This is a genomic window from Methylovulum miyakonense HT12 (assembly GCF_000384075.1).
In the GTDB taxonomy this organism is placed as follows: Bacteria; Pseudomonadota; Gammaproteobacteria; order Methylococcales; family Methylomonadaceae; genus Methylovulum; species Methylovulum miyakonense.
In genome coordinates this window covers 3,345,473-3,576,158 of sequence record NZ_KB913025.1, presented here as the reverse complement: position 1 = coordinate 3,576,158, position 230,686 = coordinate 3,345,473, and the positions used below count along the sequence as shown (strand labels likewise).

The following is a 230,686-nucleotide window of genomic DNA, read 5'->3' as shown; positions in this document are numbered from 1 at the left end:
AGCGGGGTATTGTTGGCTGAGCTGATAAACGCGCAAGTCCACCCACGGACGAAACGGTTCCATCACATCGTCTGCCAAACATAAACCGTCGTATTGGTTGCTATGTTGCACACCTAAAGCCGGATGCAAGCCGCTGGCGACAATTGCCCGCGCCACCATCGCCCGCATGATGCCATAGCCGTAATTGAGCAAGCTGTTGATGCCTTCGGCATCGGTATCGCGGCGGAACCCATCGCCAAACAATAGCCGCCAGTATTTTTGCGCGGCTTGCGCTTCCAAATTTTCAGGGTCGCCCGCTTTTACGTTTTCGGCAAGCCGCTTTAAAGGCAGAGGGTTTTTGCCGACGTGTTTTAGCACTTGCGCTTGACCGCTGATTTTATGTTTGACAATTTGCTGCCAGACGCGCTTTTTGGCGGGCAAGCTCAGGCTGATTTGTTGCCGGATGATTTTGCTGTGCAAACTATTGCCATCACTGATGGGCAACAGCACCGAATACGGCAAATGCCGCGCGTCGCAAAATACGATGGCGGCGTTGTTTTGCTGGCAACTGATAACCACGGCTTGGGTGATGACTATCGCCGGATGCTGCAAAATCAGCACGCCCAAATCTTCAATCGGTATTTGCGCCACGGTTTTGCCGTTTTTGTCTATCACCAGTTGTTGATGAAGCTGGTGCAAATAGGCTTGCTCGCTAATGTCTATGACGCGCTTAATCATGCGATGACTTTCCCTAAAATATTGAGCTTATGTTTTTGCAAGCCCAATGCCATCAATGCAGGGATCGTTGAATCTTTATCCGGCAATGTCGTTGCTTGGTCTCTCGCTTTATCTTTGGCCTTGTCTTGCGTTTTTGAAGATGCGGCAGTGTGTAGCCTTAGCTGCATCCGTTTATTATGGCTATCTAGGTTTTGCACCCGATAAAATACCCTCTGTCCGCCATTCTCAATACTCACAATGTCATTGATGTGCAAGGCCATCACAAACTCAAATCCCTCACCGTGGTCGTTTTTGGCTATCGGCTGCTTAGGTTTGCCGATGCCTTTGGCACGGTGGCTGGCTTCCATCATGGTGACAAACTCGCCGCTGTATTTGCCGGATTGCTTGTCGCGTAAAATTTCCACATGGTGCAAATTGCCGTAAGCCAGCCATTTGAAGACCTTGCCTTGTTTGTCACGTGCGCCAAATTTGGATTTTTCCAGCTTCGCCAAGGTGGTTTTGGATTGCACAATCCGCACCCGCTTAATCGGCGTTTTGCCGTCTTTGTGCAACACAACATTGCCTTCGGCAAAGGCTTCTTTAGGTTTATTGCCAAAACGTTTTAAATGCTGTTCAACTTGTTCCTTAACGGCTGCATCGTAAATTTTGTCCACTTGGGTAAAATTGCCGTCCAAATTTTTGCGGTTGACGTTGCCAATACCCTCAATAAATCCTGCCCCCGTCACTTCGTGCAATTCACCGCTCAATTTAAGCTGCGGCGCGTGGGCAACAATCACCTGGCTTAAGGCTTGCTGCAAATCTTCACGCAAGCTAGGCCATAGCGGGTCAATGTGGATGTCTTTCATGTTGAGCTGCGATTGTTTACGTTCCAAATCTTTGGCGATGCCTACCAGCGCGGTGTAAAAACGCCGGTCAACACAAGCAATCACCACGGCATCAATGGCATGGTGGCGGTGGTCGCTGCGGTCTTTTGCGTCACCTTCGCCCAGCAAGTTGTTCAAGCCCCATTGATGCCGCACCCACGCGGTGGTGATGCCTTTGCTGACCGATACATCTGCACCCAGTTGTTTGACGTAATCCAAGGCAACACGGCTGATGTAACGGGTGTCGTTGAGCTGGCTGCTGATAAAGTCGCGTTTTTGCACGTCGGCGGCGGTCATGACAAAGCGGTTTTTTTTACTCTGCAATCGTCTGTCCCAGCGTTTGAGGGCTTGGGTGATCTGGTTCCATTTGCTTTCGTCTTTGCCGAAAGCGTCAATCGGTGTTTTTTGGCCTTTAAAGCGGTTTTCTTGGTTGTAACACACCACTTTGTTCATGTACGAATCATCCAGCGATTCGCTGTACGGCAAGATGTGGTCGATTTCTATCTCCGCGCCAAACAAGGTGGATAGGTTGATGGCTTTACCAGAATAGGCACAACGTTGGTCTTGGTCTTTCCAGAGCCGATATTTGATTTTGTCGGTTTTGCCGGGATAGTTGCGTAGCTGCAAATGTGGGTTTTGCTGGCGCATTTCCTGAAATTTGTTGGTCGCCTCGTCATTGGCTTTGGTGTTGGCCTTTTGCTGTTTGTCGTGTTCGGCGTAGCGTTTGGTGTTCATTTCCAAATCCCGCGCCATTTCAATGCGGATGGCATCGGGTTTGCCGTATTCGGCAATGATGGCGTTGATGAGACGTTTCAGTTCATGCAAGCCTTTGTTGACGATGGGATTGGCTGTTTCGGGTGGCGCGGGGAGCTTGGCCAGCGGGATGATCTCTTGCCGCTCGTAGCCATAACCGGCACTGACGCGGGCATCGGAAAAAATCTGCCCTTGTTGCAAAAACGGCAATAAGGCGTTGATGGCTTTAACGGATAAGTTGCTGTGGCCGGGTTCAAACTCCAGCAAGCACAGTTGCACGGCAATGTCAGGCGGTATGTGCCAATGTTTTTCCAAGCGATTTTTAAGCACGGATTTTTTCTGGATGGTCAGTAAATCTTCCACCAGCGCGTGTTGCTGGTCGTCGTTAAAACTGTCCCAAGCCGGAAATACGCGGCAAATTTCACAAGCGGTGATATTGCCTTTGAGCTTTTTGCTGCCGCGTTCTAAGTTGAATTCGATAGTTTTGTCAAAGCCCAGGGCTTTTCTAATCCCTGCAAAGCTGATGCTGGCTTGGTGTTCAAACAATTGCGCTAGCTTGGTTTTTTGCGCTTCGTTCAGGCTTAGCCATTGATCGGTATGGTTTTCAAAATATTGCAAGTTGTTGATGTCTTGCCAGTAGCGGAAACGTTGGCTTTCTAAACGGGCAATATTGGCGCGGGTACGTTTCGGTTCTAGCGAGCATTTGCCAATACGGTCAGCCCGGAGTTTTAGCGGACGCTGGTAAAATATGATGTGGTCGATTTGTTTTTTGGCATCATCGGTCAAAACGGTGTGATAGTTTTGTTGTTTTTCCCAAATTTTATCCAGCTCTTCGTGGTACATTTGACGGTCGGTGCGTAAATGCCCACCATCGTGGCTGCGGTTGCGTTGGCATTCGTGAAGGTCTCGCGTTGCCAGATATTCGCCCAACGTCCGGCAATTAGCAGCGGCGATAACATTTCTAAAATTCTTGATTTGCTCCTTAAACGCACTTTCTTCTTTCGCGCGTTCCGTACTATTATCTTCCTCGTCTTCCAATTCGGCTAACACGGCGAGTACGTCAGGGTCATCCGCCATATCGCCCAACAAGGTCTTACGGTTGCTCAAAAATCCGCGCCGCTGTACCAAATGTAGTAACACACGGCCTAATTCGTAGGTGGTGAGCGGTTCGTCAAGGGCTTTAGCGCGAAGCGGGTACGGGTTGCCGATGGCGTTTAGTTCGATTTCTGGGGTGAAACTGCTTTGCAAGTCATCGGGCAATAATTTCAGGCTGATTAAAAACTTTAGCATCCGCAGTTTGCGTTTGGCGCGTCGTTGCAAGACGCGGCGGGTCAAACGGGCGTTGCGCCTTTTGACGTTTTTCGGGGTTGGCGTTTTTTCTTCAACGGCTTTAATAAAAATCCGGCTGCCAATATTGATAATCCGGTTGGGTTTGCCGTCTTCTTCCGCCAATAACGCCCAACCGATGGAGTTGCTGCCTAGATCCAGACCTAAAACTTTCTTGCCCATGATTTCCCCTACTGTATAATCGGAGCCTCAGTGTAACCGACTAAGGCCTATTTGCTTTTCATACCAATGTTGTAATTTGCATGGTGCATTTTATACCAATGAGATTCTTCGTAGGCACCGCTTCTACGCGACCACAGCCCTCGCAAGGTAAAACCTAAGGGGGCTTTTTTATGCCTATAAGGAAAGTTTTGAGGTGATGTATTGCAGTTGGCTCATAGGATAAGCCTTGCTGGGTTGTGAGTGAAGGTAAGGATATAAATCCTAGTCGTCACTTTGATGAGTGGGTTTTTTCCAAAATTACGGCAATTATTGTGGAAATTTTGTATCTGCCAAATATTGGCGATTTGGTCATACTATAGAATAAAATCGGTTACATACTGGTTACTTATCAAACAAAAAATAAATTCGATAGTAACTGTAAATATATAACCGATTGTTTATATTGGTGGGGCGTGAGAGACTCGAACTCTCGACCCAAGGATTAAGAGTCCCTTGCTCTACCAACTGAGCTAACACCCCAAGATCTTGAAGGGGGCAAATTGTAATCGAAATCGTCTGGCTTGTATATGCGCGTTTCGATTTAGATGTGTTTAGGCGTTTCCAATTAAGGTTCAAATGGCTTCAGAAACAGGTTTAATGACCTTCCGATAACGCCAAAACCCTCAACAACACCGCTTCACGCCTTGCCATTGCCCATCTTGCCATTGTTTAAAAAACTCCGCCTTACTTAAGGGCGGGTTTTCCGCATCGGCATGGTGCCGGGCGTAATGGCGCAGATACCGTTCATAAGCGTCATCGCCAGACAATTGGCGCACGCCACGCCAAAACACTTTGAGGTGCTTCAACATTAGTCCCTCACCCATTCTTCAACTAAACGGCTAGGGATGTGCGGCGACTCGGTCAACGGCGGCACGGCTTTTCCGGTTAGGTAACGGCTGCACACCCGCAACATATCAAACACAATTAGCCATAGCAGGCTGACAAAAGCGATACTGATATAAGCATCCAAATGCAGGTTAAAAATCAGTTGCGGGGCGGTGGCGGCCTTTTCCGGCGGTAGGCTGCCGCTGGCCAATTTGTCGGCCATGTCGTTGGCGGCGGCGAAGAAGCCGATACGAATATCCTCGCTGGTAAGTTTTTGCCAAGTGGCGGTGCTGGTGATGATAATTAGCCAAGCCAGCGGCAAGCCCGTCACCCAAGCAAATTTCAGCTTGTCGGATTTCACCAGGATTGCCGTGGACACGCACAAGGCGATCGCCGCGAGCATTTGGTTGGCGATGCCGAACAGCGGCCAGAGGATGTTCACGCCGCCATTCGGGTCGATCACGCCGATGTACAGGAAATACCCCCAACCGGACACCACCAACGCGCTGGTGATGAGCGCGGATGGTGCCCATGACGTCTCGCCCATTTTTGGCCAGATATTGCCGAGCATATCCTGCAACATGAACCGCCCGACCCGTGTTCCGGCATCCAGCGTGGTGAGGATGAAAATCGCCTCGAACATAATCGCGAAGTGGTACCACACCGCCAACATGCCTTGCCCGAACGCGCTGCCGAAAATGCTTGCCATACCCACAGCCAAAGACGGTGCGCCACCGGTACGCGCAAACAAGGTCGTTTCGCCCATTTCCTTGGCCAGTATCTGCATTTGCTCGACTGAAACCGGAAAGCCCCAAGACGAGATTTTCGCCACCGCCTCTATGGCCTCCTTACCGACGACACCCGCCGGGCTGTTTATGGCGAAGAACACGCCAGGATCCAGCACGGTGGCGGCGATCATCGCCATCATCGCCACGAACGATTCCAGTAACATGCCGCCGTAGCCGATGGTGCGGATGTCACGTTCGTTTGATAACAGTTTGGGGGTGGTGCCGGATGCGACCAAGGAATGGAAACCGGAGATCGCCCCGCAGGCAATGGTGATGAACACGAACGGGAACAATTTGCCGCCGAAAATCGGCCCGGTGCCGTCAATGAATTGGGTGACCGCGGGCATTTTTACGGTCGGTTGCAGGACGATGATCGCCACCGCCAGCAAGGTGATCGTGCCCAGTTTCATGTAAGTGGACAAATAATCACGCGGCGCAAGGAGCATCCAGACGGGCAAAATCGCCGCCGCAAAACCATAAGCCATAATCCACCATGCCAAAGTCAAGCCTTCATGGTCGAACCAGGTGCGCATGACCGGATGATGGTCTATCCAACCGCCTGCCGCCACCGATAACAACAACAAGGCCACGCCGATTGCCGAGGCCTCCAGCACTTGCCCAGGACGGAAATGGCGCATGTAAAAACCGATGATGATGGCGATGGGGATTGTGGCCGACACGGTGAATGTCCCCCACGGGCTGTGTTTCATGGCATTGACGACCACCAAACCCAACACCGCGATCAGGATGATCATGATCGTAAACGTCGCAAGCAATGCCGCCGTACCGCCCAGTGCGCCAAGCTCGTCCCGCGCCATTTGCCCCAGGCTTTTGGCGTCACGGCGGGTGGACACGAACAAGGTCACCATATCCTGCACACAACCGCCCAAGACCGAGCCGAACAAAATCCATAGCGTCCCTGGCAGATAACCGAATTGCGCCGCCAAGGTCGGCCCCACTAAAGGCCCGGGGCCGGCTATCGCGGCAAAATGGTGCCCGAACACGATCCATTTATTGGTCGGCGTAAAATCATGGCCGTTGTCCAGCCGTTCTGCTGGCGTGGCGCGGGTTTCATCCACCGCCAACACTGTCGCGGCGATCCATGCGGCATAAAACCGGAACGCGATCGCATAGACACATAAGGCGGCGGTGACAAACCATAAGGCATTGATGCTTTCGCCCCGTTGGATGGCAATGCCACCGATTGCCGACGCACCGATGATGGCTATGGTTAGCCAGATAAGTGTTTGTTGGAGGTTTTTCATAGGAGTTGCCCGTAGGTTGGAATTCTGAAAGTTACCGGAGCGTAACTTGTTTGATCAATGTTCTGTGGAATTGCGAGGAGCCAAAGCAATCCGGCCCTTTGTGTGGCTTAAGGCATAGTTTACGATGAATGCCCGGCCTTTTGCACCCCCCCCTTTGAAAAGCAGCCGTTTAGCGGGCTCCAGCAGGGAAGGGGGCTGTTGGCCCCATTGGAATACTGCCGGAATGCCTTAAGGTGGGTGCCGCCGCCGCTTGGAAAGCGTGGTGAAAGCCAAATTGTCCAAATTTGCCGCCCCAAAAGGGGCTGTCTTCCTGTCCGCTACCCATTGGGCTGGGGCGGCCTGGCTACACAAGGCACACGAACAGTGCCGGGCGGGCCAGGAAAACTGTTGGTGGTGCCAGGAAAGTGATCCTGCTCAGTCACCCCCAAAGCCAGGATAATTGGCTGGCGACGGCTTCCTAAAAAACGGGAAGTGGGTCATCCTGAGGTTGTGCCCACCAACCCTGGAACTACGGCTTATTCGGGCTTATGGGGAAGAAAATTATATTGCCGCCCTTTCCTTACACGCTGTAACATGCCCGCTTCCCATCCATCCACGGCTGATTGTTTATGAAAGCAGGTAGCGAAACCATTAAAAGGCGTTATGACCGTATAGCCCCGTATTTTGATATTTTTGAATCAGTTATCGAAGGCTTATTGTTTAAGAGATTGCGCAAAAAGCTCTGGGAGCGGGTGGAGGGCTATCATGTCCTTGAGGTCGGTGTCGGCACGGGCAAAAATTTCGATTATTACCCGGGTTATGCCCGTATCACCGCAATCGATTTTAGCCCGGGCATGCTTAAACAGGCGGAAAGGCAGCGGGAGCGTAAAAAAGTTGTGGTGGATTTGGAACTGATGGACGTGCAGTCTTTGTATTTTGCCGATAACAGTTTTGATACCGTGGTCGCAACTTTTGTGTTCTGTTCCGTGCCCATGCCCTTAAAAGGTTTGAAAGAATTGCACCGTGTTTGCAAACCAGGAGGGCAGGTGTTGCTGTTGGAGCATGTGTTAAGTTCAAGGCCGTGGATGGCATGGTTGATGAAAAAGTTGAACCCCTTGGCGCTACGTTTGTTTGGGGCGAATATTGACCGTAATACCGTCAAAAGCGTCAAAGCCTGCCCGTTCGTGTCAGTACGGGTGGATGAGGGTAGCGGGGATATGGTTAAATTGATTGAAGCCAGGAAGTAGTTTTCAAAAGGGACAACATCCTTGGACGGGATATTGTCCCTAAGGCTGTTAATGCTTGTTTAGGTTTTCATACAGGCGTAAATATGCTTGCGCACTTTGCCGCCATGTAAAATCTTTACGCATGGCATTGACCTGCATCTTTCGCCACTGCTCAGGCATGTTATAGAGCAACATCACCCGTTTGATGGCTTCCAGCAAGGAGCCCGAATGGGCATCATTGAACACGATGCCGCTGGCCGTGCCATTGGCCAGGGTTTCCGTTGAGGTGTCGATGACGGTATCCGCCAAGCCCCCGGTTTTCCTGACGATGGGGATGGTGCCGTAGCGTTGGCTGTACATTTGGTTTAAACCGCAGGGTTCAAAACGGGACGGCATCAGGAAAATATCCGCCCCCGCTTCAATCAGGTGCGCGAGGCTTTCATCGTAACCCAGCCTGATGGCGATCTTATCGGGGTATAGCTCCGCCAAATGTTGCAGGCGGATTTCGACGCTTTTGTCGCCACTGCCCAGCAAGACGAACTGCATCGGCATATTGACCATTTCCGGTAAACAATCCAGCACCATGTCTATGCCTTTTTGTTCAACTAAGCGGCTAATCAGGCCAAACACCGCCACATTTTCATTAACGGGCAGTTGGACACGATGTTGCAATTCCGTTTTGTTGCGGACTTTGTCATGAACAGAATCGGCGTTATAGCGTTGGTGGATATAACCATCGGTCTCGGGGTTCCATTGGTCGGTGTCAATGCCATTGATGATGCCGATCAAGTTGTCTTTGCGGTGGCGTAACAAGCCTTCCAGGCCATAGCCAAAAGCCGAGGTTTGGATTTCCTGTGCGTAGGAGGGGCTGACGGTGGTGATGCAGTCGGCATACGCCAGGCCGCCTTTAATGAACGACAACATATTATGGAATTCCAGGCCTTCGGGGTTCCACAACTGTCCCGGGACATTCAGCGTGACCATGCGGCTGGCGGAAAACAGGCCTTGATAGGCAAGGTTATGTACCGTGAACACGGTCGCAGGACGGTCTTTTTCCAAAGACAAGAGGGCTGGCACCAAACCGCTTTGCCAGTCGTTACAATGGACTATGTCAGGTTTCCAGTGTTGGCCGATTTTGTCCATTGCGCAAATCACCGCAATCCGGCAAAAAAAGGAAAAACGTTCGGCATTGTTGGGCCAGGGGTTGCCTTCTTCGTCCGTATAAGGGTTGCCCGGATAATTAAAAAATTCATGGCAATCGACTAGCCAGACCGGAATGGAGCTGTCCGGAAGGCGGGTTTCCAAAATCTTAATGTCCATGTTGTCCACACGCATAGAAAACAAGGTGTGGACATCATTGTTGAGCTTAAGCCCCTGGTAATTGGGTATGATCAGGCGGACATCTTGTGACAATTCCGCCAAAGCTTTCGGCAGGCTGCCCGACACATCGGCAAGCCCCCCGGTTTTAATTAAAGGATGTGCCTCGCTGGTGACAAACAGTATTTTTTTCATTATAGCTTCCTGAGCGTGATCGGTTTTTAGAGTTTTAAAATCACGCCTCCTAAGGGGGGTAAGGTCAGGTTGATGGAGTGGGGGAGGTTCATCCACGGTTTGGGTTCTGACGTAACCACACCGTTACCGGCGTTGGTGCCTGCATAATAGGTCGAGTCGGAATTGAAAATTTCCGTGTAGACACCTTCCTTAGGCACGCCAATACGGTAGTCTTGGCGGGTGACCGGCGTGAAGTTCAGGACGATGCATAATTCTTCATCGCCACTTTTGCGCCGGAAACTGATGATGGACTGTTGGACATCATGGCAGTCTATCCATTCAAAGCCCAGATAATCAAAGTCATGCTGGTATAACGCCGGTTCGGATTTATACAGCTGGTTCAAATCTTTGACCAGGGTTTGTATGCCTTGGTGATACTCATATTCCAGCACATACCAATCCAGGACTTTGTTAAAGCTCCATTCGGTGCCTTGACCGAATTCACAGCCCATGAACAACAGTTTTTTGCCCGGATAGGTGTACATCAGCGTGTACAGCAAGCGCAGGTTGGCAAAGCGTTGCCATTCATCCCCCGGCATTTTGTTCAATAGCGAACCTTTGCCATGCACGACTTCATCATGGGAGAAAGGCAAGGTGAAGTTTTCGGTGAACGCATAGAGCAGACCAAAAGTCAGCTGGTCATGATGGTGCATGCGATGGATAGGATCCAGGCTCATATAAGCCAAGGTGTCGTGCATCCAGCCCATGTTCCACTTCATCGAAAAACCTAAGCCGCCCGTCCAGGTAGGGCGGGTGACTTGCGGCCAAGCGGTGGACTCTTCGGCCATGACGACGACGCCAGGGTGCTGTTCGTGCATGACCGCGTTCAGTTCCCTGATAAAGTCGATGGCTTCCAGGTTCTCGTTGCCGCCGTATTTGTTGGGCACCCAGTCATTGTGTTTCCGTGAATAATCCAGGTACAACATCGACGCGACCGCATCGACGCGTAGGCCGTCGAGATGGAATTCTTCAAGCCAGAACATGGCGCTGGCAAGCAGGAAGTTCCTGACTTCATTGCGGCCATAATTGTAGATCAGCGTGCCCCAATCACGATGCTCGCCTTTGCGCGGGTCTTCATGTTCATACAGGGCGCTACCGTCAAAACGGGCGAGGGCGAAGGCATCTTTCGGAAAGTGCGCGGGTACCCAATCGAGGATGACCCCGATGCCCTGTTGATGGCATTGGTCAATAAAATAGCGGAAATCGTCGGGGCTGCCATGGCGGCTGGTCGGTGCGAAATAGCCAGTGGTTTGGTAACCCCAAGAGGCATCTAGCGGATGTTCGGTTACAGGCAGCAGTTCGATGTGGGTAAAGCCCATTTTTGAAACGTAGGCTATGAGCTGTTCGGCCAATTCCCGGTAGTTTAAGAAATTGCCTTGGTCGTCACGTTGCCATGAGCCCAGATGCACTTCATAAATCGCTATGGGGGCGTGTAACCAATCATAATTGCTACGGTCTGTCAGCCATTGTTGGTCATGCCACGTGTAGTCGCCTTCGTTGGCGACGATGGAGGAGGTGCTAGGCCGGAACTCAAACTGTTGCCCGTAAGGGTCGGTTTTCAGCAAAAGCTGGTGGGTTTTCGCATTTAGGATTTCGAACTTATAAAGGCAACCGATGGTTAATCCAGGTATGAAAATCTCCCAGATACCGCTGCCCCCCAAGTTACGCATGGGATTGCAACGCCCGTCCCAACGGTTGAAATCGCCGACGACGCTGACGCGGCCCGCATTGGGCGCCCAAACGGCAAACAACACCCCGTCAATGCCGTCGATGGTGTGTAAGTGCGCACCTAGTTTTTGGTAAATATGCCAATGCTTGCCTTGGGCAAATAAATGTTGGTCAAATTCGGGCAATTGCGGCCCGAAGGTGTAGGGGTCGTGGTTTTCGTGGGCGTCACCGTCTTTGTCCAGCCAAGACAGGCGGTAATGCGCTGGCAATCCATTGTTTTTATCAATATATTCAAAAAAATCCGTGCCGGGTATCCGGTCAAGTTTAGCGCCGTTATCAGCAAAACTGACGGATTCCGCATGGGGTAAATAGACTTTAATTTTTGTCTGGTCATTAACGGTATGGCGTCCCAGCACGGAAAAAGGGTCATGGTGTTTGGCTGCTATAATTTTTATAGAATCGGCGTCAAGTGTATTGATTGCTTGTTTTTTCACTTTGCTTTGCCTCGATTTAGTAGAATAATGGTCAAGTAAATGTTACCAAAATAAAACAATAATTGTGAATCAATTCCACTTGGAGATGAAAATGTCGGCATCAAGTCCAAAAAAGCACGATCTTAACATCCAGCACTTAACCCGAAATACGATTGCCTTGATTCTTGCGGGTGGGCGTGGTTCTCGGTTGATGAATATGACCGATTGGCGGGCCAAACCCGCTGTGCCGTTTGGCGGTAAATTCCGTATCATTGATTTTCCTTTGTCCAATTGCGTCAATTCGGGGATCCGCAAAATTGGTGTCCTGACGCAATACAAGGCAGATTCACTGATTAGGCATATCCAGCAAGGTTGGGGGTTTTTACGTGGTGAGTTTGGGGAATATGTCGATTTAATGCCCGCCCAGCAACGCCATGACGAAGACTCTTGGTATAAAGGCACGGCGGATGCTATTTTTCAGAACATCGACATCCTGAGGACACGCAAACCAGAATATATTCTGGTATTGGCGGGTGACCACATTTACAAAATGGATTATGGTTCCATGTTGGCGGATCATGTCGAGAAAAATGCCGACTTGACTATCGGGTGCATTGAGGTGTCGTTGGAAGACGCCACTGCCTTTGGGGTGATGGACGTTGATGCGAACCGCCGGGTCAAGGCTTTCGTTGAAAAACCCGCCAACCCGCCCGTCATGCCAGGCCGCACCGACACCGCCCTGGCGAGTATGGGCATTTATATTTTTAATGCCAGTTTCCTGTTTGAACAATTGCTGAAAGATGCCGACACCAAAGGTTCGTCGCATGATTTTGGCAAGGACATTATCCCGTCCGTGATTGACAAATATGTTGTCAACGCCTACCCGTTCTTGGATTTGCAAAGCGGTGAGCAAAGCTATTGGCGTGATGTCGGTACGATTGATGCTTACTGGGCCGCCAATATGGAATTGATTGGCGTCAACCCCAATTTGAACTTATACGACAATACGTGGCCGATCTGGACACATCAGGCGCAAACCCCGCCCGCCAAATTTGTTTTCGACGATGATGACCGGCGCGGCCAGGCGGTGGACTCCATGGTTTCAGGAGGTTGTATTGTCTCCGGTGCCAAGGTCAGGCATTCGTTGCTATTCACCAATGTGCGCGTAAACTCTTATACCACCTTGCAAGATACGATCGTTTTGCCTGACGTGAACATCGCCCGCCATTGCCGTATTACCAAAGCCATTATTGAAAGGGGCTGCGAAGTCCCCGAAGGCACTATCATCGGCGAAGATAGGGCCGCCGATGAAAAACGCTTTCATGTCAGTGCCGGCGGGGTTGTGTTGGTGACGCCTGATATGCTGGGCCAACGTTTGCATTATGTCAGATAAATAGCCCGCGCATTGTAAGGGGCTGGCTAAGACAGGACGGGCTGGTTTTTTAACGGGTAAGCAACGGGAAACATTTGTGAAATTAGTATTATGCTGGCATATGCACCAGCCTGAATATCGAGATTTACAGACTGGTGAATTCAAGTTGCCGTGGACTTACCTACATGTTATTAAAGATTATGTGGACATGGTCGCCCATATTGAGGCGGTGCCTAGGGCGAAGGCCGTCATTAATTTCGCGCCCATCTTGCTGGAGCAGATTGAAGAATATGCCAAGCAGATCAATGTCTACTTACATGACCGTGTGGCCATGACAGACCCGTTGCTGGCGGCATTGGTCGACGTCAGCATCCCGGCCGACCCTGAAGAACGTTTGCGGCTGATTAGGGAGTGCTTGCGGGCTAACCGTGAACGGCAGGTCAACCGTTACCCCGCTTACAAGAAATTGGCGGAAATGGCTGATTGGCTTGAGCATCACTATGACGCCTTGATGTATGTCAATTCACAATACCTTAGTGATTTGCTGGTTTGGTACCATCTGGCCTGGATGGGGGAAACGGTAAAATTGACCGATAGCCGGATCAAACATTTGCTTGATAAAGGGTCGGGCTATACCTTGCATGACCGGATTGAGATAGTCGAAGTCATCGGCGATTTGTTGGCAAATGTGATCTGCCGCTATAAGGTGCTGGTAAAAAAAGGCCAGCTTGAATTGTCGGTCACCCCTTATGCACATCCGATCATGCCGCTCTTGCTGGATTTGCAGGTCACCCAAGAAGCCATGCCCAACTCGCCTATGCCCGAGTTATCAGCTTATCCCGGGGGTGAAGACAGGGTGGCTTACCATCTTGATAAAGGCATACAAGTCTTTAAACGCTTTTTTGGTTTTAAACCCAAAGGCTGCTGGCCTTCCGAAGGTGGCGTCAGTGCCAGGACTTTGAAAATATTGGGGGATTTTGGGTTTGAATGGACGGCGAGCGGCGGCAGTGTCCTCGGTAACAGCTTGCATCTTCCTGAAAACGAAAAACCACTGAGTGTCCATTACCCGTTCAAACTTAAAAAAACCAATATCACCTGTTTTTTCCGGGATGATGGTTTATCCGATCTGATCGGTTTTGAATATTCAAAATGGCATGCCGATGATGCGGTGGCGGATCTGATCCGCCATTTGGAAAATATCGCCGCCAATGAGCCGTGTGACACGGTGGTGTCGATTATCATGGATGGTGAAAATGCTTGGGAATATTTCCCGGAAAACGGTTACCATTTCTTGAGCGCTTTATATAAACGCTTGGCTTTGCATCCGGCAATTGAATTGACAACCTTTTCCGAATGCCTAAAAAGCAAGGTGGCCATTAAACCCTTATCGCGGATGGTGGCTGGCAGTTGGGTGTATGGCTCGTTTTCAACATGGATAGGTGATGCCGATAAAAACCGTGGTTGGGATATGCTGGGCGATGCCAAAATTGCGTTTGACCAAGCCGTGGCGGCCAAACGCCTATCCGCCAAGCAGCTTAAGGCCGCTGAGATACAACTGGCGGTTTGTGAAGGCTCCGATTGGTTCTGGTGGTTTGGCGATTATAACCCCGGTGAAGCGGTCAGCAATTTTGAAAAACAATTCCGCTTGAATCTGGCTAACCTACACCGCTTGCTAGGCGAGCAACCCCCCTCTTATTTGTCCCTGTCATTCACACAAGGTTCTGGAGCTCCGGCAATGGGCGGGGCGATGCGTCCAGGCGTTGAATTTTAATTTAAACACACTGTAACTCGAGACACGCTACCTTGAAACTTTCAGCGAATGATATTTTAAACAAACGCCGTGCTGGCGTACTATTGCACATCACGTCTTTACCCGGTGCTGGCCGTACCGGTGACTTGGGGCAGGATGCGTATTATTTTGTGGATTTCCTGCATAAAGCAGGCATCACTGTTTGGCAGACCTTACCTTTGGGCATGACCCATGCTGATGGCTCACCTTACCAATGTTTGTCCGCCCATGCCGGCAACCCCGAACTGATCAATATTGACTGGCTAGTCAATCAGGGATGGTTAAAGCTGTCCGAAAAATGCGAAGACTGCCAGGAGACTGACAAGTTTAATAAAAGCTGCCTGGTCACTAAAGCTTATAATGGTTTTATAGGGCGTGCTTCCCAATATGATAAAGACGGCTTTGCAAAATTTTGCCAGGAAAAAGCTTTTTGGTTGGATGATTTTGCTTTGTTTTTGGCTTTAAGGGTTGAATTTGACCGGAAATGTTGGAACCAGTGGCCTGATTGTTTCAAGGAGCGCGACAACAAAGCGATCAAAGAAACCCGTAGCCGTTTAAGCCATTCAATTGATTGTATAAAATTTGAACAATATGTTTTTTTCCGCCAATGGATGGCGTTAAAGGCATATGCTAACGAAAGGGGCGTGTTGATGTTTGGCGACATCCCTATTTTTGTCTCTTACGACAGTGCCGATGTTTGGGCTAACCGCGATGTTTTTAAACTCGATGACTCCGGTGAAATGTCAGTGGTCGCCGGTGTCCCGCCGGATTATTTTTCCGAAACCGGGCAACGTTGGGGGAATCCGCATTATAACTGGACGTTTTTGAAAAAAACGGGTTTCAACTGGTGGCTAGAGCGCATGCATACCCAGTTGGAGCAGTTTGACATACTGCGTATCGACCATTTTCGTGGCTTGGAAGCGGCTTGGGAAATCCCCGCCAGTGAACCTACTGCGAAACAGGGTGAATGGGTGAAAGCGCCGGGTAAAGCCTTATTGAATGCGATCAAAGCCGATTTGGGCTCCATTCCCTTAGTTGCGGAAGATTTGGGCATAATCACTGACGAAGTCATTGAGCTCAGGGATGAATTTGGTTTGCCAGGCATGAAAATTTTGCATTTTGCTTTCGGGGGCGGGGCGGACAATCCTTATTTGCCCAATAATTACATAAAAAATTGTGTTGTTTACACGGGCACACACGACAACGACACGACCATAGGATGGTCTGGACAGTTGGGTGTTGATGAGAAAAAGCACGTGTATGAATACTTGGGCAACCCTTTGGCCACCCTACATTGCGCATTGATCCAGGCGGCGTTGGCATCTGTGGCAAATCTTGCCATCATCCCCATGCAGGATATCTTGGAACTAGGTTCTGACCACCGTATGAATACCCCGGGCACTACCGAAGGCAATTGGCGGTGGCGCTTCCAATGGGAGCAGTTGACTCCAGAACGTGCCGACCGGTTGGCGCATTTGGTGGAATTGTTCAACCGGAATTGAATGCTAGCTTTCGATTAAACCAGTTTTTTCTGACATAAATTATAGGGTTACGGATCATATCGCGTCCACGAAAGGGCTTTCATGTGCTTTTCGTGGGCTTCCTGATTTCCTGCCTTAAGTTGCCGCGCATCGGCTTCACTTCCCCGTAGACGCCCCCCGCCTTCCATGACTGAGCAAGACAAACTTTTCAAATATATCACCCGAGTCGAGGATTTTGCCTTTGATGAGCGTGTCGCCCATGTCTTCGATGACATGGTTTCACGGAGCGTGCCTTTTTACAACGAAATCCAACGTATCCAAGCTGATTTGATTATGGACTTCCTGCCAGATGCCGGGGTTGTTTGTGATTTAGGTTGCTCAACGGGGACGACCATTGGGCACCTTATCGGCCATCCACGCTGCCCTGATAACGCCTTGTTCATCGGTTTTGACAATTCTGAACCCATGCTTGAAAAAGCTAAAGCGAAATTATCGGCGCACACCGCCACTGGGCAAGTATCCCTAAGGTTGGGGGATTTGGGTAATCTTAGGAATTTACCGGATTGCGATGTTGTGATCCTCAATTGGGCTTTGCAATTTGTCCGCCCGATTGACAGGGAGCTATTGTTAAAGGCTATTTTCCACGCACTTAAGCCGGGCGGCATTCTGTTGCTATCTGAAAAAATTCTCGTTAAGGACACCCTGTTGAACCGCTTGTATATCGACCATTATTTGGAATTCAAAAAATCACAAAGCGGCTATACCGACATTGAAAACCAGCGCAAACGTGAAGCGCTGGAAAACGTGTTGATCCCTTACCGATTGGATGAAAATATGGCGTTATTAGAACGAGCCGGGTTTACGCACTGGGACACTTTTTTCCAGTGGTTTAATTTTGTTTGTATGATTGCGGTTAAGGGGTAGTTTTGGAGACAGAAATTGTTTGCGCTTATGTTCGCCGCTGAAATGAGAAAATTGATGGCCGGTTTAGTTGTGTCCCCCTGGGCTTGATCTGTTTATGGCGGGGCTTGTTGGCAGTAAAAAAGGAAGGCCTAACTTTTCAGGATCAACCTGGGCTTATTTGGCAACGGGGGGCACTGCCAGAAAATCTGAGTTGCATAGCTTTTTAGGCTTATAGGGGCTTATTTTTTCGGATGCAATCAGTTCTTCAAGCAGTTTCAATTGCTTTTCAATGTCAAGATTCATGTCAATACCCCGAAAATCTGGGAACGCGTAATTCCACCATCCAATAGTCAATAGCTGTTCAATGATCCGTTCAGGAAATCTAAATTTGATCAGCTTAGCTGGCGAGCCGCCGACAACAGCATATGCTGGGACATCTTTTGTCACAAGTGAGCCAGCACCCACGACAGCACCAGTCCCAATTGTGATGCCTCGTCCGAGCGTGACATCTGCGCCTATCCACACATCGTTTTTGATGATGGGGGCGGGTTTGGTCGAAGCATGCCCGGCGGCCATAAAACCTTTTCCAAAATCCTCGACCGCTTGAAAGAGCATCTGGAAATTGGGATCGTAAGTAAAAGATGAAGTGGACAGACGTCCTAACGGATGATTTACGCCCATGACTTTAACCCCAGTCGCTATGGAACAGTATCTTCCGATTTTTATATCCATTGGCAGTGATGACCACGAATAAGAAAATGATCCCATTGACCAAACGTGATGGCCGGTCAGATAAGCGACATATGGCTCAATTTGCACATGTGGAGGCCAACGGAGCTCCTGGGCCGCTTTAAGTCTTGACGTGTTTGTCAGGTATTGGAAATAAATCCGGTTTTCTGCCAACCAGTTTAACTTGGGCTCATCTAGCAATATTGTGGTCATAAATTTATATGTTTGAAAATCAAATTATTAACTGGCTAACCATGTAATCTGTGGAATTGCATATTAACTAGAATCAATATCATGCAATGTGCCACCTACATCAATGACCCGTATCCCTGGGGATTTTTGCTCTGCCAATTCCAAGTGTCTGCAACCATATCATCCAGGTTTTTTTCCGCTTGCCAGCCTAATTCTTGTAGCGCCCGTTTAGGGTTGGCGAAACATTCCGCCAAGTCCCCGGCCCTGCGTCCGACTATTTGATAGTTTATGGCCTTACCTGTGACGCGTTCAAAAGCTTGGATCATTTCCAATACGCTATAGCCGCGGCCGGTGCCGAGGTTATAGGCTTTGCAGCCACCCGGGCCAAACGCGTCGCTGTCTAATGTCTCAATGGCTTTGATGTGGCCTTTGACCAGATCAACGACGTGGATGTAATCGCGGATGCCGGTACCGTCAGGGGTCGGGTAGTCGTTACCAAACACTGATAATTGCGCCAGTTTGCCGACGGCGACTTGGGAGATATAGGGCATCAGGTTATTGGGGATGCCATTGGGGTCTTCGCCGATTAAACCGCTGGCATGCGCGCCTATCGGATTGAAATAACGCAACAGGGCGATTTTCCACGGGGACGGATCTTGGTTGATGTGGTCGGCCGCGGATAAGTCCCGCAAAATATCCTCGATCATCGCTTTCGAACGGCCATAAGGGTTGATCGCGCCTAAGGGGAAGTCTTCGGCGTATTGCGGGGTATCAGATTCGCCGTACACCGTTGCCGAAGAGCTGAACACCAAGCGCTTGACCCCCGCCGCCTGCATGGCTTCGGTTAGCACAAGTGTCCCATAGACATTATTGTGATAATACAGGTGGGGTTTGGAGCAGGACTCGCCAACCGCTTTTAAGCCGGCAAAATGGATGACCGTATCAATTGGGTTTTGGTCAAAAATTTCGTCCAAGGCGGCTTTGTCACGAATGTCGGCCTGATAAAACTTCAAATTTTTGCCGGTTATTTGCTGGACGCGTGCCAATGACTCGGTTTTGCTGTTGGATAAATTATCGGCCACAACGATGTCATATCCGGCTTGCAACAGTTCGACACAAGCATGGCTGCCAATGTAACCCGCGCCACCAGTCACCAGGATTTTTTTCTTGGGCATCATTTGGGTTTCCGGATTTTAAGTTTGATCAAATGGACGCGGCGGTTGTCCGCGCGGATGACTTCAAAACGCAGGTCACCGACGACAAGGCTTTCCCCTTTTTTGGGCATGTGCTCAAGCTGGCTGACGATGAAACCGCCAACGGTGTCATACTCATCAGTGGCCAGATGTGTCGAAAAGTGTTCGTCAAACTCTTCTATCGGTGTCAAGGCCTTAATGATGTATTCATGCTCGTTGCGCTTAAAAATATAACCTTGGTCTTCATGGTCATCGTGCTCGTCTTCAATATCGCCGACGATTTGTTCCAGAATGTCTTCAATGGTCACTAATCCGGCGGCTTGGCCATATTCATCAACGACTATCGCCATGTGGTTGCCGTTAGTGCGCAACTCTTTGAGCAATATGTTCAAGCGTTTACTTTCCGGGACCACGCAGGCCGGGCGCATGATTTGCTGGACGGTGAGTTGTTTGTTCTGCAACACGTGGTTGAGGAGGTCTTTGGCCAGCAATACGCCAACCACTTTGCTACGGTCATCTTCAATGACCGGATAACGGGAATGGCAAAATTCGATGACGAGCGGAAAGATGGCCTCCAGTTCGGCTTCTTGGGGGACAACCACCATTTGTATGCGCGGTATCATGATGTCCCTGACGCGCATTTGTGACACTTGCAAAACCCCCTCGATCATCGCCAGGGCGTCAGTGTCCAATAAGTCATTTTCGCGGGCCTCCCTTAATATTTCCTTGAGGTCTTCCAGGTCTTGTGGCTCTCCGCTGAGTAAGTGGCCAAGCTTTTCAACCCAGCTTTTATGCGGAGAGTGTCTACTAGGAGGGTGGTCATCGCTCATGGTCTATTACCTGTAAATAAGGATTAGGAATATTCAATTTTTGCAAAATGGCTATTTCTTTGTTTTCCATCTCTTCGGCCTCATCATCGTTGATATGGTCATAACCCAACAAATGCAAAATGCCATGGATAACGATATGCGCCCAGTGGTCAAGCAACGGCTTGTTTTGTTGCTGCGCTTCCGTTGCCAATACCGGGGCGCAAATCACTAGGTCGCCGAGCAGATTGGACTGGAAACCTTCAATGTCAGGGGCTTCAAAAGGAAAGCTGAGGATATTGGTCGGGCCTTGTTTGTGGCGATAGTTTTCGTTAAGTCCGGCGCTTTCTTCTGTGCCCACGATACGGATCACCATTTCGGTGTCTTCCCCAAGGTTTGCAAGGGTTATATCGGCCCACTGTTGAAAACTGGCCGCATCCGGCTGGCCTTCGGATTCAACAATACGCTGGATTTCAAGTTGGTTCATTTGGCTTGGTTTTTTTATCGTAGGCTTCGTAAGCGGTGACTATGCGTTGCACCAAAGGATGGCGGATGACATCGCGGTTGTTGAAAAACGTGAAGCTGATGCCTTCGACATTTATCAGCACTTCCAGGACATGCCGCAAGCCGGACATTTTTTCGGATGGCAAATCGACTTGGGTGATGTCGCCCGTGACCACGGCGGTTGAACCAAAACCGATGCGGGTCAGGAACATTTTGATTTGTTCGACGGTGGTGTTTTGCGCTTCATCGAGGATGATGAAGGCGTCGTTCAGTGTCCGCCCGCGCATGAAGGCTAGCGGCGCAACTTCGATGATGCCCCTGTCGATCATTTTTTCGACGCGCTCATTGCCGAGCATATCGTATAGGGCGTCGTACAAAGGCCGCAAATAAGGGTCGATTTTTTGCGCCATGTCACCGGGCAAAAAACCCAATTTTTCGCCCGCCTCAACCGCCGGGCGCACCAGGATGATTTTGCGGACTTTTTCAGTTTGCAAGGCTTCAATCGCACAGGCCACCGCCAAAAAAGTCTTGCCCGTACCTGCCGGGCCAATGCCGAAGTTGACATCATGGCCGACGATTTTGCGCAGATATTCTTGCTGGTTCGCCCCGCGGCCTTTAATCATGCCGCATTTGGTCTTAATGCAGACATTGGCGGGAGGTTGTTCCGCTTGGGCTTCGCTGAGGATTTCGTCTATCGACGCATCCTGCATGGCGAGATGGATGGTTTCTGCGGTCAGCAATTCTTTCTCGGTGCTGTCGAAGAGCTTTTGCATAATGGCGCAAGCGGCTTTGACGGATGTGTCCACGCCCGTGACCTTGAATTGGTTGCCCCGGTTGGCGATTTCGACTTGCAGGCGGGCTTCAATCTGGCGCAAATGGGCATCAAGTTGGCCGCAAAAATTGGATAATCTGGCGTTGTCGTCAGGCAGTAACGCTATTTCTTGTGAAGTCATAGACATGATTAAGCGGCGATGGTCTTATCGGCTGAGAAATCCACCATCCGGCCACGTAAGGAATTGGGTAAGGATTCGGCGATCAGGACATCAACAAATTGTCCGGCTAAGCGGGGATGGCCGATAAAATTGACCACGCGGTTATTTTCCGTACGCCCCTGCATTTGTAGGGGATTCTTTTTGGACTGGCCTTCCACTAAAACCGTCTGTACGGTATTGACCATGCTATTGCCAATCGCCGCCGCCATCTCATTGATACGGTCCTGGAACTGTTCCAAGCGCTGCTTTTTAACCGCCATCGGCACATCGTCAGGCAAGTCGGCGGCAGGGGTTCCAGGCCGTGCGCTGTAAATGAAGCTGAACGACAAGTCAAACCCCACTTCTTCAATAAACGCCATCGTTTCATTGAACTCTTCATCGGTTTCGCCTGGAAAGCCAATGATAAAATCAGACGATAAGGAAATGTCCGGGCGTACGGCGCGCAATTTGCGGATTGTTTCGATGTAATCGGCGCGGGTGTGCCCGCGTTTCATTTTTTTCAGAATGGAATCGCTGCCGCTTTGCACAGGTAAATGCAAATGGTTGACCAATTGCGGGATTTCCGCAAAGGCTTCGATCAGGTTGTCGGTGAACTCGACCGGATGTGAAGTGGTGAAACGGATACGGGCTATGCCGTCTATCGCCGCGACATAATGCAGCAACAAGGCAAAATCGGCGCTGTCGCCATCGTCCATCATGCCACGATAGGCGTTGACGTTTTGCCCTAACAGATTGACTTCACGTACGCCTTGTTTGGCCAAAGAGGTGATTTCGGCGATGACATCATCAAGCGGCCGGCTGATTTCTTCGCCGCGCGTGTAGGGCACAACGCAAAATGTGCAGTATTTGCTGCACCCTTCCATCACCGAGACAAAGGCCTTCACGCCTTCGGCGCGGGGTTCGGGCAGGGCATCAAATTTTTCAATTTCGGGGAAGGAAATATCAACGACGGGTTGGTGTTTGTTGCGGACTTGATCGAGCAGCTGCGGCAAGCGGTGCAAGGTTTGCGGGCCGAACACCATGTCGACGAACGGCGCACGTTTTTGGATATCCGCGCCTTCCTGGCTGGCGACGCAGCCGCCAACCCCGATAATCACGTCGGGGCGTTTTTCTTTAATCATGCGGAATTTGCCGAGAGCGGAAAAGACTTTTTCTTGGGCCTTTTCGCGTATGGAGCAGGTGTTCAGCAACAGCACATCGGCCAGCTTAGGGTCATCAATCAATTCAAAACCGTGTGAAGCATGGAGCACATCCCGCATTTTGTCGGAATCGTACTCGTTCATTTGGCAACCGTTGGTTTGGATATACAGTTTTTGGGTCATATTGGTAAGGTAAACATCATAAAATCACCGGATAGGGCAGGCGCTTATAATCAGCCAGCTGGCCTTGCCAGGTTTTTTAAGCATAAAAACAAGGGTAATTCACTAAAGGGTCATTATAACCTGAACGTCACTTGAACAAGCAACATGTCTCATGGAATATAAAGGGCAGGGGGGTAAGGACGGGCCGGAAAATAATTTTCCGTTATTGTTTACTTTATGGTTGGCCTTCTTCAATATCCATAGCGGGTGGGGCAATCTTCTGCTCAACCCCACAAACCGCCTTGTTCAAGATACCTAAGTTCCTCTCTTCGAAAATTTGGATACCTATCACATAAAAAATAGGCATCCATAAGGGGTTGATCAATATGCCTCCCAATACACTTTTCCAGGTGCGTTTGAGGTTTCCCAGTAAATTATAAGAATCGATTAACGGCGGCATGGGATGCTCAGAAAATACCGTGGCGATTGGACGTAACACGGCCTGGTCACGCCGTTCAAGTTGCACCATGGCCTCTTGGAGCTTACGCTCCATATCATGGTAATTTTTGCGGGCAAAACCAGAAGAAACCGCAAAGGTCAGAGCGACCAGTGGCAGAAGTACGGTTGGCGGTGCTAACGGTGCAAACGTAGAGGACAGTATGACTAAACATAAGCCAAACATTAGGATGTCTTCGCCGCGTTCGACATCCTTATCAATCGCCTTGACAATTGCGGCGACGGGTTCGGTATCCTGGTCTTCCAAATAACGTTTAGGTTTTGACATGGGGCATACTCCTTATAAGGGCATATGGGTTTGGTATATCCATATGGCGAGGAAATGTCAAATATTGGCCGCGGTAAAAAACATTGAAGGCTGCGGTTTGGTTTAGAGTGATTTAGCCCGCACCATAAAACCCCTGTTGACGCCAAGCTTCGTAGCTGATGATGGCGACCGCGTTCGAAAGGTTTAAGCTTCTATTGTTCGGCATCATGGGGATTTTTAATCGCCAGTCAGGATCAATGTTATTGAGTAATTCAGCGGGCAGGCCTGAGGTCTCTGAACCAAACAACAAGACATCTCCAGCTTGGTAAGCCATTTTGTCGTAAGGTTGGCCACCCTTGGTGGTGCAAGCCAGGATTCGCCTGCCGCCCATGGCGTTTACAAACGCCAAGTAATTAGGATATTTGGACACTTTGGCAAGGTCATGGTAATCAAGGCTGGCGCGGCGGAGATTTTTCTCCTCCAAATCAAACCCCAAAGGCTCTATTAGGTGTAAGCTAAAACCGTTGTTGGCCACTAAGCGGATGATGTTGCCGGTATTGGGTGGGACTTGGGGTTCAAAGAGGGCGATATGGAACATGTTTGCGTCCTGAAACAAGCGGGCTTATAAAGGCAGTATCGGCCAAGTTCTTTTTAGGCACGGGATGTTTGTCTATGTGCCTGTTGATCGTGGCTAACCAGCCCGAAGTCTAAAAAATAATTTCAATGTGGCATAACTGGGCTGTCTGAACAACTTTGCCATTCTCAATAGGAGTTAACAATGTGGGTACTTATTTTTATAGCGGCATTGCTGTTTGTTTTAGGTAGTGCGCTTATGCTGTTACGCTCGGCAAATACGCCGAAAATACCTAAACAAACCAAATCCCAACCTTACAATGACGATGATAGCGGGTGGTAGGTTAAGGCGATAATTGCCAGTTCCGTAAGGCCTCGGCCCGTTGGCAATAACTGTCTGATTGCATCTCAACCAGTCTCGATACGGTGCGCCTGAATTCAAATGCGCCGTCACCTTCGGTGTAGAGCGCTTGTGCTTGGACTTCCGCACTACAAATCAGCTTGATGGTGTGTTCGTATAGCACGTCTATTAACGTTACAAAACGTTTTGCCTCGTTCCGTTTTTCCGAGCCCAAGCGGGGGATGGCGGCAACCATAACGATGTTAAAGCGCTTTGCGATAGCGAGGTAATCCGCAGAACCCAAGGCTTGCCCGCATAATTCATTAAACGACGATAACAATATGTCGTTATGGACTGCGGCCAGCCGGAGTTCACGTCCTAGCATCAGGATGCTGTCGGGTTGTGGCAGCGCCCCTTCGGTTAATTTACGGAAAGACCGCTTGACAAATTCATGGGCGGGTTTGGCAAAGCCTTGCGCCCCGATTTCCTCGGCGGGGGGGCAATAATACGTGGTTTGTTGCGTAGAAGACGGGTAATTAAGCCGGTAATCCTGATCGGCGGCCAGTTCGATGATATTGGCCGCATTTTGTAAGACTTCCACGAAAGATAAGAACTGTTCGCGCTGCAATCCGCCTTGGTATAAATCAGTGGGATGGCGGTTGGAGGTGATCACGACCACCAGTTCCAGTTCAAACAATTTGCTGAATAGCCGGCCTAAAATCATGGCGTCGGCTATATCGGAGACATGGAATTCATCAAAACACAATAAACGGGCTGAAGAGCGGATATGTTTTGCAAGGGCCGAAATGGCGTCGGTTTTATTTTGTAGCCGCCAAGAATGGATAAATGCGTGAACTTCCTGCATGAAGGTATTAAAATGCACCCGACGTTTTTGTTGAATCGGACAAGCCTGGTAAAACAAGGCCATCAACATGGACTTACCGCGCCCAACATCGCCATATAGATATAGGCTCGGGCAATGCATGTGATTGCCCGATTCCTTGACCGCTAACCAGTCCAAAATCTTTTGCATATACTCCAAAGTTTGGACTTGGGCTTGGTCATATTGGATATGTTTTTGCTCCACCTGAAGGCTATATTGTTCTGCCAATAGGGCTAGGGCAGGGGGGGGCGGTTCTTGCGTTGGCAAATCAAATTGTCGGAAGATTTTTTTTAGCATTTTTCCTAGGTTCTGTTGACGTTTTGATAAAAAATTAATGCTTTATTTTCATTATGTTAGGAAATTAACTTTGATTTTATCATGTCATTCCGGCATGGATTGCCGGAATCCAGTGGCCAAGGATGGCTTCCCGGCCATCTGGATGCCGCCATTCCTTGGCGGCATGACGATAACCTTTTGATTTTTTCTTAATGAAACGTCAACAGAACCTAGATGGATAACAAAAACACTGTCGCTTATTTTGTGGTTTATGAAAATAATTGATCTTAGGGTAGCATTAATTGCTACAGCAAACTATCGGCAGTTATTTAAGGCCGAAAATAACCATTATCCCCGTCAATTTAATGTCACCCTGCGCCGTGGGCGCTAGTCGTTAACATTCCGCTTTATTAGCCAATTGTGATATATTCACGCTTTTTTGCTCCTTTCATTCGGAGTTATTTATTTTATGATTAAACAGCGAACCTTAAAAAATACCATCCGTGCCACAGGTGTGGGCTTACATAGCGGTGAAAAGATTTATTTGACACTACGCCCGGCCGAACCCGACACAGGAATTAGATTTCGCCGCGTTGATTTGGCAGAACCCGTGACTATCCAGGCATCCCCGGATAACGTCGGTGAGACCGTATTATCAACCACCTTGGTTGCAGGCAACGTTAAAATCTCTACCGTAGAACATTTGCTATCCGCTTTTGCCGGATTGGGTATTGATAACGCCATCATAGATGTCAGTGCCGCCGAAGTGCCTATCATGGATGGTAGTGCCGGGCCCTTTGTGTTTTTATTGCAATCGGCCGGTGTCGAAGAACAGGATAGGCCTAAGCAGTATATCCGCATCAAACGCCATGTCCGGGTCGAAGAGGGCGATAAATGGGCGTCATTTGAACCGTTTGATGGCTTCAAAGTCACCTTCACGATTGATTTTGAACATCCGGCATTTGAAGAGGATGTGAAATCGGCGACCATGGATTTCTCTTCAACTACGTTTGTGAAAGAAGTCAGCCGGGCGAGAACCTTTGGGTTTATGAAAGACATTGATATGTTGCGGCAAAACAATCTGGCTTTGGGCGGCAGCCTGGAAAACGCCATCGTTGTTGATGACAATAAAATTCTCAATGAAGAAGGCTTGCGTTGCGCCGATGAATTTGTCAAGCATAAAATCCTTGATGCCATTGGCGATCTCTACTTGTTAGGGCACAGCCTAATTGGTGGGTTCACAGGCTATAAATCAGGCCATGGTTTGAATAACAAGCTATTGCGCAAATTGCTCGAGGAAAATGACGCTTGGGAAATGGTCACTTTTGATGACGAAGGGGACGCCCCGATTTCCTTTATGCGGTCTGCCCAATCGCAACGCCCAGAAGCTTAAAATCCCGCCAAACAGAGTTCGGGGCGTGTTTAGCGTCCCAGGACTTATATTCACTCCCCCTATAAAAGGTTTAGCCAGCATCTTTTGCCAACGTCTGTAAGTTAAGCAAAGACGGGTCACAGGGCAAAAAAAACCTCCTTATTGTTATCCCATCAAAATAGGCAACGATAAGAAGGTGAAGGGGGGTCGATGAAAAATACAGCTATGCCCTGCTAACAAAGCATTCGGTGCCAGACGGAACATGCTTGGTTAAACCGTAATTGTTACGATAAAGTTCCCTTGCCCCATTAATTTTTTCTGCCATGCAGTATGGACTGCAATTTGCTAAGCCTAAAATTGCAGGATATAAAAACCCATGTCCACGGATATTTGGTTATCCTTATTTAATTCCACTGTCATTTGTCCTTGCTTATCATGTCGGTTTTATAATCCAATCAAAACCGATTGGCCCATCCCTTACATTCAAAGGGTGGGCCGAAATTAAATATCTAATGTTTTAATACAAGCACAAAAGCTAATAGGTTATGAAAATCAATATCTTTGATACTTCCCAAGCTGAAGGAAGCAAATTGGAAAGATTATGGTCTTAAAATTGCTTTTATGTTTATTTTAATGGACACCATCAGCAAGTCTATTTGACCAAACCTAGGTCATAAACCCAATTATTGCAACAAATCGAGGCGTTACTATGAGAATTGGAATACCTAAAGAAATTAAAGACCAAGAGGGCAGGGTGGCGATGACACCTGCGGGCGTGCAATTTGTCCGTGAACAAGGGCAGAACGTCGTCGTCGAAACCGATGCCGGTGTGGCGGCTGGATTTACCAACCGGCAATATCAGGCCGCTGGGGCGCAACTGGTGACAACTGCTGAAGCTTGGGCGGTTGATTTGGTGGTTAAGGTCAAAGAACCGCTACCCACTGAATACCAATATCTTGGTAACCAAATGGTGTTTACGTTTTTCCATCTCGCAGGCGTAACCCCGACCTTGACCGAAGCCCTGTTGACTAAAGGCACCACAGCGATAGCCTATGAAACTTTGGAAGATGGAAATGGGCGCTTGCCAATACTCGCACCGATGAGCGCGATTGCGGGCAATATGGCAACGCTGATGGGCGCATATTATCTGGCTAGGTTCAATCACGGCAAGGGCTTGCAACTGGGTAAAGTTTTGGATAAGCGCCATGGCAAAGTGGTGGTGGTTGGTGATGGCGTGGTCGGACAGCATGCCGCGCAAGTGGCTTGTGGTATGGGTGCGGAAGTGTGGGTGGCGGGGATTGATCCGGATTTTATGGCAAACCTGAAAACCAACGTTTTGCCCGAGGCGAACTTTTTCTTATCAACCCCTGATAGTCTTGCCCGGCATATCGCCGATGCCGACTTGGCCGTCGGTGCGGTATTGTGCCGCGGCGCCCTGGCTCCAAAAATTATCACCGAAGCGATAGTCCAGTCTATGGGCGCAGGCTCAGTGGTCGTTGATGTCAGTATCGACCAAGGCGGCTGCATCGCCACATCCAAACCCACTAGCCATTCCAACCCGGTGTTTATCGAACATGGCGTTGTCCATTATTGCGTCACCAACATGCCCGGGGCTTACCCCAGGACTGCCACCGTTGCCCTGGAAGATGCCACTTTGCCCTATATCATTGGCATTGCCGCTAAAGGTAAAGAAGGCTTAATGTCTGACCCCTGCTTTGCCAAGGCAGTCAACGTCATGGATGGCAAAATCACCTGTAAAGCGGTTGCCGAGGCGTTAGGGATGATGGATGTGTGGGTGGATTTAAGAATTTAAATAAAGACGGAACGGGTTACATTCCCGTTCCGTAACATTTTTTGATTTGTATATGCCGGGCAAATGATACACCTGAGTTAATTAGGTATATCTTATGGCGAAATTGTATGCAAATGGCTGGTTTTTATCGGTCTACAATATAGCTTTTAGGGGTGGCCAGCGATATCCCGGTTTCCCCGTCATAAATATACGTCGTCGCGGTAACGTCTTTACCATCAAATTGGCCTTGAATTACCGACTTACTTTTTGTGGTCACAACCAATAATTCACCGGTGCCGTTATTGTTCATATCTGGCAAAATTCCTGTACCGTTAAGCTCTTGGCTAAATGTTTTAAACCAAGGGGTTTTATTTGCGGCGGAGAGGTTCACGGCGTAGACATAGCCAGCGTTGACCTCTTTTGATGAGGTGGCGCATAGAACATATTCTTTGACAGACAACACCAGCACATTGGGTGAGTTTAAACAAACGACACTAAAGTCCCATAGGATTTTGAGCGGTGACAAGGCGTAAACTTCTACTGAGTTGGCCCGCTCACGGCAGATAGGGAATCAATCTAAGTCGAAAGGCTTCTTCTTGGATATCACGCGGCATATGCCGGGCGTCAACGATAAGACCGTTCACTTGAATTAGCCACGCCACTGGATTGGCCGCCATCCTGCTTGGGAGCGTCCAATTTGGATCAGCCTGCCCGGACTTTAACAACTCCATAATCGCCGTTGATTTCGCCGAGCCTGTTTTCGGGCTGAGGCCAAAGTGCTGGCATAGCTCATCCGCCCGTATGTGCGGCGTTTGGCTCTTGTCAAACAGAAAGTTGACCCGACCCACCGAGTAAACAATGCCACAGGCCCAGGTATTGGTTTTTCCGGTGGCGATTGGCGACGGACGTTTGCGGCAAAGCTTCGCTACCATGCGCCGACAAAGGCCCCGATATTCTTCGTTCAAATGCTGTTGGCAGCATCGGTCGGTAAGCTCAACGATCTCATCGTATTTTCCCTGTAGCGCCGCCGGTACCTGCTCTGTTTCACTCATGCTATTTCTCTAATATTACCAATGGGTACGGGCTTTGCTTGCCTTCAACCCCTGTTTCTTTAGCCAATTATGCAGATTGGCCTCGGTCGTATGATAGCGCTTGGCGACAAATCTCTGCGTCGAGCCGTTCGCCAGCAGGCTCTCAATTTCCGGTCGAAATGTATCCAGCTTGCTTTTGCCAGGCCCTTTGGGCCGACCCAGCGTGAGGCCTTGTTCTTTTTTGAAGCGTAGCGCTTCCTTTGTCCGTTGCGAAATCAAATCGCGTTCTATCTCTGCCGCCATCGAAAACGCCAGCGCAATGATTTTGTTTTGGATGCTGTCGTCCAGTTGCCAGCTTCCCTTCACTGAATAGACTCGGATACCCTTGCGGGTAGCGAGCGCCAGAATTTCCATGCATTCCAGCATGCTGCGGCCCAGTCTCGAAAGTTCGGCCACAATTATGGCATCACCCTCCTGCAATTCTTCCAGCACCTGGGCGATTTGACGTTCCCGCCAAGGCTTTCGTCCTGAAGCAATTTCTTCGACAAAATTCACCTTGCCCAAATCATGGTGGTTGGCAAAACTCAGGATATCCGCCTTGTTCTTCTCAAGATCCTGATCGAGCGTCGACACCCGCAGATAAGCGACCGTTTTGCGATCTGAGGAAGTTTCTTTAGCCGCCATAATTACACCATTCGATGAATACCGGAAATTTCAGCTTATAACTGATGTTACGCACCCCCATCCCAAAAAGCGTATCATTTCAGGATGGATAAAGAAAAAACAGAACTCTACACAGACTACCTGATTTGCAACCAAGGCTTGGCGACGGCGACCAGCCTGTCGGCGATGCTTGACGGTGAAGTCAGCCATGACCAGATAACCCGCCACATGTCCGCCAGGCTGTATACCTCAAAAGACTTGTGGGTTGATGTCAAACGCACCGTGCGCCAGATCGAGAAGGATGACGCGTGCCTGATCTTCGACGACACCGTCCAGGAAAAGGCCAGCACCGACGAGAACGAGATCATGTGTTGGCACTATGACCACTGCAAAGGCCGCTCCGTCAAAGGCATCAACCTGCTGAACGCGCTGTACCACAGCGGGGACGTGTCGGTTCCGGTCGCCTTCGAAGTGGTGCGCAAACCGCATCAGTTCAGCGACGTAAAAACCCGCAAGGTCAAGCGGGCGGCGGAGTTCACCAAGAATGAACTGATGCGTTCGATGATCGCCACCTGCGTGGCGAACGCCATCAAGTTCCGCTATGTCCTGACCGACAGCTGGTTTGCCGCTAAGGAGAACTTCGAGTTCATCCTCAAGAAAGGCAAACACTTCATCAGCGCGCTCAAGGACAACCGCTTGGTGGCATTGACCGAAACCGACAAGAATGAAGGACGCTATGTACGGATCAGCCATCTGGAATTGGCGGATCAACAATCGGTGCGCGGCTGGATGAAGGGCTTCAACCATGAAGTGCTGTTCGTCCGGCGGGTCTTTACAAACAAAGACGGCAGCACCGGTTTGTTGAATCTGGTGTGCAGCGATTTGGCGTGCGACGGCGGACAAGCATCGGCTCTCTACCAAAAACGGTGGAAAGTCGAGGAGTCCCATAAGTCGCTGAAATCCAACGCGGGGCTGGCGAAGTCGCCCACCCGCACCGTCACCACGCAAAACAACCACATCTTCATGTCGATTTATGCCGTGTTCAAGCTAGAATGTTTGAAGATTAAACATAAAACCAACCATTTCGCCACTCGGGCTAAGCTGTTTATAAAAGCGAATCAAATGGCGTATGAAGAGTTACAGAAATTACGGGCTGCGTAACATCAGTAAATAATAAGCTTGTAAAGCCTTAGAGGTTGCGTCCCGGCCTAATGCCTGTCGTTGTAATTTATCTATACTGGCCCACATTCCTAAACCAAACAATTGGGCATAATCCGGGTTTAAAGTGATTTCATAGTTAAGGGTGATTTCATCACGGATTCCGCCATATATGAGCTGTCCAAAATAGCGTTTTTTGTGATCAGTTATTTCGATAACACCACCACAAAGGCGTCGTAAAACCGAATGTAATCTTGCATGATCTTTTCCGCCAGTCGTCAAACCTAACGCTTTTAAGAGGCCATAGGCGGAGAATTTTATTGGCTGTCCTAGGTTCTGTTGACGTTTCATTAAGAAAAAATCAAAAGGTTATCGTCATGCCGCCAAGGAATGGCGGCATCCAGATGGCCGGGAAGCCATCCTTGGCCACTGGATTCCGGCAATCCATGCCGGAATGACATGATAAAATCAAAGTTAATTTCCTAACATAATGAAAATAAAGCATTAATTTTTTATCAAAACGTCAACAGAACCTAAAGGATAAGGACGTGCCATATTTAAAAGTTCGAGGTAGACATCAAGATCGGATTGGTCAAATTGCTTGCCAGTAAAAAAAACAGTCAAACCCGCAACAGAGAAAATCTTTTCTTCTATGAATTTGCGGTTTTCTTTTTGTTTTGGATTCAAGGCTGGAAATAATGCAGACCGAAAAATGGCATTAGGGGCGGCGCGTTTTCCATCTTCCCAAAAGTCGAGTTGTACCGGAACAGGAGATGAGGGAGCGTTTATCGGATTCGGACTTTTTTGAGTGCTTATGTTTTTTCGACGTTCAGCGATCGCCGCTATTACCTGGGCAGGGTCTCTCGATAGTTTCATTTCGGGCAACAACTAAAGCTTATGCGTTAATTTTTCGAACGAAATAGTATGACAGGAGCCAAAACTTCCTGTCTTACCGAAAAGTGTCAAAAAAGTGGTATAGTTCGACCTGACTAACACGCATTGTCATTCGTCCAATAGCGGCTTACAGCCCCATCACCAATCCCATTATCTAAATATTGCAAGGATACAAAAGGTGGCTAACGACCACTGCTAGATGTGTTGCTGATTTCTATACAATAATGTATATTTATTATACATACAGAGGAATATTGCCATGCCCCAGACACAAACTAGAGAAACGGGTTCCGTTTCCATCAACATCCGCGCTAAGGCTAGGCAACGCGACCTGATTGACCAGGCCGCGGATCGCCTCGGTCGCAGCCGGTCTGATTTCATGCTGGAAGCGGCTTGTCGGGAAGCGGAAGATGTTTTGCTAGACCAAACCTTCTTTACCGTCGATGAAGTCACTTTTGCCCAATTTCAGGCACTGCTCGATAACCCTTTGCCGCCCTCTGATAAGCTACGCCGATTACTCAAGACGAAAGCACCCTGGGAGCAATGATCTCGCTCAAACTCACACCGCCAGCTCCAATCACAGATAAACTGGAGCTGTCGAACTTCGACAGCGGCGAATTTTCCCTGAACGAATGGCTCAAAAGACGTGCGTTCAAAAACCATGCAATTGGAGCTTCGCGCTGTTTTGTGTTGTGTGCCGACGCGAAGGTTATTGGCTACTACAGCCTATCGGCGGGGGCGATCAGTCATGAAGCAGCACCCAAAGCCATGCGCCGCAACATGCCAGACCCGTTGCCGGTTTTGCTCCTCGGTCGGCTTGCCGTCGATAAGCGATACCACAACCAGGGAATTGGGCAGGCTCTGCTGCGTGATGCGATGCTACGGGCGGTCAACGTCTCCGGCAATGCGGGTGTGTTCGCTCTACTGGTTCATGCGCTTTCTGACCAGGCCAAGCAGTTTTATCTGTCACGGGGCTTCGTGGAATCGCCTTTGCAGCCGATGACCCTTATCATGACACTTGAAACCGTCAGATCAATTTTGGCCGAGCCTGACTAACAACAAAATAAACCCTACTTTTGACGTCTCCCTGAAAGGGAAAAACCTATCTCTATCAGCTATGGTGAGATTTGTCTAACAAACGAACGTATTTTTGGTACTGAAGCTTATGGGGCAAAAAATCTAGATTTTAGAAGATTTAAAGCCATTTTCGTACAATGGAACTCATATACGTGCAAAACAGCTTCCAATATTTGCCACTAATTAGCGCCGCTTTTTCCAGTAAAATTCGACTACGGACTTTGAAAAACAATGGGATAAAAAGAATCTGCTGGTAAATTTTGACGCTTTTTCCTTGCAAAAACTGGCAAATTTTCCACGCTGTTTTACAGCTTCATTATCTAGAACAATAGCATGCACTTACTTAACCGCTTAATTCTTATCGACTCCTACAAACCTGGCGAACTGGTTGAGGTGAGGCTAGATGGGCACACCAATCTTAACGGCGTTAACGGGGCAGGAAAAACTACTTTACTGCGTTTAATCCCGCTATTTTTTGGCGAAAGGCCAGGGCGACTGGTACCCAAAAGCCGTGTCACTGACAGTTTCGCCAAGCATTATTTGCCCAATGAATCCTCCTACATCATTTTTGAATACCAACGTAACGAACAGACCTGCATGGCAGTGATTTACGCCGCGCCCAGCGATGACGGTCTGTGTTACCGCTTTGTCGATAAAGGCTTTGAAAGGGATGATTTTATCGAAACCCGCCGCGACGGCACTTTTTACCCGGTGTCTTGCCGCAGTTTACGGGCGCACTTGACCAAACGGCACATCAATCACAGTGACCAGCTTACCGCTTGTAGCGATTACCGCACCGTCATCCAAAACTTACCGCATAAAAAAGGCCAAGAAATGCGGCAAATGGTAGCGCGTTACAGTTTTTGCAACCACAGCACCGGACACCGCTTAAAAAACATCGAAAAAATCATTACGGGTATGTTGACGCGCTCCACAGACTTTGCTGATTTGCGCGACATGTTAGTGAATTGCATCGAAGAAAACCGAGATGCGATTGCTTTGAATGTACAGATGGAAACCTTGGACAGTTGGCACAAGGAGTATCGCGCTTTCCAAACCGCCGAAGCGGAGCGCGACAAAATTGACCACCTGAACCAATTGGAAACGGAGTTTGGGCAAATCGAATGGGGTCTTGGCGAACTTCAGCATCGTTTACGCTGTTTACTCAGCCAAAATGAACACTATTCGCAGCAAGAGCAAGATGCAGGTAATCTCTGCCATCAACAATTGGAACAGATCAAACAGAGTTGGGAAGGACGCGAGCAGCAATTGAAATCGGCCTTGGCGGAAGTTAAAGCAGCCTTGGAGCAAGTGCGGCGACAACAAACCCAATTGGTAAACGAAAAAAAGAAATGGGATGAACAGGATATTCAAAGTAAAAACCAGTTGTTTTTGCGTCTACCGCAGATCAAGGCACATTTGCAGCAAGAGCAGGAAAATTATCAGCGGTTGCTAACGGATGTGCAGGACATTGATGCCCAATACAAGCAATTTAAAGCCGAAAAAGCCCAGCACTTTGCCGAACAAATAAATGGCTACAGGCAATCCATAAGCTTAATAACTCTGAAAGCCGCCTATAGTAAAGCTATCGCCACCCAGCAAAATGAACAACAAAAAGAATCATTCAGACAAACCAATCAAATCCAACAAGATGACAAACAGAATGAACAATTAACATTAAGCGAAGCGCGAGGGGCTCTGAACAGCCAAATTACCCAAGCCCAACCTGAACCTCACTTGCTTGCCAACCAGGAATTCAAGCAGGAAAGCTTTCATAAAACTCAGCAACACAGACAAGACGCGGAAAAAGCGCTGAGGGAGGTTGAAGCCAGCATCAAGCAAAACCAATCTGTTATTGACGCGTTGCTGAACGAAAAAAGCAAACAGGCAAAAGCCAAACAGGACGCGCAGGACGGACTGGCGCTTTTACAGAAACAACTGGATGCCAACCCCGACACATTACTGGGCTTTTTGCGCGAGCATCAGCCGCAGTGGACGGAGACTATCGCCAAAGTCATCAATCCTGAACTGTTGTTAAGAGAAGATTTGGAGCCGATGTTACGGCCAATCCCGCACAGCTTTTATGGCGTGGACTTGAATCTGGATAACTTGCCTGCTGATTTTACGGCGGATGAAAATAAAATCCGCACCCTGATAACGGCGAACCAACATCAAATCAACGCCTTGGCGATTTCCGAAGCACAAAACGATGCCCAATTGGAAGATTTGAGAAAAACAGCCAACCAGCTTAACAACCAAAAGAAAGCGGCAGATTTAAAGCTCGGACAGCTGCAAACCCAGTTAAATAAACTCACTGAAGAATTAAGCTCGTTAAAACAGCAGATCGAGCGTAGCAAAAGGGAGCGCGCGGCCAAACTTGTTCAAGACAAAAAGACCTTGGAAGAGCAAATCAAACGCTGCAACTCCGAACTACAAACGCTTAAACAGCAGTTACAAGCCGATTTGACACGTTTAAGCCAAGAACTTGACGCTAAGAGCAATCAAATCGATGCGGAAACGGCGACGGCAAGCAACAAAATCGAACAACTTATCGAGCAACTCAAAGAACAAGAACGAACGGCACTGGAGCAATTGGAACAACAGCGTCTGCACAGTTTACAAGAGCGTAAAGTCGATACTGCCACGCTAACCGCATTGGAAACCAGCATTACCCGATTAAAATCCGAAGAAAAAGCGGCGGAAGCAGCTAGGCTTAGCGTTAATGACTATCAACATTGGCTGGAGAATGACTGGTCACGCTATGATGATTTAACCAACCAACGCCATGTTTGCGAAACCCAAATACAGCAGCAACAACGCCAATATGAAACGGAATATGCCCAAAGCCAACAACAGCGCAAAGCTTTAAATGAAGGGCTAGAACGGATAAAAAGCAAGCTGGACAAGCTTGCCAAAGAGATCAAAATGATTAACGAATTATTGGTAAATTTGTCGGCTTATTCCAAACGTGTACCTGAGCAAGTCAGTTTTGACAATGCCCACACCTTGGCGTTGTTGCATGGCGAATACCGTCATTTGATCGAACAGCACAAGGAGGCCCGTAAAGGCCTTGCCGCTTTGATCCGGCATTTTAAGCAAGTCTTGGCAAGGTTTCCCTTAACTCATCCAGGCCGCTATTACATCCGCGTCGAAGATGAATTGGGGTTTGATAGCGAAGACTTGGCTTGGTTGGAACGTATCCAAGCCTGGTATGCGAGTGAATCGGATACTGCCAGAAGTTGGCTGCTGAGCCAAGCCAGGCTATTTGGCAGTGCTATCCGCAATTACCAACAAGCCTTGGCACGGTTTGACCGCGGCATTGATTCCTTATCCAGACGCTTGGCGGCAAACATCGACAGCAATATCCGCTTTGAAAAAATTGAACGCATTGAAGGCCGATTGACTTCCAAAGTCACCTCCTTGGGCTATTGGGAGCAAATCGTTCGGTTTACCAAAGATTACGATGAGTGGAACCGCAGTAATGATGGTGCGTTACCATCCCAGGATTTTGCCGACATCGTCCAACAAGTCGCCGAGCAATTGCAAAGCAAAGGCCGCGTGGAAATGAAGCTGGTCAACTTGCTGGAATTGGAGATCATGGTCACCGAAAACGGGCGAACGAAAAAAGCCACCCACGCCGAGGAATTACGGCAAATCTCCAGCCACGGTTTGTCGTATCTGATTTTATGCGTGTTTTTTATCGCGTTGGTTAACATGATCCGCAAAGACCAGCCTTTAACTATCGTCTGGCCTATGGATGAACTGAAAGAATTGCACCAAATGAACATTGAAATGCTAGTGGACATTCTCACCAAAAACAACATCAGCCTGTTTTCAGCCTTCCCCGATCCTGATCCCGATGTATTGCGGCTGTTTAAAAATCGCTATCAAGTGTTCGGCTATCGACAATTGTTGGAAATGGCGGTGGATGCCGATTATTTATCGGCATTGGTGCCTTTGGCTGAGGAAGCCGAACATGTTTGAAAGCGTCGTGAAACGCCTGTTACAAGGTGAGTTTGTTTGCGATATCAGCGATGAATCAGGTTTCCGTTATTTACAAGACCCAGATAATGCCCAGCAAGTCGAATCGTTTTTACAACGTTTGGATTACCGTTTGTCACGCACTCAAAACCACTTGGCTTTTTATACGTCTTACCGGACTATCGACAGCCAAGCGCGTAGCGACATCCGCAAGGTTTTCCAGCAATTTCGGGTTGAATTACAACCCGTCGTGGAATGGCTGGATATGATGATGTCTTGCTTGAACCAAGACACAAGCTTGTCGCCCGGCGATACCTTTAGTTTTTCGGGTTTGTTACAAGCCATCGAACAAAACCAAGCCCAAGCTGACCGCTTGCAAGGTTTTGCCAGATTTAAAGATTTCACCAGCAGTGATGATTCGGTGAAAGGCCGTTTGGAAAAGTTGCTGAACACTTTGCAAAAATGGGGCTATTTGCATTTAGCCAACCGCGACACCTTAATTTATCAGGTCACGGGCAAGATGGATTATTTTTATCAGGCCTTGCAGTTTATCCAAGAACATGAACAAATCCCAATAGAGCAAGGCGAAAACGACACGATTCAGGAGAGTTTGTTTTGAGCCAGGCAGGGCAGGGGCTGGAACGCCTGTTTAAAGCCTTGGCGACACATGGCGAGCTGATTGCCGAAGCCTATTACAACGGTGTGGTTTACAAAGACAACCAAAACCAGCGTGTTCTTAATCAGTTGAAACAATTGAAAATATTGGTCAACCATAACGCTGATGGCTATCGCGTCGCCGGACGCTTAGGGCAATTTATCGACAGCGCCTTAAGTTCTGACCGCGTCCGCCGTTTGGACACCGATCTGGCCAGCTGGATTGATACGCTTGAACAACAAATCGGCTTATATCAGGATGCGTTGGCTGAAAATCGCGTGGATGATGGCGACAGTTATTTTGCCGAAATCGAACGGCTGGTATTTGATCTGTCCGATACCCTGGAAGAAAACACCCGCTATTTACTGATGTTGGTCAACAGCCGTTTCGCGAATGTCCGCACCTTGGCGGAAAAGCAAAAGCAAAACACGTTTTACATTTCCCGTTTGGAAAAACTGGTCAATGCCATCACCGCCTTGCAACCGGAATTTTTGTTGGAACTGGTGGAAGACCAACCGTTGCTGTATGCCTTACTCGACCAACAATTGATCCGCCTGCTACCGATTTACCAACAACGTATGCAGGACATTCTCAATAAGCTGAAGGTGTTTTTGTTTGAACTTCGGCAAATTGAAGCAAGGGCGCAACGGGTGCAAGGCTTTGCTTTTTTTTTGCAACAAAACCAGAATTACCAACCGCAGGACTGGAGTGAGAGCGAGCACATCCCCGAACACTGGAACCAAGTTAAGCCATTGGCATTGTTTGCCTATGCTGACCCGCTGGATAATACATTAACCCAAGACCTGATTGAGATTGCGCAAAAAATCCGCCGCGATACCGATGTCTTATTAGCAAAACCCAAACCACGCGCTGTCAACGCCGTGTCATTAAATCCGCCAAGCAAACACGTTCTGGAATTGCCACTATACCGTAAACACACGGCACGCTATTTCGAACGGGTACTACGCAACCCAAGCCAACCGATTTCCGCTATCGCTTTTTACAAAGCATTCGTGAGCGACATAGAGCCGTCGATCTGGTTAAGTTGTGTGCTGAATGAATGGTTGCGGCGCCAACAAAGCAATAAACGCCTGCAACTGGAATTGATTGAAACTGATGACGGGCTGCCGTTTTCGGGTAATAAAACAGTGCAGGATATTGTCCTGGCGTTTAAAGGTGACGAGCGTTGAACAAGCAAGTGCTGAAGGTTATCCAAAACGCCCTACAATCAGAAAAAGAGCTGTTTCCACTTAACCCAACTTGGCAATCCTTGCATCAGCAATTCAATATTGGCCGGACACAGGGCACAAAGCTGGAAATTAGCTCTCAGGATAAGGCTGAACTGTTGGTGTTGGTTAAAGAAGCAACGGGCATCGATCTTGAACAATCGCTGGTCACTGATTTTGCAGCCATGCCGCGAGAACAAGTTTTAGCTGTTGCACTGAATGAGAAATTGGCGGGGCTGGCGGTTAAAAAAAATCGATTGGCTGTTAAGGTATTGACTGGTTTTACTTTAAAAGTCAACGGCCATGCTTACTTGTTACCACCTTGCGGTCATTTTGATATAGCGTTGGCAGACTTCTCAAGCACCGCCCATAACTGTATTTTGATTGTTGAAAATTACCGCTGTTTTGACCGGCTAGCAAATCTGCACCTAGATTTGCCAACAGACTACGATGATCCCTTAGTGCTGTATCGTGGCGATAACAGCTACAGTCAACAAGCCGTCCGGCAGTTGTTGGCAAAATTGGACTTGCCTGTACTGGTGATGACTGACATCGATCCCCAGGGTTTGTTAATTGTCCAGTCCTTTGCCAAGGTAACGGGGTTTGTTGCACCCCGTTTAACCGATTTGGAAGCATTGCTAAATGATCGGTTAAAAGCCAATCCCGAATTATACACAAAGCAATCGGCAGACTGCCAAAGCACTTTGGATAATAGTCAGTATGATTTGATTAGGGAAGTATGGGTATTACTGAAAAAATATCAGGCGGGAATTGTTCAGGAATACTGGCTCCAAAGCGGTTGTAAATTGATAGTGCATAAATTATGACGGCATTGGTTTAGGAACACTTCAACTTGTATGAAAAAACGGCATCCCGAAAAGAATAGTCCGATTTATTGGTTACCGAACTGAGCAAGCCTATCGGCAATAGCGGATGTAAGTTAAAATCCACGCAATTCAATTTACCCACCCCAAATTTAGCTACAACAATACCAAGCCCTGCGAATCTCCACCGCCCAGCGTTCTATTTGCTGGACATCGGGCGCATTGGGCAACTGGCAGGCGGCAAAACCTGCATCAATCTCCACCAGTTCCTGTGCCGCTTTCGCCATCAAATCCTCATACTTATACTGCCCGGCCTTGATCGCCAACAATTCTTCGCGGTCAGGACGGCGCACAAGGGGTCGCCCAATCGTGGCGATTTCTTTCGCCATGCGCAACAACCGGAAAGTGTGCATCATGTTCTTGGCATCATAACCGCCGCCATGTGCCAGCGTGCCTTGATAGCGTACCTGATTGCGTGATTGTTCCCACTGCCGATAATCATGATACTCACGTAGGCGGCGGGCGAATTCGTCTTTGTTGAACACCAACCAAGCTTTAGGTTTCATGCCTTTAGGTATTGAAGACAGGCAGACATCTTGCGAAGGTGATGACGAATTCATCTGTGGGTCGGAGCGGAATAGGCCGTTAAAGCGGGCGTTGCCTTCTTGACCATCGTCGGCATAAAACAACGCGTAACCATCGCGTACATGTGGCAACGCGCTCAGGCCGCAACGTTCTGCTTGCATCCCTTGTGTGACAAGCCAGTGTTCCGCTGGAACCGTTTGGTCGCCTTCGACGATATGGCAACAATCAATCGGTCGTGGCAATATGTCAGCGACGGGATTGAAGATTTTTTTGTTCAAGCCTTTGGCACGTTTGACTTGGCTTAAGGCATAACCGGCAAAACTGTCCCGGCATAAACGTGACAAGACTCGTCTTGGTTCAATCCTGTCCAACAACGGATGCTGGTAAATGATCGTTTCCTTGGGCGCGAACAACAACTCGATACTGGATGGGTTGTTCTTTGCCAATAGTTTGAGGTATTTGCCCAGTTCATAATAAACATGGTCATTGTGCTCACTGCATACTTGTTCGATGTAAGTAAAGCCAAAATAGCGTTCCTGCGGCAAGATGAACACGCCGCGCAGATCCGTATCGGATTGTGGCGTGTCCAAACCATAAGCCCGGCTGCCGCTTAAGGCTTCCAGCAAAATCAGGTTTTGCCGTTTAAGATCGTCTATGTTCAGATTCACGGACGGACAATTAAAGGGCAGGGCGGGAAAGTATCTATCATTCTGATCCGCCAAGAAACGCTAGAAATAGGCCATCCAAAACTACCGGATCGCCAACCGCCGTGGGTAATTGTTTAGCCGATTCCTGTAATCGGGCCAATTCCTGTGCCAAAAAATCATCAAGCACGTTAATCCGCGCAATTGGAACCTGTTCGTCCGTCACTTGTTTGCGTTCCAGCAAGTTATCAATACTGGCTTTTATCGTCGGTTGCCCGTCTAGCAACGCCATTAAGGGTGTCAATTCCATGGGCGGAACTTCGCGGTATCGTTCAATCCATGCCGCTGCCAGCAAAGGTCGGAGCATGTAAAAATATTTCTTGATCTTAACGGTGGAATCCGTCAATTTCCGCTCCATCGTGCCACGGGCTAAAGACAAATAATGGTGGCAAGCACTGATGGGTGAATAAAAAGGGTCAAGTATCTCGCGTAAAGCCAGCAACGCCATCGTATCAAACCCTTGATAAATGATGGGGGATTGCAGCCATTCCCAAATGACCGGATTTGATTTGCGTGCCAAGCGCAAGGTTTTGCGCATATCCCAGCCGCCAAAATCCAGCAGCCCGACCGCACTGTCTTCTATGGGCAAGTCAATGACATCGCGCCCTTCGTCTAAAGCCAGATACCATTCTTGAGGATGGACATAGATGAACCGGACATCGTAATCACTATCCGGTGACGGAAATCCCCAGGCCCGGCTACCTGATTCACAAGCAAAGACGATCTTGACTTGATGTTCAATAGCCAGTGTGGAAAGACGGGTTTCGATCAGGGTTTGCGCTTCTGGGGATAGGGGCGTATGGAGTGGCATGACTGTAAAATAGCGGGGAAAACTTGCCATTTTTGGCAAGAAAAGGGTGTCAAAATTTACCAACAGATTTTATTATCTCATTGTTTTTAAAAAGCCCATAGATAGCGGTCAAGCGGCTCTTCGCCGCTGGCGAATGCCGATCGGTCACGATTGCCGTCCAAAGCGGTGAGGCGGAAAAGCGAGGTCACTTGGTATCGAACAATTCGCGGTGTTTCTCAAACGCCCGGCGCAGGGCGGCGTTCGGTTCAGGCGGGTTGGTGAGGCTCTCGGCAAAAAGCCGTTGGTCTTCCACCGAAAGACAGATAATCTCGGTGGCTTCGATAGTTTGCCTTGCGGCCTCGCTGGAGGCGGCGACAACAAAATCCGTCAACGTCCGCCCCTGTATTTCAGCGGCGCATTTCAGCATCGCATGGACATGGACGGGCAGGCGGGCTTCGAGGCGGGCAGTTGGTGGTTTGGCTTCTTTCATGTGTTTAATATACGGAACATTGCCGGATAAGATCAATGGATTTATACGCCTGCCTTATCTCCCCAAAACCGCCGTTATCAAAAGTTCAGTCTGCTTTCAGACAATTCAAATTGAGGTGGGCTTATTTTGGCAGGTTGGCAAACTTGATAAGGTCTAGCCCGTAAGTTGGTGTTTCTGTCGGTAGGCGGGTGAACCCATAATGGGAATAGAAAGCTTCGGCAGCGGCTGAAATGGTATGGACGATCAGGAGGCGGGCGGAAACTTCTTGGGCTGCACGGACTGACCGTTGCACGGCATCTTGAAGCAAGGACTTTCCCAGTCCTTTACCCTGCCATTTTTCATCAATGGCCAGACGGGCAAGAATGACCGCCGGAATCTGGCGGGGCATATTTCTACGCATAGAGCCAATAAACTCTTGGTTAAAAATTTGCCCCATACAAATGGCGTAGTAGCCAATGACTTTATGGGAACCTGATGGGCAAACAACATAGGTTTTGCTTGCCGATACCGCCATGTTGTCCAATGCCCGCTCACGCAACCAGATATGTAGTGTTTCTTCACCAGAACAAAAATCATCGGTATCATGCTTTAGGGTAAGCGGGACGGGCGGGGTAAATTGCTTGCCTTCACTCATTTGACCATAACGATTTAGTGGCTTTCAGCCGGTTCATTCCGTCTATTTGTTCTGGTGTTGCAGGTTTGTCCAACCAATCCAACACTTTTTGGAATGTCTGGTTATCTACATAAAGTGAAGTTTGGTCAAGAATGACGCTCTTTGCTTCTTTCAAAGCCGATGCCATCATGAATTGCGAACGGTTGGAGCCTAGCAATTCTGCGGCTTGGTCAATGAGCAACCTGTCATGGGCCTTTGCCCGTAAATGGATATTTACTTCTGCGGGTGCGTGTTCTGTTTTCATAAATGCTGTCCGGTTAAATCAATCTGAATTTTCAGCATTCAATCAATTGTGTTACCAATGTCAACACATAAACAACGCAAGATATTTGACAATACCTAGAAAAACCTACAAATCAATGACTTATTTGTGCCGTAAATCAAGGGCAAATACCAAACGCCACGAATTGGCAAAGATCGCTGTCTAGTGGTGACATGCTTGTAGTTGGGGGGCTTCAAATACCGAAGTTACCGCCACAAAATAGATCCCATGTTTTTGTGTGTTACTGAGGTTCTTTTGCTCGTTCCATTCGCCGCTGGGCTATATGCCATAAAACTTATGTCAAATTACTTAGCCACTCTCTCATATTTAGTGCAAACCTAGACCTTCAAATATCCTATATAATAATCCCATCTAATATTCCTATGAGATAGTCCTATGAAAACAGTGAATGTCAGCGGCTTAAAAAACAACCCTAGCCAAGCTTTACGCATGGCGCATGATGATTTAGTACTGGTAATGAACCGAAATGAGCCTGATGCGTTAATGATCGGCGTTAACTCCCTGAAGGTGATGGATCTGCCGGGTGTACGCAAGGCGTTGGCAACGGCATTGTTCAGGGATGGGGAATTGTCGTTGGCCCGCTCTGCCAAACTGGCCGACACACCCTTGGCCGATTTTATAGCCCATGTATCCCGGTTAGGTATTGCGGTGATTAACCAGACTGCCGTTGAAGTCCAACAAGATATGGATACCTTGGATCAATGGTTAACCCAAGGATAGCGCATGGCTGGTTTTGTTGTCATCGACTCCAGCCCGTTAATTGGTTTGGCTATGGTAGAGGGTTTGGTCTGGTTACCTAAACTCTTTAATACGGTTTATTTACCGGAAACTGTCAAGCGCGAAGTATTGCCAGGAACAGGTGCCCGTGGTGAAGAGGCCATCGCCAAAGCACTCGCAGAAGACTGGCTAAAAGTATGGCCTGAGCCAATAACGCCTTGCCTTGATATGGATTTGGATGCGGGTGAAACGGATTGTATCAATTTGGCGTTGAACTATGTGGAGCAGGTTTTGCTAGTGATGGATGAACGTGCGGGACGTGCGGTTGCCAAAGAAAATGGCCTACGTGTCATCGGTACCGCCGCCATTATCGGTCAAGCAAAAAAGCAGAATTTGATACCATCAGCCCGCGCCGTATTTCAGATTTTACATACGTCTGATTTCCGCATTGCGTCGGCTGTCATCAATCAGGTACTGTTGAGTGTGAATGAGTAGGATCACTCGCTCTTCAGACAATTATGGGCAACACTGAACAGCGAATCTCCGCATTAGAACAAAAAATCCAAGCCATTGATGCTGAACGTGAAGCATTGCTTATCGAGTTAACAGCCTTAAAAGAACACCTACGGCAACAGCAAGACAATTTGGTGAAAATCAGGGTGGATGCAACCGTTAATCACCGATCGTCGAGTCAAGAAAAAGTTAGCCTGTTTGGCGATTTATTCAAAGGGCGCACTGATATTTTTCCCAAACGTTGGGAAAACGGCAAAACCGGAAAGTCAGGCTATTCACCCGCCTGTGCCAATGAATGGAAACCCACTATTTGCGAAAAGCCCCGCATCAAGTGTGGCGACTGCAAATCCCGTTCATTCATTCCCGTTAACGACACCGTCATAGCCAATCATCTGGCAGGTAAAGTTAACCAGGGCAATCGGTCAGGCGATTTTGTCATTGGTGTTTACCCGTTAATGCAAGATGAACGCTGTTGGTTTTTGGCTGTTGATTTTGATAAGGCATCGTGGCAATTGGATGTCGGTGCTTTTGCCGGGGCTTGTCAAGAAAACGGCATCCCTTATGGCGTTGAAATATCACGTTCAGGTAAGGGTGCTCATGTTTGGTTGTTTTTCAGTTCCCCCATTTTAGCCCTGGAGGCCAGGAAACTAGGGGCTTACTTGCTTACGCAAGCGATGGATAAACACCCGGAATTGGGTTTTGAATCGTATGACCGATTGTTTCCCAACCAAGATACCATGCCGAAAGGCGGCTTCGGCAATTTGATTGCTTTACCTTTACAGAAAAAACCACGCGAACAGGGTAACAGCGTATTTGTCGATAACAACTTTATACCCTATCCCGATCAATGGGCTTACCTATCGACCATTAAACGCATATCGTTGGGTGAGTTAAACCCATTGATCGTAAAAGCTGAACAACAAAACCGTATTTTAGGCGTGATACTTCCTATTGCCGAGGAAGATGAACCTTGGAAAATAGCACCTTCAGGCAAAATTCAAGAAACCACTATTAATGGGCCCCTGCCTAAACAAGTCAGCATTATTCTGGGAAACCAGTTATTCATCGATAAAACCGAGTTGCCGCCATCACTGCAAAGCAAGCTTATCCGGTTGGCGGCGTTCCAGAATCCGGAATTTTACAAATCCCAAGCCATGAGGTTGTCAACTTTCGGTAAACCCAGAATCATTTCCTGTGCGGGTTATTTTCCACAGCATATTGCCTTACCTAGGGGCTGTATTGACGATGCCATGAACCTTCTTGGCGAATTAAAAATCCAGCCTGTTATTCAGGATGAGCGGTTTGCGGGTAAGCCCATTGCCGATTTGCAATTTCAGGGAACATTGACAGAAGAGCAAAACCAAGCCGCAAACAAGTTGCTTGCACACGATATTGGAACGCTGTCTGCGACCACCGCTTTTGGAAAAACGGTGGTCGCACTGCATATTTTGGCAACGCGTCAAGTGAACACGCTGATTATTGTCCACCGCCGACAACTTTTAGATCAGTGGCTGGAACGCATAGAAACGTTTTTGAACGTGCCTAAAAATCAGGTGGGAAAGATCGGTGGCGGCAAAAACAAACCGACAGGCATTATTGATGTCGCCATCATGCAAAGCCTGATAAAAAATCATGAAGTGAATGACTTGGTGGCCAATTACGGACAGGTTATTTTTGATGAATGCCATCATTTATCGGCGGTCAGCTTTGAATCCGTTGCCAAAGCGTGTAAGTCAAAATTCGTTTTAGGCTTGTCGGCAACGTTAACCCGCAAGGATGGACATCACCCCATCGTATTCATGCAATGCGGCCCTATCCGTTTTCAGGCCAGTGCTAAAGAACAAGCATCCGCACGGCCTTTTAACCATTACGTGACGCAGCGGCAAACGGCATTTATGATGCCAGAAATCCCAAGCACCGATAGCCGCACTTATATCCATGCAATTTATCAGGCATTGGTGCTTGACGGACGACGCAACCAGTTGATTCTTGATGACATTAAACAAGCGCTATCAGAAAGGCGTTCACCGATTGTGTTAACCGAACGGAAAGAGCATGTTGTGTTGTTGGCCGAGCAAATCAAAACGTTTGCGAAAAATGTCCTTGTCATGCAAGGTGGCATGGGGAGCCGACAACGCAAGCAATTGGCAGATACTTTGCAAAGTATCCCCGATGATGAGGAACGCATCATTATCGCTACCGGACGTTATCTGGGTGAAGGCTTTGATGATGACCGGCTCGACACCTTATTTTTGGTCATGCCAATTTCTTGGAAAGGCACCTTGGCACAGTATGCCGGAAGGCTGCACCGCTTGCACCACGCCAAAACCGAAGTCAGAATTTATGATTATGTCGATAGCCATGTGCCCATGCTAGCCAAAATGAGCGGAAAGCGGCAAATAGGCTATAAAAACTTAGGGTATAAATTGGTTGATTGTTAAGGTAAATAAATGGCCATTGTTACATCGATATCCTCCAAACAAGAAGCGGCAATAAGACGGGCAATCATCAGCGTTGTGCCGGATTATTTTGCCTGGACAGCTGAGGCACAGGAACGTTACCTTGCCAATATGCCCGATGATGACAATTTCCGCATTCGGCAAATAGTCGTAAACGTTTTGTTCGGCATGAAGAATTTGGCTTCGACAAAATCAACGTACTGATCCCGCATGAATACGTTGAGGGTAAAAACCACGGTAAGCGGGAAGGGCAGGGGGCACTTTTTGATATGCGGATTGATGCCGGAGGACTAGAGCCTCAACTGGGATTTGTTCGCCTCCACCACGAACATTGCCAAAGTCAAAAAAGAAATCCGCGAAGTCACCGAGTGGGCGTTCCGCCACCGTGATTTGTCCGGACTGTTGCCCTGGTGGAAACATACGTGGATGGAGCACTAACATGACCCTGAAAACAACGGTAAATCCAATGCCAGCAGAGCCGGCGCACCCAAACGATATAAAGCCGACCCCCGCGTGTTTGCATGCTATTCGAGCACGGCGACGGGCGAGCACACCGAATCAAAAGCCGCCGCCCCTGACCTGGCTGCTGCGCCAGCTGTCGAGGCTCCTGCTTCGGGGCGTCCTGTTCCTGGCCGTGGCGTTGATGCTGTCGCGGCTGCTCCGGCTAGTCCTGCTCGGCCATTAAAAAAGACCTGGCTGCAAAACATTGCGGCTTGGGATGTTGCCGGCATCACCGTCGATGAATTCGACCAGTTGCCGCCGTTTTGCTCGGTGTCCTCAAAAAAAACCATCCGTTGCACCGTATCGCTTCAGGAAAGCCACACGGTCATGTTCAGCTCCGTCACCAACCGCCTTTGCAACCTCAAGTCCTGTTACCTGTACTTTCCCATTGTCAAAAAAGAACAGCCCCATGCCATCCCCGCCGTTCCTGTCCGCCGCCCGTTGAGCGTCTAGGCTGAGGAACGGAGCTTGCGGAGTCCCGCAAGCCGTAACGCGAAACGGGCTGTTTAAGTTAATCGTTTCCTTACGCTTTACAATCAGCCAGCGTTTTTGCGGCCTGGCCAATCCGGTTCCGCCGGAACCGCCCACCAAAAATCCCCGATTTTCGCCTTTTTTCCTAAAAACGCCGTTTTATTGGTATATCATCAGTAAACAATACGGCAACGGCATTTTTTAAAAAGGCCGTCCGTGGCCTTGTTTTTCAAGCCAACCAATTCGCTTCCGCTTTCTCAATATCTTCCCGCCAGATGTCCGGGGTTTTAGGGGCTTTACTGAGCACCCATTCATAAAACCCGGCCATCACCACGTCGTATTCCCAATCCATTTGCCACATTTTTTCATATTCGTTTTTCATAACATACCCCGGTTGATTGGCGCATCACGTCGATGCACACATCAGCCAGCGGGGTTAAGTGGCGGGGTCAAGCAAAATTACGGAGGGTCTGAAAAAATAATTCAAAATGGCCTTTTCCTTAGCCATTATTTTTTTGGAAACCGTCATTTTGCTTGAGGCTGCCGCGACCCTGCTAAAATCCGTGTGTATTGATGATGATGCTTACATCATAACGGGGTGGGGTTTGGGGAGACCGTGAAGGTCTTCCCAATTAAATCATGGCGTAGCCATTCATCCAGTCGGGGTTAATAGTTCGCTGTGTGTCCAGGCCGTCAAGTGCGCCAACTCAAAAAAATTCAAAACATCCGTGGCCAGCCATTTTTTTGATTGGCGGCTTGCGCACACTTGAACGGCTACACAACAAAAATAAGCTTGCCATGCACTTAAGCAGTAGAAGACTGCTTAAGTCATGGGCACCGCTTTGCCGCTTTTTGGTTAGCCGGAAGGCGGGTAAAACCGGCTGTTTGCAGGGTCATGCACCCCCCGAAAATAACCCGTCTGAGACTTCGCATAATTACCCGTTTACGTTATGTAACAAGGCCGCCGTGGACAATGCGCAAGCCCACGGCGGCCTTTTTGCATAACGTGCATTATGCGAGGTCTATTCGCTATAGATTGTCCTGCAATCGGTTTTTTCCTCGTTGCAGGATACCGTTTTTTTCCATTTTGGTAGTCTTTCCCGTCCACTCCATCCCTTTGAAACCAATTTCATTGTGTTGCCTTTTACTTCCATGTTGAAGTGTTTTAACGCGCTCATGCCCATCAGGATTTCTTTCATAGAATGGTTTATTGTCCCTTCCACGTTGTTTAGCACGGCGTTGCCTAACTTTAGCTCGTTGATGCTGGTGGTGGATTCGATTATGTCACCGTTGGCAGTCCAAAATTTCTTGGTTCCCGTGGCTGGTAGGTTTGCCGCTTTCGCCATTTCGATGGGGATTGTCACATGTGTTGCTCCTGTGTCGATCAGGAAGGGCATTTTTATCCCGTTTATTAGTCCGTATCCTCGGTAATAACCTTCATTATCGGCTGTTAGTGTTAGGCCGCCTTCTGTTTCCACCATTCCGTTTTTTGTTACGGTGTATTGGATGTGTGTCTTGTTTTGTTTGTTTTGAACTTCTTTTTTTATTGTTTCGGGTAGCCAGTTGCCTGTGTCTTTGTAGGCCATTTCCAGATATTTGAGGATGAACCATCCGGCGAATAGTACTAAGGTACATATCAGCAGGTTTCTTAAGAAATTCATATTTTATCTAATTGATTTAATTATCTTTCTTCTTTTGCTTTTTCTACATCTTCGATAGTTATTTTATCTAAAAATAAGCTAAGTAAAGCGTCTGCAACATCTGTAGGTTTTATCACTTTGTTAGCTTTAATCGAAAATTCCCACGCCTTTTTTTCTATTTTTTCCCAGCGTGAACCTCTAACCCTTAGTGAGTGGTGACTTGCCATTTATTTTGCCTTTTGTCGTTTTGTGATTTGTTAATTATTCCATTTATTTCTTTTATATAAATCCCTTATTTACATGTCATTTGTGGTTAGTATATAAATAACTCACAAATCATTTGGGATTTGTATACAAATTTGAAAAATTACCTCATTGAAGGCAAGCCAATGACCCTAACACGCGCAAAACTCGATTTATCTTTAGTACCCGCCCCCCCAACGGCAAAACCTCCTGATCCTCTTTGAGATCGCCGTCAATAAAGCCGATGAACTGCTGAACCTTTTCCCTGATTTCTCCGCGCTTGCCCGAACCCTCCCCGTAGCGGGCGATAACTTGGGGGGTTCACCCTTATGACGGTTTGTTACTATCCCACTTGCCACAATACGGTCAAACGTTCCCCGATGGGTCGCGCACCCCGTTTTTGTTCAAATGCTTGTCGGCAGGCTTTTTACCGTTGGCAAAAAAACGGTTTTGAACGTGTGCGGGTTTCCAATCGTTGTGTTGCCCATCCTTCGTTTGTGTTACGAAATGCCGGCGTTAGTTTGTCGGTTCCGGCGGATTTGCTTCAAAACGTTGCTTTAACGTTACGAAAAGCCGGCGGGGTTTTATGACCAGCCACCGCTGCCCCTATTGCCTGAACCAGCCCATTTCCGTTGTTTTGGATTGCCCGCATTGCCGCGGTGTCGGCTTGCGGCCTGTGTCGGTGATCAAACGTCCCGGCCTGCCGCCGCCTACCAAGTTCATCGGCGATACATGCCCAATCTGCAACCTGTTGCAGTTGATTGAGGTGGTCAATAACCCGCACCAACCTTACACCATCGTCACCCGCACCCATTGTGGCTGTGGTGAACATGTCTCGGTCGAGACCAAGATTGACCCTGACACGATGAGGAGCCGTTCCACGGTTTCTTGCCTGTTTGATGAGATGACCCACGCAGAGTATTTGGCTGATGTCCGGCGGCAAGTGGCCGCGCGTTTTGGGGCGGGGGAGTGGTCCAAATGAACCCGCTTTTTTTTCCCAATGCGAACGGTTCGCAACAACCGAAAGGACAAAGGTTAGTAATACTGTCCTTTTGTACCATTTTTGGTATTTTTCGGGGTCGCCCATGATTGATTGGTTTCGCGGTTCCGTTTATTTCCTGCACAAACCGATTCCTGCCGGGCGGGTGATGTCCATTGAGGCTGATGGCGAAATCAGTTGGGAATGTGCCAAAAAACTGTTAGTCCGCAGTTCCCATGAAACCAGCCTGAAGATCAAGTCCGCCAACCTCAACCATCAGGGCGTGGCTACTGAATTGCACATTGACGGCAACCTTGCCAAGTTCCTGCAAGGCCATAACGTGTTTGGCTCGCGTGACCTGAACCAGTTGCTGCTGTTATCGTTTGACAAGTTGCTGGAGCTGTTTGCCGATCATCTACATGGCTGTTCCAGCCCCGCCTTGACCCGCGCCCAGATCAAGAAAGGGGCTTACAAGGTGAAGATGGTTGACATTAACCAGATGTATGACGTGGGCAATGACCAAAGCGTGGAAGCCTGGCTCCATGCCGCCGAAATGCGTGCCCATTCCCGCCATGGCCGTAGTACTTCGGACAAGGGCACGGTGTACCTCGGCAAGACTTCCCGCCGCTGGGCGTTCAAGTTCTACAACAAGTGGCGGGAAATGCTGGCGGGCGGCAAAACCCATACCTTGCCGGTTTATCTTCAGGATATTGGCTTGGAAGAATTTTCAAAGGGCAAGCTTCGCGCTGAGCTGCGTATTTTATCGAAAGAATTGCAACAACTGGGCATCACCCATGGTTACCATCTAACCCCTGCCAAAGTCGACGAGCTCTTTGGCTTCTACCTCGGAAAAACTGACATGACCCAACAAGCCACCCTCTTAGATGACGACCTTTTGAAGTTGCCCCGTCCTGTCCAGGCCACTTACCAGTTGTGGCGTCAAGGCGCGGATTTGCGCAACCTGCTTACCCATAACACCTTTTATCGTCACCGCCGTGTTCTCAAAGAACACGGCATTGACATCAATTCTATGCACCTCGCCCCCGAACACAACAACGTTGTGCCGCTGATGCGGGTCATTGAAGCCGTGCCCGTTGGCATTCCCCAATGGGCGTATGACCGCGGCCTGATCGCCGCCTGATTCTTGACCTTAACCTTACCTTCTTAAAGGCCACTTATGAAAACCTTAGTTTCTGCCATTTTCGTCAATTCCGGCATCGCTAAAGCCTCACAAAAGCCGTATTCCATGGCGCGCGCCGTTGTCCTGAACCCGTTCCAGCCCACTGACACCGCCAATTTCCAATGCCACGGCGTAGGCTTGAGCGCGGTTGAGTTGTCCGTCTCTGACGGTTTTATCACCGCTTTCCAAAACCAGTTCAATGCTGATTTTAAAGGCCAGCCCGTCCTGTATGACATTGACACCGTTTTGGATAGGGAAGGGCGCAACATTATTGTTGGCTTTGCTACGTCGCCGGTTCCTGTTTCGGCTCCTGTCGATGCCGCCCCGGCCGCCGATGCTGCCAAGCCTGTTTTTGGCAACAAATAGGTTAGCCCATGGCCTCCTGCGTCGCTGTCGCCCCGGATAACACCCTGTTCCTGGACGCCGTGTCCAGTCCTGACAGCTGCGCCTATTTGCTGATAACCAATGCCGATTATCAGGCCAATCTCAACATTAACGCTTTATTTGCACAGTATCTGGCATTTGACCCTGTGCTGTCCGGAACTCTACTGGGCGCTTTCATTGTTTCCTTTGTTGCAGGCCATGTCCTGGGCAAAGTGCTTGCGGGATTGCGCCGGGTTTAGTGTGTAACGCCCATTGGGCATTTTTATTTATCTTTATTGAGGTTATACCCATGAAAAAATCAACATTTGTTCCTGTATTACTTGGTTCTGCTTTGGTTGTCGTTTCTGCTTTAGTTCCTGAAATGGCGTTCGCTACTGATTCTGCGGCCGCAACTGCCATTGACACCGCCATTTCTGATGGTACCGCATTGCTTGCCAAAGTCGCCCCCGGCATTATCACTATCGCCGGATTGATGACGGGTGTCGCTCTGGTGATTTCGTTCATCCGCAAGTAAGCCATGTTTACCACCGTGTTATTTTCAGTCACGTTCGTGCTGATGTTCGCGGCGGGTTATGTCTCTTCCCGTTGACCTTTGAAGGCCGATAATGAAAAAGTATCTTTACACCTTACTTGTTCTTATTGGCCTTTTTTTATCCTTCGACCTTTGGGCAAATGGAACTAGTTGCCCTTCAGTTTCCCCTACGTACACTAATCCGCGTTGTTATTCTGGGGGCTCCGGTTTTTATTCCTCGCCCCTTGGTGTTATGTATCACCTTTTCCCAACGGACAATAACAATTGCTCTTCTTCTTTCTCCGGTACTACTGCTGCCGATATTGCTTGTACACATCAGACTCCCTCTACTGGTAATACTTATGATGTGATTGTCCATTGTGGTGCTACTGCTACTTGTCCTTCCACCTATTCATTAAGCGGTAATTCCTGCCTTGCCACTTCATCAACCACTTGTGCGGGAACTCCTACCTGTAACCCTCCTATTACCGTTTTGGATATTTCCGGCAATGTTTGCGTTTCTGCTCCCCCCTGTCAGGATACTCCTGACAATTCCATTTGTACGGCTTCCGGTACCACGTGTGCGGGTGCTTCTATTTTAGTCAAGGATGTTCCTACTTGTGGTGGCGCCCCCGGTACGCCTTCCACGGGTTCTGATGGTGCCGCGGGTTCTTCTGGTGGTTCTGGTACGGGTGGTGGTGGCGGTGCGGGTGGTGCGCCTGGTGCTGGGGGTACTGGTGGTGCCGGTGGTTCTTCTGGCGGCTCAGCGGGTGCCGGTGGTTCTGGCGGGGCGGGTGGTCAGGGGGGTCGTGGTGGTGATGGCGGAAAGGGTGGCGATGGTGGCATGGGGGGTGCCGGTGGGCAGGGTGGCCAGGGTGGTGTGACTGACATTACCCCGGTTGTCCAGGCTATTGACCGTTCTATCACTGCTGCTCAAGCCCATGCTGATGGTCTTGGTGCTAAAAGTGATGGCGTTGGGGCTAAAGTTGATAATTTAAGCGGTAAATTGGATGGCACAAACTCTTTACTAGGTGATATTGGCACAAAATTGGATGGCATATCCGGTAAATTGGGTAATGGTACCGGTTCCGGTGATGGTACGGGCAACCATGCGTGCCCCGATGGCCAAACCCTTTACAATGGCAATTGCACCAATGGCGGTTCTGCCAATGGCTTGACCAACCCAACCCCTGGCAATTTTGGCACGTCTGCCATGGATGCGTTGGATGTCGCACAATCTGATTATTCCTCAAAAATTGCTGAAATCAGGGCGGGTTTAACTAACCTGGTGCCTTCGGTGGATGTTTCAGGTGGCCAGCTCCCTAACTTTGATTTTGGCTCATTTGCCAACCCTTTGTGGGATTCTTCCGTCCCTTATACCTTCGACCTGACCCCTTATGCCGCCCAACTCTCTTGGATTGCCCAAGCGATCCTGTTTTTGGCGTTTCTCCTGGCCTTAGTCATTATTTTAGACAAGCGGTGATCTTATGGATTTCCTGAATAGCGTCATCTCGTTTTTTAACCAAACCCTTGATTTTCTCTATAACCAGCTTTATGGCTTTGTTACGGCCGCTTTCGCCCAATATGTCATTTATGCCACGGTCGCCATGATTAAGTTCAAATTGGCCATGATCAGTTTTGCCTGGGATGTCGCCCAGGAAATTATCAGCCAGTTGAATTTGTCCTCTTACGTTAATGCCGCTTTTGGTGCGTTGGACGACGATTTGCTCGGGTTCATCTGTTTTTTTCGGGTGCCTGAGTTTTGCAACACCATCATGAGCGCGTACATCACGCGTTATGTGATGACTTTTATCGGTGTCTGATGGCTACTGAAATACACCATGGGCCTCCTGGCTCGTTTAAAAGCTTCACCCTAGTCCAGCGTTTTGCTATTCCGGCGTTGCAAGCGGGCAGGGTGGTTGTGACGAATATCCGTGGTTTTAACGATATGGATTTGGTCAAGGACGCTTTCCCTGATATGGACTTCCCGTCCACCGCCACCATTTTATGGTTGGACACGACCGGGCAGGAAACCCGGACTATGCTGGCGTGTTTTTACAAATGGGTGCCGTTTGGCGCATTGATCATCATTGATGAAATACAGCAAATCTATCCCGATAGGCGGGATTTTAAACTGGAAAGCCTCGACAAATGGCAACCTAACCCCGCTGACGTTTTTGATGCGGGCATGATTGCTGAAGGCCGTCCTGAAGATGTCTTTATCGCTTACGACAAACAACGGCATTTCAATTGGGACATATTGGCCTCGACCACTAACATTGCGAAAGTTAAGCGCGAGATCCGGGAAGTGACTGACTTCGCTTACCGCCACCGTGACCTGTCCGGCTTTCTGCCGTGGTGGAAAGACACCTGGATAGAACACAAACACGACCCTGAAAACAATGGCAAATCCAAAGCACACCTTGCAGCCACGCCCGAACGCTACAAAGCCGACCAGCGAATCTATCGCTGCTATCAGAGCACGGCGACGGGCGAACATGTCAAAGCCAACCGTAAGTCTGTATTGGCAGACCCTAAAATTTTGGGTTTCCTTGTTCTTTTCCTCGTTTGCGGCCTTGTTTACGGGCTGGCGTCCTCTGTTCATGAGCCTGTTGGCTCAACTGTGGGCAAAGCTCCTGCTGCCAGCCCTCCGCCTGACAGGCCGCGCCCTGTTCCGTCTGACAGTCTTAATCCTGGTGGCGCTTCTCCTGTCAAAACTGCTGCGTTTGCTCCTGGTGGCGTAAAACGCGTCCTGGATGCCGACACCATCCGCACCTGGTCTTATATGGGCATCGCCCCCGAAGAGCTGCGCACCGTGCCCATGACCTGCCGTATCTATAAAAAGCACGTCAAGTGCACCATAAAACGTGATTCTATCAGCGATTTTCAGGCCGTGGCGGTGTCTACCAACCGGGTTTGTTTTAACCATTACTGCACCCTGTATTTCCCCGTCAACGCACCCAAACCTGACAAGGCCGAACCCAATATCTTGGCCGCTTCCATTTTGAAGTGAGGCCGCCGGCGCAACGCGCGCACGTGGAGCTTGCGGAACGCGCACAGCGTTAAGCGGCGGCCTTCATTCACATTTGGCAAGCGGTTTTTTACCATTTATTTATCGCTGATATCTAAACTAATCCGCGTAGCCGCCGCCCATGAAGTGCGCCAGCATCTTCATATAGCGATAGCGTGACTTTTAAAAACTAAAAGCGTAGCAACGCTAGCTTTTCACTCTGCCGGAAAGGATGGCCATTCATGCCAATTTCCATTGGTCAATCAAATTCCCAACATCGAACCTAGCCATCCTTGACCCTAATAGCCGCTTTTTGGCCAGCCGGAAGGCGGGTAATATTTATTGTTACAGTAACGGAAATTATTTATAATTTAATTAATGTTACAGTAACGGAAATTAAGATGAAAGATTCAAACGACAACCTGACAATAGAGCTTTTTCCTTCTGCTGGCCGCGGTCGCGGTCGGCCTAAGTCGCCAAATTCATTGAGTAACGCAGATAGGCAACGGCTTCACCGCGAGAAAAGGAAACAAACCCCCGCCGTCCCCCTGGGCGGCCTGACGCCGGACGAACAGCACCAGGTTGAAAAGTTTTTGAGGGATTACCGGCAACCCCGGCCAATGTCCTTGACGGGCTCATACCATTTGCTTAAGGCGGAAATGGAAGCCAAGGGATGTTCTGATGCCTCTATTGTTGATTTGGAAACCCTATGGCGTTATGCCGTGGCGGGTTTATGAATTTTAAAAAGCTTTCCGGATCTGTGACCCAAGCCCGTTTTTTCCTCTCCTAAAGACTTCGCATAATGCATATTATGTAAAATTATATGAAGCCCGATAATACCGTCCTATTGATAATTATGTCTGGACACAGGAAGGCTGGCTCTACGTAGCCGTTGTCGTCGATTTGCTTTCCCGGCAAGTCGTGGGCTGGGCAATTGACGGCCACATGCACACATCCTTGTGTGTCAGAGCCCGGCAAATACCCGCGGGGCAAGTGGCGTTTTGGCGACGGAAACCAACTTCAGGGTTGCTTCACTATTCGGATCTAGGCAGCCAATATGCCAGTTCCTACCCAATACGGGGAGTGCTTACAGGATAACAGCCCGGATCAAAACGGCCATTAGCAATCCATACCGGGATGGCAGGTATTTTGTATTTTGAAGGCCACCATGGCCTATAATGGCTTGCCCGCATCTTAACCCTAATAGAGCCAGCCCCCACCCTTATTTGAGGCACAAAACCCATGAAATCCTCCGCTTCCTTAACCTGCATAAGCAAAATGGCCCTTATCGCAATTTTCTGGTGCGGCATGGTTTCATCGTCCTACGCAGAAGGGCCGGGATGGCCTGCAAAAACCTACTATCGGTTCCAGGAAGTCGAAGGCAAAAAAGTGTTTTTTCGCGAGGCGGGGGACCCGTCCAAACCGACGATAGTCCTGCTCCATGGCTTCCCATCGTCCTCGCACACCTATAGGGAGCTAATCCCCCTACTATCAGGCAAGTTCCATCTTATCGCACCGGATTATCTGGGTTCCGGCTACAGCGACCATCCTGATCCCGGGCAGACAGCCTACACCTTCGACCTTCTTGCAAAATATGTATCTGGCTTATTGTCCGCACTGGACATTACGAAATACGTGCTGTACATGCAGGATTTCGGCGCCCCCGTCGGCTACAGGATGATGTTGGCTGCGCCAGAGTCGCTGCAGGCCTTGATCGTACAGAACGCAAACGCCTATCTAGCCGGCTTAACGGATGCCCGGCAAAACTTCTTTAGGACGGCCAATCAAGACCGTTCCCCTGAAAAAGTGGCCTCGCTCTTTGAATTTGTCGGGCGCGAAGCCGTGATCAACAAACAGTATTTGAGGGATGTGAAAGGCAAAGAAGCCATCATGAACCCCGATAGCTGGACACATGACTTGGTATTTTTGCAAAGCAACAAGGATAAGGCCATCCAAGTCCAGCTGTTTCAGGACTACAACAACAATATCCTCGCCTATCCGAAGTGGCAGGCTTTCCTACGCAAGAGGCGGCCCCCAACACTGATTGTTTGGGGCGAACATGATCCTGCCTTCATTGCGGCAGGGGCATTGGCCTACCTTAAAGACCTACCGGATGCCGAGTTACATTTAATGGATGCAGGCCATTTTGCGGTTGAGGAAAAAGCCGTAGAGATTGCCCGGCATATCCTGGAATTTCTGGACAGGGCGCTCACCCAAAACGCGGACAAAACCCGACAAAGCGCCCAACCAGGCACTCCCCCGCCAAGGCGCGCGGACGGTTTGATTGACGCATTAACCGCATCATAGGGTTAGGGGATATTGGGCCCAGACCCTTCTGCAAATCTTTACAGGGCTAGCATCTCCGCACCACAGATTCCGGCCACGGGGTTTTAAACCACCAGGCAAACCCAATGGCATTATGCTGGCTTTTAGGCTAATAAAGCACCGCACCGCTATTCTTTGCACTGACAAAATCCGTGTAATCCTGTTTTACCTGAGCCGCATAACCGAGTGCATAGTTCAACGTTTCGGTTTTCAAACCCGAAACATCCCCGTTTATCACATCCGTGATTTCCTTATCCATGCTGTAAGGGATCAAAGCCACATCATAATCTTTATCTGCCAACGCATGGTTCTTGGCCAAAATTTTGCCCATGTAATTGACCGCATCATTGAATTTGGTGTAGGTGGCCAGCAAGGTGTAGTCAAAATCTTCCTGATACGGTGAACGCTCAACCAGGAAAAACGGCAAGCCATTCATCGTGGTGTAGCCCGCCAAAACGTCGGTGTTGGTCAGCATCGCTTTCATGCTTTTGGTGACGCGTTCGCCATTGTGGCCATCATAAACCCAAGCAGGCATGTTGCCGGAAGCGGCGATGGCCACCGCACTGTCAGTTTCTTGCTTCATTTCCAGGATCACATCATCGCTGGTCGCCGTGGACGGGCCGTCGACCAGCACATAATAACGGTACCGGCCTAAGCTGCCAGTGCCGGAACCTAAACGCAAGGCCGCATCCTTCAGCGCATAATAGCTGTTGCTTTTACGCTTGGAAGCGGCGATCGAGCTGAGGTAGCCCGGCATAGCGGCGTTGATGGCCGAAAATGTGCTGCTGTCGACGGGTTGCAAGGAACCGCTGATGGTCAGGAAATAACGCGAGCCGCCACTAACGGCGGTGTATTTTGCCAACAGGCCGGAGCGGGTTTTGCCGTCGGCGGCTTGGATGGTGTCTTTGACGATGCCGTTAGTGTTGCCGGTGGTCAGGCGATAGGACAATTCGTTGTCGTTGCCTTTGAATGCGGCAATTTGGGTGGCGTAACTGCCCACAAAATTTTTGACCAAGGCCTGGCGATCCGTACTGCCAAGGCCATTTTCTTCCGCCGCCAACAAAATGGCGACCGCCATGCGCCGCAAATCCCAGGTGTAAGGCCCCCAGTAGCCTTCATCGAAATCATTGCTGTCGAAGACGGCATTGCTGTTGGCATCGCGGAATCCGCCCATGTTCTGCATGTGCATGTCGCCTTCAAGCCAAACACCGTTGGTGATGGCATTGCTATACCATGAAGCAGGCCAAGTGGCGGTGTTGTTGGCGTCTTCGTAAAAAATGTGCGCGGTGCCGCGATAAAACGCAAACGCATTGGCCGCCATTTTGGTCATTTTAACCGCCAACTCACCAGGCAGATTGGCGGCGAACGGGTGGTTTTGGTTGTAGATTTTCTGCACGACCCAAGCCTTACGGCTAGTCGCCGCTTCTGCTTGGGATGGAAGGAAGGCTGATGACATGGCTGATAGCGCAAGGCTTACAGCGATAGCGGCGCGAAATTTCATAAAACTCCTAAAGTTGTTACTGGGGGCGGATAGTAAAACTTGAGGATTGTAGGCCGTCTTTGTGTCTTTTTAATGAACCTGTATTTTTGGATAAATTGGACGCCCAACGCGTTCAGACAAACAATTCGCACTTTTTATTGTGGCGGATTGGCATTGGGCGGCGGGGCTCCGTGATTAAACAGGTTAGTGACAAAACGGAAAACTTTTTTAACGCCCGTCCAAATTTTGGGCAACCACCAGATCATCAACACGATAAAACCCGCCAAGGCAAACAAAAACAACACCGGATGGTTGATACATGCCCAAACACCGCCTATGACGGCGACATCCTCACCCACCGAGGCAAACCAGTTGCTAAACGGTTCGGGTGAAGTGTTGATCAGCACCCGCGTCCCGGCTTTGGTCGCGTGGCTCCCTGCCGCCAAGCTTCCGCCCAAAATGGCGGCGGCGATTTCAACCGCCGGGTTCAAATCGCCTATCGCCCCGGCAGCCAGCATAGCCCCCGCCGGGATGCGGATAAAGGTGTGGATGGCATCCCAACCCGTATCCACGCCGGGGGTTTTATCGGCGAAAAATTCGATAAAATACATCAGCCCCGCCGCACCTAAAACAACAGGGTTGGCGACAACTTGTAAATCAGGCGGCAACACGATATTGCCGGTATTGGCCAGCAGACCCAGGGTCAATAAGGTCGCGTACAGATTAATGCCGCTGGCCCACGCCAAACCCATGGTTAACGCCAAGGTCGTGGTTATTTGGTTGAGTGCGTCCATAAGGGGTTCCTGTATTTGCTAATGTAGTCCAGCTTAACATTTTTCAGGGGTGGCACAGCAGCGGTTTTTGCCTACCGGTTTTGGCTATGGCGCCGTAAAGCCCACAACACATGTTCCCTAACCAATTCGGACGGATGCGCCAACCTATTTTTTAAAGCCTCGACAATGCCAACAGAACCGGACGCATTGCCCAGAGCCACGGCAATATTGCGCAACCACCGCCCATAACCAATCCGCCGTATCGCCGAACCTTCGGTTTTGCTTAAAAACATTTCTTCATCCCAAGCGAACACCTCCAGCAATTGCCGGGTATCCAGCCGATGCCGGGGATGAAAGTCCTTTTCCCCAGTAAAACGCGCAAAACGGTTCCAAGGGCAAACCAACTGGCAATCATCACAGCCGTAAATGCGGTTGCCGATCAAGGGACGCAAGCCTTCAGGGATAGCGCCATGCAATTCAATGGTCAGATACGACACGCAACGGCGGGCATCGACTTGGTACGGTGCGACTATCGCCTGGGTCGGACAAACATCAAGGCACGCCACACACTCACCACAATGGTTGCTGGTCGGCACATCGGCTGGCAGCGGCAAATCGGTGTAAATCTCCCCCAGAAAAAACCACGACCCGGCCTTGCGGTTGATCAAGTTGGAATGCTTGCCTATCCACCCCAACCCCGCCTTCTCGGCAATCGCCTTTTCCAGCACGGGCGCACTGTCCACAAACACACGGTAGCCCAATTCACCGCATTGCGTTTGGATTTTATCGGCGAGTTTTTGCAGGCGGTTGCGCAGGACTTTGTGGTAATCACGGCCTAGCGCATAGCGGGAAATATAGGCGGCGGCGGGGTCAGCCAATGTTTCATGCATGGCGGGGGCTTCCGGCAGATAGTCCATACGCACGGAAATGATGCTCTTGGTGCCTTCTTGCAGCATCGCCGGACGGCTACGTTTTAGCCCATGCCGCTGCATATACGCCATATCACCCTGAAAATCCTTCGCCAACCAATCCTGCAAATGCTGTTCTGCGTCTGATAAATTAGTGTCGCTGATACCGACTTGCTGGAAGCCTAGCCCCCTACCCCATTGCTTGATGTCGTTGGCGAGGCCGGTTAAGGTGTTTTCTGTGAATTCCATAAAAGCATTGGCTTATAGAGTAGCGGATCAAAACGGTGTTTTCTTTGTGGGGTGGGCAACGCTGTTCTGCCCATCTTTCGCCTAAAAAGTGAAAAAAAACGCTGCCTACAGGATTTAATCAAACACCTTGGCTGGAACGGGTTTGTTACCCGTTCCATAACGTTTTAATTAAGTGTCGGCGCTTCAAAACCTTTGGGACGGGATGACAAATTCCGTCCCACATGAGGGGAACATTAGCCCGAAGCCCGGATGCCACAAGTTCCATCCAGGCTACTCGCTTCGCTTAAAAAAACGTCTTCAACACCAACGAGATAACACCCGCTAATAGCACACCTAGCATCCATCTATTTAACTTTAATTCACCATCAATACGTTCAAAACGCACATTCATTTCTGCTTTAATTTCATTTTTGGCTTCGGTTAAATCATGTTTTGTTACCAGTCCGTTTTGGGCTTCGGCAATTACGCGCACAACCGCCTCAGCTTGCGCTTGCGGGATTCCGGCAGTTTTTAATCGGTCTACCAGTTCAAGGGTATCAAATGTTATGGTGGCCATGGTATTTACCCCGTTGTTGTCATTTCAATATCCAGTCTACCACGCTTGACAACTCCCTTGCCACGCATGATTGAAGCGTTTCGGGCTTGAGGCCGGAACGGGTTTGTTACCCGTTCCATAACGTTTTAATTGATTGCCAGCACTTCAAAACCTTTGGGTTACGAAATTCCGTACCGTTTGGAGAAGCCGATGCCGGGCGGGTTATTCAACCCGCCCGTAACGTTTCGACCTGCTTAAAAATCTACAAAAAAGCAACCAACAACGGCGATCCAGCATTAGCCGATGACCAAACCCAATACTCAGGCTTCAGCACATAACCCTTACGCACAGGGTTTTCGTGCAAGTAATTCAGCTTTTGCAGATAAAACGCCGGATTCTCGATTTTCTTTGGGGCGTTGGTCTCCTGCCAAAACCGATACGTCCCTTCCTTATCAACAAACAGCTCCAAAACGCGGGGTTCATGGTTTTGCAGGTTCTCCCGCAATTGCTTGGACGTAAACCGCTTAAAATCACGCAAAAAACCAGCGACATCAGGTGAGGTAACAATCAAATGGATATGGTTCAGCATGAACACATAACCATTTAACTGCAAGCCTTTGTTTTCCTGACAATAGCGTAAGGAATCAGCGAGCAGTTGCCAGCGGTTGAAACGGTCAAAAAGATAATACCAACGTTCTATGGTCAGCGTCAGGTAATAAGTTCCGGCGTTTAAGGCTATTGGTACGCGGCGTGAGGGCATGGGCGACGTTTTTTGATTGGGAATGATGGGAAAGTATAGCTTGTTGTTTGGTGCGGGTGGAGTGTCACGGTGGGTATACGCATCAACTGGGAGCTGGAAGCAACAGGAGCTGGAACGAGTTTGTTACCCGTTCCATAATGTTTTGATTTATTGTCAGTATTTCAAAATGTTTAGGTGCTGGATGCGGAGCGGCTTATTCAACCCGCCCCTGACGTTTTGCCGTACTGCTGGGCATTGTTGAAACGTTTGGGACGGGGTTACAAAACCCCGTCCCGCTCAAGATTTCATGACATCCTTTAGCGCCATCATCGCCTGCTTCAACAATGCCGGCCCCGGCCTAAATCTCGTCGGCCCAGCGACCAATTACAGCGTGTTGACGGATTTCCAAACCAGTGTCTGCACTTTTGCCATGTTGTTGGGGTGTGTGCAGATTTTCTCGATTGTGATTTTGTTTGTGCCGGAATTTTGGCGTAAATGACAATCTTGGATAGGAAAAGTTACGATGAGGGCGCAATTCGGGGATGGCTTTTGGAAACCTTTGGTGCTGTCCCCAATTTTATCTGTCGGTATAATCTGGCCGCCCTTGGAGCCGCTAACATCAGCCAAGCCCCCTAGGCGTTATAACTTCAATTGAGCCTTTCTTTATTGTACGCTATGGAAAATCATCCGGATTTTTCATGATCCTCAAATGATGGTTTTTGAGTGAAATGCACCACGAATTTTTGATGGACATGGAGAAATTTGTTCCGTGCGCAAAACAGATAACTTAATGTTATAACTAACAATTTTTGAGAAAACATGGTAGAGACTGCCCCTCACCCAACAGATTTAGGCAATCAACTTGCTGCCCTTATGGATGGCTATAAAAAGTATTTTCCTAATCGTTTAGCTGAGGTTTTTCCTCGCATTATAAAACGCATCGTTGAACTTTGGGATTTGCCGGAAATGGAACGCCGATATTTTAAAGACCTTTTGCTTGTCGAACCAGGAAGACAGGGGTTTCCGAAGGACATTGCCTCTGAAATAAATAAACTGTCTCTTGTTTATGAGGCGATAAACCCAATTCCAAAGTTAAATGAAAAAGACGTTTGGGCGCATGTACGGGAAAAAGCAATAGCTGAATTAAATCTGTTAGGCATAGCGTTTACCAAAAGAAACTTCTTTAACTGTGTCATTGAAGGTAGGGTGCGGGAAATTGCCCTGTTTTTGCAAGCAGGTATGGATATAGAGATATTGGATGATCAGGGCTGGACTCCATTAATGAGGGCTAGCTTCAATTCAAGCGAGGAAGCGGCAACGCTGCTTATCGAAATGGGTGCTAACGTACTTGTGCATGATGTGAATGGCTACACACCTATGCATTGGAGTGCCCAAAATGGCTATTCAAGGATGCTACGGATATTGAAAAGTAAAGGTGCAGATCCGGATACGCACAGTTTCACCGGTATAACGCCGCTGATGCAGGCTGCGGTAAATGGCCATGCTGATGCTGTGCAGCAGCTTATCAATATGAACGCGTTGGTTGATGGCGCGACCACTACCCGTTTGACAGCCCTGCATAAGGCGGTTGCAAATCGCCATTACGAGGTAGTTAAAATACTGGTTGAAAACAGGGCTAACCGTAATTTCAGTACCGATAATGGGGTTACGCCCATCTCCATCGCGGCAGAGAAGGGCTTATACGATAAAAAATTCAGGGACATATTAAAATTGCTCGACAAGGATATGGCCGAACGCGTAGAAGAAGAGGCGGAAATGCTTGCTACTCAGAGGACAAAGGATAAAAAGAAATCCGGTGGCCTGGTTAAAAAATTATTAGCTTATGTGGGTTTAAAATAAACCATTTTGTCCGGTCGTGGGTTTGCTTGGTTGTGTCATAAATTTTGTGTAAATGGGGGGGGGTTACTAAAATCTCGAAATATTTTCACGCTTTCCTTGATTCCCCCATTACGCCAATTTATGGCTCAACCGACAATACCTCGCTGCACACGGCCCCATGCCCGAAGCGCACCGTCAACTTGTCGCCCACCTGCACTTGTGCGCTGGTGCGCACCACCTGCCCCGAAGCCGTCTCGGTCGCCAGCGCGTAACCCCGGTTTAAGGTCGCCAATTACTGGTTAAGCCGGGCTAATTTATGGCGCATGGCATTTTCCAAACGTTGTTGCAGAAACCCTTGCTTCTGCTGGAGCCGGCTGATTTTTGCCGCCGGATGGTGTTGCCATAACCGCGCGGTTTTTGCTTCCAGCCAATGGTGGTGATGGCGCAGTTTACCTTGAACCGCTTGGTTCAAGCGTTGTTCCAGCTCATCCAAGCGTTGCGCATTGCCGGCAAGTTTTTGCCCTGGGTGTTGCTGTTGCAAACGTTGCTTGAGCCAGTCCATACGCTGTTGTTGCCCGATTTTGCGCCGGACCAGCAATTGCAAACGTTGGTCAAAACCGGTAAAGCGCGTCAACCAAAGTTGCCCGTCCGGCGTGGCGTGTTCGGCGGCAGCGGGGTGGGCGCACGGACATTGGCGACAAAATCGGCGATCATGAAATCGGTTTCATGGCCGACGGCGGAGATGACTGGAATAGTGCTGGCAAAAATCGCCCTTGCGACAATTTCTTCGTTGAACGCCCACAAATCCTGTGCAGGACGGAGTTTGCAACTCCGTCCTTAACTTTTCAAAATAGCGTTGTATTACTCCCATCTGACTCAAAAATCGTATACTTTGAGTTAGCGAAACTGTAAAGGGAAGGAGGGGAAAATGATCCGCAGGATTCGCCTTCAACGCCTAGCGCCCCAAGACCGGGAGGCTTGGCAAAAACAGTATTATGGTCATCAAAAACATTGGCAACGCAGACGGCTTTTGGCACTTAAAGCGATTTGGGACGGCCAAAACTTGGCGGAGGTGTGCCGCCAGCAAAAAGTCCGGCGGCAAACGTTGACGCACTGGCTCGACGGCTATCTGCATGGCGGGTTTGATGCGTTGCTTGCACGGGAATCCGTACACAGGAAGCAGCTTCTGTCCGGGCAGCGGCAACGCATCCTGCGCTATATCGTGCTGCATAAGACGCCTGCCGATTATGGTATCGACAGCTACCAATGGACAGCCGGGCATGTCAGCGCGGTCGCCTGGCAAAAGTGGCACATCAAGGTAAGTTGCCCGCGCCTGTACCAATTGTTTGACCAATGGGGCTTGTCGCTACAAAAGGCTCACCGCGACTATGGCCCCACCAACGCCCAGGAACAGGCCCAATTCATAGCCGACTTAAAAAAAAACGGCGCAGCCCCGTGAAGACAGCGCCTTGATCGCGTTGGATGAATTTGCTTTGCAAAGCACGCCTTACACGCATTATGCGTGGGCCGAAAAAAACACCAAGCCCAAAATCTGGAGCGACGAACGCCATCGGCAAAAACTCAACGGCTTTTTGACCGTTGACGTGCAACGCGGCAGCACGCGGGTGGACTTTAAAAAACACAGCTCGACGGAAACGGTGATAGGGATTGTTGTGCTGACCGCCTTGGTTTACCTACAGCAAGGCTTCAAACACCTGACCTTTTTGCTCGACAATGCCAAAATCCACGGCAAAAAAATGGAAGCCAGTGTCCAGCAGTGGCTGGCCGACATCGCACAGCAAGTCGAGCTACCGGACTATACCCTCAGCTTTTGGCATACGCCCCGCTACTCGCCACGGCTCAACCCGGCCGAATACCTGATCCATGAAGTGCGGCGGAACGGATTGTATCAAGTGCCCTGTACGTTAACCCTGCAAGAAAAGGCCGCACGCATAAACAACCAACTGGCACTGGGTTCGCCCATGAACGACCAGCAAATGCACAACCTGCTGGGTTTCATTGCCCGTTCTAAAGTTAAACGGTTTTAGAATGAGATGGGAGTAATTTCAATCTTTTATCGAAGCAGAAACGTTTCGGACAGGTTTTCAAAACCCATCCGGCTTGGCGCAACAATTAATTTGCACAACAAAATTGTTGCACGATATGGCTATTCCGTTATTGCCTCTTCTCCAACCAATCCACCAACTTCCTCCCCCATAATCGGCTCAGTTGCAAAACACGTTTCAGCAAATTTTGCACATGATTTAACCGAAGCCAAAAATGAAATTAAAGCAGAAATGAATGTGCGTTTTGAACGTATTGACGGTGAGCTAAAGTTAAATAGATGGATGCTGGGTGTGCTATCAGCAGGCGTTATCTCGTTGATGTTGAATACGTTTTTTTAAGCGAAGATAAATTATCCATTAAGCGGCACGGATATTTTGGCGGTGACGATGATTATATGGGGTCGCCGTGCATTGTTGGCAAAAATCCCAAAAAATCCATATAGAGCCTAATTCACAAATGTAATCTGACTACTTTTCAGTCTGCGATTATTTGACTTAGCAAGATTTTTAATCAAACCAATTTTCTAAAACCAAGCCTTGGAAGTTTTCAAAATCTTGGCTATTACGGGTCACTAAAGCCAGACTCTGCGTAGCGGCAATCGCGGCGATTTCGCCATCGGCATAAGAGCAAGTTTTGCCTTCCCGTTTTAATCTGGCCCTTTCTTTGGCATACCAATCTGCCGCCGCTTGATCAAACGGCAAAATCACCAAACCGTTAGCCAGTAACATAGCCAGATAGGATTGTATTTGTGTTTTTCTTTTGGAGCTTGGCAGCAGTTCGCAGCCGTAGACCATTTCATGCCAGACTATCGCCGCTGTTGCGTATTTACCATCCTGTCCGGCGAAGTTCCGTAACACATTATTATCGGGGTTTACGCGGGCGGGTTCTGAGAGGATATTGCTATCGAGCAAGTAACTTATTCGTCCCATGTGAATTCCCGTTCTTGGCTAGCCGACCGTAGATTGCCCAGTTCCGATTCGGTTAACGCCCCATCTGTATCCCTTTGGCTACGCCATTCTTGGATCGCTTGATATAGGCTATTATTTTTTGAGGTGAGTTTTTGGTAATTTGCTTCAGATAGCATAACAGCAACAGGTTTGCCATGACGGGTCAGATGAATGGCTTCGTCTAATTCTAATTGATGGATTAATTGGGAGAGGTTGTTTTTAGCTTCGGCTATGGTGCTGGTTTTCATAAGTTTTCACTCGTATTATGGCTATATTTATAGCTATAATACGGTTTTCAGCATCCGTTATCAATGGTTCTTAAGTGGCGTTTTTAAACGGCAAATAAGTCGCCGCATCTTCCTATGCCGGACGGGTTTTGAAAACCCGTCCGGCTTGGCGCAACAAATAATTTGCACAACAAAATTGTTGCACGATATGGCTTTCCGTTATTGCCGCTTCTCCAACCAAACCACCAATCTTTCCCCCCATAAACGGCCCAATCGCATGCCCCGTTTCAACAGGGCCTGTAGATGTGGCAGACAAGCCAACCCAATACGCCGGCAACTAGCCCATAACCGCAATGCGCCGATCCGCAGCCTATCCCAACGCACCGGACGGTCGCGCACCACACCGCGTTTATGCAGCCAGTGCAATAAACCGCTGGCATAAAAATAGGCCGGGCACAGCCCCGCAACAAACCACGCAAACCGCCCCATCCCGCCTAAGGCTTCGCCGGTATGCAAAGGCCACATCCAGGTCATCAGTTTTTCGCCGGAGGAAAATAGGCTGGGGTCGCGGACGCTTTTGATTTGCCCGCTCCAGCGGTCTACCCAGACCATCGTGAACGGGTGTTTTTGGTTGGCTTCGCCGGATTGGCGCAGGTTGATGCGGTAGGTGCCGTTCTCACCGACTGGCGTGGTCACCCGCCTTAACGTGGCGCGGGGGAACGGGCCACGGGCCATGAACTCGGCTTCTTCCAAACGCACGGGGCGGTTATTCGGCCGCGCCGTGCTCAATACGGGTTTGCCGTTGTTGCCGTGCCCCATATCTTCCGCTCCCGTCAAGCTTTCCAAGATTTGCGGGTAACTCAACTGCATCCCCGTGAAGGCCAACACCAACAGCGCGCCGGCACCGAGCAAACCCAGCCAGCGGTGCAAATCCATCAGCAAACGCATCATGCCTTTATTATGCCGGAACGCGAACGCTTGCCGGAAGCCTCCCACAGGCCACCATAAAACTAATCCGGTGACGATGGACACCATCATCAGCCCGCCCAACACACCGACAGATTGCCAGCCGAATTGGTCTAGCTGAAGTTGGGTATGCACATCCAGCAACCACGTCATCGCCGTACTCCCCCAAAAACGGCTATCCACCACTTCGGCGGTGTAAGGGTTCACCGACACCATCAGCGGCGCGTAATAATCAAAATAGGTTTCCTGCGGTTTTTCAAACCAAGCCGTCAGCATTTCATTAGGCGATTGCGGCAGCTCCAACGTCCAACTGCCGTGGCGGTCCGGATGGGCGGCTTTGACGGCGGCGATGATTTTATCCAAGGATTGGTGTTGCCCTTGCGGGTTGTCAATCACCAGCTTTGGGTTTAGTAAGGTGTCCAGCTCGGCACGGTAAACGTTCAGGCTTCCCGTCAGCCCTATCAAGGCAAAGAAAAATCCGCCCAAAAGTGCGATATACAGGTGGACTTTAAGCCAAAGTGCGCGGGTGAAATAATTTGCTAATCTGGGCATAAGAAAGTAAATGATGAAATCGTGGAAGCTAGTCCTTTCAGGTTTCTTGTGCCCCAGAGAGGGTATAAAAACCTGAAAGGACTCTTCAATGGCATAATAACAGCAAACATGTTTGCTTACCCTGTGTGATACCTGATGGATACCTCCCCCTTATTTTACCCGAAAGATTTTATAGAAACCGCCGAAGGGCTGTTATTTGCCGTGGTGGCGCACGGCATTGAAAATGGCAAGGTGCTGTGTTTCTTGCGCTATGTCCTGGAAGCTTCAGGATGGAAAAAATACCCCACCCATGCCGCCAACACCTATTTGCAAGCGCACCACCCTGATTACCTGCATTTTTCCACACGCCTGGCCGCCGACTTGCACGCCGTCGCGGTACCGCAAATCAGCCGGCACCATCAGCCGCGCGGGCGCTTGGAAGCGATCATGCGGACGCTTCCGCAAGATGCCGTAGAACAGGATTTATATCAACTAGGGCGATTATTGCAACGGCACGGCTTGGATTTGGCCAGCTTGGGCGTAACGGGGTCGGTGCTCTTAGGCGTGCAAAACCCCGCCTCGGACATTGATCTGGTCTGTTATGACCGCGCCACATTCCAACACTGCCGGGCTTTAGTGCGCGACTTGATTGCACGGGGCAAGCTGGAGGATTTGACGGAAACCGACTGGCGACAATCTTACCAACGCCGTGAAGCGGATTTAAATTATGAAGAATATGTCTGGCATGAACGGCGCAAACATAACAAGGCCCTGATTAACGGACGAAAATTTGACCTCAGCTTGCTGAATGCCAGTGAGGCCGAAGCTGACGGTTGCCAAAAATACGGGGCGGTCACGGTGCAATGCAAAATCACTGATGACAGCTACAGCTTTGATTATCCGGCGCAGTTTGTGACCGACCATCCGACCATCCAAACGGTTATCAGCTTCACCGCCACTTATGTTGGCCAGGCGTTTACAGGCGAACAGGTTGAAGTGTCGGGCACCTTGGAGCAGACGGCCAATGGCTTGCAACGGATCGTCGTGGGCTCTAACCGTGAAGCGCGGGGGGAGTATATTAAAGTTAAACGTTAATCTGAAAGTGCCGAAGAGCAGCCTAAGCTGCTGGAACGGGTTTGCTACCCGTTCCATAACGTTTTGATTGATTGTCGGCATTTCAAAACGTTTGGGACGGGGTTGCGAAACCCCGTCCCGCCCAGGGTTATTAGCCAAGCTTAATGGACGGCTGTCCGGGCACGCCTAATGGCCAGGAATAACCGATAAAACCCGCAAACACTTGGGAAGCCAGCAAAAATCTGTAAAATACCCGCTTTTTATTGGCAAACTGTAATCATCATGCGCACAACCCAGTTCCCCCTCAACACCGTCAAAGAAACCCCTGCCGATGCCGAAATCATCAGCCACCAGCTGATGATACGCGCCGGGCTCATCCGCAAACTCGCCGCCGGGCTGTACACTTGGCTGCCGCTGGGCCTGCGGGTGCTGCGCAAGGTCGAAAAAATCACCCGCGATGAAATGGAAAAAGCCGGGGCTTTGGAAGTGCTGATGCCGACTTTGCAACCCGCGGAATTGTGGCAGGAAACCGGACGCTGGGAACAATACGGCCCGGAATTGGCGCGTTTGAAAGACCGCCATGACCGTGATTTTTGCCTAGGCCCCACGCATGAGGAAATCATCACCGATTTGGCGCGTAACGAATTGAAAAGTTACAAACAATTGCCGATCACCTATTACCAGATCCAAACCAAAATCCGCGACGAAATCCGCCCGCGTTTTGGCGTGATGCGCTCACGCGAATTCATCATGAAAGATGCTTATTCCTTCCATTTAGACCAGGCTTCCTTGCAAGAAACTTACGAAGTGATGTACCGCGCTTACACCAATATCTTCAACCAGTTTGGCCTGAAGTTCCGTGCGGTGATCGCCGATTCCGGCTCGATAGGCGGGGCGGTGTCGCATGAGTTCCACGTTTTGGCAGATTCTGGCGAAGATGGGATTGCGTTCTCAACGGTAAGCGACTATGCGGCGAATGTCGAAAAAGCCGAAGCCCTTGCGCCCACAGGCACACGCCCTGCCCCAACTGCCGATAAGGTTTTGGTCGATACGCCTGACCAGCACAGCATTGACGAAGTCTGTGCATTTTTGTCGATTCAGTCCACCCAATGCCTGAAGACCTTGATCGTCAAAGGCGAAGCAGAAAACACTTTGGTGGCCTTGCTGCTACGCGGCGACCACGACTTGAACACCATCAAGGCCGAAAAACTCGCGGGCGTTTTCTCGCCGCTGACCTTCGCCAGCGAAGAAGAAATCATCGTTGCTTGCGGTTGCAAGCCCGGCTCCATCGGCCCCATCGGCTTGGCCATGCCCATCATCGCCGACCGTAGCGTGCCGCTGATGGCCGATTTTATTTGCGGCGCGAACCAAGACGGCAAACATATCCAGGGTGTCAATTGGGAACGAGACCTGCCCGTGCCTGAAACCGCCGACTTGCGCACCGTCGTCGAAGGCGACCCCAGCCCCGACGGCAAAGGCCACCTCACCTTGGCTCGCGGCATCGAAGTCGGCCATATCTTCCAGCTCGGCAGCAAATACAGCGGCGCCATGAAAGCGGGCATCATCAACGAAGGCGGCAAGCACCAAATCATGCTGATGGGCTGTTACGGCATCGGCATTTCCCGTGTGGTCGCGGCGGCCATCGAGCAAAACCACGACGGGCGCGGCATCATCTGGCCGAAAAACCTCGCGCCGTTCCAAGTCGCCATCTTGCCGATGAACATGCACAAATCCGAACGTCTGCGGGCTTTGGTGGAAACCTTGTACCAGGATTTGCAAAACGCGGGCCTGGAAGTGTTGCTGGACGACCGCAAAGTCCGCGCCGGTTTCATGTTCTCGGACATGGAACTGATCGGCATCCCGCATTGCATCGTCGTGGGTGACAGAAGTTTGGATGACGGGATTGTTGAATACAAAAGCCGGACTTCAAAAGAGAATGAAGCCTTTGCTTTGGCGGATGTGCTTGGTTTTATTAAAGGGAAGTTGGCTTAAGCGGATAGGGCTGGCGGCTTCGCCTTCGGGCAATCCGCCAGCCTTTGAAGGTATTGGCGGTTTGCTATCGCGAAACTGCCTTATAGGTTATTTTTAATAAGGGTGGTGACTTATGATAATGTTTCCCGAAGTCTTTCAGGTCTTTATTGTCGGGCTGTTAATTTTCATCCCGGTGGGTTTGATCTATAGGAAAGCTGGCTTTCATCCGGCCTGGGCTGCGTTAGTGTTCTTGCCCGGTTTCGGCCTGCTTTTGGTTTTCATGCAATTGGCCCTGCTGCCTTGGCCTAATTTGCGTGAAGAAGATGAAACGGGGGATCGATGATGACGTTGTTTTTTGTATTGCTGCCAGTGTATGTGGCGTTTTGCCTATGGCTGGGTATCCGCATCGTGCGGAAAGCCGGTTTCGAGGCTTGGTGGGTGTTGGTGTTATTGGTCCCTATCGTCAACATCGCCATGATTTGGGTTTTTGCGTTTATCCGCTGGCCTACCCTACAAGCGGATATAAAGCAGGATTTATAAGTAATCCTCCAAAAGCCTTTTAAGCTTTTGTATTCACCACGAAGGGCACTAGGTCACTATTTTTCGTTATTTTCTTGGCGTATCCGTTACTTAAGTCATATCAAGGTTACGGCATCCCTGCTCCAAAGCGCTACGGGACGGGGCCGCTATCACGCCTACACTGTGGGTAAAACTGTTCCGGCCCTTGTCACAACGTTCTTTACGGCCCACATACTTCGGCGTTACTGGACACCGGAGTATGTGGCCAAACACCTGTGCTTAATTAGCCCCGACCCTTAGGAATTAGCCCCTTGCCAAGCGTTTTTCCAATTCAGTGGCGAGCAAGGGGTCTTCGTACCGTAAATGGGTGAGGAAGTGCCGTCTTAGCACTGAATCTTCCGGGATGTCCAATTCCCTTGCCAATTTGCTGGCATTGGAACGTTGGGAGGGCAGAAAAACATAGGCGGTGATGGCCAGTGCCAGCAAGCAAAACACAATAACTTCGATCATATCAATACCTCGGTTCTAGTAGAAAAACATCGCGTAAAACGCGTTGGCCCATGATGCGGACAATCATGGCTGGCTATAATTAAAGCAAATAAAATGCCATATATATTGCGACTAAAAACTACAATATAATTCGTTAAAAATCAATGAATTATATTTAAAACCATTGGCCTGCCAACGATTTCACACCTGTCTGGCCTGTAAGCTTTCCAACAACGCCACACGCGGCAACCACCATTTGTCGCAGCGCGTTGCCCTGTTAATTCAGGATTGCCGCTTATCAGCCCTATTTATTAGGAAACCCAATAGGATAAGCGTATTCTTGCGATTGGCTATGAACGGCATTAAGTCCATAGAGGAAGCCGGGGCATCCAAGCCGCGAAAGCCGCACTACGCTATGCTACGCACTATATGGGCCGACCTTGCTATGAAAAAATTTAAGCTATCTACAGAAAATACAATACCAGAAGCCATAAACGCGATTCTTTTGTCATTATTTGCCACCATCCGCAAAAATAAGAATGATGTTCTAAACCGTAGCGACACGGAATCTTTGCATGATTACCGTGTCGCCATACGTCGCACCCGTTGTTTATTAAGCCAATTCAAACAAGTTTTTCATAAACAGGCTATTGGGCATTTCCGTGCTGAATTTTTTTGGTTGTTTGGTGCGACCAGCAAAGTGCGTGATATGGATGTCCACTTAGAGCATTTGCAATATTACAAAACCCTATTGCCAGCCACTACTGAACATGATTTATTACTGTTAAATCAGCACTTACTGGCGGAACAAGCTATGGCTTATGATGAAATGGTGAAAGTGCTTGGTTCTGGGCGTTACCAAAAATTGTTAACGGATTGGTCAGTTTTCCTCTATACGCCAAAGACGATGAAAGCCCAATTTGCCAATCGCCCTATTGGGCATTTTGCTGACAAACGTATCCGGCTAAATTACTTGGCGATCTTAAAGCAGGGACAGTCAATCACCTTAGATACGCCCGATGAGATTTTTCATGATTTGCGCAAGCGGTGTAAGAAACTGCGTTATCTATTAGAGTTTTTTGGTGAGTTTTACCCTGACGAAAACACCGAAAAACTACTCAACAGCTTGAAAAGACTGCAAGACAATTTAGGCGCACACCAAGATTTGTGTGTGCAAATTCAATTTTTGCAACAATTGCCTCCGGCAAAACAAGTGGCATGGCAATTGTTGGTTGAGGTTCTGCAAAACCAAAAACAACAGCTACGCGCAGAATTTAAAACGCATTTTGACGGCTTCACGAAAATCCGGATGCCATCACTTAACAATTAAAGCCTGCCGGCCATAGCTTATTGTTCCCCTAGCAGGTAGATTCACATTAACTCCCCTTATGCCTTATTCAAACCCCACCGGAACCCACAAAACCCTAACCGTTTCCCAGCTTAACCGCGCCGTCGGACAATTGCTCAGCGAGCATTTCTGGTCTGTCTGGGTGGCAGGGGAAATTTCCAACTTAAGCGCACCTTCTTCCGGACATTTATATTTCTCCCTGAAAGACGCCCAGGCGCAGGTGCGTTGTGCGATGTTCAAAAACTCACAGCGCGGCCTGAAAATCAAACCGGAGAATGGCAAGCAAGTGCGGGTGAAGGCGCAGGTCAGTTTGTATGAGCCGCGTGGCGATTACCAGTTGATCGTCGAGAGCATCGAAGCGGCGGGCGAAGGCGAGTTGCAATTGGCGTTTGCCGCGCTAAAACGCAAGTTGGCGGACGAGGGCCTGTTCGACGCCCAACACAAAAAGCCCTTGCCTGCCCTGCCCGATTGCATAGGCGTGGTCACTTCGCCCAGCGGCGCGGCGGTCAGGGATATTTTGACGGTGTTGAAGCGGCGGTTTCCGGTGGCGGAAGTCATCATTTATCCGGTTGCCGTGCAGGGCGACAATGCCAAGCATGAAATCGCCAAGGCGATCGCCACCGCCAATGACCACGGGCATTGTGATGTGCTGATCGTCGGGCGCGGCGGCGGCTCGCTGGAAGATTTGTGGGCGTTTAATGAAGAAACCGTGGCGCGGGCGATTTTTGCCAGCGCCATTCCGGTGATCTCCGCCGTCGGCCACGAAACCGATTTCACCATTGCCGATTTTGTCGCCGACGCCCGTGCGCCGACCCCGTCCGCCGCCGCCGAGCGCGCCACGCCCGACGGGCCACTCTGGCTGGCACAATTGGTCGGGCTTGAGCGGCGTTTGCAACAACTGGTCCGGCGCAAGATCGGGCAACAGCAACAGCGCATGGACTGGCTTAAACAACGCCTGCAACAGCAGCATCCAGGGCAAAAACTCGCCAGCAACGCCCAACGCCTGGATGAATTGGAAATGCGCCTGAACCAAGCGGTCCAAAGGAAACTACACCATCACCAACATTGGCTGGAAGCCAAAACCGCGCGGCTATGGCAACACCATCCGGCGGCAAAAATCAGCCAGTTCCAACAACAGCAAGCCTATTTGCAACAACGCTTGGAAAATGCCATGCGCCATAAACTGGCCCGGCTTAACCAGCAGTTGGCGGCGCATAGCCAAACTTTACACGCGGTAAGCCCGTTGGCGACCTTAAACCGGGGTTATGCGCTAGCGACGGAGACGGCTTCAGGGCATGTCGTACGCTCCAGCACGCAAGTGCAGGTGGGCGACAAGTTGACGGTGCGCTTTGGGCAAGGTTCGGTTTACAGTGAGGTTTTGGCAGTTGACCCGGCGTAGGGACTTGTACTGCAACGCATCTACGGTGGCACCGGCAGCGCCATAACGGGGTTGCCGTCCACAGGAAGGCCGGGGGTCAATCGGCAGTTTGCACAACAAAAGCCATGCACCCGGCCTCCGCTTCGCAATAAAACTCCGCGCCAATCCAATTCGCCCCCACCGCCGCCAACTGGCCATCCAGATATATCAGTGGCATCAATTCCCTTTCCCATGGTGGGACACCCGCTTCCTGATACAGGTTTTTCAGGCTGTGCCGGCCTTGCCGATGGGGAAGACGGATTTTCTCGCCGCCTTGCCGTGCGCGTATGTCCACATGGGCTTGTTCCCAAACCGCTTTGGCTATGCCGCGTGATGAAGGGACGCAGGCCAACCGCCGTTGTCCGGTGATAGCAAAGGACTGTTGCCCTTTAGGCCAAACGCCAGCCAACAGGGCCGTGGCATCCGGGCGCAAGCAATACAGCTTGTCCTGATAACGGCGTAGCTGATAGCCGGATGTGGACACCCAAGGTGCGGCGTCCGCCCGGGCCGCCAGCACTTCGGATTGGAGCCGCTTGAGGACGTTTTGCGAGGGCATTTTTTCGCCTAAGCCTTGCAACCAATGGCGGACCAGCAGTTTTTGCTCAACCTCGGGCAGTGCCAACAGGTGGCTGACCGACAGGGTATGGTCGGCATTAATGGCGGTGTCGCTTAGCTGGCCGGCAAACCGGTGCAGCAGCGTTTGGGCCTCGGCGCAATGCCCGGCGGCGCGCGCCACGGTTTTGTCCAACGCGGGCCAACGCCGTTTCAGCAAGGGCACAATCTCGTTACGTAAAAAATTGCGGTCATAGTCGCTGTGCTGGTTACTGGGGTCTTCCACCCAACCCAACGAATGGCTTTGGGCATATTCCGTTATCGCTTGCTTGGGAATATCCAACAACGGCCTCAGCAACCATCCCGCACCAAACGCCATGCGCTCCGGCATACCCGACAAACCGCGTAAGCCGCTGCCACGGAACAGCTGCAACAAGACCGTTTCCAGTTGGTCTTCACGGTGCTGGGCGACCAGCAACACGTCATCTTGGCCCAGTAACGCCGCCAACGCCGCATAACGCGCATTTCGGGCCGCTTCTTCAGGGCTTTCGCCAGTTTGCGGACGGGCGTTGACGCACAAGGATTTGAAACTAACGCCTAAACCATGGGCAACCTTTTCACAGTGTACCGCCCACTGACCCGCTTCGGCTTGCAGGCCATGATGCACATAAACCGCTGTGACCCTTCCTTTCAGCATGGCGCTGGATGCGCACAAATGCAACAAGACATGTGAATCGACGCCACCGCTGTACCCGATAAATATCTGCGGGCTTGCCGGGGCTGCCGCCAGGGCGGCCTTAATCAATTCTGGTGTCAAGGTGTCCACTGCACCAAACCGCTATACGCCGTTGCCAGCACGATCAGGCCAAAGACGATGCGGTACCACGCGAAAGCGATGAAGTCGTGGTGGCTGATGTAGCGCAACAAAGCCTTGATGGCGATTAAGGCGCTAAGGAATGCCACGACCAAACCTACTGCAAAATAAGGTGCGTCGGCGGCAAAATCCAACGCTTCACGATGCTTGTATAGCTTATAAGCACTGGCAACCGTTAGGGTCGGGATGGCCAGAAAAAATGAGAATTCGGTTGCGGCCTTACGGGACAAGCCGAACAGCAGGCCGCCGATGATGGTAGCCCCTGAGCGCGAAGTCCCGGGAATCAATGCGAAGGCTTGGGCGAAACCCAACTTTAACGCATCTTGCCAAGACAAATCTTCAACCTCTTGCACACGGATTTTATGGTCACGTTTTTCCGCCCAAATAATCACAAAAGCCCCGACAATAAACGCCAATGCCACGGGAATGGGCTTAAACAAGACCACATCGATAAATTTGCCAAACAACAACCCCAAAACGGCCAGCGGCATGAAGGCGACCGCCAAGTTCAAGGCGAATTTTTGCGCTGATGGCTGGCTAGGCAGGCCCCTGATGACCGTAGCGATTTTGACGCGGTATTCCCAACAAACCGCCAAAATCGCCCCGACCTGGATGACAATTTCAAACACTTTGCCTTTGTCATCGTTAAAACTCAGTAAGTCGCCAACGAGAATTAAATGCCCGGTGCTCGACACTGGCAAAAATTCGGTCAAGCCCTCAACAATGCCCAAAATAAAGGCTTTAATCAGTAATATAAGATCCATGGTTTTGAAAATAAGAGATTGTATGGGGAGGTTTATGGGAACTGGACTCAACCAGCATCCCAAATTCCGGGAAAGAGGCCGGCATTTTCGCTTAAGCACGGCATTATGGCAAACTGCCAAGGCACTTCTGCGGCCGCTTCCCCGACATGGCCCCTCTATTGCAAAAACATAGCCATTTAAAACCGCTAGGTTTTTTAATGCCAGATATCCATAAACCCCGTATTGCCCGGCTAGCGCCCAATTATTTTTGTTTTGAAGGTAAAGGCGGCTATCGTATCATCGCATTGGACATTAACGCCGGAGCGCCTAAGGCCCGAAGGCCGCGCCGCCTTAGGGTGCGGGAGCCCGATTAAATAGTCGTCGCGATAGCGACTCACTATTTTTTATTTTCAATTTGCAGAAAATGTCTGCGTAACATCAATTCGATAACATAAAAATGACTGCATGGCATCGGTGATGCCTGTATTTTCCTGATGTCCAAAACCTTGCTTACCGTTAGGCCAACAAAACCCGCCCACACCAACTATAGGACTTGCGCTTATGACTGATAACCCTGAACTGGCTACGAAAGAGAAGATCCTACAATTTTTTCTTGATATTGGCATCCCGGTAAAGAAAACCGAATTGGCCCGGCAAACATTCTTGCCAGGCATCAGCATAGAACACGGCACCATCCTTATCGACGAATCCAAACTGCTCCACCCCGGCGACTTGTTGCATGAAGCCGGACATCTGGCAGTCATCCCGGCACAGAAAAGGCAGCAAACCCAAAATAACGTGGGCATGAAAGCCGCCGAGGAAATGATGGCAATCGCCTGGTCTTATGCCGCATTGGTGCATCTTGGCTTGGAGCCATCCTGCGTGTTCCACGATGGGGGCTATCGCGGCGAGTCAGAATCACTCATTGAAAACTTTACCAAAGGGCGGTATTTTGGAGTGCCTATGCTGCAATGGCTTGGGCTCACAGCCGACGGGAAGCGGGCGGAAGAAATGGGGATAAAGCCTTACCCTTCAATGATAAAGTGGGTCCTTGATGACGGCTAAATTGACGGTGCCGCTTGGGCAGCCATACACTTAGATTTGGACGCGCTATGAACCACATCGAAGGCTATTTTCAAGGCGTGCGCAACGCCAACATCTATTATCAGGCATGGTGCCCCGAAGCCGATGCCAAAGCCGTGCTGCTGCTTGTCCACGGGCTTGGAGAACATTGCGGGCGATATGGGCGCCTCGCCGCGCATTTTGCCAACCTGGGTTACGCCGTCTATGGCTTTGACCATATTGGCCATGGCAAATCCGAAGGCCGCCGCGAATATATTGAACGTTTTGACGACTACACCGACACGCTGACGGCTTTTTACCGGCTCGTCAACAACGCCCAAACCGGCAAGCCCATTTTTCTGCTCGGCCATAGCATGGGCGGGCTAGTGGCGACCCACTACCTGATCGGCCATCAGGACAAATTCCACGGCGCGGTCATTTCCTCGCCCAGCCTCAAAGTTAGCGCAAACATCCCTCCCGCCATCATCATGCTTGGCAAACTGCTCTCCATCATTGCGCCCAAACAAGGCTTGATGGCCTTAGACACCCGCACCCTTTCCCGTGACCCGGAAACCGTTTCGGCGTGCGCCAATGACCCGCTGGTTTTCCACGGCAAAACACCTGCCCGCTTGGCGGCGGAATTGTTGAAAGCCATGCACCGGGCCACTAGCGAATTGGATAAAATCACCCTGCCCTTTATTGTCCTGCAAGGCAGCGAAGACAAAATTGTCGACCCCGCCGGGGCGCACCTGCTTTACGGGCAAGCCCGCTCTAAAGACAAAACCTTTAAATTTTATAAAGGCTTATACCACGAAGTGTTCAACGAACCCGAACGCGGGCAAGTGCTCCACGACGTGGAAACTTGGCTTGCCTCCCTGCTATGAAACCACCATGTTTTCTTTTTGTTCTCTTTTTTCTTGCGTTATGAAAAAATTTTGTTAAGCTAACACCAAGTTTAAACCAACCAAGAGAGCTGCCCCCCCCCATGGACGTATTGACCCGCCGCCAACGGGAAATCTTTAATTTTCTCCGCGACAACCAAGACCACTTTACCCGCCCGCCCAGTTTGGACGAACTTTGTGCCGCATTGGACATGGCTTCGCGCGGCTCCTTGTACAAACACATCGTGGCGCTGATCAATGCGGGCCTAGTGGAACCGTTTAATGGCAATAAGCAAGGGGGGGTCCGGTTGACCGTCCAAGCCCGTATGGAAGGGGATGCTGTTGAACAAGGCTTGCCTTTTGTCGGTTCCATCGCCGCCGGCAAACCGATTGAAGCCCTGGAAACCGTCAGTTACATGACCGTGCCCGAAGCCCTAAAAAGCGACAAACCTTGCTATGTCTTGCAAGTGAAAGGCGATTCCATGATTGAAGCCGGAATCTTTGATGGTGATTGGGTGGTGATCGAGCAACGCAGCTTCGCCAATAACGGCGAGATTGTCGTCGCCCTCATCGAAAATTCCGAAGCCACTTTGAAATACATTGAGCAAAACGCAGGCCAAGTCTTGCTGCTGCCCGCCAATGCCACCATGACCGCCCTTTCCTACCGCCCTGAGCAAGTTGAAATCCAAGGCGTGCTGGTTGGGCAAATGCGCAGTTACCGACCCCATTAACCCTTGCCATTCAAAATGAGGAAAACGCCATGCAAAGAAAAATCCACATGCACGACCAAGTCTACAACAAAGTTGACGGCATCATGAACCATTACAAAAGAAAGCCTATGGAGGGTTTTATGCGTAAATTAAGACGGATCATCAAACAGTCAGCGATTATCTAAATTTTAGGCTATGTCACTGTTAGTTGTTGAAAAAATTTTATGTTCGGCGCAAAGCCTTATTTAATGCGGATTGCGGCTTTCGCTCAAAGCCGCGTCATTTAAGGCTTCCACAATTAACGGTGACATAGCCAAATTTTAAGCCATACGGGTGCTTGAAAACATAGGGCGCCCTATGGCCAAAGTTGCCGGGCTTCGGGTTGTTGTCCGCGAAGTTACTAACCCGCTGGCGGTTCCAGCAGATGCACCGCCAGCCAAACCGTATCGGCATCCTCCTGCGTCCATTCCACCCGATGCTTGGTATGTGCAGGTATCAGCACATAGTCCCCGGGATTCAGGGTAATGGACGAGCTGCCTTCATACGCAAGCACCGCACGCCCTTGCAGCAACACCACCCATTCCGCCCAATCCTGGTCATACCAATAAGCTTCCGCTGTCACATGGCCTCTGGACACAATCCGCTCAATATGCACCTGCCCGGTTTTGCATAAGGTTTCAAACCACTCTTCGGGCAAATGTTTGGGTATGTTTTTAAAAAGGTTAGCGGTTGCCATTGTTCCGTCGATTTGTCAAAGATGGGCACAGGTTTCTTGTTTCAGGGTAAAATTAATTTTGCCCCAAATTATTAGTGGTTCCAATACTTCCCTGGCCCATAATGTAAGGGCAATATACCAGCACCTGGACTTTTTAATGAGGCCTTGTCGTGACCAATAGTCTGAGCATCCGGTTTCTGGCTACTTTTTTGTTGTGGTTGTGCACGAACAGTGTTTACAGCGTAGATGCTATCTTATTGTCGTGCCAGTCCACACATGGGGCCTTGAGCTATTTGCAACCGCCAAGGCGGGTACTGATTGTGCCTTTGCTGAGCGGAGATTCCGGCACCATTGGGAGCAAGAGGTGGGCCGAGAAACCCGCCGACAAAATAGCGGCCTTTTATCGCAACCGCTTTAAGGCGGATGTCAGGCAAATGCGTGATATTTGGAGTTGGGAGGATTATTACCAACAGGCCGGACAAATATTACAACAGCCTCCCCCTTTTGACCGGCTAATTTTTATCGGCCATGGCGGTTTCGATGACCCGATACTCAATGACCAGGTGTTTTGGCAAGATTTCACGATAACTGGCACCCATGGCAAATTGCTGCAATTTTCCGAATCCCAACCTGGACTTAGGGAGGTTTTGTCGATTGAATTTAATATCAATAAAAATCAAATATTTACCGATTATATCTCCGCACATTGGCTGGAACTGGTGCAGATGGATCCCATCGACATCCGGCATCAGTTAAAGGGACTGGAAAAACAGCTACAGCCGTTAGACCAAGCTTGCTTCAAGCGTTATTGTTCTTCCGAGAAACTGGCAACTGCCCGTAAGGAGATACAGGAATCCCGCATCAATATCTGTGAAGTGGTTTGCCGCGAACCGCTGTTCAACCTAAAGTCATACGTTGAAATATCCCCGGAACGCTTATTGCTGTTCACCAACTCCCTAACTTCCCTGGTAACGGCGGACGGCTTGATTTTTTTCGGTGCCTGCAATCCCGGCAGCGAGGCTCCGAATGACATACCTCTGTACGGTGAGGCTAAGTTTTTAACCAACACAACGGTGGCTGGCGGCCCTTACCAGAGTTACGTCCATCTGGTCAGTTCAGCCACTGGACGGGTCACGGCCGGCCCAATCGGTGACAGCAGCGCAGAGGATATTGTCAATAGGGTCATCCGGTTTGAGAGCAATAACCCCCAACATTTTTTATGTGTCGTCGCCCCTACAGCACATTAACTAGGCAAAAGCCTACCACTAACCCGTATTGGGCCGCCGCTGTGCCGTAATCCATTTGATAAGCCTGTCCGTACAGGCCAAACACCCAAATGGGCAGTGTCGCGGCGGCGGGGCTACCGATAGTGTTGTTGATGAAAAAACATATTAAAAACAATTATGTATTAGTGTAGGCAGCACATTTCTACAGCCCCGGAGTAAGCAATGCCATTCATATACGCCCTGAAGACAAGACGCTTCGGCTTCCCTAAAGGGCTTAAGCAGGTGCCCCATCGCCTATATTTGCGGTTGCCATCCTTAGCCCTGGCCCCAACCCATACCGGAATGGTGGCGCCACAAAAGGTTGCCAACACCTGCGCCAATCAAAACCCCCACATCAAATGTGGTGTAAAATAATCCCCTGAACCCACAATCAAGGGCATTATCCCGGTCAGCTCCTTTCAAACCCAACAGACGCCACGACATACAAAAACCAAAATTAAAGTTTTTAATATAATACAAACACTTACATTCAGAATAAATTTTTAATCTAAATGCCCCTCAACAATAAGCGATACTCTGCATTAAATATTGGCGCGGCCATTATTTCTTTAGTGTGGCTCGCGCATATTTTTGCCGTCTTTAATCCACTGAATGGCTTTGCTTACGACCATTTAATGCGCAATTACATTAACGCCAGCGCTTCCGGGCAATTGATCGTTTTTGATGGTGACAAACAATACGCCGAACGCGGCGATGAGGTCTGGCTGCCTTTGCTAAAGGGCTTGCTGGCGCAAGATGCAAAACAAGTCGTGTTTAACTTCCTGCCTGAACGGGTATCCGCCAATTTCTATCAATTGGCGGCGGATTCCGGCAAAGTTGTTTTTGGCCGGCATGTCTTAAATAGCGACCCTTATTCCCCACCTACGTTACAGGATTTTCCCACCGCGGCGCTGGGTAAAAACCTGACGGTTGGCTTAGTGGAAGCCGCCCCCAACCAAAGCGGCATTTACCGCACCCAGCGCCGCACTATCGGCATTGATGGACGGAGTTTCGCAAGCCTGGAATACCGTGCAGCCCAGACTTTATTGGGCGGGCCGACGGCGCTGGCGGCGCCGGATTACTTAATTAATTTCATTGGCGGTAGCGCGCGGATACCTAAAGTCAAATTGGCCCAAGCGGCGGCAGGCGGCTTAGTTAAGGAGCTTATCGCAGGACACACCGTATTGGTAGGCATCTATGGTTTGGAACCTTTGAGCACTTACTTTACCCCCCTGTCAACCGCCAGCCATGAAACTTCCGACGTGCTTTACCATGCATTTGGCCTGGATACATTATTGGCCCAAAGGGCTATTGGGGTATTGCCGGATATTTGGATGTTACCGTTGATCTTGGTGATTACATTGGCGACGCTGATGTTTTGCCAGCAAATGGATTTCCAGCATGCCTTGGGTTTGTCCCTGGTGTCTTCGTTGGTTTACACCTTGGCCTGTTGGCTAGCGCTCCAAGGGATGTTTTTTTGGGTGCCGCCAGTCCCTTTATTGACGGCGCAATGGTTAGCTTTTGCCGTGGCCTGGCGTTACCGTATTGTCCAAGAAAACCAAGTGCTCGACGCCATGCTATTCAATTTGTCTGTCAATCTGCAGGAAAAGGCTTTCCCTGTCAGTTTTTATTATTCCCAAGACCCTTGGGGACAATTAATCATCATGATTAACCAGACCTTAAACTTAAACCGTATGATTTTTCTGGAGCGCGTTCCCGATGACCACCGTTTAAAAGAAATCAAGGCCTTCAATTGCAGCATTTCCGATGTGGGCGAGGCCCGCCGCGATTTCCAGCGGACACCCTATAGCACCGTCATCCAGGAACAAAAACCGTTGTTACTTGAACGTCCCTATTTAAGGCCTATAGGCATTGAAGAACAGCAATATTTGGCCCCCTTAATTTTTGCCGGGGATATTTTGGGCTTTTGGGCATTTACCGTAGCATCCAAGGCGGTGCGGCCTACGCAAAAATTCCTCGATTTGACCCATGCGTTTATGACGCAGATCAGTGAAATCTTATATTATCGGCAAGAATGGCAAAAACGTGAGGCACAAGAACAAAATAATATTTTGTCTTACTTAAGCTTTAGCCAAGGTTCAAAACCTTATCAGATGCTCAGCAAATCATTGGTGTTATTGGATAAACGGATAGCCGAATTGCAGCAGGTGTTCAATAGCCTGAACACTGGCGGTGTCTTGTACGATTTGTTTGGGCGGGTGCTATTGCTGAACAATAATATGGAAGAACTGGCGAAATCCGAGGACTTAAAACTTTACAATTTAACGGCCATGGATTTTATAGCGGCCGTGACTGGCTACGATGCGCCGGAAGCCCGGCTCATTATGCAAAAGGCCATTTTTGACCGGGAAATGCTTTCATTGCCTATCCCGCATTTTAAGGCCGGACGGGATTTTATTTTACATATCCAACCCTTAAAATTACAGGATATGAATCTCCAGACGGACGAATCCGTACCGGTGTTCGAAATCATAGGGATTTTATGCGAACTGGAGGACGTCACCGAATTAAAAGCCATTTACCGCTTAAAGGAGCAAATGTTCGAGCGTTTTAATTTTCAGATGCGCAACGATTTCGCCACCATGGTTTTCGCTTTGACGATTTTGGAGGATACGGCGACCTCCACTGAAGAAAAAGGGTTCGCACTTTCAAGCATTAAGGGCAAAATCGAAGAGACCTTGGCCACCCTGGAATCGGTCAATGCCCAAATGAACATTGATATCGAAAGCCTGGCGGAAAACTTAGGCTGTTATCCGATAAACGGGCAAGAACCCCTAAAAAAAGCCGTCAGCTCCCTAACCGAATACGCCGCATTAAGGGCCATCAAAATCCAGGTAAATTCACCCCGTCTACTTTCCCTAGTGTTGGCGTCACCTAACGAGCTGTACTCGACCTTCCACACCCTATTGACAATAATGCTGAATGATACTTTTGAAGGCTCGGATGTGTGGATAACCATCGAAGAAAAGAATGAATGGGTGCATTTCTTTTTCCGCAACAACGGCATCGGCATCGCCAGCAATAAGCTACAACAACTGGACGGACAAATCCCACAACTGCCGGCCGAAGAATTAGAAATGGATGAAGTGGCCCAGGCCGTCAAATTTTGGGGGGGGCACATTGAGTTTTCCAGCCAATTAGGCAAAGGCTCAACGGTGACGTTAATGTTAAAGAGATTTTTATAGTTATAAATGGATATGGAAAAACCTCAGATTAGAAGGATATTGCTCATTGAAAACGATGTTTTCTTTGTGGGCTTACTATCATTGGTATTGACAAAGTCAGGGTACGGGATCATTTCGGCAAATAATGGCAAAGATGCGGTCAAGGTGTTATCCGAACAGCCAGTGGATTTGATTATCCTTGATTTGATGATGCCTGAAATGGATGGCCTGGCCTTTTTGCATTGGCTACGTGAAGAAGCCAATGCCACCACGCCAGCCATTGTGTTAACAGGAATGGTCGCTGCCGACACCGAACAACACGTCCTAGAGGCGGGAGGCGACGCTTTGCTTTACAAGCCCATCCAGTTTCCTGAATTATTGTCAAAAATCAAGCAAATAGAACAATTAATGTAGGACTTAAACTGCTTGGATCTCTTCCCTTTAGCCCTTTTCCCGCAAGGCAGCTTATCCAGCTCGGTTATTCCCGTGGTTTGGGTGGGCATGTCCGTGGTGTGTTTTTTCAATTTGCGGCTGGGTTGGGTGTTGTCGGGCTTAGTGGTCCCCGGATATTTAGTGCCACTGATGCTGTTAAAACCTTGGTCGGCGGCGGTGGTGTTGCTTGAAGGCTTTTTAACTTACTTCCTAATCTGGCTGGTATCCGAATACTTATCACGCTGGGCCTATTGGTGCAATTTTTTTGGGCGTGACCGTTTCTTTGCGTTAGTCCTGTGCAGCATCGCCGTACGGATGTTTTTTGACGGCTGGTTATTACCCGAACTAGGGGATTGGGCAACCACCCATTGGCAAATCGCCTTTGATTACCGCAATAACTTACACAGCTTTGGCTTAGTCATTGTGTCCCTGATTGCCAACCAATTTTGGAAAACGGGCATTGTCAAAGGCCTGATCCCCTTAATAACCACCTTGACGCTGACCTTGCTGATCGTGCGTTATGGCTTGATGGAATTGACCAATTTCAATTTAAGCAATATCGGCTATTTGTACGAGGATATGGCGACGTCCATTTTGGCCACGCCCAAAGCGTACATCATTTTAGTGTCAACGGCGTTTTTAGCTTCACGGATGAACTTGTATTACGGCTGGGATTATAACGGCATCTTAATCCCTTCCTTGCTGGCCTTGCAGTGGTACCAACCCGTCAAAATCCTGGCGACGATACTTGAGTCCGGCATTATCCTGTGGCTAGCGACCTTGCTGTTAAAAACACCGTTGCTCAGCAAAATCACGATTGAAGGGGCCCGTAAGCTACTATTATTTTTTAATATCAGTTTTGTTTATAAAATCCTCTTGGGCTATGCCATCCTGGACTGGTTCCCTGCCCTAAAAGCCACCGATTATTTTGGCTTCGGATATTTGCTTTCCACCTTGATGGCGGTCAAAATCCATGACAAAGCGATTTTTGCCCGTTTGACCCGGGCCACCCTACAAACCTCGTTCACGGCCGTCATCGCCGCCAATCTGTTAGGTTTTACGCTAACCTTATTGCCTTTCCCAAAACTGTTTAAAACCACACCTGAGGGATCCGCGCTTCCTGCCGCTCTTGACAAAACCGTCCCTGGGAAAGCCCAAACTTTAGAAACCCTGTTACAACAGGAGCAAATAGACCAGTATCAGACTAAACTGACCGAGGCGTTCATTTCACCGTCAAGCTCAGACATCGACATTTTTACTAGCGCCTTAACCCACCTCCAAACTTACTTGAAACAGCCGGGCGCCTTACCCTTGCAAAAGGCGGGCGCCGATTTGGCAAAAATCCATTACCGCTTGGAACGTACCGATCATGGCCGTTATTTGTATCTGCATGAAGAACCGCCGCTACGGGGATGGGGGGCTTATGTCCTCGATACCCAAGCCCAATCCGGCTTAGGATTGGAGATCCCCGCCCCTTTGGATGAACTAGGCGTCTTTGATGCGGGGGTAGGCCTATTCCATGGCTTTGGGGCGCGTAGCCTGGCCATTTCCGGGAGCAGCCGGAAAAAAAACCACGGGCAAGTGGCCGCTGATGCGCTAAAAAACCCACAGGGTTTATTCCAAGTTTTCCATCGCCTCATTAACCCGCACAACAGCCTGCAAATACGCGCCTACAGTGACGGCATGCCCCTACCAACCGCCGACGGCAAACTCCCGTCGGCGGGTTCGGGCACTAGCCTTTGGATTAAAGAACGTTTACCGGAAAGCTTAGATTTAACCAAACTAAAACAGCTATTAACGGATTACCGGATATTTTGGGGCGCACCGCCGTTTCATAACCAACAACGCGAGCTATCCCAATACGGCTTCGCTGAATTGCTCTTAACGCAGCAAGATTTGAAAAAACTCTTAATCAGCCCGTTAATCCGCTCCCCAGGCGTGACCATAGAAAATATTGTCCAGGCCTTACACCTTGAAGGCTATTTACAGGAGTGGGTTTTAAACCGGAAAGAGGACATTGCGCCGAAAGGGAGCGAACGTTATCAACCCCCTAAGCAAGAAGAATTATTGTTTTTTGATGAACAAATACTCACGCCCTTACTGGCAACCATCCGCAATGCCCCACGTTTACCAGGCACTGCCCTGGATGATGAATTGCAAATCATTGCCCAATCGGCTGGCCTTGTTGGCTACCGGTTAATCAAGTACCGTGACGGCCTGAGCCAACAAGACTATTGGGTGCTGGCCGAACAAGACCGTCAGCCGATGCGGCATTGGGGCCTGTATGTGTTCAGGCTAGGGGCGGCCAATCCCTACGTGCTGCAAATCCCCAGGCCTATCTATGAAATCAATAGCTTTGAATATGGCGTGGCATTATTTGAACGTTTGCAGGCCCAAGCCTTATTGATAGGGGGTAGCCATCCTGAAGCCAATTTCGACGGCAGCGCGGATTTAATCAATGCAAATAACAAAAACAGCGTCTTTAATTTGGTCAGTCAAGTGCTGTTAAGGGAAGCCCATGATACCGGAATGATGCTGGTTAGCACCCGTGCCTTCTCGTATCGGACCGACAGGCCATTCCCTGACGCTGACGTGATATTTTCCTTGGCGGAAGGTTTGCTGGCCCACGGGCAAATGGACATATTGCCCCAAAACTTATTGTCCCTACTCGAACATGACGGCATGTCCGTGCAGCTGGCCGATGGTTCCGAGCAAACGGTGGGCTATGAGGTGGGAAACACCGCCCAGGCGTTTTATTTGGCGGCGACGGCGAACAAACATTACGCGGTTTTATGGCTATCGCCCAAAGCCAGGGCCGGTTATCGGCAACAAAGCGCCAACGTGTTGCAAGCCGCGCAATTCAGTAGCTTGCAGATTCCAAGTTTGGACGAGAATGTAGGCGCTTATCTCGAGAAACTCCGCGCATTCAGTTCAAATACAACAGTGGACGGCCAGTTCCGTGACTTGCTCACGCAGTACCTGAAGGAACAAGATGTCCTGCGTTTACAGCAAGTGCTGGGTGCCGCGGAAGCTAAGGGCTATCAAGTGGCCCGGCTCATTGACCGCAATAGCAAACAGGCGTTTATTATGGTCAAAGACAATGCCGGCATCCCGTGTTTATTGGTGAACTTGGCGGCAAGGGCATGGGACGCCACTTACGTCGATGACAATTCGCCCTTAACCGTCCAAGTTGCCGGGTACATCAACCAGCGCAAAACGTGGCTATTAAGGCGGCCTGACTGATGCGCCACTACGGACGTTATTTTTGGGCACTAGTTTTAATTTTGGCGGGCTCCTGGTTAGCCTTGCCTTTTTTCCGGACACAAACACAGAAGTGGCTCAATTCCCCACAGGTCGGTAACCTGAACATCCTGTCAACAACCGCTGATTTTAGTTTGGTGTATCCCATCAAACCCAAACAATGGCTAACATTCGCCCTCAACGAAGAGAGCCCGCAACTGCGCATCATCACCAACGCCCATATCCAACAAGCGGATGCCAACGCCTTGAACCCCAATTGGGATTATGCGGTGCGTTATGAATTGCTGGACAGAAACCAAACCCGCATTAAATCGGGCCTGTACCACCTGCATAGCCAGTTATCGGTGTATAAGGACGGGCAAGGCCAAGCAATATATGGCAATTATTATCCCAGCAAAGGCATAATACCTTTGGACGGACGTTTCATTTTGTTAAAACTGCAAGGGTTGCAAAAAGTGGCGTTTTTACGCATCAGTTTCGAAGCCATCAATCCGGCTATCCTCGAAACCGCTGTGCGCGTTTATGTGCCCGCCAACGTTTCCGAACATCAATTAGCCACATCATGGTTACGTATGAGCCAAGAACAAAAAACTAAATTGGCCGAAAGCAGCATCCATCCTGAGTTTTTATTATCGGAAGAAGAAAAGGCCAACCTATTGAAACACCAATGGCAAGCGCTGGGGCCGGTGGGCATTGAAGGGACAAACTATCAAACCCGGACGTTATACACGCAAAACGATAAAAACCTGGAACCCGTCAATCAAGACGCCCTATTGGTGGCATCAGGCTTACAAGCTGACGCGCAACATTACGGGGCCATACCGCTACCAGAACATGGCGGGCTGGTGACGCTTACCCTGAAAGCGCTGGACGGTACGGCGTTGAAATCCCCAGCCCCCCTTGGCCTGCAATGGTTTGGACGCGACCCAGGGCAACGCTGGCAACACAACGCCGTCTGGACAAATGGGACGGATCATTTGGATTACCAACTGGACGGTGGCTTGCTGGTGATCCGCCCTGCCTCGCCGGTCATTGTCAACGCCTATTTGACAACAGCGACGGAACCCAAACATGACATCACTGATGCGTTATTGTCAGTCAAGACCTATATGGCAAGCGTTGGCGTTGATTTCGGCATTTTGCATTACCAACAGCAACCGGCGGCACTCAGGGTTGATGTGAGGAGGTTGATGGCGGCCACAGCCAGCCCGCAACAAGGCCAGGTAAGCTATCAATTGTCAGATGCAAACCAACACATTATTGGCAGTGGCCGCTTAAGCGCAGAGGCGCAACCCTCCTTATTTGATAGGCCCGACACTATGGCGGAGGGCAACAATGTCAGTGAGCCCAGCAGTTATTTTTTTTATCTTCCTGCCCAAGCCACGCAATTGCGCCTACAGTCCGACACCCCCGGATGGTTGGTGAACGCTTATAACCAACCGTACGGCCACACCAAATGGCAACGTGTCCCCGAAGATGCCTACATCGCCAACACAGCCTATAACGACACCCGCGACCAGCAATTGGCTTGGTTTCCGCTCCGCGCCCTCAACGACGAAAACTTATCGCTACAGCAAGCGGTGCAGTGGATCAGCGGGCAATACCATCCCCCCGAAGATGACCCCGAAATGGCGGCAGGGCACTATTTATGGCAAGACTACCTACCGCAAGGCCAAGTTGCCGGGCGTTACGTGCTAACCGATTACACTGGCGATGAACCGCGGGCCGATGCCTTAGCGGGTGTCTATTGCGCGTTGGCCACCAATCAGGACATAACCGTCAAACTCGACGCCTTCAAAGGCTTGCGCAGCATATCCCCGGAACTGATTTTCTTGCGGAGCACCGCCACCCCGTTTTCCGCCGAATTTTTTGTCAACCAACAAAAGGTGGCCGCCATCAATGCGATGGGGCGGCAAGGCGTGCTGCATATCCCTGAAATGGCCTTGGGCTACCCACAGCTGCGCCTGCAAACCAATGGCGGCGGGCAGTGGCTAATGAATTACCAAGCGCACTGCCCAGGGCAACGCTATCTGAAACGGCGGGTATTTGCCCTGGATCCGGATGCCGCATTAGATTTTACCGTCCAGCACGCCGCAGAAGATGAACTGTACTCCGCCCGTTTGTATTCGCCCGGCAACATGGCCGGACGCTCACAAATTAAAGTGGATATCCAGGCCCTCAACACGCTTGCGCCTAAAGCGGTGTTATCGGCAAACTGGACTTACCAAAACCGTCTATACGACATACGCCCATTGCCTTCTAAGGGTATGCCCGTCCTGTATGCCCAAGGGCAAACCCTGGGCAATGGCGAGCGTTTCTCCATCCCCATCAACAGCGATTTGCCTGCGGGTACCTACCGTATACGCATGGCGTTAACCAAAGGCGCCCCGGGCTATATCGCCCTATCACAAACCAAAGCAGGCGAACACCAACAACGGCGTTTTTATCGGGAGACGGCACTTGAAGCACCATAAATGTTTTTTCTTCGTAGGGATGCTGATGTCCTGGACTATCCAGGCCAATGGCCTGGATGACCAAATCAAGCTCGCATCAGGGCCGGTTGCGGTGGTTCCGGCAGCGGCAATGGCCGAATTGCAGGCCTTTAGGGACAAACTCAAGCCTTTGTTTCATGGCGCTGGCTTAAGTGATTGGCAAAGCCTGCAAATGCAGCAAAACACACAGGGCGATTTCATCACCTTAGAAGAATCGCCAGCGGCAAAACAAGGGCGGGGATTTTTTGCGGTCAGGAAGCAAGCAAGCAAAAACTGGCTTTTGCAAGCCCCCCATGCCGATTCGGATTTGTACACGGGTAAAATCGCCAGCCGTTTGTTTCTGGAAGGGGATTTCAAAGCCGCGCAATGGAACACCGTCAAACGCGACCTCAGCGATATGGCCCACACGCCCAATACCTACTGGCAAATGTTTACCCAAACCTTTGCGGAGCAATATCCCGATGCCAAAATCATCCAGCTCCATGGTTTTGAGCCATCCCAGCGCAAAACCCAAGCGGGCGAGGCCATCGACATGATTTTAAGTGCCGGGCAAAAGATTGCGCCTTTATGGGTGCAACAGACGTCCGGATGTTTAAAAAAGGCCTTCCCCAAGCGCGTGGGTTTGTACCAGTCCGATGTCCAAGAATTGGGCGGGACCACCAATGTCCAGGGGCAATTGCTAAGAAACTTGGGGCATGATGGCTTCTTACATATTGAAATGAGCAAAAACCTGCGCGGGCAATTGCTGGAAGACGCTGGTTTAAGAAAACGCTTTATTGATTGCTTATGAACCCACAAGGCATTCATTGCGTATCGTGATAAATAGATGCCCGTAACTTCTTTAACTCATTTACCCATGCGCCGCCGGAACGGGCCGGTAAGCCGTTCCGTAACGTTTCGGATATTTATGCGGATGATAAAACATCAAGGACGGGGCAATAATCCCCGCCCCATTTCCAGCGCGTTAACCGGCACCATATTCCTTTACCTTGTGCTTATGGTTCCGGCCCATGCCCGCCTGGACGCGATGCAATTACGCCTATCGGAAGCGTATAGCCAAGACTTACGTTGGGACAATATCGAATCGGCACCTGAATGGCTCAATGGCGTCAAGCCTTATTACCATAAAGGCTGGCAAATGCACCGTGTGCTGTTGGGGCCTAAGCAACAAACCACCGTGTTACTGCCCGCTTATGAAACTTTCCGTTTATACCACCCTAACCAAACGCTAACGGGCACAGAGCTGGACGTGCTGGTTTCCAATGGCACAGGCTTGGCGGTCAAGCAAACCCCGCAACGTTCCACCGACGGGCATTCGTTAGTGGTGTCGCCCAACTCGGCGAACCCATTGCTAATCCATATCAGCCGGCCCTATTCCAGCACCGGCGACTTTGAAGTGGCGTTGTTTACCTCGCGTAAAGTGCCCATCGCTGACATCGCCCCTTACCGCAACGTGGTGTGGACATCAGCCCGATGGTGCTTGTTGGCCCAACAGCCGTCGGCTTTGCCTGAACTTTACAATCAACTGCCCGCCCGGCAGCCGCAAAGTTTTCATGTCAACGGCCCCGCCCGGCTGGCGCTCAAAAACCGTTTGCATTATGGGCGGCGTGCCAGCGAACTGGTCCAGGAGTACCGCATCCGTTATTGGCTGGATGCCGCCCCCCCACAAGACCTGAATTTTTCCACCAGCGCGGAAACCAGCCGCATCATCACCGTCAATGCGGCCATCGAAACCGTAGGGCGCGAAGAACAGGCCTACCTGGAAATTCCTGCCGGACGGCATAGGCTCGTGTTGGAAACGGACCGGGATTTGTATATGCAGGTATTGGCACAAACCGGACACGATTATTTGTTTAACAGCCTGAACAACCCGCGCCTGCCCGTTGAAGAAATCAGGAAGCAAGGCCTGTTGCCCGGCACCCAGTTGCTATTGCAAGCACAATCCGCCCAAGGCATTGCCCTAGACAATAGCCGCCAGGCAGGCGGCATGGCGGCCAGCAACTTATTGCGGGAGGCGGCCTTGCAACGCCAGGACTATCCCCCAGGTTTGGCGGAAGCCGAACAATTGCGCGGTTTTAGGACTTTCTACCGGGATTTGCTGCCCACTAAAAAAGCTTCCGCGTCCCCGCAGTTCATGGCTTATTTTTTGGCCGAAACCTTACCGGCGGCCAATCGCCCGCAAAGCGACGCCATTTTGGCCGACCAGCATTTGGCCGATGCCTTAAAGCGGTTAAGCAACGCCTATTTCACCCCGCTCACCGATATTGGCAGGGATGCGGCGAATGGATATACCCTGCCCGAACAGCAAACCGCCGGGCAACTGCGCCTGATTGTTGATGGGCGTGATTGTGTGCAACGCCTATTGCGCATTGAAATCAACCAGCAAACCGCCAAAGACATCTGGTTGCGCTGCGGGCAGGAACGCAGGCCTGAAACATTCACGCGGCCCTTGGCCGGAACCGCATTGATGCGTTTACAACAAGAGCCCGACAGCAGGAATGTTAGTTTGGACGGGCTGTTTTCCGCAGTCGCGCCGGCAGCGCCCGTCATTGCCGCATCAGTTTATGAGCTACCATTGCCCAAAGATGTGCACACGATAAAAATATGGCAGGCTTCCGAACGTAAAGCCACGGCTGTGAACGTTGCGCTACAGTACCGCGCCAGCAAACCGTTTTTATTGTCCGAACACAGTTACCTGGAACGCTTGCGGGATTTGGACGGTAAACCCATAACGACCCGGTTCACCCAAAATGCCACCCGGCCAGCCAAAACCCAGCCCAACCCCGAGTACCCTGCCCAGCCATTTTCGTCCGGCCAATACGCGGAAAATGAATGGTTACCCTTAAAACGCTTGCTACATGCCGAATATGCCTTATACAGGGCATCGGTGTCATCCATCCCTTATCCACAAAACCAAACGGCCTTGTTCGCCCCTAAATCCCTGCTGGAGGATGAAATGGCCCAAGCCAAAACCGCAGAAAAGCGGCAACAATGGCTAGAAGCCCTAGAACATTGGGGCAAGGCCGCCAATTTTTTACCAGGGCTGGAACGGCAACAAGCCCAACTGGCCCAAGCCAATGCGTTAACTAAATTAGGCGAACCTTATTTAGCGGAAAACTTACGCCGGTACCTATCGCTGTTTGCCGAAGCCCCGGTGGCGGAACAGGCCATCACCGAATTGGGCAAGCAGTACCAGGCACAAAACCATGACGCCGCCCTGCAAACCCTGGCTGCCGCGATGTTCATCCATCACCCCAGCGCCGGACACAGGCGTTTGCTAATCAATGCCCTATTAAAAAATGCTGAATACCGGTTTGTCTTGCTAGTGGGTTTAAGTTTCATCGAACAAGCGCCGCTAGAAAGCTTGCTTACCGCCGCCTACCAATTGGAATGGTGGGAAAGCTACCAATGGTTGCAGGAAAAATTGCCGCTTGGGCAACGGGCATTTTGGATAGGCTTAAAAGCCCAAAAACAGGGGGATTATGCTGCCGCGCTTAAGGCATGGTCGGCCAGCGGATTGAAACCCTGGCACGACCATCTACAACAAGGCATACGCTTACGCGACAGCCTGATGCAGGCCACGAAGCCAAACAGGCTGGCGTTATATGGGCAATGGGCGCAATGGCAACAGCAGCATCCTGGCTCTAAAACGTGGCAAAACGCCTTGTGGCACGTCAAGGATTATGCGGGCGGCGACAGTTATTACGCCGTTGACCGCGATGTTTACGCCCAAGCGGTCAGGGCGACCGCCGAACGCCCCGTGACCCTAGGGATTTTGGGGCCGGTGACGCTAAACTTACAAATCCGGCCATTACACCCCAACGCCCGGCCAGATTCCGCGCTGGACGGCTGGCTACAAATCACCGACAACACCCAACCTTACCGCTACCCCTACACGAACAACCTGCCCGCACAAGGGCTACAGGTGACCGGGGCGGATAACCTGCAACTAGGCAATCTTGTCAATCTGGTTTATCAGGTCGGGCAAGGCTGGCATGAATTGCAACTCAGCTCCGGACAAGCCCCGCTCTCCATTGGCATACAAGAACAACGCCCCGAAACGCCTTTGACGGTGTTACCGGCCCTGCAAACCGACACCTTTACGGAAATGGGTTTGGCCAGCCCCCATGCTACAGCGCAGCCTCTTGGCGAACCTGGCATTGAAAGGGGCGACGCATGGCAATGACAAGCTTCTGTAGCCGTTGGCAGCAATACCGGGCCGCCATCCTATTGGCAGCACTCGGCCTCCTGCCGGGCTGTTCGGTTTACGATGTCAAACCCTGGCTTGCCCCCGACGCCGCTTTATTGATACGGCAAAACGGGCGGGACAACCACCTGAGCGTGGTGGCGGGAAGCAGACCGATCACCGTGTTAAATGGCGTTCGCATCAACCCCAAGCAATTTCCGGTGACGCCATCCAATTCGCTGGCCGTGGAGACGCCAGTGAACCCCGCATCGGCAACGCCAGCATCGCCTGCCGCCAACCTGGAACAGGCACAAAAAAAACTCATCCGGTATTTAATGGTGGTTGAAAAACAACCGGAACACATTGAAAAAATAATCGCCGACGCAGAACAGCTGGCCAGGCAATTTCCCGATGACGAATTGATGCAATCCTTATTGCAGCGGCTTTCGCGCCACAGTGATTGGCAACCCGTAAATTCGATCATCAACCATGCGGGCATTGATTTTGCCAGCGTCAATGGCTGGCAACCCGAAAGCCCGTTTATCCGCACACGCCGCGCCTTATTGCCGCCAGTGGCGGACAATGAGCATGTCATTTTCGCCGACCAACGCTTGGTTTTGTTATGGACCAATCCCGCAACGGTTTCCCTGCACGTCGATGCCCGCTTGGACGACGTGCCTTTCCTGCCCGAATCCCCCACGACACTGCTGTATCAGGTCGATGACTTGCCCGTCCAAGCCATAAAATTGCTTGATAAGGCCGATTGGCAGCGTCTTACCCTCACGATTCCGGCTGGCGGACACGCCCTGCGCTTTTACCAACAAAAGCCGGTTGGCAACCAATACGTCAAACTGCGCTTTGATGACCCTTTGTCTAATTTAGCCGTGGCCCAGGAACGCCCGTATTTCATTAGCACGGCGGATGCGCCCTTGCAGTTTTACAGCCAAGGCCCTTCAGTCTTGCGCATTGATGCACTGGACGGTGGCAAGGTTTCTTACCGTTATCAAGAGGTGCCGGAAGGCTGGCATACCATCAGTTTGCCGCCTCCGATGGGTAAGCCGCGAAGCTTATTACGCGTCAGCCAACGGGTCGTGGACTTACAGCCGGAACCGCCCAGCAACCGGGTGATACCGCGGATGCCAAATCCAGTGCCTAAACCTGGACTGGCCCTAGATATGCACCCGCCAGCCGAAAAAGTGGCTTTAGGCGATGTGTTTAAGTTAGGCAAACAAGAAGACGGCACTTTGAGCCCGGGGGTAGATTTTGTGCGCCGCAACAACAAACAAGAAAGCGGGGCGATGCTCAATGAAGAGCAATTTGCCCAATACCGGCTAAATTACCGTTATTTCGATGAGCCGCGTGATGCTTATTGGAATACCCAAGGACTATTCAGGCTCCGCGAATACGGTGGGCCGACGTTGGGTTTAAACGGATCGCTTTATTACAACCCCGATTGGCTACCGTTTAATGTCCGCTCCACCGCCAAAGTATTCGCCCAAGCGCCCCATGATGACTGGGAAGCCCTAGGCCAGTGGGATTTGGCGATTGCCCAGGCCTATGACCTGCATCCAAAAACCCGCCTGATCCCCAGTTTAGCGTTTTTCGGGCGGGTGATAAGCTTACACAACAACCCCTTAGATAGCCGGTCGACTGACTTTAACTTAAGAGCCCAAGAAATCGACCAAGACGTGTACACGCCTTATAAGGCGCAACATAGCGCGGGCTTAACCCCGGCACTGGCATTAGAGCACCGGCCTTGGCTGGATACAATCTGGTCTTCTAAAAGCGCGGTGCAATCCTACGAAGACCTGGATTTTACCGACCCCGACCATTACCGGACTGAACTCCATTGGCAACAATTGCTCGGCAGCGTGGTGTTGGACGCCTCTTACCGTAGCGCTTTTTACCAAGCCAACCCTATCGACCGGCCCAATTCTTCAACCCGCAGTTATGCGGAACTGGAAGTGAATTGGCAACATTGGACTAGCCACCAAAACCGCTTCGAGGTCTCGGCGCAATATAGCTACGACGTGCAACGCTATGCCCATCTTGCCACCCTGTCGCTGACCTTGCATTTCGGCGAAGGCCGTGGCCTTAGGGATTTCGCGCCGAATGAACTGGATTTCCGGGACATCCGGCAGCGGCAGTTTACCAACGGGAAGAACAACTTCATGCACGATGCCTATCCGCCAACACAATAAAGCCCGCCAACCCCAAAGCACCTGAACAATGCACAAAATTAGCCCATCACAGACACTCATCCTTAGCCATAGGGAAATAAAAGTGCTGCTTTCGCACGGGCAGAATGCTTATTGGCAGCAACTGAACGCAGATCTGGTCAAACGCTTATGCGCGGATTACGACTACTGGCCTGATGTCCTGGTGGCCCAGACAGAACTTGGACGTAGCGACACGGGCCGGAAAGCGCAGCATCTGGTCAACTTTATCTGCTATGGCATCAACCAAACCACCTCCAGTTTGGCGACATTGAAGGAACAGTTTGGCGCGTACAATAAACGCTACTTGCAAGCCCAGAATGAAGAGGACAAAAGGCAACACATTTTAAAATATGCCAAAACCTTGGGCGCGTCCCGCCGCCGGCTCCTGCTTGACGCCAATGCCTTTAAACGCTGGTTTGGCCATGACGCCGTTTGTGACCGTTACCATCGGCGTTTCCTGGAAACCGAACGGTACCTCAGCTTTATCCTCCAGTGCCTGGGCCGCTTGGGCGCCTTAGTGCTAAAAGAAGACCATAAAAGTGTCGGATACCCGCGTTTATGGCAACGCTTGGCGTTGGAACCCGTACTTAAGCCCTTGCTGGAATACAACGGCGATAAGCGCGTCGCCAGCAGCGCCTTCAATGCCTTGACCGTCGCGTTGCGGGCTTTGCCAAAAGACTTGCAGCACCGTAGCGTGACCGAATCCAGCTTGCGCTTCATTTACCATTCGTGTTTTAAAGGCAGCCAGTCGATTTGGGTGCAGTGTGAAGCCTTAAGCTTATTGCAAAGCGCGTCGCCGGAATCCTTAAAAGTCGTGCTAAGCAAACGCCTGCAATACCCTAAAAACACCGAAGACCTGTTTGTCCGCCGTAAAGTGGTGCAAATTATTGCCGAGCAACTCAGCGTGGAACCGAAGCTCGCGGATTTATACGGAATGGTGTTACAAGACCCCTGCCCTTCGGTTAGGCAAAAGCTGGCGGAAATGCTCGCCCACACCGGGCGCTCCGTAGCCACCCGCTATTATCCCGCCTTGTTATTTGAAGACACCGCCGCCCCTGTCCGGGCTTCGGCCTTATTAAGCTTACTGGAATTATTGCAACGCCAGGATGGTTTTGATTTGGCATTGGCTTATTTGCAGCAAAGCTTATCGACGGAAAAAGACCGCTTCGTGCTGCGTGTAGGGCTTTATGTTTGCCGCATGGGCTTGGAAGGCCTGCTAGCATCAACCCGGACATTTGCTAAGGAAAGCTATGTCAATGCCTTGCTGCCCGCGGTCAACACACTGCATGGCAACGCGGCATCCTTGGCAATAAGGCGTTACGCCGCGCAGACCAAAGAACATTTGCTGGTGTTTTCTGATGACGAAAAACATCGCCATATCACCCGGTTAATGCAATTCGCCAACACCATAACGCCAGGCAAAACCCGCCGGATGCCCCGGAAGCTACACCACACAGACGATGCCGAGCTGGGCCGGCTTCTGTCGGTCATCGCCCAAAATGACTTTGGCTTTGATATAGAACAGTCCATGTTCGGGCGGTTTATGACCCGGGGCCATGTCTTCGGTTTTAGGGTTTGGCGGTTCTTGCATGAATTCCGGCATCCTTCCCCGGATAAACGCCAGGCTTTTAACCATACGGTCGGGCGTTTGTTCTGGGGCGAACTGCGCGTGCCATCGGCAATTTTAGCCGAACTTGCCGAAACGAAAGTGCCGGGGGAGCCGTTGTTGATGGATACGGAAGACGGCTGGCGGGGCTATTTGCCCCTGGTTGACGACGTCATTTCCGCCTTGGCTTTAGGCGCCCGGCCCAGTTATTTTTACCACAGCGAAGGCGTCACCCAACTACAGCCGCCACGTAACCCCTTCAAACGGAGCCTGGCGAGTTGGAAAATCACCTGGCATTTCGCCGATTACGCCCGCTTAAGGAACTGGCACGAAAACAGCCAACAACCGGCGCAAGGTTATTTAAGCGCGCTCGCCGGATTGGGCATTCAAGTGACGTTCACGGGTTATGGGCCAGAAAACCCGGCTGTCCCGTCCAGCGACCCTGCGGTGCGGCGGTTTTTTCCGGCATTTTTACCCGCCTTGCCCAGCGCCAGTACCCTGGCATCCCTGTGGTCGGATTTTACTGACTACTTCGTTTCCGTTTACGAAAATTCCTTGTTTGAATTGGCGGCGTTTATGTCCGCCTCGTTGGCTTATTTTATGGGCAGGAACATTTATCTCTACCGGCAAATCCGGGTTGCACGGAACCGTTTGCCCTTAGTCCTGGGCGGTTGGGGGACGCGTGGGAAATCGGGGACAGAACGGATCAAAGCGGCCTTGATCAACGCCTTGGGGCATAGCATCGTCTCCAAAACCACAGGCTGCGAAGCCATGTTCTTACATGCCCATCCGTTTGGGACGCTCCGGGAAATGTTTTTATTCCGCCCCTACGACAAGGCCACGATATGGGAGCAACATGCCCTGGTGCGCCTAGCCGATCAGCTAAAATGTGAGGTGTTTTTATGGGAATGCATGGGTCTGACGCCATCCTACGTTGACATATTGCAACGGCAATGGATGCGTGATGACATTTCCACCATCACCAACACGTATCCGGACCACGAAGACATTCAGGGGCCGGCGGGGATCAATATCCCCCAAGTGATGACCAATTTCATCCCCTATAAAGGCATGTTAATCACGACTGAAGAACAAATGCGCCCGATTTTGCGGGAAGCCGCCTTACAACGTAAGACACGGTTCAAATCGGTGGGTTGGTTGGAAGCCGGATTATTGGCGGATGATGTCCTGGCGCGTTTCCCTTACGACGAGCACCCGTTCAATATCGCGCTGGTGTTGGCATTGGGTGACGAACTCGGGATAGACCGTGATTTTGCCATCAAAGAAATGGCTGACAGGGTGGTTGCCGACATTGGCGTGTTAAAAACCTTCCCTGCCGCACCTTGGCGCAGCAGGCACCTGGAGTTTGTCAACGGCATGTCGGCCAACGAACGTTTTGGTTGCTTAAGCAATTGGCAACGTTGTGGTTTCGACCAATTGTCCGTAGAAAAGCACCCGGACACCTGGATCAGCATCGTCGTCAATAACCGTGCCGACCGGATTGCGCGTTCGCGGGTTTTCGCCAGCATTGTGGTCAAAGACATCAGTTATGACCGTTGCGTGCTGATCGGGAATAACCTGAGCGGTTTGATCAGTTACATCAAAGAAGCCTGGCAAGAATGGTTGGACACCATTACCTTGCAAACTGGCAATGAACGCCCCGAAGACATTTTGCTGCGTATGGCGCAACGCTTCCGCATCCCTTATACCCAAGCAATGCTAAGGCAACGGCTAAGCCTCATGGTCAAGGCGCAAAACCAGGACATTGATCTTGACGCCGCGCTTGACTTAATTGACCAGCCTGACGCATTGGCCGCTTATTTGTCGGCAGCAAAAATCCCCCATCAGCAAGCCATTGTGGATTTTGTCCGGCAAGGCTTGGGGTTATTGGAGGGCTACAACGGGCTTTTAACACAAATCGGGCAAACAGAGGGGAAGGCCAGCGAAAGCTTAGAAAAAAACTTCCACGGCACGCTCTGGCAATGGTTTGAACAAAAACTCGTCGTGGTTGAAGATTATTACGCAACAGGCAACCAAGTCATTGAAACCATTGGGAACGCAACCCCCCCAGGGTTTTATGGCAAAATCATGGGCATCCAAAACATCAAAGGCACTGGCCTGGACTTTGTTTACCGCTGGCAGGCCTGGGAGGCTTGCCATAAGGCCTGCCAACAACTCAAAAGCCTGGTTGCCGCCGAGTCGAACCAAGGCTTGCGGGCTTTGGCAAGCTTTCAAGAATACGGGCTATTGGCCGAAGAAACGATGCAAGAAACGCTCGAAAAGGCCATTAATTCAGCGATGGCCCAAAATGAGTTTTACCAAGCCGAATTAAGCCTTATCAAAGCCAATTTTGAAAGCTCATTAGCCCGCCAAAGCAACCAAAATGGCTTGGAAAGCACCGGAAATTCATGGCTGTATTACCTTAACAAAGCCTTGGAAGCCTTCTTGGACACTGGCGATGCCGTTAAACGCCGTAAACAAGCCAATCAAATCTATAGGGATTTGGTCACGGAACGGATAAGCCACCAACGCGCCGCACTAGAGCTACAAAGTTTAAATAAACGCCAAAAAGGCGGGTGGTTAGATATTGGTGGTGATATGAAACACTAGCGGGGAGCCACAACGGTATGGCTGCTGATTTTTGCCTGTCCCGTCCTGGCATCCTTAAAACGGGGACAAGCATTTTCAGGTGGTTAAAAACCAAACTGGAGTACAAACCTAAGTTTGTACTCCAGTCCTTTTGCCTAAGGGCTTAGGTTTAATTACAAACCCGGCCCTGGCTTAAAAATTTGTGGCCACTTGCGGGCTAATATCCGCATCGTAATCCACGCCTGCAAAACCGAAACCGAACAGTTTTAAGAAATCCTCGCTGTAACTTTTGTAATCGGTGGTTTGCATCAAGTTATCTTCCGTCACGTCCGCCCAGATGGCTTCCACTTGGGCCTGTATCGCGGGTTCCAATTCCTTTTCATCCACACGGTAACGGTTGGCCGCATCCATGCGCGGGTTATTGCTGTACAAACACTCGGTAAACAAACGTTGGATTTGTTCGATGCAATGTTCATCCGTGCCCGCCGCCTTCATCACCTTAATCAAGATGGACAAATACAGCGACATCAGCGGGATGGCCGAGCTGGCTTGGGTAACCAAGGCTTTTAACACCGCAACGTTGGCATGGCCTTTGACGTCCTGCAACTTGCTGGCTATCGCCGTTGCCGCACGGTCCAAATCCTCTTTGGCTTTGCCTATGGTCGCTTGCCCGTAAATGGGCCAGGTCAACTTGTCGCCCAAATACGTGTAGGCAACCGTCTTCACGCCATCCGCCAACAAACCGGCGGCCTTTAAGGCATCAATCCATAATTCCCAATCTTCGCCGCCCATCACTTTGACGGTGTTGGCTATTTCCGCTTCCGTCGCCGGTTCCAGGGTAATCTCGGAGATTTTCATGGTGTCGGTGTTCAGGTTTTTGGAAGTATAAGGGTTGCCGATAGGCTTGAGCACCGACGAATAAACTTGGCCGGTCACCGGATCGGTGCGGCGTGGCGAGGCCAGGCTGTAAACGATCAAGTCCACTTTGCCCATGCCGCTTTTCAACACGTCGATCACTTGGTCTTTCACGTCATTGGAAAACGCATCGCCGTTAATGGTGTGGGCGAACAAACCTTCAGCGGTGGCGGCGTCATGGAAGGCGGAAGTGTTGTAGTAGCCTGGCGAGGCGGTTTTGTCCGACGCAGGTTTTTCAAAGCAGACCCCTAAGGTTTTTGCACCGTAACCGAATGCGGCGGTAATCCGTGAAGCCAGGCCATAACCCGTTGAACAGCCGATAACCAAGACATTTTTAGGGCCGGCAACATCGCCTTTTGCAGCAAGGCCTGCTTGCGCTTTGGTATAGGCGATTTGTTCTTGGACATGGGCGGCGCAACCTTGTGGATGGGCATTGGTGCAAATAAAACCGCGGACTTTTGGCTTAATAATCATGGGGCAATCCTGTATAGGGTCTGGTCGGCCAACGTAGGGCCAACAATGGGGCGTGGATAAAAATAGCCATTATAACCTGCCTAAGGCACAACAATTCTATAAAGTGCGCTGAATTTAAATCCATAAGAGTTCCTGACCAACGGGATGCCCCCCTACAGTGAACTGCCAGGAATTGCATACCGAAGGCAGTCGGTACCCCGTTCCGTAGCGCTTTAACCATCAACAACACAATATTATAACGTATTGATTTTATTATTTTATTTTTAACTTAACGGCGTTGGGTTACAAACCCCGCCCCGCTTTAAGTCAATTCCGAACCAATCCCCCCACTAATTTTTAGAACTCAGGTTTTTGATGATTTCTTCCAAGGGCACTAGGTTCAGCTTGATCCTAAACAGGATTTCCTTGTTTTCAAGTAGCCCATAACATTCGTAAGTCCGCAGCATGATGCTGGTGTGGTTGAGGGTGTTTTCTGTTGATTCGGGCAATTGCTTGACCAAAATATGCAATTTATCGCCATTTTTTAATTGCTGTATCAGCAGACGGTCAACCGAAATGTCATGCGAGGTGTAAACCATCGGATTGGCTTTGAAATCGTGGTTCTCAAGCTGGGCTTTGACCAGCAAAGCCCCCGATGTCAAGCTGCAAGGAAACACTTCAGGATACTGGGCGACATGGGTCAATTCATCAAAATAATCGGACTGTTCGGCTAAGGAACCCGACAGGAAGTTTTTGACGTTGCCGTTATGCATCCATTTGCGTTTTAAAAAAAACTCGGTGCCCGGCACTATGGTTTTATCGGACACCTTATTGAGGTCGGGTAAAGTGCTTAAATCCGTATCAGCCAGAAACAAGGGGGTTTGGGTTTCTTTTTTATAGCCCAGCAAAATGGTTTTTCCTTGTGACTTGATGGAAACCCGGTTAGTCAAGGTCAATTCAGGAATGGTTTTGATCAGCGTTTTTTTTATCTCCAGGGACATCTCTTGGCGCGGCCGCAAGGCATTGACAAAGATCATCTGGTAATTGCTAAAGCGCAGTTTCTTGTCGGCGATGATTTGCTCTTCATGCTGCGCTTCGCGGTACAAGCGCATTTGGTATTCGATCAGCGTGTTCAGCTGGAAACCCAACACAATCGGGCCTTTGAACGGGTTGTGGGTGATTTCCAGCCATTTATGCTTGTCGTGGAACAGATTGAAATCGTCGGAAGCGTTGCGCGCCACTTCGATATGGATTTGTTCAAAGGTGAACAGGTTTTTTTTCATTTTCTAATCATCCAAATAAATCAATGATGGTGCAGTTTCCTAAATACTCAGCCACTGTTTTTTTGTCGGGTAACCCTAAAAGCGGGTAGGGGCGTTTTCCGTCGGGGGTTTAAAGCTTGCCCATTGCACCGGGAACCGTGCCGACCAACGGGTAGGGAAAACACTGGGCATAATAAAAGCCTGACCCCTTAGGGAACAGGCTTTTTACCACACCTCGTCACTGAAAATGAAAAATCATCTTGAAAACGTTCAAACCGACAGCACGACCTTGCCTACCGTATGCCCTGTTTCCAGCAAATCATGCGCTAGGCTGGCTTGGGATAAGGGCAAGACCTGGCTGACATGGACGCGCAGTTTCCCGGCATCAATGTATTCTGCGCATTGTTTGAGCACGGCAATATGCTGGTCACGGGCCGAATGCAAATCCCGCAACATCGGCGTGAGCATCAGCTCAAAACCCAGCAACAAATTCCGTATCCGCGCTTCGCTTAAATCGACATTTTTGGGCTCCAACAAAGTCACCAGGCGTCCGAAATGTGCCGTAAGCGGGATGCTGGCTTTAAAAACCTCCCCGCCTACGGTGTCAAACACCAAATCCGCACCTTGCCGGCCGGTCAGGCGATAGACGGCTTCGGCGACATCTGTTTGAGTGTAGATGATTGCTTCATCAGCCCCTAGCGATTTGACAAACGCGGCTTTTTCAGCCGAGCTAACCGTGGTGATGACCCGTGCGCCAGCGATTTTTGCCAATTGGATGGCGACATGCCCTACCCCGCCCGCGCCTGCCTGGACCAGCACGGTTTGCCCTGCTTGCAATCCGCCGCGCCCAAACAACGCCCCGTATGCGGTGATCAGCACCAACGGCGCGGCGGCGGCATCGGTAAATGATAAAGTGGTGGGCATCAGGCTGGCCCAGCGTTGGTCAAGTACGGTGAATTCGGCGTAATTGCCTTGTTCGCGGCCTAATCCGCCATGGCAAAACCAAACCTTATCACCGGTTTTAAATTGGCTGACAGCGGAACCGACCTCAACCACTTCCCCTGCCCCGTCACAACCTAAGACGGCAGGCAATGCGGCATTGGGATACAGCAAACCGTTACGCCGGATTTTGGTGTCTACCGGGTTGACGCCAGCGGCACGGAGGCGGACTTTTATTTCGGGGGCTTGGCTGATGTTGGGTTCGGCTATCGTTTGCCCGGTTAACACATCACTACCGCCGACGGCGGCCATCAATACGGCTTTCATTTGGATTTCCTTTATTTTGAAGGGTGACAAAGATCATGAAGGGCAATAAACGGCCAGTCCGGAGTTTTTTCGGTTCAAACCCGATTCAAACATTGGCCTAGCCCGCCTACGGAAACCGCCTTTTACGGCATAACATTTTGTTTTTCATATTCTTCTAAAGCCAGCAACAGGCTAGTCCGGTGCAACCGCGCAACCTCTTGCCAAGGCTGGTTGCTGAGCGCCGCTTCCAAAGCCCACAGCAGGTTAAGGCTAACAGGGCCACCCGCCCGTTTCACTTGGACATAAGCGGCGACCGAACCCAAACCGCGCAATTGTTGCAAGCTAGTGATGCCCGCTTGTTCAAGCATTTGCGTGGATTTCGACCCGATATTGGGCAAGGCGGCCAGTGAATTTATCATCTGTTAATTTTAACCTAAAATTTCGTAAGCCCGGATAGCCGCCATGACAACAGCCTCGAAACCAGGGACGGCCGTTCCGATTCCAACCGTGCCCCGGCCAAACCGCATGGGCATGGCTTCCAAGCTGATGCCCTATGAATTGTCTTCAATACGTGCGGCGAGCTGCAACACCTCTTCGGGCAGGAAGGGTTTTTCCAGGCAGGGCAAACCGGTTTCCGCTATTAAAGGCGCAATGTTGGCGGATAAGGTGTCACCCGTAATCAAGGCCATATGTCCGGCCAACCCAGGATGCCGTTCCCGCAATGTCCGCCATAAGGTGATGCCGTCCATGCCCGGCATCCGCATATCCGTAAACAGCAGGTCGCAAGGGTTGTTTTCCAACCAATGCAAGGCGGCGGCGCCACTGCTGGCGACATGCACGGCATAACCGGCCGAACGCAAAATATCCGCCAATACGGCGGCGACTTCCTGCTCGTCATCAACAATCAGCACCGTGCCTTCGTGCTGGCCGTCAGAATACCCGGTGCGGCGATCAGACAAGCCCCTGCCCTTTTGCCCCGTTAACGGCAGGCTCAATTTGAATGAGGCGCCGGACTTTGAATTTTCCAGCGTCAATTCACCGCCATGTTCGCGTAAAATCGCCCGGCTGACCGATAAGCCAATGCCTGTGCCCATGCCTTCCTTTTTAGTCGTGAAAAACGGTTCAAAAATACGCCCTTCGAGGCCTTCCGGCACCCCCGCGCCATTGTCGGTCACTTGTAAATATTGATGGCCCGCCACGCCGCCCGTTTTTAACCGCAGCTTCCTGGTGCCGGAAACCGTAGATAAGGCTTGCTGCGCATTGACCATCAGGTTGAGCAGCACTTGCCCGATTTTATCGGCGTCCATTTCCACAGGCGGCAGGCCGGTATCCAATTCCAGCGCCACTTCTATCCCGTCCGAACGGAGGTTGTAATTCAACAGGTCAACGGCACCCGTCGCCACATCATTGAGTGACGACCATTTGCGTTCCACGGGTTTCTGGCGCGCCATAGACAAAAAGGTTTTGACAATGCGCCCGCAACGGTCAGCGGCGATGCGGATCCGTTCGGCATCGGCCTTCACCTCGGGATCTTTGGCCTTATCTTCCAGCAACGCCGCCCGCCCCATTAAGATGGCGAGCGGGTTGTTCAGTTCATGGGCGACCCCCGCCAACAACGCGCCCATCGCGGAAAGCTTTTCGCTTTGCAACAAGGCCTCCCGTTGCTGGGCCACTTGCTCTTCGGCCCGCTTACGTTGGGTATGGTCGGCGACAAAAGCCGTGTAGGAAAGGTTCTGGTCAACAGGCGTGACAAAAATAGTCAGCTCTATCGGAAATTCATGCCCGTCCGCATGTAAGGCGTTAAGCTCCAAATGGGTGCCAATGACCCTGGCTTGCCCTGTCAGCAAAAACCGTAGCAAACCGGCCCGATGCGCCGCCCGATAATGTTCGGGAATGATCATGTCCGCCAAATCCCGCCCCACTATTTGCCCGGCGCTGAAGCCAAACACCTGCTCGGCGGCGCGGTTAAATTCGGTGACAACCCCTTGCTGGTTCATGGAAATGACCGCCATCATGGAATTGTCCACCACCGCCCGTTTGAAGGCTTCGTCCGCTTTCAGCTTTCCTAGGGCTTCACGGTGTTTGCCAAAACACTCGGCGATAATGTCCAACGTAGGCTTCCACATGGCCGGCAGCATCGGCTCAACCGGCTCTTGCTGATGGCAGGCCTGTTGTAAATAATCGACCAAACGCAAGGCGGGGGTGATGAATTTGCGCCGTAAAACCTGGAGATAAACCAGCAGTGTTGCCCATAATGCCAGCAAAATGAGGCCATAAGGCACGAGATGCCAGTTGACCGGCGACAATAGCCCGGCGTGGGGGATGGCGGCGTCCTGTCCTACCAACGGTGACGCCTGGCCGCGAAGCACAACGGCCTCAAGCACCGCCAAAATGACGACCCAAGCAAACAGCGGCAGCGTGATGTAAATGCACCAGCGGCGGTACCCCTTCCCCACCCGGCATCCGGCAGGATCGGGTTTGCCTTGGCTCATGGCAGCAACAGCATATAGCCTGAACCGCGCACGGTCTTTAAGACTTCGGGCTTATCAGGATCCGCTTCAATTTTCCGCCTCAGGCGCATCACCCGCAAGTCGATGGAACGGTCATACACGTCCCAATCCCGATGGCAGGCCAGTTCCATGATTTGGTCACGGTTCATGACTTTGTTGGGATGCTCGACAAAAACTTTCAACAAATCAAACTCCATTGACGTTATCGCGATTTCCGCGCCATCCCCACCGTACAAGCGGTGTTCGCGCAAGTCCAGCTCGCACCGCCCCAGGCTGACCCGATGTGGCTTGGCCAGGGCGGGTTGGCCAGTATCGGCCTTGGCGAAGACCCGCCGTAAGACGCTCTTTACCCGCGCCGACAGCTCGCGCAAATCGAAAGGTTTGGCCACATAATCGTCCGCCCCCAATTCCAGGCCGATGATCCTATCCACCACTTCCGCCGCCGTGGTCAACATCACAATGCCGGTTTGCGGATGGTTCTCGCGTATCCACCGCGCCAAAGACAAACCGTCCTCACCCGGCATCCGCACATCCAATATCGCTACATGGGGAGGGGCTGTCCTGAACACTTCACGGGCGGCCTTGGCACTTTCGGCAGCCGTCACTTCATATTGGGTACCAAAATACTCAAGCGCAATTTCCCTGAGGTCTTGTTCATCATCAACAAAAAGCAGTTTATGTAGCTCCGGCATGGCTGTGTTCTCAAAAACAGTGGCTAAACGGCCCAAGTATGACAGCAAGCCCCCCTCCCGTCAGCCATTGAAACGATTGAAACAATAAAGCCACAGTCAGTGCTTCCTTGTTTCCTTAAGCGAAATGGCAGTTGGCCGCTACGGGATATAAAGCAAGGCGGGACAGGAATTGCAACGGCGGCTGGGCCATTGGGCTGCCCACCGTCCTTAACTTTCAAGATGCCGCTGGACACTGAAAATGTTACGGGACTGTCCAGCAAGCCGTTCTAGCAAACACTAAATGCCCGCGCCCTTTCAACGTAAAAGATTGATCGGCGATCCGTCAGAACACGAAGTGAAACTACCCTACTTCACTAAAGAAATTCAAATAGCTTTTTATTGCTATCGTTTTTTGATAGCATAAAATCCATGAACGCCAAGCACACTAAAACCCTGCAAGCCATTTTTGCAAAACCGACCACAGCCACTCTCGAATGGATACGCATCGAAACGTTATTTATTGCGTTAGGTTGCCGTGTTATCGAAGGGCGTGGGTCGCGTATTCAATGGCAAAATTACAGCGTTCCATCGCCCGCATCCGGCTAAAGAGGCCAAGCCTTATCAAGTCGAGCAAGCGCGGGATTTCTTGACCGTTATTGGAGTTAAACCATGAACACATTAACCTATAAAGGCTACACCGCCCGTATTGACTTCGATGACCGCGACAATACTTTAGTTGGCAAGTTGTTGGGTATCCAAGACATCATCTGCTTTCACGCCGATAATGTTGCGGATTTACATGCGGCGTTCGAAGAGGCGGTGGATGATTATTTGGAAGCCTGTGAAAAAATCGGTAAATCGCCTGAAAAACCTGCAAGCGGCAAATTGCTGCTTAGGGTTCCGCCGGAACTACATGCAGCGGCTTTGGTTAAGGCACAGTCCGTTGGCAAAAGTCTTAACCAATGGGCTATTGAAGCGTTGAATCGTGAAATTAGTGCTTAGCTTCATTGCTAGGATTACGCTATCGCTTCATCCCAGCCTTAAACGTTTCAAAGTCTCGAATAACTTCAAAAACATTAAGATGCGCTTCACTCACGTTCAGCACATCCTACATGCTGATTCTACAATCCCAACTCGCTCAAGCCAGGATGTTCGTCAGGGCGGCGGCCTTGCGGCCAATGGAACAGCCGTTCCGATTCGGCAATCGCCAAATCATTAATGCTGGCATAGCGTTTTTGCATCAGGCCGTTGTCGGCAAACTCCCAATTTTCATTGCCGTAAGAGCGGAACCATTCGCCTTTGTCATTATGGCATTCGTAGGCAAACCGTACGGCGATATGGTTGTCGGTGAACGCCCACAATTCTTTGATCAGGCGGTATTCGTGCTCACCCGCCCATTTGCGGGTTAAAAATTCGATAATTTGTTCGCGGCCTTGGGGGAATTCGTTGCGGTTGCGCCATTGGCTGTCTACGGTATAGGCCAAAGCCACGCGTTCAGGGTTACGGTTGTTCCAACCGTCTTCCGCCATACGGACTTTCTGCGTGGCGGTGTCGCTGGTGAAAGGTGGGAACGGCGGGCGGGGTTCGTCGATAGTTGTCATGGTTTAATCCTCTAGTTAGTGATGGAGATTGTCCACGAAACACACGAAAAGCACGGAAGCGTTTTATAAAAGCACCCGGACGGGTTGTTGTTAGGACTAACCATCATCCCATTTCCGTGACTGTTTTTCGTGCTTTTCGTGTGTTTCGTGGACATCGCTTAAAATCAGCCTTGCCACATCCCCGGCATCCCCACATAACCCGGCAGGGCTTGGATGCGGCGCTGCCAGGCGATTATCGCCGGATAAACGGAAAGGTCAATCTTGCCTTCAGGCGCCAAAGCAATGTACGGGTATATGGCAATGTCGGCAATGGTCAGATGCCCCAACGCCAACCAATCGCTTTCAGCCAATTGCGATTCCAAAACATGCAGCAAATGGGTGGTGATTTGCCCGGATTCGGCCACATTGATCTCACGCCCGAATTGATAGTGGACGCGCAGCCGGCTAGGCCCCCAAGCCAATTCGTTGGCGGCGGTGGCGAGCCAGGCCATGACTTGCGCCATTGCCGCCGGCTCGTCCGGCAACCAATGCGCATCGCCGTATTGCCGCGCCAAATACACTAAAATGGCATTGCTGTCGCGCAGGCAGAGGTCGCCGTCAAGCAACACCGGCACTTGCCCGAACGGGTTCATGGCCAGGAATTCGGCGGACTTATGTTGTTTTTCACTGCCGTTGACGGCGATGCCCTCGTACTCCAAACCCAGTAATGACAGCATCAAGCGGATTTTGTGGGCGTTGCCGGATACGGCGAATTCGTAAAGTTTAAGCATGGCTATATCCTATCGTTAAGGGATCGGGTTTTTAATTGTTCAATTTCCGCCAGCAAGGGGGCAATCACCTGATCGACTTCCGCTTGGCTATAACGCGGCGTGATATGCTGCGGGCAATTCCAATCATAAGCCTCGACACGGATGACGATGCCGCGTTCCACCCGCGCACGGTAAGACGGCACTTCCAATTCCGCCAGCAACTCCGGCTCGTCGTGGGCATGGGCAATGCGCACGGTTCCCCAAACCTTCAGGCGCCGCCGGTTCGCATAATCCATCAAAAATAATGAAATACGGTTATTGGCATTGAGGTTGCCGACGCTGAGGTACTGGACGTTACCACGGAAATCGGCAAAACCCAGCGTACGGTTGTCCAAGACTTTGAGAAAGCCCACCGGCCCGCCACGATGCTGGACATAAGGCCAGCCCGTTTCCGATACCGTGGCTTGGTAAAAACTGTCGCGTTGGGCAATAAAGCCGGTCTCCTGTGGGGTCAAGACATTGCGTGCCTCGTCGGTCAATTCGAAACGGCGGTTTTTTTCGCGGCTGCCGTATAAGCTTTGCGCGGCTTTGACGCTGGGGGTGAAGGTGATGTCTGCAAAGGCCATTGCCATGACGATGCTCCTGGAAAAATCGGCGGTGCCACGCACCGCCGGTGGGTTTTAACAATTAAGCCGCCAGTTTCAGTTCGACCTTAGGGAAGTCGATGTCAACACGGCTGGCCTTACCGATCAGATTGGTGAAGATGTTCATCGCGACATGGGTGATAATCTCGACGATTTCCGCATCCTTATAACCTGCATCCCGCGCTTCGGTAATTTCAGCCGTGGTGACTTCGCCCATATTCTCCACCAAGGAACGGGCAAACTTGACCGCCACCGCCGCCTTGGCATCTTGGCTGGTGCCGCTGCGGTTGGCTTGGATTTCGGCGTTGTCCAATCCGGCTTTATGGCCGATGGCGGTATGGGCTGACACGCAGTATCCGCAGGTGTTTTGCTGCGCCACCGCCAGGGCGATGCGCTCGCGGGTTTGCGGGTCAAGGCTGCCCTCGCCCGCTATGCTATGCAAACCCAAAAACGCGCGTAAGGCGGACGGCGAATTGGCAAGGATTTTTAAAAAATTAGGCACGATGCCCAGTTTGGCCTGGATGGCATCAAACAAGGCTTGTTGTTCGGCGTTGGCGGTTTCTTTAGTGACGGTGTTGATACGGCTCATGGCCATTCTCCGGTAGTGGTTTAAGTGTGGGTGTCACCCAATGTGTCTTGGGTGGGCATACTGTATATAATTTCACTATCAAGAAGAATAGCCATAATTTACAATATATTATTACGATAATTGGAATGGTGTATGGACAGGCTAGATTTGATGGCCGTATTCGTGGCGGTCGCCGAAGAACAAAGCTTTGCGGGGGGCGCGCGCCGCCTGGATATGTCGCCGCCAGCAGTGACGCGGGCGATCGCCCGTTTGGAAGAACGCCTGAAAGTCCGGCTGCTTACCCGCACCACCCGTTATGTGCGCGTGACCGAAGCGGGGCAGCGGTATCTGGAAGATGCGCGGCGTATCATCAGCGCCGCGGATGAAGCCGATGAGGCAGTGGCGGGGATTAACGGCATCCCCAAAGGCCATTTGGCCATCACCGCCCCCGTGTTGTTCGGCCAGCTTTTTGTGATGCCAGGCATAGTCGAATACCTGGGACGGTATCCGGACATGGAAGTGTCGGCGGTGTTTCTTGACCGCGTCGTCAACCTGTTGGAAGAGGGTTTTGATGTCGGCATCCGCATTGGCGAATTGCCCGATTCCAGCATGAACGCCATCAAAGTCGGCCATGTCCGCCGGGTGGTCTGCGCCTCGCCCGAGTATCTCGCCAAACAGGGCATACCGCAGCAACCCGCCGACCTCAGCCAGCACCTGATTGTCGCCACCAATAGCGCTTCGGCCGCAATGGAATGGAAATTCGCGCAAGGGCAGACGGTTAAAATCAAGCCGCGCCTGACCACCAGCAATAACGCTTCGGCGATTGAAGCGGCATTAAAAAACCTCGGCGTGGCGCGGTTGTTGTCTTACCAAATCGCGCCGTATCTGGCCTCGGGGACGCTACAATCCGTGCTGGACAGGTTTGAGCCAGAGCGTTTGCCCATCCATGTCCTCCACCGCGAAGGGCGTTATGCTTCGGCCAAAGTCAGGGCCTTTGTGGATTTGACCGTGGCCAATCTGCGGTCACAGTCCTCATTAAACGGCTAAGCGCTGGCGGCAAGGCACAATACGCTTATGATTTTTTTCGAACTATAGTTCTAATTATATCGTTTTACCAGAAAGACAACTCATCGTTACCATGTCCATAAACCTGCTATGACTCAAGGAATATGAACATGACCCACCTGAAAAAAACGCTATTGTTGGCTACCGCCATCAGCACCGCACTAGCGACAATCCCTTTAACCGCCCATGCCACCAACGGCTATTTCGCGCACGGCTACGGCGTACGCAGCAAGGCGATGGCCGGGACGGGGACGGCGTTTTCGCAAGATGCCGTCGCCGCCGCCATAAACCCGGCGAGCCTGGCTTATGTCGGTGACCGTCTGGACTTGGAACTGGAACTGTTCAGCCCGCACCGGGAATACCGCGTGCAAGGCGCGCCCACTTTAGCCCCAGGCGCTTTCCCGCTTAACCCCGGCACCGTTGAGAGCGATAACGATTTCTTCCCCGTGCCTACGGTGGGTTGGAGCCATAAGCTGGACAGCCAGCAAACCGTAGGCGTCGCCTTGTACGGCAATGGCGGCATGGATACCGATTACCCCGGCTTCACCAACCCCTTATGCCCGCCGGGAAGCAGCGGCAAGGGCACTTTTTGTGCGGGACGTACTGGCATCGACATGATGCAGGCTTTCATCACCGCCACTTATGCCCGCTCTTTTAACGAGGGCCGTTTTGCCCTGGGCATTTCGCCGGTTTTCGCGATGCAAACCTTCGAAGCCCACGGTTTGGGGTCTTTTGCGGGCTTTTCCAGCAATCCGTCCCGTTTGACCAATAACGATACGGATTTCTCGTTCGGCGCGGGTTTTAGGGTCGGCGGCCAGGCGGAATTGCTGCCTGGCGTGCGTTTGGGCGCGTCTTACAAAAGCCGTATCTACATGTCGGAATTTGACAATTACGCCGGATTGTTTGCAGACCAAGGCGGTTTTGATATTCCCGACAGCTTTAATGTCGGCCTGTCCTGGAACGTCAGCCCTCGCTTCATCACCGCCTTTGATGTCGAACACATCCGCTACAGCGACATCAAATCGGTCGGCAGGCCTTTGCTCCCCTTGTTCCAAGGCGCCGCTTTAGGGACGGCCACGGGGCCCGGTTTTGGTTGGAACGACATGACCATCTACAAATTTGGCGCACAATGGCAACAAAACGGGAACTGGACGTGGCGCGGCGGTTTCAGCTATGGGCAACAGCCGATTGAAAATACCGAGGTGCTGTTCAACATCCTGGCACCGGGCGTGCAGGAATGGCATCTGACGGGAGGCTTCAGCCACGCCCTCAGCAAACAGGATGAACTGAGCTTTGCGGTCATGTATTCGCCGGAAAAAACGGTTTCCGGCCCCAACCCTTTGAGCCCAGGACAAACCATTGACCTGGCGATGACGCAATTTTCATTGCAATTCGCTTGGTCGCGGCGTTTTTGATGTAATAAACGGTTTTTTAAACGGAACAGGAAATATGACAGCATTTACCGTTTTATCGGCTTTGGCAGGCGGTGCGCTAATTGGTTTGGCTTCGGCATTGTTGCTTTTCACCCACAACCGCATCGCCGGGATTTCCGGGATTGCCGCCGGGATTTTGCCGCCCTGGGGCGCTGACACGGGTTGGCGGCTATGGTTTCTGGCCGGGCTCATCATCAGCGCGCCGCTGTATAGGTTGGCAGGCTATGCCATTCCGGTGCAGATTGATGCGCCCTGGGTGGCCATGGCCGCCGCGGGGCTGCTGGTCGGTTACGGCAGCCGTCTTGGTGGCGGCTGCACCAGCGGCCACGGCGTGTGCGGCATTGCCCGCTTGTCGGTGCGCTCCATCGTGGCGACGCTGGTTTTTATGTTGGCCGCCGGACTGGTCGTTTATCTTAGCCGCCATGTGCTTTGAGGGGGGATCATGGGTAAACATATTGCCGCGTTTATTTTCGGCCTAATTTTTGGCTTGGGCCTGATCATCGCCCAAATGACCAACCCCGCCAAAGTGCTGGCGTTTTTGGATGTCAGCGGGGCGTGGGATCCCAGCCTGGCACTGGTCATGGCCAGCGCCTTGTTGACTTTGGGCCTCTTGCAACGTTTTATTCCTGGCCTCTCCGAGGAGTCCGCCACGCAACAAGACCAAGCGTCTTGCGGCACCCCAAAATCCCAGATTGATGGCAAACTCATAGTCGGGGCGGCGATATTCGGCATAGGCTGGGGCTTGTCCGGCATTTGCCCGGGGCCTGCGTTGGTCGGGTTAACCAGCGGGTTGTCCGGCAGTTATGTGTTCATCGGGGCGATGTTCGCCGGATTTGTGCTGTTTTATGGCTTGCACCGGAGGCAGTGACGCGATGGGCATGCCCGGCAACCTTTACGGGTTGGAGTTGGTGGTAACACTACAACCGTCATTGCCGAAACCTGTTATTCCGGCAAAGGTTACCGGAATAACCGTTTATCTTTTCGGGCGGCGACCCAAGGCCTTCTATGGGCGTCAATGTTTTTCGCCACTTACTTTGTTATATTGACTCAACATATTGTTTTTTTATATAAAAATTAAACGGCATATCGGAATCAACAATATGCCTGCCCCATTTATCCATAAAATCCTGAATGTCACTTTGTTTCCATAGGCCATTTTCGATTTTATGATCAATGTCAGCCAATTTCTCCAGCATGGCCCGATGTTCTTGTGCATGGGCTTTATAATTTTGATAGTCCGACTGCTGCATCCGTTTTTCTTCCGTCCTAAAATGCGCTTTGACATGCTGATAGACCAACTCAATATTTTTTCTTAGCGCTTCGTTAGTGACAGAAGACACCAATTGATTGGCCAATAGGAAAATTTCTTTATGCTGGCTATCCACAACGTCATTGCCCATTTGATAATAATCTTGCCAAACGAAGGGGCTTCCCGTCGATAGCTTGTTATCGTCATTATTTTGACGATGTTTGGCAATGTTTTCGGGGGTTGCCTTAACGTTGCACGCCTTATAAACAAAAGCTTGCCGTGCCGTATGATATTGCTCGCCGCCATAAAAATTGGCATACATTTGGGTCAGCTCCATTTTCCTGTAGGCCGCCAAGGGTTTTAAGGCTTCGTCATGGCAACGGTTCTTGGCTTTATCCATCAAGCACTGCCTAAATGCCTCGGAATCGGCTATCAGGTTATTGACTAGATGCCTGACCTGGGCGGCAAAAATAGTATGGTTTTTGTCGAGCACCCTATCGATAAAACCTATCCGCCACGCTTTTTTGGCGCTTATCGGTAAACGTTGTTCGGTCAAGGTATTTGCCATTTCCTTACCAACGCGCTTGGGTAGCAAATACGTCCAATATTCGGAGCCGTACAGCTCCCCCATGTTCTTATAATGCGGGTTAAAAATCGCCCCTTCCCTGGCAAACACCTGATCCGTAGCCAAAGCCAAAATCGCCCCGCCCGCCCCGGCACTACCCGCCACCGCAGAGATGGTCAATTTATCCAGCGTGGTGATGATCTGATAGATCAGGTCATCCATCGCATTGATGTTTAACCAGGATTCATCCGCCGGACACGTTGCGGCTTCAATATGGTTAAGGTGGATGCCATTCGAAAAACAGGCCTCGCCCCCCATCAGCACTATCGCTTTGACTGGCAAGATGGCGACGTATTGATAAACCGAAAGTAAAAGCCGGCATTGTCCGGTACTCATGGCGCCGTTGTGAAAAGGAAAATATAAATAAGCGACATCAGCCTCTTGTTCGTACCAAACTTCTTGGCAAGGCAATTGCCTCCCTGGCTTGGTATAGTCGATGTCCATCCATCTGACAGTTTTTGACAACAAACCTTTTAAAGCCGACACCGCAGCCGCTTGTTTAATTTTTAACCCATTGGTGACAAAAGTGGCGGGCAGCTTTACCCCTGTGGCCCCCCATTCCAATTTCGGTTTGAGGTGCCCTATCCAGATGGCGCCATCGACAGTTGCCCGGCAAATGGCATGGTTGGCAGTGGCAATGATCTCACCTGCCTTGCCGGTCAAATGGCTTTCCTTATGCGCATTAAAAATAAAGACCGGCTTGCCATCCAGCTCATCCAGTACGCCTGGGCTACCGTCGGCGGCGTTAATCCGCCTTAAAATCTCATCGGTTTTATGCACTTTCCAATTGATGGCCCGATCCGCTTGTTTCATGGCGGGCTGTAGCTTGCCTTTATAATCAGCCCTACTGTAGTCTTGCTGTTCGGGTTTAAAAAAGGGGGAATCGAAATAACTTAACACTTCCCATAAACAATCCACTGCCGCTTGGGTCACTTCGCGGTAGAAAAGGCTGCTTTTGGTCGCTTGGCGCATAGGAAACGTTTTATGCGCCCAAATGGGGCCGGCGTCCATTTCTTCAGCGGCTTCCAGCAATGACACGCCCCATTCCGGTTCGCCAGCTTGGATTGCCCAATCCAATGAAGACGGGCCCCTGTCGCCTTTAGTGCCGGGATGAACGATGAGGCATTTATAATTTTCATAAATTTCTTTAGGAAGACGCCGGGTTAAAAAAGGGCACAGTATCAAATCCGGTGTAAATAGCGACACCCCTTCTATCAAAGCCGCCATATCCCCTAAATGCAGTTCAACTGAGACGGTATAGCCAGCATCCTCAAGTTCGGTATAAAAACGTTGGGTTAAGCCTGAAAATGCCGATGAAATGAGTAAAATTCGCATAATGGACTCCTTATAACCAATAGGTGGCAAACAAGACTGTCATGCCCTTTGGACAGATGGCTCCTAGGCCGCCTTGCATTGATAATCATCAGAAAAGCCAAAACGGTCACGGTAATTTTGCGGATTAATTCCCAAGTGGCGGATAAAAGCGCGGCGCATACGTTCCGGGTCAATAAACCCGGATTTTTCAGCTACAGCCTCTATTGATAACTTAGTGCTTCCCAGATAATGCCGGGCGGCATCAATACGCGCCAATTCCACAAACTTGGCAGGTGTCATGCCTGTTTCCGCTAAAAAATGCCTGGCAAAATTGCGGGGGCTCATACAAACCCTTTCCGCCAATATTTCGACACGCAAATCTTCTGTCAAATGCAACATAATCCAAGCCTGTAAATCTTTAAGCTCAGGGCGGCTAGCCTCACTGGTCAAATAGGCACTGAATTGGGATTGTCCGCCTGGCCTTTTTAGAAAGACCACCAGATAGCGTGCAACCAGTAAAGCCAACTCACTGCCCCAATCCTCCTCGACCATTGATAAGGCTAAATCAATGCCTGAGGTGATACCTCCCGATGTTGAAATAAAGCCATCCCGCACGAAAATCCGGTCTGGTTCAACATTGACCAAGGGATAATCCCGCGCCAACCATTCACAATAATCCCAGTGGCTGGTTGCCCGAAGCCCGTCCAAAAGCCCGCTTTCCGCCAGCAAGAACGCCCCGGTACAGACAGATACTAGCCGCCTGACTTTTGGTGCTATTGCCCGAATCCACACCTGTAATGCAGGGTCGCATAAAAGGCAGCTGACATCAGGTGCGCCAGCAACGACTAAAGTATCAATATCGTCATGGACGTCGTTATAGGATTTATTGGCAATAATCTGAAGCCCGCAGGATGTCGTTATCGGCCCCGGCTTAGCCGCCAACACCTCCATAGGATAGGCGAGTCCAGTGCAAACACCGGCCTGTTGCAAGCGATTACTGGCGAAGGCAAACACTTCCATCGGGCCGGCAGTGTCAATAATTTCAACTCCAGGATAGACAATTATCTTGACCGGCCTAATTTTCGCCTCACGAACCTGGGGAGGCGGTATGGCGGATGGGGACACGAAAGGGTTGTTCATTTATCCTCCTCACATAGAAACTGCAAACTGGCATGCAACGCCATGTTCTAATTATTGTTCTAAACACACTGTTCTTTTACATACGAACCAACCTATGCCATCAGCCCCGTGACCACCTCTTCTGGGGATAATGGCTTCATCCATATCCTCCCGCATTACCTGCTTTTACACAACGACAGTGTTCCCTCGTTTTCTGCCAAAATTGGCGGCCCTTAAACTGGCCTCATCAGCCCTGGCATAACCGGCTTTCCAAACCAATTTTTTGCGAGATAGCCCGTGACAAACCGGCATGGAAAAATAGCAACGGGATATTTTGCAAAAATTTTTCCCAACCACCCAAACAACTTTCAATATCAAAAAATTGACAATCAATCGTTTGATTGACACAATATAAATCAATCGTTTGATTTATTCCCTATTGAGGATATTATGGCCAAACCGTCAGCCACCCAAACAGATGCCAACAACCCCCACCCCCGCAGCCGGTTGGTAATGGCGGCATTGCGCATTTTCGCCGAAAAAGGCTTTGAAGGCGCGACCACCCGTGACATCTGCGAATTGGCGGGGGCGAACATTTCCGCTATCCGCTACTACTTCGGCGACAAGGCGGGGCTGTACCGGGCGGCCTTCACCGAACCCATGTGCGACGCGCCTTGCCATACCCATATAGAGGCATACGCCAGCCTGGCCTTGCCGGAAGCCCTGCACTTGTTCTTCAGGGAATTTCTTGACCCGCTAAAAAAAGGCGAAGAAGTCAGGCTGGTCATGAAACTGCATTTCCGGGAAATGATCGAGCCTACCGGCGCTTGGCAGCAGGAAATTGATGCCGAAATCAAGCCACAACACGAAGCGTTGGTGTCTTTGCTGGAACAGCACTTAGGGCTTAAGGGCGTGGATAGCGATGCGCATCGCTTGGCATTCGCCATTATTGGCATGGCGGTGCAGTACTATGTCGGACATGAAGTGGTGTCGGCCATTTGCCCAGAATTGCTGGACACGCCCGAAGCCATAGACACGCTATCCGAACGTCTGGCAGGTTACGCCGCCGCGATGATCGAAGGTGAAGCCAAACGCCGTCTGTTGGGTCCAGGCCATGAAGGGCATTGATATGCGTCCGCTACATCTTATCGTTATCCCGTTGCTGCTATCAGGCTGTGGTTTAAAGGGAGGTTGGCTCATGACGGTCGGCCCGGATTACCAAAAACCCACGCCGCCCGTGGCCAAGCATTGGTACGCACCCGCGGCCATCGCGCACCAAGGTGAGGTGTCCACGCTAAGCCACTGGTGGGAAAAGTTTAATGACCCCGTGCTCAGCCGCTTGCTTGCCGCCGCGCAAACCGAAAGCGCGACCATCGCCAATGCCAAGGCACGTATCGGACAGGCGCGGGCGAGCCTGATCGGCGCGGATTCGATGTTCCTACCCAAATTGGATGCCAGTTTAAGCAGTAGCCGTTCGTCCTTCTCCTTCGGGCAAGCACCTTTCCTGCGCACCCAACACCAGCTCGACGTGCAATCCAGCTGGGAAATTGATTTGTTCGGCGGGCTGGCAAGGCAACAAGAAGCGTCGGCCCGCCAGTTGGAATCGCGCACGGCGGCGTGGCATGATGCCCGCGTCGCCGTTGCGGCGGAATTGGCCAACGCTTACCTGGCTTACCGTTATTGCGAAGTGCAGAAACAACTGGCGCAAACGGACGCCGATTCCCGCTTATCCTCAGCAACGCTTTTGGACATGGCGGCCCAAGCGGGTTTGCGCAATTCGGCGGACGCCGCCCTCGCCCGTGCCAGCGCTTCCGAAGGCAAGAAATCCTTGCTGCAACAAGAAGCGCAGTGCGAACGTTCCATCAAAGGCTTGGTGGCGATGACCGGGTTGGAGGAAACACAGCTACGGCAATGGTTGGCGCCAAAGCCCGGACAGGAGGCCCGGCTGCCCAGCCCGCCGCCCTTCACTATCAATGCCATACCCGCCAAAATGCTCATGCAACGGCCTGATGTCGCCGCCGCCGAACGCGATATGGCGGAAGCCAGCGCCAAAATCGGCGTCGAACAGGCCAAACGCTTCCCTAAACTCAGCTTGTCGGGAAATATCACCCCGGTTTTCCAGAATATCAACGGTGCGGCTTTGACCTTGGCGGAAACTTGGTCGATCGGGCCGACGCTGAGTTTGCCGCTGTTCGATGCGGGCAAACGCGCCGCCAATGTGGAAGCCGCCAAAGCCGATTATATCGCCGCCACCTCGCAATTCCGCGCCACCGTACGGACAGCCGTCAAGGAAGTCGAAGACGCGTTGGTGCGTTTGGCCAGTGCCGGGCAACAACTCCCGCAAGCCCGTTCAGCGGCGCAGGGTTACCAAACCAACTACCAGTCCGCCCAAAAGCTCTACGAAATCGGCCTGGGCAATTTGCTGGACGCCGAAACCGCACGGCGTTCGATGGTGGCCGCCGATTTGGCCATCCAGGGTCTGGAACAAGAAAAGACCAGCGCCTGGATCGCACTGTACCGCGCTGTCGGCGGCGGTTGGGAAAAAAATACGCCATAACCCTTGACGGGTTTCCCCTTGGAATCACAAAAAACACCGCCACCCCAACAACTAAACCTTCATTACACACCATACCGGAATTGAACCGGAGGAAAACATGATAAAAGGCAAAACCTTTGCGCTTTTGGCTATCCTAACCTTGCTTATCGGTTTTGGCGTCGTTATCGGGCGCGGCAACGCCACCGCCCCGGAGGCCAAACCAGCCACGCGCCCCGCCCTCAGCGTCAACGCCATCCGCCCCAACTGGCTTAAAATCCCCCTAAGCCTAAGCGCTAACGGTTCGGTGGCGGCTTGGCAGGAAGCGGTCATCGGTGCGGAAGTGGCCGACTTGCGCTTGAGCGAAGTACGGGCGCAAGTGGGCGAGACTGTCCGCAAAGGCCAGGTGCTCGCGGTGTTCAGCGATGACAGCGTCTTGGCGGATATCGCCCAGGCCAAAGCAGGTCTGGCGGAAGCCGAGGCCAATCTCGCCATTGCCAAACTGGACGCCGGGCGGGCCCGGCAAGTGTCGGGTTCCGGCGTGCTCAGCGCCCAACAAGTGGCGCAATTCCTCACCAGCGAGAAAACTGCGCTAGCCAAAGTGCAGTCCGCCCAAGCCCAGTTGGATAGCCAATTGCTAAGGCAAAAACATACCCGCGTCATCGCCAGTGATGGTGGTGTGGTCTCGTCGCGTAGCGCCACACTGGGCGCGGTGGCGGCAAGCGGCCAGGAATTGTTCCGCCTGATCCGGCAAAACCGCTTGGAATGGCGCGCGGAAGTGACGGCGGCCGAGATGGCGCAATTGGCGCCGGGCATCAGCGTTTCCGTAACAGTCCCCAATGTTGCCAAAGTCGACGGCAAGGTGCGTTTTCTCGCCCCGACCTTGGATGCGCAAAGCCGTAACGGCTTGGTCTATGTCGATTTGCCCGATGCCGCCGCCCAAGGCTTACGGGCCGGCATGTTTGCCCAAGGCGAATTTTATCTCGGCAGCAGCCCCGCCCTGACATTGCCGCAAGACGCCTTGTCTTTACGCGAAGGCTTTAGCTATGTTTTCCGTTTAGGCAAACCAAGCAACGGCCAAGCCACGGTCGCCCAAGTCAAAGTGCAATTGGGGCGGCGGATGGGCGACCATTATGAAATCCTTTCGGGCATCAACCCGGAAGACCGGATTGTCGCCAGCGGCGCGGCCTTCTTGACAGACGGCGATAGCGTCAGGGTAGTGCAACAATGAACATTTCCACATGGTGTATCCGCAACCCCATCCCCGCCCTGATGCTGTTTGTGCTGCTGAGCATCGGCGGGATGATGAGTTTCAAGTCCATGAAAGTCCAAAACTTCCCGGACTTGGACTTGCCCACCGTGATCGTCTCATGTAGCCTGCCGGGCGCGTCACCTTCGCAACTGGAAACCGATGTGGCGCGAAAAATCGAAAACTCGATGGCGACCTTGCAAGGCCTGAAACACATCATCACTAAAATCCAAGACGGCAGCGCCAGCATCACCGCCGAATTCCGTCTGGAAAAGCCCGTGCAGGAAGCCGTGGACGATGTGCGTTCGGCCGTGTCCAAAGTACGGGCGGACTTGCCGGGCGATTTGCGTGACCCTGTCGTCAATAAGATCGACCTCGCCGGTTCCCCCATATTGGCCTACACCGTCGCCTCTTCCCAACGCGACGATGAAGCCCTGTCCTGGTTTGTCGAGGACACCATCGCCAAACGCCTGCTCACCGTGCGCGGGGTCGGCGACGTGAAACGGGTGGGCGGGGTCAGCCGCGAAGTGACGATAGCCCTTGATCCCGTCAAACTGCAATCGCTAGGCGCGACCGCCTCTGACATTTCCCGGCAATTGCGCCAAATCCAACAAGAAAGCTCCGGTGGGCGCACCGACTTGGGCAGTGGCGAACAACCGGTACGTACCTTAGCCACTGTCAAGTCGGTGGAAGAACTGCGCCCACTGGAATTGTCACTGGCCGATGGGCGGCGCATCCGGCTCGACCAAGTCGCCACCATCACCGATGGCTTCGCCGAGCCGCGCGCTTTGGCCTTGCTCGACGGCAAACCCGTGGTGGGGTTTGAAGTCACCCGTAGCCGGGGCGCAAGCGAAGTGGAAGTCGGTGCGGGCGTGCAACAAGCCTTGGCGGAATTACGCCTGGCCCATCCTGATATCGAATTCACCGAGGCCTTCAATTTTGTCATCCCGGTGCAGGAAGAATTCGACGGTTCGATGACGCTCCTTTACGAAGGCGCATTGCTGGCGGTGCTGGTGGTTTGGCTGTTCCTGCGTGACTGGCGGGCGACCTTCATTTCCGCCGTGGCCTTGCCCTTGTCGGTGATCCCGGCGTTCCTGGGCATGGAATATTTTGGCTTCTCGCTGAATATCGTCACCTTGCTGGCCTTGTCTTTGGTGATCGGCATTTTGGTTGACGATGCCATCGTCGAAGTGGAAAACATCGTCCGCCATTTGCGCATGGGCAAAACCCCTTACCAAGCGGCAATGGAAGCGGCGGAAGAAATCGGTTTGGCGGTGGTCGCCACCACGTTTTCCCTAGTCGCGGTGTTCTTGCCTACGGCGTTTATGAGCGGTATTGCCGGACGCTTTTTCAAACAGTTTGGCTGGACGGCGGCATTGGCGATCATGGCTTCGCTGATTGTGGCGCGGATGCTGACCCCGATGATGTCCGCGTACCTGCTCAAAAACACCGGACATGAGGAACAACAGGACGGGCGCATCATGCGCCATTACCTCACATTGGCGGCATGGTGCCTCAGGCACCGCTTTCTCACCCTGACGGCGGCGGTGGCGTTTTTTATCGGCTCACTGCTGCTGATCCCGCTGTTGCCGACGGGCTTCATCCCGCCGGACGACAACCCGCAAAGCCAAGTCTTTGTCGAGCTCCCGCCCGGGGCGACCTTGGCGCAAACCCGCGTTTCCGCCGAAGCGGCAAGGCAACTGGTCGCCGCCGTGCCGTACGTGAAAGGCGTCTACACCACCATCGGCGCCGGTTCGGCCGGAGTTGACCCGATTGCCATACAAGGCAGCGGCGAAGTCCGCAAAGCGACGCTGACGATACTGCTGGCGGACCGCCAGGATAGGCCGGTACGTAAGCAAGCCATAGAACAAAACATCCGGCAGGCCTTACAAGCCTTGCCGGGTGTCCGTACCAAAGTGGGCTTAGGCGCATCTGGAGAGAAATATATCCTGGTGTTAAGCGGTGAAGACCCTCAAGCTTTAAGTGCCGCCGCACACGCCGTGGAAAAAGATTTACGCACCATCCATGGCCTGGGTAATATCGCCTCCAGCGCCGCCTTGGTCAGGCCAGAGATTGCCGTACGTCCCGATTTCGCCCGCGCCGCCGATTTGGGCGTGACTTCCGCCGCCATCGCCGAAACCCTACGTATCGCCACTATCGGCGATTATGATATGTCGCTGCCCAAGTTCAACTTGGCGCAGCGGCAAGTGCCGATGATGGTGAAACTCAACGGCGACGGACGGCGTGACTTGGCCGTTCTGGAACGCCTCGCCGTCCCCTCCGGCAAAACTGGCAACGGCCCGGTGATGGTCGGCCAAGCCGCAACCCTGGAGCTATCCAGCGGCCCGGCGGTCATTGACCGCTACGACCGTTCCCGCAACATCAACTTTGAAATTGAATTGGCGGAACTGCCTTTAGGCGATGTCACCGCCGCCGTGCAAAATTTGCCCAGCATCCGGTCGCTTCCGGCGGGCGTCAGGCAAATCAACATTGGCGACGCCGAAATGATGGAAGAGCTGTTCACCAGCTTTGGCCGGGCGATGCTCATCGGCGTGTTATGCATCTTTATCGTGCTGGTGTTGTTGTTTAAGGATTTCCTGCAACCCATCACCATTTTGGTGGCCTTGCCGCTGTCCTTTGGCGGCGGTTTCGTCGCCCTGTTGCTGGCACAGAAAAGCTTCTCCATGCCCTCGCTCATCGGCTTGGTCATGCTCATGGGCATCGCCACCAAAAATTCCATCCTGCTGGTCGAATACGCCATCGTCGCCAGGCGCGACCACGGCATGGGACGTATTGACGCCCTGCTTGATGCCTGCCATAAACGTGCCCGCCCCATCGTCATGACCACCATTGCCATGGGCGCCGGCATGTTGCCGATCGCCACCGGTATGGGCGCGGCGGATTCGTCTTTCCGTAGCCCGATGGCGGTCGCGGTGATTGGCGGCTTGGTCACGTCCACCTTACTCAGTTTATTGGTGATCCCGGTCGCTTACACTTACCTGGATGATTTTAAGGGGTTGTTTTTGAAAGGATGGTTGCGGTTTGGGGATGGCGGAAAAGCCGAGGTGGCTCCAAAAGCCGGACAAAGTTAGGCCTGGCTGGCACGGGGTTGTCACCTACCCCATAACCTTCCAATTGCTGATTGATGCATCAAAGCATTTAGGACGGGGGTTACAAAACCCCGTTCCGCCAAACCATTTAAAATGGTTCAAGTTTTTTTCTTTTTCGTTTTCGGCAGGGGCAATGCTGCGGCGGTCACGCTGATAAGCCGGGTCAAATAGTCGCCGTCATCCCACTGGTCGCCTGAAATGAGCAGATAAGGCTTCGCGCCAGGATACGGGCAGCCCGTTTCAATGTCGCCGATAAACGCCTTGCCCGCCGCCGTTGGTTTGACGAACAACTGGTCGTCGCAAACCAACGCCACCACCTTGCCATCGCAATAAACCGCATATTCACCAAACATCTTTCTCGCAGAGACCATTCCCGCCATTGCGGTTTGTTCCAGGATGTAATCGACTGTACTTTGCTTGGATGCCATTTTGAAAGCCTCTATTGTGGATGCCGTAGGTGACACTTAAGCCGTGACGCCCATTTTTTCCAAACACGCTGATGTAGTTGAGCAGCCTGTCTTATCCAACGTATTCTAAACATCTGCAATTTGGACACGAAGTGAAAAATACAAAAGGCACAAAAACCAGACGGGAAATCAGGTACACTCCAAGCTGGAACGGGTTTCTTACCAATTCCATAACGTTCCGCTTATCGGCACCTCAAAACGTTTTAGATAGGGTTGTAAATCCCGTCCCGCCCAAAATAAATTAGCCCGGCAAGGCTGAAATATCAACTTTTACTGGGTTTTTAAGATGACAGAACTGGAAAGCTTCAAATTATTAGGCATTGCCCTGGCGATAGGCCTGCTTATCGGCCTGGAACGCGGGTGGCGCACGCGCAACAGGGATGAAGGCATGCGGGTTGCCGGGCTGCGCACTTATGGCCTGATCGGCTTGCTAGGCGGGCTTTGGGGCATCCTGTCCAAGGAAATAGACCCTATTTTGTTGGGTTTCAGTTTCCTAGGGCTCACCTTAGTCCTGCTGGTGGCTTACAGCAAAAGCCTTGATAAGTTTGAAGATTTCAGCATCACCAGCATGATAGCGTCACTGATCACCTTTGCGTTAGGGGCGTTAGCCGTTTTTGGCCATATCACCGTCGCCTGTTCGGCCGCCGTGGTCATCACTTCGTTGTTGGGTTTCAAACCGCTGCTCCACGGCTGGATGAAAAAACTGGAACAGCAGGAACTGGATGCGACCCTGCAACTGCTGCTGATTTCCGTCGTGATCCTGCCGATACTGCCCGACCAGGGCTATGGCCCCTGGGCCGCTTTTAACCCTTATCACATCTGGTGGATGGTGGTGTTGATCGCGGGCATTTCTTACCTCGGTTATTTTGCCATCAGGATAGTCGGCGACCGCCATGGCCCGGTTTTGACAGGTGCGTTGGGGGGATTGGTTTCTTCAACGGCGGTGACGCTTAACTTGTCACGCTTATCAAAACACTATCCCGATAATGACCGCGTGCTGGCGGCTGGGATTTTGACGGCCTGCGCCACCATGTTTGCACGCACCCTGCTGCTGGTCTCAATCATGAACCCGGTGCTGTTCCGTGCCTTGCTGCCTGCGCTGCTGCTTATGTGCCTGTCCACTTATCTGGTGGCTTTCCTGCTATGGAAAAATGCGCGTGAATTCCGTACTGGCGAAGAGCTAAGCCTTGAAAACCCTTTCCAATTAGGCATGGCGCTAAAGTTCGGCGCCTTTTTAACCGTCATCCTATTATTATCTAATCTACTCAAGATGTACTTCGGCAATATGGGCACTTATTTTCTGGCGGCGGCTTCCGGCCTCGCCGATGTCGACCCCATTACCCTGACCATGTCACGCATGAGCCAAGACGGTTTAAACCTGAATGTCGCTGGCAAGGCGATCCTTATCGCCGTCTCGGTCAATTCATTGGTGAAAAGTATTTTTTCAATGACTATCGGCGGCCTGATCCTGGGACGTTGGGTAGGCGGGACTTTATTGATGGCAGTTACGGCAGGATTAGTTGTTTCGTGAGCGGGCGTCGCTTCAGCAAAAAGTTAGGCGTTCAAACCACTAATCTTCAACGCTGGAATGGGATCCCTGCGGGAACAGGTTTATCCCGTTCCGTAACGCTTAACTTGGTTATCAACGCATCCAGACGATTAGGACGCGAGGTTGCCACCCGTCCCGCCCAAGCGAATAATTGGGCAAGAAAACAATGCCCCGTTTTAACAATACCCAAACTCCCCCCGATAACTATACGTCTCTCCCCACCACGGATGCCGGATAGTAAAGTCCAGATAAAATTTATCCAGGGTAACGGCATGTTCGCTGATTGTCGCCGTGCCTAGCAGCAACCAATCCGGAAGGTTCAGGCAAATGCCGCCACATTGCCAAACATGCCCGTTGCTGCGGTAAACCAAATCGCCGTCCTCAACGTCCACTTGCAAACGGATACCAAAACCGTAGCCTATGCTTTCGATAAGTTCGTGTTCCGCCAGATAGGCCATACGCGAGCGGAAAAAATGCGTTTTGCCGTCGGGATAAGCCATGGTGCGTTGCCAGTGCAACCAATTGCCATCTGCACTGGCGGTCTTTTCGACACGGGTTTGCACGGCTTGCCCGCGCCGGAAAATGAGGCCACCGAACAGGTGGATAATGCCAACCATCGGCAACATGAGTGTCGGGTAGTTAATCGCCATCACGCCTTGCAGGCAACTGCCCTGCCCGTCTTGCACTTCATAATGGCGTTGGATGACGCGCGGCAACTTTTGCCAATCTGCGCCTACCACCTGTTGCAGTAAAAAAGCCGTCATCGCCTAGCTCCAAAGGGAATTGTGGAACACCATCAGCGTGGTGATGGTGATCATGCCGAAAAACGCCGGGACACCTAGCCACATCCATAATTTGGAATAATAAAAATAGCGCTCTGGCAAAGCTTGGCCTTGGGTTAAGGAACCGGCGGCAAGGTCGCGCATGCGGATTTGCAGCCACACCACGGGCAACCAGCACAAACCCGTCAGGGCGTACAGCGCAAGTGACCAAAACAACCAACTGTCGCTAAACGAAGCCGATAATTGCTGGGCTAGGAAATAGCCAGTGATGGGCTGGATGAGGACGGTCGGGGTGGTGAACCACCAATCCGCCAGCACGACATGGCGGCTGGTGATGGCTATCGCGGCATGGTCGCCGCTGTTGTCCGCCATGATTTTGTAGAACACCGTGCCTAAGCCTAGACCGAACAGGATGATGGCGCTGAGGATATGGATGAGTTTTAGGGTTAGGTAAATCATGAGGTTCTCCTGATGGGGTCGTATATTTCAGAGCGTAGGTCGGCTAATGATCGCGCAAATCCACAAAACTATTAAAAACGGCAAATTCTTTAAAATCGGCCCGAACGGATGCAGCCAAAATTCCGGCAACGCCACGCTAATGACGATGGTGTAAACCAACACAATCGCCATCTGTAAGTTCAGTAAGGCTTGCAAGCGATACCGCGCTAAAGTTGCCAGCCCTAAGCCGATGTCCATTAACGCCAAGCCATACAGCACTAACGGGGCGACATTGCCAGTAACGCCAGTCACCGCCAATAATTCATAACTGGCTTCATGCGGGTAAAAAAACAGCGAGGTGATGCCGCTCCACAACCAGACAATAGCAATCAGCAACGGCAGTAACGGTTTGAGGAAATACAATTGCGCGTGCCAGCGTTCGGCACTTGAGGCGGGTTTGGCAAATAATCGCTGATGGATGCTTAGCGGCGGGCGACCTAAAATGGCAGTGATGGGAGCTGGATCACCAATGTTGTTGCGGTAAAGCATAGGGATATTGTCTTTCGCCAAAATCGGCAGATCCAAAAATTTGCCTAGGCTTGCCAAACACAAAAGCCAGTTTTGAGGCAGATTGATAGTCTTTGCAGATGCTTTGCCTAGCCGCAAGCGGAGATTAAACAACAAATCGGCATAGCGAATCGGTGCAGGCCCGACTAAAGCCAAGGCCTGCCGTGCATTTGCTGACGGTTCCAAGCACTGGCAAACCACCGCCACCAAATCATCAATATGGATTGGCTGTAACCATTGCCCACCGCCATCCGGCAACACCTGCACAGGCAAGGCGGCTAAGGCGTGGAACAAGGCCATGCTTTGGGAGCGCCCGCCATAAACCAGCGATGGCTGCAACACCCACCAAGCCACATCCAAACCGCGCAAAAAATCATCCGCCGCGCGTTTGCTCAAGTGATAAGCCGATTGGGCATTTTCATCCGCACCCAGCGCAGAAATTTGGATGATTTTCTTTACGCCCATTTGGGCGGCGGCGGTAAATAATGCGATTGGTGCATTCGTGTGCAATTGCGCAAAGGATTGCTGTTTGGTTTCCGCAATAATGCCCACGCAATTGATGACCGCGTCGATGTTTTTAAAATGCGGTAGCCAATGCTTGGCTTGATTGGTAGTTTCGAAATCTATTTGTAGCCGTGTTAGGTGTTCGGATTGGCTTAATAGCTTTTCGGGGTTGCGGCTACAAGCGGTAACTTTATGGCCTTGTTGCACTAGGGCAAGCAAAATGGCATTGCCGATGAAACCTGTAGCACCAGTGATTAGGATGTTCACGATTAGCCTCCTTTATATTGGTTTTCTTGCCAACAAGGCAATAACCGACAACGCCACCACCGTCAGATTGACAGTGGTCGGGTTAAATGCCGCCAGCAAAAACAATGGCGAGTAAACAGCTACGCAGAGCCACAAACCCAGCATGGCGGCGATAGTCACTAGAAAAGGCCAACGCTGTTGATAAAACACCAACACCCCTATTCCTAATAAAATTTCCAAACTACCACCCACATAAGCCAGATTAACCGCTGAAGCCTCCGCCATACCCAGGCTCCCATTCATTAGCAGCTCATCCCGATGCGGCCCCAATATCTTTGGCACCAACCCTTGATAAAACCACACGAACGCCACCGAAAATCGGCAAATTTGTAAAACCAGCGTATTAGCCGCCATTGAGATACCTGCTTAAATGATCGGGGGTAGGCAACAGACAAGTCGTGTATCTGCCGAATAATGTATAGCGGTTACGGGCAATGCGGTCGTACAACCAATCGCGCAAAGGTTTGGGAATAAGCCAGATACTCGCGGCGATTTTCCAAGGCCAAGGCAAGGCCAGCATGACGCGGATAAATGCCAGGGATTTTTGATACATCTGCGCCCCTTCAACCAGCAACATAGTTTCGTAAACATCCGTCGGTAAACCATACCATTGCAAAATGGCTTGGCCTGCATCGGACTGGACGGATGCCAATTTAAAAACACGCTGCGTGTCAAAACGGATTAAGAAAGTCGCCCAAGCATGGCAAAGCTTGCATTCGCCATCGAATAGCACCACTTTGTCATCAGGCTTAATGCTGGGTGGGCAGGTTTGTGTTTGCACAGTATTGCTCCTCTACAATCGTGATGAAAGTAGCGGCTAGCTTAGTGTGCAAAAGCTGGGTTGGCTTCCAAATTGATAAAAGAGGAATAATTAATCGGCTGAATTTTGATGATGGAGTGAAAAACCTATTTTTTTATTCCAACCAGATTTTTCTTAAGCCTGATTTTTCCGATATTGCCCAGGTGCCATGCCGACAATATCGCGGAATGCCGCATAGAAATTGGATTGGGTGCTGAAACCGACGGACAAACCTATCGCCAACACCGAAGCATGGGGTTCGGCAAGCAGCAAGCGTTTGGCTTCTTGGATGCGCTGTTCGCGGATGTAACGCGAAAAGCCTTGTTGGAATTGGGTGTTGATGAGTTCGGACAACTGGTGCTGGCTTAACTCCAATTGCTCGGCGAGTAAGGGCAAATTTAAGGTTTCTAAGGTGTAGAGCTTATCTTGCCGCATCAACCTATCCAGCTTGGCCAGCACGGCGGCTTTGTCGATATGTTTTAATGTGGATTCCGCATAGGCGGCTTGTACGGCTTCGCTGACATCGGCGGTGATGGTCGGGAAGCGCAGCAAGGTCAAGGTGGCGGCGAAAAATGCCATGCCAATCAAGATACTGTAAGCGACAATAAAATCATGCTCGCCGAGCAAAGGCCAGATAAATCCCAGCAACACGACACCAATGGCTATGGCAAACAGCGTCGCCAAGGCCATGAGTTCTAAACGGAAACGCTGGCGTTGTTCGCGCAAAGCGTAAACCGATTGTGCCAACCACAGCAAATAGCCGCTGCCGATCAAAAACGCGACGGGTACGGCGATGGACTGCGGCAGAATCAGGCTGAATATTATCGGTGCGGCATGGTAAAGGTCGCGTTGTTGATACAGGCTATCGGCAAGAAGTATTTGGCGGCTATAAAAGTAAAAGCTAGGTGCAATGCCGTACAACATTGCCGAATACAGCGGGGAATGGAAAGCATCGAATTGTTTCAGCAGTATGCCCAAATGCAAAAATTGTAATCCTGCCAAACCTATCAATAACAAACATCCGGCGGCTTGGGCAATGCGCTGGGTTGCCACTGCTTGCAAGCTGTTACCGACCATTAATAATGTAGCCGAACCTATGGAAAAGCCGATGAATATTAAGGCAATTATCTGCATTTAACCCTTATTGTTATAAAGCGGTAAACAAAGTTCCATAGGGAAGATAGGCAAAAGGGATTGTCTGGGCTACTGATCAACAATAGGTATGCGCGGTTTGAATCAATTGGCTTAATTGTTTAATCAATTCAATCCGATTACTGGTTTTACGCCAAACTAAGCCAATACTCCGTTTCGGCGCAGGTTTGGTGAACGGCAAATAACAAATCCCGTCATCATTTTCACGAATAGCGATGCTCGGCATAAAAGTAATCCCTGTGCCCGCACGTACCATTTGCCTTAAGGTTTCTAAACCTGTCGCCCTTACGTCTTGTTGCTCATCCGCGTGATAAGTTTGGCAGATTTGCAGGGCATGACCGCGTAGACAATGGCCTTCGTCTAATAACAACAATTCTTGATCGGCTAAATCTGCGGGGTCAATCACCTTGTTAATTGCAAACGGGTGATCTGGCGCGACAGCCAATAAAAACTCGTCATCAAACAAGTGTTGGTTTTCCAAATGGTCATCAATAATGGGCAAAGCTAATAAGGCCGCATCCATTTGCCCGCTTTTTAATTGCTGTAGCAGGAAATCGGTTTTTTCTTCCACGAGAATCAGCCGAATTTTCGGCATGGCTTGTTTAATGAGCGGCACAAGCTGGGGGAATATGTAAGTGGATAGGGTCGGGAACGCGCCTAAACGTAAATTGCCTGCCAGTGGGTCTTGGGCGATTTCCGCCATTTCTTTGATGTGGTCGACTTCTTTGAGGATTTGCCGCGCCGATGCGATGATTTTTTCGCCTAACTCGGTCGGTAAGACTTTTTTGTTGGTGCGCTCAAAAATCTGCACACCCAAACCATCTTCCATTTTCTTAATTTGCGTGCTTAACGTCGGTTGGCTGATAAAACAGCGTTCAGCGGCTTGCACAAAACTGCGTAAATCAGCGACAGCGATGAGGTAATGCAGGTCTCTTAAATTCATATTGCACCTGTTGAATGGTTTTAAGCGATAAACCATACCATAAAGTCGCTTTGTTATAGGTTTACTGGATGCTAAAAAAGTGCCAGAGTACAGCTATTGTTGGTTACGCCTTAACACAAATAATGACACGCCTATTCCGCTTTTTTGCTAGCCATCCCCATCCCCGTCTTCTAGTTGCCGTTTTGATTGGTGTCATCTCCGGTTTTTTAATGCCCCATTCCTGGCGTACGGTCACGCAAGTGCTGATGTCTTGGAATATGATGGTTTGGATTTATTTATCGTTAATGGCTTGGTTGATGCTAAGGGCTGACCATGAGCGGGTCATTAAAATCGCTATCCAGGAAGATGAGCACGGGGCGACTATTCTGGCGATGTTTTCGATTGCCACTGTGGCCAGTTTAGTGGCGATAGTTTTGGAACTATCCAATGACGGGCCTTCAAGCAATTTCCAGTTATTCCGCTATTTGCTGACCAGTGCGACTATTCTAGGTTCATGGCTTTTTATCGGCGTGTTGTTCACGTTCCATTATTCGCGGATGTATTACTCAACACTGGCCGACCAAAGGCCTTTAAAATTCCCCGATGACGAACAACAGCCGGATTATTGGGATTTTTTATATTTTGCCTTCACCATCGCGGTGGCGGCGCAAACCGCCGATGTCTCGGTGATGAGCCGCCCGATGCGGAAAATTGTCTTGGCACAGTCGATTTTGAGTTTTTTGTTTAATGTCGCCATTATTGGTTTGTCGATTAATGTGATGGCGAGTTTGGTGGGATAACGTGTTTGTTTATCTGGTGGCTTAGGACGCTGACATTTGCATAGGGGCGGACGGTTGTCCGCATTTTTTTATAGACAGTATAGAAATCCATTAGCAATCAGGCGGACAGCCGTCCGCCACTACTGCGAATTTATTTATTAAAAATCATTAGCTTGAATGAACTTCAAACCAGATTTAGGGCTTACAGAGATTTTAAATCTAGTGAGTACCCAAGGGCATGTAAGGGGGTAATCTGGGAACAGTCCAAAACCGTTCCCAGATTTCACTAAGCCTGATAAGCGTCGCTATCAATATAAATATCCAGCGTATTTTCCGGTTTTATGGACGCAACCGGCAAATCCGCACCTGCCCGCCACGCTTTGACAATTTCACGTTTATTCGCGCCAGTCACCAAAAACAACAATTCGTGCGTGTCGCTCAAGGCTTTCGCGCTGATGGAGACGCGTTTGGGCGGTGGTTTGGGGGAGTTATAAACCGCGTGCACCAACTCATCGGCATCATGAACATGGCCTGGGAACAGGCTGGCGGTATGCCCGTCTTCGCCTAAGCCTAACAACACCATATCAAACGGTAGGGCGGCGGCGACGATGGGATGGTAATGTCCGGCGGCATGTTCGCCACCGTGTTCGGCTTCCATCGTGAAAATTTGCCCGGCAGGGATGGGCACATGGTTGAGCAAAGTGGTTTGGGCAATTACGCTATTGCGTTCGGCGTCATCGGCCGGCAAGCAACGTTCGTCACCGTAGTAAACCACCCAATTCGCCCAGTCGGCATCGGTTTTTGCCAGTAAACGGTAGATTTTTTCAGGGGTTGTGCCACCTGCCAAGACCAATTTAAATTTGCCGTGTTTGGCAATCGCTGCTTGGGCGGATTTTAAGATATGTTGGCAAGCAACGGTGGCAACGTCATCGGCAGTTGCCAGCGTATGCCAGCGGCTATTTTCTTGCATTTATTTACACTCCGGTGTTAAGGAACTACGCCAGGATTGGCTTTCTTTATCAAATAATCGGCTGTCTTCAGGCCCCCACGAGCCGGCCGGGTACGTGGCGATGTAATCACGCTCAATCGCCCACGTCTGTAAAATCGGATCGACGATGCGCCAGGCATATTCGACTTCGTCAAAACGCAAAAATAATGAACGGTCACCTTTCAGCACATCCAACAGCAAGTCTTCATAAGCATCAATGGCCTTTTCGTCTTGGTTACGGAAGCTGGCGTCCAAGCTGCTGGTGCGCGTGCTCATTTCCAGGCCGGGTTCTTTTACGGTCATTTCTATGCGGATGCACTCTTCCGGCTGGATACCGAGCAGCACCCAATTCGGGTTCATGCACTGCACGTCCGTGCCCCGGAAAAATTGCAGCGGCGGATGGCGGAAGCAAATCGAAATGGTCGATTGCGCATTCGCCATGCGTTTGCCGGTGCGCATGTAAAACGGCACGCCACGCCAACGCCAGTTGTCGATGTACAGTTTCATCGACGCATACGTCTCGGTGGTGCTTTCCGGCGGGATATTGGCCTCGTCCAGGTAACCTTTCACCTTTTCGTCATTGACCACGCCTTTGGCATATTGGCCACGGAAGGCTTGGGCATGGACCGCTTCTTTCGGGATCGGGCGGATGGATTTTAAGACTTTGACTTTTTCATCACGCAAGGACTCGGCTTCCATGGACACGGGCGGCTCCATCGTCACCAAGGTCAGCAATTGCAGCAAATGGCTTTGCAGCATATCGCGCAAGGCCCCTGCGCCGTTGTAATAATCGCCCCGGCTGTCAATGCCGATGCTTTCCGAATGGGTGATCTGGATATGGTCGATGTAATTGCGGTTCCACAACGGTTCCAGCATGACATTCGCGAAACGGAACACCAGCACGTTCTGCACCATGCCTTTGCCTAGGTAATGGTCGATGCGGTAAATCTGTTCTTCGCGCAAATAGTGGCTGATACGTTTCTGCAAGGCCTGGGCGCTGTCAAGATCGTAACCAAAGGGTTTTTCGATAATCACGCGCCGCCAGCCGCTTTCTTCGTTGAACAACTGGTTGGCGCTTAACATGCTCATCACCGGCCCGAAATCGGCAGGGCTGATGGACAGATAAAACGCGATATTTTTGGAAAAGCCTTTCTGTTCCAAAGCCGTCGCTAAGGTCGAATAGCATTCGGCTTGGCTAATGTCGCCTTGGTGATAATCCAACCGTCCGCTAAAGCGTTGGAACACCGCCTCATCAAAATCATCCTTGGCTTTTGCCATGACCATATCACGGACTTCCGCCTGCCATTTTGGCTGGTCCCAAGGACGGCGGCCCATCGCCAAAATCCGAGTGCCTTCCGGCAAACGGCCTGCAACATCCAAATGGTAAAGCGCGGGCATCAGCTTGATACGGGAGAGGTTGCCAGTGGCACCGAAAATGACATAAGTACAAGGTTCTGCTTTCATAGGATTTTTGGTGCCGATAGGATTAAAATAAATGATTTACGCACATCAAAAACAAGCGATCTTCATAAAAGGCTTATTAATTTTTACTTTGGGCAATCAGGCTACGAATAATATTTACGGTATGCTCTGATTTAAAAACATCTTCCAAGTATTGTTTAAATTCCCGTTCATTTTTTAAATTATTGTCGTCCCATAAATCCGCATCAGAGTCAGAAAAATATACCGGATATAAATCAATGGGTTGTATTATTTTAAAAAGCGTATATTCATAACCATTTAAAGCAGGAGCCTTGAGCGTGAATCGGATATGCAAACGTCCTTTGTTATCAGGATACGCATCCACTTCCGCTTCAATAATATTTGATGTCTTTGCCCCCAATTTTGCGGCTTGTTCCCTTAGAATAAGTAAAGGTGGTTTTTGGGAAGGCTCACCCGTCAAATCAGGCCATAAATCATCACTTGAATCTGTCATTATGATTCTCCAACTATTAACAATTTAACTGGAAGAGGATAGGTAGGTGATCAGAAATATTCTTATCAGGAATGCCATTTCTAGTTAACAGTGAGCAATCTCCCGCCCTATCAATCAGTTTTAAGTTCTCATTTTGAAACATTGGCAGCACATCAGACCTGAGCAACACTTGGTCAAACAAATGCCAAAAATAGCTGACGTGTTCGCTTTGCTGGTGATAATAGCTACCAGATGGTCGATTGGACGCATCACCCAACAAACTCCACATAGGGTTGTAAAAAAACGGATAACTCCGTCCGTTCACCATCCGTGTTTTTTTCTCGGCAATATGCCTTGCCATTGTGGCATGAAGGCCATTGGCCGCAATCAACCCCGTTTCAAACGGGTTCATGTTCAAATCACCCACCAACACCGTGCGCTGATGCCCGACCTTCTCTTCCATTCTGATAATGTCCCTTGCTATTGCCGCCATCTCAAACGCTTGGCTGTCATTTGATTGCCTAAGTTTGCTAGGAAGATGGGCAACAACTAGCGATAAATCAGTACCATTTTGCGGTTTAAAATGCCGGATACTAATATGTTTAGATTCAAACTGTGGTTTTATTTGCCTATCTTGGAACTTTGAAAATATGGCAATCCTTTCACATAACCCTGAATTGTAATGAAAATCAGAAACTTCAGGTGTGTTGAGCTTTGCTAATATATCTGCAATCCCCAAAGTATTTTCAGCAAGCATCAGCACATCAACGTCAAATTCACGCACCAAACGGCAAACTATATCTAGCCGCCGCGTACGCCCTACATTCCAAAAGAGGAAAGTTACCATACCGCTTGTGCGTACTTGAATTAGATTTAAACCGTATAAGTCGTTGATGCCACTTTACCGCCCTGCCCTGTCCAATCGGTGTGGAAAAATTCGCCGCGTGGCTTGTCGGTGCGCTCGTAAGTATGCGCCCCAAAATAATCGCGTTGGGCTTGCAGCAGATTGGCGGGCAAGCGTTCGGTGCGGTAGCCGTCGTAATAGGCCAATGCCGAAGAGAACGCCGGGGTCGGGATACCGGCTTCAATGCCTAAGACCACCGCTTTGCGCCATCCTGCATCGGCATTTTTAATGGCGTCGACAAAGAAATCCGCCAGCAACAGGTTTTCCAGCCCAGGGTTGGCATCGTAAGCCTGTTTGATGTTGTTCAAAAATTGGCTACGGATGATGCACCCCCCGCGCCACATCAAAGCGATTTCGCCATAATTCAATGACAGTCCATATTCTTTGGACGCTTCCCGCATCAACCTAAAACCTTGGGCATACGAAATGATCTTAGCGGCATACAAGGCGTCATGGACGGCTTCAATCATCGCCTGTTGGTCACCGTTAAACACCGATTTGGCAGGTTTTGGCAAGATTTTCGCCGCTTTCACCCGTTCGTCCTTTTGTGCCGACAAACAACGGGCAAACACCGACTCGCCAATCAAGGTCAACGGGATCCCCAAGTCCAGGGCATTGATGCCTGTCCATTTGCCCGTGCCTTTTTGTCCGGCGGTGTCGAGGATTTTATCAACCAAAGGCTTACCGTCCTCATCTTTATAAGCAAAAATCCCGGCGGTGATTTCAATCAAATAAGAGCTTAATGCGCCGTGGTTCCATTCGGTGAAAATCTCATGCAATTCGCCTGCTGACAAGCCCAAACCCTGCGACAATAATTGGTAGGCTTCACAAATCAACTGCATGTCGCCGTATTCGATGCCGTTATGCACCATTTTGACGTAATGCCCTGCGCCGTTGTCGCCTACCCATTCGCAGCATGGCTGCCCGTCGACTTCCGCGCTGATGGCCTGGAAAATCCCTTTGACGGTAGGCCACGCGGCTTTATTGCCGCCCGGCATGATGGACGGGCCGTGCCTTGCGCCTTCTTCACCACCCGATACGCCCGTGCCGATGTAGTAAATGCCTTGTTCCTGCAAATATTGGGTGCGGCGGTTGGTGTCGGTGAACAGGGAATTGCCGCCATCAACAATGATGTCACCCGCCGACAGCAAAGGTATCAATTTTTCGATGTATTGGTCGACCACTTCACCCGCCTTGACCATCAGCATCACCACACGCGGCGATTCCAATTGGTCGACAAATTCTTCCAACGAATGCGCGCCCACCACTTGTGTGCCATGGGCAGGGCCCGCCAAAAACTCATCCACAGTGCTGGTGGTGCGGTTAAAGACAGCGACTTTAAAACCGTGGTCGTCCATGTTTAACACTAAATTTTGTCCCATGACCGCGAGGCCAATTAAACCGATATTTGCTTTCATGTTCGCCTTTGATAACAATATTGTGGATGGAAGTGCGTTTGCGGTGGTTGCTATTTCATTAGCAATTCGACTAGCTTGACAAACGCCGGATTGAATAAGGTCAGGCCGAAAATCGTCAGCCCGATTAAAATTTTTAATAACAAGGCAGTTTGTTTGACGTCTGTACGCAAATCATTTAGCTCTATGCGCAAGTCATTTATGTCTTGCTTAAGCTCTGTACGCAAGTCATTTATGTCTTGTTTAATTTCTGCGCGTAATCCATTTATTTCCGCACGGACAAACTCCTTGGTCGCCAATTCAGTGCGTAGCTCGTTATACAATTCCGACTTAATTGCTTCTTTTTTGTCAACGATATATTCGTTGGCCTTGTCTTGTATGGCGGTGATTGACGCCTCTATCGCATGGGCAAACACTTCCGCTTTCGGGCGGTCATGGTTGAACGCCTCTTCCAGTAAAAGAAACGCATCGCGGGGTAATGAATAAGCCATGAAACTCTCCTTCGTTTGTCACATAAATAAACCTTGTTGCAATCACTTCATCATTAGCTCGACCAGCTTGACAAACGCCGGATTGAATAAGGTCAGGCCAAAAATCGCCAGGCCGATTAAGGTTTTTAACAGTAATCCTTGCTGTTTCATTTCAGCATGTAAGCTGCCCATTTTTTGGTGGATCTCGTCGCGTAAGCCATTAATTTCAGCACGGACGAATTCTTTCGTCGCCAACTCTGAACGCAGTTCGTTATAGAGTAGATTTGAGTGCTTCTTTCTTAATCAACGATATGCTCGCCTGCTTTATCCTGAATAGCGGTGATGGACGTTTCTATCGCATGGGCAAAAACTTCCGCTTTCGCACGGTCATGGTTAAACGCTTCTTCCAACAAAAGATAGGCATCGCGGGGTAATAAATAAGCCATAGTTGTCTCCAGTGTCTGCCAATGGGATTATATCCTGTTGCGCCGCCGATGAATATTGAAACACCGCGCCATCACCCCCTTTGTTGCAAGGCATTCCAAACAGCCTGCAACAGTTCTTGGCATTGCCTTTCAAAAACATCGCCCAGCAACACATCCAAATCCGCTTGCCCATACAGCCGCCGCAGTTCAGGTTCATAAGCCAAATGCACGCTACGTTCCAATTGCTCCCTGGCGACGTCCAACGGCGATTTTTTTGACCGTCCGTTATGATCCAACTTATACGCTTGGTCGATATACGCCAAAGCCGCTTCGACAAAAAACGCATCAGGCTGCTGTTGGCCCGCACAGTAAATATCCAACAAACCCAGCAACACGGCATCCTGGCAATCTTCCGGCAAAAAACATAACTCCCTGTCGCTGCTTAATAAATAAGTCGTTTGCACCTGCATCCGGTTCATCAACAAATGATGCAACCAGACACAGACAAAATCCTTGCCCTTCAAGCCTGCATAGCGATAGAACAAACTGCCGTTTTCATACAAATTGCCCAGTTTGCCGATCAAGCGGTAGGCGCCGATGTTGATGTCTATCGGCAAATCATCCACCGCCGCGCCGAGATTTTTAGCTTGGATGGCTGCGACAAAGCCATCCACCAAGGGTTGCTGGCGGCTGAACTCCAGCTCGCCCAGCGCACCGGAAAGCCAACGGCCTTGGGCCTGGAGTTTTTTTACCGACAAATTATCGCCCTGCAAACGTGCGGCAATCCATTCCTGATAAATCGTGTATGCTTCCGCCTTGCCCAAGGCAAACGGCTCGCGCTCTTCGGCATCCGTTCCGATCCCTGTCAAACGCACCGCCAATTGCTGTTGCAGGAAATAACGTTGCGGATGGCGGAAAAAACGGAACAGTTCGCTAATTTCAATCGCGGTTTCGTCCCCGGCAGCAACCGGAATACTCCCTTGCCACCAAACGGGTCCCATCTCCGGCAGCAAATCGCGTCCGGCCAGTTTCTGCGCCGTCGCACAGTCCGCCACGGAGTAGCTGAACAAATCCGCCGACGCACCGCCAAAATACCGCGCATTGAACGGTTGCAAGGGATGCCTGATGGTGATGTCCGTCAGTTGGTAACTTTCTTGCAGCACATCCAACAATTCATTGATGACCACCGAGGGCGGGATGCTGTCATTGCTGGTGATCGACTGCCCGATATAAGTGATGAGCAACCGCTGGCGGGCCGATAATAAAATCTCCAAAAACTGGTAACGGTCATCGGCGCGGCGCGAACGGTCGCCTTTGCGGTAATGCTGGCTCAGCAGGTCAAAGGTCGGCGGGCGGTCTATTTTGGGGAATTCACCGTCGTTCATGCCTAACAAGGCAATGACTTTGAACGGGATAGAGCGCATCGGCAGCATCGAACAAAACGTCAACTGCCCACGCAAAAAACCGTGCGTGGATTTGCGCTCCGCCACCGCCCCTTCCAACCAACTGATGATGACCTGCAATTCCACGCTGTCATCATGGACGCCATCCAATCCGGCGGACAATTCTTCAAGCAATTCATTGAGTTGCTGGCGTTCTATGGCACTGACGGCTTGCAGCAATTGGTCAGCGTAGACATACAGGCGCTTGCTCCAATTGCCCAAGGTTTTCGGCTGCTTCAGCTCCTTGCTGGCGCGGAACAACACATTCATGAACTCGGACAAACCGCCCAAGGCTTGCGCCGAGGAACCTTCAATATCACGGTACGGCAACACGCCATCAATAAACTCCGCGTCATTGCCCACCGCATAGCCCATCAGCAAACGCTCCAACGCCGCTTGCCAAGTGTGTTCACTGGCTTCCGGCAAGCCCAGCTCCTGTTTGTGTTGGGCGGACCGTCCCCAACGGATATTCGTGTCCAACACCCAATGCTTGATCAGCTCCAAATCCGTTTCCGACAAACCAAAACCAGGATACACCACGGGCTGTTCCAGCACATCCAACACCGCTTGCCAACCAAACCGGCTTTGGCTGAGGCCTAAAAAATTGATGAACGCATCCAGCGCGTCATTGCTTAAACGCAAGCTACGGTCGGCAACCGCGTGTTGGATGTCAGAAAACACCGCCGCGATAAACGGCTCGTATTGTTGGATGTCCGGCGCCATGACCACCATATCGCGCAATTCCAAGCCCGGATCCTCCGCCAGCGCTTGCAGCAACTCGTTTTTCAGCACTTCGACTTCCCGCAAACGCGAATGGCAAGCGTGGATGCGTAGCGAGGCGTCAAGGGGCATGGGCATTGCGTCCAAGCTGTTGGTCAAAATGTCGTTTTGCAGTTGGTGAAGTAAGGTTGTGGCCCCGGTGGGTTCAAAACTGTCCGGCTCCAGATCAAAAGGGATGGCTTGTTCCAACACCATCGCCTGGAACTCCCGGCCTTGCTGTCCCAAGGTCGCCAACAGCGGATGCCCGTGGAGGTCTTCATGCAAGATTTGCTGGCGGCGGCTTTCCAAGTCCGCCCAAAAATCCTGGCTGGGGTTCAACAGGAATAGGTGCACATCACAATGCCGCGACAGGCCATGCAGATATTGCAAAAACAGCGGCGGCATGGTGTTGAGGCCAAACACGCTGATGCGCTCCGGCATCACGCCGCTGAACTGGCCTTCGGGCGCGTCCAGCAATTTTTTGATCGCCGCCTGCCATAACAAACCGCGGTGGCGCGTCCCCGTCTGCCCCAATACCTGCAACCACAGTGCTTTTTGCCAGCGTTCGGTATCGCTGCGGTACAGCAACTGCCCGCCCTGCCACAGCTCCAGCATATCCGGGCGCATCATTTGGTATTGGTCAAACAACTGCGACAATTGCTGCGCCAATTGGTAACGCTTCAAACCGTGGTTAGCCCCCGACAGATACTGCCGGATGGCGGCAAACTCCGCCCCCTGCACCCGCCGCAACAAGCCTTCCAAGCGCCACATCATCAAATGCCGGTCAAACGCCGCATCGCTCAAACGGCTGTCAATCTTCTGCGCCATCTCGCTGAAAAATTTGCCCGGGAACAGGAACTGGTAGTTGCCCCAAACTTTAAATCCCTGCGCCAATTGCTGCGACAACCACCGCTCCATGCCTTGGCTTTGGATCAGGAACACTTCCTTAGCAAAGGGCGAGCTTAACGGCATGTTGGCGATCACATGCGATAAATGCGCCACGAGGTTTTCGGTTTTATTCGAGCTATGGAGGATGAACATGTTTTGTGGGGCTTATAGGGTGGGTTTGTTTATCGCCAAGTATCGCACCAATCACTTGTGAATTAGGGACTAAAGTAGGACGGATCACCGGGAAGGACGATCATTTTTCCGCTAGTTTTGATAGGTTGGCCGCCATTATTGCAATGCCGTTTTGCCCATAAGCCACATACCGTGAATTTATTGGCTGTTACCCTGCGGGCCTTTTTTATCCTCGCCCACCAACAAAATCGGCTCCAGCCCCTCCATCACTGGCGTTTCAGGCTTGATAAACGCGCCGGAACGGTATTCCCAAAGGAATAACACCAAATTGGCGAGGACGATAACAAAAAACAGGATTTTCATGCTTGCCCTTCTACCGCTATCGCCAAGCCGCGCAGCACCAAATCGCTGTCTATCACCGCCGGGATATTCAGGTGCTCGGCGATGATGCTGGCATCGCCGCCGGTGAGCAGCAATTGGCTGGGCGCGGCGCGGGTGGCCAGGACGTGTTCGATAAGCCCCCTGGCGGCCAGCAGCGTGCCGCTATGGATGGCGGCTTCGGTGGATTGCGCGGGTTGGTCAGGATAATGGCTGTCGATCAGGGGCAAGGCGTTGGTGCCCTGGGCGAGGGCTTGTTTCATGAGGGCGAGGCCCGGGCTGATGTAACCGCCGCGATGTTCGCCATTCGCTTCCAGCAAATCGACGGTGATCGCCGTACCGCAATCGACCACACACGCCGCCGCCGGATAATGCCGATGGGCGGCGATTAACGCCAACCAACGGTCCACGCCCAGTTTTTCCGGTTGCTGGTATGCATTGGTCACACCAAACGCCTGTTTTTGGGATTTGGCCTGGATTATCCGGGCATCGGGCCACAACTCGGCCGCCATGCTTGCCACTAAGGCAAGCAAAGGCCCGGCGCTGACGCTAGCGATGCCGATGCAGCTTGGCGGTGGCAGTGCGTGCCAACGTTGCCGTAGCGTTTCTGCGCTGAGCAGCCCGTTGTTTACGGCAATCCCGCCAGCCAGCTGGCCTTGGTTTTCCACCGCCCATTTCAGGCGGCTATTGCCCATGTCTATCAGCAATTTCATGGGCATGCACGGCTAAAACTGATTTCTCCGGAGGCGAAGGCCTGGGTTTTGCCATCGGGATGTTGCAATAGGAGCAGGCCATTTTCGTCTATGCCTTGCACAATGCCCGGATACGGTTGTTCCGCGATAAACAAGGTGGCGGCTTGGCCTTGCAGGCAGTCGTGACGCCGCCATTCGTCAAGATAATGCCGCATGCCGAGCGTTTCAAAATCCGCCAACACGGCGAGCAAATGGTTAAGCACGCTGGCTGCGAACTGGTTGCGGCTAATGGAGTGGCCAGGTTTGACCTTGCTGACATCCGTCCAGGCTTGGGTAATGCCTTGTGCGGCGGCGTCCGGCAAATAAAGGTTAAGCCCTAAACCAATGACCACCGCGCACGGCCCTTCGCTTTCACCCGACACTTCAACCAAGATGCCGCCCAATTTTTTGCCCGCGCTGATGATGTCATTCGGCCATTTTAGGCCAACAGGATGGATCTGCTGCTGTTGCAAGGCACGGATGACGGCGACGCCCAGCGCAAGGCTTAGGCCTGAAGTGCTGGCGTAACCGTATTGGAACCGCCAAAGTATGGAGAGATAAAGGTTGCTGCCGAACGGTGACGCCCATTGCCGGCCCCGGCGGCCTTTGCCTGCGGTCTGGTGCTCGGCAAAACACACTGTCCCTGAAGGGGCGCCCAACTGGGCTTGTTTGCCCAAATGGGCGCTGGTCGAATCAATTTGGTCATGGATTTCCAGCCGTTGCAATAATGGCCGTAGGCGGGGTTCGAGCGCGGCGGTAATCGCAGATTCGGCCAACAATTCCAAAGGGGTCTCGAGCCTATAACCTTTGCCGCTGACGGCGGCATGCGGCAAACCCAATTCAGCCAGCCCCGCCAATTGTTTCCAGATAGCCGAGCGGCTCACGCCCAGATGCTTCGCCAGTTCGGTGCCGGAATGGAAGCCGCCGTCAGCCAATAGCGATAGGATTTTTTTTTGTTTTTCAGAAATCGCCACAAACGCTTACCCGCAAATCACCAGCGTAACGGCAAGCGGTTTTTGATTTCGATACGATGGTTGTCAATGCCCACATAACCGCCGCGTTTCAGGTCATTGAGGATACGGGTGACCATTTCGCGTGACGAACCGACCATCGTTGAAAGCTCCTGATGCGTCAAGGTGTCAGTGACCAGCCTGCCGTCTTCTTGGGGTTTCGCCATGCCCGTCAGCACCTTGGCAATCCGGCCATAAATATCCAGCAACGCCAGGCTGCTGACCTGTTCGGTCGTATTGCGCATCCTTTTAATCACCGTCCTCAACAGCTCAATGGCGATGTTCGGGTTGTTTTGCAGGCAGGTGAACAGGAAAGCCCGCGGAAACAGGCCGATCTTGCAATCCTCGACCGTCATCACCGTTGCCGAACGCGGCTCATCGTCAAATAGCGACAATTCCCCGAAAGTGTCGCCTTCCACAAGATAATCCAGCAAAAGTTCACGGCCTTCTTCATTGCTCGTAAACACTTTCAGCCTTCCCGACAACACGATATAGAGCAAATTATTGGACGCTTCGCCTTGACCAACCAGAACGGAGCCTCGAGTGAAAAATTGCGTATGTATTCCCACTTCCAGCTCTGAACGGTCTTCAGGCGACAGTGATTCAAACAGCGGTACATTTTCAAGCATGGTAGGAAATTCCTCTGATCGGTGACTAAAGTTTGTAATGTGCATAAATCACATGCCCCCATGTAGGTATAGCACAATTTTTTATCTGGCTTTGTAGTTTAATGGTGAGCAACTTAATAAAAGCCTGGCTCAGAAATAACCACAAGCGTACGCATTATGGAAATGTCAATTAATACGGCCACCTCCCCGTTTCATAAATGGGTGCTTTATTTTTATGGCCACCAGTCTTTATGCAACAAAAGCCTAAGTTGCTTGGCTGACATAGTAAACCAAATCCAAGAATGGGATAGCAACGGCTTCAAATCATGGCTGGCGGACACGACCCCTAATGCGGCATTTTACTATAACGCCATACAATCGGGGCATGGCTTTCGCGTGATAAGGCATATTGACAGCATTGAGATAGGCCATGTCATTGCCATCACTTACCGCAACGATGATGGCCATCTCATGCTGGTGCGGAATTTCCCCAAGAAAGTACCGCCGATGGCCCCTGTTTTTGCTGGCTACTGCCAATACGAAGTCGAAGTCTACCATTCACGCCCAGCCAATGATTGCCTGGACGAAACACTGAAAACAGAGCTTGAATGGGATAGCCAAACTGAATTTTTTTGGCTTTATTCAGATATAACAAACGGTGACATTGTGGGTTATGCCCGATATAGCAACAACCAATTTAAATATTACCCCCAATCAGAACATGCCTTGATTATCGGCGCCTTGCTTTAACTATCTGATGTTACGCAGTCATTTTTGTCTTGTTGAAAAATGAGGTATAGAGTCGCTATCGCGACAGTTTATTTAAAGTCGGTTTCCGCACCGACAAGCGGGATACTTTCTTTTGCGCCGCCTCGGCAACTGCTCCTGCGTTGCCCTACCTCCTGCATCCTTGCAGTTGAAAAGAAAGTATCCAAAGAAAAGGCGGCCCGGTTGCCGCTTTTGCCTTGCGCTCCTCGATTTTGTCGGGGATCGGCAGAAGGGGCTTCCTGCCCCTCTACCGATGCGCGGCTTCCCTGCCGCGCCCCTGCGGGCTGATCCCGACAAAATCTGCGGTGCTCGGCGCGGCAAACGGGAATAAAAAGACGTTACTGCGTAACGTCAGTTAACTATTACAAAAACAGAGGATTCACTTAATGAACAAAAAACTGACCGGCCTGAGCCTCGCGCTGTTGGCCCAATTATCCCTCCCTGCACAAGCAGCCATCACCTCGCCCATCGCATTTGTCACGCAAGTGCCTATCCCCCAAGATTTTTGCACCATTAACGCCACTTTCTGCAACCATCAGGCCAGCATTGACATTTCTGGACGCGGTGGCGACTTATGGATACGTTATCCTGATGGCACCCTGAAAAACCTGACCGCCGCAGCGGGTTACGGACAAAATGGCTTACAAGGCAACCAAGCCATCCAGGTACGGGATCCCGCCGTGCATTGGAATGGTAAAAAAATCATTTTCAGTATGGTCATTGGCGCGCCCCAGCATTATCAAGTGAAAACTTATCGCTGGCAACTTTATGAAATCACTGGCCTAGGCAAAAATGACACGCCTGTCATCGCCAAGGTGGCCAACCAACCAAGCAATTACAATAACATCAACCCCACTTATGGCACGGACGGGCGCATTATTTTTGTCTCTGACCAGCCACGTAACGGCCAAGCGCATTTGTATCCGCAACTGGACGAATATGAAGAAGCCCCATCAAACACGGGGTTATGGAGCTTGAACCCCAATACAGGCAATCAAGTCATGCTGACCCATGCCCCTTCAGGGGATTTTAATCCATTTATCGACAGCTACGGCCGGGTGATTTTTACCCGCTGGGACCATTTGCAACAGGACCAACAAGCGGCAGGCGACCGCAACGGCGAACATTACGGTACGTTTAACTATTCAAGTGAAGCGGCCAATGCAAAAATCCTCAATAGCCGTAAAGAAGTGTTTCCCGAACCGCTGACGTTTGACACTATTTCATTGGCAGGCACTAATTTGCATGGCCACAGTTTCAACCACTTCTTTCCTTGGCAAGCGCATGAAGACGGCAGTGAATTGGAGTTGGTCAACCATATCGGCAGGCATGAATTGGGCGGCTCGTTTGTCGACGCCGTATTTACCGACGACCCGGTGCTGACCTATTTGACTAACCCTTCCAACCCCAACAAAATCAGCAATTTTTTCCAGATCAAACAAGATCCGACCAATCCCAACTACTTTATCGGCATTAACGCGCCGGAATTCGGCACCCATGCCTCAGGACAAATTGTGCGCCTGACCAATGTCGCCCCAACGCATAATGCCGATGAGATGAAGGTTGATTACCTCACCGACAAGAGCACCTCTTCTATTGTCGGGGACAACGAGACACCTTTGCCTGAAAACTCAGGCCATTACCGTGACCCTACGATATTATCGGATGGCACTTTGCTGGCGGCGCATACTTTCGAAACCCGCCAGGATAGGAATGAAGGCACGAACTCGCCTGATTATGCGGATACCTACCCACAAGCCCGGTATGCCTTCCGTATACGCACCCTGAAACAACTGCCAAACGGCACCTGGGCTGCCGACCAACCCTTGACCAACGGCATCAGCAAAAATATCACCTACTACAGCCCCGACACCTTAATCCATTACACCAGTGAATTGTGGGAATTACAGCCCGTTGAAGTCAAAGCACGGCCTAAACCCGCCAAACTGTTGCCCACCCTGGGCCCCCCCGAAATGCAAGTTTTACAAGAAGAAGGCGTGAGCGAAGCGAGTTTGCGGCAATACCTGAAAAGCAAAAGGTTGGCTTTGGCGGTGATGCGCAATGTCACCCAACGCGACCACAGCGACAAGCAGCAACCGTTTAATTTGGCGGTCGCGGGTTCCGGCACACAAACCGCGACTAACAATGGAAAAATCTATGAAGTGGCGCATTTCCAAGCGTTCCAGGCCGACCAAATACGTGGCCTGACAGGCTGTTGTTCATCGACACCTAAAGCTGGCCGCCGCGTATTGGCGCAACCATTGCATAGCGTCAACGCCAATCCACCATTAAGCGCCGGCGCCCCCAAAGGCAGCGTCAAAATCGCCAATGACGGCTCTGTCGCCATGCTACTGCCGACCCGCCGCGCCTTAAGCTGGCAATTGACCGACCCGCAAGGTAAATTTGTGGTCAGGGAGCGTAACTGGCTATCCATGCAACCTGGCGAAATCCGCACTTGCCCTGCATGTCACGGGATCAACACCAAAGACCAAATCGGCCAACCCACACCCACCAATAAACCGGAAGCATTACGGGAATTGTTGACTTATTTGAAAGCCAACGGCAGCTTGTAAGCGGACTAAACCACGGAGGACAAGGCCTTATCCGCGTCCTCCGTGGTTTCTCTAACATCATCAATATCTAACTCCGCGCGCCTGTAAGCCACTAACAGCCAAAGACAAGCCGTCCTGGCATTGGAACCGCCGCGGTTTTAACCTTTCATTTTTTCTTCCAGCTCCTGTTGGTTCAAATGCCTGACAGCTTCGCCTTTGACCATAAAAACCAGATGCTCACAAAGGTAACAGGCATGGTCGCCAATTCGCTCCAAAGCCCGGACTGTCCATAACACATTTAAAGTCCGCGTGATGTTTCTTGGGTCTTCCATCATATGGGTGATCAATTGCCTGACAATACTGGAATATTCACGGTCAACTTTTTCATCCTTGCCCGTGATGACGGTGATGCCGTCAACGGACATCCTCGCAAAAGCGTCCAACGCACCATGCAGCATATCCTTCACCACATCGGCCATATGCAGTATTTCTTGGTATTGGTCATGCCGGCCATCCGTATCCGATAACTGGATGGACATTTTGGCAATCCGTTCGGCGTGGTCGCCAGCGATTTCCAACTCACTGATAATCTTGATGACTGTAAGCAACAACCGCAAATCAAACGCGGTGGGCTGTCTTAAGGCAATAATCTGCGTGCATTCCAGGTCGATTTCCACTTCCATGTCATTCACCTGATTGTCCTGTTTGATGACAAGTTCGGCGGTTTCCACATCATTGGTGGTGAATGCCTGGATGGCCAACTCCAGCTGCCGCTCAACCAATCCCCCCATCTCTAGCACCTTATTGCGTATGTCTTCGAGTTCGGTATTAAACTGCCGGGAGATGTGGTGGCCTATTTTACTGTTATCCATAATTGCCCTTCTATCGTTGCTATCAAGCCGTTGCCGTTTTAAGGCATAACGGGGCGTGCATTATAAGGCTTTGGCCGATAAGACCGGATTATTTTCAGTGCGTGTTTTAAGAATCTGTCTGGAAAAAGTTTAAACACATTCTGCAAGCGTCATTTTGACCATGGCGATACGGACAATATTTTCGGCGGAGGCGGCCAGTATCCCAACCCCCTTTGCCAGCCGAGGGAACCGCCCAAGCAAGCGAAGGCCCGTTCGACCACTCACTGTTTTGGCAAAACAGCAAAACCCTCCTTGATTTTTTCCGAGATATGCAGGGTGGCCTCCAGCTTCTCGTCGGCATAATTGGCCGCCGTGCCCTGACAGACCGCGTCACTTGGAGCTAAAATCATGAGCATCAAAAACGGCCTACTCTAAAGATAGGGCGGGACATGAATATCAAACAACGGCTAAACAAACTGGAACAACGCGAGGCCGCCAAAGCCAACGGCGAACCCCCCCCCCCCTGGCGAAGGGCGTTGATGAAGACTCTTTTTTTGCAACGTTAGGCTTTTGATAGTGATAATGTACGGAATGAGTCAAAATCGGCGATGTTCACCAACCAACCATCCGCCCCAGTTTTCGAAAAATAGATCACAAAAGCACCGATACAAAGAATTCTGGTTGACTCAGCCTCGAATATGCTTAAACGCTAAATCCCCACATAAATAAGGTTAAGAATGAGTAATACCCTGACTTGGTTACATTTATCAGACTTGCATTTGACAGCTTTACCAAAAGCTAAAGATTGGACAGTCCAAAGCATCAATCAAGATATAGTTATCCGTTCTTTATTAGATGCTATTAATAAGCTTTTAATTAAAAAAGGTATACAGCCTGACCTGATTTTTATTACGGGTGATTTGGCGTATTCCGGAAAACCTGATGAATATCAAGTTGCAGAAGAGTTTTGTAACCAATTGTTAACCATCACCGGATTAAGCAAACAGCAATTATTTATTGTGCCGGGCAATCATGATGTAGATCGTGAAAAAATAAATAAATTACTACACGGTAGTTTGTGTATATTTGAAACCAGTGACAAAATCGGAGAAATTTTAAGCAATCAAGAGACTCAGCATATTTTGCTTCGCAAACTAGAGGCGTTTTATCAGTTTTCTAAGGATTATCTAGAGTTAGATTGCCAACTCGAACAGCACTACCTATTTGCAAAGCCCATTGAAATTCCAAATAAATCTTTCACAATCAATCTACTGGGCTTAAATTCCGCCCTATTTGCTGGCTATAAAGATGACGACAAGCAAAAGTTAGCGTTTGGCACCTATCAAATTAAACAAGCGCTTCAGTTGTTAACCAACGAAACTGCATTAACGCTAGCCCTTTTCCATCATCCGTTTAGCTGTTTTCACCCATGTGAAGTCAGTCAGCTAAATCAGCTCAAACAACGGGCGGACTTAATTTTAACGGGGCATTTCCACGACCCCAGCAATACGGACCAACGCGATTCGGCGGGTAAAACGGTAATTATTGGCGCGGGGGCATGTTATGAAACTAGAACCAGCGAAAATTCTTTTAATGTCGGCGTATTAGATTTAGATATGAGCAACGGCAAAATCCAGTTTTATAAATACTTAGATAAAGACCAACAGTGGACTAAAAATACCGATATTAATCTGAATGAAGATGACGATGGACGCTTTCCATTTACCATCCCTTCTCTACCAAACCGAATTTTAACTCCGACACCTCAGACCAATAAATCACCAACCGTTTGCGAAAATTTTATCGCTTCAACTGAACCAGCACCCGCGTTAGCATTTCCACCTACCAGCCCCATTGCACCAACAGCGCTAGAGCAAAAAATCGCCATCCTGACCGTCAACCCAATAGATAAACAATACGATTACAGCGAACAAGAAAAGGCTTTTAAAAGACTCAAATGCACCGTCGATTATTTTTACCTCAGTTATGACACCTTGCACGAACTTGATGGTTATGACTACCTAATCATTCTGTCAAAAATCATTAAGAACAAAATCGTTATCGAAGGCGATGGTTTAAAAAGCCGTACCGTGCCGTTAAAAGATTTGGTGGACAATATCGGCAATACAAACACCAAAGGTTTGTTTATTTTTCTCGACCAATCCGTAGACCTCGCCCAGCTTAATGGCTTATCGCTACCCACCATTGTTTTTCCAGCCCTTTCAAAAAGCGAGATTGAAACCTTTATCTTCCAGGCCTTTACAAAATTAGCTATTACGGATGACAACAAGTTGTTTGCCAATCGCGAAGCCTTACAATTCGAAAAATTAACCAGCTCTTATCAAGAACACCGCCACAAACCACTTTTACCCAATTCGATAGACCCGAAAACAACGCGGAATTATGTCGGCAGAACCACGGATTTAGAAAACATCTGTAAAAAAATAACCGACTTAAGGGATCAGAAAAATGGGTTTATCACCGTAAAAGGTGCTGGTGGCATTGGCAAAACCCACACGATAAAAAAACTGGCCGTCGCTTTGGCGGAACGGGGCTTTTTTACAGGCGGCATTGATTTTGTCGATTGCGAATTTATCAGCGATTATAAATTGTTTGAATTTAACGTAGCAAGAACGTTTAATCTGGAGCAAGCCATTGATGTTAAAGCCCATATACAACAGTATTATGAAGCCAAAGACGGACTATTGATTTTAGATAACGCCGAAACCTTGCTGCATTTGCCGGATGCCGACGAAATTAAGGCCTTTTTAAATTTTATTTGCGATTATGTCACCGTGGTAGTGACGTCAAGGGAACTCCTGGGGCTAGACTGCGAACAACCTTATGAGCTGCGGCGTTTTAGCACCGATGAAGCTTTAGATTTGTTCATCAAAGAGATAAGTAAAAAACTGTCTGAACCAGACCAAAAATTCCTGCGGGAAGAAATCCTAGAAACCCTGTTAGACAACAATCCCTTAGCAATTAAAATCATCACCGATAACTTACCCAAAGGCAAAGATTTTGCCGCCTTAAAGCAAGAGCTGGAAGCGGATATTTTTCAAAAACTGACCGATGCAGACATGGCCGCATTTGACAGCCACGCCGACACCAATATCGAGCGCAAAAAATCCCTGTATGCTTCCATCAATTTTTCTTACCGCTATTTAAGTGAAGACGAGAAAATGATTTTTGAATTGCTGTCGCTGTTTCCTGACGGTATCCACATGGAAAACCTAAGGCACATTACCAAAGCAAACAGTCAAGAAATGCGTAAGGGCGGCAATAAAGAGAAAATTCATCACTTATGTATCACTGAAGCGATTATCAATGCGCTGGATAAAAAATCCGTCATTGAAAACAATAACGGGATTATTCGGTTGCAATCCATTGTTGGTAAGTTTGCCGAACAAAAACTCCAGCAACGTGACAATATGCAAAAGCATTATAAAAATGCGTTTGAATACAATCAATTATTGGCCAGCATTATTAGAAAATTAAGTACGTCGCATGAACAAGTGGCTTTAACGGGATTTAATGATCAGAAAAATAATTTTTTGAAAAGTATTGGCTATATTGATACGTTTAGTTATGAAAAAAGTAAATTACTCGATTACTTAGAAGATATAGGTACTTTTTTTATTAACATTTGCACAAACCAAAATTTTATTAACGCGCTACGTTCCAAGAAAAGCCATTTTGCAGACGATGCCGATGAAAAGTTATATTTTGAATTAATATCACTATGTTCACGCTATTTCGACGGTGATTTTGACAGAGTGTTTCAGCAATTAAATAAAATATTGCCTAAAGATGAAATTGAAAAACGTGCCTACTCTGACGTAGGGTTTGTGGAAAGGCGTATATTAATCACAGCACTAAGCATTTATAGCATGGAAGGAGATGCTTATTTTTGTGCAGGAATATTTGAAAAAATTAATTATGTGGGAGATAGCTACAATGGCGGTTTATTTTATATTGGCGAATACAACCAAACGCTTAAATCACTTGCAGATGCTGATTTCATATCTTTTGAAATAGACTTTAATTGCAACACCTTAAATAGTGAAGCATTGGATAATTATCTAAAATCCCTTTATGAGAAACAGCATATTGAAAGAACAACCTGCCACTACATCAAAGCCAAAATGGGTGTTATTGACAAATCCCTAGTCAAGCAATTGGTGATGATCAATCCCTATACCCAAGGCTTGCAACAACTCATTTTGGCTTTTGCCGAAACCGATACAGAGATAGCCACCGAGCTGTATGAAAAGGCTATAGATAACTTAAAACACATCAAATACTATTGCGTTGAAGCCTTGTTTTTCTTCGCTCAATTTCTCAAAAAAGCTGGCCCAGTAAGCCGTTATGAAGAAATTTACCAGCAAGGCCATGCCTTAGCCCAACGCCATTATTTTAGGTTTCTTATCTATAAATTTGAGGATTTGGAAGAACCTAAAACCATCCCTTATGATCCTAAAAATTACCCCTTGCCCGATAATAAAAATTTTGATGACTATATCAACTTTTTAATTAAAAAATTACAGCATCAAAAAAAAACGCATTAACGGCATAATCCAATCAAAACCATTCATTTGGAAGTATTACGGCATTTGGCATCATTGGTATTGGGTATGTCAATGCCGTACAACAATTGATTGGACAATAAAAAACCCGCTAAGCCTTGTGACTTGCGGGTTTTTGTACTTCTTTGCACCTCGCTGGATGCTTGTTTGGCGGAGAAAGAGGGATTCGAACCCTCGATACGTTGCCGTATACACACTTTCCAGGCGTGCGCCTTCGACCGCTCGGCCATCTCTCCTGATCTGTTCTGTAGGGCTACAGATAGCCCGATAGGATAATGCAGTTTGCCTTATGTTGCAATCAGTTTTATGAATTATTTAGCTTCATTAAAACTTCAACGCCCCAAATGACACGGCAAGGCCTAACAATTTGCCTACGCTTCGTTAGCCGCTTCCAGTTCGTCCCAACGTTGGTAAGTTTGCGCGAGTTGGGCTTCTAATTTTTTCAAATCATCTAACGCCTTATTGACTTTATCGGGCGGATTTTTATAAAAATCCGGGTCACCGATTTGTTGGGTCAGCCCGGCTTGTTGGGTTTCCAATTGATCAATCAACCCGGGGATTTCTTTCAGTTCCTGCTGTTCTTTGTAACTGAGTTTTTTCTTCTTGGCGCCGCTGTTCGTTTCAATCGCTTGGATCGGCTGGTTTTTTTTGACGGTTGGCGCGGCGGTTTGCTGTTGGGCCTTGCTTTCGGTGTAGGCCAGCCAATCGCTGTAGCCGCCGATGAACTCCTGCACTTTGCTGGAACCGTCCAGCACAAACACGCTGGTGACGACGTTATCAAGGAAAGCCCGGTCATGGCTGACCAGCAATAAGGTGCCTTCGAAATTGATGAGTTTTTCTTCCAGCAATTCCAAAGTTTCCAAATCCAAGTCGTTGGTCGGTTCGTCCATGACGATCAGGTTGGCGGGCTTGGTGAACAAGCGCGCCAATAACAGACGGTTTTTCTCGCCGCCGGACAAGCTTTTTACCGGCGAACGGGCGCGGGCGGGTGCGAACAGGAAATCGCCCAAGTACGACATGACATGGCGTTTGTTGCCGCCAATCTCGATAAAATCACTGCCATTACCGACGGTTTCGGCAACGGTCATTTCGGGGTCGAGCTGGTCGCGCAATTGGTCGAAGTAGGCGATTTCCAGACGCGTCCCCTGCTCGACGCTACCGGATGTCGGTTCAAGCTGTTTAAGCAACAGTTTCAACAAGGTGGATTTGCCGGCGCCGTTCGCACCGATCAGGCCGACTTTGTCACCGCGCTGGATCAGCGTGGAGAAGTTCCTGATCAAGGTTTTTTCACCATAACCAAAACTGATGTCTTTAACCTCAATGACTTTTTTACCGGAGGCATCGGCCCTTTCCAAGGCCAGACGCGCCGTGCCTTGGGTATTGCGGCGTTGGGCACGTTCGGCGCGGAGCTTTTCCAAGGCGCGGACGCGGCCTTCGTTGCGGGTGCGCCGCGCTTTTACGCCTTGGCGTATCCAGGCTTCTTCTTCGGCAAGTTTCTTGTCGAATTCGGCGTTTTGGTTGGCCTCATCTTCCAACGCGGCGGCCTTGCGGCGCAGGTAATCGTCGTAGGTGCCTTGCCAGGACACCAAGTTGCCGCGGTCCAAATCCACAATGCGGGTCGCCAGTTTTTGTAGGAACGCCCGGTCATGGGTGACGAACAACACCGCGCCTTGGAAATTAAGGATTTGTTCTTCCAGCCACAAAATGCTCTCGAAATCCAGATGATTGGTCGGTTCATCTAACAGCAGCACTTCCGGTTCGATGACTAAAGCACGCGCCAAAGCGACGCGGCGTTTCCAACCGCCGGACAGGCTATCGACGATCAGTTCGCCAGGCAAACCCAGCTTGCTTAAGGTGGTATCCACCCGTTGTTGGAAATGCCAGCCGTTATGCGCTTCGAGCTTATGCTGCAAATCGCCCAATTCATCCAAGGCCTTGGGGTCTTCATAATCCATCGTCATGGATAAGGCATGGTAGCGGGTGATCCAATGCCCCAGTTCGCCCAGGCCATCGGCAACGGCATCGTAAATGGTCGCACCGTCCGGCAATTCGGGCGCTTGCTCCAACCAGGCCAAGCGCAATTCGGGTTGTTGCCAGATGTCACCGTGGTCGGCGTAAATGTTCCCGGCGATGATCTTCATTAACGTGGATTTGCCTTCGCCATTGCGGCCCAGCAAACCGACCCGCTCGCCAGCATCGAGCTGGAAATCGGCGTTTTTTAATAAGGCGTGGGTGCCAAAAGCGATGGAAACATTGGTTAAACGTAATAAAGGCATGAATTAAGGTCTACAGAAGCTAAAGGGGAAGAGAAAGCCGCCTATTATATAGAGTCAGCGGCGAGGGGATTTTGTTTTTTGTTAGTTTTTTAAAGACCCATCATAAATGCCCTAACGGCAAGGCGGTGGTGTCCACCGCCTTGCGTAGCACAAAACTGGACTGCACGCCGCTGACGCCGTTGATCCGCGTCAGCTTGCCGAGCAGGAATTCCTGGTAACACTCCATATCCGGCACGATGACCTTCAACAAATAATCCGCCGCCTGCCCAGTGATCAGGTAGCATTCCAGCACTTCGGGGTAATTCCTCACTTCCGCCTCAAAAGTTTCAAAACGCTCCGGGGTGTGCAAATCCATGCTGACCTGGATCAATGCAATTAGCTTGAGTTGCAGTTTCGACTGGTTCAATAACGTGACGTGGCGGTCGATCAGGCCTTCGTCTTCCAGTTGCTTGACCCGCCGCGAACACGGTGACGGTGACAAGCCAATTTTATCCGCCAACTCCAGGTTGGAAATGCGGGCATTTTTCTGCATCTCGTCCAAGATGCGCTTGTCCATTTTGTCCAGCTTCATCTGCCCATCCTATTTTAAATTGCCGGTTATTGGTTAATAAAAAAATTAATTTCCATTTAATTCTAAATTAATGGTGATAAATTGCAAAAATAAGTAGTTATTTGACAATAAAAACAATCATTCACCCATGCCGTTTTTCTATACTGTTGCCCGTACCCTGGCCATCAGGCCGAAGCCAACCCCCCATTGTGTTTAGGAAAAGAGCATGGACAAAACCTTTAACCACCGCAAATACCAACCCTTACAAGTCATCGCCTTGCCTAACCGGCAATGGCCAAACCGCCAGATCACACAAGCGCCGGGCTGGTGCAGCGTCGATTTGCGCGACGGCAACCAGGCCTTGGTCAACCCCTTGTCGATCGCCCAGAAACTGGAGTTTTTCAAGTTGCTGGTGACCATCGGCTTTAAGGAAATCGAAATCGGTTTCCCGTCCGCCTCGCAAACGGATTTTGATTTTGCCAGGCTGTTGATAGAAGGCGGCCTGATCCCTGACGATGTGACCGTGTCGGTGTTGACCCCTGCCCGTCCGGCATTTATCACCCGCAGCTTCGAGGCCTTGCGCGGCACGAAACAGGCGTTGGTGCATTTGTACAACTCCACGTCCAAGCTCCAGCGCGACAAAGTGTTTGCGATGGACAAAGAAGGCATCACCGCCTTGGCGGTTACGGGCGCAAAAACCATATTGGCTTGCGCCGCCATGCAACCGGACACCCAATGGCGATTTGAATATTCGCCGGAAAGTTTCAACGCCACGGAACTGGATTATGCGCTGGAGATTTGCGAAGCGGTGTGTGACGTGTGGCAACCGACAATAGGCTGTCCCGTGACCATCAACTTGCCGTCCACCGTGGAAATGGCGACGCCCAACGTTTACGCCGACCAGATCGAATGGTTCAGCACCCATATCAAGCGGCGCGAGGCGATCATCTTAAGCGTGCACACCCACAATGACCGGGGTTGCGCCGTCGCCTCCGCCGAGCTGGCGGTGTTGGCGGGGGCGCAACGGGTTGAAGGCACGTTGTTGGGCAACGGCGAGCGCACCGGCAATCTGGACATCACGGTGATGGCGATGAATTTGTACAGCCAAGGCGTTGACCCTGGATTGGATTTGTCGGATTTGGACCGGATTGCCCGGCAAGTCAGCGGGTTTATCGACATCCCCATCCATCCGCGCCACCCGTACGTTGGTGATTTGGTGTTCACGGCGTTTTCCGGCAGCCACCAGGACGCGATCAAGAAATGCCTCAACTCTTACCACGATGGCGACCCATGGCAAGTCGCGTATTTGCCGATAGACCCCAGGGATGTCGGGCGCAGTTACCATGAAGTGATCCGCGTCAACAGCCAATCCGGCAAGGCGGGCGCGGCATACCTGGTCGAACAGGCCTTGGGCTTGCAACTGCCGCGCTGGTTACAGGAAGGTTTTAGCCGTATTGTGCAACGGGAATCGGAAACGAAGGGGCGTGAAATCACCGCGCCGGAACTGGTGGCCTTGTTCCGGCGGCATTATCTGGAACGGCCAACAGCTTACCGCTTGCTGGCTTTCCAAGTCACCCCGCTGTACCAATTGTCCGCGCAATTGCAGGGGCCGGATGGTGAAATCCGCATCAACGGCCAAGGCGGCGGCGTGTTGGCGGCGTTTGCCGACGCACTGGCAAGGCAGTTTGGCCGGACTTTCGACATCAGCGATTACCACGAACATGCCATAGGCCAAGGCAGTGACGCACAAGCGGCCTGTTATGTGCGCTTGCGGTGTGACGGGTCAAGCAAGATGGGCATGGCGTGCCACCGTGATATGGTCAGCGCATCGTTGGCCGCCGTTTTGAATAGCCTGTTTTAAGGGGATAATGATGAGCCAACCAGAATGGAATGCCCAATCCTACCAAACCCATGCGGCCTTTGTGCCGGTTTTGGCCAACGATGTGCTGGCCTTGCTCAACCCCCAAGCGCACGAGCGTATCCTGGATTTGGGGTGCGGCGACGGAACCTTGACCGCGCAACTGCAACGCTGCGGCTGCACGGTGATAGGTGCCGATGCCAGCCCCGACATGGTCGCCGCCGCCAGGCGACGTGGCTTGGAAGCCTATGTGCAGGACGGTTGCGCCTTGGATTTCCATGAACGGTTTGATGCCGTGTTCAGCAATGCCGCCCTGCATTGGATGGTGCAACCGGAACAGGTCGTACGGGGCGTGTATGCCGCGTTAAAACCCGGCGGGCGTTTTGTGGCCGAGTTCGGCGGGGCGGGCAATATCGCCGCCTTGGTCGGGGCGATGGAAGGCGTGTTCCGGCAACACCCTGACTGGGGCGGTTTCGTCAATCCCTGGTATTTCCCGGAACCTGACGAATACCGGCAACTGCTGGAACAGGCAGGCTTTACTGTCCGGTATATCCAGCTCATCCCCAGACCGACACCGCTGGCCAGCGGCATCGGCAAATGGCTGGAGATTTTCGCCGAAGGCATTACCCATTCCCTGCTCCCCGCGCAAAAAGCGGCGTTCTTGCAGGAAGTGGCCGCACGTCTAAAACCAACGTTGTATAGTGAAGGGCAAGGCTGGGTGGCGGATTATGTGCGCTTGCGGGTAGATGCGGCCAAACCGCACTTCGGCCCATTGTAAAATGGCCAGTGCTTCGTCATTTTTGTAATGTCGGGTCAGGTTGAGCCTTACAAGCCCCACCCGTCAAAACAATGCTGGCCGGGCACTAGCCATGCGGATATTGATGGCCGCTGGTTTTCAGCCATCATAACGGACGCGGGCATTTCACGGCTGTTGCTAAAGCTCGTCAGGGATCAAGGCCACCAAATCGGTGATGCCCATGTCAATCCCCACTTGATACAGCAACGTGGTGATTTGCCCGCGATGGTGGGTTTGGTGGTTGAAGAAATGCATGACAAGGCTATAAAAATTCTTGTCCGCCGGAATGCCTTTGGTGTTGGCGTAGTGCAGCACATAATCCAAATCCGCTTCCGTAACCGCATCCGCCCAGTCCAGGATAATGTCATCAAGCAGCTTGCGCCGTGCCTGAAGGCTAAATATGTCAGGGCACACCATCTGGTCAAGCGTATCAGGCATCGGCAGGCTAACGAGGGGCTCCAATGCGCTGTAACGGGCGGGATGGCCAGCAAAACGGTTAAGCCAAATGGTGTCGGCAACGACCAAGTGGTTGAGTGTCCCCAAAATGGAACCGAAAAAGGCCTTTTTATTGGCTATAAGTTCGGCTTCCGGCAATTCCAGCGCGGCTTCCAGCAGTTTGGCGTTCATCCATGCGTTGTACGAGGCCATTAAGCGCACATGTTGGTGGCGGCTCATTCCAGTTCTCCAGGTAAGGTATTAAAAAATCAAAAATTACGTTAAAAACCAGGGCGGCAATGCCCTGGGGCGAAGCCCCGTCCGAGGCGGCCGGGCTCCTTTTGCCAGGGCATTTTAACCCGGCCGCGCAGGTGGCCAATGGCCTAACTGGAAGCTGCCTTCCCGTCAGCAACCCTGTTTATCCAGCATCGAGGCAATAAACGACGACCAAACTTCATCAGGCTGCCAAATCCCATCCATCAGGGCGAACGCTGGCCCACGCGCCCAACCCAAGCCGATGACCCGGTATAAACCCAGAAAGCTTGAGACCCGCTTATTGGCCGCGCAATGTAGCCACATCTTTTTCCCTTGATATGCCCTCATCGCGGCGAAAAATGCCAGCAGGTCGGCTTCCGAAGGTGAATCAAAGGGTACGGGGATATGCAGATAATCCATGCCCAGCGCTTGCACAAGGCCCCGTTCATCAGGTAAAGCGTACCGTAGATCATCATGCAGCGCGAGGTTGACGACAACAGAGTAACCTGCGGCGGCAATGTCATGCAACTGGGCAACTGAGGGCTGCCCGGATGTGCACAATAAGCCATCGACGGCCCGATAGTTATTGATAAGGGTGATGGCCGGTGAAGTCATGGATGATGGGGGCTGCTAATGTCTGGCATAGGGTGGATTCCATGCAGTTATGGGGTTAATCCCCCTGAATTGGAAAAAAGTTCACCAGCGCACTAACCAGTGCGGTTGGCCCTGGCCGGCCTGCACAAGGTATTCACAGCAGCACCTTCAACTTACGTCCGCCAGTAACGGCAAACCCCTCACGCCCATAAAATGCCAAGGTTTTGTCAAATGGCGGGAGCGGTGGCGTAGTCACTTCTAGCCGTTTCCAACCTTGGGCACGGCCGAATGCCTTGGCCTGTCCCAGCAACCGAAAACCAACGCGTTGTGAGCGGAACCCGGGGCGTACAAAAAGTTCAGGGATGATGCCGAAACTGCCTTCGGCGTATAAAGCATGGTTTTCGGTTAGGGTAATAAAACCAACGGGGTAAAGCGCCTCGGTCTTGGCAATGAAGGCCACATACTGTCCTTGCCCCAAAAAAGCCTTGAGCCTGGATCTTGTATCATCAAGGCTGAAGTTGAACGCTTGGGAACCTATAGCCGCCATAATTTCAGCCAACAATTCACCGACCATGATGGCGATGTCATCGGCATCGTTTATAACAACGGGTGTTATGGTAATGTCCATGGTCATTTTCTAAGCGGGTTTACCCGGATCATAAAAACACTTAACATTTTCAAAAACTTGCCATATATAAGCCCGCCATTCCGGCAACTTCCGGGACACAGGAGGATTGTAAGCCCCAAAGCAGACGGGCGCGGCCATTCTGGGTGGATACCTATGCAACTGACAGGCAACGATATAGCCCGCCCTATCCATTGCCCCGGATCGGCCTTAGTATAGCATCCAAGCCACGGTTTGATGAGCGCGGACAAAGCTTGGTTAGGACAAACGTCTATCAGGTGGCGCAAACAACCAGATCCTAATTGGGCGGCAATCAGCGCCTGAAATCTGGTTATCGGCCAAAATTCGATGGATGGCCCCAGCCACTATGGGGAGGCCGCTGCCCTAAGGCTATCGGGTTAAAAATTCTGTGGGGAGGGGATACTGGGAAAAATAGATTACGTGAACAGCCAAAGTTAGGCTCAGGAAACGGGCGGCCAAGTGCCGGGGATGTTGGGGAGGGGAGAAACCTGGCGTTGATGCCCGGCGTCGACATATCACTGCCGATGGAACGGGCCCATAACCCGTTCCTATTGTTAATGCCCATGTTATCTTGAAACATGAAGGATGGGGCCCCAAACCACGTCCGGCGCCGTTTAGGGCAAAACCACATTAAATGGCCTGGATTTTCCGGGCTTTTTCCAATCGGGCCGCCGCCACATCCCATTGGACATTGCGGAAAAAAGCGTCCACATATTGCGTCGCCGACGCGCCATAATCCATTTGGTAAGCATGCTCGTACATGTCCAACACCAAAATGGGCAGTGTCGCAGCAGAGGAATGCAAATGGTCTGCCAACCAATAATTTTCCAATAAGCCCGTGTGCAAGTTATAGCCCAAGACCACCCACCCTGAACCACCGCCAAGGCCTGCACCGACGCGGCGGAATTCTTTTTCCCAAGCCTCGTAACTGCCAAACGCCTCCGCCAAGGCTTGTTGCAGCGTTTCGCCTACCTTGCCGGAACCGCCCAGATTATGGAAATACAGCTCGTGCAAGACCACGGAACCCGTGCGTGTCAGGTGTTCGCGTTTGAGGTCATTGTAAAGGAAAGGCGGGGTGTCGGCATCTGCCAAAGCGACGGCAAGCCTTTGTTTCACCGTGTTTAACGCTTTTACCGCACCACTGTAATTGTTTTCCCAATGTGAACGGATCAGTTTTTCGGATATGCCATCCAGTTTCGCCGGATTGAACGGCAAAGGCTTGGGTTCGTGGACGGTTGTGAACGATGAGGTCAGCGACAGTTTGGGGGGAGTTTCCGCTAGCGGCTCCGCGGCTTGGCTATCCAGCGAGAAGGCCGCCAAAGCGACGCCTGCGGAGGCATTGGCTAGAAAATCACGGCGTGTGTAAGGGAATGGGGGCATAGCGTTTTCTCCTGGACAGTTAGGTTTTTTATTACAGGGAAAGGCCTGTCAGGCCGTAGCCGGGCCGGGTTTCGTAACCCCGCCCTTAACGTTCCAACATGCCTATAGATGCTTAAAACGTTACGGAACGGGTAAACACCCGTTCCGGCCGGGATCTAAGCACCCGATTTTATTCCTTAATCCGGATCAAATCGTGGCAACCCTTGCACGTTTCACCGAGTTTGCCAAATTGGGTTTTAATCGCGTTGATGTCACCGGTTGCCGCCACTTTCGCCAATTCATTGGCGGCTTCATTAAAATGATTGGCGACGACGGTCACTTCATCCTTCTTTTGGAAAAATTCAGGTCTCAGGCGGCTAGTTTTCCAGCCAATGCCTTGGTCGGTACCCGCGCCATACAATTCACCCAATCCGGAATTGGCAACAGCGGCGATGGCATTCGCGGCAGCGGCGACATAGTCTTTGTTGAACGTTTCAGGATGGTCGACGACTTGTTTCTTGATTTTTCCGGTGTTCCAGCCCAAAAATGAATACGCCGATTGGCGGAAACGGATTTGTTCCTCAACCGGGCCGGCGACTGCGGCGGCGGTGGCTGTTGCAAGGATAATGGCTAAGGTCAGTTTTGTTTTCATGGTTCAATTCCTGAAGGGTTTAAAAATTATTATTGCTTTAAAAACTTGGTGTGGTGACCGGCACCGGGGCGCTTTCGACGGGTTTGATCAATTCCACGCCACCCCAAACACCCCAAACTACCGCACCGGCGATAATGACAGTGGTGAAAAACCGTACCGGGCCACCGCCTGTCACTGGGATTGCCAACGCTTTAGGCACTTCTTTCTTGCCTGTCAGCATCGGTAAGATCAAATTGGTCTTTTTTATGACGCGGTAAAAGCCTATGGATGCGATATGCAGCGCCAGCAACACCAACAAAAAGTTGAAGGCCTGGGCGTGCAAGCCACTTAACTTATCTTTCAAGGACTCATCATTGACCAGTTTGAATAACGGCCCTTCAAAGGCAATGTCATCGCTGGAACATAAGCCTGTCCCCACCAGCAGCGACAAGTCCGCAAGCAAGGCAAACACCGCCAACGCGCCCAGCGGATTGTGCCCAAGGTGATGCCAACGGCCCTTAAGATAAGCGGCAAGCCTTGGCAAGGTAGGGAAAAAACTGCCGAAACGAGCATAAGTCGAGCCGACAAAACCCCAGATCAGCCGGAAAACCAGCAACCCTAAGATGAACGACCCGATGCGCCCATGCCAGTCCATCAGATTGCCGCCCAAGGTCGCGGTGATATAGGCCGCCACTACGGCAAGCACCAATGACCAGTGGAATAACCTGGTGGGGAAATCCCAAATGCGGATAGTCACTTTCATGTTCGCCTGCCCCCCTTAAAAACCGTTGACAAACTGCTGGTTGCGCAAATTATCGTTGAAGAACTTGATGGTGCGCCCCCAGGCCAACTTGGCCGCCGCCTCATCGAAACGCGGCGTGGTGTCGTTGTTGAAGCCATGTTGCACACCTTCGTAAACGTAGGCCTCATACTTGACGCCCGCCGTTTTCAGGGCGGCTTCGTAAGCCGGCCAGCCAGCATTGATGCGTTCATCATTGCCGGCGTAATGGATCAGCAACGGCGCCTTGATTTTTGCCGTTTCTTCGGCGGTCGGCTGGCTGCCGTAAAAAGGCACGGCCGCCGCCAAATCGGGGATGCGGGTCGCCAAGAAATTGACGACCCCGCCACCGTAGCAAAAACCCACCGCGCCGACTTTGCCGTTACCTTCCGGCAAATTTTTCAGCACCCCTGCCGCCGCGATAAAGTCCGCTTGCAGTTTGGCCTTATCCAATTTTTGGAACAACTCGCGGGCCTTGTCCTCATCGCCCGGATAACCGCCTACGGAAGCCAACCCGTCGGGGGCGAAGGCAATGAAATTGTCCAATGCGATGCGCCGGGTTATGTCTTCAATATGCGGGTTCAGGCCCCGGTTCTCATGTATCACCAGCACCGTCGGCAGTTTGCCTGTAGCCTTGGCAGGTTGCACCAGATAGCCCCGCAACGTGCCGTTGCCTTCTGGCGAGGGATATTCGACGTATTTCGCGATGATGCGCGGGTCATTGCCGGCAACCTGCTGAGCCAGCGCAAATTTTGGGTTCAATGCTTCCAGCAATGCCTCTGCGCTCAGACCCACCACGGCAAATTTAGCGGCGGAACTTAAAAATCCCCGCCGTGAAATGTCACCGTGGACGTATTTGTCAAAAAGCTTGAGGATTTCAGGATCAAAGTCATTGGCGGTTTTACGGGTCATAGAATTTCTCCTTGGTGTTGTTTTAGAAAAATCTCAGCGGGTTGCGTCGTTATGCCCGTTCCTAGGCTTGAGCCTCACTGCCCACAGTTAAGAGATAAATTATAAAAATCAAATAATTACAATCATGTAGCTTGGGCTGACGTAAGGAAGCCCAACATTTGATGTTGATGCGTTGGGGTTCGTACCTCACCCCAACCTACGAGCTGCCTACAGTTAAGAGATAAATCATAAAAATCAAATAATTACAATCATGTAGGTTGGGCTGACGTAAGGAAGCCCAACATTTGGTGTTGGTACGTTGGGGTTCGTACCTCACCCCAACCTACGAGCTACGAGCTTGCATAAATGGGTATGGGGAAATGTCCGCCGCCGTTATTTCGAACGCCCCTCAAAACCGGGTGTCAGCACATTGATCCTATAAGCCGCACCACGCCCGACGGCATAAAGCGTCTTTTTGTCCTTACCTGCAAAAGCAATGTTTTGGGGCTTTTTGGGCAATGGGATGACACCTAAGGCATCGCCCTTGTCGCTGAACACTTCTATGCCGGCGCTTGATGCGACATACAGCCTGCCCTTGGCATCAACGGCAAGGCCATCCGCACCGCTGGCGAGATCGCCGGTTTCGGTTTTGCCCCAACCTGCCAGCTTGGCGAAATTCCTTTTCGTGCCGATAGAGCCATCTGCCGCCACATCGTAGGCCAGGATGTATTCACCGTCGGTATTGGCGACATACAGCACTTTTTCATCGGTGCTAAGCTGGATGCCGTTAGGGCGTTTGATGTCGTTGGCCAAGCGTTTCACGATACCGTCGGCGGCGATGTGATAGACGCCTGGCGTGGAAGCTGGCGGATTAGGGTTTTCTTTCGATGGGCGGATGCCGCTGTCGGTGAAATAAATGCCGCCATTTTTAGCCAGCACCAAATCGTTAGGGCGTTGGTAAGCCGTGCCTTCAAAATTTTCGCTCAGGACTTTTTCCTTACCCGGCGGATAAATGATGCCGACTTTGGTTTTCAGGGTTTGTACGGCGAACAATTCGCCATTGCCGTTAAACGCCAAGCCGTTCGCGCCATTGCTGTTTTCCAGGAAAGTCGAAGTGCTGTCGTCAGGCGCAATACGGGTGATGCGGTTGGCTTTGGTTTCGGTGAACAGCACACTGCCGCTACCGTCCGCTGCCGCGACCGGGCCTTCCGTGCCATCAAAACCGTCTTTGATGAAATGGATAGGGCTGCCACCCGTCGTGACGCCGGAAATGGCCGGTGCAAACGTGTCTTCAGGAATAGCTTGCTCGGAATAAGCCGGGAATGAGGCGGCAAAAACAACCGCCCCGATAACGGGCAATAATTTATTCAGTGTCGGTGTAAACATAAGAGGTATCCCCTTTAATCAAATCAGTTGTGTTTATTGCAAGCTTGCACAGACGGCAAGGCCCGCAGCAATTAAAAAAAGCCGCCTTTTAGTTGCAGGCGGCAAAGGACATCACCATTAAAACTGGGACGGAGCTGTAGGGCGGACAAGGTGCGTTGCTTGGCACGCCACGTCGGCATCCACCCTACAATGGCTTAAAAGTTAGACCGGAAACTCACCCCAAAATAACGCGCCTCCCCTTGGACACCGCTCACCGTACCCGTGCTGCTCAAGCTGCCCACGTTGGTAACGTAGTTGGTGTCGAAGATGTTTCTGGCAATCAGGCTAAGGTTGTACTTGCCATTATGGGTGGCGACACCGAGGCCACCATCGGTCAAATGGTAAGCGTCTTGTACGCCGTATATGGACAAATCCGCGTTCATATTGGCGCGTGAACGGTAACTGTTGTTAAGGAAAATCACCCCGTCCAGACCGTAGAAACCTAATGGCCTACGGTAATCGGCACCGAAATTGGCGGTGAACTCAGGTGCGTTAGGGATGGTTTTGCCCGTGAAGTCGCACGCCACCGTAGGGGTGTTGTACTCGAATGGGCAAGGGGCATTGGCAAAATCGTTATAAACCGCGTTGTTATAGGCGCCGTTGAAAAACAAATTCAAGCCCTGGTAAGCATTCCATGATGTCTCAATCTCGACACCGCGCATTTCGATTTCACCGACATTCCCGGTTTTCGTCCGGTAACTGCCATCGTTCTTGGTTGTGTCCAAGACCGACAATCTGGCTTGGTAATCATTGACGATGGTGTCATACAGGTTGATGTTGACGAACAATTTCCGGTCTAACCAAGACGTTTTTACACCCAATTCATAATCCAGCACTTTTTCCGGAGCCGCGTTTTCCGCCAAACCATTGGCGTCAAATAAGGCCGCACCCGCTTTTTCCCCGCCCGATACGGAGAAATAAGCCATCAAGTTCCGGTTGAACTTATAATTGGGGTTGACCAGCCAGTTTTGTGAATTCTCTTCAATGCCCTGGCGTGCGACTTCGCCATAAACGTTGCCCAATTGCCCGCCGCTGACACCATCGCCACGTATGCTGATGGCGTCGGCAATATTTTGGGCGGTCGCCCCGGCATATTTGGCATTGCTGAGGCTTAAATTTTGGTTAGGCGTTGAATAGTATTTGTTGGAGCTGTTGCTGCGGTCTTCGTAGGTGTTACGGACACCCAAGGTCAAGGTCGCCTTGTCGGTAAAATGCAAGTCGGCTTGGGCGAAAGCCGACAAGCTGGTGACCGTTGGGTTGAGCTTGGTGGTGGTCAACAGGCCATTCATCGAGTCTTTCATCAGCTCCCTGCCTATCGCGCTGGCATTCAAGCGGTCATAGACTTTCTGGCCCGCATAAAAAGCCCCGGCATCCGCGCCATAAGCCGTTTGGCTAGTGACCTCGTTGTCCGTCCTAAGGGCCAATCCACCCACTTGGTAATCAATAAAGCCAAAACCGGGTTCTTGGGATGTCAAACGCAATTCTTGCGACCATTGCCGGGCTTCAACCGTGCCCCCGGCAATTTCCGAGATGGCATACGGGGAGCGGTCACCGTCATTGTGCGGCTCAAACAAGCCCCAACGGTACGCAGAAATGGAAGACAGCTTGTGCCGTCCCAAATCCACGTCAATTTGCCCGGACACCCCTTCCTGGTCGCCGCGTGAAGCGCGGATGTCATCGAACTGGACTTTACGCGGGTCGCCGACGATAGGCTTAAAGGTTTTGCCATTGACATTGAAATAGTCACGGGCCAAGCGGGAACTATAGCTCTTGCCCGCACGGGACTCACCGTTAATGAAGGTGTCAGGATCGGCGACGACATAATCGGCGATCTGGGAGTTGGTGGCCGTGGCCCTATCCAAAATGATCCGTGCGGACACTTTTTCGGTGGGGGTGAACAAAAATTGCAAACGCCCGCCCAAGCGGTCGGTCTCCTTCAATTTGCCCACGGTCACCGGGCCATCCAAGTTGTCAACAAAGCCATCGCGCCTGTCGATATAAAATGACCCCCGGTACGCCAGCAAACCGTCAATCACCGGGCCGGAGGCGGAGACTTTGCCTTGCAGCGAATCACGGTCACCGGCGAAACCTTCGACATAATATTGCGGTGTCCACGTCGGCAATTTGGTGACGATGTTCAGCAAACCCAGATTGGCGTTTTTGCCTTGCAAAGTGCCTTGCGGGCCGCGCAACAATTCGATATGGTCGAGGTCGACAAAGTTGGTGAAGGCGCTGCCCGGCCAAATGATCGGCACGTTATCCACTTGCACGCCGACGCTGGGGTCACGCGCCTCGTCACTGGCATTCTTGCCCAAACCACGGATGGCGATACTGGTTTGCCTGGCATTGCTGGCGGTGAACAGCAAGTTGGGGACTTTTTGGGTGATTTCCTGGACGGTGACAATATTGTCGCGTTTAGTGGTTTCGCTGCCGACAACGGATATGGGCAACGGGACGTCCTGGAGTTTTTCTTCCCTACGCCGCGATTGCACCACGACTTCGCCCAAGGCCTTGGGGGTTTCGCTGACCACCGCTTTTTCTTCCGCCGCGACAGCCGGCACGGGCGCGCTAACAGCCGCCGCCCCAGTGGTGGCATCGGTCACAGGCGGTTGGGCCGCCGCGGGATTACCGCTTTCGGCCAAGGCTTTTTTCAGCCGTTCGCTTTCTGCTTTGGCTTTTAACAATTCTTCTTTCAAACGGCTGTTTTCATACTCCAGTTCGTAATTGACAGATTTTTCCTCCGCATAGCCATTGTCCGGCGCCAGTAAAGAGACTCCGGCAATCAGGACAGCGGCGCCACCCAATAAGGCGTTCTTACCACCCAGCCTCACCCTTTTCGCCGCAATGCCAGGCAAGTTCTGCGCAACTGCGTTTAATGCCGATGGCATGCCGGTCGCCGTCAATAAAGATTCCACATATTGCTTTGGCAGTCGCCTGATATGCTCATTTTTCATCACAATTTCCTTTATATCATCTAAATAAGTGGGTAGCATTCCAGCCAAATATTGGCTTTTTTAATAAATTTTGGGCAAAGCAACCCTAATGCGGCTTAAAAAGCCGCTAATTATTGCTGTTAACTAAGGTTTTACTGGGCGATGGTCAGGACTGACAACTTGCTGATGCCGGCCCGTTCTATGGATGACATGACCTTGGCGACTATGCCGTATTGCACACCGTCATCGGCGTTTAAATTGAGGGCTATTTCCGGATCAGCCGCCTTACGCGTAAGCAATTCATTTTCAAAGGCATCCAACGCAATTTCGGTTTTGTCGATGAAAATTTTTCCGGATGCGTCCACGCTCACATACACCGGGTCTTTTTCTTCGGGCGGCGCGGTCTCAGCCGTTTTCGGCAAGTTGACATGGATGGCGTTGGTCAATAGCGGCGCGGTGACGATGAACACCACCAGCAGCACCAACATCACATCAACTAGCGGGGTGACGTTGATTTCACCCATGACATCATCACCTTCATCCTGTGTTTTAAAAGCCATTAGATTTGCGCCCCTTTCACATGCAATTCTTCTTGTTCAAGTTTGGCAATATTGCCCGCTTCGCTTGGCCGTGAAGTCGCCGCCAGTTTGGGCGCCGGACGTTTGATGATGAAGGAGGTCTTTAAAGCCAGATGCACGAAATCAATCGCAAAATCATCCAGCAAGGCCCACACGACCTTATTCCTGCGGATAAAAAAGTTATAGGCGATAACGGCGGGCACGGCGACCGCGATACCGACGGCGGTGGCAATCAAGGCCTCACCGATAGGGCCGGCGACCACGTCCAAACTTGCCGAGCCGCTTTTGCTGATGCTGGTCAATGCGCCCATAATCCCCCACACCGTACCGAACAAGCCCACGAAAGGCGAGACGCTGCCGACGGTGGCAAGGATCGCCAAGCCGCTTTCCAGCGACCCGCGTTCTTTCTGCATTTGTTGGCGTAAACGCCGGTCCAGCAATTCTTGGCGGTCCCCGGTATGCTCCAGGTCGTGGGTGGATGTCCCCGTGTCGGTTTCGAGCAAGGTCGTGAACCCCACTTGGGCGACGCGTGCTATCGGGCCGTGATAAATCTTCGATTCAGAAGCGGCCTGCAAATCGGCGGCCCCCCAAAATTGTTTGCTAAAAAGCCGGTTGTAATGGGCAATCCGTAAATGCTGTATGCCTTTAATGAGTATCAAAGACCACGTCGCCACGGAAAAGCCGACCAACGCATAAAGGGTGCCATCAACAATGGCGGTGGATGCAATATCTGACATAAGAAACCTCAGTTTTGTAAATTAAAAGCGATAGGTACGGTCACCCAGCCAGCGATAGGGGTCTTGCCGCGCATGGCGGGCACAAAAGACCACTGTTTGACGGTCCGTACGGCGGCGTCATCCAGTACTGAATGGCCGCTAGATTTGATGACATTGATGGTGTCGGGCTGGCCATTGGGCTGGACATGCACCTTCATCAACACCTTGCCTTCCCAGCCCCTGTCCATGGCCACTTCGGGATACTCTGGCGAAGGGTTATGCAAATAAGAAGCCCCGGCCCGTGGCTCGGTCACTTTTTCTTCGACCGGCGCTTTTTGCACGACCGGGGGGGCTGGCGTCACGGGGGCTTTGGATTCGACAAACGGCGCAGGCGGCTGGATAAGGGGCTGCACCATTTGTTTTTCAACCACCTTGGGTTTTACCTTGGGCTTTGGCTTAAGCGGCACCGCTTTGGGGACGGGGGGTTTAGGTGGCGCCTGGACTTTAGGGGGCGGTGGAGGGGGTGGCGGCGGCTGGATAACCGGTTTCGGTTGTGGCTTGACCAAGGTTATCTCCACTTTAGGCGGAACCTTGGCTGGCTCAATAATTTCTTGCCCGAATTGCGCCCCTTGAAAATGGTCAACCACGGCGGCATGCGCCAATAAAACCAGTGCACCGAGTATCAAATAATCCAACAGTTTCCCATCTTTTTGTCCTGCGCCATTTTGAGGATGGCCTAACACCAACGCGCTGGACGCGACAGGCAGTGATCCGCCATCCCATTCATTCGCAGCGGCTTTGAATGGGAATACTTTCGCCACATGACTTCTTTTTTGCGAACTTAAATCCGACCCGGCAGGCTGGAAATTTAATAAAGGACTATTCATTCTAATCACCTGGTTCCTATGGCACCCGACAGGTATCCACTATTAATGTTAGCTGGAAACCCTATGCCCACACCGCATGCAGACTGGTTTCCCTTGACTTCAATAGGGTTAATGCACAAGGTGTGCCATAACAAAAAAACCAGGGCAATTTTTTTAAAAACCAGCCATAAACCTATAAAACAATGTAAATACAATATGTTAAAAATAGAAATCCGGACGGGCTTAGTGCCAATTTTTCGACCAACATGGCCACTAAGCCCTCGCCTATCACTTGCGCTGTCCTTTCAGCAACAAGCTGGTTGTTCACTGTTCCTTCAGAAACACCCTGAAATTCTGATAATTTATAGAAAAACAAAGTGTTATGAAAAACAACGGGGACAAGGCTTTTGCAGCCTTACTGTTTGGCTCCCCTACCTTCATAAGGCCAATGCCTTAAGCTAAGGATTTTCTGTTCGTGCCGGGCCCTTCAATACCTCAGGAGAGCCCTGTCGAAGCATGAACGGCTTAATTTAACGGCATTGTCCATAAGGCCCGTCCAGTTGCCCTCCGGCCAATCCTAGGGGATCAGGGTGTCCAGTGCGGCAATTTTGCCTTTTTGCAATATTTCCGCAAAATGGGGAAACCCAAAGGTTGGCCGTTTGGTATGGTTTGGATGAAAGTTTGTCCGGCCAAGCACCGCGGTTGCGAAGCTCCCGAACAAAAAAACCGCCAGCCACGATGTCTTGAGCGAATTTGCCGGACGCCAGGCAAAATGTCTAATGCGAAACACACGGGATCTATTGTAGAATCCGGCCTAGCCAGAGCAAATACTTTGCCTAAAACACTTGGTTAACCGCAATTTCGCGACATTTATCCGACACCAACAAGGGGAAAACATGAAAGCTTTGTCCAGCCTATTGCTATTTTCAGCCCTCCTGGGCCAGGCGCAGGCGCAGCCTTTCGCCTATATCACCAACAAAGACCTCATAACAAGCCAAGCCGTCGTTTCCGTCATCGACACCGCCACTAACCAAGTGGCCGCCACCGTGCCGTTGGGCAATGGCACCGATGTTTGGGGCATGGCGGTGAGTGCGGACGGTGCCAGGGCCTACGCGGTGAATAAGGGTGACCACACGGTATCCGTGATCGACGGTGCCACCCAAACCGTGGTCGCGACGGTCAACATAGCCACAACGGACGGGCCTTATGGTCTGGCGGTAAGCCCGGATGGCGCCAGGGTTTATGTCGCGGACGGCCTGAGCAATACGGTTTCCGTGATTGACACCACCACTAACCAAGTGGTCAATACTGTACCGGTTGGCGGCGGCCCCGTAGCCGTTGTGGCGAGTCCGAACGGAAGCAAGATTTATGTGGCAAACCTGATAGATTCAACGGTTTCAGTCATCGATGCCACAACGTTGGCCGTGACAGGCACCGTATCGGTGGGTACTTACCCTGTTGGCATCGATATCAGCCCGAACGGCGTCAGAGTCTATGCGACGAATTTTTCTGGTAATTCAGTCTCGGTGATTGATACGGCTTCTTTGAATGTAAGCGCCACCGTGCCGGTAGGCATCAATCCGATAGGCGTGGTGGTCAGCCCGGACAACAGCAAGGTCTATGTGGCGAACAGCGGAGGCGGCGGGCTTTCGGTGATTGATGCCGCCACGCTGACGCTGACCGGCAGCACGCTGTTGGATGCACATCTGTTCGGTGTGTCAGTAACCCCGGATGGCAGCAAAATCTATGCAGTGAATAGCAGCTACCTGCCAGACCCTGGCAACGCCAGCAAAAGGGCGGTTTCAGTGGTTGACGCCGCCACACTGGCAGTGGACACCCATATAGCAGTAGGCCAAGCGCCTAGCTCCTTGGGCCGATTTATCCAATCCAGCCCTGTCCAAACCCGCATTACCGGCAGGTTGGAACCGGTCAAAGCAGGCAAGGTGCTTTGCCAAAACCTCACCACCCGCCAAAACATCTCGTTTAACCTGGTCGGCGCGACTTGGGATTGCAAAAATGCCGGCCTGGTCGTGCATAAAGGCGACCAAGTGTCTGTCACGGTCAAAGGCACCGCCCAACAATAAAAAACTAAGGAAAAAAAACCGATGAAAAAACTTCCTGGCGCATTAGCCTTATCCCTATACTGCCTAAGCCTGTCGGCCCAAGCGAACGTGGTGGACGGTGATTTTGAAAGCGGCGGCTTGACGGGCTGGTCAAGCCTGGGCGATGTGGCCGCGACCGATTCCAGCTTCGGCGCCGGGCCAGCCGCCGGAACTTACCAAGCGTTGCTGACCACAGCAAACGCTGCGGACACGGCTGACGGTTACAATTTTTCCGGCAATGATGCCGCCCCCAACGACCCTCTGGAAACCTTTTTACAGGTTTCCGCAGGCACCCTGGCCGCGATCGAAGGTTCGGGATTGGCCCAAAGCTTCACTGCGAACGCAGGGGATGTCTTATCGTTTGACTGGAATTTCCTGACCGACATTTCCGCTAACACTGGCTTCGACGATTTTGCCTTCTTCGTGTTGGACGGCACCCTGTTCCCGTTGGCCAGCACGTTCTCATCCTTGCAAGCTTCCGGTTCGATATTTAATTATGAGACCGGATTCGCCAGTTTTTCCCAAACCTTGGCTGGCGGGGCGCACACCTTGGGTTTTGGCGTGGCGGATGCCGGCGATAACCTGGCGGTGTCCGGATTGCTGGTTGACAACGTCGCCTTAAGCCCTGCGGGTATCCCGGCACCCGGCGCGTTTGGCTTGCTGCTCGCGGGATGCGCCGCGCTGGTGATAAATAGGAAAACCGTCAGATAACCAATGATGTGCCGCTGGAGAACTATCCGGGCTGGCGGCGAGGGTGGAGAGTGATGGGCGTCAGATACCTATTCAAGCATTAACGCAGGCATAACCTTTCGCTAGACCATTACACGCCAATACGTTGTCCAGCCGGAATAGCTGGCTTCGCATTGGCCTTAACAGTTAATGGCAAGTTTTTGATACGGGGATAACCCCTAATACTCAGTCAATGTTGAATTATCAGTATTATTTTCGTAGGGGCGAGCGGTTGCTCGCCTGATCGCTACGGATGTTGGCACAGGCCCTAAAAAAGGCGGACAACCGTCCGCCCGGATTTAGACTGACCCGACAAAAAATCAATGACTGGGCAATAGGTTATGCCAATCACTTTATGGGCAAGAAAACCGCCCTTGCCCACCTAAGCGTATCGGCAACCAATACGCCATTACAGGCCAAAGAAACCTGAATTAACCGAGTCGGACACCAGGATAGATTTCAAATGCTTCTTGTTGGGGGTGCCGGCATTACCCCAAAACACCCGTAAATTAGCCGCCGCGGGATCGGTTTTAAGGTTGATGATAGTGTCCGCCACCGTCAAGCCCAGCGTTTGCCCTTGATAATCGTCATTACCAAAATGCACCCCCAGATAAATGCGGCTACGGCCGTTTTCCAGCTGTAATTTTGAGAAGGTGGCCACATCACGGGTGGTGGCGTCACTGCCGAAAACCAACGGGTCAACTTTGCCTGTGCCATTATTGGTTCCGATCAACCACGGTATTGTAGTCAGTGTGACCGGGGAGCCATTTTTATTGATTTTGTCGGATTTGAAAAATGCCCGGAGTATCTCGGCACCTGCCGCAACGGTGGCGCTATGCCCGCCAGTGCTGGACGGATGGGACGGGGTCGCGGCCAACGGTTTCCAAATGTACTCGCTGACGCTGCCGTCCGGATTGGCATTGATTGCGGTAATGGGCCGCCAAAAAGTCAGGTCATATTTGGATTGCCAAGCGGCAATCCTGGCGTCCGCCAGCGCATTGTCCAGAACGGCGAACAATTTGGCATTTTGGTCTAAGGTCAGGCCACGGCTTGCCGATGCAAGGCGCGCCGCCTCGTTGACGAAAAGTTCGGCATCTGATTTGTAATACAGGGCTTGCAGGGTTTGGTCATGGCTGCGGCTGCCGGGGTTTGCCGAATCTTGGCCATGGGTTTTGACAAACTCCAATTCGGCATTGTATTCGTCACTACCCACTTTAAGTGAAGGCGGCACGAAGGCAACGAGCAACTGCTTGCGCAAATCCGTCAGGCTAAATGGCGTGACGTTTTTCCAGTTAAAATCAATCCCCGCTGCCGCTTGGATGACGCCCTCCGCATCAAAGCCAGTCGGTGCTCCAGTGACGGGATCATTGACGCCAGCACCGCCGTTGCTAGGGCGCCAAAGGCCAACGCCAGGATTTCCGGACGCATTGGCGGCCACAGTGCCGGTGCTTGAAACGGACAGGTTGCTTGATGGCGTGTAAGTGGTCCTGATGGCGGAAAAATCACCTGCCCTAGCGGCGATGGCGGCGGCTGCCGCAGCTTGCCCTGTGGCGATGCCAGGATCAGAATTGCTGGCCCCCAATGCCGCCAAATCACTGGCCAGTTGCGCGTCCAACCAGCTGCGGGTCGGGTTCCAAGTCCCACTGGCAGGATTAGGCAAAACCCCAATCAGCACATCATGGGCGGCTTGTGCCGCCGCTGCCGCCGCCGACTTGTCGGTAATACCCGCAGGGACTGCGCTGCTGTAATAATAACTGGTCGGGCTAAAATGGTTAATGGCATTGACCGCATCAAACACGGCACGCGCTTCGATGGCGGCAATACGTGTCGCCACATTCGAATTTTGGGCGATGCTGGCAGTCCCGGTGGTAAGCGAGGTGGCTCCTTTGGTCGCCCAAGCCGTGTATTTGTTCCAGTCGGTGACTGTGTCGGCAGCCGCTTGATAAGCTGTGAATGGTGAAGCAATGGCCAAAGCCAGGGTTGATAGCTGCAAAACAGGTGTTAAGGTGCCTTTTCTCATAATAAACCTCTATAAAAATCTTAAATGAATGTTTGCCCCTTAAAGCCTCCAGATAACCAAGCATTCGCCGGATATCCCTGAAAAAGCCCTCAGGAAGCAAAATCACACCTGAAATCCTTAAAAATCGCCGATGTGTGACATTCAGTAATCAATATATATGCCACTTCCTAAGCGCTTGGATTCATTAAAAAACGACCATTACGCACGTATCCCGGTGTTGTTATATCAACAACGCATAGCCAACTGCTGCTTATTTCTACGTAAAATGTTGGTGGTTTTCTGTATGCTGGGGCGCGTCTTCTGCGGCAGAATAGATCGCACCACAGGCGTGATAGGCTGGCATAAGGCTTTAACAATGAAATAGGCGACAGCCCCAATATAAGGGCCGAATTTTTTGGAGAAAGCCAAGAGGACCGGGCGAGCCGCGAGACCCGTTGGCCAGTGCAGTTAAAGCGTCCTATGCTGGCCCAGGCCGCTTGTTTGATGACACGTTGATGTTGGTTTTCAGGGATGGCGCCTAGATAAGGCCCGTACAAACCAGTATAGAACTTGGCTTTCCCCCGATGGCAGGCGGGAATTTTTGCTATTGTTGCCGGGCTAGGGAAGGCGGTCACCTGCCGGGTGGGACATCCCTACAGCGGGCCAGCTCTTCTTCCAATTTATGGCAACGCTCCAACGACAGATGCCATAAATCCAACACAGAATCCAACATCATGTGGGTGATGTCGGCATCGTATTTAACCGCGTGACGGGCCTCATAAGCTTGTTCGGGGCTAGCACCGTGCTGGATGGCAAATATTTGTGTGGACATTGTCTTATCTATCCCCAAGATATGAAAGATTAGCCAAGACGTAATAAAGCGCACCAATTTTTCGGCGACGCTCGCCAAATCTTCTTCGACACACAAATGCTCCCACATACTTTTTGCATCGTACATAAACGACCTATGCTCCATACGGTGAATTTTGATATGCCTAGGATCCAGTTTGCTTCTTAGCATCAGCAACTCTTCCTCAAGAAAATGCTTGTCCGCATAAGCCATCAGTTCTTGCAAAGCGTCGCCAATCAGCTTCTCATTGGGGCTACCCTGGCCAAAGCCTTCGGATAATTTTGTCAGCAGTTCAAATAGCTTTTGATGCTGGACATCGACTAACTCTATTTTTGTAGCAAGACGGTCTGGCCGAATTAACATCCTATTCCCCTTACAAAATTATCAAAGACAGACCCGTACTCACACACCTTATATTGCGGTATAACATAGTGGCGTATAAAAACCCCGACATAACTTACACGCCGTATTAGCCCGTAAAAAAACCAGCATCGTCTAAAATTCACTCACTGGACCAGCAAAACAAGCTGTCATTGTGTCGCCACGCCCCGATTGCCATCCCTAATCCACTCGCTCCATGAGCCGGCATACAGCTTCGAACCAACCATTCCGGCATGCTCCATCGCCAGCAAATTGTGGCAAGCCGTCACCCCCGAACCACAGTTATGGGCGACTTCATCCGGCGCGAACCCGACTGTCAACACAGCAAACTGTCGCCGCAGAGCCGCCGCTGGTAAAAACAGCCCTTCCTTATCCAGATTATGCTGGAACGGCCGGTTTAATGCACCCGGGACATGCCCCGCCACAGGGTCTATCGGCTCCTGTTCGCCACGGTAACGTTCCGGCGTGCGCGCATCAATCAGGCGGAGTTTTTTAGCCGCCAAACCATTTTCCACAGCCCTGGCATCCAACCAAGCCGAGGTGTCCAGATACGCCCTGAACACCGTGACTTTGGGCTTGGGCAACACCGTGGTGAGCGGCAGCCCCTGTTGTTGCCAATGCTTGATGCCACCATCCAAAACCGCGACTTTCTTATGTCCCATGCAGCGCAACAACCACCATAAACGCCCGGCAAACGCACCGTAGGCATCATCATAAACCACCACTTGGCTATGGTTGGCTATGCCCCAGGCACCTAATTTTTTTGCCAACACCCGAAAATCCGGCAAAGGATGGCGGCCTGTCTGGGCGGTGATGGCTGATGATAAATCTTGGTTCAGGTCAGCATAACGGGCGCCAGGGATATGCCCGAATTGATAGGCCATGCGCCCGGCATGGCTATCGGCCAGGGAAAACCGGCAATCGACGACGGCCCAATCCGGATTGGCCAAATTAGCCCGCAAATCAGTAGCGGAAATTAAAGTGGTGTAGCTCATGGTGAAACCTGCAAGATAATTTTGCCGATGTGTTGGCTGCTTTCCATCAACTCATGGGCCAGCGCGGCATCGTCAAGGGGGAAAATACGATGGATAATGGGTTTGAGAGTGCCCGCCGCCAATAAAGGCCAGACCTTGTCATAAAGTTTCCGGGCAATGGCGGCCTTAAAGGCATCATCCCGTGCGCGTAAGGTGGAACCGGTGATGGTCAGGCGTTTTAGCATGACATTCCACAAGTTTAGCTCAGCTTTAACGCCGTTCTGCACGGCGATTTGTACCAATCGTCCGTCCGTCGCCAAACAGGTGATATTGCGTGGCAAGTAATCACCGCCGACCATGTCGAGGATCACATCCACACCACGGTTCGCCGTCAATTCCAAGATTTTTTCAACAAAATCCTGTTCGCGGTAATTAATTGCGGCTTCCGCCCCTAATGCGCGGCAAAATTGGCATTTTTCTTCGGAACCCGCGGTGACATACACGGTCGCCCCGAAAGCTTTGGCAAGTTGGATCGCGGCTGTGCCTATGCCACTGCCGCCGCCATGCACCAATAAGGTTTCGTTGATGGCCAAACGGGCACGGTCGAAGACGTTGCTCCAGACGGTAAAAAAAGTTTCCGGCAAGGCCGCCGCTTCGGCTAAAGACAAACCTTCTGGCACAGGCAAACATAGTGCCGCCGAAGCCAAACAATACTCGGCATAACCGCCGCCCGTGACCAAAGCGCATACGGTGTCACCCGTTTTTAACTGGCTGACCGACTCCCCCAGCTCCACCACCGTCCCGGCAATTTCAAGGCCAGGAATATCCGACGCGCCAGGCGGGGGCGGATACAAGCCTTTGCGCTGCATGACATCAGGACGGTTGACCCCGGCAGCGGCAACTTTAATGAGCACCTGATGCGCGGCGGGTACAGGCACAGCCCGCTCGGTTGGCGATAAAGCACACTCTTGTATTTCGATTACGCGCATGGAGTTACAATCAACTAAAAAGACAATGGGTTATTATAAACATTTTCTTTTCCGGCGGAATGGCTGGCAATTGACGTTATGGTATAGGCGGTGCTATCTTCCTTGCCCTTTGTCATTTATCAGCTCCAGCGTAAACCATTACCTAGATACCCAAATAATTGAAACAGCAACAACAGGACAACCCATGATTAAAGCAGGCATTGTAGGCGGCACAGGTTATACCGGTGTGGAACTATTACGGATTTTGGCACGGCACCCGGATGTGGAAGTGGCCATAGTCACCTCACGCGCCGATGCCGGGGTACGGGTGGATGCGGTGTATCCGAGCCTACGCAAATTGCTGGACGTCACCTTCACCCAGCCGGAAATAGAGACCCTGGCGCACTGCGATGTGGTGTTTTTTGCCACACCCAACGGCACGGCGATGCACATGGCGGAAGCTTTGCTGGAACGCGGCGTTAAGGTCATCGACTTGTCCGCCGATTTCCGGCTGCAAAATGTCGACGAATGGCAACATTGGTATGGTATGGCGCACGCCTGCCCGGAGCTGGTCAAACACGCCGTCTACGGCCTGCCGGAAACCAACCGCGCAGCCATTCAACAAGCCAACCTAGTCGCTTGCCCTGGTTGCTACCCGACTGCCGTGCAACTGGGCTTCTTGCCACTCATTGAAAACCAGCTAGTTGACCTCGGCCACTTGATCGCCGATGTCAAATCCGGTGCCAGCGGTGCCGGCCGCAAAGCGGAATTGGCGACATTGATGAGCGAAACCGGGGAAAGTTTCAAAGCTTACGCCGTCGGCGGCCACCGGCACTTGCCGGAAATCCGCCAAGGCCTGGGCACCGCCGCCGGGCAAGCCGTGCAGTTGACCTTCGTCCCGCATCTGATCCCCATGATACGCGGCATCCACGCCACCTTGTACGCACAGTTGAAGGTCGGCGCGAAGGACATCCAAGCCCTGTACGAACAACGCTACCAAAACGAAGCCTTTGTCGATGTCCTCCCGCCAGGCGCACATCCCGACACCCGCAACGTGCGTGGCAGCAACAATTGCCAAATCGCCCTGCACCAGCCACAAGGCGGAAACACTTTGGTCGTGCTCTCGGTCATCGACAACCTGGTCAAAGGCGCCTCAGGACAAGCGGTGCAAAATATGAATTTGATGTTTGGCCTGGAAGAAACCCTAGGGTTGGCGACGGTGGCGTTGTATCCCTAAATGCCCCGGCCCAAAACCACCCCGGCAAAGCCATAGGTTTGCTGTTAACCCCAAGTAGTAGCCTGTACACGGATAACCTGAGCCCGCCCTGATCCCCCAAACAGGATAGCCAATAACGCTTTCGCCAAACAACGGAAGCGTTATTGGGGGATCGGGGGCGGCCTTTCGGAAGCATCAATCCCACGGCGGCTCATCGCCGCTATAGGCCACAAAATGCTTATCCGCCGCCAAGGTGACCACGCCCAGAACCGGCTTTTTGCCTGAAGCATTGGTTTTAGGGACAGCCTGTGCCTTAAGGTTGCCAGCGGTCGGCACCGGCGAACTGGAAGACCCCGGTTGCCATTGTGCAAAAAGCGTAATGTCCTTATCACCGGTCACATACCATTTTTTATTAGCGGCGTCCCACCGCGCACCCAAAGCTTTTGCGGCATCTTTTTGGGCGTAAGGCACATTGAGATAAATTTTCGGTTCTACCATTTTTAAAGATAAATGTGTGTCTGGCACCTGGCCTAAGGGAGCTTAACGTGTGTAAGTGACCGTCCAAAGGCCCTTTAACCTTTTGCACCCACCACGAAGGGCACGGAGATCACGAAATTATTGTTTCTCCAGGATCTCCATGCCCTTCGTGGCAAATAAGGGAGGGGCAAATGAACCTTTCATTATGTCAAAAGGCTTTTGGTTACGTGCTTAACAGCGGCAATGCCTAACCGGATATTTTCAGTAACCAGCCGCCTTCCCCTTCGCAATGCGCTGATTTTGCGCTGATTTTAATGTTGACACGGGCGGCGGTGTTACGCAAGCTGGCGGGCAGTTTGGTTTTCACCAAATAAAACGGCTCCTTGTATTCGGTGAGGATTTCCACAGGGATGTCTTTGATCCTCACTGAAATTTGGCTGGGATGCTCGATGTTAAGCACCACAAAGGAAATTTCACTTTCCGGTGCGGCCGTCGCCAAGTGCTCCGGGGTGAATTTCGCCAGCTTCGGTTTCATGCACCCGCCGCCACCGCCGCCACCCCCCATAACGCCGCCGCCATGGCCGCTATGATGCTCGGTGGCATGGCTAGCCGTGAATGAAAATAAAGCCAGGAATGCGATTGGAATGACTCTGTTCATGGGATATGCCTCCTTTATTATCTGCTGCCCGCAGATTTTATTTGTTATTTGTTTTAAAAACCGAAGCTTACGCAATAAACTCCCCACCAGTAAAAGGATTTGCCGGAGCTGGCCGCCTAATATATCGGTACTGGGAAAAAATACCAATTTTATTCCTAGGAAACTTGTCGGATTTACCCGTTTATAGGCTTACGGGCTTGCGTTTTACCCAGTGTGCCAATATTTAAACGGCATCTTTAATAACGCCCAAAAAGCCACATCATGGGGGTTGCGGAACTGGGCCAAACCAATAACCATCGTGGTTTGTGGCAGCTGGGGATGGGCCGTAAAGGTGCCAAACAGCCTATCCCACAAGGGGATTGAGAAACCATAATTGCTATTGGTTTCAACGGGCAAAGCGGAATGGTGGATGCGGTGCAGGTCGGGGGTGATGACTAGCCAACGCAGGGCTTTTTCCAGCGGGACGGGAATCCTGATGTTGCTATGGTTAAACGTCGCGGCACCATTCAGGATCATTTCGAATAGGATCACCGCCAATGGGTTCGCCCCTATAAAAAGGATGCACAGGGTTTTATAAACCATCGATAGGGCTATTTCCAGCGGATGGAAGCGTACGGCGGTGGTGGCGTCAATCGCCAGATCACTATGGTGCACTTGGTGCAAACGCCAGAACATCGGGATATGGTGGCTGGCGACATGTTGCCAGTAAATGGCGAAATCCAGCCACACCAAGCTTAGGGTAAGCGCCAACGGCCCGCCCAAGTGCAGCCAATTCAACAGGCCTATGCCTTGCGCTTGGGCATAATCCGCCGCCAGATACGCCAGGCCGCCGATAGTGATGCGCATGGCCAGCATATTGGATGCGGCAAGGCCAAGGTTGCTAAGCCAGCGGTGTTTACGGTCAATTCCGTCTGTACGGCACGGCACCCACGCTTCCAGGCCTATCATCAAGATAAAAATCCCGGCCGCCACCGCCAACCTCAACCACATGTCCATAACCGCCCCTTGGCATACAGTGCCGCCAGTTTGTCGGGATCGGCCCCGCAAGCAAAACGCCCGCGTAGCCACCACATCAGCACCATGGTTTGCAAAACGCCATGGCGTTCCCATCGGCGGCCTGAACTGCTTGCCTTGGCTTTTAAGCAGGCAGGTTTGCTGATTTTTTTCAAGGCCTTACTAAATGCAATGTCTTCCATCAGCGCTATGTCAGGATAAGCCCCCGCCGCCACAAACGCACCGCGCGTGGCGAAAATCACTTGGTCACCCGTGGCAATCCCTGTCCAACGCGACCGCCAATTCATCATGCATGCGATGACTTTCAGCATGACATGCGGGCCGGTCAACCTAACATCGAAACGCCCCCATTGATGGATGCCATCCAAATGCGCGGCAACCAGTTCCAAGGCCTGTGCCGGCAAATAAGTGTCGGCGTGGAGGAAGACCAGCACCTCGCCAGTCGCATGCCCTGCCCCATGGTTCATTTGCCTGGCGCGCCCTGGCTTTGAAACCAGCACCTTATCCGCCAACGGCATCGCCAATTTGACCGTTCCGTCCACACTGCCACCATCAACCACAACCAGTTCGCAATCGGCGCGTAAGGCTTGCAACGCCAACAGGCAGGCTTCAATGCCAGCGGCTTCGTTTAGGGTTGGGATAATGATGGAGAAGCGCATAAAAAGCTTTGGGATACGGCGTTGCAGGCGTTAATTTTGTAAAATTCCCGCCCATAAAAAAAGCTTTTGTGAAAAATCACAAAAGCTTTTTTAGGCCGATGTAAGTGAAATTACTTGGTGCTTACATTAGTTGCGGTCAAACCTTTAGGGCCTGATTCAATATCGAAAGTGACTTTTTGACCTTCGGTCAACGTTTTAAAGCCTTCGCCCTGAATCACGGAATGATGCACGAACACATCTTCGCCGCCTTCTGCGGGTGCGATAAAACCAAAACCTTTGGTGTTGTTAAACCACTTTACAGTACCTGTTGCCATTGGAAAACTCCTGAAATTAAAACTTACGGTTAGAACAGAACTACAACATTGATAACCGTATAAGCATTAAAAGGGACTTCCACTGGCTCAACATCTCGACTCTGTGGGTGCGAATTGTACTGATATTTTTTGCCCGATGCTATTTCTCAACGCAAAAGCACCAAAATCTGTGATTCATCTCCGCACTTATCAAGGTTGTTGGGATAATAAAAACAGGCCATCCAGAACCAAAGAATTGGGGCTGACCATGCCAATGACTTCACGGTTGGCAATCACTGGAGCCCGCACCAGGTTGTAATCGGCAAACAGGCGCGAGCAATAACGGATGTCCATTTCCGGATGTACTGAGATCACGGGTTTGCTCATGATTTCATAGACATTGACTCGTTCGGGTGCGCGGTCTTTCGCCAGCACATGGCGGGCAATGTCGCCGGAATTGATGATGCCGTATTCGTCATCGTCATGGCGTTTGTTGACGATCAGCACTGAGGTCTTTTGCGCTTTCATCATACGCAAGGCTTCGGCGACGGTGGCGATGCCATCTATTGTGCCAAAATCGGTTTTCATGACATCCTTGACACGGATGACCAAAGTTTTTTCAATCATAATTTATCCTCAATTTCATGGCTTAATATGGCCATCTGGCGGGTCACGCCGATGGCGTCTTCGACATCAATCTGAAAAGCGATGCCGGTTCCGGGTTTGTTGTCGAATTCGGCAACGCTGGCTATTTTCTCCAAAATATGGCGGCTAAGATGCTCTTCAACCAGCATCAGCAGCACATCGCGCTGGGTTTCCAAGGTCAGGCCGAAAAAGGTTTTTGACTGTTTCAGGCCTTCGCCCCGCGCGTTGTTAATCACCGTCGCCCCTTTTGCGCCGTTTTCGCGTGCGGTTGCCAATACCAGGTCGGTTTTATCATCTTCGACAAAAGCGATAATCAATTTAAAGTGCATACAAAACCTCAAGTTTTAGATTTACGGTTGCTGAGCCAATGCGCTAACTGGACGTAAGCCAATACCGCGATGATGGGGAACAGGCCTGCAAAAGCGATCAGGCCGAAACCGTCCAGCACCGGGTTGCGGCCTGGCACAGTGGCGGCCAGCCCTAGCCCCAAGGCCGTCACTAACGGCACGGTGACGGTGGACGTGGTCACGCCGCCCATATCGTAAGCCAACGCGAGAATGACTTTCGGGGCGAAAATGGTTTGGACAATCACCACGCCATAGCCAGCGACAATATAAAAATATAAATCGGTGCCCGTAACGATGCGGAACGTGCCCAAAGCCAAGCCGAAAGCCACGCCCAAGGCCACGGCAACACGCAAGCCCCAGGCCCGTATCGTGCCACCGGACACATTTTCGACTTTCTTGGCGACGGCCAGCAGGGTCGGTTCCGCCAAAGCGGTGGTCAGGCCCAAGCTGGCGGCAAAGCCATAGGCCCAGCCGTACGTCAGCCAAGTGCGCGGGGCGGTGGCGGGGATGCCGAGAAATTCAGGCGCGGTCAATTGGCTCGCCATCAGCGTGCCGAGCGGGAATAGGGCCATATTCAGGCCTTCGAGGAAAAACGCGATGCCGACCAGCATCAAGACAAAGCCAGCGGTAATCTTACGCGGGTTCGCCAGCGGTTTGCGGATCACCAAAAATTGGAAACCAAAAATAATCACCGTTATCGGCAAAATATCGCGGCAGGTTTGCAGCAACACCCCGGCAAAATGCACTAACCAGGCGATCATCGTACTATCCCGTAAACCATGACAAATAGCATCGCCAACAAGGCGGCCAAGGCGATCATGCCAAAACCGTCGCTCATCGGGTTGCGGCCTTTGATCGCCGTTGCCAGGCCCACGCCCAAGGCGGTGACCAGCGGCACGGTGATGGTGGTGGTCGCCACGCCACCCGAGTCATAAGCGATGCCGACAATTTCCTTCGGCGCGAACGGGGTAATGGCCGCCACGGCGACATAACCCCCGATAATCGGATAATAAATCGGCCAGCCACGGATAATCCGCAACACGCCGACCAAAATCGCCACGCCGACCGCCAAGGCGATGGTCAGGCGTAAACCCAACGCATAATCGCTTTTGGCAAGCTCAGAGTCGGCAATGATATGGCCTTGGCCGGCAATCCGCGCCGCCTCGTTACTGATGGCGATCAAGGACGGTTCTGCCACCGCCGAACCGAACCCCAAACAAAACGCGAACACCAGCAACCAGACCACGCTGCCCTTACGCGCAAACGCGTAGGCCAAAGATTCGCCCAAGGGGAATAGGCTTTGTTCCAGGCCTTGCACGAACAAGGCCAAACCGAGAACCACAAACAGCATCCCCAGCACCAAATGCAGGACATCGGGAATTGGCTGGCGGATGATGGCTATTTGGAAAAACAGCACCACCGCCAGAATCGGCAGTAAATCGAATAAGCTGCTGAAGAGCTGTTTGATGAAGCGGTTTTTTAACATAGCCGTCCCGATGCTGGATGAGGTTTTGATTGTATAGCAAAGGCTAGTGTGGGGCTAGAAGCGTTGGCGCCAACCTGCTTTTGGACGTTTAGGAATGCGTCCGAACGAGCATTCACAGGGCGGGAACTTCCCGTTAAAGGCTTGTTGGCTGCAGAAACTTTTTCTTGATCCCATACCTTATTTCCGGCTTAGTTTTTGGTAAAACTAGCCCCAGAAAATCTGAAAAAGTTAGGCCCATCAAGAAAAAAACTGCCTACTAACCCCGCACACGCCGTAAAATAGCGAACCCCCTTCCCTACCGTGAGCGCATTATGTCTGAACAACCTGCAAAGCAATGCACAGCTTTTTGCCTAGCTCAAGGATTTGATATTGGTGCATTGGCAAAACTTATTTCCGAAACCACGCTGATACGCATCATTAAAGGCGCCTTATTGATTGAAGACAACCATTCCTGGTCAGTGGTGTTTTCTTATGGCGCGGTCGTCCATTGGAATGTCAGCACTGAACAGCAAGGCAAACTGCACCAATTGCTCCTGGGCCTCGCTGAAAACCCGCTGTCCGTCATAGAAGAAGACAATTTTACCTTTGAGCTGGATTGCCCCAACACGCGTATTGTCGAAGACCATATCGAAGTTGAGTCATCTGACCCTATCCTGTTGTTTTCACTGTCACAAGGCATGGCGCAATCCATAAAGCTGGCATCGTTCGAAACCAATGCCATCACCACCATCAACAACACCAGTTACATCCCCAAATCCTTGGCTGAAAACGGCAGGATCAAACTCAGCCGCCATAGAATCGCCAAAATCCGGGGACAACTGTTTTTGACCAAAAGCGACATTATCCTCAACTACGATTTGCTCGATACGCCGGATTTTTTTTGGGAATATCCCGAATACGAAGATTATTACAGCATCACGGCAAAGTACCTGGAAATAGAACCGCGTACCCGCGTGTTGTCGAAAAAACTGGAAACCATCCACGAGTTATTTGAAATGCTGGCGGATGAACAGAAACACCGCCATTCTTCGATATTGGAGCTGATCATCATCGGTCTGATTGCCTTTGAAATTATCATGACCCTTTGGGGTAAAATTTTCCCCGCTTAGAACATGTTGCCCGCACATAGCCCAGAGTAGACGCTTGGCCTACAAAGGCCACCGCTTACCTGATGGCCCATAGCCCGTTGCCATCCCCCACAGACACCCCAATGGACACCCACCTGAAACATCAAAGCCAGCGTAAAAGACGTGGCGACGCCAATTGTCAAGGATCCGCCAACTATCATTTTTAATAAACCGGAAATTTGAGATGCTTGCGCTTAACAACATAATTAATCAATGCAACCCGGAAAAACTAGGACGGACGGCCAACGCCATTTTATGGCTGGCATCATTAATCACAACCATCGCCATATTTGTCCCATTTTCCCCCAAAATGCCGGCAGCCGGTCTTGACCAGTCCTGGATATTTGGGATGAACCAAGCCGTGGCCCAGGGCCTTTCTTTTGGTAAGGAAATAATATTTTCCTATGGCCCTTATTCCTCTATCCATACCAAAACTTACCATCCATCCACTGATTTTATGATGGTTAGCGGAAGTTTATATTTGGCTTTGGCATATTGGGCCTATCTTTTCCTGCTAATGGGAAATGTCCAATGGCTCACGATAATTTCATTAAACGCCGTTCTCGCCGGCGTAGTGAATACCGGGGGGGATTTTTATATTTCCCTCTATTCACGGGACGCTTTGCTGTTTTCACTTCCCTTGCTTGCCGGATTAGCCATCTTCAAGATCCAAACGGCACCCGATGGGGGGTGGCTTAAAAACAAAACCGCGCCGTTCCTTATTGCATTACTAATTTCGCCATTAGGTTTTCTGCCTTTGGTGAAATGCAGCATCATGATCCTATGCAGTGCGGTCGCCCTTTTATGCTCGGCACTTTTTTTTGCTAACGGGCATAGGCTTCTTGCAACACTTTGCCTGCTATCCCCTATGGCTTCGATGCTTTTTTTCTGGGTTGCATCAGGGCAATCCGCGGCAGATTTACCTGGTTATTTTGTTAACACGACCCCCATCGTCTCCGGTTTTTCCGAAGCCATGGCCCTTGACGGCAATATTTATGAGGTGGTTTTATATTTATTGGCTTCCGCTTTTTTGTTATTGGCAATATCCCTCCAAACGCAAGCTACCGGCGCTGCAAAAATATTCTTATTCCTTATCTATTTTTTTTGTTTATTCCTTTCCTTCAAAGCAGGGTTTGTCCGTCACGATGACCATGCCCTTATTTCAGGCATTTCCATCTTGATCGCGGCGCTACTGTTGCCATTTATCATTAATGCCCAGATTGTTGTTCCGGCCTCAGTTTTTGCGTTGATAGCTTGGTTTTACATCGACAGTTATCACATCAACACATCCACCGCAGGCATTACCGAGAACGTCAGGTCAACTTATGCCCCGATGTGGCGCGGCATTAAAAATAGGGTCATAGACAAAAACTGGCCGAGGCTTGAGTTTGATGCCGCAATAAATACCATAAAGGAAAAGACCATTTTCCCCGTTTTGCCAGGCACCACAGACATCTACTCTTACAATCAAGCGTATTTGATTGCTTCGGAAAACACCTGGTCCCCTCGCCCAATATTCCAAAGTTATTCCGCTTACACGCCCGAATTGGCCGGGATAAATAGAAAGCATCTCCTGAGCCACCAAGCTCCAGACAATATTATTTTTAGGGTCGAACGGATTGACGGGAGGATCCCTTCGATCGCAGATGGCGCAAGCTGGCCGATACTGATGCTTAACTACCGGCCCACGCAGTTGGAGGGAAATTTTTTGTTTCTCCAAAAAAAGGGGCCTATCGGCGAGATTGGGGATCCCTTAGAACTAATTAGCGAAAAACATACTTTTGGTGAAACGGTTAATTTACCCGAATCGGGCCAACCCCTATTTGTCCGGATCGGGATTAAGCCAACCCTTTTAGGGCGTATAGCCAGTATGTTATTCAAACCCAGCCAACTCCAAATAACATTGGCGCTAAGAAACGGCCTGAAAAAACAATTTCGTATCATCGCGGATATGGCAAAATCAGGTTTAGTGTTGTCACCGCTAATCGAAAATACGGCTGAATTTGGGATGTTATACGGCAAAGAAGGGCTTTTAGACGGAAAGCTGGTCAAGTCGATGTCGATTGCGCCGCGTGATGGCAAGACCTTGCTTTGGCACAATGAATATAGCGTTTCCTTTAGCCAAATCAGCTACCCGCTTAAGGACGGGTAACCCATCATTGCCACGATATAAAAAAGGCCTTCATTCGTGTGGGGCTAATGACAACACGTGGCAGAGCTGGACCTCGGTTGTTGACAATAACCAACCATCCACCTGCGTGACGTTTCCATGCTCAAAATCTTTACTGATAACCCTTTTTATATGTTGCAACAAATTGCCGTTGTCCATACTTACAAAATCGGTTTCTGAAAGGCTTATAAAATCCAGTAAAGCGGCCAGTTCCCCTGATAAATTTTTTGATGCCGTCTTAGAGAAAGACCGGTAGCTGTTGCCTATCACCATAGCGGAACCGTTATTGCCAAATAAAGCGGATAACTTGCCCGTTGCGGATAAATGGCCGGATGCCTTAGATGGCAGCGCATAAGCAGTTCCTGCCGGAACAAAACATCCGGCAATTAACGTCATTAAAAATTGTCTTCGCGTTTGCATAACCCTTGCTCCTTAACTGTTTAGCCCCACATTCAACTGAATAGGGTTTTCAAATGGTCCGCCAATCTTATCGACAATGCGGTAATGGTTAGGGTCGGGTTTGCCCACCCCCCCGTCGTGAAGACCGAACTGCTCGCAATAAAAAGGTTATCAACCCCGTGCACTTTGCAATCCACGTTTACCACGCCATCGGTTGGTGACACCGACATCCTGGTCGTCCCCATGTGATGCCAACTGGTTTCGAACGACGTATCCTGTTTTAGGCTATCCGATATCCGGACACGCCCAAGATTATATTTACCACATTCAAGGGCTATCGTTTCTAAAGCCTTGCCTGCTGTTTTCTTATCCATTTCAGAAATTTTCCAATCGAGCTTAAGGCGGTTTTGTCCGAAAACATCCTTTTGGCCCGACAGGCTTACCTTACTGTCACGGTTGGGCAGCTGCTCCATGTTAAGGTCGATATCCGCCCTAGTGATCGCCGTGCTTTTCTCACGGGCCCCAAGCAAATTTTTATTCGTATGGAAAATATTTTTAAAGGCCAAATTGGTGACGGAATCTATCTCGGACAATACGTTTTTAATATGGCCGCCTAAGTCATCAGGAATATGCCCGGACTTTATTCCGCTAATAATGGATTTTACTGAGTCTATCCCCTTTTCTTCGGGTGTCGGCAACAACATGATGCGAAAATTGGTTATGCCTTCTTTTTTTATCAGCTCCGTGCTAGGCGTCAGCAGGACGCCTACCGTCGTATCGGGCAGATGGTTGACCTTTGTCCCTAATTTGAAATACCAGGGGTATTTGGACTGGTCGGCGATAAATTGTAATGTTCCGCTACGCAAATTTGCCAGATGATCCATATAATAACGCCCGACCAAATCATGCCCATTGCCTAAACCCTTTTTTTGGATTTTATTGGATAACAGCAATATCCTCGGGGTTTCTAAACCGCCTGCCGAAAGGACAAACTTTTTTGCCTTAACCCAAAAAGTATTGCCATTGATATGTGCCACACGGACTTGGGTGACGTGGTCGGCATCCCCTGAAGATTCCAATTCCAATGCGTTGGCATTTAGGATAACCTCAACATTAGCCGATTTTTTGAGCACTTCCCTATAAACAGCCCCAAAACGCGTAGGCGGGCTTAATTGAAAAAATGATGTCCTTAACAAATTGCCGCTTAATAAGGGCGAGAAATTCATCTGCTGCCGCCAATAATTTTCATCATCATAAACAAAAGGCCCCAGTTGGCATACCTTCTGCGCCCTTACATAAAAAGGGGTTAAGTCATTTAACGTGATGGGCCAGCCAGGATAAGCAATTTCTTTACGGGGAAGCAAATCAATTTCGTTTAAAGGATGGCACATACCATGCCAATGGTTCGTGGAGCCTCCAAAATAACGTAAGCGCACATCCTCCAATTTCAGGGGATTTGCACTGATGTTTTCACCTTGGTACAAAGATTGGGTTTTTTCATCGTATTCCAGGTCCCCACTTTCCAGCAGAATCACTTTTAATGGCGAACCGTTTAATTCTGTCGCTAACGTAATACCCGCACAACCTGCACCTATAATACAAACATCGGCATCGATAACAGATTCGCGCCTTATATCTGATGAATGTGAAAACATCGCTGACCTCATGTAGTTTAAAATGGCGCCCCTTAAATATAGCGCCCTCCCTGCCCGTTGCCGCCGGGCGGTTTAGGGATCATGGCGCAACTAACGACAGATTTCAAGCCCATGCCTTGTTTGTAAAAACTTGCGGTAAGCCCATCAATTAAAATGTAAATCAATTCAATGCATTATATGTTTATGTTATTGCCGGGCCTATAAATGCCATCGAAGGGGCCAGATTGATTTCCCGGCGGCATTCCAAGACAGGCCTTTCCCGTCTGTAAATTCTGCTGGGAATACCCAAAGAAGTGATATAAATTCATCTTTATGATTGCGTCTAAATATTTTTAATAGGTTTTTGCAGTGATTAAAACGGCTTGTCCACTGTCTGTTATTGTTTTATCGGGTTGCCTTGCCGTAAGCAGCCCGGCTAGCCACGCCGAATGGGTCGAATGGTTAGCCGACGGCAGTGTGTCAGGGAAATTTGCCAGCAATATCAACGGCTCATTTTTTTCCGCGCAGCAACTGGATGATTTTCTAGGCAAAGGCTTGTTATCGGCAGGCCGTGCCTACCAGTTTGGCGGTTATACACGCGGCTATTTCACCGCTGACTGGAGTGGCGAAACTTACGGGCGTTTCGAAAAACTTGGGCAATATACGGTCGGGGGCAAAGCGGTGTTGACACACAAATTCGGTTTGGGCCGACAAGCGCCGATGTTGCATTTGGAACTGGCGGATGCGGAAATTTTCTCCGCCAGCCAATTACGTTCCGGTAACCAGTTAAGCGCAGGGCTACGCCTGTCCTCCTGGTGCAATGAGTTTTTGCAAGGCTTTGTCGCTTACCGTTTTGATGACCGCAACGCGCCGCCCAGAAACCTGAGGATGGGGTCGACAGCCTCCGCCTTCGACATACAAGGGCATGCGCTTGAAATCGGCAGTAATTTTGCCGTCACCGGACAGGTGCAGTTGACCACCAGTTATGGCCACCGCTGGGGGGACATTGTCAGCAATAACCTACCGGACAGCCTACCCCCGGCCCTATTGGGCAAGGTGGACAGCATAGCCGATGATGATGCCTTCCCGGGTTGGACTTATCGTACCCAAGGGGAAACCAACCTTTACCGGCTAGGTTTAAGCTACGCCTTGTGGGACGGGCATGCGGCCACCGCGTTGAATTACAGCTACATCGACACCGATGCCCTGGCATTAGGAGTGGGCTACGCAAGCCACCAAATCCAGCTTAGCGTCCATTACAGTTACTGAGGTCGGGTTTATGCGGACAAAGGCAATGGCGTTAATTTTGGGCTTGCTACTGGGCAACGCCCATGCCGTCACCATACGGGTTAACGTGCTGGACAGCGACGGCAAACCCATTGGGCAAGCGGCCGTTTACGCCACCCCCGATACGCCACAACCTGTGGCACGGGCAAAACCTAAAACCCTTATCATCGACCAGGTTGATAAGGAATTCGTCAACCACCTCACCATCGTCCAAACCGGGACACCGGTGTCATTCCCTAACCATGATAAGATCCGCCATCATGTCTATTCTTTCTCGGAAGCAAAAAACTTTGAACTGCCGCTGTATGAAGGCACGCCAGCCAAGCCTGTGGTGTTTGATAAGGCCGGTGTGGTCACCCTAGGCTGCAATATCCACGATTGGATGTCGGCTTATGTGCTTGTGGTCGACAGCCCTTTTTTTGCATTGACCGATAATCAAGGTGCCGCGCAACTGGAGGTGCCCGCAGGGCACGGTTATGCCGTATCTGCATGGCATCCACAGGTAAAAAAACGCCCCCCCGGCAATGCAAAAGTGACCGTTGCCGCTGGCAATTCCACAGAACTGGCCTTGACGCTGGATCTGAAAAAAAGCTTCCGTCCCATCCGCCTGCCCGCCACTGCCAATTTAGATGCCGGTTACCGTTAAGTTTTTCCGGCCTTTCAGGCAGTTCCGCAGCCGCTTATTGTTTTACACCATCGGCCTGTTGCTATTGGCGTTGGCGGGCGTAGTCGCCGTCGTCAACCAGGTTTTCAGGGACAACACCGAAGCGACTATCCGCCATGAACTCTTGGTGACCGAACGGATATTTTTACGCTTGTTGTCCGAACGTAGCCAACAATTGACCCAACAAGCCACCGCCTTAGCCAGTGATTTTGCCTTTAAGCGCGTCATTGCCACGCAGGACCAAGACACCCTGACCTCCGCATTGGCCAACTTAGGCGCACGGGTGCAGGCCGATGCCTCCTTTTTAGTCTCGATTGATGATAGCGTGCTAGCCAATAGCCTAGACCCGCAACAAAACGGCCAACTGTTTTTCGCCGAGGAATTGCTTGCCCAAGCCGAAGCGGAAGGCGCGGCGGCCCGCTTGATGCTGATCGGTAAAACCCCGTACCAACTGATCATCGTGCCGGTTTTAGCCCCGGAACCCATTGTTTGGTTATGCCTAGGGTTCGTCATTGACAATACGGTGCTGGCGCAGCTCAAGCAACTGACGCAAGTGGAAATCAGCCTGTTAAGCGAACAGAGCCAAACCTTACAGATACAGGCTTCGACGCTCGTCCCATCCCCACGGCAACGACTGCCCCTGTTCCAGACCGATGCCGATGGCTTTTTTTGGCATACCGATAAGGACTTGTACTTAAGCCGGCTGGTGGTTTTGGAAAACCAGCAGACCGGCAAACTGATCGCCCTGATCGAGCGCTCCTGGCCTAAAGCCCTAGAGAATTTTTACCGCTTGCAATGGCTACTGCTGATGATCGCGCTTTTAAGCATCGGTTTGGCCAGCCTAGCCGCCGCGTGGCTGGCCAAGACGGTCAGCAAGCCCTTGCAAACACTGGCGCGGGGCGCGCAGGCCATAGGGTTGGGCAATTACGGTTATCAAGTGCAAATCCATAGCCAAGACGAAATGGGGCAGCTAGGCATGGCGTTTAACGCGATGGGCACCCAATTGCTGGAAAAAGAAAAAATCCGCACCTTGCTGGGGAAAGTCGTGTCCCCCGTCGTGGCGACGGAATTGCTCAGCCATGATGTGGTGCTAGGCGGCGAAACGCGGGAAATCACCGCGTTGTTCACTGATCTGGCGGGGTTCACCAGCATTGCCGAACAGATGCCGCCCCAAGCCCTAGTCGCCTTGCTCAACGGCTACTTGACCGAAATGAGCAGCCAAATCAGCCGCCATCACGGCGTGTTGGATAAATTTATCGGCGATGCCATCGTCGCGTTTTGGGGGGCGCCCGTGGCTGATGCAGGCCACGCCCAACAAGCCGTGCACTGCGCCTTGGCCATGCAACACGCTTTGCGGGATTTGCGCACGATCTGGCGGCAGCAGGGTTTGCCCTTATTGTCCATGCGCATCGGCATCAACACGGGGGACGCCGTCGTCGGCAATATCGGCTCTATCGACCGTTTGGACTACACCATGATTGGCGACACCGTGAATTTGGCGGCGCGGCTGGAAGGGGCGAACAAATACTACGGCAGCGAAATACTAATCTCGGAACAGACCTACCAACAGGTTTGTTCAAGGTTCGCCTGCCGCGAATTGGACACTGTGCGGGTGCAGGGCAAACAACAACACGTGGCGATTTATGAAGTCATCGCCAGGCACAGCCAGTTGACGCCCGAACAGCACCAGCTTTGCCTTAACTTTGCCGACGCGTTAGCCGCTTTTCGCCAGCGGCAATTCCCGCAAGCAAAAATCCTGTTCACCGGCTTGGTTGGTAGCTTTCAAGATAAGCCGAGCGCCTTGTATCTGCAGCGCTTGGAAGAATTGGCGGCACAGGAGGTGGCCGCGGACTTTGATGCGGTTTATGATTTGGCAAAATAGAGGCACGCCCAGATGATTAGGGCTGTAGGTGGCGGGATGCCCAGACATCAATTGCGACCACCTTATTACTTCATGGAAAATGCCAATAACAGAGGCCTTGCCCTAAGGCAGGCCTGTCCAGGCCAATAATGGGCATACGCACTGGCTTACAACACTGCCATTAAGTTAATCATGCGGTTACGGTTGTATTTTTGCGGTGCAAATCAATCGTAGGTCGGGTTAGCGTCAGCGTAACCCGACATTTGGATGCTGATGCGTCGGGTTACGCTATCGCTTTTATGCCCTTTGGGTAAACCCGACCTACAAATTCGTTCGTAACTAATTGTTTTATTTTTATTAAAACCTTAACTTAATGGCAGTGACTAGCTTATAAGCCATCAATGGCCTACCGCCATTTTTATTCATAAACCATTGATTTTTCTTTTAAGAAGCAATACCAGCCAAACAATAGGTTTAGCATTTAATTTGGTATTGAACACCTAGAAACCAAGGGAGGGTTATTATCCCACCGCACCTAAAACAGACCCATTAGCAGCCGTAGATGAATTTAAACGAAGCCTATTCCAAGTTGCCACCGATATTACGCTACGCGCTAGCAGCAACCATTTTTTTGACCGCACTTCAGCTGCGCTTTTTGGCACTTCCAGTAGATGCCGGGTTCGCTTTTATCACTTTTTATCCCGCGATGGTTGTCAGCTTCTATATTTGTGGCATCAGGCCAGGGGCGGTGACCGTGATCCTCAGCGCGGTAACGGGCTATTACATTTTCATCCCGCCCTTTTGGACATTTGCCCCTGACAAAGACGAGGCAATTGCGGCAATATCTTTCCTGATCACGGCCTATTTGACGGCCTCGATAGTCAAACAAATGCGGCGGCACTCCGAACAATTCCACCATGCCATGTCAGAGCTGCAACTGGGCGAACAGCGCTACCGGGCATTATTGGAAGACCAAACAGAAGTGATCTGCCGCTTTAAGGTGGATGGCACCATCCTGTATGTCAACGATGCGTACTGCCGTTTATTTGGAAAGCCGCGTGAAAGCTTAATCGGGCATAAATGGCAACCCGTTGCATGGCACGAAGACATCCCGCTCATTCATGAAAAGCTGCAACAGATGTCCCCTGATAACCCAATTGCCGTTATTGAAAACCGTATCCTAACTAAAGGTGGAGCCATACGTTGGGCGCAATTCATCAACCGGGGATTTTTCGACAGTGAAGGCCGTTTGATAGAAACCCAGTCGGTCGGACGGGACATCACCGAACGTAAGGAACTGGAAGAAAAACTCGCCGCATCCACAAAAGAAATCGAAGACCTGTATGACCACGCCCCCTGCGGCTATCATTCTGTAGGCCCGGATGGCGTCTATTTACGCATTAACGCCACAGAACTCTCTTGGTTAGGTTATCAACGGGAAGAAATTATTGGCAAAAAGCATCTCTCCGATTTTTATACCCCTGAAGGCAAGCGGCAGCTCAATGAACAATTCCCGATTTTTTTGAGGGAGGGTGAAGTTAAAAATCTGGAATATGAATTGATATGCAAAGATGGCGGCAGCAGATATGTCAGCCTGAGCGCAACCGCCATAAAGGATGCCGACGGCAATTTTCTGAGGAGCCGAGGCGTGATGTACGACATTACGGAACGCAAGCAAATTGAAGAAAAGCTCCACAAACTGGCCCAAGAACAAAATGCTATGCTTGACAATGACCTGATTGCCATTTTCAAGATACGTGACCGGATTATCGTTTGGAAAAATAGGGCGACGGCACAAATTTTTGGTTATGAGCATGGTGAATTGATTGGAAAACCGACCCGAGCCCTTTACCCTGACGACCAGTCGTACCAAGCCTTAGGCGAATCGGCCTATCCTATCCTGAAAGCCAATGGCACATACCGGGCACAGTTGGAGTTGGTACGGAAAAATGGCGAAAAGGTCTGGGTGGATATCAGTGGGGCCCTGTTGCCTGGCGATGGCCATGATTCATTATGGATGATGCTGGATATTACCGAAATCAAAAAACAACAGGAACAAATCCAGCACATTGCTCACCATGACATCCTCACAGACCTACCCAACCGCTTATTGCTTGCCGACCGGCTGGACCAAGCCATCGCCCAATCCGGACGTTCAGGACACTTGCTCGCCGTTTGTTACCTCGACCTAGACGGGTTTAAACAGGTCAATGACCATTTTGGCCATACTGCCGGGGACATGTTGCTGAAAGAAGCCGCCCACAGGATGCAATCGTCTGTCCGAAGCAATGATACCGTCTGCCGTTTAGGCGGGGACGAGTTTGTGCTGCTGCTGACCGATTTAAAAGACGCCAATGAACACCAAATGGTTTTGGAACGCGTCATAGCAGAAATCAACAAGCCCGTTAGGCTAAACGGGCATGACGAAGCGAAGGTCACCGCCAGCATCGGCATCACTATTTTTCCAAGTGATGATGGCAACAGCGATTCGCTTTTACGTCACGCGGACTGGGCGATGTACCAAGCTAAAAAATTGGGGCGGAACCGCGTGCATTTATACCATCAGGACTTGCCCTAGTGCCCAGTCACTGATTTTTTGTCGGGCCAATCTAAATCCGGGCGGACGGTTGTCCGCCTTGTTTATGGCCTGCACCGAATTCCGCAGCGATCAGGCGGGCAACCGCTCGCCCCTACGAAAATAACACTGACAATTCAACAGTGACTGGGTACTAGTGCATGGGACGGGAGGTGGGAATCCATGCTGGGCATCCAACATACGCCCTCCATAAACACTTCCAGTGTTTGACAGCACTAAAACAGCGGAGGGGCAGCCCAGCGGGAGGCAATGGGCGGCTATTCCCTTGAAAGGGAACGCTTATTGCCAAAGATATGCACTGGCCATCTTGCCCAACACACCAAACTCAAACACATGGCCCGCGGCAGTTTGCGCGACCCCGTAACAAACGTGCAAGGGCAATAAATGCTCTTCGCGGGGATGGCAGTACCTTGCGGCGGGCGCTTGTTGCCAATCAACCAGGCGCCGCTCCCGCTCCGCTTCGGTCAGCTGCTTATTGGAACAGGTGTCAATCAACCAGCCCTCAAAAGCTTGGTTCAGGGCTTGGGTTTCTGCTGTCGGGGGATCAAAAAAAGCCCTGAGGTTATGGAAACTAAAGCCTGAACCGATAATCAGCACATTTTCTTTCCTCAAGCCAGCAATGGCCTTGCCTATCCGGATATGCCCTTCAGGCTGCAAATCGTCCACTAAAGACAATTGGACGCATGGAATATCCGCTTCCGGATACATAACTTTTAAAGGCACAAACAGACCATGGTCGAAGCCCCGCTGGCCATCAAGTTTTGCGGCGATACCGTGGCTTGCCAATAAGTTGAAAACTTTTTCGGCCAACACCGGGTTGCCCGCCGCCGGATAGCGGATCTGGTAAGATTCTTTAGGGAAACCGTAATAATCATAGACCAATGCCGGCATAGGGCCACTGGTGATAGTCGGCACCCGCGCTTCCCAATGGGCGCTGACCACTAAAATGGCTGATGGCTTGCCCAGCATCGGCGTGACTATTTTTAGGAAATCCAGCAAATTTTTGTGGCCCGGATCACCCAGCAACGGCATAGGCCCGCCGCCATGGGAAAGGTACAAAACGCCCGCCAATGACGGGGACTCAGCCACCATAGCCTGTGGGTTATAGATACCATCATTCACCGTTTTAGCCCCCTTATTGGTTTTGCCGTAAGGTCACGGCGATTTCTTGCGCCAATTTGCCAAGGCATTGGCTCTGGGCACGGACCATCGCCTCGTAGTCGGTAGTTGAAGCCGGAAACTGGATCACCGAACGCCTGTCGATGCCAGCTTGGCCTTTACGCTTAATGGACCACTGGGCAATTAAGCGGCTCTGGGCGCTGGCGTCAATATTAAACTCCAATATATCAATACCAATCTGATAATCGACCAGCTGCCGCTGCGGCCACGGATAACGCACTATCCGGTCTGTGCCCAGCAGGCCGGGCAAGGCCTGGAACAGGGCGAGGGAAATGTTTTGCTCCAACGGTTCCGCCCAGCGGTGTTCTTCGGAAAGCCGGTACTGGTGTTCGGTAACGGCCACCATCATTTGCGGGCGACCCAAATACTCCGGAATGTGTATCGGCCCTAAACCAACGGTCATGTCCATATCCAGGGGTTTGGTGGCCGCCGGAAGGCGCATGTCAAGCCCGGAGCCGGCAGTCAAACGGTAAAATTGGATAGGCTTGTCTCCTCCGGTGTGCATACAACCGTCCAGCACAAGCGTGGACATCAGCATCACCCATAAAAAAACGGCCGGGCTTTTCATCGCACCTGGATATGACATGGTTTTTTACTCCTTTCCGTAAAGCAACGAATCAGGGTGACGCTGTAGGTAATCGGTCAACTCCTTAGTGGACCGGGCCGCTTCACGCAAGGCCTCCAATGATTGCCATAATGGCCCTTCCGGGGTGGCAATGGCTTCCACGGAATTCATCGAATGTTTGGAATCCAGTAAGAGGCTGTTGGCGGTATCCAGGGTTTTTTCGGTGGAAACCAACACTGGCTTAATGTCACGGGTAAATTGCTGCACCATCGTCCGGGTGTCGGTCACCGTGGCGTTCACATTATTCAACAACGGCACCAAGTTACGGTTCATCGTCGTGATGAGCTTGTCGGTTTCTTCCAACGATTGCGCCAAGGCGGCACGGCTTTTTTTAAGGTCGTCCGACGTGGTTATGTCACGGACGGCTTTTAACGTGGTGGCAAGGTCTTTTATGATGTCTTCCAGTGGTAGCTGGCGGAGTTTGGTCAATATCTCATCCGCCGTATTTCTGATTTGATCCTCAGTGCTGGGCACCGAAGGCAACTCGGCCAAGTCTTTGTAGTTAATCCCGGTCAATTTGAGCGGATCGTCACGGTGGAAGTTGAATTCCACGTACAAAAGCCCGGTCAGGAAACTTTGGATTTGCAGCTGGGCTTTGAGCCCGGCTTCAATGAGCTGGTTGGCGTTTTGCTGGCGTTCTTCAAATGTCGTTGCAGCCCTAAAAGGCTTGCCGCTGGAATCCAACACCATTTCTTGGTCAATTTCGATCACCACGGGCTTAATGATACGTGAAGCTTTTTGGTCAAGCTCTAAGGAAATTTCTTTAACCGTACCCACCTGCACGCCTTGCAATTTAACTGGCGCCCCGACATTGAGGCCATTTAACGCGGAATCGAAATAAATGACGTACTGGGTTTTCTTTTTGAGCAACTGGCCGCCGCCAAAAATCAGGATCGCAGCAATCAGCAGCACCAATGAACCCACCAGAAAAAGGCCAATGGCATAAGGATTGACAGGTTTACTCATAAATCACACCACTCCTGGTTGTTGGTTGCCGGCATACCGTTTTTGGGTTTCGCCACGGGTCAAAAAATGGATGACTTTCGGGTCTTTAGATTCGGCCAGCAGTTGTTTGGGCGGGCCCGTCGCGATAATTGTTTGGGCTTCGGTATCGAGAAACACCGAATCGCTGCCTATGGCAAAGATACTGGCCAACTCGTGGGTCACCAAAACAATGGTTGCGCCTAAATGGTCACGTAAACTGCGGATCAAATCGTCCAGCCGCTTGGCGCTGACCGGATCCAAGCCCGCCGAGGGTTCGTCGAAAAACAAGATTTCAGGATCCAGCGCCATGGCCCGCGCCAGCCCCGCCCGTTTTAGCATCCCGCCACTCAGCTCGGCAGGATAATAGTCTTCAAATCCAGCCAACCCCACCAGGGCCAGTTTGTAAGAGACCAGTTCACGTATCCGCTGGGCTTCTAAATGGGTATGCTCGGTCAATGGCAGCGCCACATTCTCAGCTAAGGTCATGGAACTTAACAGCGCGCCGCTTTGGAATAACACCCCCGTGCGCTGCAAGATACGTTGCCGGTCTTCGGGCCCTGCTTGCCACAAACTTTCCCCGTTATAAAACACATCGCCTTGGGCAGGCTCCATTAAGCCGATGAGATGCATCAACAAGGTGCTTTTACCGCAGCCGCTGGCGCCCATGATGATAAAAATATCCCCCCGGTTGATGGTGAAATTAAGGTTGCGTTGGATCACAAAATCACCATAAGCCAAGGTCATATCTTTAATGGTCAGGCAGGGCGTGGCCATGGTTTAAATTCCCAGACGGTTGCAGATCACCGTTATTAACGAATCGGCGACGACAATAAAAACAATGCCCGTCACCACGGCGGAAGTTGCGGCGTCGCCCACGTCCGAAGCGCTGCGCCCGCATTGCATGCCGCGCAGGCAACCGGAAAGTGCGATCAATACGCCGAACACCCCGCATTTGACGATACCAATAAAAAAATCCTTGAGATGGACGGCGTCGGCTGTGCGGTTTAGATATTGCAACAACGACACTTCAAAAAAATTCACGGTCACCAAGGCGCCGCCAACAATGCCCATCAAGTCAGCATACAGGCAAAGCAGGGGCATGATAAAAATAAGCGCCAGGATACGCGGCAAAACCAAAAACTCCATCGGCTTAAAACCCATCGTCTTGAGGGCGTCGATCTCGCTGTTCACCTGCATGGTGCCCAGTTGCGCCGCAAAGGCTGCACCAGTACGGCCCGTCATGATGATGCCCGTCATCAAGCTCCCCATTTCCCGCATCATGCCCAAGCCCACCATATCGGCAATATAGATTTCCGCACCAAACAAGGCTAGCTGCACCGCCCCCACGAACGCGAGGATCAACCCCGCCAACAGGCTGATCAGGGTAATGATGGGCAATGCCGACGGGCCGCAATCTTGGATATTCGTCCATAAATCGACAGTACGGAAGCGGGCCTTGGCACGCATCAAAGCCCAAAGGCCAAGCGCCGTTTCACCGATAAAAACGATGATAGCCTGGACATCATCAAATAGGCGCAAACCGCTAGCGCCCAACACTTCCAACCAAGAAACCCGGGTTGCTTTACGCCTTGCCCCGATCGGTTCCGGTATGGCATAAACCAACTGCAACAAACCTTGAATGCCTTCCGGCAGGCTGCTGGTGTCCACTTCAATGCCTTGATTTGCACCGTGATTGACCAGGCGGATCAGCTCGGTCATCAGCAAACTATCCCAACGGCCTAAATCTTGGGTCGAGAATATTAGCTTCCTGATATCCCCCTCCCCCAATTGCGCCAACACCCCATCAAGTGCCGGGACTGCGGCATCCAAAACCCAATCACCCACGAAAGCGGCTTCCATCGTCTGCCCCTGACGGCTGACATTAATTACACACGGAACACTGTCTGTCATGATGAAGTTTTAAAGCCCGTTGGTAATGGAGATAAACGTTATTAGGATTCCTGGTATACCTCGAAAGGTCAAGTTTTCGGTTTTAGGATTAACCGTTCGTCCTGAGCCTGTCGAAGGGTGGACGGTTAATCCGCTCATGGTTCGACAAGGCTCTCCTGAGGTATCGAAGGGCTCACCACGAACGGTTAATCCTAAAACCGAAAACTTGACCGTTCAGAGCATAAATCAATCCCGAACACCCGTTTCCAGTTCACTCTTCTTGCATCAACTGGTGGCGTATGGACAGCAATTCCTTCTGGCGGTTGGCATCGGCTTCGGGGTAGCCCATTTTGAGCGCCTTAAACGTATCGAGGATAATCTGGGCAATAATCAAGCGGCTATTTTTTTTGTCATCGGCAGGGACTACGTACCAAGGCGCGGTTTCGGTGCTGGTTTCGCTTAAACATACTTCATAAGCTTTCATGTATTGATGCCAGAATTTCCTTTCTTCGATGTCGGCGACACTGAATTTCCAGTATTTTTCGGGGTTGTCTATACGCTCAAGGAAGCGTTTGCGCTGTTCTTCCTTGGAAATGTGCAGAAAGAACTTGATGATCCGTGTGCCATTACGGTAAAGATGGTTCTCCAAATCCACAATAGAAAGATACCGCTCCTGCCAGATGGTTTTCTCGTCGAGCAATTCATCGGGCAACCCTTGGCTGCGCAGGATTTCAGGATGCACCCGGGCGATCAGCACTTCCTCATAATAAGAACGGTTAAAAATGCCGATCCTGCCCCGTTCCGGCAAACACTGGGTCGTACGCCAGAGAAAATCATGATCCAGTTCCATCGCGCTAGGGTGTTTAAAGCTGAACACTTGGCAGCCTTGGGGATTGACGCCGGACATGACATGCCGGATAGCGCCATCTTTTCCGGCGGCATCCATCGCCTGAAAAATCAGCAGCACGGCGTAGCGGTTAGAGGCGTATTGGAGCTGTTGCAGGGAGTTTAACTCCTCCACCTGTTCGTCCAGGAGTTGATGGTAAGCTTTTTTTGATCCGTATAAGGGATCCATAAGCGTCGGCCATTTTTTAAGGTCGACTTCATCGCCTTCCTTCACCCGGAACTCTTTGCTATGTATTTTCATTTTCCCACCGTTGTTCGTTTTGGGCGTATCGTTTTAATTCGGCCTTAGCGGAGCACAGGCAAACACCAAAGATAACAATACACCCGGAAAGGTAAATCCACAGCAACAATGCCATGATTCCGCCGAATGCGCCATAGACCGCGTTAAATGTTGCGAAACGCTTAAGGTAAATCACAAATAATCCTTGTGCCACCTGCAAAAGCACAGTAACACATAAAGCGGCGGCCCAAACCTCGGAAAAACGGGTGGCCCGATTGGGGGCTAACTTATAAAACAGGCCCAGGCCAATGAATACGACGACCGAGGGAAGGAAATAACCCGCCAAACCATAGATCCAGGGACTTAGCCCCCCCGTTGGTAACAGCCAATCTCTCGCCACTTTCACCAACACGGGCATTGCGACTGAAAAAAGCACCGCACTAACCATAAGGGCTAAGAACAGCAGGCTTTTAAAAGGCAGCCGCCACCAGTTAAAGGCTTTGGCATTCCAAGCTTGATTGGTGGAGCTAATCAATGTGGTAAAAAACTGCATGGCTGACCAAACGAGCATCAGCAGCGCAATGATGCCCGCCTGCCCACGCGCATTGACCACACCAAAAATGGTGTCAAAAATATAACTCTGCATGTCGCCACTCAGGGGGACATACGTTTTAACATAAGCAATGACTTCTAATCCCGCCTGTTCACGGTCAATAAAAATCGAGGCTATGGTGACAAAAAGGATAACTAAAGGAAACAGCGAAAAAAAAGCGTAATGTGCGAATGCGGCGGCTGACTGCGTACCGTTCATTTGGGAGAATATCTTCAGGGCAAGACAAAATACCGGCCAATATCCGGCAGGTTGATGACCCTGATTGCTATACTTTGGTGGTGCCGCCATCCTTTATCCTCCCCATATCAGCATACATCGCGTTTTTATGCCGCCCATAAGCCTATATCAATCGACTGTAAAAGACATCCAAAAATCGCTGGGATTTAGGCGTAAGGAGGTGGCCAAAAATAACTTCCAAATTCAGCGGCCAGAAAACTTCACTTAACAAACAAGTGTGGATTCAACTTCGAAGTTCAGTCATAAGTATCATGCGGCCTCTTGCTCTTGTCCAGCAAAAAACACCGCAAGCATAGCCTGCCGCTGGGACAAGACGGTGCGGACGGACGGTCATTTATATGAAGAACTCAAGCACCTGAAGAAAGAAAACGCCCGATTGATGGAGGGGCGTTATCCGCCACTTGTGCCCTTTGGGTAAAAAAGGCCGCCGGGGCTAGACGTATCCAAAAATCGGTTGCCAACCAAAGACAGCCAGCCGCCGGCACATAAGCTGGCTGATGGGAAGCCGGGCTGGCGTGTGAAACGAAACGACAATTTAAGGCCATGACGGATTCCAAGCATGATTTGCCGACTGAGGGATACACAACCGTATCATTGGTGCTAAGGGCTATGCCGCCCGCTATGCCTGACCAGGTGACGGCAAAGCTAACAGACAGTGTGTAACATTCGTAATTTACTTGATTTATAAGGTTAAAAACACTAAGGCCAGGTGTTATAATAAAAACCGAAGTTTAGATAATGGAATAAAGGCACAGATTCGGGCTTCCAGTCCGTAACCGTAAGCCACCAACTTTCTGGTGGCTGTTAAATATTTACAATAGCGCTCCCTTCCGTCTCTTATCCACTAAGGAATTTCCGTCATGTACTCTATACTCGAAGACCTAAACAAAACTTCGTTAAATATCCAAGCTTCAGCCCTTATCTCAACCGATGGTTTGGTCATTGCCTCTGCGTTGCCAAAAGGCATGGATGAGGACACTTTTGGCGCCGTTAGTGCCGCTTTAAATTCTGTGGGGACCCAAAGCATTTGTGAGCTTGCTGGTGGCGCCCTCGAGCACATTTTGATTAAAAGCACCCAAAATTACATATTAATGGCCCGTGCGGGCAAAGAATCCATATTGACCGTCATCATAAAATCCCATGATGAGTTGGAAAATCTGCTTTCTAATGTTAAACATGCCGTTGATAAAATGGTGCTTATTGCCTAAGCGTCAGTTTTTATGGAAATAATGGATATAGCCACGAACGGTAAGCCATCCCGTCCGTGGTTAGCTTTCAAGCCTGTCAGCACCCGATTGTCCCGTAGCCCTTAAGGGTAATTTGTCCCTACCACACAACCAGCCCTCGCCTGTACTCCCGCCATCAGTATAAATCGCCTAAGACCCACATCGTTTTTATGGGATAATCTGGCCTTTTATTTTCATATCCGGATACAGCCATGATTTATCCAACCATTGAATCCTTTGTCGGCAATACGCCATTGGTCAGGCTGCAACGTTTGCCTGGCAACACAAGCAACACCATCCTCGCCAAACTGGAAGGCAATAATCCGGCCGGTTCCATCAAAGACCGCCCTGCCCTGAGCATGATCAAACACGCCGAAGCTAGGGGCGAGATCAAACCTGGTGACCGGCTTATCGAAGCAACCAGCGGCAACACCGGCATAGCCCTAGCCATGGCGGCCGCAATTAAAGGCTATAAAATGACTTTAATTATGCCTGACAATATGAGCGAGGAACGCCGCGCCTCAATAAAAGCCTATGGCGCAGAAATTATCCTCACCCCCGCCGCTGGCAGTATGGAAGCCGCGATTGATTTGGCAAGAAGCATGGAAGCCGCCGGGGAAGGTAAAATCCTTGACCAATTTGCCAATCCCGACAACCCCCGCGCCCATTATGAAAGCACCGGCCCTGAAATCTGGCGCGACACCCAAGGGCAAATCACCCATTTCGTCAGTTCGATGGGGACAACCGGAACCATTATGGGTAACTCCCGTTTTCTTAAAGAGCAAAACCCCAATATCCAAATCATCGGCGTGCAACCGGAAGGCAACTCCAAGATCCCCGGCATCCGCCGTTGGCCTCAAGAATACCTGCCCAAAATTTACCAAGCCGAACGGGTTGACCGCATTATTGATGTAGATCAAGCCACGGCTGAAGAAACTACCCGCGCCCTGGCGGCAAGGGAAGGTATTTTTGCCGGCATTTCCTCTGGCGGGGCTGTTTCGGTCGCATTGAAATTGTCCGCTGAACTTGAAAATGCAGTGATCGTGGTCATTGTTTGTGACCGTGGTGACCGCTATTTATCGACAGGCGTCTTTCCTGGCTAAGATAATCCCTTAAAACCCTTCGATAAGCCCAAGACGAGCGTAACGGCAACGCTTTGATTCCGTCACATGCCGGGCTTGTCGAAGGGGGCCGTTTTTTCAACGGTTCCTGAACACATAAAAAACCAACCACCTTTCCCTACAAGAACATACATACAGAATGGCCCGAAGAAGAAGCAGAACCCCAAAACTCCCCGACACTCCCGTGACCGTTTCCATAGAATCATTGACCCACGATGGGCGCGGCGTCGCGCATGTCGATGGCAAAGTGATTTTTATTGACGAAGCCTTGCCAGGTGAAGCAGTGGAATTTATTTATACCGAAAGCCGCAAAGATTACGCGGAAGGTAAAGTCGTTAAACTGTTGAGCCGCGCCGAAGACAGGGTGGATGCCGAATGTGCACATTACGGGACGTGTGGTGGCTGTAGTTTCCAGCATGTGGAATCATCGGCACAAATCCGTATCAAGCAAGGTTTGCTGGTGGAGCAATTTAAGCGCATCGGCAAAGTGGAAATCCCCGAGTTGTGGGAACCCTTGCAAGGCCCGCATTGGGGCTACCGCCGGAAAGCCCGCATGGGTGTCAAGTATGTGGCCAAAAAAAACCGCGTCTTGGTCGGTTTCCGGGAAAAACGCCATCCATATTTAGCTGAAATAGACAGCTGTATCGTCATGCATCCTTGGGTCGGCACCCGCCTTGTGGCTTTAGGTGAAATGATAGGAAGCCTAAGCATCCGCGAGAAAATCCCGCAAATTGAAGTGGCTATCGGCGATGAACAATGTGTGTTGGCGATCCGGGTCTTGGAGCCGCCAACTCCCGATGACATTGAAAAAATGCGTGTGTTCGCCCATGCCCATGCGGTCAGCTTGTGTTTGCAAAGCAAAGGCCCGGATACGATAACCCCGCTGCCAGGGGAGCCGGAAGCCATACCCACGTATCGGCTACCTGAGCAAGGCATAGAATTTAAATTCCGGCCCGCCATGTTCACGCAAGTCAATTACGACATCAACCGGCAAATGGTCAGCCGCGTGCTTGACACCCTGGATTTGAACGCCAATGACAATGTCTTGGACTTGTTTTGCGGGCTGGGCAATTTTACCTTGCCGATGGCGACCCAGGCGGGCTCGGTCGTTGGTATTGAAGGTGACCAACCCCTTGTCAACCATGCCAAAGAAAACGCCCTGCATAACAATATCCACAACGTCGAGTTCTATGCGGCCGACCTGAGCAAAGACATCAGCGACCAACCTTGGGCAAACCGCAAATACAATAAAATCTTGCTCGACCCCTCTAGGGCGGGTGCGTCCGAAGTCTTGGCACATATTAAAAATTGGCAGCCCGAGCAAATTGTATACGTCTCCTGCAACCCTTCAACACTCGCCCGTGACGCAGGGATTTTGGTCAACGAACTAGGCTACAAACTGGTTAAGGCTGGCGTTATGGACATGTTCCCACAGACCGCCCATGTGGAATCCATTGCCTTGTTCACTAGGGACTTGTTTTAAAAAGCGGTTGCCCGCCCAGAGCGCCTCCTTAAACTGGCGGCGTGGGAGGCTCGCCTCCCTCATGTGCTGCTACGCGTAGGGGATCCACGCCCATGCGCCTTGCGCTCAAACCACTTTGCCCTCTTTAATATATTCCCGCAAAATCGCCGCTTCCAACCGTTTAAGGTCGAGACAAACGGAATTGTCGGCCAGCGCTTCAATGGCGCAAAATTGGGTGACGTTTAAAATCCCCGCACCGGTCAGTTCGTAACGCGCGGCGATCTGTTGCCAGTCGATGTCGGCGGCGATATTGAGTTGGGGAGGAAAGGTTTTGCGCCAGATTTCATAGCGTTCTTCCGTACTTGGCATGGGGAAATGGATAATCGCATGGAAGCGCCGCACAAAAGCGTCGTCAATGTTGCCGCGTTGGTTGGATGCCAAAATCACCAAGCCGTTATAGCCTTCTATACGTTGCAACAAATAGGCAACTTCCTGATTGGCATATTTGTCATGGGCATCGCGGATGTCGGTGCGTTTGCCAAACAATGCGTCGGCTTCGTCAAAAAACAATATCCAGTTTTTATGTTCGGCTTTATCGAAGAGTTTTGACAAGTTTTTCTCGGTCTCGCCGATGTATTTGGACACCACACGCGACAAGTCAATGCGGAACACGTCCTTACCGGTTTGCTTGCCCAACAGCGTTGCGGTCAAGGTTTTGCCAGTGCCGGGCGGGCCGTAAAACAAAGCCCGGTAGCCAGACTTTAGCCTTTTGTGCATTCCCCAATCCTGCAACAAAATATCGTTGTAGGTGATCCAATTCTCAATCTCCCGGATATGGCGCAAAGTATTAGGATGTAGCACCACATCCCCCCATTCCATACCCGTTTCCAGAGGTTCGGCAGGGAAATCCATGCTGAAACGTGGTTTGCTGACGGTACCAAGAGTGATCAGTTCAATAATTTCCGGGTCAACCAACACCCGGCCGCTTAGCAATGGTTCACCTTCTGGCACTGTCTCAAGCCAGAGGATATGTTGTTGTGAAAACCAATGTTCATAGCCAAAAATGCGTTGTACCACCAAACGTTTTTCAAGGTCATCACCCGCGAGGATAAACTGGGCGGTTTCGCCAGTCGGCAGCATCCCCCGATGATGGGTCGCTTTTACCCCGCCAAACTCTGGAAAATCGCCGCCTTCGGGAAAGTACGCGGCGATGGCTTTATTAAAAAATCCAGGTTGCAAATGGGTGGCAACCGCTAACATCAATACGGTAAACTCTTCAAAACTGGGGTTGTAGTAGGCGATAAACTGGGCTAGCCATGAGTTTTCTGTATAGAAATCCAGGGGTTGGGCCTGGAAGCCCTCCTCTTGTCCGAGAAATACCCGCAAGCGGGACGTGACGATATTCTGTGTCCAGATTAGGGCTTGTTGCAGGTTGGCTATGTTGGTGTCCATTGTGTCAACTGTTGGGATTATTGGGTTTTGAACAGCGAAGGTCATTCAGCCTGCTCCGAACACTCGTCGTGATAAGGTGAATGCCCGGTTACATTCAGGGGTGGCTATGCGTACCAAAAAGTGATAACCGATAACATGATGTACAAGGGTACGCACAGCGTACCCTACAGGGCTATTCAATCCATGCTCGAAAATGTTGATGCAAACGTAATGACTCACGGAAGACAGATGCGACAGCTTTCAACATGCGAACATGCTCTTCGTTGACATATTCATCAGGGATTTCTTCGGTGGCCTCTGGGACTAAAGGTGGCGAATGACTTATCTGATCAGCTAAGTTCTCTATAAATTTGACCAAAGTCTCAAGTTCTTCTGGCAAAGCATAGATATAGTCATTAGGGTCATTGTTCTCCGAGCATGAAAATGACCGAAGCCTTTCTGTGTTATTGGCGTCTAAATGTTCACCGAAGTCCAAAATTAAATCCCAATGCTCTTTGGGTAAAGTGACCCAGCGTTCGTCGTGCCATGGAGAGTTTTCAAGTGGCAAGGTATCAGTATCTTGACCTGGCGCTACGAATATTTGCCATGATCGCTTCATTGTCTAATCCTTCAATTAAAGAGTGTTTTAAGCTCCGAGTTTCATAGTTCAAATATATTTTTTCATTAGGTCAATAACTTTATTAACTAATTCAGCTTCGGTAACTCGAAGTTGAATTCCAGTTGATTGATCGGGGCCTGGAGTAATAGGGGTAACGACGATTTTATCAACAAGCACCTTGCTTAGATACATGGATCGGAAGTTTGCTAGAGAGGTGGTTCCTGCACTAGAAACAACATTTACTCCAGTAATTAGGTCATATTTTTTATTTATTCCGAAATGAGATTTCACATAAGTGACTATATCTGGAGGACTTAGCGGTACGTTAGCGAAATGTCCTAAATTCTTTCGGTCTTTTTTGGCTTTAAACTCAGTTGGCTTTGTTTTCGCGCTTACAATTTCTTGTACGCCTGTAGTACCAATTATAAGATAATCAAGCTCTGCCTGCCCTCCCCCTATAACGCTACCGGAGGCAGAAACCCATTGTAAGTAAGGATTCCTAATCATGGTGAGTTTTGCTTCATCAACTAATTGTTGTAGAGCAACCGCTCCTACTGCTTCGACCATTTTACCTGTTGTTACATGGCCTCCAGTTCTAATAAAAGCCTGAGGGTTTGCTATATATGACGCTTTAATACCTAAGGTTGGTTTTTCTGAGTCCTTTTTCTTAATTTGCTCGGAGTATTCCTTGGCAACTTTGTCCAATTCAAGTAATTCTTCGGGGGTAAATAAGATACCTGGAGGCCCTTCAAGAGTTGGATTAATAATGGCTCTGACGTGATATTGGCCTTTCTTGTCTTTCGCCAATACGAGAGAGGTTAATTTAAACTTGGCCTTTATTGCTGGGAGTTTTGCTTCTACCGTCTTAACAGTAGCATCTTTGACCCCCATTTCTTGCTTAACCTCTGCGACGGCGGATTTTAAGGCTAGTTGATTTTCATTTTCGGGCCCCTTATCTTTGTCTTTCCCAAACAACGCCTTAGCCTTAGCCACAACCCAAGCCAACGCCGCATCAATCGCCTTGTCCACTTTGTCACGCACTTTGTCGATGACTTCCTTGATTTTGTCGGTGACCTTACCTAGCCCTAAGAAACCTGCGAGGAAGCTGATCGCCAAGGACAACAGGCCGCCGAGTATGCTTTCCACCCGCCGCGCGGCGGAGCTGATGTTGCCAGCGGCGATGGCGACGATGGAGTCTATGAAGGCCATGACCACTTGGGCGATTTTTGCGAGCTTCTCCACGAACACGGTGACGGTGTCGTAAATCGAGATGATGGCGGGGATGAAACCTGCGCCCGGGATGAACATGCCGATCAGCTTGGGGATGGCTTTTTTGATGATGGTGTCGGTGACAAAACCCGTGATGCCACTGACGACTTGGTCTTTAAGGTCGGTGAGTTTCTCCTGGATCATTTCCCATGCCGCCGCCATGCCGCCTTCAGCTATTTTTTTGACGACTTCAAAGCCTTTGATGGCCCACTCAACGCCTTTTTCGATGCCGCCGATGATTTTTTCGCCTTTGTCGCCCAGCGCCTTGACAAGTTTTTTGCGTATGCCCGCCCAAGTGATGCCCAAGACGCTGAGGGCGAGCTTGCCCAGCTCCGGCAAGCTCAGTGCTTTCGGGATGTAAACCCCGGCCAGTGAGCCTGTGAGCCAATCAATCAGCCCCGCTTTGAAATGGCCGCCGAAATTGGAGCCAAAACTTTCAAAGCCAAGTTTGGCGGCTTTTACGAGGTTGCCGACGAAGGGCATGGGATTTTTGAGAATGCTTTTGAGTGCTGCGCCTGTGCGTTTGACATAGGCCATCACCCCTGGCTTGACCGAGTCGAAGATGATTTCCAAAAGGTTCCAGACCGCATCCAACCCCCAGTTGATAAAGCGCCCGGCGAAACTGCCAAAAACTTTGGCAAGTTTGATAAACGCATTGGGGATTAAAATGAGGTCGGCGATTTCCAATGCTTGGAAGGCGGCAAGGAACAGCCCTGGGATTTCGTTGATGAAGCCTTTGACGGCGGCGACAGCGCCCTTAAACCAAGCGAAGGCGCGGGCTATCGCGTTGGCTTTTTTCATGTTGGCCCAAGTTTCTTCTTGGCCGATAAATTTCAAGAACGCCCCCATCAGCGCTTCGGCATCATCAGGTACTTTTTCGTTGGTGATGGGGTCTTTGCCCATCACCGCACACAGCAGGGCGTAGCCATTAGTGTTGGCTTTGGCGTAGGCGGCGATGGGTTTGAGTATGGCGTCCTTAATGAACGTGATGATGTCAGTGGCCAGCCCTTTGCCGAAGGAAATGAGCCGGTCTATGGGTGCAGTGAAAATTGTGACGGCACGGTTAAACACGCCTCCCCAATTCCAAGGCGCCAAATCTGCCACACCCAGCGTAGCGATAAAATCGCTGAGGGCGTTTTTGAATTGGCTGCCAACCATGCCCAAACTTTTGATTTGCCCGCCCAGCCAATTGGCGACCTTGTCGATAATCCCGTGGCTGTCCAGCGCTTTGGTGATCAGTGCGCCACCCGGTATGAACTCGATCAATGCCCGAAGCATGTTGGCCGCCCCGGTGTCTACGCCCTGCATCGTAATCGGGTTGACACCGAGGATGATGGTAAACATGCGGAAGCCCATGATGTTGTTGGCTTTACCGGCAATCCAGTCGCGTATTTCGTCTTTGGCTGAACGCTGGATTTTTGGGGGGGTGGTGGTTGTGCTGATCTGCGGGCTACGTTGGATGGTGTGGCCTTGTTGGACGGTGTGCGTCAGTTCATGGGCGAGCAGTTTTTTGCCTTCGCTGCTGCCGGGTTGGAATTGGTCGTGGGAAAAGAAAACGTGATTTTGATAGGTGAAGGCGCGGGCGCTCAACTGGTTGCTCAAGCCAGCCGATTCGGGGTCGCTGTGGACGCGCACATTACTGAAGTCGGCATTGAAGCGCGGTTCCATAAAACTGCGCACATCACTTGAAAGAGGTTGGCCACCAGTGGTTTTGTTCTGAATTGCCGATTGAATGTTTGAATGTACCGCAGGTGTGCCATCGCCGCCTTTACGTTGCAGCTTGTCTTCGTTAGCGGGTGCTTTTTGTAGTTTATCGTCGTCTTTCTTTTGGATTTTTTCATCGGGCATAGCGGCCTTTTGAATCTTCCCCTCTTCATTTTTCTGGACTTTTTCCTCAGGCATCGCTGCTTTTTGGATGTTGCCTTCTTCTTTTTTCAGTAGCTTTTCATCCGGCTGGCGTTGCAGTTTTTCTTCTTTTCCGGGCATGGGAGCCGGTGATGGCATACGCATGACCTTATCCGCCATAAGGTCGGCTTCCTGCTCGAATGTGTCTCCTGGCTTGTTGACCGCCATTTTCATTTGTACCGCAGGCGCAAAAAAACCGCCGCCTGCTTTGGCAAAAAAGGGTTGGTTTGCCGACTGGCTCGCCTTTTTAGAGGAGGTATTGGATGATTTTTCGGCGCTGGTTTTCATCATTCCCCCTTAATATAGCCATTCCACCCAAAGCAGCCGCCCCATCCATGGCAACCTAACCATGCTGATCCCCCAAGGCAGTTGGTTTAACAGAATATCAAAGGTGTTGCCTTCAACTTGCAATCGCCAGTCGCCATCATCCCGTAAGCTGATTTTGCCTGCACGCAGCAAATAAGCGCCCCGTAAGCCGTCGATACCTGTGTTTTTTAATGCTTCCCAGTGACGGATGACCGCTTCGAGCAAAGCGGTTGCCTCTATTGCTTCCTCATCAGTCAAGCTAATATTGGCTTCGACTGGAGCCGTTAAGGGGATATTACAAAGCAGTTTCGGTAAGGCCAGTTCATATTCCGGTGCCGTGCGTTGCCCCGTTGTCAAAAAATGCAATAACACCACTGCACGCTCTGCTTGGGTAAGCCGGTCGTCGGTGGCAATGTTTAAGGCATTGAAACATTGCGGCAGGAACGGATGCAGCAGCACCATTCCGGCATTACCGATATAAATACCGTCATGGGCATCAGGGTGCTGGTTGGTCTGCGGGCTTTCTATGGCAAAAGCACCAGCCATATCGTGGCCGGTAACCGCTGCGGTTGCCTCTTGGGGGTATTGCTTGGCTTGTCCGTCTTGGGCTGGTGCGTGACCGGAACCGGCAGGATTTTTGCCAGCCAGGTTTTCGCGTCCAAACGGGGTAGGCAGGTCAGATGAAGGTTTATTGGGCTGTTGTCGTGAAGGCGGCGGATTTTTAAAAGGCCGTGGGATTCCCCCATCCAGAATGGCACCGGGCCAATGGCTTTCCAGCAGGGTTGCCCAATCACTTGCTTGGGCCAACGTAACCGGCAGTTTTTGCCAAACGATTTGGATGATCCGGGTTTCCGGGTAATGCTTTTTTGTCGGTATCAGCGCAAATACGGTTTCCCAAACCTGCTTTATAAAAAGCTGGCGGAAATCCGCTGGGATTTCAATGTGTTGTAGCCCTTGCAACAGCCCATCGACAACTTTTTTAAGGTCTGGAGCTATCCGTCCCAATAGGATGGCCAAAAAGCCTTCGGAGAATTGCCGGACTAGACGTTGCCTGGAATGGACTAAGGTTAGCGTAGAAAAGGCGGCCTCGGAAATGCGGCTTGACGGATTGTCTTGCCAGGCCGCCAGTAGCGTTTGTTCCAGATTTTGGCCTTCCGGCAACCATAGGCCCCAAGGCAGTGTGCCATTCGTTAAAAAGTAAACCCAGGCGTCTTCTAAGTGGTGCAAGACCGGTTGTTGCTTCATTCCGTCAGGGCTTGTTAGCCTAACCGTTGGTCGGGTTTTGGCGGGCATTTGCGCCCGGATGGCCTGTTCAAGCGCTTGTTCGATCAGGATGGGCAAATCCAGCTCAAAACGCTCAATCCCCACCTCGCCCGCATCAATCTCCAGCCGCTCCAGCGACCAATGTTCGCCGTCCGGCACCAACCGCCCCAACGTCCGCTCAAGCACAGGTAACAGATTATCTTGAACCCAAACAGGCAGCCGGGTTTGCAACGCCATGCCCTCCGCCTCACTACCGGCCAGTTCAATATGCAAGTGCTGTTGGCGGATAGTATGGGGCATTAGGTTCGGTCTTCAACGGTAAAGCTAAAGCAACCGGTATCGCTGATCGCCGTCAATTTGATAAAACCGCCGGGTTGCCAGAAAATTTCAAGTTGTTCCCCGACATAAAATGGCTCGTCCGTCTGGCTCGTAAAATCCCAAACCCATGCGGCAATACCCGTCCTAGGCATGTCTTCGTTGATGGCAAAAAAGAAATGGTTATCGCCAATGCCATCAGAAATGAACCCGGGGTTCAGGTCGAAGCCCGTACACACGTCGGCGAAGCCACTGCCAGTGCACTGGTTGCGCTGGCTGCAAGCAAAAGCGGGCACTCTGGCCATTTTATTTTCCCGATGGCGGTTGACGAACACGGCCCCATCGGTGGGCGCATCTGAGACGCCGGTTTCATTGCCATAGCTGACGGAAAAGCTGGCCAAATCAGTGGAAAATCCGGAAATGAAGAAATTAAAATCGAAACCGAGCTTAAAACGGTCTTTAATAAAATGTTCTATCCACAAGACGCCAAAAGGGTCGCTGTCCTGGGGTTCATAACTGATTTTCAAACGATCCGTGCCCAAATCCCCAAAAACTTCGCTGAGTTGCTGATTGACCGCTTCGTTGAGTTTTTGGATGACAGCGCCTATGGCCTGGTTAAAATCCTGGTTGAGATCATCGGCTTTGATTTGCAACAAATCCCCAGCCCCTTCCAATTTGAGGTTTTGGCCATTGAAGCTTAATGCGACCTCGGATTCCTGTTGGTAGTCTTCATAGGGCAAACCCTCTTTAGTAGGCTGCAACCAAAGCCGGTAAGCGCAGCGTCGGGAATTGCCCTCATCTGGCAGTTTGCAAGGTGGCGGGCAAGTGTGGCTGATTGTGGCGGTTAAGGCGCACCCGTTTTGGTCAATGACGTTGATTGAAAAATCCCCGCCACTTGCAATCGGGCCGGAGGTGAAACCGGCCCCCACCATATCCTGGCCATTGACACGGTATGGAGGCGTGCCGCCAAAAACCGGAATGACGGCGACATAGGTTTGGGCGTTTTCATCACAAGTGATTGCCGGTTCGCCAATACGTAAAGCTTGCGTGATGTTGACAGTTTTCCTGGCCGATGACGTGTCGTTGGCATCTTGGACTATCAAGGTATGTTCGCCGACCGGCACATGCACCGGGTTGGTCAAGGATTGGAAGCTTCCGTCATCAACCTTAATGCGATATGGCGGCATCCCGCCTTTTGGCGTTACCGTCACGGGCGCGAATGCCACCTCTGGGTCGGTTTGGGTGCAGCCGATGCTGACTGTGAATGTCGGCGGTATTTTCGGTAAGACAAACTGCACGGACGCACAGCCAGCGTGACATAAATAAGGCAGGTAAAAATCGCCTATGACCGTCCCGTCGGCAAAGCCGTCAACTGTTTGGGCGATAATTTCGTCAACTGCCGACAATTGTGGGTTCAATGGTGGGAAAGATGGCCTGATTGGGATCCGGCTAGGGTCAAAGACCGGATTTATGCCTGCCAAACCGGCCAATACCACTTGCATATCGGGGTCATTGATGAAATCTGTTTTATTATGCAAACGGTTAACGGCATCCACAAAAAGATTCTGCGTGACGGCATCGGACACAACTGGCGCTAACACGGCTTGGGCAGGGGCGATGCCGACGCCAGCCTGACCCAGGACGGTGGCTGGCGTGTTAGCGTCCACTAGGGCGTTGCCAATGACAGCTGGATTAATTGCCATTTTCCCGGTGCTTACCGCCACATTGGCGGCATCCAATTTTTCGGTGCTGGCGATGCCGGCAAAGGCGCTATGGCTGGCGGCAATTGCGCTAGGGGCAGACACGAGGTTATTGGGGCTTACTGTACGGGTGACTTCCGGGTTTAAAAAATCGTTGCTGGCGGCCGTAGACAGCGATGCCGCAGATATAGGCGCACGCGCCCCTCTTGTCACTTCCGTTCCGGCATTAAGCACACGGGTATTGGCGGACACCGGATTCACGGCGACCGGGGAAGCCACAAACCCAGCCGGGTTAGCCGGCACAGGTGAAGGCGCGGCTTCCGGACTAATCGCCACTTCGACATTTAATGGTGCGGCGGTGAAGGTCGGGTTATAAACGAAAGGGCCAAAGCTCTCCTGATTTATATGCTGGGGCAGGATAATTCTGGCTTGGAACGGGTTGGCCAGGGCTCCAATGCCACTATTATTAGCGGAAGCAAAGTCCGATGGCGCAGACGGCTCTTGGTGGTAAACGAGGATAAAGGTGCCGCCCATTGGCACCCCCGCTTTATGCTGTATGCCCGGATGGACGGTAAGAAAATTGCCGAGGAACTGTTTTTTCTTTAGTTCACGTATACGGAGCAGGTACTCATTGTTAAGCGCCTTCAGCGCATCCAATTGGCAGGCAAACAGGATGGCTTCAAGCCTGTCATCGATTTCTTCCCATCTCAAAACCACCGCAGTGCCGTACAGGTTATCAGTGATTTGCTCACGTTTGCTTTCAATGGCATTGACAATAACCGCCAAATTCCGATAACGGGTTTCCAGGCCGACAAAATTAACATTGGCAAAATCCTCCACCAAGGCATCGGTTAGTTTGACCAAGTAAAAAAAACTGTAATAAACGATACTGTCGTCCGGGTTAAAGCTGTTAATCAAGTCAGCCATATAATGGGCGTCAATTTCAGGCACAACCCCACCCTGCTGGATAATGACATCTTCAAAAATACGCCCCAGCGTGTTGGGCTTGACAAAAAAATCTGGCTGATAGCGGTTGATGGCCGCAAACTGGGACTTAACTGGCGAAGTGACTTGGGAGCCGCTTTCGTAAGGCAGGTCATAGAAAGATGTCAGCTCCGCCACCAAAAAGCATAGGATTTGCTCGCGCGTCGTCACATAAAGCAAATCCAAATCCTGAAACCGGCAATTTTCCTTGCTTACGTCTATTGGTGCGGTTTCGTCGAACGCGCCTGAGCGCAAGGCGATAATGTCGATAGGCAAGCGCTGGCTGGATTTGATCGCCAACAAATTGTCCATCACATGCGGGTAAGGCTTGCCTAAGTGCCCTTCAATGCGCAGGAAATTAAAAGGTTCCAAGTCATAAGCCAGGGGGTTGCTGGCAAAAGCAGGGGCGGCAGGTTGATATTCAGCGGCACGGTAACTTAAGTTCTGGTTGGCTTTGTTGCCCTGGGTTTTATCGTCATTCCATAACTGATACAACGGTGGCGTTGCGGTTTGTCCGTAATAATAAGGTATCGCCTTTTCGGACAGCGGTTGGTTGCCCAGTTTTGATGGCGTGATGCGGATTTGGGGGTCTATTGCCGCGTCGGTCATCGGCGGTAAGCTAGGCGAGTCGGTGAAGTTGTTGACCATTTCGACCATGCGCCGGAACAACAGCAGCACTTGCCGGGTAAGTTGTTCGCAACGGCTGATAGCCGCCGAAGCCAGGAAGCTTTGCCGGTAATTTACCGCGTGGTTGTCGGGAATCGGCAAACCCAGTGCCAAATGCCGGGGGAAAAGTTGTTCCGATGGGCAACAAGCGCACAATAAGCCCTGCCCTGCTTGGCGGAATTCGTCATAAGCACTCAGCAAATCAGAAAAGAAACCGTAATAATATTGCAGGAAGCGCACCTGCGCCGTGCTGGTTGGGGCGGTGCTTAAAAATCCAAATTGGGCGCTAAAGCCAGCAAAAGGGTTACTGCTGTAAGCCGCCTTCAGGACGGGTTGAAAGGCTTGATACGCTTGGGATAAGGCCGCACTGGTGTTGGCCACCAGATTATCCCTGCCAAATAGCTCTAAAAATGCTTTCAACAATTGGTTGCTGCTGACCGGATGGCTATTGGGGACGTCAAAACGGGGCATACGCAAATCAGGCAAGTCCAGTTGCGCCAATAAGGACGCCGCCAATTCGGATGGCGTCAATTCACTGGACGTTTGCTTGGCCTTAGTGGTGATTTCAGCCAAATCAGCTTTGCTGACTAACAAGCGCCTGACTTTAACGGCTACCCGTGCTCCCTTATCGTCGCAATTGTTAGGGCTGCAATTGCGTAAGCCCGCTTTGTCCAACTCCAGAAATAGGACAACAGCCTTATCGTCCAGAAAATTAGGCGGGGTTTGCAGTGGCCGGGTGTCCGGTTCCCCTGCCGGGAACAGTTCCCAAAGCGGATAAGCCGTGTCCGCACTTTTTTTAAATGGCGGATAAGCAATATCGGTAGGCAACTCGTACTTCCGGTACGCTACTAATGCCAAGTCGCCGGATTCGACAATGAGATAGCCCTCGGAAGTGACGCCGCACCCCCTGGAAATATGAATGGCGGTGGGCGGGGTTATGCCGTCAGTTTTTAACTCCAAGCCGCAAGCAATGCCAATGCCGATGAGGTTGGCGCGGGTCAGCCGCTCTTGTTCGTCCAGAAAATCGAATGCTTGGTTTAAATGGGCATTGGTCAGTACCTGATTGGCTTCAAAGACCGGATAATTATCTTGTTTTGCGTGCATGGCGATGTCACCGTTATCAGATGGTTGCAGATGGAGAACTGGCGGGCAACGAACCCAGCGCGGTTTGGCCTAAGCGCACCGGATTTTGGTCGCTGCCGTCGTCGCAATCGTGTAAGGTTGCGTCTGGATAGGTGTTGCTTAGCTTACCCAATAAGTTCACGACCAGGCTAAGGCGGTAGGAAACCTCCTGATAAGCCTGGTAGCGGTTATCCAGCAACGCTTGCAAACGGGCGCTGGTACCCGCTTTAAACCTGGAACCAGGGCAAAAATCCGTTGCGCTTTGACCGTCCTCTTCAGGCACAGTGATGGTTACCGGTTGGAACCCGGTGAACTGGCTGGCCGCCGGGCTTGCATCCCATTCATGGCCAGCAGCGAGGTTATCCAGCATCCATCGTTGGAAAGCGGTACCGTATGCCGTCAGTATTTCGCTACGGCACTGGCATAACGCAGTTTCCGGGCCGTCATCCACCCGACTGGCCTTAAGGATGGCCAGCAACTCATCAGGCAATTGCTCAGCCGACCAGTCGAATTGGGCATCGGCAACTAACCATTGCCGCCACGCCAGCTCAAAACGCTCGAATTGCCAGCCGTTAATGGCGACGCTTAAGGCCTGTTTAACCATCAGCGCCTGGATTTCGGCCCATAAGCTGGCCGCCAAAACCGCCGTGCAGGTAAAGCCGGCCACCTTGATCTTGGAGCTAAACTCTGCGGTTAATGCCGCAGTAAACGCATCGGGATGGAAAATGGCCAAGGTTTTGTCTTGATACCAAGCTTTAAAAACTTCCCCGAATTTGCCGGCAATGGCCGCGGCACAGGCGCAAGCATCGGCCTCGCTTGGCCTAACCCCAGCGGCGGTAACCGCTTTTGCCAGCAACAGGTCGGCCACGCTGCAAACCATCGGGTCATCGGCGGTTTCAAGAAAACCATCATTACCAACCCAACAGGCCTTTGCCAAGAGATGGGCGGGCATCTCCTTGCGGATAGTGCGGTCGGCAAAACCCCGTAATTCCAAGTTGGTGTCATAAGGCGGCAACCAGCCAGGCATGACCCACGTCAACCGGAATGAGTACGGGTCTACGTCGCCACACATGGCACCATTGCCATTGCTATCGTTGCTGCAAACAGGAAAAAGCGCATCACCAGGGAATTTGGGGCGGAGCAGCAGGTGCTCGACCACTATCGAACGTTCGCCAGCCTCCCAGCCCAATAGTAAGGCGACGCGTGTTTTAAGTCCGGCGACATTATCGGCATCCAAGTTGGCCTGATAATTAAAAGCCTTGCCACGATTATGGCTAATATCCGGATAGGCCTTAAGAAAAGCGATCTTGTCGTCCACCAACTGTGCCAGTGCTTTTTGCCGTCCCTCCACCTGCGTCAACAACAGCGTGTATTCGTTGAATTGTTCGCCAAAACGCGCCAGCAAATGGTCGAGGAAACGGTTGCGTCGCCCGTAAAATTCAGACTGGGTTTCGACCAACGCATGGAGGGCATCTTCAGACAGGTTATCGGCCAGCCCGTCATAGCCTTTAACTAGCTCCCCGTCGAACAGCTTGGCAAAATAAGTCTGCCGGATGTTGGCATCTAACGAAAATAAATTCGCAGTATGGGCAATTTGTGCTTGGGCATTGGCAAGCAATTGTTCAAAAACCATCAGGTAGGCTTTCAATTGCTTGGCTTGGGCTTTACGTTCTGCCGAAGCTTGGCTGGGCAAACCTTCAGGGCCTACGCCGTAGGCCGCTGGTAAGCCGTATTGCAGTGGAAAATAAGCTTCGGGATCGCGGTATGTGCCGCTAGGGATAGGCAAGTCAATTTCGCCGGTATTTTTGATTTTGGGGCGTTCAGTTTGCCCGCGCAATTGCACTAGCGTGTCGTTGGCCTCATCCTTTCTGGGCAGGAAGGGCAAACCGTTTTTGAAAAATAAAAACCGTGACAATGTCCGATGCAGCCGCGGTTGGTGTAGGGGGCTAATATATAACAACCATGCCGCACTGATACGGTTGCCATCAAATTTTGCCGCACCGTTTTCCGTCCAGGCCGGGTCGGCAGAACCTTTGACAAGATTGCCTTCGGCGTCGTATTTGCTGAGCAGCAAATTGTTGACGGCGATAATGCCTTTGATGTCCATCAAGCTATTGATGATGTCCGAAGTCCGCAAGACCGGCTTTAAACTGGCGGCTTGTAAATCATCGGCCTTGATGAAACCGCTGCTCAATTTCGGGCCGTTGAATATGCCTTCCACTGGCATTTTAGCGGCCAGCAATTCCGACAAGCTATAAAACGGCACGGGCGGGGCCAGGTAGTTTTCTATCGCCAACCAAACCTCGGCCTGGACACGCTCGATGTCGGCATCCGCCGCCACTTCGATGTCAGCACAAACCGTGACTTCTTCAATGTCGACAATTTTGACCCGGCAATAATCTTCCGCCAGATTACGGTGCTGTTGCAACACCGCTTTGGCTTGGTTAATCCCGTGTTCGGCTTTTTGAAGCTTATGCTGGTAATGTTGGATAAAACCGGCGGTACCGGCATTGCCAAAGCGATCCAGTAGCGCAGCCAGGGTTGTTTGGGCTTTGGCGGCACTATCGCCGCTGATCCGCAACGCCACATTTTCGATGGCAAATTGCCCGCCGCCAGGCGACAGCCCGACCACAAAATCCAGGTAAAAAACCGTGCGCCAGTGGTCACGTAAATATTGGTCGCGTTTGGCTTCACGCCCAACGTCTGTCAATGCCGCAAACTCCGGATCGGCCAATAAATTGTACTGTTTAGTGGCGCTGAACCGGCTGACCCCGACGTTGCCGATGCGGGTTTGGTCATTAAGAAACAGCCGCCAATATTGCAGGTTTGCCAACCGCCAATCGGGGAAACGTAATTCTAGCAGCACCGGATGGGGGTTCCCGTCAGCATCAAACTCGGTGAAAGTTTGGCTGATTTTGCGGTCGTTTAAATCGCCTAATTCGGGGTCGGTTTCCAGTTCCAATAAAATGTCGTACAAACCTTGCGGGGCGACTTTGACAGTATCCGTATGGCTTTGCGGGGCTTGGTAGCCCAGTTGTAGCTGCCCGTTTGCGCTCCAAGCATAATAACCGGATTCACACACACATTCCTTGCCAAACACCCAAGCATTGCGGATAGCGTCAAGGTCGATCAATAACTGCCGGAAATCGTCCGGGGTTACAGGATTGACGGTTAAGATGTCACGGGCAGTGAAAAACGCTTGGTTTGGGAAAGGCTGTTGGGGGTTTGCCGATGGCGTTTCCGGCATCAGCAAATCGACAATCGGCCAGCCTAGGCGATAAGCCAGATCCGTGATTGCATAGCACAGGCTTTCGAGGATGGTGATGCCGGGGTCGTGGGTGTTGTAGTCAGTCCATAAGGCACTGCCCATCTCGGCGATAAAGCCAATGCCTTCCCGGCGCAGGCGATAATAATCCTCAGCGGCTTTCAGTTGGGGATTTTTGGGGATGCTGTCGGGTATCTTGCTCATACGGATGCACACGGACAGGTTGCGCTTGGGGCGGTGCCTTGGGCGGGGTTAATAGTCCAGATGTTGTGGTGTCTGGCTGAAACCAACAAGGAAATGGCTTTCGAGCCCGCTATTTCAGCAACGTCGGCATCGGTCATCAGTTCTTCTTGGCTCATGTTGCCGACGCTTTTATAGCTATGGGACAACTTAAAATCAGTCACATAATCAACATACGGTTGTTCTTCAACAAAATTAATCAGCACGGCACGGTAGATTTTGCCGCCAAAACTGGGTTTGCCACCGCCAGAAAAAGCCCACGGCGAGAGGAATTGGGTGATCGCCCCGTCCAATTTATGCTTGTAAAAGGTATCGTCATAGCCATCCAGGAAACGCACCCAAAAATCTACGGTGACTTCTTCAAACACCGGGTTCCTGACATGTAGCTTGATAAAACAGGACAGCCGTTTTTGTAAGAACGCTTCGATTTCAACCAACAATCCCAAGCTGGTGCTAGGCCGCAACGGATCCCGTAAGTTATGTAATTCTTGGTTGGGGATGGTCACCACGGTGACATGTCCGGGCGCAAGTTCTTGGTAAATGCCCGTGCCATCAGGGCCAGGTTCGTAACGGGTATGGTTCAGGCATTTGGCCTGATAAATTTGCGGGAACGCGTCCAACAGCAAATGTTCATAGTCCCAAAGCGCGATAGCCCTGTCTTTATGCCGCAAGCGCTCACTGACACGGGTATAAAATGCGTTGGGCTCTTCCTGGCCTTTACCGCCGAAGCTTGGAAACGGCTGGCTGACGCTTTTGACGGCGGCATCGGGTTGTGCCAATTTGCTGATAGTGCCAGCCTCCAGCGGTTTGGCCGAAAATGCCGGATCATTGGCCTGGTTTTTGAAGGTGGCGGCAAACCCTTGTGCCGCCACCATCTGCAACCGGCACACCGCGTCGCTACGGTCGGCTACGGCGGCTTTTAGCCAATGCTGCCCCGTAGGCAACAAAGTGTTGGTTGATGTGGCATCATCTGGCACGGCAAAAGTGATAATGCCGGAATTTAACAACCCGCCAGTACCGTCTTCAACCGTGTATTCGTCAAAACTTTGCCATTCGTTGTTGCCGAGATAACTCCAGTGCAGATGTGGCCTTGGTTTTTCAACTAACGGGTTGGCCGTGCCGTCGGCTATTTTGAAATACAGGGCCAGATTTTGGGCGGGCTTAAGGCCAGTGACGCCAATGTAGAATTCGGCCTCGCTTTCGTTATTACCATCTTGCCAATTAAACTGGGGCAGCAGGTAGGTTTTGTTTGGCTCCACTGTTTGTTGGGTTTGGCCAAAAGGCCCCAAGTGGAAATAACACATTGGGCTGGTGCTTCCCTGGCCGCCTATGCCCAACACTTGCCCGGCGGTGTAACTGACAGAAACGGCGTTGATGACGGGATCTTGGGGAACAGGCGTCGGGTTTGTCCCGGAAGCCGGTGTCTTCGATTGGGCAATCAGGTAAGTTCTAAGCGCCGCTAAATAGTCCGCTTGTCCGAGACCATCCGATAACGTTATGCGCAGATAACCTTGGCGGGAATTAATGTTGTAAAACTCATCTCCAGGCATTTTCTGGGTATCGGAAAATGCCTGGTTGAACCCATTAATGCTGTTTAGCTCGTAACTGCCATCAGCGCCCAAAAACGTGCTGTTTGACGTTGGGTAAGCGCTCCAATCCCCTTCGGCCAGAAATGACAAATTGACTGCGGGTGAAGTGCCATAAGCCACCGCCTTTGTTTGCCACTGGATATTTAACAGGAAAGACGAGCATTGCTTATGGAACGCCTCGTTTGAACCAAGAATTAAGCTACTGCCCTTTTTAGGTAAGGCGCCAAAAGGCTGGAAAGGTTTGGACGCATCAATAGCCCCAAAATCATTCGATAGGGCGAGTGGCTTTAACCCGATAACATTGACGGTTAGGCCAATTTTCTTGATCTTTGAATTTCGGAACCGGTGGTAAATGTACGGATGGTCAGTGTGCAGGATTTTAACTAACAGCACGGGCAAATCCGTATCAAACCCGTAACCATGTTTTTTTATGTCATAAGGGGTGATGGCGGGTTTTCCACCCGCCAATTCGATAATCAGTTCCAGTTTTTCACCATCGTCGTTTGCTTCCAAAGTCACTGTCTTGGCGGGCAGTTCTAACCAACCCCCAGGCGAACTGAGCAAGCAAGTCAACTCCGTCACTAAATTTATGGGGGAAGCGGTGTCGGAACCGCCCAATGATAACGTCAAGGTTATCGTCCGAGTGCCTCCTGACAGCCATAAATAGTGGGAGGCAACGGCAAAACCAAGCTCGGCTTTGGGCATTTTGATACCGGACAATTTGCCGTCAAGGTAAGCTTTATTAAAAAAAGGATGCCAAGATTGGTCGACTGAGGTTAATGCCGGGCCTAAGCCATCATCAGAATTGGCAACCGGCGATGCGTAAATCCGGTTGCTGTCCTCGCTACCCGCAGAGCTTGGGCTTTGTATTTTTTCATCGTTATGCCGGTAGATGCTCTTCAAGCTAGTGACTTTCGCCTGATTGGCAACAAGATCCCGGTCATTGGCAAAAAATGCATCCCTATTTAGCGCATCTTTACCGGCTTTAAACAACTCGCCTTGTTTAAATTCATGGCTCCCGGCCTGTTTGGCCAATTCCACCAGCAAATGGGCATGTCCAGGTTCCGCCGGTTTTTCTTTTAGGCGCAAGACGTCCCGGTAATAAAAATCCAAGTGCCGCCCGGTCAGCGTGTTGGCTTCGGTACGGACATGATCGAACAACCTTAAGAACGACAGCAGCAGGGCATAATGGGGTTCGTGGTCGTCACGTCCGGTCAACGCTTGCTGTAATGACTGTTTGGCTTCGGCAATGATGCGGGCGTACACTTTTAGGAACTGGGCGAAAACACCCGTAAATAGATTATGGGTGGCGATGTGGTTGGTCTGGGTAAACAGGTTGGGAGAACCGCCATAAACTGAAGCATCGCCCGTGATACCGGCTAAATAGCTCGCCCAAGCGATGCCGTTGCTCCAGTCGGTGGATAAGCCCTCCGATTGCACGGAAGCAAACGGGACGGGGGCGCCCCCTAAAATAGGGGTGGAATAAACCGCATGGGTGTCGATAAGCCCCAGCGCTTTCCCCCCTTCAAAATAGGCAATGAGCCGCCCAAAACCACTGGCCAGTTGGTTTTTAATCAAATTCTGCAAGGTTGCTTTTAACGGAATCCCGTTAGGCAGTTGTTCTTTTAACTCATCCAAATGCAAGGCCAGCGTGGCGATAGCACTGAACAAATAGCCCAGATGATATTTTAATTGGCTTTCTTGGATGCTAGTGTCATTACGGCGGTCATTCAAAAAATCAAACGATGCCTTAAGGTTGCTTTTGTAATCCTCAACGTCCTGGGTCGCCGCAACGGCCAGTTGCACTACGGCATCCGCACTGAAAAACTTCGTCCAATAGACGGTCGCCGAATTATCAATGCGCTCAAATTTCAGATGCCCCGCATAAGCTTTGGCAAAGACCAGCGCATGTTCAAGCCTACGCTCGTCGATTGGCGAGTAACCGAGGTCTAATCCGGCAGGAGAGCGGCTATCCTGGTTAGTGCCTTCATGGATCAACCTTAAAGGGTCAGTGTTTTGTTTGCAATCGCTCGAATTTGCCATAATCAAACACCATCAGGTAACAGGTTGACGGTTGTGGTGAGATTAATGTCCGTACCTTCTTGTTTATAGTAAGGGTAGACAAAATTGAATCTGGAATTGGTGGCCTTTACCCGATAAACCACCTCAATCAGAACAATCCCTTCCAAGCCGCGGTTCTCATACAGTTGCACCTTTTCCAGTTGGATGCGCGGCTCGTGGTACAAAATCGCGGACTCCACCTTATCCGCCATTAGGGTTTTCATGCGC

The 230,686-nt window shown here is 50.9% G+C and carries 202 protein-coding genes, 2 tRNA genes and 1 pseudogene (2 of these 205 cut by a window edge); 83 read left to right on the top strand and 122 right to left on the bottom strand.

Annotated elements, in window-relative coordinates:
• The 5 genes from cas1 to METMI_RS0117585 form a co-directional block, all read right to left on the bottom strand.
• On the bottom strand, positions 1-717 hold the 5' portion of the coding sequence (cas1, locus tag METMI_RS0117605; RefSeq protein WP_019867617.1) for a type II CRISPR-associated endonuclease Cas1. The gene continues 183 nt to the left of window position 1, outside the view; the window shows 717 of its 900 coding nt (coding positions 1-717); its start codon is at positions 715-717; the stop codon falls past the left edge of the window.
• Positions 714-3,842 (bottom strand): type II CRISPR RNA-guided endonuclease Cas9, encoded by a 3,129-nt coding sequence (cas9, locus tag METMI_RS0117600; protein ID WP_019867616.1) that lies wholly within the window; start codon positions 3,840-3,842, stop codon positions 714-716. The genes cas1 and cas9 overlap by 4 nt, the downstream gene beginning before the upstream one ends.
• A 443-nt stretch (positions 3,843-4,285) precedes the next feature.
• Positions 4,286-4,361 (bottom strand) — tRNA-Lys (locus tag METMI_RS0117595).
• A 143-nt stretch (positions 4,362-4,504) separates the two neighbouring features.
• Positions 4,505-4,690, bottom strand: a complete 186-nt coding sequence (locus METMI_RS0117590) for a YbdD/YjiX family protein (protein ID WP_019867615.1) — start codon at positions 4,688-4,690, stop codon at positions 4,505-4,507.
• On the bottom strand, positions 4,690-6,759 hold the full coding sequence (locus METMI_RS0117585) for a carbon starvation CstA family protein (RefSeq protein WP_019867614.1): 2,070 nt from the start codon (positions 6,757-6,759) through the stop codon (positions 4,690-4,692). Before METMI_RS0117585 ends, METMI_RS0117590 begins: the two co-directional genes overlap by 1 nt.
• Before the next feature lie 608 nt (positions 6,760-7,367).
• Between METMI_RS0117585 and METMI_RS0117580 the strand changes: the two genes are divergently transcribed.
• The gene (locus METMI_RS0117580) at positions 7,368-7,985 is read left to right on the top strand and encodes a class I SAM-dependent methyltransferase (protein ID WP_019867613.1); all 618 of its coding nucleotides are present in this window, start codon (positions 7,368-7,370) and stop codon (positions 7,983-7,985) included.
• Between the two features lie 48 nt (positions 7,986-8,033).
• Here the strand turns inward: METMI_RS0117580 and glgA are convergent, their stop codons facing one another.
• Positions 8,034-9,476, bottom strand: a complete 1,443-nt coding sequence (gene glgA, locus METMI_RS0117575; protein WP_019867612.1) for a glycogen synthase GlgA — start codon at positions 9,474-9,476, stop codon at positions 8,034-8,036.
• Between the two features lie 26 nt (positions 9,477-9,502).
• The gene (gene glgB / locus METMI_RS0117570) at positions 9,503-11,677 is read right to left on the bottom strand and encodes a 1,4-alpha-glucan branching protein GlgB (RefSeq protein ID WP_019867611.1); all 2,175 of its coding nucleotides are present in this window, start codon (positions 11,675-11,677) and stop codon (positions 9,503-9,505) included.
• Between the two features lie 91 nt (positions 11,678-11,768).
• Between glgB and glgC the strand changes: the two genes are divergently transcribed.
• The 4 genes from glgC (at position 11,769) to cmoA (ending at position 17,222) form a co-directional block, all read left to right on the top strand.
• Positions 11,769-13,049 (top strand): glucose-1-phosphate adenylyltransferase, encoded by a 1,281-nt coding sequence (glgC, locus tag METMI_RS0117565; RefSeq protein WP_029151773.1) that lies wholly within the window; start codon positions 11,769-11,771, stop codon positions 13,047-13,049.
• A 100-nt stretch (positions 13,050-13,149) separates the two neighbouring features.
• Positions 13,150-14,799, top strand: coding sequence for a glycoside hydrolase family 57 protein (locus METMI_RS0117560; protein ID WP_019867609.1), 1,650 nt, complete (start codon positions 13,150-13,152; stop codon positions 14,797-14,799).
• A 32-nt stretch (positions 14,800-14,831) separates the two neighbouring features.
• Positions 14,832-16,319 carry a 4-alpha-glucanotransferase gene (gene malQ / locus METMI_RS0117555; protein ID WP_040572803.1) on the top strand — a complete coding sequence of 496 codons (1,488 nt, stop codon included), beginning with the start codon at positions 14,832-14,834 and terminating at the stop codon, positions 16,317-16,319.
• A gap of 165 nt (positions 16,320-16,484) precedes the next feature.
• Complete coding sequence (cmoA, locus tag METMI_RS0117550; RefSeq protein ID WP_019867607.1) at positions 16,485-17,222, top strand: carboxy-S-adenosyl-L-methionine synthase CmoA; 738 nt, start codon at positions 16,485-16,487, stop codon at positions 17,220-17,222.
• 153 nt (positions 17,223-17,375) lie between these two features.
• Here the strand turns inward: cmoA and METMI_RS24500 are convergent, their stop codons facing one another.
• The 9 genes from METMI_RS24500 to zapE all read right to left on the bottom strand — a co-directional run bounded on the left by METMI_RS24500 (position 17,376) and on the right by zapE (position 25,774).
• A complete protein-coding gene (locus METMI_RS24500; protein WP_019867606.1) occupies positions 17,376-18,143 on the bottom strand; it encodes a CatB-related O-acetyltransferase in 768 nt (255 codons plus the stop codon).
• Between the two features lie 95 nt (positions 18,144-18,238).
• Positions 18,239-19,300, bottom strand: coding sequence for a UDP-glucose 4-epimerase GalE (gene galE / locus METMI_RS0117540; RefSeq protein ID WP_019867605.1), 1,062 nt, complete (start codon positions 19,298-19,300; stop codon positions 18,239-18,241).
• The gene (locus METMI_RS0117535; protein WP_019867604.1) at positions 19,297-20,145 is read right to left on the bottom strand and encodes an HlyC/CorC family transporter; all 849 of its coding nucleotides are present in this window, start codon (positions 20,143-20,145) and stop codon (positions 19,297-19,299) included. The genes galE and METMI_RS0117535 overlap by 4 nt, the downstream gene beginning before the upstream one ends.
• The gene (ybeY, locus tag METMI_RS0117530) at positions 20,135-20,608 is read right to left on the bottom strand and encodes an rRNA maturation RNase YbeY (protein ID WP_019867603.1); all 474 of its coding nucleotides are present in this window, start codon (positions 20,606-20,608) and stop codon (positions 20,135-20,137) included. Before ybeY ends, METMI_RS0117535 begins: the two co-directional genes overlap by 11 nt.
• Positions 20,595-21,578: a PhoH family protein gene (locus METMI_RS0117525; protein ID WP_019867602.1), complete on the bottom strand. Its 984-nt coding sequence runs from the start codon at positions 21,576-21,578 to the stop codon at positions 20,595-20,597. The genes ybeY and METMI_RS0117525 overlap by 14 nt, the downstream gene beginning before the upstream one ends.
• Positions 21,579-21,586: 8 nt before the next feature.
• Positions 21,587-22,939 carry a tRNA (N6-isopentenyl adenosine(37)-C2)-methylthiotransferase MiaB gene (miaB, locus tag METMI_RS0117520; RefSeq protein ID WP_019867601.1) on the bottom strand — a complete coding sequence of 451 codons (1,353 nt, stop codon included), beginning with the start codon at positions 22,937-22,939 and terminating at the stop codon, positions 21,587-21,589.
• Positions 22,940-23,153: 214 nt separating this feature from the next.
• On the bottom strand, positions 23,154-23,702 hold the full coding sequence (locus METMI_RS0117515) for a hypothetical protein (RefSeq protein ID WP_019867600.1): 549 nt from the start codon (positions 23,700-23,702) through the stop codon (positions 23,154-23,156).
• A gap of 112 nt (positions 23,703-23,814) precedes the next feature.
• Positions 23,815-24,279, bottom strand: coding sequence for a tRNA (cytidine(34)-2'-O)-methyltransferase (locus METMI_RS0117510; protein WP_019867599.1), 465 nt, complete (start codon positions 24,277-24,279; stop codon positions 23,815-23,817).
• A gap of 319 nt (positions 24,280-24,598) precedes the next feature.
• Complete coding sequence (zapE, locus tag METMI_RS0117500) at positions 24,599-25,774, bottom strand: cell division protein ZapE (RefSeq protein WP_019867597.1); 1,176 nt, start codon at positions 25,772-25,774, stop codon at positions 24,599-24,601.
• Between the two features lie 448 nt (positions 25,775-26,222).
• Here zapE and lpxC point away from each other — a divergent pair, with 448 nt between their 5' ends.
• Together lpxC and ald are read left to right on the top strand one after the other, a co-directional pair.
• Positions 26,223-27,146, top strand: coding sequence for a UDP-3-O-acyl-N-acetylglucosamine deacetylase (lpxC, locus tag METMI_RS0117490; RefSeq protein WP_019867596.1), 924 nt, complete (start codon positions 26,223-26,225; stop codon positions 27,144-27,146).
• Between the two features lie 688 nt (positions 27,147-27,834).
• Positions 27,835-28,938, top strand: coding sequence for an alanine dehydrogenase (ald, locus tag METMI_RS0117485; protein ID WP_019867595.1), 1,104 nt, complete (start codon positions 27,835-27,837; stop codon positions 28,936-28,938).
• A gap of 124 nt (positions 28,939-29,062) precedes the next feature.
• Here ald and METMI_RS0117480 read toward each other — a convergent pair whose 3' ends face one another.
• Genes METMI_RS0117480 through METMI_RS0117470 form a run of 3 tightly spaced genes read right to left on the bottom strand, consistent with a single transcriptional unit; the run spans position 29,063 to position 30,632 of the window.
• Positions 29,063-29,443: a hypothetical protein gene (locus METMI_RS0117480; RefSeq protein ID WP_156829889.1), complete on the bottom strand. Its 381-nt coding sequence runs from the start codon at positions 29,441-29,443 to the stop codon at positions 29,063-29,065.
• 28 nt (positions 29,444-29,471) lie between these two features.
• Entirely contained in the window at positions 29,472-29,969 is a 498-nt protein-coding gene (locus METMI_RS0117475; protein ID WP_019867593.1) for a DUF6398 domain-containing protein, read from the bottom strand.
• Positions 29,970-29,984: 15 nt separating this feature from the next.
• Positions 29,985-30,632, bottom strand: coding sequence for a recombinase family protein (locus METMI_RS0117470; protein ID WP_019867592.1), 648 nt, complete (start codon positions 30,630-30,632; stop codon positions 29,985-29,987).
• An 84-nt stretch (positions 30,633-30,716) separates the two neighbouring features.
• On the opposite strand from METMI_RS0117470, the gene METMI_RS0117465 reads away from it, so the two are divergent.
• On the top strand, positions 30,717-31,772 hold the full coding sequence (locus METMI_RS0117465) for an IS701 family transposase (RefSeq protein WP_019867591.1): 1,056 nt from the start codon (positions 30,717-30,719) through the stop codon (positions 31,770-31,772).
• On the opposite strand, the gene METMI_RS0117460 is transcribed toward METMI_RS0117465, so the two are convergent.
• Both METMI_RS0117460 and METMI_RS27130 read right to left on the bottom strand, forming a co-directional pair.
• Positions 31,758-32,120 (bottom strand): replication initiation protein, encoded by a 363-nt coding sequence (locus METMI_RS0117460; protein WP_019867590.1) that lies wholly within the window; start codon positions 32,118-32,120, stop codon positions 31,758-31,760. The two genes, METMI_RS0117465 and METMI_RS0117460, sit on opposite strands and share 15 nt — an antisense overlap.
• 153 nt (positions 32,121-32,273) lie before the next feature.
• A complete protein-coding gene (locus METMI_RS27130; RefSeq protein WP_156829888.1) occupies positions 32,274-32,654 on the bottom strand; it encodes a hypothetical protein in 381 nt (126 codons plus the stop codon).
• Between the two features lie 268 nt (positions 32,655-32,922).
• Between METMI_RS27130 and METMI_RS0117445 the strand changes: the two genes are divergently transcribed.
• The 6 genes from METMI_RS0117445 (at position 32,923) to METMI_RS0117420 (ending at position 40,429) form a co-directional block, all read left to right on the top strand.
• Positions 32,923-33,210 (top strand): type II toxin-antitoxin system TacA family antitoxin, encoded by a 288-nt coding sequence (locus METMI_RS0117445; protein ID WP_019867588.1) that lies wholly within the window; start codon positions 32,923-32,925, stop codon positions 33,208-33,210.
• Positions 33,207-33,719, top strand: a complete 513-nt coding sequence (locus METMI_RS0117440) for a GNAT family N-acetyltransferase (RefSeq protein WP_019867587.1) — start codon at positions 33,207-33,209, stop codon at positions 33,717-33,719. Before METMI_RS0117445 ends, METMI_RS0117440 begins: the two co-directional genes overlap by 4 nt.
• A 354-nt stretch (positions 33,720-34,073) precedes the next feature.
• Entirely contained in the window at positions 34,074-37,724 is a 3,651-nt protein-coding gene (locus METMI_RS0117435) for an ATP-binding protein (protein ID WP_051102359.1), read from the top strand.
• Positions 37,717-38,340 carry a condensin complex protein MksE gene (locus tag METMI_RS0117430; RefSeq protein WP_019867585.1) on the top strand — a complete coding sequence of 208 codons (624 nt, stop codon included), beginning with the start codon at positions 37,717-37,719 and terminating at the stop codon, positions 38,338-38,340. Before METMI_RS0117435 ends, METMI_RS0117430 begins: the two co-directional genes overlap by 8 nt.
• Complete coding sequence (locus METMI_RS0117425; RefSeq protein WP_019867584.1) at positions 38,337-39,566, top strand: hypothetical protein; 1,230 nt, start codon at positions 38,337-38,339, stop codon at positions 39,564-39,566. Before METMI_RS0117430 ends, METMI_RS0117425 begins: the two co-directional genes overlap by 4 nt.
• The gene (locus METMI_RS0117420) at positions 39,563-40,429 is read left to right on the top strand and encodes a DUF7281 domain-containing protein (RefSeq protein ID WP_019867583.1); all 867 of its coding nucleotides are present in this window, start codon (positions 39,563-39,565) and stop codon (positions 40,427-40,429) included. Before METMI_RS0117425 ends, METMI_RS0117420 begins: the two co-directional genes overlap by 4 nt.
• A gap of 149 nt (positions 40,430-40,578) precedes the next feature.
• Here METMI_RS0117420 and METMI_RS0117415 read toward each other — a convergent pair whose 3' ends face one another.
• The 5 genes from METMI_RS0117415 to METMI_RS0117395 form a co-directional block, all read right to left on the bottom strand.
• On the bottom strand, positions 40,579-41,679 hold the full coding sequence (locus METMI_RS0117415; protein WP_019867582.1) for a nucleotidyltransferase domain-containing protein: 1,101 nt from the start codon (positions 41,677-41,679) through the stop codon (positions 40,579-40,581).
• Between the two features lie 37 nt (positions 41,680-41,716).
• The gene (locus METMI_RS0117410; RefSeq protein ID WP_156829887.1) at positions 41,717-42,556 is read right to left on the bottom strand and encodes a nucleotidyltransferase domain-containing protein; all 840 of its coding nucleotides are present in this window, start codon (positions 42,554-42,556) and stop codon (positions 41,717-41,719) included.
• Positions 42,557-42,710: 154 nt separating this feature from the next.
• Positions 42,711-42,995 (bottom strand): type II toxin-antitoxin system TacA family antitoxin, encoded by a 285-nt coding sequence (locus tag METMI_RS0117405; RefSeq protein WP_019867580.1) that lies wholly within the window; start codon positions 42,993-42,995, stop codon positions 42,711-42,713.
• A 121-nt stretch (positions 42,996-43,116) separates the two neighbouring features.
• Positions 43,117-43,629 (bottom strand): GNAT family N-acetyltransferase, encoded by a 513-nt coding sequence (locus tag METMI_RS0117400; protein WP_019867579.1) that lies wholly within the window; start codon positions 43,627-43,629, stop codon positions 43,117-43,119.
• Positions 43,622-43,912 (bottom strand): type II toxin-antitoxin system TacA family antitoxin, encoded by a 291-nt coding sequence (locus METMI_RS0117395; RefSeq protein WP_019867578.1) that lies wholly within the window; start codon positions 43,910-43,912, stop codon positions 43,622-43,624. Before METMI_RS0117395 ends, METMI_RS0117400 begins: the two co-directional genes overlap by 8 nt.
• A gap of 414 nt (positions 43,913-44,326) precedes the next feature.
• Between METMI_RS0117395 and METMI_RS0117390 the strand changes: the two genes are divergently transcribed.
• The 5 genes from METMI_RS0117390 to METMI_RS0117365 all read left to right on the top strand — a co-directional run bounded on the left by METMI_RS0117390 (position 44,327) and on the right by METMI_RS0117365 (position 48,594).
• Positions 44,327-44,671 carry a UPF0175 family protein gene (locus METMI_RS0117390; protein WP_019867577.1) on the top strand — a complete coding sequence of 115 codons (345 nt, stop codon included), beginning with the start codon at positions 44,327-44,329 and terminating at the stop codon, positions 44,669-44,671.
• Between the two features lie 3 nt (positions 44,672-44,674).
• Positions 44,675-45,163, top strand: coding sequence for a DUF3368 domain-containing protein (locus METMI_RS0117385; protein WP_019867576.1), 489 nt, complete (start codon positions 44,675-44,677; stop codon positions 45,161-45,163).
• Positions 45,164-45,186: 23 nt separating this feature from the next.
• Positions 45,187-47,622 carry a TOTE conflict system archaeo-eukaryotic primase domain-containing protein gene (locus tag METMI_RS0117380; RefSeq protein WP_019867575.1) on the top strand — a complete coding sequence of 812 codons (2,436 nt, stop codon included), beginning with the start codon at positions 45,187-45,189 and terminating at the stop codon, positions 47,620-47,622.
• Positions 47,623-47,631: 9 nt separating this feature from the next.
• Entirely contained in the window at positions 47,632-47,844 is a 213-nt protein-coding gene (locus METMI_RS0117375; RefSeq protein WP_019867574.1) for a hypothetical protein, read from the top strand.
• Between the two features lie 309 nt (positions 47,845-48,153).
• Entirely contained in the window at positions 48,154-48,594 is a 441-nt protein-coding gene (locus METMI_RS0117365) for a hypothetical protein (RefSeq protein WP_019867572.1), read from the top strand.
• Positions 48,595-48,841: 247 nt separating this feature from the next.
• On the opposite strand, the gene METMI_RS27120 is transcribed toward METMI_RS0117365, so the two are convergent.
• The 3 genes from METMI_RS27120 to METMI_RS0117340 form a co-directional block, all read right to left on the bottom strand.
• Complete coding sequence (locus METMI_RS27120; protein WP_019867571.1) at positions 48,842-48,994, bottom strand: hypothetical protein; 153 nt, start codon at positions 48,992-48,994, stop codon at positions 48,842-48,844.
• Positions 48,995-49,634: 640 nt separating this feature from the next.
• Entirely contained in the window at positions 49,635-50,273 is a 639-nt protein-coding gene (locus METMI_RS25675) for a retropepsin-like aspartic protease family protein (RefSeq protein WP_019867568.1), read from the bottom strand.
• 20 nt (positions 50,274-50,293) lie between these two features.
• Positions 50,294-50,479, bottom strand: coding sequence for a hypothetical protein (locus tag METMI_RS0117340; RefSeq protein WP_019867567.1), 186 nt, complete (start codon positions 50,477-50,479; stop codon positions 50,294-50,296).
• Positions 50,480-51,081: 602 nt separating this feature from the next.
• Here METMI_RS0117340 and METMI_RS0117330 point away from each other — a divergent pair.
• The 11 genes from METMI_RS0117330 (at position 51,082) to METMI_RS0117270 (ending at position 58,866) form a co-directional block, all read left to right on the top strand.
• Positions 51,082-51,477 (top strand): hypothetical protein, encoded by a 396-nt coding sequence (locus METMI_RS0117330; RefSeq protein WP_019867565.1) that lies wholly within the window; start codon positions 51,082-51,084, stop codon positions 51,475-51,477.
• Positions 51,478-51,580: 103 nt separating this feature from the next.
• Complete coding sequence (locus METMI_RS0117325; protein WP_019867564.1) at positions 51,581-52,615, top strand: phage/plasmid replication protein, II/X family; 1,035 nt, start codon at positions 51,581-51,583, stop codon at positions 52,613-52,615.
• Positions 52,616-52,651: 36 nt separating this feature from the next.
• Positions 52,652-53,020, top strand: a complete 369-nt coding sequence (locus METMI_RS0117320) for a hypothetical protein (protein ID WP_019867563.1) — start codon at positions 52,652-52,654, stop codon at positions 53,018-53,020.
• Between the two features lie 8 nt (positions 53,021-53,028).
• The gene (locus tag METMI_RS0117315; RefSeq protein ID WP_019867562.1) at positions 53,029-53,277 is read left to right on the top strand and encodes a hypothetical protein; all 249 of its coding nucleotides are present in this window, start codon (positions 53,029-53,031) and stop codon (positions 53,275-53,277) included.
• Between the two features lie 50 nt (positions 53,278-53,327).
• Complete coding sequence (locus METMI_RS0117310) at positions 53,328-53,552, top strand: hypothetical protein (protein ID WP_019867561.1); 225 nt, start codon at positions 53,328-53,330, stop codon at positions 53,550-53,552.
• A gap of 91 nt (positions 53,553-53,643) precedes the next feature.
• On the top strand, positions 53,644-55,032 hold the full coding sequence (locus METMI_RS27115) for a hypothetical protein (protein WP_156829886.1): 1,389 nt from the start codon (positions 53,644-53,646) through the stop codon (positions 55,030-55,032).
• Positions 55,033-55,036: 4 nt separating this feature from the next.
• Complete coding sequence (locus METMI_RS0117295) at positions 55,037-55,372, top strand: DUF2523 family protein (RefSeq protein WP_019867558.1); 336 nt, start codon at positions 55,037-55,039, stop codon at positions 55,370-55,372.
• The gene (locus tag METMI_RS0117290; protein ID WP_019867557.1) at positions 55,372-56,562 is read left to right on the top strand and encodes a zonular occludens toxin family protein; all 1,191 of its coding nucleotides are present in this window, start codon (positions 55,372-55,374) and stop codon (positions 56,560-56,562) included. Before METMI_RS0117295 ends, METMI_RS0117290 begins: the two co-directional genes overlap by 1 nt.
• Before the next feature lie 398 nt (positions 56,563-56,960).
• Positions 56,961-57,296 carry a hypothetical protein gene (locus METMI_RS0117280; RefSeq protein WP_019867555.1) on the top strand — a complete coding sequence of 112 codons (336 nt, stop codon included), beginning with the start codon at positions 56,961-56,963 and terminating at the stop codon, positions 57,294-57,296.
• 109 nt (positions 57,297-57,405) lie between these two features.
• Positions 57,406-57,657 carry a DDE-type integrase/transposase/recombinase gene (locus tag METMI_RS28330; protein ID WP_156830010.1) on the top strand — a complete coding sequence of 84 codons (252 nt, stop codon included), beginning with the start codon at positions 57,406-57,408 and terminating at the stop codon, positions 57,655-57,657.
• A 180-nt stretch (positions 57,658-57,837) separates the two neighbouring features.
• Positions 57,838-58,866, top strand: a complete 1,029-nt coding sequence (locus tag METMI_RS0117270; protein ID WP_156829885.1) for an alpha/beta fold hydrolase — start codon at positions 57,838-57,840, stop codon at positions 58,864-58,866.
• A 127-nt stretch (positions 58,867-58,993) separates the two neighbouring features.
• On the opposite strand, the gene METMI_RS0117265 is transcribed toward METMI_RS0117270, so the two are convergent.
• The 5 genes from METMI_RS0117265 to METMI_RS0117245 form a co-directional block, all read right to left on the bottom strand.
• Positions 58,994-60,385, bottom strand: coding sequence for a DUF2252 domain-containing protein (locus tag METMI_RS0117265; RefSeq protein WP_019867552.1), 1,392 nt, complete (start codon positions 60,383-60,385; stop codon positions 58,994-58,996).
• A gap of 134 nt (positions 60,386-60,519) precedes the next feature.
• Positions 60,520-61,158, bottom strand: coding sequence for a DUF4126 domain-containing protein (locus METMI_RS24490; RefSeq protein ID WP_019867551.1), 639 nt, complete (start codon positions 61,156-61,158; stop codon positions 60,520-60,522).
• 71 nt (positions 61,159-61,229) lie between these two features.
• Positions 61,230-62,294, bottom strand: a complete 1,065-nt coding sequence (gene queG / locus METMI_RS0117255; RefSeq protein ID WP_019867550.1) for a tRNA epoxyqueuosine(34) reductase QueG — start codon at positions 62,292-62,294, stop codon at positions 61,230-61,232.
• A gap of 283 nt (positions 62,295-62,577) precedes the next feature.
• On the bottom strand, positions 62,578-62,850 hold the full coding sequence (locus METMI_RS0117250; RefSeq protein ID WP_019867549.1) for a CCDC90 family protein: 273 nt from the start codon (positions 62,848-62,850) through the stop codon (positions 62,578-62,580).
• A 241-nt stretch (positions 62,851-63,091) separates the two neighbouring features.
• The gene (locus tag METMI_RS0117245) at positions 63,092-63,589 is read right to left on the bottom strand and encodes an REP-associated tyrosine transposase (RefSeq protein WP_019867548.1); all 498 of its coding nucleotides are present in this window, start codon (positions 63,587-63,589) and stop codon (positions 63,092-63,094) included.
• A gap of 286 nt (positions 63,590-63,875) precedes the next feature.
• On the opposite strand from METMI_RS0117245, the gene METMI_RS0117240 reads away from it, so the two are divergent.
• Both METMI_RS0117240 and METMI_RS0117230 read left to right on the top strand, forming a co-directional pair.
• Entirely contained in the window at positions 63,876-64,067 is a 192-nt protein-coding gene (locus METMI_RS0117240; protein WP_019867547.1) for a hypothetical protein, read from the top strand.
• A gap of 320 nt (positions 64,068-64,387) precedes the next feature.
• Entirely contained in the window at positions 64,388-65,428 is a 1,041-nt protein-coding gene (locus METMI_RS0117230; RefSeq protein ID WP_019867545.1) for an ankyrin repeat domain-containing protein, read from the top strand.
• Between the two features lie 271 nt (positions 65,429-65,699).
• On the opposite strand, the pseudogene METMI_RS27105 reads toward METMI_RS0117230, so the two are convergent.
• Positions 65,700-66,211, bottom strand: a pseudogene (locus tag METMI_RS27105) (exodeoxyribonuclease VII large subunit).
• Between the two features lie 124 nt (positions 66,212-66,335).
• Here METMI_RS27105 and METMI_RS0117210 point away from each other — a divergent pair.
• Genes METMI_RS0117210 through METMI_RS27940 form a run of 3 tightly spaced genes read left to right on the top strand, consistent with a single transcriptional unit; the run spans position 66,336 to position 67,812 of the window.
• Positions 66,336-66,866 (top strand): helix-turn-helix domain-containing protein, encoded by a 531-nt coding sequence (locus METMI_RS0117210; protein WP_019867542.1) that lies wholly within the window; start codon positions 66,336-66,338, stop codon positions 66,864-66,866.
• Positions 66,867-66,876: 10 nt separating this feature from the next.
• Positions 66,877-67,455 carry a transposase gene (locus tag METMI_RS0117205; RefSeq protein ID WP_019867541.1) on the top strand — a complete coding sequence of 193 codons (579 nt, stop codon included), beginning with the start codon at positions 66,877-66,879 and terminating at the stop codon, positions 67,453-67,455.
• A gap of 6 nt (positions 67,456-67,461) precedes the next feature.
• Positions 67,462-67,812, top strand: coding sequence for a hypothetical protein (locus METMI_RS27940; RefSeq protein ID WP_232215247.1), 351 nt, complete (start codon positions 67,462-67,464; stop codon positions 67,810-67,812).
• 168 nt (positions 67,813-67,980) lie between these two features.
• Here the strand turns inward: METMI_RS27940 and METMI_RS0117195 are convergent, their stop codons facing one another.
• The 3 genes from METMI_RS0117195 to METMI_RS24480 form a co-directional block, all read right to left on the bottom strand.
• Entirely contained in the window at positions 67,981-68,403 is a 423-nt protein-coding gene (locus tag METMI_RS0117195) for a type II toxin-antitoxin system VapC family toxin (protein WP_029151770.1), read from the bottom strand.
• Positions 68,391-68,669 carry a type II toxin-antitoxin system Phd/YefM family antitoxin gene (locus METMI_RS0117190; protein ID WP_019867538.1) on the bottom strand — a complete coding sequence of 93 codons (279 nt, stop codon included), beginning with the start codon at positions 68,667-68,669 and terminating at the stop codon, positions 68,391-68,393. The genes METMI_RS0117195 and METMI_RS0117190 overlap by 13 nt, the downstream gene beginning before the upstream one ends.
• Before the next feature lie 198 nt (positions 68,670-68,867).
• The gene (locus METMI_RS24480; RefSeq protein WP_019867537.1) at positions 68,868-70,166 is read right to left on the bottom strand and encodes a PepSY-associated TM helix domain-containing protein; all 1,299 of its coding nucleotides are present in this window, start codon (positions 70,164-70,166) and stop codon (positions 68,868-68,870) included.
• A gap of 135 nt (positions 70,167-70,301) precedes the next feature.
• Here METMI_RS24480 and METMI_RS0117180 point away from each other — a divergent pair, with 135 nt between their 5' ends.
• From METMI_RS0117180 to METMI_RS0117165, 4 genes are all read left to right on the top strand, one after another.
• A complete protein-coding gene (locus tag METMI_RS0117180; protein ID WP_019867536.1) occupies positions 70,302-71,240 on the top strand; it encodes a nucleotidyltransferase domain-containing protein in 939 nt (312 codons plus the stop codon).
• Between the two features lie 261 nt (positions 71,241-71,501).
• Positions 71,502-73,211: a proline--tRNA ligase gene (locus METMI_RS0117175; protein WP_019867535.1), complete on the top strand. Its 1,710-nt coding sequence runs from the start codon at positions 71,502-71,504 to the stop codon at positions 73,209-73,211.
• A gap of 112 nt (positions 73,212-73,323) precedes the next feature.
• Positions 73,324-73,533: a hypothetical protein gene (locus METMI_RS0117170; RefSeq protein WP_040572802.1), complete on the top strand. Its 210-nt coding sequence runs from the start codon at positions 73,324-73,326 to the stop codon at positions 73,531-73,533.
• Entirely contained in the window at positions 73,530-73,730 is a 201-nt protein-coding gene (locus METMI_RS0117165) for a hypothetical protein (RefSeq protein WP_019867533.1), read from the top strand. Before METMI_RS0117170 ends, METMI_RS0117165 begins: the two co-directional genes overlap by 4 nt.
• Before the next feature lie 282 nt (positions 73,731-74,012).
• On the opposite strand, the gene METMI_RS24475 is transcribed toward METMI_RS0117165, so the two are convergent.
• Entirely contained in the window at positions 74,013-74,219 is a 207-nt protein-coding gene (locus METMI_RS24475; protein ID WP_019867532.1) for a hypothetical protein, read from the bottom strand.
• A 424-nt stretch (positions 74,220-74,643) separates the two neighbouring features.
• On the opposite strand from METMI_RS24475, the gene METMI_RS24470 reads away from it, so the two are divergent.
• Together METMI_RS24470 and xseA are read left to right on the top strand one after the other, a co-directional pair.
• Positions 74,644-75,528, top strand: coding sequence for a CHAD domain-containing protein (locus METMI_RS24470; protein ID WP_198007939.1), 885 nt, complete (start codon positions 74,644-74,646; stop codon positions 75,526-75,528).
• Positions 75,529-75,586: 58 nt separating this feature from the next.
• Positions 75,587-76,945 carry an exodeoxyribonuclease VII large subunit gene (xseA, locus tag METMI_RS0117150; RefSeq protein ID WP_019867530.1) on the top strand — a complete coding sequence of 453 codons (1,359 nt, stop codon included), beginning with the start codon at positions 75,587-75,589 and terminating at the stop codon, positions 76,943-76,945.
• Positions 76,946-77,021: 76 nt separating this feature from the next.
• Here xseA and tilS read toward each other — a convergent pair whose 3' ends face one another.
• Positions 77,022-78,341, bottom strand: a complete 1,320-nt coding sequence (gene tilS, locus METMI_RS0117145) for a tRNA lysidine(34) synthetase TilS (protein WP_019867529.1) — start codon at positions 78,339-78,341, stop codon at positions 77,022-77,024.
• Positions 78,329-79,153 carry an undecaprenyl-diphosphate phosphatase gene (locus METMI_RS0117140; RefSeq protein WP_019867528.1) on the bottom strand — a complete coding sequence of 275 codons (825 nt, stop codon included), beginning with the start codon at positions 79,151-79,153 and terminating at the stop codon, positions 78,329-78,331. The genes tilS and METMI_RS0117140 overlap by 13 nt, the downstream gene beginning before the upstream one ends.
• 540 nt (positions 79,154-79,693) lie before the next feature.
• Between METMI_RS0117140 and METMI_RS0117130 the strand changes: the two genes are divergently transcribed.
• From METMI_RS0117130 to METMI_RS28185, 4 genes are all read left to right on the top strand, one after another.
• Positions 79,694-80,197, top strand: a complete 504-nt coding sequence (locus METMI_RS0117130; RefSeq protein ID WP_019867526.1) for a hypothetical protein — start codon at positions 79,694-79,696, stop codon at positions 80,195-80,197.
• A gap of 47 nt (positions 80,198-80,244) precedes the next feature.
• Entirely contained in the window at positions 80,245-81,078 is an 834-nt protein-coding gene (locus METMI_RS0117125) for an alpha/beta hydrolase (RefSeq protein WP_019867525.1), read from the top strand.
• A 101-nt stretch (positions 81,079-81,179) separates the two neighbouring features.
• Positions 81,180-81,806 carry a transcriptional repressor LexA gene (lexA, locus tag METMI_RS0117120; protein WP_019867524.1) on the top strand — a complete coding sequence of 209 codons (627 nt, stop codon included), beginning with the start codon at positions 81,180-81,182 and terminating at the stop codon, positions 81,804-81,806.
• 29 nt (positions 81,807-81,835) lie between these two features.
• Complete coding sequence (locus METMI_RS28185; RefSeq protein WP_019867523.1) at positions 81,836-81,970, top strand: hypothetical protein; 135 nt, start codon at positions 81,836-81,838, stop codon at positions 81,968-81,970.
• Between the two features lie 215 nt (positions 81,971-82,185).
• Here the strand turns inward: METMI_RS28185 and METMI_RS0117110 are convergent, their stop codons facing one another.
• Positions 82,186-82,521, bottom strand: coding sequence for a cupin domain-containing protein (locus tag METMI_RS0117110; RefSeq protein WP_019867522.1), 336 nt, complete (start codon positions 82,519-82,521; stop codon positions 82,186-82,188).
• Positions 82,522-82,670: 149 nt separating this feature from the next.
• Between METMI_RS0117110 and METMI_RS0117105 the strand changes: the two genes are divergently transcribed.
• The 9 genes from METMI_RS0117105 (at position 82,671) to METMI_RS0117055 (ending at position 103,756) form a co-directional block, all read left to right on the top strand.
• On the top strand, positions 82,671-83,747 hold the full coding sequence (locus tag METMI_RS0117105; protein ID WP_019867521.1) for a hypothetical protein: 1,077 nt from the start codon (positions 82,671-82,673) through the stop codon (positions 83,745-83,747).
• A gap of 653 nt (positions 83,748-84,400) precedes the next feature.
• A complete protein-coding gene (locus METMI_RS0117090) occupies positions 84,401-86,971 on the top strand; it encodes an ATP-binding protein (protein ID WP_232215246.1) in 2,571 nt (856 codons plus the stop codon).
• 6 nt (positions 86,972-86,977) lie between these two features.
• Positions 86,978-87,364, top strand: a complete 387-nt coding sequence (locus METMI_RS24465; RefSeq protein WP_083930381.1) for a response regulator — start codon at positions 86,978-86,980, stop codon at positions 87,362-87,364.
• A 12-nt stretch (positions 87,365-87,376) separates the two neighbouring features.
• Positions 87,377-90,625, top strand: coding sequence for a poly-gamma-glutamate biosynthesis protein PgsC/CapC (locus METMI_RS0117080; RefSeq protein ID WP_019867517.1), 3,249 nt, complete (start codon positions 87,377-87,379; stop codon positions 90,623-90,625).
• A complete protein-coding gene (locus tag METMI_RS0117075) occupies positions 90,625-93,117 on the top strand; it encodes a hypothetical protein (RefSeq protein ID WP_019867516.1) in 2,493 nt (830 codons plus the stop codon). Before METMI_RS0117080 ends, METMI_RS0117075 begins: the two co-directional genes overlap by 1 nt.
• A 25-nt stretch (positions 93,118-93,142) precedes the next feature.
• Positions 93,143-93,925, top strand: a complete 783-nt coding sequence (locus METMI_RS0117070) for a hypothetical protein (protein WP_019867515.1) — start codon at positions 93,143-93,145, stop codon at positions 93,923-93,925.
• Between the two features lie 123 nt (positions 93,926-94,048).
• A complete protein-coding gene (locus METMI_RS0117065) occupies positions 94,049-97,321 on the top strand; it encodes a hypothetical protein (RefSeq protein WP_040572801.1) in 3,273 nt (1,090 codons plus the stop codon).
• On the top strand, positions 97,312-99,522 hold the full coding sequence (locus tag METMI_RS0117060; RefSeq protein ID WP_156829883.1) for a hypothetical protein: 2,211 nt from the start codon (positions 97,312-97,314) through the stop codon (positions 99,520-99,522). Before METMI_RS0117065 ends, METMI_RS0117060 begins: the two co-directional genes overlap by 10 nt.
• A 28-nt stretch (positions 99,523-99,550) precedes the next feature.
• Positions 99,551-103,756, top strand: a complete 4,206-nt coding sequence (locus tag METMI_RS0117055; RefSeq protein WP_156829882.1) for a hypothetical protein — start codon at positions 99,551-99,553, stop codon at positions 103,754-103,756.
• A 171-nt stretch (positions 103,757-103,927) separates the two neighbouring features.
• Here the strand turns inward: METMI_RS0117055 and fabV are convergent, their stop codons facing one another.
• The 6 genes from fabV to METMI_RS0117020 form a co-directional block, all read right to left on the bottom strand.
• Complete coding sequence (gene fabV, locus METMI_RS0117050) at positions 103,928-105,124, bottom strand: enoyl-ACP reductase FabV (protein ID WP_019867511.1); 1,197 nt, start codon at positions 105,122-105,124, stop codon at positions 103,928-103,930.
• 329 nt (positions 105,125-105,453) lie between these two features.
• The gene (locus METMI_RS0117045) at positions 105,454-106,386 is read right to left on the bottom strand and encodes a hypothetical protein (RefSeq protein ID WP_019867510.1); all 933 of its coding nucleotides are present in this window, start codon (positions 106,384-106,386) and stop codon (positions 105,454-105,456) included.
• A gap of 249 nt (positions 106,387-106,635) precedes the next feature.
• Entirely contained in the window at positions 106,636-107,631 is a 996-nt protein-coding gene (locus tag METMI_RS0117040; protein ID WP_019867509.1) for a zinc-dependent alcohol dehydrogenase family protein, read from the bottom strand.
• Positions 107,632-107,753: 122 nt separating this feature from the next.
• On the bottom strand, positions 107,754-108,029 hold the full coding sequence (locus METMI_RS0117035) for a TfoX/Sxy family protein (RefSeq protein ID WP_019867508.1): 276 nt from the start codon (positions 108,027-108,029) through the stop codon (positions 107,754-107,756).
• A gap of 132 nt (positions 108,030-108,161) precedes the next feature.
• Positions 108,162-110,102, bottom strand: a complete 1,941-nt coding sequence (locus METMI_RS24460) for a hybrid sensor histidine kinase/response regulator (RefSeq protein ID WP_019867506.1) — start codon at positions 110,100-110,102, stop codon at positions 108,162-108,164.
• Positions 110,099-110,812 (bottom strand): response regulator, encoded by a 714-nt coding sequence (locus METMI_RS0117020; RefSeq protein ID WP_029151769.1) that lies wholly within the window; start codon positions 110,810-110,812, stop codon positions 110,099-110,101. The genes METMI_RS24460 and METMI_RS0117020 overlap by 4 nt, the downstream gene beginning before the upstream one ends.
• Before the next feature lie 408 nt (positions 110,813-111,220).
• On the opposite strand from METMI_RS0117020, the gene METMI_RS24455 reads away from it, so the two are divergent.
• Both METMI_RS24455 and METMI_RS0117010 read left to right on the top strand, forming a co-directional pair.
• The gene (locus tag METMI_RS24455) at positions 111,221-111,397 is read left to right on the top strand and encodes a type II toxin-antitoxin system HicA family toxin (protein ID WP_198007937.1); all 177 of its coding nucleotides are present in this window, start codon (positions 111,221-111,223) and stop codon (positions 111,395-111,397) included.
• A 63-nt stretch (positions 111,398-111,460) separates the two neighbouring features.
• On the top strand, positions 111,461-111,793 hold the full coding sequence (locus METMI_RS0117010) for a type II toxin-antitoxin system HicB family antitoxin (RefSeq protein WP_019867504.1): 333 nt from the start codon (positions 111,461-111,463) through the stop codon (positions 111,791-111,793).
• A gap of 119 nt (positions 111,794-111,912) precedes the next feature.
• Here the strand turns inward: METMI_RS0117010 and METMI_RS0117005 are convergent, their stop codons facing one another.
• The 4 genes from METMI_RS0117005 to METMI_RS0116990 all read right to left on the bottom strand — a co-directional run bounded on the left by METMI_RS0117005 (position 111,913) and on the right by METMI_RS0116990 (position 114,374).
• Positions 111,913-112,392 carry a nuclear transport factor 2 family protein gene (locus tag METMI_RS0117005; protein ID WP_019867503.1) on the bottom strand — a complete coding sequence of 160 codons (480 nt, stop codon included), beginning with the start codon at positions 112,390-112,392 and terminating at the stop codon, positions 111,913-111,915.
• Positions 112,393-112,556: 164 nt separating this feature from the next.
• The gene (locus METMI_RS0117000) at positions 112,557-113,162 is read right to left on the bottom strand and encodes a glutathione S-transferase family protein (protein ID WP_019867502.1); all 606 of its coding nucleotides are present in this window, start codon (positions 113,160-113,162) and stop codon (positions 112,557-112,559) included.
• A 2-nt stretch (positions 113,163-113,164) separates the two neighbouring features.
• Complete coding sequence (locus METMI_RS0116995; RefSeq protein WP_019867501.1) at positions 113,165-113,773, bottom strand: pyridoxamine 5'-phosphate oxidase family protein; 609 nt, start codon at positions 113,771-113,773, stop codon at positions 113,165-113,167.
• Positions 113,774-113,828: 55 nt separating this feature from the next.
• Complete coding sequence (locus METMI_RS0116990) at positions 113,829-114,374, bottom strand: carboxymuconolactone decarboxylase family protein (RefSeq protein WP_019867500.1); 546 nt, start codon at positions 114,372-114,374, stop codon at positions 113,829-113,831.
• Between the two features lie 132 nt (positions 114,375-114,506).
• Between METMI_RS0116990 and METMI_RS0116985 the strand changes: the two genes are divergently transcribed.
• The 4 genes from METMI_RS0116985 to METMI_RS0116970 all read left to right on the top strand — a co-directional run bounded on the left by METMI_RS0116985 (position 114,507) and on the right by METMI_RS0116970 (position 117,719).
• Positions 114,507-115,400 (top strand): LysR family transcriptional regulator, encoded by an 894-nt coding sequence (locus METMI_RS0116985; protein WP_019867499.1) that lies wholly within the window; start codon positions 114,507-114,509, stop codon positions 115,398-115,400.
• A gap of 128 nt (positions 115,401-115,528) precedes the next feature.
• Positions 115,529-116,833, top strand: coding sequence for an OmpP1/FadL family transporter (locus tag METMI_RS0116980; RefSeq protein ID WP_019867498.1), 1,305 nt, complete (start codon positions 115,529-115,531; stop codon positions 116,831-116,833).
• Between the two features lie 34 nt (positions 116,834-116,867).
• Positions 116,868-117,284, top strand: coding sequence for a YeeE/YedE family protein (locus METMI_RS0116975; RefSeq protein ID WP_019867497.1), 417 nt, complete (start codon positions 116,868-116,870; stop codon positions 117,282-117,284).
• A 9-nt stretch (positions 117,285-117,293) separates the two neighbouring features.
• Positions 117,294-117,719, top strand: coding sequence for a DUF6691 family protein (locus METMI_RS0116970; protein WP_019867496.1), 426 nt, complete (start codon positions 117,294-117,296; stop codon positions 117,717-117,719).
• A gap of 169 nt (positions 117,720-117,888) precedes the next feature.
• Here the strand turns inward: METMI_RS0116970 and METMI_RS24450 are convergent, their stop codons facing one another.
• Both METMI_RS24450 and METMI_RS0116960 read right to left on the bottom strand, forming a co-directional pair.
• Entirely contained in the window at positions 117,889-120,060 is a 2,172-nt protein-coding gene (locus METMI_RS24450; protein WP_019867495.1) for an enoyl-CoA hydratase-related protein, read from the bottom strand.
• 63 nt (positions 120,061-120,123) lie between these two features.
• A complete protein-coding gene (locus tag METMI_RS0116960; protein ID WP_019867494.1) occupies positions 120,124-121,179 on the bottom strand; it encodes a GlxA family transcriptional regulator in 1,056 nt (351 codons plus the stop codon).
• A 429-nt stretch (positions 121,180-121,608) separates the two neighbouring features.
• Between METMI_RS0116960 and METMI_RS0116950 the strand changes: the two genes are divergently transcribed.
• The 4 genes from METMI_RS0116950 to METMI_RS0116935 all read left to right on the top strand — a co-directional run bounded on the left by METMI_RS0116950 (position 121,609) and on the right by METMI_RS0116935 (position 128,032).
• Positions 121,609-122,286 (top strand): CerR family C-terminal domain-containing protein, encoded by a 678-nt coding sequence (locus tag METMI_RS0116950; RefSeq protein ID WP_019867492.1) that lies wholly within the window; start codon positions 121,609-121,611, stop codon positions 122,284-122,286.
• A complete protein-coding gene (locus METMI_RS0116945; RefSeq protein ID WP_019867491.1) occupies positions 122,273-123,715 on the top strand; it encodes an efflux transporter outer membrane subunit in 1,443 nt (480 codons plus the stop codon). Before METMI_RS0116950 ends, METMI_RS0116945 begins: the two co-directional genes overlap by 14 nt.
• A gap of 97 nt (positions 123,716-123,812) precedes the next feature.
• On the top strand, positions 123,813-124,922 hold the full coding sequence (locus METMI_RS0116940; protein ID WP_019867490.1) for an efflux RND transporter periplasmic adaptor subunit: 1,110 nt from the start codon (positions 123,813-123,815) through the stop codon (positions 124,920-124,922).
• Positions 124,919-128,032 carry an efflux RND transporter permease subunit gene (locus tag METMI_RS0116935; protein WP_019867489.1) on the top strand — a complete coding sequence of 1,038 codons (3,114 nt, stop codon included), beginning with the start codon at positions 124,919-124,921 and terminating at the stop codon, positions 128,030-128,032. The genes METMI_RS0116940 and METMI_RS0116935 overlap by 4 nt, the downstream gene beginning before the upstream one ends.
• Before the next feature lie 116 nt (positions 128,033-128,148).
• On the opposite strand, the gene METMI_RS0116930 is transcribed toward METMI_RS0116935, so the two are convergent.
• Positions 128,149-128,478 carry a TfoX/Sxy family protein gene (locus METMI_RS0116930; protein WP_019867488.1) on the bottom strand — a complete coding sequence of 110 codons (330 nt, stop codon included), beginning with the start codon at positions 128,476-128,478 and terminating at the stop codon, positions 128,149-128,151.
• A 325-nt stretch (positions 128,479-128,803) separates the two neighbouring features.
• Between METMI_RS0116930 and METMI_RS0116925 the strand changes: the two genes are divergently transcribed.
• Complete coding sequence (locus METMI_RS0116925; protein WP_019867487.1) at positions 128,804-130,048, top strand: MgtC/SapB family protein; 1,245 nt, start codon at positions 128,804-128,806, stop codon at positions 130,046-130,048.
• Between the two features lie 194 nt (positions 130,049-130,242).
• Here METMI_RS0116925 and METMI_RS0116920 read toward each other — a convergent pair whose 3' ends face one another.
• The 7 genes from METMI_RS0116920 to METMI_RS0116890 all read right to left on the bottom strand — a co-directional run bounded on the left by METMI_RS0116920 (position 130,243) and on the right by METMI_RS0116890 (position 135,557).
• Positions 130,243-130,830: a DUF4166 domain-containing protein gene (locus tag METMI_RS0116920; protein ID WP_019867486.1), complete on the bottom strand. Its 588-nt coding sequence runs from the start codon at positions 130,828-130,830 to the stop codon at positions 130,243-130,245.
• A gap of 3 nt (positions 130,831-130,833) precedes the next feature.
• On the bottom strand, positions 130,834-131,307 hold the full coding sequence (locus METMI_RS0116915; RefSeq protein ID WP_019867485.1) for a DUF2269 family protein: 474 nt from the start codon (positions 131,305-131,307) through the stop codon (positions 130,834-130,836).
• Positions 131,308-131,334: 27 nt separating this feature from the next.
• The gene (locus METMI_RS0116910) at positions 131,335-132,624 is read right to left on the bottom strand and encodes an SDR family oxidoreductase (RefSeq protein ID WP_019867484.1); all 1,290 of its coding nucleotides are present in this window, start codon (positions 132,622-132,624) and stop codon (positions 131,335-131,337) included.
• 12 nt (positions 132,625-132,636) lie between these two features.
• The gene (locus METMI_RS0116905; protein WP_019867483.1) at positions 132,637-133,017 is read right to left on the bottom strand and encodes a DoxX-like family protein; all 381 of its coding nucleotides are present in this window, start codon (positions 133,015-133,017) and stop codon (positions 132,637-132,639) included.
• Complete coding sequence (locus METMI_RS0116900) at positions 133,007-133,444, bottom strand: thiol-disulfide oxidoreductase DCC family protein (protein WP_019867482.1); 438 nt, start codon at positions 133,442-133,444, stop codon at positions 133,007-133,009. The genes METMI_RS0116905 and METMI_RS0116900 overlap by 11 nt, the downstream gene beginning before the upstream one ends.
• Positions 133,445-133,597: 153 nt before the next feature.
• The gene (locus METMI_RS0116895) at positions 133,598-134,596 is read right to left on the bottom strand and encodes a helix-turn-helix domain-containing protein (protein WP_019867481.1); all 999 of its coding nucleotides are present in this window, start codon (positions 134,594-134,596) and stop codon (positions 133,598-133,600) included.
• A 76-nt stretch (positions 134,597-134,672) separates the two neighbouring features.
• The gene (locus METMI_RS0116890) at positions 134,673-135,557 is read right to left on the bottom strand and encodes a LysR substrate-binding domain-containing protein (RefSeq protein ID WP_019867480.1); all 885 of its coding nucleotides are present in this window, start codon (positions 135,555-135,557) and stop codon (positions 134,673-134,675) included.
• Positions 135,558-135,766: 209 nt separating this feature from the next.
• Here METMI_RS0116890 and METMI_RS0116885 point away from each other — a divergent pair, with 209 nt between their 5' ends.
• Positions 135,767-136,336: a DUF1345 domain-containing protein gene (locus METMI_RS0116885; protein WP_232215245.1), complete on the top strand. Its 570-nt coding sequence runs from the start codon at positions 135,767-135,769 to the stop codon at positions 136,334-136,336.
• A gap of 265 nt (positions 136,337-136,601) precedes the next feature.
• Here the strand turns inward: METMI_RS0116885 and pgl are convergent, their stop codons facing one another.
• From pgl to METMI_RS0116815, 13 genes are all read right to left on the bottom strand, one after another.
• Positions 136,602-137,285, bottom strand: a complete 684-nt coding sequence (gene pgl, locus METMI_RS0116880; RefSeq protein ID WP_019867478.1) for a 6-phosphogluconolactonase — start codon at positions 137,283-137,285, stop codon at positions 136,602-136,604.
• Positions 137,286-138,767: a glucose-6-phosphate dehydrogenase gene (gene zwf, locus METMI_RS0116875; protein ID WP_019867477.1), complete on the bottom strand. Its 1,482-nt coding sequence runs from the start codon at positions 138,765-138,767 to the stop codon at positions 137,286-137,288.
• A 76-nt stretch (positions 138,768-138,843) separates the two neighbouring features.
• Complete coding sequence (locus METMI_RS0116870) at positions 138,844-139,239, bottom strand: hypothetical protein (protein WP_019867476.1); 396 nt, start codon at positions 139,237-139,239, stop codon at positions 138,844-138,846.
• Between the two features lie 16 nt (positions 139,240-139,255).
• Positions 139,256-140,065, bottom strand: a complete 810-nt coding sequence (locus METMI_RS27510; RefSeq protein WP_019867475.1) for an endonuclease/exonuclease/phosphatase family protein — start codon at positions 140,063-140,065, stop codon at positions 139,256-139,258.
• Between the two features lie 26 nt (positions 140,066-140,091).
• The gene (gene gnd, locus METMI_RS0116855) at positions 140,092-141,540 is read right to left on the bottom strand and encodes a decarboxylating NADP(+)-dependent phosphogluconate dehydrogenase (protein WP_019867474.1); all 1,449 of its coding nucleotides are present in this window, start codon (positions 141,538-141,540) and stop codon (positions 140,092-140,094) included.
• Between the two features lie 50 nt (positions 141,541-141,590).
• Entirely contained in the window at positions 141,591-142,028 is a 438-nt protein-coding gene (locus METMI_RS0116850; RefSeq protein WP_019867473.1) for a hypothetical protein, read from the bottom strand.
• A 42-nt stretch (positions 142,029-142,070) separates the two neighbouring features.
• Positions 142,071-142,262: a hypothetical protein gene (locus METMI_RS0116845; RefSeq protein ID WP_019867472.1), complete on the bottom strand. Its 192-nt coding sequence runs from the start codon at positions 142,260-142,262 to the stop codon at positions 142,071-142,073.
• A 44-nt stretch (positions 142,263-142,306) separates the two neighbouring features.
• A complete protein-coding gene (locus tag METMI_RS27100) occupies positions 142,307-142,453 on the bottom strand; it encodes a hypothetical protein (protein ID WP_019867471.1) in 147 nt (48 codons plus the stop codon).
• A gap of 71 nt (positions 142,454-142,524) precedes the next feature.
• Positions 142,525-145,674, bottom strand: coding sequence for an exodeoxyribonuclease V subunit gamma (gene recC / locus METMI_RS0116835; protein ID WP_019867470.1), 3,150 nt, complete (start codon positions 145,672-145,674; stop codon positions 142,525-142,527).
• A 177-nt stretch (positions 145,675-145,851) separates the two neighbouring features.
• Entirely contained in the window at positions 145,852-146,016 is a 165-nt protein-coding gene (locus tag METMI_RS27095; RefSeq protein WP_019867469.1) for a hypothetical protein, read from the bottom strand.
• Positions 146,013-146,744 carry a type III pantothenate kinase gene (locus tag METMI_RS0116825; protein WP_019867468.1) on the bottom strand — a complete coding sequence of 244 codons (732 nt, stop codon included), beginning with the start codon at positions 146,742-146,744 and terminating at the stop codon, positions 146,013-146,015. Before METMI_RS0116825 ends, METMI_RS27095 begins: the two co-directional genes overlap by 4 nt.
• On the bottom strand, positions 146,741-147,736 hold the full coding sequence (gene birA / locus METMI_RS0116820; protein WP_019867467.1) for a bifunctional biotin--[acetyl-CoA-carboxylase] ligase/biotin operon repressor BirA: 996 nt from the start codon (positions 147,734-147,736) through the stop codon (positions 146,741-146,743). The genes METMI_RS0116825 and birA overlap by 4 nt, the downstream gene beginning before the upstream one ends.
• A 17-nt stretch (positions 147,737-147,753) precedes the next feature.
• A complete protein-coding gene (locus METMI_RS0116815; RefSeq protein ID WP_019867466.1) occupies positions 147,754-148,401 on the bottom strand; it encodes a Crp/Fnr family transcriptional regulator in 648 nt (215 codons plus the stop codon).
• 252 nt (positions 148,402-148,653) lie between these two features.
• Here METMI_RS0116815 and METMI_RS0116810 point away from each other — a divergent pair, with 252 nt between their 5' ends.
• The gene (locus tag METMI_RS0116810; RefSeq protein WP_156829881.1) at positions 148,654-149,130 is read left to right on the top strand and encodes a hypothetical protein; all 477 of its coding nucleotides are present in this window, start codon (positions 148,654-148,656) and stop codon (positions 149,128-149,130) included.
• 404 nt (positions 149,131-149,534) lie between these two features.
• The gene (locus METMI_RS0116805) at positions 149,535-151,721 is read left to right on the top strand and encodes an HzsA-related protein (protein WP_019867464.1); all 2,187 of its coding nucleotides are present in this window, start codon (positions 149,535-149,537) and stop codon (positions 151,719-151,721) included.
• Between the two features lie 137 nt (positions 151,722-151,858).
• Here METMI_RS0116805 and phoU read toward each other — a convergent pair whose 3' ends face one another.
• Together phoU and METMI_RS28180 are read right to left on the bottom strand one after the other, a co-directional pair.
• Positions 151,859-152,572: a phosphate signaling complex protein PhoU gene (gene phoU / locus METMI_RS0116800; protein WP_019867463.1), complete on the bottom strand. Its 714-nt coding sequence runs from the start codon at positions 152,570-152,572 to the stop codon at positions 151,859-151,861.
• A 260-nt stretch (positions 152,573-152,832) separates the two neighbouring features.
• A complete protein-coding gene (locus METMI_RS28180) occupies positions 152,833-152,967 on the bottom strand; it encodes a hypothetical protein (protein ID WP_019867462.1) in 135 nt (44 codons plus the stop codon).
• Positions 152,968-153,288: 321 nt separating this feature from the next.
• On the opposite strand from METMI_RS28180, the gene METMI_RS0116785 reads away from it, so the two are divergent.
• The gene (locus tag METMI_RS0116785) at positions 153,289-157,119 is read left to right on the top strand and encodes a metallophosphoesterase (protein WP_019867460.1); all 3,831 of its coding nucleotides are present in this window, start codon (positions 153,289-153,291) and stop codon (positions 157,117-157,119) included.
• Between the two features lie 166 nt (positions 157,120-157,285).
• Here the strand turns inward: METMI_RS0116785 and METMI_RS0116780 are convergent.
• From METMI_RS0116780 to METMI_RS0116770, 3 genes are all read right to left on the bottom strand, one after another.
• A tRNA-Ser gene (locus METMI_RS0116780) sits at positions 157,286-157,373 on the bottom strand.
• Positions 157,374-157,508: 135 nt separating this feature from the next.
• Positions 157,509-159,413: an ATP-binding cassette domain-containing protein gene (locus METMI_RS0116775; protein WP_019867459.1), complete on the bottom strand. Its 1,905-nt coding sequence runs from the start codon at positions 159,411-159,413 to the stop codon at positions 157,509-157,511.
• Between the two features lie 100 nt (positions 159,414-159,513).
• Positions 159,514-159,984, bottom strand: coding sequence for an Lrp/AsnC family transcriptional regulator (locus tag METMI_RS0116770; RefSeq protein WP_019867458.1), 471 nt, complete (start codon positions 159,982-159,984; stop codon positions 159,514-159,516).
• Positions 159,985-160,189: 205 nt separating this feature from the next.
• Between METMI_RS0116770 and leuA the strand changes: the two genes are divergently transcribed.
• Together leuA and METMI_RS0116760 are read left to right on the top strand one after the other, a co-directional pair.
• Positions 160,190-161,824 carry a 2-isopropylmalate synthase gene (gene leuA / locus METMI_RS0116765; protein WP_019867457.1) on the top strand — a complete coding sequence of 545 codons (1,635 nt, stop codon included), beginning with the start codon at positions 160,190-160,192 and terminating at the stop codon, positions 161,822-161,824.
• 7 nt (positions 161,825-161,831) lie between these two features.
• Positions 161,832-162,599 (top strand): class I SAM-dependent methyltransferase, encoded by a 768-nt coding sequence (locus METMI_RS0116760; RefSeq protein ID WP_232215244.1) that lies wholly within the window; start codon positions 161,832-161,834, stop codon positions 162,597-162,599.
• A 156-nt stretch (positions 162,600-162,755) separates the two neighbouring features.
• Here METMI_RS0116760 and METMI_RS0116755 read toward each other — a convergent pair whose 3' ends face one another.
• The 12 genes from METMI_RS0116755 to METMI_RS0116695 form a co-directional block, all read right to left on the bottom strand.
• Positions 162,756-163,292 carry a DinB family protein gene (locus METMI_RS0116755; protein ID WP_019867455.1) on the bottom strand — a complete coding sequence of 179 codons (537 nt, stop codon included), beginning with the start codon at positions 163,290-163,292 and terminating at the stop codon, positions 162,756-162,758.
• A 165-nt stretch (positions 163,293-163,457) separates the two neighbouring features.
• Complete coding sequence (locus tag METMI_RS0116750) at positions 163,458-163,922, bottom strand: protein tyrosine phosphatase family protein (protein ID WP_019867454.1); 465 nt, start codon at positions 163,920-163,922, stop codon at positions 163,458-163,460.
• A gap of 133 nt (positions 163,923-164,055) precedes the next feature.
• Positions 164,056-164,529, bottom strand: coding sequence for a GNAT family N-acetyltransferase (locus METMI_RS0116745; RefSeq protein ID WP_198007936.1), 474 nt, complete (start codon positions 164,527-164,529; stop codon positions 164,056-164,058).
• Positions 164,530-165,177: 648 nt separating this feature from the next.
• A complete protein-coding gene (locus METMI_RS0116740; protein WP_019867452.1) occupies positions 165,178-165,927 on the bottom strand; it encodes a superoxide dismutase in 750 nt (249 codons plus the stop codon).
• A gap of 169 nt (positions 165,928-166,096) precedes the next feature.
• Positions 166,097-166,558, bottom strand: a complete 462-nt coding sequence (locus METMI_RS0116735) for a cytochrome c (RefSeq protein WP_019867451.1) — start codon at positions 166,556-166,558, stop codon at positions 166,097-166,099.
• A gap of 37 nt (positions 166,559-166,595) precedes the next feature.
• The gene (locus tag METMI_RS0116730; protein WP_019867450.1) at positions 166,596-167,300 is read right to left on the bottom strand and encodes a cytochrome b/b6 domain-containing protein; all 705 of its coding nucleotides are present in this window, start codon (positions 167,298-167,300) and stop codon (positions 166,596-166,598) included.
• A 15-nt stretch (positions 167,301-167,315) separates the two neighbouring features.
• Complete coding sequence (locus METMI_RS0116725; protein WP_019867449.1) at positions 167,316-168,227, bottom strand: dienelactone hydrolase family protein; 912 nt, start codon at positions 168,225-168,227, stop codon at positions 167,316-167,318.
• A 372-nt stretch (positions 168,228-168,599) separates the two neighbouring features.
• Positions 168,600-169,592 (bottom strand): SMP-30/gluconolactonase/LRE family protein, encoded by a 993-nt coding sequence (locus tag METMI_RS0116720; RefSeq protein WP_019867448.1) that lies wholly within the window; start codon positions 169,590-169,592, stop codon positions 168,600-168,602.
• Positions 169,593-169,786: 194 nt separating this feature from the next.
• A complete protein-coding gene (locus METMI_RS0116710) occupies positions 169,787-172,585 on the bottom strand; it encodes a TonB-dependent receptor (RefSeq protein WP_019867446.1) in 2,799 nt (932 codons plus the stop codon).
• A 131-nt stretch (positions 172,586-172,716) separates the two neighbouring features.
• Positions 172,717-173,124: an ExbD/TolR family protein gene (locus METMI_RS0116705; protein WP_019867445.1), complete on the bottom strand. Its 408-nt coding sequence runs from the start codon at positions 173,122-173,124 to the stop codon at positions 172,717-172,719.
• Entirely contained in the window at positions 173,124-173,879 is a 756-nt protein-coding gene (locus tag METMI_RS0116700; protein ID WP_019867444.1) for a MotA/TolQ/ExbB proton channel family protein, read from the bottom strand. Before METMI_RS0116700 ends, METMI_RS0116705 begins: the two co-directional genes overlap by 1 nt.
• An 8-nt stretch (positions 173,880-173,887) precedes the next feature.
• Entirely contained in the window at positions 173,888-174,745 is an 858-nt protein-coding gene (locus METMI_RS0116695; RefSeq protein ID WP_019867443.1) for an energy transducer TonB, read from the bottom strand.
• 875 nt (positions 174,746-175,620) lie between these two features.
• On the opposite strand from METMI_RS0116695, the gene METMI_RS24435 reads away from it, so the two are divergent.
• Together METMI_RS24435 and METMI_RS24430 are read left to right on the top strand one after the other, a co-directional pair.
• Positions 175,621-176,808 (top strand): YVTN family beta-propeller repeat protein, encoded by a 1,188-nt coding sequence (locus METMI_RS24435; RefSeq protein WP_019867441.1) that lies wholly within the window; start codon positions 175,621-175,623, stop codon positions 176,806-176,808.
• A gap of 21 nt (positions 176,809-176,829) precedes the next feature.
• Positions 176,830-177,537 (top strand): hypothetical protein, encoded by a 708-nt coding sequence (locus tag METMI_RS24430; RefSeq protein ID WP_019867440.1) that lies wholly within the window; start codon positions 176,830-176,832, stop codon positions 177,535-177,537.
• Between the two features lie 427 nt (positions 177,538-177,964).
• Here the strand turns inward: METMI_RS24430 and METMI_RS0116670 are convergent, their stop codons facing one another.
• The 4 genes from METMI_RS0116670 to METMI_RS0116650 form a co-directional block, all read right to left on the bottom strand.
• Positions 177,965-179,575, bottom strand: coding sequence for a vanadium-dependent haloperoxidase (locus tag METMI_RS0116670; protein WP_019867438.1), 1,611 nt, complete (start codon positions 179,573-179,575; stop codon positions 177,965-177,967).
• 610 nt (positions 179,576-180,185) lie between these two features.
• Positions 180,186-180,767 (bottom strand): bacteriohemerythrin, encoded by a 582-nt coding sequence (locus METMI_RS24425; protein ID WP_019867437.1) that lies wholly within the window; start codon positions 180,765-180,767, stop codon positions 180,186-180,188.
• 167 nt (positions 180,768-180,934) lie between these two features.
• Positions 180,935-181,780 carry a sulfurtransferase gene (locus METMI_RS0116655; protein ID WP_019867436.1) on the bottom strand — a complete coding sequence of 282 codons (846 nt, stop codon included), beginning with the start codon at positions 181,778-181,780 and terminating at the stop codon, positions 180,935-180,937.
• Positions 181,777-182,748: an NAD(P)H-quinone oxidoreductase gene (locus METMI_RS0116650; protein ID WP_019867435.1), complete on the bottom strand. Its 972-nt coding sequence runs from the start codon at positions 182,746-182,748 to the stop codon at positions 181,777-181,779. Before METMI_RS0116650 ends, METMI_RS0116655 begins: the two co-directional genes overlap by 4 nt.
• Positions 182,749-182,932: 184 nt before the next feature.
• Here METMI_RS0116650 and argC point away from each other — a divergent pair, with 184 nt between their 5' ends.
• Positions 182,933-183,964, top strand: coding sequence for an N-acetyl-gamma-glutamyl-phosphate reductase (argC, locus tag METMI_RS0116640; RefSeq protein WP_019867433.1), 1,032 nt, complete (start codon positions 182,933-182,935; stop codon positions 183,962-183,964).
• A 174-nt stretch (positions 183,965-184,138) separates the two neighbouring features.
• On the opposite strand, the gene METMI_RS0116635 is transcribed toward argC, so the two are convergent.
• The 9 genes from METMI_RS0116635 to METMI_RS0116595 all read right to left on the bottom strand — a co-directional run bounded on the left by METMI_RS0116635 (position 184,139) and on the right by METMI_RS0116595 (position 189,522).
• A complete protein-coding gene (locus METMI_RS0116635) occupies positions 184,139-184,441 on the bottom strand; it encodes a DUF5710 domain-containing protein (RefSeq protein ID WP_019867432.1) in 303 nt (100 codons plus the stop codon).
• 226 nt (positions 184,442-184,667) lie between these two features.
• A complete protein-coding gene (locus METMI_RS0116630) occupies positions 184,668-185,078 on the bottom strand; it encodes a hypothetical protein (protein ID WP_019867431.1) in 411 nt (136 codons plus the stop codon).
• A gap of 204 nt (positions 185,079-185,282) precedes the next feature.
• Entirely contained in the window at positions 185,283-186,074 is a 792-nt protein-coding gene (locus METMI_RS0116625; protein WP_019867430.1) for a sterol desaturase family protein, read from the bottom strand.
• On the bottom strand, positions 186,059-186,751 hold the full coding sequence (locus METMI_RS0116620; RefSeq protein WP_019867429.1) for a TIGR04283 family arsenosugar biosynthesis glycosyltransferase: 693 nt from the start codon (positions 186,749-186,751) through the stop codon (positions 186,059-186,061). Before METMI_RS0116620 ends, METMI_RS0116625 begins: the two co-directional genes overlap by 16 nt.
• Before the next feature lie 110 nt (positions 186,752-186,861).
• A complete protein-coding gene (locus tag METMI_RS0116615) occupies positions 186,862-187,065 on the bottom strand; it encodes a cold-shock protein (protein WP_019867428.1) in 204 nt (67 codons plus the stop codon).
• Between the two features lie 189 nt (positions 187,066-187,254).
• Positions 187,255-187,671 carry a CBS domain-containing protein gene (locus METMI_RS0116610; protein WP_019867427.1) on the bottom strand — a complete coding sequence of 139 codons (417 nt, stop codon included), beginning with the start codon at positions 187,669-187,671 and terminating at the stop codon, positions 187,255-187,257.
• The gene (locus METMI_RS0116605) at positions 187,668-188,018 is read right to left on the bottom strand and encodes a P-II family nitrogen regulator (RefSeq protein ID WP_019867426.1); all 351 of its coding nucleotides are present in this window, start codon (positions 188,016-188,018) and stop codon (positions 187,668-187,670) included. Before METMI_RS0116605 ends, METMI_RS0116610 begins: the two co-directional genes overlap by 4 nt.
• Positions 188,019-188,026: 8 nt before the next feature.
• Positions 188,027-188,797 carry a DUF1538 domain-containing protein gene (locus METMI_RS0116600; protein ID WP_019867425.1) on the bottom strand — a complete coding sequence of 257 codons (771 nt, stop codon included), beginning with the start codon at positions 188,795-188,797 and terminating at the stop codon, positions 188,027-188,029.
• A complete protein-coding gene (locus METMI_RS0116595) occupies positions 188,794-189,522 on the bottom strand; it encodes a DUF1538 domain-containing protein (protein ID WP_019867424.1) in 729 nt (242 codons plus the stop codon). The genes METMI_RS0116600 and METMI_RS0116595 overlap by 4 nt, the downstream gene beginning before the upstream one ends.
• A gap of 311 nt (positions 189,523-189,833) precedes the next feature.
• Here METMI_RS0116595 and METMI_RS0116590 point away from each other — a divergent pair, with 311 nt between their 5' ends.
• Together METMI_RS0116590 and METMI_RS24420 are read left to right on the top strand one after the other, a co-directional pair.
• Positions 189,834-190,631 carry an RMD1 family protein gene (locus METMI_RS0116590; RefSeq protein ID WP_019867423.1) on the top strand — a complete coding sequence of 266 codons (798 nt, stop codon included), beginning with the start codon at positions 189,834-189,836 and terminating at the stop codon, positions 190,629-190,631.
• An 886-nt stretch (positions 190,632-191,517) separates the two neighbouring features.
• Complete coding sequence (locus tag METMI_RS24420; RefSeq protein WP_232215243.1) at positions 191,518-192,801, top strand: hypothetical protein; 1,284 nt, start codon at positions 191,518-191,520, stop codon at positions 192,799-192,801.
• Between the two features lie 30 nt (positions 192,802-192,831).
• Here the strand turns inward: METMI_RS24420 and METMI_RS0116580 are convergent, their stop codons facing one another.
• Together METMI_RS0116580 and METMI_RS24415 are read right to left on the bottom strand one after the other, a co-directional pair.
• Positions 192,832-193,239, bottom strand: coding sequence for a hypothetical protein (locus tag METMI_RS0116580; protein ID WP_156829880.1), 408 nt, complete (start codon positions 193,237-193,239; stop codon positions 192,832-192,834).
• Between the two features lie 32 nt (positions 193,240-193,271).
• Complete coding sequence (locus METMI_RS24415; RefSeq protein WP_019867420.1) at positions 193,272-194,873, bottom strand: GMC oxidoreductase; 1,602 nt, start codon at positions 194,871-194,873, stop codon at positions 193,272-193,274.
• A 348-nt stretch (positions 194,874-195,221) separates the two neighbouring features.
• On the opposite strand from METMI_RS24415, the gene METMI_RS0116565 reads away from it, so the two are divergent.
• The 4 genes from METMI_RS0116565 (at position 195,222) to METMI_RS25655 (ending at position 201,242) form a co-directional block, all read left to right on the top strand.
• Positions 195,222-196,121 carry a hypothetical protein gene (locus METMI_RS0116565; RefSeq protein ID WP_019867418.1) on the top strand — a complete coding sequence of 300 codons (900 nt, stop codon included), beginning with the start codon at positions 195,222-195,224 and terminating at the stop codon, positions 196,119-196,121.
• 25 nt (positions 196,122-196,146) lie between these two features.
• Positions 196,147-196,785, top strand: a complete 639-nt coding sequence (locus METMI_RS0116560) for a methylamine utilization protein (protein WP_019867417.1) — start codon at positions 196,147-196,149, stop codon at positions 196,783-196,785.
• Positions 196,769-198,685: an adenylate/guanylate cyclase domain-containing protein gene (locus tag METMI_RS25660; protein WP_019867416.1), complete on the top strand. Its 1,917-nt coding sequence runs from the start codon at positions 196,769-196,771 to the stop codon at positions 198,683-198,685. The genes METMI_RS0116560 and METMI_RS25660 overlap by 17 nt, the downstream gene beginning before the upstream one ends.
• Positions 198,686-199,226: 541 nt before the next feature.
• On the top strand, positions 199,227-201,242 hold the full coding sequence (locus METMI_RS25655) for a PAS domain S-box protein (protein ID WP_019867415.1): 2,016 nt from the start codon (positions 199,227-199,229) through the stop codon (positions 201,240-201,242).
• A 297-nt stretch (positions 201,243-201,539) separates the two neighbouring features.
• On the opposite strand, the gene METMI_RS0116545 is transcribed toward METMI_RS25655, so the two are convergent.
• The 7 genes from METMI_RS0116545 to METMI_RS0116515 all read right to left on the bottom strand — a co-directional run bounded on the left by METMI_RS0116545 (position 201,540) and on the right by METMI_RS0116515 (position 207,965).
• Positions 201,540-202,382 carry a DODA-type extradiol aromatic ring-opening family dioxygenase gene (locus tag METMI_RS0116545; RefSeq protein WP_019867414.1) on the bottom strand — a complete coding sequence of 281 codons (843 nt, stop codon included), beginning with the start codon at positions 202,380-202,382 and terminating at the stop codon, positions 201,540-201,542.
• A 13-nt stretch (positions 202,383-202,395) separates the two neighbouring features.
• Positions 202,396-203,025: a PqiC family protein gene (locus METMI_RS0116540; protein ID WP_083930376.1), complete on the bottom strand. Its 630-nt coding sequence runs from the start codon at positions 203,023-203,025 to the stop codon at positions 202,396-202,398.
• A gap of 6 nt (positions 203,026-203,031) precedes the next feature.
• Positions 203,032-204,030, bottom strand: coding sequence for an MlaD family protein (locus METMI_RS0116535; protein ID WP_019867412.1), 999 nt, complete (start codon positions 204,028-204,030; stop codon positions 203,032-203,034).
• Between the two features lie 3 nt (positions 204,031-204,033).
• Positions 204,034-204,822 (bottom strand): ABC transporter ATP-binding protein, encoded by a 789-nt coding sequence (locus METMI_RS0116530; protein WP_019867411.1) that lies wholly within the window; start codon positions 204,820-204,822, stop codon positions 204,034-204,036.
• A 3-nt stretch (positions 204,823-204,825) separates the two neighbouring features.
• On the bottom strand, positions 204,826-205,959 hold the full coding sequence (locus tag METMI_RS0116525; RefSeq protein ID WP_029151764.1) for an MlaE family ABC transporter permease: 1,134 nt from the start codon (positions 205,957-205,959) through the stop codon (positions 204,826-204,828).
• A gap of 250 nt (positions 205,960-206,209) precedes the next feature.
• Positions 206,210-207,085 (bottom strand): ADP-polyphosphate phosphotransferase, encoded by an 876-nt coding sequence (locus tag METMI_RS0116520; protein WP_019867409.1) that lies wholly within the window; start codon positions 207,083-207,085, stop codon positions 206,210-206,212.
• Positions 207,072-207,965 (bottom strand): YihY/virulence factor BrkB family protein, encoded by an 894-nt coding sequence (locus METMI_RS0116515; protein ID WP_083930374.1) that lies wholly within the window; start codon positions 207,963-207,965, stop codon positions 207,072-207,074. The genes METMI_RS0116520 and METMI_RS0116515 overlap by 14 nt, the downstream gene beginning before the upstream one ends.
• 809 nt (positions 207,966-208,774) lie before the next feature.
• Between METMI_RS0116515 and METMI_RS0116510 the strand changes: the two genes are divergently transcribed.
• The 3 genes from METMI_RS0116510 (at position 208,775) to rlmD (ending at position 211,744) form a co-directional block, all read left to right on the top strand.
• Entirely contained in the window at positions 208,775-209,122 is a 348-nt protein-coding gene (locus METMI_RS0116510) for a roadblock/LC7 domain-containing protein (RefSeq protein ID WP_019867407.1), read from the top strand.
• 230 nt (positions 209,123-209,352) lie between these two features.
• Positions 209,353-210,243, top strand: a complete 891-nt coding sequence (gene cysM, locus METMI_RS0116505; RefSeq protein ID WP_019867406.1) for a cysteine synthase CysM — start codon at positions 209,353-209,355, stop codon at positions 210,241-210,243.
• A 157-nt stretch (positions 210,244-210,400) separates the two neighbouring features.
• Positions 210,401-211,744 (top strand): 23S rRNA (uracil(1939)-C(5))-methyltransferase RlmD, encoded by a 1,344-nt coding sequence (gene rlmD, locus METMI_RS0116500; RefSeq protein WP_029151763.1) that lies wholly within the window; start codon positions 210,401-210,403, stop codon positions 211,742-211,744.
• A gap of 105 nt (positions 211,745-211,849) precedes the next feature.
• Here rlmD and METMI_RS0116495 read toward each other — a convergent pair whose 3' ends face one another.
• The 8 genes from METMI_RS0116495 to METMI_RS0116460 all read right to left on the bottom strand — a co-directional run.
• A complete protein-coding gene (locus METMI_RS0116495) occupies positions 211,850-213,175 on the bottom strand; it encodes an ATP-binding protein (RefSeq protein WP_019867404.1) in 1,326 nt (441 codons plus the stop codon).
• 172 nt (positions 213,176-213,347) lie between these two features.
• Positions 213,348-213,773 (bottom strand): hypothetical protein, encoded by a 426-nt coding sequence (locus METMI_RS0116490; RefSeq protein ID WP_019867403.1) that lies wholly within the window; start codon positions 213,771-213,773, stop codon positions 213,348-213,350.
• Positions 213,774-213,821: 48 nt separating this feature from the next.
• Complete coding sequence (locus METMI_RS0116485; protein WP_156829879.1) at positions 213,822-217,238, bottom strand: eCIS core domain-containing protein; 3,417 nt, start codon at positions 217,236-217,238, stop codon at positions 213,822-213,824.
• 6 nt (positions 217,239-217,244) lie between these two features.
• Positions 217,245-218,816 carry a contractile injection system tape measure protein gene (locus METMI_RS0116480; protein ID WP_019867401.1) on the bottom strand — a complete coding sequence of 524 codons (1,572 nt, stop codon included), beginning with the start codon at positions 218,814-218,816 and terminating at the stop codon, positions 217,245-217,247.
• Positions 218,816-223,285, bottom strand: a complete 4,470-nt coding sequence (locus METMI_RS25650; protein WP_019867400.1) for a hypothetical protein — start codon at positions 223,283-223,285, stop codon at positions 218,816-218,818. The genes METMI_RS0116480 and METMI_RS25650 overlap by 1 nt, the downstream gene beginning before the upstream one ends.
• A gap of 16 nt (positions 223,286-223,301) precedes the next feature.
• The gene (locus tag METMI_RS0116470) at positions 223,302-226,772 is read right to left on the bottom strand and encodes a hypothetical protein (RefSeq protein ID WP_019867399.1); all 3,471 of its coding nucleotides are present in this window, start codon (positions 226,770-226,772) and stop codon (positions 223,302-223,304) included.
• Entirely contained in the window at positions 226,769-230,440 is a 3,672-nt protein-coding gene (locus tag METMI_RS0116465) for a baseplate J/gp47 family protein (protein ID WP_019867398.1), read from the bottom strand. Before METMI_RS0116465 ends, METMI_RS0116470 begins: the two co-directional genes overlap by 4 nt.
• A 2-nt stretch (positions 230,441-230,442) precedes the next feature.
• Positions 230,443-230,686 carry the 3' portion of a GPW/gp25 family protein gene (locus METMI_RS0116460; RefSeq protein ID WP_029151762.1) on the bottom strand. The gene runs 200 nt beyond the window's last position, so the window shows 244 of its 444 coding nt (coding positions 201-444); the start codon falls outside the window, past its right edge; it ends in the stop codon at positions 230,443-230,445.

What these genes read in the sequence shown, in the direction of transcription:
- METMI_RS0117310 (WP_019867561.1), top strand. Translation starts at nt 53,328, where the DNA reads ATGAAAAAATCAACATTTGTTCCTGTATTACTTGGTTCTGCTTTGGTT.
- METMI_RS0117465 (WP_019867591.1), top strand. Translation starts at nt 30,717, where the DNA reads ATGGATAAAGAAAAAACAGAACTCTACACAGACTACCTGATTTGCAAC.
- METMI_RS0117000 (WP_019867502.1), bottom strand. Translation starts at nt 113,162, where the DNA reads ATGCTTAAACTTTACGAATTCGCCGTATCCGGCAACGCCCACAAAATC.
- METMI_RS0117405 (WP_019867580.1), bottom strand. Translation starts at nt 42,995, where the DNA reads ATGAAAGAAGCCAAACCACCAACTGCCCGCCTCGAAGCCCGCCTGCCC.
- METMI_RS0117125 (WP_019867525.1), top strand. Translation starts at nt 80,245, where the DNA reads ATGAACCACATCGAAGGCTATTTTCAAGGCGTGCGCAACGCCAACATC.
- METMI_RS0117515 (WP_019867600.1), bottom strand. Translation starts at nt 23,702, where the DNA reads ATGTCAAAACCTAAACGTTATTTGGAAGACCAGGATACCGAACCCGTC.
- METMI_RS0116905 (WP_019867483.1), bottom strand. Translation starts at nt 133,017, where the DNA reads ATGGCGGCTAATACGCTGGTTTTACAAATTTGCCGATTTTCGGTGGCG.
- METMI_RS0116655 (WP_019867436.1), bottom strand. Translation starts at nt 181,780, where the DNA reads ATGAGCTACACCACTTTAATTTCCGCTACTGATTTGCGGGCTAATTTG.
- METMI_RS0117340 (WP_019867567.1), bottom strand. Translation starts at nt 50,479, where the DNA reads ATGGCAAGTCACCACTCACTAAGGGTTAGAGGTTCACGCTGGGAAAAA.
- METMI_RS0116605 (WP_019867426.1), bottom strand. Translation starts at nt 188,018, where the DNA reads ATGCACTTTAAATTGATTATCGCTTTTGTCGAAGATGATAAAACCGAC.
- METMI_RS0116760 (WP_232215244.1), top strand. Translation starts at nt 161,832, where the DNA reads ATGATGAGCCAACCAGAATGGAATGCCCAATCCTACCAAACCCATGCG.
- leuA (WP_019867457.1), top strand. Translation starts at nt 160,190, where the DNA reads ATGGACAAAACCTTTAACCACCGCAAATACCAACCCTTACAAGTCATC.
- cysM (WP_019867406.1), top strand. Translation starts at nt 209,353, where the DNA reads ATGATTTATCCAACCATTGAATCCTTTGTCGGCAATACGCCATTGGTC.
- METMI_RS0116635 (WP_019867432.1), bottom strand. Translation starts at nt 184,441, where the DNA reads ATGGTAGAACCGAAAATTTATCTCAATGTGCCTTACGCCCAAAAAGAT.
- METMI_RS0116530 (WP_019867411.1), bottom strand. Translation starts at nt 204,822, where the DNA reads ATGGCCACGCCCTGCCTGACCATTAAAGATATGACCTTGGCTTATGGT.
- METMI_RS0117180 (WP_019867536.1), top strand. Translation starts at nt 70,302, where the DNA reads ATGGATACCTCCCCCTTATTTTACCCGAAAGATTTTATAGAAACCGCC.
- recC (WP_019867470.1), bottom strand. Translation starts at nt 145,674, where the DNA reads ATGTTCATCCTCCATAGCTCGAATAAAACCGAAAACCTCGTGGCGCAT.
- METMI_RS0116470 (WP_019867399.1), bottom strand. Translation starts at nt 226,772, where the DNA reads ATGAGCAAGATACCCGACAGCATCCCCAAAAATCCCCAACTGAAAGCC.
- METMI_RS0116755 (WP_019867455.1), bottom strand. Translation starts at nt 163,292, where the DNA reads ATGAGCCGCCACCAACATGTGCGCTTAATGGCCTCGTACAACGCATGG.
- METMI_RS0117055 (WP_156829882.1), top strand. Translation starts at nt 99,551, where the DNA reads ATGCACAAAATTAGCCCATCACAGACACTCATCCTTAGCCATAGGGAA.
- METMI_RS0117390 (WP_019867577.1), top strand. Translation starts at nt 44,327, where the DNA reads ATGAAAACAGTGAATGTCAGCGGCTTAAAAAACAACCCTAGCCAAGCT.
- METMI_RS24450 (WP_019867495.1), bottom strand. Translation starts at nt 120,060, where the DNA reads ATGCGAATTTTACTCATTTCATCGGCATTTTCAGGCTTAACCCAACGT.
- METMI_RS0116850 (WP_019867473.1), bottom strand. Translation starts at nt 142,028, where the DNA reads ATGGCTTATTCATTACCCCGCGATGCGTTTCTTTTACTGGAAGAGGCG.
- METMI_RS0117045 (WP_019867510.1), bottom strand. Translation starts at nt 106,386, where the DNA reads ATGAAAAAAAACCTGTTCACCTTTGAACAAATCCATATCGAAGTGGCG.
- METMI_RS0116630 (WP_019867431.1), bottom strand. Translation starts at nt 185,078, where the DNA reads ATGAACAGAGTCATTCCAATCGCATTCCTGGCTTTATTTTCATTCACG.
- miaB (WP_019867601.1), bottom strand. Translation starts at nt 22,939, where the DNA reads ATGACCCAAAAACTGTATATCCAAACCAACGGTTGCCAAATGAACGAG.
- METMI_RS0116535 (WP_019867412.1), bottom strand. Translation starts at nt 204,030, where the DNA reads ATGAGTAAACCTGTCAATCCTTATGCCATTGGCCTTTTTCTGGTGGGT.
- queG (WP_019867550.1), bottom strand. Translation starts at nt 62,294, where the DNA reads ATGGAATTCACAGAAAACACCTTAACCGGCCTCGCCAACGACATCAAG.
- METMI_RS0117240 (WP_019867547.1), top strand. Translation starts at nt 63,876, where the DNA reads ATGACATCCTTTAGCGCCATCATCGCCTGCTTCAACAATGCCGGCCCC.
- METMI_RS0116925 (WP_019867487.1), top strand. Translation starts at nt 128,804, where the DNA reads ATGACAGAACTGGAAAGCTTCAAATTATTAGGCATTGCCCTGGCGATA.
- METMI_RS0116515 (WP_083930374.1), bottom strand. Translation starts at nt 207,965, where the DNA reads ATGGCGGCACCACCAAAGTATAGCAATCAGGGTCATCAACCTGCCGGA.
- METMI_RS0116980 (WP_019867498.1), top strand. Translation starts at nt 115,529, where the DNA reads ATGACCCACCTGAAAAAAACGCTATTGTTGGCTACCGCCATCAGCACC.
- METMI_RS0117460 (WP_019867590.1), bottom strand. Translation starts at nt 32,120, where the DNA reads ATGAAACGTCAACAGAACCTAGGACAGCCAATAAAATTCTCCGCCTAT.
- METMI_RS25650 (WP_019867400.1), bottom strand. Translation starts at nt 223,285, where the DNA reads ATGCACGCAAAACAAGATAATTATCCGGTCTTTGAAGCCAATCAGGTA.
- METMI_RS0117320 (WP_019867563.1), top strand. Translation starts at nt 52,652, where the DNA reads ATGAAAACCTTAGTTTCTGCCATTTTCGTCAATTCCGGCATCGCTAAA.
- METMI_RS0117590 (WP_019867615.1), bottom strand. Translation starts at nt 4,690, where the DNA reads ATGTTGAAGCACCTCAAAGTGTTTTGGCGTGGCGTGCGCCAATTGTCT.
- METMI_RS0116650 (WP_019867435.1), bottom strand. Translation starts at nt 182,748, where the DNA reads ATGCGCGTAATCGAAATACAAGAGTGTGCTTTATCGCCAACCGAGCGG.
- METMI_RS0117090 (WP_232215246.1), top strand. Translation starts at nt 84,401, where the DNA reads ATGCGCAATTACATTAACGCCAGCGCTTCCGGGCAATTGATCGTTTTT.
- METMI_RS0117130 (WP_019867526.1), top strand. Translation starts at nt 79,694, where the DNA reads ATGACTGATAACCCTGAACTGGCTACGAAAGAGAAGATCCTACAATTT.
- METMI_RS24500 (WP_019867606.1), bottom strand. Translation starts at nt 18,143, where the DNA reads ATGACCACAATATTGCTAGATGAGCCCAAGTTAAACTGGTTGGCAGAA.
- METMI_RS24455 (WP_198007937.1), top strand. Translation starts at nt 111,221, where the DNA reads ATGAACGCCAAGCACACTAAAACCCTGCAAGCCATTTTTGCAAAACCG.
- METMI_RS24430 (WP_019867440.1), top strand. Translation starts at nt 176,830, where the DNA reads ATGAAAAAACTTCCTGGCGCATTAGCCTTATCCCTATACTGCCTAAGC.
- METMI_RS0116945 (WP_019867491.1), top strand. Translation starts at nt 122,273, where the DNA reads ATGAAGGGCATTGATATGCGTCCGCTACATCTTATCGTTATCCCGTTG.
- METMI_RS24475 (WP_019867532.1), bottom strand. Translation starts at nt 74,219, where the DNA reads ATGATCGAAGTTATTGTGTTTTGCTTGCTGGCACTGGCCATCACCGCC.
- METMI_RS0117010 (WP_019867504.1), top strand. Translation starts at nt 111,461, where the DNA reads ATGAACACATTAACCTATAAAGGCTACACCGCCCGTATTGACTTCGAT.
- ald (WP_019867595.1), top strand. Translation starts at nt 27,835, where the DNA reads ATGAGAATTGGAATACCTAAAGAAATTAAAGACCAAGAGGGCAGGGTG.
- METMI_RS0116975 (WP_019867497.1), top strand. Translation starts at nt 116,868, where the DNA reads ATGACAGCATTTACCGTTTTATCGGCTTTGGCAGGCGGTGCGCTAATT.
- METMI_RS0117280 (WP_019867555.1), top strand. Translation starts at nt 56,961, where the DNA reads ATGAAAGATTCAAACGACAACCTGACAATAGAGCTTTTTCCTTCTGCT.
- METMI_RS24490 (WP_019867551.1), bottom strand. Translation starts at nt 61,158, where the DNA reads ATGGACGCACTCAACCAAATAACCACGACCTTGGCGTTAACCATGGGT.
- METMI_RS0116485 (WP_156829879.1), bottom strand. Translation starts at nt 217,238, where the DNA reads ATGATGAAAACCAGCGCCGAAAAATCATCCAATACCTCCTCTAAAAAG.
- METMI_RS0117250 (WP_019867549.1), bottom strand. Translation starts at nt 62,850, where the DNA reads ATGGCCACCATAACATTTGATACCCTTGAACTGGTAGACCGATTAAAA.
- METMI_RS0116465 (WP_019867398.1), bottom strand. Translation starts at nt 230,440, where the DNA reads ATGGCAAATTCGAGCGATTGCAAACAAAACACTGACCCTTTAAGGTTG.
- galE (WP_019867605.1), bottom strand. Translation starts at nt 19,300, where the DNA reads ATGATGCCCAAGAAAAAAATCCTGGTGACTGGTGGCGCGGGTTACATT.
- METMI_RS0116970 (WP_019867496.1), top strand. Translation starts at nt 117,294, where the DNA reads ATGGGTAAACATATTGCCGCGTTTATTTTCGGCCTAATTTTTGGCTTG.
- METMI_RS0116620 (WP_019867429.1), bottom strand. Translation starts at nt 186,751, where the DNA reads ATGCGCTTCTCCATCATTATCCCAACCCTAAACGAAGCCGCTGGCATT.
- METMI_RS0117470 (WP_019867592.1), bottom strand. Translation starts at nt 30,632, where the DNA reads ATGGCGGCTAAAGAAACTTCCTCAGATCGCAAAACGGTCGCTTATCTG.
- METMI_RS0116825 (WP_019867468.1), bottom strand. Translation starts at nt 146,744, where the DNA reads ATGAAATTGCTGATAGACATGGGCAATAGCCGCCTGAAATGGGCGGTG.
- METMI_RS28180 (WP_019867462.1), bottom strand. Translation starts at nt 152,967, where the DNA reads ATGCTCATGATTTTAGCTCCAAGTGACGCGGTCTGTCAGGGCACGGCG.
- METMI_RS0116895 (WP_019867481.1), bottom strand. Translation starts at nt 134,596, where the DNA reads ATGCAGATAATTGCCTTAATATTCATCGGCTTTTCCATAGGTTCGGCT.
- METMI_RS0116935 (WP_019867489.1), top strand. Translation starts at nt 124,919, where the DNA reads ATGAACATTTCCACATGGTGTATCCGCAACCCCATCCCCGCCCTGATG.
- glgC (WP_029151773.1), top strand. Translation starts at nt 11,769, where the DNA reads ATGTCGGCATCAAGTCCAAAAAAGCACGATCTTAACATCCAGCACTTA.
- METMI_RS0117585 (WP_019867614.1), bottom strand. Translation starts at nt 6,759, where the DNA reads ATGAAAAACCTCCAACAAACACTTATCTGGCTAACCATAGCCATCATC.
- METMI_RS0116815 (WP_019867466.1), bottom strand. Translation starts at nt 148,401, where the DNA reads ATGCTTGAAAATGTACCGCTGTTTGAATCACTGTCGCCTGAAGACCGT.
- METMI_RS0117560 (WP_019867609.1), top strand. Translation starts at nt 13,150, where the DNA reads ATGCACCAGCCTGAATATCGAGATTTACAGACTGGTGAATTCAAGTTG.
- METMI_RS0116540 (WP_083930376.1), bottom strand. Translation starts at nt 203,025, where the DNA reads ATGTCATATCCAGGTGCGATGAAAAGCCCGGCCGTTTTTTTATGGGTG.
- METMI_RS27095 (WP_019867469.1), bottom strand. Translation starts at nt 146,016, where the DNA reads ATGAAAATCCTGTTTTTTGTTATCGTCCTCGCCAATTTGGTGTTATTC.
- lpxC (WP_019867596.1), top strand. Translation starts at nt 26,223, where the DNA reads ATGATTAAACAGCGAACCTTAAAAAATACCATCCGTGCCACAGGTGTG.
- METMI_RS0116750 (WP_019867454.1), bottom strand. Translation starts at nt 163,922, where the DNA reads ATGACTTCACCGGCCATCACCCTTATCAATAACTATCGGGCCGTCGAT.
- METMI_RS0117035 (WP_019867508.1), bottom strand. Translation starts at nt 108,029, where the DNA reads ATGATAAATTCACTGGCCGCCTTGCCCAATATCGGGTCGAAATCCACG.
- METMI_RS0116595 (WP_019867424.1), bottom strand. Translation starts at nt 189,522, where the DNA reads ATGTTAAAAAACCGCTTCATCAAACAGCTCTTCAGCAGCTTATTCGAT.
- METMI_RS0116705 (WP_019867445.1), bottom strand. Translation starts at nt 173,124, where the DNA reads ATGGCTTTTAAAACACAGGATGAAGGTGATGATGTCATGGGTGAAATC.
- METMI_RS0117435 (WP_051102359.1), top strand. Translation starts at nt 34,074, where the DNA reads ATGCACTTACTTAACCGCTTAATTCTTATCGACTCCTACAAACCTGGC.
- METMI_RS24420 (WP_232215243.1), top strand. Translation starts at nt 191,518, where the DNA reads ATGGCTTCGATGCTTTTTTTCTGGGTTGCATCAGGGCAATCCGCGGCA.
- xseA (WP_019867530.1), top strand. Translation starts at nt 75,587, where the DNA reads ATGCCTTATTCAAACCCCACCGGAACCCACAAAACCCTAACCGTTTCC.
- METMI_RS0116525 (WP_029151764.1), bottom strand. Translation starts at nt 205,959, where the DNA reads ATGACAGACAGTGTTCCGTGTGTAATTAATGTCAGCCGTCAGGGGCAG.
- METMI_RS24470 (WP_198007939.1), top strand. Translation starts at nt 74,644, where the DNA reads ATGAAAAAATTTAAGCTATCTACAGAAAATACAATACCAGAAGCCATA.
- METMI_RS0117195 (WP_029151770.1), bottom strand. Translation starts at nt 68,403, where the DNA reads ATGGGACGAATAAGTTACTTGCTCGATAGCAATATCCTCTCAGAACCC.
- METMI_RS0116890 (WP_019867480.1), bottom strand. Translation starts at nt 135,557, where the DNA reads ATGAATTTAAGAGACCTGCATTACCTCATCGCTGTCGCTGATTTACGC.
- METMI_RS0116700 (WP_019867444.1), bottom strand. Translation starts at nt 173,879, where the DNA reads ATGTCAGATATTGCATCCACCGCCATTGTTGATGGCACCCTTTATGCG.
- METMI_RS0116930 (WP_019867488.1), bottom strand. Translation starts at nt 128,478, where the DNA reads ATGGCATCCAAGCAAAGTACAGTCGATTACATCCTGGAACAAACCGCA.
- METMI_RS25655 (WP_019867415.1), top strand. Translation starts at nt 199,227, where the DNA reads ATGAATTTAAACGAAGCCTATTCCAAGTTGCCACCGATATTACGCTAC.
- glgA (WP_019867612.1), bottom strand. Translation starts at nt 9,476, where the DNA reads ATGAAAAAAATACTGTTTGTCACCAGCGAGGCACATCCTTTAATTAAA.
- fabV (WP_019867511.1), bottom strand. Translation starts at nt 105,124, where the DNA reads ATGATTATTAAGCCAAAAGTCCGCGGTTTTATTTGCACCAATGCCCAT.
- METMI_RS0116710 (WP_019867446.1), bottom strand. Translation starts at nt 172,585, where the DNA reads ATGAAAAATGAGCATATCAGGCGACTGCCAAAGCAATATGTGGAATCT.
- METMI_RS0117440 (WP_019867587.1), top strand. Translation starts at nt 33,207, where the DNA reads ATGATCTCGCTCAAACTCACACCGCCAGCTCCAATCACAGATAAACTG.
- METMI_RS0117330 (WP_019867565.1), top strand. Translation starts at nt 51,082, where the DNA reads ATGACCAGCCACCGCTGCCCCTATTGCCTGAACCAGCCCATTTCCGTT.
- cas9 (WP_019867616.1), bottom strand. Translation starts at nt 3,842, where the DNA reads ATGGGCAAGAAAGTTTTAGGTCTGGATCTAGGCAGCAACTCCATCGGT.
- lexA (WP_019867524.1), top strand. Translation starts at nt 81,180, where the DNA reads ATGGACGTATTGACCCGCCGCCAACGGGAAATCTTTAATTTTCTCCGC.
- METMI_RS0117070 (WP_019867515.1), top strand. Translation starts at nt 93,143, where the DNA reads ATGTCCTGGACTATCCAGGCCAATGGCCTGGATGACCAAATCAAGCTC.
- METMI_RS0116670 (WP_019867438.1), bottom strand. Translation starts at nt 179,575, where the DNA reads ATGAGAAAAGGCACCTTAACACCTGTTTTGCAGCTATCAACCCTGGCT.
- METMI_RS0116625 (WP_019867430.1), bottom strand. Translation starts at nt 186,074, where the DNA reads ATGGACATGTGGTTGAGGTTGGCGGTGGCGGCCGGGATTTTTATCTTG.
- gnd (WP_019867474.1), bottom strand. Translation starts at nt 141,540, where the DNA reads ATGAAAGCAAATATCGGTTTAATTGGCCTCGCGGTCATGGGACAAAAT.
- METMI_RS0116985 (WP_019867499.1), top strand. Translation starts at nt 114,507, where the DNA reads ATGGACAGGCTAGATTTGATGGCCGTATTCGTGGCGGTCGCCGAAGAA.
- METMI_RS0117170 (WP_040572802.1), top strand. Translation starts at nt 73,324, where the DNA reads ATGATAATGTTTCCCGAAGTCTTTCAGGTCTTTATTGTCGGGCTGTTA.
- METMI_RS0117395 (WP_019867578.1), bottom strand. Translation starts at nt 43,912, where the DNA reads ATGAAAACAGAACACGCACCCGCAGAAGTAAATATCCATTTACGGGCA.
- METMI_RS0117140 (WP_019867528.1), bottom strand. Translation starts at nt 79,153, where the DNA reads ATGGATCTTATATTACTGATTAAAGCCTTTATTTTGGGCATTGTTGAG.
- METMI_RS0117065 (WP_040572801.1), top strand. Translation starts at nt 94,049, where the DNA reads ATGATAAAACATCAAGGACGGGGCAATAATCCCCGCCCCATTTCCAGC.
- ybeY (WP_019867603.1), bottom strand. Translation starts at nt 20,608, where the DNA reads ATGAACCAACTTGAAATCCAGCGTATTGTTGAATCCGAAGGCCAGCCG.
- METMI_RS0117410 (WP_156829887.1), bottom strand. Translation starts at nt 42,556, where the DNA reads ATGGCAAGTTTTCCCCGCTATTTTACAGTCATGCCACTCCATACGCCC.
- METMI_RS0116940 (WP_019867490.1), top strand. Translation starts at nt 123,813, where the DNA reads ATGATAAAAGGCAAAACCTTTGCGCTTTTGGCTATCCTAACCTTGCTT.
- METMI_RS0117535 (WP_019867604.1), bottom strand. Translation starts at nt 20,145, where the DNA reads ATGAGCGATGACCACCCTCCTAGTAGACACTCTCCGCATAAAAGCTGG.
- METMI_RS0116510 (WP_019867407.1), top strand. Translation starts at nt 208,775, where the DNA reads ATGTACTCTATACTCGAAGACCTAAACAAAACTTCGTTAAATATCCAA.
- METMI_RS0117020 (WP_029151769.1), bottom strand. Translation starts at nt 110,812, where the DNA reads ATGCCGGAGCTACATAAACTGCTTTTTGTTGATGATGAACAAGACCTC.
- METMI_RS0116870 (WP_019867476.1), bottom strand. Translation starts at nt 139,239, where the DNA reads ATGACAGATTCAAGTGATGATTTATGGCCTGATTTGACGGGTGAGCCT.
- METMI_RS0116615 (WP_019867428.1), bottom strand. Translation starts at nt 187,065, where the DNA reads ATGGCAACAGGTACTGTAAAGTGGTTTAACAACACCAAAGGTTTTGGT.
- METMI_RS0116915 (WP_019867485.1), bottom strand. Translation starts at nt 131,307, where the DNA reads ATGATTTACCTAACCCTAAAACTCATCCATATCCTCAGCGCCATCATC.
- METMI_RS24415 (WP_019867420.1), bottom strand. Translation starts at nt 194,873, where the DNA reads ATGTTTTCACATTCATCAGATATAAGGCGCGAATCTGTTATCGATGCC.
- METMI_RS24465 (WP_083930381.1), top strand. Translation starts at nt 86,978, where the DNA reads ATGGATATGGAAAAACCTCAGATTAGAAGGATATTGCTCATTGAAAAC.
- METMI_RS0116990 (WP_019867500.1), bottom strand. Translation starts at nt 114,374, where the DNA reads ATGAGCCGTATCAACACCGTCACTAAAGAAACCGCCAACGCCGAACAA.
- METMI_RS0117060 (WP_156829883.1), top strand. Translation starts at nt 97,312, where the DNA reads ATGGCAATGACAAGCTTCTGTAGCCGTTGGCAGCAATACCGGGCCGCC.
- METMI_RS24425 (WP_019867437.1), bottom strand. Translation starts at nt 180,767, where the DNA reads ATGTTAATTCGGCCAGACCGTCTTGCTACAAAAATAGAGTTAGTCGAT.
- METMI_RS0116735 (WP_019867451.1), bottom strand. Translation starts at nt 166,558, where the DNA reads ATGAAAACAAAACTGACCTTAGCCATTATCCTTGCAACAGCCACCGCC.
- METMI_RS27115 (WP_156829886.1), top strand. Translation starts at nt 53,644, where the DNA reads ATGAAAAAGTATCTTTACACCTTACTTGTTCTTATTGGCCTTTTTTTA.
- METMI_RS27510 (WP_019867475.1), bottom strand. Translation starts at nt 140,065, where the DNA reads ATGGTAACTTTCCTCTTTTGGAATGTAGGGCGTACGCGGCGGCTAGAT.
- METMI_RS0116785 (WP_019867460.1), top strand. Translation starts at nt 153,289, where the DNA reads ATGAGTAATACCCTGACTTGGTTACATTTATCAGACTTGCATTTGACA.
- METMI_RS0116745 (WP_198007936.1), bottom strand. Translation starts at nt 164,529, where the DNA reads ATGGACATTACCATAACACCCGTTGTTATAAACGATGCCGATGACATC.
- METMI_RS0117475 (WP_019867593.1), bottom strand. Translation starts at nt 29,969, where the DNA reads ATGAGTGAAACAGAGCAGGTACCGGCGGCGCTACAGGGAAAATACGAT.
- METMI_RS0116580 (WP_156829880.1), bottom strand. Translation starts at nt 193,239, where the DNA reads ATGCAAACGCGAAGACAATTTTTAATGACGTTAATTGCCGGATGTTTT.
- phoU (WP_019867463.1), bottom strand. Translation starts at nt 152,572, where the DNA reads ATGGATAACAGTAAAATAGGCCACCACATCTCCCGGCAGTTTAATACC.
- METMI_RS0116770 (WP_019867458.1), bottom strand. Translation starts at nt 159,984, where the DNA reads ATGAAGCTGGACAAAATGGACAAGCGCATCTTGGACGAGATGCAGAAA.
- METMI_RS0116520 (WP_019867409.1), bottom strand. Translation starts at nt 207,085, where the DNA reads ATGAAAATACATAGCAAAGAGTTCCGGGTGAAGGAAGGCGATGAAGTC.
- METMI_RS27120 (WP_019867571.1), bottom strand. Translation starts at nt 48,994, where the DNA reads ATGAAAAACGAATATGAAAAAATGTGGCAAATGGATTGGGAATACGAC.
- METMI_RS0117230 (WP_019867545.1), top strand. Translation starts at nt 64,388, where the DNA reads ATGGTAGAGACTGCCCCTCACCCAACAGATTTAGGCAATCAACTTGCT.
- METMI_RS0117380 (WP_019867575.1), top strand. Translation starts at nt 45,187, where the DNA reads ATGGGCAACACTGAACAGCGAATCTCCGCATTAGAACAAAAAATCCAA.
- METMI_RS25675 (WP_019867568.1), bottom strand. Translation starts at nt 50,273, where the DNA reads ATGAATTTCTTAAGAAACCTGCTGATATGTACCTTAGTACTATTCGCC.
- METMI_RS0117005 (WP_019867503.1), bottom strand. Translation starts at nt 112,392, where the DNA reads ATGACAACTATCGACGAACCCCGCCCGCCGTTCCCACCTTTCACCAGC.
- cmoA (WP_019867607.1), top strand. Translation starts at nt 16,485, where the DNA reads ATGACTGAGCAAGACAAACTTTTCAAATATATCACCCGAGTCGAGGAT.
- METMI_RS0116950 (WP_019867492.1), top strand. Translation starts at nt 121,609, where the DNA reads ATGGCCAAACCGTCAGCCACCCAAACAGATGCCAACAACCCCCACCCC.
- METMI_RS0117040 (WP_019867509.1), bottom strand. Translation starts at nt 107,631, where the DNA reads ATGAAAGCCGTATTGATGGCCGCCGTCGGCGGTAGTGATGTGTTAACC.
- METMI_RS0117445 (WP_019867588.1), top strand. Translation starts at nt 32,923, where the DNA reads ATGCCCCAGACACAAACTAGAGAAACGGGTTCCGTTTCCATCAACATC.
- argC (WP_019867433.1), top strand. Translation starts at nt 182,933, where the DNA reads ATGATTAAAGCAGGCATTGTAGGCGGCACAGGTTATACCGGTGTGGAA.
- METMI_RS0117430 (WP_019867585.1), top strand. Translation starts at nt 37,717, where the DNA reads ATGTTTGAAAGCGTCGTGAAACGCCTGTTACAAGGTGAGTTTGTTTGC.
- METMI_RS0117510 (WP_019867599.1), bottom strand. Translation starts at nt 24,279, where the DNA reads ATGTTCCATATCGCCCTCTTTGAACCCCAAGTCCCACCCAATACCGGC.
- zapE (WP_019867597.1), bottom strand. Translation starts at nt 25,774, where the DNA reads ATGCTAAAAAAAATCTTCCGACAATTTGATTTGCCAACGCAAGAACCG.
- METMI_RS0117270 (WP_156829885.1), top strand. Translation starts at nt 57,838, where the DNA reads ATGGCCCTTATCGCAATTTTCTGGTGCGGCATGGTTTCATCGTCCTAC.
- METMI_RS0116995 (WP_019867501.1), bottom strand. Translation starts at nt 113,773, where the DNA reads ATGGCAATGGCCTTTGCAGACATCACCTTCACCCCCAGCGTCAAAGCC.
- METMI_RS0117525 (WP_019867602.1), bottom strand. Translation starts at nt 21,578, where the DNA reads ATGACTTCACAAGAAATAGCGTTACTGCCTGACGACAACGCCAGATTA.
- METMI_RS0117165 (WP_019867533.1), top strand. Translation starts at nt 73,530, where the DNA reads ATGATGACGTTGTTTTTTGTATTGCTGCCAGTGTATGTGGCGTTTTGC.
- METMI_RS0116720 (WP_019867448.1), bottom strand. Translation starts at nt 169,592, where the DNA reads ATGTTTACACCGACACTGAATAAATTATTGCCCGTTATCGGGGCGGTT.
- METMI_RS0117400 (WP_019867579.1), bottom strand. Translation starts at nt 43,629, where the DNA reads ATGAGTGAAGGCAAGCAATTTACCCCGCCCGTCCCGCTTACCCTAAAG.
- zwf (WP_019867477.1), bottom strand. Translation starts at nt 138,767, where the DNA reads ATGAAAGCAGAACCTTGTACTTATGTCATTTTCGGTGCCACTGGCAAC.
- METMI_RS24435 (WP_019867441.1), top strand. Translation starts at nt 175,621, where the DNA reads ATGAAAGCTTTGTCCAGCCTATTGCTATTTTCAGCCCTCCTGGGCCAG.
- METMI_RS25660 (WP_019867416.1), top strand. Translation starts at nt 196,769, where the DNA reads ATGCCGGTTACCGTTAAGTTTTTCCGGCCTTTCAGGCAGTTCCGCAGC.
- METMI_RS28185 (WP_019867523.1), top strand. Translation starts at nt 81,836, where the DNA reads ATGCAAAGAAAAATCCACATGCACGACCAAGTCTACAACAAAGTTGAC.
- METMI_RS0117190 (WP_019867538.1), bottom strand. Translation starts at nt 68,669, where the DNA reads ATGAAAACCAGCACCATAGCCGAAGCTAAAAACAACCTCTCCCAATTA.
- pgl (WP_019867478.1), bottom strand. Translation starts at nt 137,285, where the DNA reads ATGCAAGAAAATAGCCGCTGGCATACGCTGGCAACTGCCGATGACGTT.
- METMI_RS0117210 (WP_019867542.1), top strand. Translation starts at nt 66,336, where the DNA reads ATGATCCGCAGGATTCGCCTTCAACGCCTAGCGCCCCAAGACCGGGAG.
- METMI_RS0116885 (WP_232215245.1), top strand. Translation starts at nt 135,767, where the DNA reads ATGCCCCATTCCTGGCGTACGGTCACGCAAGTGCTGATGTCTTGGAAT.
- METMI_RS0116775 (WP_019867459.1), bottom strand. Translation starts at nt 159,413, where the DNA reads ATGCCTTTATTACGTTTAACCAATGTTTCCATCGCTTTTGGCACCCAC.
- METMI_RS0117075 (WP_019867516.1), top strand. Translation starts at nt 90,625, where the DNA reads ATGCGCCACTACGGACGTTATTTTTGGGCACTAGTTTTAATTTTGGCG.
- METMI_RS0117295 (WP_019867558.1), top strand. Translation starts at nt 55,037, where the DNA reads ATGGATTTCCTGAATAGCGTCATCTCGTTTTTTAACCAAACCCTTGAT.
- METMI_RS0116490 (WP_019867403.1), bottom strand. Translation starts at nt 213,773, where the DNA reads ATGAAGCGATCATGGCAAATATTCGTAGCGCCAGGTCAAGATACTGAT.
- rlmD (WP_029151763.1), top strand. Translation starts at nt 210,401, where the DNA reads ATGGCCCGAAGAAGAAGCAGAACCCCAAAACTCCCCGACACTCCCGTG.
- METMI_RS0116590 (WP_019867423.1), top strand. Translation starts at nt 189,834, where the DNA reads ATGTCTGAACAACCTGCAAAGCAATGCACAGCTTTTTGCCTAGCTCAA.
- METMI_RS0117375 (WP_019867574.1), top strand. Translation starts at nt 47,632, where the DNA reads ATGGCCATTGTTACATCGATATCCTCCAAACAAGAAGCGGCAATAAGA.
- METMI_RS0117175 (WP_019867535.1), top strand. Translation starts at nt 71,502, where the DNA reads ATGCGCACAACCCAGTTCCCCCTCAACACCGTCAAAGAAACCCCTGCC.
- METMI_RS0116600 (WP_019867425.1), bottom strand. Translation starts at nt 188,797, where the DNA reads ATGATCGCCTGGTTAGTGCATTTTGCCGGGGTGTTGCTGCAAACCTGC.
- METMI_RS0116960 (WP_019867494.1), bottom strand. Translation starts at nt 121,179, where the DNA reads ATGAACAACCCTTTCGTGTCCCCATCCGCCATACCGCCTCCCCAGGTT.
- METMI_RS27940 (WP_232215247.1), top strand. Translation starts at nt 67,462, where the DNA reads ATGGGAGTAATTTCAATCTTTTATCGAAGCAGAAACGTTTCGGACAGG.
- METMI_RS0116730 (WP_019867450.1), bottom strand. Translation starts at nt 167,300, where the DNA reads ATGAAAGTGACTATCCGCATTTGGGATTTCCCCACCAGGTTATTCCAC.
- METMI_RS0117265 (WP_019867552.1), bottom strand. Translation starts at nt 60,385, where the DNA reads ATGAAATTTCGCGCCGCTATCGCTGTAAGCCTTGCGCTATCAGCCATG.
- METMI_RS0116920 (WP_019867486.1), bottom strand. Translation starts at nt 130,830, where the DNA reads ATGACGGCTTTTTTACTGCAACAGGTGGTAGGCGCAGATTGGCAAAAG.
- METMI_RS0117385 (WP_019867576.1), top strand. Translation starts at nt 44,675, where the DNA reads ATGGCTGGTTTTGTTGTCATCGACTCCAGCCCGTTAATTGGTTTGGCT.
- METMI_RS0117245 (WP_019867548.1), bottom strand. Translation starts at nt 63,589, where the DNA reads ATGCCCTCACGCCGCGTACCAATAGCCTTAAACGCCGGAACTTATTAC.
- METMI_RS0117110 (WP_019867522.1), bottom strand. Translation starts at nt 82,521, where the DNA reads ATGGCAACCGCTAACCTTTTTAAAAACATACCCAAACATTTGCCCGAA.
- METMI_RS24460 (WP_019867506.1), bottom strand. Translation starts at nt 110,102, where the DNA reads ATGAGCCAAGGCAAACCCGATCCTGCCGGATGCCGGGTGGGGAAGGGG.
- METMI_RS0116725 (WP_019867449.1), bottom strand. Translation starts at nt 168,227, where the DNA reads ATGACCCGTAAAACCGCCAATGACTTTGATCCTGAAATCCTCAAGCTT.
- METMI_RS0116480 (WP_019867401.1), bottom strand. Translation starts at nt 218,816, where the DNA reads ATGCCCCATACTATCCGCCAACAGCACTTGCATATTGAACTGGCCGGT.
- METMI_RS0116695 (WP_019867443.1), bottom strand. Translation starts at nt 174,745, where the DNA reads ATGAATAGTCCTTTATTAAATTTCCAGCCTGCCGGGTCGGATTTAAGT.
- METMI_RS27100 (WP_019867471.1), bottom strand. Translation starts at nt 142,453, where the DNA reads ATGGCTTATTTATTACCCCGCGATGCCTATCTTTTGTTGGAAGAAGCG.
- METMI_RS24480 (WP_019867537.1), bottom strand. Translation starts at nt 70,166, where the DNA reads ATGCCCAGATTAGCAAATTATTTCACCCGCGCACTTTGGCTTAAAGTC.
- METMI_RS0117325 (WP_019867564.1), top strand. Translation starts at nt 51,581, where the DNA reads ATGATTGATTGGTTTCGCGGTTCCGTTTATTTCCTGCACAAACCGATT.
- METMI_RS0116560 (WP_019867417.1), top strand. Translation starts at nt 196,147, where the DNA reads ATGGCGTTAATTTTGGGCTTGCTACTGGGCAACGCCCATGCCGTCACC.
- METMI_RS0117315 (WP_019867562.1), top strand. Translation starts at nt 53,029, where the DNA reads ATGGCCTCCTGCGTCGCTGTCGCCCCGGATAACACCCTGTTCCTGGAC.
- METMI_RS0117290 (WP_019867557.1), top strand. Translation starts at nt 55,372, where the DNA reads ATGGCTACTGAAATACACCATGGGCCTCCTGGCTCGTTTAAAAGCTTC.
- METMI_RS0116495 (WP_019867404.1), bottom strand. Translation starts at nt 213,175, where the DNA reads ATGGACACCAACATAGCCAACCTGCAACAAGCCCTAATCTGGACACAG.
- METMI_RS0117580 (WP_019867613.1), top strand. Translation starts at nt 7,368, where the DNA reads ATGAAAGCAGGTAGCGAAACCATTAAAAGGCGTTATGACCGTATAGCC.
- METMI_RS0116740 (WP_019867452.1), bottom strand. Translation starts at nt 165,927, where the DNA reads ATGCCCCCATTCCCTTACACACGCCGTGATTTTCTAGCCAATGCCTCC.
- METMI_RS0116805 (WP_019867464.1), top strand. Translation starts at nt 149,535, where the DNA reads ATGAACAAAAAACTGACCGGCCTGAGCCTCGCGCTGTTGGCCCAATTA.
- METMI_RS0116610 (WP_019867427.1), bottom strand. Translation starts at nt 187,671, where the DNA reads ATGATTGAAAAAACTTTGGTCATCCGTGTCAAGGATGTCATGAAAACC.